Origin of the sequence: Ramlibacter tataouinensis (assembly GCF_001580455.1) — a bacterium.
In the GTDB taxonomy this organism is placed as follows: domain Bacteria; phylum Pseudomonadota; class Gammaproteobacteria; order Burkholderiales; family Burkholderiaceae_C; genus Ramlibacter; species Ramlibacter tataouinensis_B.
In genome coordinates this window covers 2,675,816-2,906,501 of record NZ_CP010951.1, presented here as the reverse complement: position 1 = coordinate 2,906,501, position 230,686 = coordinate 2,675,816, and the positions used below count along the sequence as shown (strand labels likewise).

General features: G+C 63.8%; 191 protein-coding genes and 1 pseudogene (2 of these 192 cut by a window edge). 95 read left to right on the top strand and 97 right to left on the bottom strand.

Annotated features, from left to right (window positions below):
- The 3 genes from UC35_RS13740 to UC35_RS13730 form a co-directional block, all read right to left on the bottom strand.
- Window positions 1–125 carry the 5' end (the start) of a hypothetical protein gene (locus UC35_RS13740; RefSeq protein ID WP_145979458.1) on the bottom strand. It extends 469 nt beyond the left edge of the window, so the window shows 125 of its 594 coding nt (coding positions 1–125); its start codon is at window positions 123–125; its stop codon lies beyond the left edge, outside the window.
- Window positions 126–311: 186 nt separating this feature from the next.
- Entirely contained in the window at window positions 312–914 is a 603-nt protein-coding gene (locus tag UC35_RS13735) for an acyl-homoserine-lactone synthase (RefSeq protein WP_227820329.1), read from the bottom strand.
- Between the two features lie 113 nt (window positions 915–1,027).
- The gene (locus UC35_RS13730) at window positions 1,028–1,429 is read right to left on the bottom strand and encodes a DUF4902 domain-containing protein (RefSeq protein ID WP_158513905.1); all 402 of its coding nucleotides are present in this window, start codon (window positions 1,427–1,429) and stop codon (window positions 1,028–1,030) included.
- A 41-nt stretch (window positions 1,430–1,470) separates the two neighbouring features.
- Between UC35_RS13730 and UC35_RS13725 the strand changes: the two genes are divergently transcribed.
- Both UC35_RS13725 and UC35_RS13720 read left to right on the top strand, forming a co-directional pair.
- Complete coding sequence (locus tag UC35_RS13725; RefSeq protein WP_061500620.1) at window positions 1,471–2,193, top strand: LuxR family transcriptional regulator; 723 nt, start codon at window positions 1,471–1,473, stop codon at window positions 2,191–2,193.
- Between the two features lie 140 nt (window positions 2,194–2,333).
- Window positions 2,334–4,088, top strand: coding sequence for a hypothetical protein (locus tag UC35_RS13720; protein ID WP_061500613.1), 1,755 nt, complete (start codon window positions 2,334–2,336; stop codon window positions 4,086–4,088).
- 16 nt (window positions 4,089–4,104) lie between these two features.
- Here UC35_RS13720 and UC35_RS13715 read toward each other — a convergent pair whose 3' ends face one another.
- The 3 genes from UC35_RS13715 to UC35_RS13705 are packed head-to-tail and all read right to left on the bottom strand — an operon-like array spanning window position 4,105 to window position 6,578.
- Window positions 4,105–5,823: a CorA family divalent cation transporter gene (locus tag UC35_RS13715; RefSeq protein WP_227820328.1), complete on the bottom strand. Its 1,719-nt coding sequence runs from the start codon at window positions 5,821–5,823 to the stop codon at window positions 4,105–4,107.
- Between the two features lie 9 nt (window positions 5,824–5,832).
- Window positions 5,833–6,075, bottom strand: a complete 243-nt coding sequence (locus UC35_RS13710) for a hypothetical protein (protein ID WP_061500610.1) — start codon at window positions 6,073–6,075, stop codon at window positions 5,833–5,835.
- 5 nt (window positions 6,076–6,080) lie between these two features.
- Window positions 6,081–6,578, bottom strand: a complete 498-nt coding sequence (locus UC35_RS13705) for a flavodoxin family protein (RefSeq protein WP_061500609.1) — start codon at window positions 6,576–6,578, stop codon at window positions 6,081–6,083.
- 296 nt (window positions 6,579–6,874) lie between these two features.
- On the opposite strand from UC35_RS13705, the gene UC35_RS13700 reads away from it, so the two are divergent.
- The 9 genes from UC35_RS13700 (at window position 6,875) to fdhF (ending at window position 20,881) form a co-directional block, all read left to right on the top strand.
- On the top strand, window positions 6,875–7,147 hold the full coding sequence (locus tag UC35_RS13700; RefSeq protein ID WP_061500607.1) for a PsiF family protein: 273 nt from the start codon (window positions 6,875–6,877) through the stop codon (window positions 7,145–7,147).
- A 684-nt stretch (window positions 7,148–7,831) separates the two neighbouring features.
- Window positions 7,832–8,845, top strand: coding sequence for a Bug family tripartite tricarboxylate transporter substrate binding protein (locus tag UC35_RS13695; RefSeq protein ID WP_061500605.1), 1,014 nt, complete (start codon window positions 7,832–7,834; stop codon window positions 8,843–8,845).
- Between the two features lie 102 nt (window positions 8,846–8,947).
- The gene (locus UC35_RS13690; RefSeq protein ID WP_061500603.1) at window positions 8,948–9,469 is read left to right on the top strand and encodes a tripartite tricarboxylate transporter TctB family protein; all 522 of its coding nucleotides are present in this window, start codon (window positions 8,948–8,950) and stop codon (window positions 9,467–9,469) included.
- A 65-nt stretch (window positions 9,470–9,534) separates the two neighbouring features.
- Entirely contained in the window at window positions 9,535–11,064 is a 1,530-nt protein-coding gene (locus UC35_RS13685) for a tripartite tricarboxylate transporter permease (protein ID WP_061500601.1), read from the top strand.
- A gap of 87 nt (window positions 11,065–11,151) precedes the next feature.
- On the top strand, window positions 11,152–12,876 hold the full coding sequence (oxc, locus tag UC35_RS13680; protein ID WP_061500599.1) for an oxalyl-CoA decarboxylase: 1,725 nt from the start codon (window positions 11,152–11,154) through the stop codon (window positions 12,874–12,876).
- A gap of 37 nt (window positions 12,877–12,913) precedes the next feature.
- Entirely contained in the window at window positions 12,914–14,161 is a 1,248-nt protein-coding gene (frc, locus tag UC35_RS13675) for a formyl-CoA transferase (protein ID WP_061500598.1), read from the top strand.
- A gap of 12 nt (window positions 14,162–14,173) precedes the next feature.
- Window positions 14,174–16,306: an acetate--CoA ligase family protein gene (locus tag UC35_RS13670; protein WP_061500596.1), complete on the top strand. Its 2,133-nt coding sequence runs from the start codon at window positions 14,174–14,176 to the stop codon at window positions 16,304–16,306.
- Between the two features lie 22 nt (window positions 16,307–16,328).
- A complete protein-coding gene (locus UC35_RS13665; protein WP_061500594.1) occupies window positions 16,329–18,050 on the top strand; it encodes an NAD(P)H-dependent oxidoreductase subunit E in 1,722 nt (573 codons plus the stop codon).
- Window positions 18,047–20,881, top strand: a complete 2,835-nt coding sequence (gene fdhF, locus UC35_RS13660; RefSeq protein WP_061500592.1) for a formate dehydrogenase subunit alpha — start codon at window positions 18,047–18,049, stop codon at window positions 20,879–20,881. Before UC35_RS13665 ends, fdhF begins: the two co-directional genes overlap by 4 nt.
- Before the next feature lie 21 nt (window positions 20,882–20,902).
- Here fdhF and UC35_RS23615 read toward each other — a convergent pair whose 3' ends face one another.
- Together UC35_RS23615 and UC35_RS13650 are read right to left on the bottom strand one after the other, a co-directional pair.
- Complete coding sequence (locus tag UC35_RS23615; protein ID WP_145979456.1) at window positions 20,903–21,154, bottom strand: hypothetical protein; 252 nt, start codon at window positions 21,152–21,154, stop codon at window positions 20,903–20,905.
- Between the two features lie 90 nt (window positions 21,155–21,244).
- Window positions 21,245–22,039 carry an alpha/beta fold hydrolase gene (locus tag UC35_RS13650; RefSeq protein WP_061500588.1) on the bottom strand — a complete coding sequence of 265 codons (795 nt, stop codon included), beginning with the start codon at window positions 22,037–22,039 and terminating at the stop codon, window positions 21,245–21,247.
- A gap of 152 nt (window positions 22,040–22,191) precedes the next feature.
- Here UC35_RS13650 and UC35_RS13645 point away from each other — a divergent pair, with 152 nt between their 5' ends.
- Window positions 22,192–23,223: an RNA methyltransferase gene (locus UC35_RS13645; RefSeq protein ID WP_061500587.1), complete on the top strand. Its 1,032-nt coding sequence runs from the start codon at window positions 22,192–22,194 to the stop codon at window positions 23,221–23,223.
- A 5-nt stretch (window positions 23,224–23,228) separates the two neighbouring features.
- On the opposite strand, the gene UC35_RS13640 is transcribed toward UC35_RS13645, so the two are convergent.
- The 3 genes from UC35_RS13640 to UC35_RS13630 are packed head-to-tail and all read right to left on the bottom strand — an operon-like array spanning window position 23,229 to window position 25,275.
- Entirely contained in the window at window positions 23,229–24,038 is an 810-nt protein-coding gene (locus UC35_RS13640; protein ID WP_061500584.1) for an anti-sigma factor domain-containing protein, read from the bottom strand.
- An 11-nt stretch (window positions 24,039–24,049) separates the two neighbouring features.
- Window positions 24,050–24,646: an RNA polymerase sigma factor gene (locus UC35_RS13635; RefSeq protein WP_061500581.1), complete on the bottom strand. Its 597-nt coding sequence runs from the start codon at window positions 24,644–24,646 to the stop codon at window positions 24,050–24,052.
- 59 nt (window positions 24,647–24,705) lie between these two features.
- Window positions 24,706–25,275, bottom strand: coding sequence for a ferritin-like domain-containing protein (locus tag UC35_RS13630; protein ID WP_061500579.1), 570 nt, complete (start codon window positions 25,273–25,275; stop codon window positions 24,706–24,708).
- Between the two features lie 240 nt (window positions 25,276–25,515).
- On the opposite strand from UC35_RS13630, the gene UC35_RS13625 reads away from it, so the two are divergent.
- Both UC35_RS13625 and UC35_RS13620 read left to right on the top strand, forming a co-directional pair.
- Window positions 25,516–25,764 (top strand): hypothetical protein, encoded by a 249-nt coding sequence (locus UC35_RS13625; RefSeq protein WP_061500577.1) that lies wholly within the window; start codon window positions 25,516–25,518, stop codon window positions 25,762–25,764.
- Between the two features lie 128 nt (window positions 25,765–25,892).
- Window positions 25,893–26,840, top strand: a complete 948-nt coding sequence (locus UC35_RS13620) for an autotransporter outer membrane beta-barrel domain-containing protein (RefSeq protein ID WP_061500575.1) — start codon at window positions 25,893–25,895, stop codon at window positions 26,838–26,840.
- Window positions 26,841–26,886: 46 nt separating this feature from the next.
- Here the strand turns inward: UC35_RS13620 and UC35_RS13615 are convergent, their stop codons facing one another.
- The gene (locus tag UC35_RS13615; protein ID WP_145979455.1) at window positions 26,887–27,159 is read right to left on the bottom strand and encodes a hypothetical protein; all 273 of its coding nucleotides are present in this window, start codon (window positions 27,157–27,159) and stop codon (window positions 26,887–26,889) included.
- Window positions 27,160–27,241: 82 nt separating this feature from the next.
- Here UC35_RS13615 and UC35_RS13610 point away from each other — a divergent pair, with 82 nt between their 5' ends.
- Window positions 27,242–28,957: a winged helix-turn-helix domain-containing protein gene (locus UC35_RS13610; RefSeq protein WP_061500571.1), complete on the top strand. Its 1,716-nt coding sequence runs from the start codon at window positions 27,242–27,244 to the stop codon at window positions 28,955–28,957.
- A gap of 185 nt (window positions 28,958–29,142) precedes the next feature.
- Here UC35_RS13610 and UC35_RS13605 read toward each other — a convergent pair whose 3' ends face one another.
- Entirely contained in the window at window positions 29,143–29,973 is an 831-nt protein-coding gene (locus UC35_RS13605) for a PPK2 family polyphosphate kinase (protein ID WP_061503828.1), read from the bottom strand.
- 205 nt (window positions 29,974–30,178) lie between these two features.
- Here UC35_RS13605 and UC35_RS13600 point away from each other — a divergent pair, with 205 nt between their 5' ends.
- The 6 genes from UC35_RS13600 (at window position 30,179) to UC35_RS13575 (ending at window position 35,454) form a co-directional block, all read left to right on the top strand.
- A complete protein-coding gene (locus UC35_RS13600) occupies window positions 30,179–30,646 on the top strand; it encodes a hypothetical protein (RefSeq protein WP_061500569.1) in 468 nt (155 codons plus the stop codon).
- A gap of 195 nt (window positions 30,647–30,841) precedes the next feature.
- Entirely contained in the window at window positions 30,842–31,213 is a 372-nt protein-coding gene (locus tag UC35_RS13595; RefSeq protein ID WP_061500567.1) for a hypothetical protein, read from the top strand.
- A gap of 356 nt (window positions 31,214–31,569) precedes the next feature.
- Complete coding sequence (locus tag UC35_RS13590; RefSeq protein ID WP_082793183.1) at window positions 31,570–33,321, top strand: pyrroloquinoline quinone-dependent dehydrogenase; 1,752 nt, start codon at window positions 31,570–31,572, stop codon at window positions 33,319–33,321.
- 23 nt (window positions 33,322–33,344) lie between these two features.
- Window positions 33,345–33,899 carry a c-type cytochrome gene (locus UC35_RS13585; protein WP_227820327.1) on the top strand — a complete coding sequence of 185 codons (555 nt, stop codon included), beginning with the start codon at window positions 33,345–33,347 and terminating at the stop codon, window positions 33,897–33,899.
- 2 nt (window positions 33,900–33,901) lie between these two features.
- Window positions 33,902–34,504: a cytochrome b gene (locus tag UC35_RS13580; RefSeq protein WP_082793181.1), complete on the top strand. Its 603-nt coding sequence runs from the start codon at window positions 33,902–33,904 to the stop codon at window positions 34,502–34,504.
- Window positions 34,501–35,454 carry a beta-propeller fold lactonase family protein gene (locus tag UC35_RS13575; protein ID WP_061500563.1) on the top strand — a complete coding sequence of 318 codons (954 nt, stop codon included), beginning with the start codon at window positions 34,501–34,503 and terminating at the stop codon, window positions 35,452–35,454. Before UC35_RS13580 ends, UC35_RS13575 begins: the two co-directional genes overlap by 4 nt.
- Window positions 35,455–35,468: 14 nt before the next feature.
- On the opposite strand, the gene UC35_RS13570 is transcribed toward UC35_RS13575, so the two are convergent.
- A complete protein-coding gene (locus UC35_RS13570) occupies window positions 35,469–36,155 on the bottom strand; it encodes an ankyrin repeat domain-containing protein (protein ID WP_061500561.1) in 687 nt (228 codons plus the stop codon).
- Window positions 36,156–36,243: 88 nt separating this feature from the next.
- A complete protein-coding gene (gene rarD / locus UC35_RS13565; protein WP_061500559.1) occupies window positions 36,244–37,167 on the bottom strand; it encodes an EamA family transporter RarD in 924 nt (307 codons plus the stop codon).
- A 79-nt stretch (window positions 37,168–37,246) separates the two neighbouring features.
- On the opposite strand from rarD, the gene yaaA reads away from it, so the two are divergent.
- The 5 genes from yaaA (at window position 37,247) to UC35_RS23960 (ending at window position 41,472) form a co-directional block, all read left to right on the top strand.
- Window positions 37,247–38,035 carry a peroxide stress protein YaaA gene (yaaA, locus tag UC35_RS13560; RefSeq protein ID WP_061500557.1) on the top strand — a complete coding sequence of 263 codons (789 nt, stop codon included), beginning with the start codon at window positions 37,247–37,249 and terminating at the stop codon, window positions 38,033–38,035.
- A 204-nt stretch (window positions 38,036–38,239) separates the two neighbouring features.
- Window positions 38,240–39,205 (top strand): radical SAM/SPASM domain-containing protein, encoded by a 966-nt coding sequence (locus UC35_RS13555; RefSeq protein ID WP_061500555.1) that lies wholly within the window; start codon window positions 38,240–38,242, stop codon window positions 39,203–39,205.
- Window positions 39,202–40,191, top strand: a complete 990-nt coding sequence (locus UC35_RS13550; RefSeq protein ID WP_158513904.1) for a phosphopantetheine-binding protein — start codon at window positions 39,202–39,204, stop codon at window positions 40,189–40,191. The genes UC35_RS13555 and UC35_RS13550 overlap by 4 nt, the downstream gene beginning before the upstream one ends.
- A gap of 62 nt (window positions 40,192–40,253) precedes the next feature.
- Window positions 40,254–41,054 (top strand): ankyrin repeat domain-containing protein, encoded by an 801-nt coding sequence (locus tag UC35_RS13545; RefSeq protein ID WP_227820326.1) that lies wholly within the window; start codon window positions 40,254–40,256, stop codon window positions 41,052–41,054.
- Between the two features lie 247 nt (window positions 41,055–41,301).
- The gene (locus tag UC35_RS23960; RefSeq protein WP_158513903.1) at window positions 41,302–41,472 is read left to right on the top strand and encodes a hypothetical protein; all 171 of its coding nucleotides are present in this window, start codon (window positions 41,302–41,304) and stop codon (window positions 41,470–41,472) included.
- A gap of 24 nt (window positions 41,473–41,496) precedes the next feature.
- Here UC35_RS23960 and UC35_RS13540 read toward each other — a convergent pair whose 3' ends face one another.
- Entirely contained in the window at window positions 41,497–42,129 is a 633-nt protein-coding gene (locus UC35_RS13540; protein ID WP_061500551.1) for a DsbA family oxidoreductase, read from the bottom strand.
- A gap of 104 nt (window positions 42,130–42,233) precedes the next feature.
- Here UC35_RS13540 and UC35_RS13535 point away from each other — a divergent pair, with 104 nt between their 5' ends.
- The 3 genes from UC35_RS13535 to UC35_RS13530 all read left to right on the top strand — a co-directional run bounded on the left by UC35_RS13535 (window position 42,234) and on the right by UC35_RS13530 (window position 45,415).
- Entirely contained in the window at window positions 42,234–43,322 is a 1,089-nt protein-coding gene (locus UC35_RS13535) for a helix-turn-helix transcriptional regulator (protein ID WP_082793178.1), read from the top strand.
- A 315-nt stretch (window positions 43,323–43,637) separates the two neighbouring features.
- Window positions 43,638–44,306: a hypothetical protein gene (locus UC35_RS23610; protein ID WP_145979452.1), complete on the top strand. Its 669-nt coding sequence runs from the start codon at window positions 43,638–43,640 to the stop codon at window positions 44,304–44,306.
- Window positions 44,307–44,428: 122 nt separating this feature from the next.
- Window positions 44,429–45,415 carry a hypothetical protein gene (locus UC35_RS13530; RefSeq protein WP_145979451.1) on the top strand — a complete coding sequence of 329 codons (987 nt, stop codon included), beginning with the start codon at window positions 44,429–44,431 and terminating at the stop codon, window positions 45,413–45,415.
- A gap of 71 nt (window positions 45,416–45,486) precedes the next feature.
- Here the strand turns inward: UC35_RS13530 and UC35_RS13525 are convergent, their stop codons facing one another.
- The 3 genes from UC35_RS13525 to UC35_RS13515 form a co-directional block, all read right to left on the bottom strand.
- Window positions 45,487–46,395, bottom strand: a complete 909-nt coding sequence (locus UC35_RS13525; RefSeq protein ID WP_082793176.1) for an ABC transporter substrate-binding protein — start codon at window positions 46,393–46,395, stop codon at window positions 45,487–45,489.
- A gap of 12 nt (window positions 46,396–46,407) precedes the next feature.
- Window positions 46,408–46,695: a hypothetical protein gene (locus UC35_RS13520; RefSeq protein WP_145979450.1), complete on the bottom strand. Its 288-nt coding sequence runs from the start codon at window positions 46,693–46,695 to the stop codon at window positions 46,408–46,410.
- 332 nt (window positions 46,696–47,027) lie between these two features.
- The gene (locus UC35_RS13515) at window positions 47,028–48,320 is read right to left on the bottom strand and encodes a serine hydrolase domain-containing protein (protein WP_061500541.1); all 1,293 of its coding nucleotides are present in this window, start codon (window positions 48,318–48,320) and stop codon (window positions 47,028–47,030) included.
- A gap of 24 nt (window positions 48,321–48,344) precedes the next feature.
- On the opposite strand from UC35_RS13515, the gene UC35_RS13510 reads away from it, so the two are divergent.
- Both UC35_RS13510 and UC35_RS13505 read left to right on the top strand, forming a co-directional pair.
- On the top strand, window positions 48,345–49,646 hold the full coding sequence (locus UC35_RS13510) for a winged helix family transcriptional regulator (RefSeq protein WP_145979449.1): 1,302 nt from the start codon (window positions 48,345–48,347) through the stop codon (window positions 49,644–49,646).
- A gap of 131 nt (window positions 49,647–49,777) precedes the next feature.
- Window positions 49,778–50,758, top strand: coding sequence for a hypothetical protein (locus UC35_RS13505; protein ID WP_227820325.1), 981 nt, complete (start codon window positions 49,778–49,780; stop codon window positions 50,756–50,758).
- Between the two features lie 84 nt (window positions 50,759–50,842).
- Here the strand turns inward: UC35_RS13505 and UC35_RS13500 are convergent, their stop codons facing one another.
- Complete coding sequence (locus UC35_RS13500; RefSeq protein WP_158513902.1) at window positions 50,843–55,960, bottom strand: OmpA family protein; 5,118 nt, start codon at window positions 55,958–55,960, stop codon at window positions 50,843–50,845.
- A 17-nt stretch (window positions 55,961–55,977) separates the two neighbouring features.
- Window positions 55,978–64,536, bottom strand: coding sequence for an isopeptide-forming domain-containing fimbrial protein (locus UC35_RS13495; RefSeq protein ID WP_061500532.1), 8,559 nt, complete (start codon window positions 64,534–64,536; stop codon window positions 55,978–55,980).
- A 515-nt stretch (window positions 64,537–65,051) separates the two neighbouring features.
- Here UC35_RS13495 and UC35_RS13490 point away from each other — a divergent pair.
- From UC35_RS13490 to UC35_RS13435, 12 genes are all read left to right on the top strand, one after another.
- Window positions 65,052–65,576: a hypothetical protein gene (locus UC35_RS13490; protein WP_061500530.1), complete on the top strand. Its 525-nt coding sequence runs from the start codon at window positions 65,052–65,054 to the stop codon at window positions 65,574–65,576.
- 11 nt (window positions 65,577–65,587) lie between these two features.
- Window positions 65,588–67,468, top strand: coding sequence for a tetratricopeptide repeat protein (locus UC35_RS13485; RefSeq protein ID WP_227820324.1), 1,881 nt, complete (start codon window positions 65,588–65,590; stop codon window positions 67,466–67,468).
- Window positions 67,465–70,722 carry a tetratricopeptide repeat protein gene (locus tag UC35_RS13480; protein ID WP_061500526.1) on the top strand — a complete coding sequence of 1,086 codons (3,258 nt, stop codon included), beginning with the start codon at window positions 67,465–67,467 and terminating at the stop codon, window positions 70,720–70,722. The genes UC35_RS13485 and UC35_RS13480 overlap by 4 nt, the downstream gene beginning before the upstream one ends.
- Window positions 70,719–71,390 (top strand): tetratricopeptide repeat protein, encoded by a 672-nt coding sequence (locus UC35_RS13475; RefSeq protein WP_061500524.1) that lies wholly within the window; start codon window positions 70,719–70,721, stop codon window positions 71,388–71,390. The genes UC35_RS13480 and UC35_RS13475 overlap by 4 nt, the downstream gene beginning before the upstream one ends.
- Window positions 71,387–71,695, top strand: a complete 309-nt coding sequence (locus UC35_RS13470; protein WP_145979448.1) for a hypothetical protein — start codon at window positions 71,387–71,389, stop codon at window positions 71,693–71,695. The genes UC35_RS13475 and UC35_RS13470 overlap by 4 nt, the downstream gene beginning before the upstream one ends.
- A 21-nt stretch (window positions 71,696–71,716) precedes the next feature.
- Entirely contained in the window at window positions 71,717–72,400 is a 684-nt protein-coding gene (locus tag UC35_RS13465) for a MotA/TolQ/ExbB proton channel family protein (protein WP_082793169.1), read from the top strand.
- A 37-nt stretch (window positions 72,401–72,437) separates the two neighbouring features.
- The gene (locus UC35_RS13460) at window positions 72,438–72,863 is read left to right on the top strand and encodes a biopolymer transporter ExbD (protein WP_061500518.1); all 426 of its coding nucleotides are present in this window, start codon (window positions 72,438–72,440) and stop codon (window positions 72,861–72,863) included.
- Window positions 72,864–72,933: 70 nt separating this feature from the next.
- Complete coding sequence (locus UC35_RS13455; protein WP_158513901.1) at window positions 72,934–73,407, top strand: ExbD/TolR family protein; 474 nt, start codon at window positions 72,934–72,936, stop codon at window positions 73,405–73,407.
- 22 nt (window positions 73,408–73,429) lie between these two features.
- On the top strand, window positions 73,430–74,905 hold the full coding sequence (locus UC35_RS23955) for an AgmX/PglI C-terminal domain-containing protein (protein WP_158513900.1): 1,476 nt from the start codon (window positions 73,430–73,432) through the stop codon (window positions 74,903–74,905).
- Window positions 74,906–75,360: 455 nt separating this feature from the next.
- On the top strand, window positions 75,361–76,284 hold the full coding sequence (locus UC35_RS23600; RefSeq protein ID WP_145979445.1) for a hypothetical protein: 924 nt from the start codon (window positions 75,361–75,363) through the stop codon (window positions 76,282–76,284).
- Window positions 76,285–76,604: 320 nt separating this feature from the next.
- Window positions 76,605–77,897, top strand: a complete 1,293-nt coding sequence (locus UC35_RS13440; RefSeq protein WP_061500508.1) for a hypothetical protein — start codon at window positions 76,605–76,607, stop codon at window positions 77,895–77,897.
- A 244-nt stretch (window positions 77,898–78,141) separates the two neighbouring features.
- Entirely contained in the window at window positions 78,142–82,644 is a 4,503-nt protein-coding gene (locus tag UC35_RS13435) for a chemotaxis protein CheB (protein ID WP_082793157.1), read from the top strand.
- A gap of 36 nt (window positions 82,645–82,680) precedes the next feature.
- Here the strand turns inward: UC35_RS13435 and cls are convergent, their stop codons facing one another.
- The 3 genes from cls to UC35_RS13420 form a co-directional block, all read right to left on the bottom strand.
- Entirely contained in the window at window positions 82,681–83,958 is a 1,278-nt protein-coding gene (cls, locus tag UC35_RS13430) for a cardiolipin synthase (RefSeq protein ID WP_061500504.1), read from the bottom strand.
- A 98-nt stretch (window positions 83,959–84,056) separates the two neighbouring features.
- Entirely contained in the window at window positions 84,057–84,773 is a 717-nt protein-coding gene (locus UC35_RS13425) for a response regulator transcription factor (protein ID WP_082793155.1), read from the bottom strand.
- A 294-nt stretch (window positions 84,774–85,067) separates the two neighbouring features.
- Window positions 85,068–86,627, bottom strand: a complete 1,560-nt coding sequence (locus UC35_RS13420) for a long-chain-fatty-acid--CoA ligase (protein ID WP_061500502.1) — start codon at window positions 86,625–86,627, stop codon at window positions 85,068–85,070.
- A 325-nt stretch (window positions 86,628–86,952) separates the two neighbouring features.
- Between UC35_RS13420 and UC35_RS13415 the strand changes: the two genes are divergently transcribed.
- Window positions 86,953–89,280: an arylsulfatase gene (locus tag UC35_RS13415; RefSeq protein WP_061500499.1), complete on the top strand. Its 2,328-nt coding sequence runs from the start codon at window positions 86,953–86,955 to the stop codon at window positions 89,278–89,280.
- Window positions 89,281–89,411: 131 nt separating this feature from the next.
- On the top strand, window positions 89,412–90,416 hold the full coding sequence (locus UC35_RS13410) for an AraC family transcriptional regulator (RefSeq protein WP_061500497.1): 1,005 nt from the start codon (window positions 89,412–89,414) through the stop codon (window positions 90,414–90,416).
- Window positions 90,417–90,422: 6 nt separating this feature from the next.
- On the opposite strand, the gene UC35_RS13405 is transcribed toward UC35_RS13410, so the two are convergent.
- The 10 genes from UC35_RS13405 to UC35_RS13360 all read right to left on the bottom strand — a co-directional run bounded on the left by UC35_RS13405 (window position 90,423) and on the right by UC35_RS13360 (window position 98,063).
- Window positions 90,423–91,082, bottom strand: a complete 660-nt coding sequence (locus UC35_RS13405; protein WP_061500495.1) for a hypothetical protein — start codon at window positions 91,080–91,082, stop codon at window positions 90,423–90,425.
- 5 nt (window positions 91,083–91,087) lie between these two features.
- Window positions 91,088–91,360 (bottom strand): BMC domain-containing protein, encoded by a 273-nt coding sequence (locus UC35_RS13400; RefSeq protein ID WP_061500493.1) that lies wholly within the window; start codon window positions 91,358–91,360, stop codon window positions 91,088–91,090.
- A 74-nt stretch (window positions 91,361–91,434) separates the two neighbouring features.
- The gene (locus tag UC35_RS13395; protein ID WP_061500491.1) at window positions 91,435–91,704 is read right to left on the bottom strand and encodes a EutN/CcmL family microcompartment protein; all 270 of its coding nucleotides are present in this window, start codon (window positions 91,702–91,704) and stop codon (window positions 91,435–91,437) included.
- A gap of 3 nt (window positions 91,705–91,707) precedes the next feature.
- Entirely contained in the window at window positions 91,708–92,196 is a 489-nt protein-coding gene (locus UC35_RS13390) for a hypothetical protein (RefSeq protein WP_145979444.1), read from the bottom strand.
- Window positions 92,193–92,810, bottom strand: a complete 618-nt coding sequence (locus tag UC35_RS13385; protein ID WP_061500487.1) for a BMC domain-containing protein — start codon at window positions 92,808–92,810, stop codon at window positions 92,193–92,195. Before UC35_RS13385 ends, UC35_RS13390 begins: the two co-directional genes overlap by 4 nt.
- Window positions 92,811–92,825: 15 nt before the next feature.
- Window positions 92,826–94,304: an aldehyde dehydrogenase family protein gene (locus UC35_RS13380; protein WP_158513899.1), complete on the bottom strand. Its 1,479-nt coding sequence runs from the start codon at window positions 94,302–94,304 to the stop codon at window positions 92,826–92,828.
- Between the two features lie 13 nt (window positions 94,305–94,317).
- A complete protein-coding gene (locus UC35_RS13375) occupies window positions 94,318–95,430 on the bottom strand; it encodes a TauD/TfdA dioxygenase family protein (RefSeq protein WP_061500482.1) in 1,113 nt (370 codons plus the stop codon).
- A gap of 10 nt (window positions 95,431–95,440) precedes the next feature.
- Window positions 95,441–96,196, bottom strand: coding sequence for an ABC transporter permease (locus tag UC35_RS13370; protein WP_145979443.1), 756 nt, complete (start codon window positions 96,194–96,196; stop codon window positions 95,441–95,443).
- A gap of 1 nt (window position 96,197) precedes the next feature.
- Complete coding sequence (locus tag UC35_RS13365; RefSeq protein ID WP_061500479.1) at window positions 96,198–97,022, bottom strand: ABC transporter ATP-binding protein; 825 nt, start codon at window positions 97,020–97,022, stop codon at window positions 96,198–96,200.
- Window positions 97,023–97,073: 51 nt separating this feature from the next.
- A complete protein-coding gene (locus tag UC35_RS13360) occupies window positions 97,074–98,063 on the bottom strand; it encodes an ABC transporter substrate-binding protein (RefSeq protein ID WP_061500477.1) in 990 nt (329 codons plus the stop codon).
- Window positions 98,064–98,244: 181 nt separating this feature from the next.
- Between UC35_RS13360 and UC35_RS13355 the strand changes: the two genes are divergently transcribed.
- Window positions 98,245–98,874 carry a Crp/Fnr family transcriptional regulator gene (locus tag UC35_RS13355; protein ID WP_061500475.1) on the top strand — a complete coding sequence of 210 codons (630 nt, stop codon included), beginning with the start codon at window positions 98,245–98,247 and terminating at the stop codon, window positions 98,872–98,874.
- Window positions 98,875–99,205: 331 nt separating this feature from the next.
- Here the strand turns inward: UC35_RS13355 and UC35_RS13350 are convergent, their stop codons facing one another.
- On the bottom strand, window positions 99,206–101,236 hold the full coding sequence (locus tag UC35_RS13350) for an ATP-binding protein (RefSeq protein WP_061500473.1): 2,031 nt from the start codon (window positions 101,234–101,236) through the stop codon (window positions 99,206–99,208).
- Between the two features lie 280 nt (window positions 101,237–101,516).
- Between UC35_RS13350 and UC35_RS13345 the strand changes: the two genes are divergently transcribed.
- A complete protein-coding gene (locus UC35_RS13345) occupies window positions 101,517–102,278 on the top strand; it encodes a potassium channel family protein (RefSeq protein ID WP_145979442.1) in 762 nt (253 codons plus the stop codon).
- 105 nt (window positions 102,279–102,383) lie between these two features.
- Here the strand turns inward: UC35_RS13345 and UC35_RS13340 are convergent, their stop codons facing one another.
- From UC35_RS13340 to UC35_RS13325, 4 genes are all read right to left on the bottom strand, one after another.
- The gene (locus UC35_RS13340) at window positions 102,384–103,343 is read right to left on the bottom strand and encodes a Bug family tripartite tricarboxylate transporter substrate binding protein (RefSeq protein ID WP_061500472.1); all 960 of its coding nucleotides are present in this window, start codon (window positions 103,341–103,343) and stop codon (window positions 102,384–102,386) included.
- 61 nt (window positions 103,344–103,404) lie between these two features.
- Window positions 103,405–103,719 (bottom strand): hypothetical protein, encoded by a 315-nt coding sequence (locus UC35_RS13335; protein WP_061500469.1) that lies wholly within the window; start codon window positions 103,717–103,719, stop codon window positions 103,405–103,407.
- A 1-nt stretch (window position 103,720) separates the two neighbouring features.
- Window positions 103,721–105,064, bottom strand: a complete 1,344-nt coding sequence (locus UC35_RS13330) for an acyclic terpene utilization AtuA family protein (RefSeq protein WP_061500468.1) — start codon at window positions 105,062–105,064, stop codon at window positions 103,721–103,723.
- A gap of 18 nt (window positions 105,065–105,082) precedes the next feature.
- Window positions 105,083–107,200 carry an alpha/beta hydrolase domain-containing protein gene (locus tag UC35_RS13325; protein WP_082793149.1) on the bottom strand — a complete coding sequence of 706 codons (2,118 nt, stop codon included), beginning with the start codon at window positions 107,198–107,200 and terminating at the stop codon, window positions 105,083–105,085.
- A gap of 94 nt (window positions 107,201–107,294) precedes the next feature.
- Between UC35_RS13325 and UC35_RS13320 the strand changes: the two genes are divergently transcribed.
- The gene (locus tag UC35_RS13320) at window positions 107,295–108,227 is read left to right on the top strand and encodes a LysR family transcriptional regulator (RefSeq protein ID WP_061503824.1); all 933 of its coding nucleotides are present in this window, start codon (window positions 107,295–107,297) and stop codon (window positions 108,225–108,227) included.
- A 717-nt stretch (window positions 108,228–108,944) separates the two neighbouring features.
- Window positions 108,945–109,709: a glucose 1-dehydrogenase gene (locus UC35_RS13315; protein WP_173861260.1), complete on the top strand. Its 765-nt coding sequence runs from the start codon at window positions 108,945–108,947 to the stop codon at window positions 109,707–109,709.
- A gap of 143 nt (window positions 109,710–109,852) precedes the next feature.
- On the opposite strand, the gene UC35_RS13310 is transcribed toward UC35_RS13315, so the two are convergent.
- Both UC35_RS13310 and UC35_RS13305 read right to left on the bottom strand, forming a co-directional pair.
- A complete protein-coding gene (locus UC35_RS13310) occupies window positions 109,853–110,698 on the bottom strand; it encodes a YhjD/YihY/BrkB family envelope integrity protein (RefSeq protein WP_227820323.1) in 846 nt (281 codons plus the stop codon).
- A gap of 375 nt (window positions 110,699–111,073) precedes the next feature.
- Window positions 111,074–112,819: a winged helix-turn-helix domain-containing protein gene (locus UC35_RS13305; protein ID WP_145979441.1), complete on the bottom strand. Its 1,746-nt coding sequence runs from the start codon at window positions 112,817–112,819 to the stop codon at window positions 111,074–111,076.
- A 335-nt stretch (window positions 112,820–113,154) separates the two neighbouring features.
- On the opposite strand from UC35_RS13305, the gene UC35_RS13300 reads away from it, so the two are divergent.
- Window positions 113,155–113,511 (top strand): hypothetical protein, encoded by a 357-nt coding sequence (locus UC35_RS13300; protein ID WP_145979440.1) that lies wholly within the window; start codon window positions 113,155–113,157, stop codon window positions 113,509–113,511.
- A 116-nt stretch (window positions 113,512–113,627) separates the two neighbouring features.
- Window positions 113,628–114,533, top strand: coding sequence for a trypsin-like serine peptidase (locus UC35_RS13295; RefSeq protein WP_082793145.1), 906 nt, complete (start codon window positions 113,628–113,630; stop codon window positions 114,531–114,533).
- Between the two features lie 246 nt (window positions 114,534–114,779).
- Here the strand turns inward: UC35_RS13295 and UC35_RS23595 are convergent, their stop codons facing one another.
- The 3 genes from UC35_RS23595 to UC35_RS23585 are packed head-to-tail and all read right to left on the bottom strand — an operon-like array spanning window position 114,780 to window position 119,308.
- Window positions 114,780–116,237 (bottom strand): ATP-binding protein, encoded by a 1,458-nt coding sequence (locus UC35_RS23595; RefSeq protein ID WP_145979439.1) that lies wholly within the window; start codon window positions 116,235–116,237, stop codon window positions 114,780–114,782.
- A complete protein-coding gene (locus UC35_RS23590) occupies window positions 116,234–118,285 on the bottom strand; it encodes a hypothetical protein (RefSeq protein WP_145979438.1) in 2,052 nt (683 codons plus the stop codon). The genes UC35_RS23595 and UC35_RS23590 overlap by 4 nt, the downstream gene beginning before the upstream one ends.
- 6 nt (window positions 118,286–118,291) lie before the next feature.
- Window positions 118,292–119,308, bottom strand: coding sequence for a hypothetical protein (locus UC35_RS23585; RefSeq protein WP_145979437.1), 1,017 nt, complete (start codon window positions 119,306–119,308; stop codon window positions 118,292–118,294).
- 726 nt (window positions 119,309–120,034) lie between these two features.
- On the opposite strand from UC35_RS23585, the gene UC35_RS13280 reads away from it, so the two are divergent.
- Together UC35_RS13280 and UC35_RS23580 are read left to right on the top strand one after the other, a co-directional pair.
- Window positions 120,035–120,487 (top strand): helix-turn-helix domain-containing protein, encoded by a 453-nt coding sequence (locus tag UC35_RS13280; protein WP_082793143.1) that lies wholly within the window; start codon window positions 120,035–120,037, stop codon window positions 120,485–120,487.
- 301 nt (window positions 120,488–120,788) lie between these two features.
- Window positions 120,789–122,042: a hypothetical protein gene (locus UC35_RS23580; protein WP_145979436.1), complete on the top strand. Its 1,254-nt coding sequence runs from the start codon at window positions 120,789–120,791 to the stop codon at window positions 122,040–122,042.
- 128 nt (window positions 122,043–122,170) lie between these two features.
- On the opposite strand, the gene UC35_RS13275 is transcribed toward UC35_RS23580, so the two are convergent.
- Window positions 122,171–123,862, bottom strand: a complete 1,692-nt coding sequence (locus UC35_RS13275; RefSeq protein ID WP_082793141.1) for a TnsD family Tn7-like transposition protein — start codon at window positions 123,860–123,862, stop codon at window positions 122,171–122,173.
- A gap of 29 nt (window positions 123,863–123,891) precedes the next feature.
- Window positions 123,892–124,581, bottom strand: a complete 690-nt coding sequence (locus UC35_RS13270; protein WP_061500449.1) for a hypothetical protein — start codon at window positions 124,579–124,581, stop codon at window positions 123,892–123,894.
- Between the two features lie 665 nt (window positions 124,582–125,246).
- Between UC35_RS13270 and UC35_RS23575 the strand changes: the two genes are divergently transcribed.
- A complete protein-coding gene (locus UC35_RS23575) occupies window positions 125,247–125,537 on the top strand; it encodes a hypothetical protein (RefSeq protein ID WP_145979434.1) in 291 nt (96 codons plus the stop codon).
- Here UC35_RS23575 and UC35_RS23570 read toward each other — a convergent pair.
- Window positions 125,534–126,022: a hypothetical protein gene (locus UC35_RS23570; RefSeq protein WP_145979433.1), complete on the bottom strand. Its 489-nt coding sequence runs from the start codon at window positions 126,020–126,022 to the stop codon at window positions 125,534–125,536. The genes UC35_RS23575 and UC35_RS23570 overlap by 4 nt on opposite strands.
- Window positions 126,023–126,294: 272 nt before the next feature.
- On the opposite strand from UC35_RS23570, the gene UC35_RS23565 reads away from it, so the two are divergent.
- The 6 genes from UC35_RS23565 to UC35_RS13240 all read left to right on the top strand — a co-directional run bounded on the left by UC35_RS23565 (window position 126,295) and on the right by UC35_RS13240 (window position 129,498).
- A complete protein-coding gene (locus UC35_RS23565) occupies window positions 126,295–126,948 on the top strand; it encodes a hypothetical protein (protein WP_145979432.1) in 654 nt (217 codons plus the stop codon).
- Between the two features lie 68 nt (window positions 126,949–127,016).
- Entirely contained in the window at window positions 127,017–127,355 is a 339-nt protein-coding gene (locus tag UC35_RS13255; protein WP_145979431.1) for a hypothetical protein, read from the top strand.
- A gap of 8 nt (window positions 127,356–127,363) precedes the next feature.
- Window positions 127,364–127,831: a hypothetical protein gene (locus UC35_RS13250; RefSeq protein WP_061500442.1), complete on the top strand. Its 468-nt coding sequence runs from the start codon at window positions 127,364–127,366 to the stop codon at window positions 127,829–127,831.
- A 386-nt stretch (window positions 127,832–128,217) separates the two neighbouring features.
- Entirely contained in the window at window positions 128,218–128,898 is a 681-nt protein-coding gene (locus tag UC35_RS13245; protein WP_145979430.1) for an HAD domain-containing protein, read from the top strand.
- Window positions 128,862–128,969: a DUF3606 domain-containing protein gene (locus UC35_RS24480; protein WP_082793139.1), complete on the top strand. Its 108-nt coding sequence runs from the start codon at window positions 128,862–128,864 to the stop codon at window positions 128,967–128,969. The genes UC35_RS13245 and UC35_RS24480 overlap by 37 nt, the downstream gene beginning before the upstream one ends.
- A 91-nt stretch (window positions 128,970–129,060) precedes the next feature.
- Window positions 129,061–129,498, top strand: a complete 438-nt coding sequence (locus tag UC35_RS13240; RefSeq protein WP_061500438.1) for a helix-turn-helix domain-containing protein — start codon at window positions 129,061–129,063, stop codon at window positions 129,496–129,498.
- An 84-nt stretch (window positions 129,499–129,582) separates the two neighbouring features.
- On the opposite strand, the gene UC35_RS13235 is transcribed toward UC35_RS13240, so the two are convergent.
- Window positions 129,583–129,963 carry a hypothetical protein gene (locus UC35_RS13235; RefSeq protein WP_061500436.1) on the bottom strand — a complete coding sequence of 127 codons (381 nt, stop codon included), beginning with the start codon at window positions 129,961–129,963 and terminating at the stop codon, window positions 129,583–129,585.
- A gap of 56 nt (window positions 129,964–130,019) precedes the next feature.
- Between UC35_RS13235 and UC35_RS23560 the strand changes: the two genes are divergently transcribed.
- Complete coding sequence (locus UC35_RS23560; protein WP_145979429.1) at window positions 130,020–130,250, top strand: hypothetical protein; 231 nt, start codon at window positions 130,020–130,022, stop codon at window positions 130,248–130,250.
- A gap of 18 nt (window positions 130,251–130,268) precedes the next feature.
- Window positions 130,269–130,661 carry a hypothetical protein gene (locus tag UC35_RS24475; RefSeq protein WP_145979624.1) on the top strand — a complete coding sequence of 131 codons (393 nt, stop codon included), beginning with the start codon at window positions 130,269–130,271 and terminating at the stop codon, window positions 130,659–130,661.
- A 13-nt stretch (window positions 130,662–130,674) separates the two neighbouring features.
- On the opposite strand, the gene UC35_RS13225 is transcribed toward UC35_RS24475, so the two are convergent.
- On the bottom strand, window positions 130,675–131,169 hold the full coding sequence (locus tag UC35_RS13225; RefSeq protein WP_082793137.1) for a DUF3016 domain-containing protein: 495 nt from the start codon (window positions 131,167–131,169) through the stop codon (window positions 130,675–130,677).
- A 350-nt stretch (window positions 131,170–131,519) separates the two neighbouring features.
- On the opposite strand from UC35_RS13225, the gene UC35_RS13220 reads away from it, so the two are divergent.
- The 6 genes from UC35_RS13220 to UC35_RS13195 all read left to right on the top strand — a co-directional run bounded on the left by UC35_RS13220 (window position 131,520) and on the right by UC35_RS13195 (window position 140,896).
- Window positions 131,520–132,524: a helix-turn-helix transcriptional regulator gene (locus tag UC35_RS13220; RefSeq protein WP_061500432.1), complete on the top strand. Its 1,005-nt coding sequence runs from the start codon at window positions 131,520–131,522 to the stop codon at window positions 132,522–132,524.
- Window positions 132,525–132,701: 177 nt separating this feature from the next.
- Window positions 132,702–133,526, top strand: a complete 825-nt coding sequence (locus UC35_RS13215; protein WP_061500429.1) for an alpha/beta fold hydrolase — start codon at window positions 132,702–132,704, stop codon at window positions 133,524–133,526.
- Window positions 133,526–133,954 carry a hypothetical protein gene (locus tag UC35_RS13210; protein WP_061500427.1) on the top strand — a complete coding sequence of 143 codons (429 nt, stop codon included), beginning with the start codon at window positions 133,526–133,528 and terminating at the stop codon, window positions 133,952–133,954. Before UC35_RS13215 ends, UC35_RS13210 begins: the two co-directional genes overlap by 1 nt.
- A gap of 573 nt (window positions 133,955–134,527) precedes the next feature.
- The gene (locus UC35_RS13205) at window positions 134,528–136,921 is read left to right on the top strand and encodes a S9 family peptidase (RefSeq protein ID WP_082793132.1); all 2,394 of its coding nucleotides are present in this window, start codon (window positions 134,528–134,530) and stop codon (window positions 136,919–136,921) included.
- 30 nt (window positions 136,922–136,951) lie between these two features.
- The gene (locus UC35_RS13200; protein ID WP_061500423.1) at window positions 136,952–138,082 is read left to right on the top strand and encodes a 3-deoxy-7-phosphoheptulonate synthase; all 1,131 of its coding nucleotides are present in this window, start codon (window positions 136,952–136,954) and stop codon (window positions 138,080–138,082) included.
- Window positions 138,083–138,754: 672 nt separating this feature from the next.
- Complete coding sequence (locus UC35_RS13195) at window positions 138,755–140,896, top strand: TonB-dependent receptor (protein WP_158513897.1); 2,142 nt, start codon at window positions 138,755–138,757, stop codon at window positions 140,894–140,896.
- 98 nt (window positions 140,897–140,994) lie between these two features.
- Here the strand turns inward: UC35_RS13195 and UC35_RS13190 are convergent, their stop codons facing one another.
- Together UC35_RS13190 and UC35_RS13185 are read right to left on the bottom strand one after the other, a co-directional pair.
- A complete protein-coding gene (locus UC35_RS13190) occupies window positions 140,995–141,831 on the bottom strand; it encodes an alpha/beta fold hydrolase (protein ID WP_145979428.1) in 837 nt (278 codons plus the stop codon).
- A gap of 297 nt (window positions 141,832–142,128) precedes the next feature.
- Window positions 142,129–143,355 (bottom strand): hypothetical protein, encoded by a 1,227-nt coding sequence (locus UC35_RS13185; RefSeq protein WP_082793130.1) that lies wholly within the window; start codon window positions 143,353–143,355, stop codon window positions 142,129–142,131.
- A gap of 355 nt (window positions 143,356–143,710) precedes the next feature.
- On the opposite strand from UC35_RS13185, the gene UC35_RS13180 reads away from it, so the two are divergent.
- The 3 genes from UC35_RS13180 (at window position 143,711) to UC35_RS13165 (ending at window position 146,576) form a co-directional block, all read left to right on the top strand.
- Window positions 143,711–144,988 (top strand): hypothetical protein, encoded by a 1,278-nt coding sequence (locus UC35_RS13180; RefSeq protein ID WP_145979427.1) that lies wholly within the window; start codon window positions 143,711–143,713, stop codon window positions 144,986–144,988.
- Entirely contained in the window at window positions 144,985–145,398 is a 414-nt protein-coding gene (locus tag UC35_RS13175; protein WP_145979426.1) for a hypothetical protein, read from the top strand. Before UC35_RS13180 ends, UC35_RS13175 begins: the two co-directional genes overlap by 4 nt.
- Window positions 145,399–145,544: 146 nt before the next feature.
- The gene (locus UC35_RS13165; protein WP_082793128.1) at window positions 145,545–146,576 is read left to right on the top strand and encodes a dipeptidase; all 1,032 of its coding nucleotides are present in this window, start codon (window positions 145,545–145,547) and stop codon (window positions 146,574–146,576) included.
- A gap of 218 nt (window positions 146,577–146,794) precedes the next feature.
- Here the strand turns inward: UC35_RS13165 and UC35_RS13160 are convergent, their stop codons facing one another.
- The 8 genes from UC35_RS13160 to UC35_RS23095 all read right to left on the bottom strand — a co-directional run bounded on the left by UC35_RS13160 (window position 146,795) and on the right by UC35_RS23095 (window position 155,360).
- Window positions 146,795–147,448 (bottom strand): energy transducer TonB, encoded by a 654-nt coding sequence (locus UC35_RS13160; protein WP_227820585.1) that lies wholly within the window; start codon window positions 147,446–147,448, stop codon window positions 146,795–146,797.
- The gene (locus tag UC35_RS13155; protein ID WP_061500405.1) at window positions 147,445–147,660 is read right to left on the bottom strand and encodes a hypothetical protein; all 216 of its coding nucleotides are present in this window, start codon (window positions 147,658–147,660) and stop codon (window positions 147,445–147,447) included. Before UC35_RS13155 ends, UC35_RS13160 begins: the two co-directional genes overlap by 4 nt.
- Window positions 147,661–147,704: 44 nt before the next feature.
- Complete coding sequence (locus UC35_RS13150) at window positions 147,705–148,130, bottom strand: ExbD/TolR family protein (RefSeq protein ID WP_061500401.1); 426 nt, start codon at window positions 148,128–148,130, stop codon at window positions 147,705–147,707.
- Window positions 148,131–148,168: 38 nt separating this feature from the next.
- Entirely contained in the window at window positions 148,169–148,594 is a 426-nt protein-coding gene (locus tag UC35_RS13145) for an ExbD/TolR family protein (RefSeq protein WP_061500399.1), read from the bottom strand.
- A 28-nt stretch (window positions 148,595–148,622) separates the two neighbouring features.
- The gene (locus tag UC35_RS13140; protein ID WP_321572369.1) at window positions 148,623–149,333 is read right to left on the bottom strand and encodes a MotA/TolQ/ExbB proton channel family protein; all 711 of its coding nucleotides are present in this window, start codon (window positions 149,331–149,333) and stop codon (window positions 148,623–148,625) included.
- A gap of 326 nt (window positions 149,334–149,659) precedes the next feature.
- A complete protein-coding gene (locus UC35_RS23100; RefSeq protein ID WP_082793127.1) occupies window positions 149,660–150,754 on the bottom strand; it encodes a Glu/Leu/Phe/Val family dehydrogenase in 1,095 nt (364 codons plus the stop codon).
- 1,103 nt (window positions 150,755–151,857) lie between these two features.
- Entirely contained in the window at window positions 151,858–153,144 is a 1,287-nt protein-coding gene (locus UC35_RS13135) for a spinster family MFS transporter (RefSeq protein WP_082793125.1), read from the bottom strand.
- Window positions 153,145–153,152: 8 nt separating this feature from the next.
- Complete coding sequence (locus tag UC35_RS23095; RefSeq protein WP_158513896.1) at window positions 153,153–155,360, bottom strand: TonB-dependent receptor; 2,208 nt, start codon at window positions 155,358–155,360, stop codon at window positions 153,153–153,155.
- Window positions 155,361–156,015: 655 nt separating this feature from the next.
- On the opposite strand from UC35_RS23095, the gene folD reads away from it, so the two are divergent.
- From folD to lpdA, 5 genes are all read left to right on the top strand, one after another.
- Window positions 156,016–156,915 (top strand): bifunctional methylenetetrahydrofolate dehydrogenase/methenyltetrahydrofolate cyclohydrolase FolD, encoded by a 900-nt coding sequence (gene folD, locus UC35_RS13125; RefSeq protein ID WP_061500392.1) that lies wholly within the window; start codon window positions 156,016–156,018, stop codon window positions 156,913–156,915.
- Between the two features lie 300 nt (window positions 156,916–157,215).
- On the top strand, window positions 157,216–158,454 hold the full coding sequence (locus tag UC35_RS13120; protein ID WP_061500389.1) for a 3-methyl-2-oxobutanoate dehydrogenase (2-methylpropanoyl-transferring) subunit alpha: 1,239 nt from the start codon (window positions 157,216–157,218) through the stop codon (window positions 158,452–158,454).
- A 3-nt stretch (window positions 158,455–158,457) separates the two neighbouring features.
- Window positions 158,458–159,516 carry an alpha-ketoacid dehydrogenase subunit beta gene (locus UC35_RS13115; RefSeq protein ID WP_173861259.1) on the top strand — a complete coding sequence of 353 codons (1,059 nt, stop codon included), beginning with the start codon at window positions 158,458–158,460 and terminating at the stop codon, window positions 159,514–159,516.
- Window positions 159,517–159,519: 3 nt separating this feature from the next.
- Window positions 159,520–160,860, top strand: coding sequence for a dihydrolipoamide acetyltransferase family protein (locus UC35_RS13110; RefSeq protein WP_061500387.1), 1,341 nt, complete (start codon window positions 159,520–159,522; stop codon window positions 160,858–160,860).
- Window positions 160,861–160,864: 4 nt separating this feature from the next.
- Window positions 160,865–162,259, top strand: coding sequence for a dihydrolipoyl dehydrogenase (lpdA, locus tag UC35_RS13105; RefSeq protein WP_061500385.1), 1,395 nt, complete (start codon window positions 160,865–160,867; stop codon window positions 162,257–162,259).
- Window positions 162,260–162,432: 173 nt separating this feature from the next.
- On the opposite strand, the gene UC35_RS13100 is transcribed toward lpdA, so the two are convergent.
- Window positions 162,433–163,056 (bottom strand): LysE family translocator, encoded by a 624-nt coding sequence (locus tag UC35_RS13100; protein ID WP_061500383.1) that lies wholly within the window; start codon window positions 163,054–163,056, stop codon window positions 162,433–162,435.
- A 171-nt stretch (window positions 163,057–163,227) separates the two neighbouring features.
- Window positions 163,228–164,913, bottom strand: coding sequence for a DUF885 domain-containing protein (locus tag UC35_RS23090; RefSeq protein ID WP_082793121.1), 1,686 nt, complete (start codon window positions 164,911–164,913; stop codon window positions 163,228–163,230).
- A gap of 181 nt (window positions 164,914–165,094) precedes the next feature.
- On the opposite strand from UC35_RS23090, the gene UC35_RS13090 reads away from it, so the two are divergent.
- The 3 genes and pseudogenes from UC35_RS13090 to UC35_RS24255 all read left to right on the top strand — a co-directional run.
- Window positions 165,095–166,318, top strand: coding sequence for an alpha/beta hydrolase family protein (locus UC35_RS13090; protein ID WP_061500378.1), 1,224 nt, complete (start codon window positions 165,095–165,097; stop codon window positions 166,316–166,318).
- A 756-nt stretch (window positions 166,319–167,074) separates the two neighbouring features.
- Window positions 167,075–167,368 (top strand): hypothetical protein, encoded by a 294-nt coding sequence (locus UC35_RS13085; RefSeq protein WP_061500376.1) that lies wholly within the window; start codon window positions 167,075–167,077, stop codon window positions 167,366–167,368.
- Between the two features lie 168 nt (window positions 167,369–167,536).
- Window positions 167,537–167,686 (top strand): annotated as a pseudogene (locus UC35_RS24255) (tautomerase family protein); the annotation flags it as partial.
- A gap of 60 nt (window positions 167,687–167,746) precedes the next feature.
- On the opposite strand, the gene UC35_RS23080 reads toward UC35_RS24255, so the two are convergent.
- The 7 genes from UC35_RS23080 to UC35_RS13060 form a co-directional block, all read right to left on the bottom strand.
- Window positions 167,747–169,975, bottom strand: coding sequence for a TonB-dependent receptor (locus UC35_RS23080; protein ID WP_158513895.1), 2,229 nt, complete (start codon window positions 169,973–169,975; stop codon window positions 167,747–167,749).
- 411 nt (window positions 169,976–170,386) lie between these two features.
- Window positions 170,387–171,244 (bottom strand): formyltetrahydrofolate deformylase, encoded by an 858-nt coding sequence (gene purU / locus UC35_RS13075; protein ID WP_061500373.1) that lies wholly within the window; start codon window positions 171,242–171,244, stop codon window positions 170,387–170,389.
- Window positions 171,241–171,624, bottom strand: a complete 384-nt coding sequence (locus UC35_RS23550; RefSeq protein WP_145979425.1) for a hypothetical protein — start codon at window positions 171,622–171,624, stop codon at window positions 171,241–171,243. The genes purU and UC35_RS23550 overlap by 4 nt, the downstream gene beginning before the upstream one ends.
- Window positions 171,625–171,814: 190 nt before the next feature.
- A complete protein-coding gene (locus UC35_RS13070; RefSeq protein WP_158513894.1) occupies window positions 171,815–174,682 on the bottom strand; it encodes a 2Fe-2S iron-sulfur cluster-binding protein in 2,868 nt (955 codons plus the stop codon).
- Complete coding sequence (locus tag UC35_RS23075; protein ID WP_227820562.1) at window positions 174,682–174,954, bottom strand: sarcosine oxidase subunit delta; 273 nt, start codon at window positions 174,952–174,954, stop codon at window positions 174,682–174,684. The genes UC35_RS13070 and UC35_RS23075 overlap by 1 nt, the downstream gene beginning before the upstream one ends.
- A gap of 19 nt (window positions 174,955–174,973) precedes the next feature.
- Window positions 174,974–176,224: a sarcosine oxidase subunit beta family protein gene (locus UC35_RS13065; protein WP_061500368.1), complete on the bottom strand. Its 1,251-nt coding sequence runs from the start codon at window positions 176,222–176,224 to the stop codon at window positions 174,974–174,976.
- An 89-nt stretch (window positions 176,225–176,313) separates the two neighbouring features.
- Window positions 176,314–176,931 carry a TetR/AcrR family transcriptional regulator gene (locus UC35_RS13060; protein WP_158513893.1) on the bottom strand — a complete coding sequence of 206 codons (618 nt, stop codon included), beginning with the start codon at window positions 176,929–176,931 and terminating at the stop codon, window positions 176,314–176,316.
- Window positions 176,932–177,050: 119 nt separating this feature from the next.
- Here UC35_RS13060 and UC35_RS13055 point away from each other — a divergent pair, with 119 nt between their 5' ends.
- The 4 genes from UC35_RS13055 to UC35_RS24470 all read left to right on the top strand — a co-directional run bounded on the left by UC35_RS13055 (window position 177,051) and on the right by UC35_RS24470 (window position 181,671).
- Window positions 177,051–178,067, top strand: a complete 1,017-nt coding sequence (locus UC35_RS13055) for a helix-turn-helix domain-containing protein (protein WP_061500365.1) — start codon at window positions 177,051–177,053, stop codon at window positions 178,065–178,067.
- Between the two features lie 93 nt (window positions 178,068–178,160).
- Window positions 178,161–179,855, top strand: a complete 1,695-nt coding sequence (locus tag UC35_RS13050) for a gamma-glutamyltransferase (RefSeq protein ID WP_061500363.1) — start codon at window positions 178,161–178,163, stop codon at window positions 179,853–179,855.
- Between the two features lie 11 nt (window positions 179,856–179,866).
- Entirely contained in the window at window positions 179,867–181,117 is a 1,251-nt protein-coding gene (locus tag UC35_RS13045; protein ID WP_061500361.1) for a metal-dependent hydrolase family protein, read from the top strand.
- Between the two features lie 179 nt (window positions 181,118–181,296).
- Window positions 181,297–181,671, top strand: a complete 375-nt coding sequence (locus UC35_RS24470) for a hypothetical protein (protein WP_415752674.1) — start codon at window positions 181,297–181,299, stop codon at window positions 181,669–181,671.
- A 39-nt stretch (window positions 181,672–181,710) separates the two neighbouring features.
- On the opposite strand, the gene UC35_RS13040 is transcribed toward UC35_RS24470, so the two are convergent.
- From UC35_RS13040 to UC35_RS12995, 11 genes are all read right to left on the bottom strand, one after another.
- Window positions 181,711–183,216 (bottom strand): MDR family MFS transporter, encoded by a 1,506-nt coding sequence (locus UC35_RS13040; RefSeq protein ID WP_061500358.1) that lies wholly within the window; start codon window positions 183,214–183,216, stop codon window positions 181,711–181,713.
- A gap of 123 nt (window positions 183,217–183,339) precedes the next feature.
- Window positions 183,340–184,035 carry a TonB family protein gene (locus UC35_RS23070; protein WP_158513892.1) on the bottom strand — a complete coding sequence of 232 codons (696 nt, stop codon included), beginning with the start codon at window positions 184,033–184,035 and terminating at the stop codon, window positions 183,340–183,342.
- Window positions 184,036–184,519: 484 nt separating this feature from the next.
- Entirely contained in the window at window positions 184,520–185,455 is a 936-nt protein-coding gene (locus UC35_RS13035; RefSeq protein WP_061500357.1) for a branched-chain amino acid transaminase, read from the bottom strand.
- Window positions 185,456–185,555: 100 nt separating this feature from the next.
- The gene (locus UC35_RS13030; RefSeq protein ID WP_061500355.1) at window positions 185,556–187,265 is read right to left on the bottom strand and encodes a gamma-glutamyltransferase; all 1,710 of its coding nucleotides are present in this window, start codon (window positions 187,263–187,265) and stop codon (window positions 185,556–185,558) included.
- Between the two features lie 187 nt (window positions 187,266–187,452).
- A complete protein-coding gene (locus UC35_RS13025) occupies window positions 187,453–189,237 on the bottom strand; it encodes a chorismate-binding protein (protein WP_061500353.1) in 1,785 nt (594 codons plus the stop codon).
- Between the two features lie 212 nt (window positions 189,238–189,449).
- Entirely contained in the window at window positions 189,450–190,445 is a 996-nt protein-coding gene (locus UC35_RS13020; protein ID WP_145979424.1) for an ABC transporter ATP-binding protein, read from the bottom strand.
- Complete coding sequence (locus UC35_RS13015) at window positions 190,429–191,436, bottom strand: ABC transporter ATP-binding protein (RefSeq protein WP_061500350.1); 1,008 nt, start codon at window positions 191,434–191,436, stop codon at window positions 190,429–190,431. Before UC35_RS13015 ends, UC35_RS13020 begins: the two co-directional genes overlap by 17 nt.
- Complete coding sequence (locus tag UC35_RS13010) at window positions 191,433–192,374, bottom strand: ABC transporter permease (RefSeq protein WP_082793113.1); 942 nt, start codon at window positions 192,372–192,374, stop codon at window positions 191,433–191,435. Before UC35_RS13010 ends, UC35_RS13015 begins: the two co-directional genes overlap by 4 nt.
- On the bottom strand, window positions 192,331–193,305 hold the full coding sequence (locus UC35_RS13005; protein ID WP_061500343.1) for an ABC transporter permease: 975 nt from the start codon (window positions 193,303–193,305) through the stop codon (window positions 192,331–192,333). Before UC35_RS13005 ends, UC35_RS13010 begins: the two co-directional genes overlap by 44 nt.
- A 20-nt stretch (window positions 193,306–193,325) precedes the next feature.
- A complete protein-coding gene (locus UC35_RS13000) occupies window positions 193,326–194,912 on the bottom strand; it encodes an ABC transporter substrate-binding protein (RefSeq protein WP_061500340.1) in 1,587 nt (528 codons plus the stop codon).
- 138 nt (window positions 194,913–195,050) lie between these two features.
- Window positions 195,051–196,295 carry a metal-dependent hydrolase family protein gene (locus UC35_RS12995; protein ID WP_061500338.1) on the bottom strand — a complete coding sequence of 415 codons (1,245 nt, stop codon included), beginning with the start codon at window positions 196,293–196,295 and terminating at the stop codon, window positions 195,051–195,053.
- A 466-nt stretch (window positions 196,296–196,761) separates the two neighbouring features.
- Here UC35_RS12995 and UC35_RS12990 point away from each other — a divergent pair, with 466 nt between their 5' ends.
- Window positions 196,762–198,480, top strand: coding sequence for a gamma-glutamyltransferase (locus UC35_RS12990; RefSeq protein ID WP_061500336.1), 1,719 nt, complete (start codon window positions 196,762–196,764; stop codon window positions 198,478–198,480).
- A gap of 134 nt (window positions 198,481–198,614) precedes the next feature.
- Here UC35_RS12990 and UC35_RS12985 read toward each other — a convergent pair whose 3' ends face one another.
- Window positions 198,615–199,742: an acyl-CoA dehydrogenase family protein gene (locus UC35_RS12985; RefSeq protein WP_061500335.1), complete on the bottom strand. Its 1,128-nt coding sequence runs from the start codon at window positions 199,740–199,742 to the stop codon at window positions 198,615–198,617.
- A gap of 470 nt (window positions 199,743–200,212) precedes the next feature.
- Here UC35_RS12985 and UC35_RS12980 point away from each other — a divergent pair, with 470 nt between their 5' ends.
- From UC35_RS12980 to UC35_RS12970, 3 genes are read left to right on the top strand one after another with little or no spacing between them, the layout of a single operon-like run.
- Window positions 200,213–201,631, top strand: coding sequence for an efflux transporter outer membrane subunit (locus UC35_RS12980; RefSeq protein WP_082793112.1), 1,419 nt, complete (start codon window positions 200,213–200,215; stop codon window positions 201,629–201,631).
- 22 nt (window positions 201,632–201,653) lie between these two features.
- The gene (locus UC35_RS12975; protein WP_061500331.1) at window positions 201,654–202,778 is read left to right on the top strand and encodes an efflux RND transporter periplasmic adaptor subunit; all 1,125 of its coding nucleotides are present in this window, start codon (window positions 201,654–201,656) and stop codon (window positions 202,776–202,778) included.
- Window positions 202,775–205,891, top strand: a complete 3,117-nt coding sequence (locus UC35_RS12970) for an efflux RND transporter permease subunit (protein WP_061500329.1) — start codon at window positions 202,775–202,777, stop codon at window positions 205,889–205,891. Before UC35_RS12975 ends, UC35_RS12970 begins: the two co-directional genes overlap by 4 nt.
- A gap of 62 nt (window positions 205,892–205,953) precedes the next feature.
- On the opposite strand, the gene UC35_RS23065 is transcribed toward UC35_RS12970, so the two are convergent.
- Entirely contained in the window at window positions 205,954–206,460 is a 507-nt protein-coding gene (locus tag UC35_RS23065; RefSeq protein WP_082793111.1) for a GNAT family N-acetyltransferase, read from the bottom strand.
- A 124-nt stretch (window positions 206,461–206,584) separates the two neighbouring features.
- Between UC35_RS23065 and panD the strand changes: the two genes are divergently transcribed.
- The 4 genes from panD (at window position 206,585) to UC35_RS12950 (ending at window position 210,431) form a co-directional block, all read left to right on the top strand.
- Complete coding sequence (gene panD / locus UC35_RS12965) at window positions 206,585–206,965, top strand: aspartate 1-decarboxylase (RefSeq protein ID WP_061500327.1); 381 nt, start codon at window positions 206,585–206,587, stop codon at window positions 206,963–206,965.
- Between the two features lie 10 nt (window positions 206,966–206,975).
- Window positions 206,976–207,791: a 3-methyl-2-oxobutanoate hydroxymethyltransferase gene (gene panB / locus UC35_RS12960; RefSeq protein ID WP_061500325.1), complete on the top strand. Its 816-nt coding sequence runs from the start codon at window positions 206,976–206,978 to the stop codon at window positions 207,789–207,791.
- A gap of 5 nt (window positions 207,792–207,796) precedes the next feature.
- Window positions 207,797–208,621 (top strand): pantoate--beta-alanine ligase, encoded by an 825-nt coding sequence (gene panC / locus UC35_RS12955; protein WP_061503821.1) that lies wholly within the window; start codon window positions 207,797–207,799, stop codon window positions 208,619–208,621.
- A 1,039-nt stretch (window positions 208,622–209,660) separates the two neighbouring features.
- Window positions 209,661–210,431 (top strand): hypothetical protein, encoded by a 771-nt coding sequence (locus tag UC35_RS12950; protein ID WP_061500323.1) that lies wholly within the window; start codon window positions 209,661–209,663, stop codon window positions 210,429–210,431.
- Here UC35_RS12950 and UC35_RS12945 read toward each other — a convergent pair.
- The 7 genes from UC35_RS12945 to UC35_RS23545 all read right to left on the bottom strand — a co-directional run bounded on the left by UC35_RS12945 (window position 210,421) and on the right by UC35_RS23545 (window position 217,305).
- Window positions 210,421–211,059 (bottom strand): DUF5677 domain-containing protein, encoded by a 639-nt coding sequence (locus UC35_RS12945; protein WP_145979423.1) that lies wholly within the window; start codon window positions 211,057–211,059, stop codon window positions 210,421–210,423. The genes UC35_RS12950 and UC35_RS12945 overlap by 11 nt on opposite strands.
- Before the next feature lie 149 nt (window positions 211,060–211,208).
- Window positions 211,209–212,624: a CBASS cGAMP synthase gene (locus UC35_RS12940; RefSeq protein WP_061500319.1), complete on the bottom strand. Its 1,416-nt coding sequence runs from the start codon at window positions 212,622–212,624 to the stop codon at window positions 211,209–211,211.
- Window positions 212,617–213,039, bottom strand: coding sequence for a Mov34/MPN/PAD-1 family protein (locus tag UC35_RS12935; protein ID WP_227820561.1), 423 nt, complete (start codon window positions 213,037–213,039; stop codon window positions 212,617–212,619). Before UC35_RS12935 ends, UC35_RS12940 begins: the two co-directional genes overlap by 8 nt.
- 59 nt (window positions 213,040–213,098) lie before the next feature.
- Window positions 213,099–214,757: a ThiF family adenylyltransferase gene (locus tag UC35_RS12930; RefSeq protein WP_061500314.1), complete on the bottom strand. Its 1,659-nt coding sequence runs from the start codon at window positions 214,755–214,757 to the stop codon at window positions 213,099–213,101.
- A 1-nt stretch (window position 214,758) separates the two neighbouring features.
- Window positions 214,759–215,925, bottom strand: a complete 1,167-nt coding sequence (locus UC35_RS23950; protein WP_061500311.1) for a CBASS cGAMP synthase — start codon at window positions 215,923–215,925, stop codon at window positions 214,759–214,761.
- 3 nt (window positions 215,926–215,928) lie between these two features.
- Window positions 215,929–216,966 carry a CBASS cGAMP-activated phospholipase gene (locus UC35_RS12920; RefSeq protein WP_061500309.1) on the bottom strand — a complete coding sequence of 346 codons (1,038 nt, stop codon included), beginning with the start codon at window positions 216,964–216,966 and terminating at the stop codon, window positions 215,929–215,931.
- Window positions 216,967–217,050: 84 nt separating this feature from the next.
- Window positions 217,051–217,305, bottom strand: coding sequence for a hypothetical protein (locus UC35_RS23545; RefSeq protein ID WP_145979421.1), 255 nt, complete (start codon window positions 217,303–217,305; stop codon window positions 217,051–217,053).
- A 243-nt stretch (window positions 217,306–217,548) separates the two neighbouring features.
- On the opposite strand from UC35_RS23545, the gene UC35_RS12915 reads away from it, so the two are divergent.
- A complete protein-coding gene (locus UC35_RS12915; protein ID WP_061500307.1) occupies window positions 217,549–218,001 on the top strand; it encodes a hypothetical protein in 453 nt (150 codons plus the stop codon).
- Between the two features lie 157 nt (window positions 218,002–218,158).
- Window positions 218,159–218,347 carry a hypothetical protein gene (locus UC35_RS12910; protein WP_145979420.1) on the top strand — a complete coding sequence of 63 codons (189 nt, stop codon included), beginning with the start codon at window positions 218,159–218,161 and terminating at the stop codon, window positions 218,345–218,347.
- A 290-nt stretch (window positions 218,348–218,637) separates the two neighbouring features.
- On the opposite strand, the gene UC35_RS23540 is transcribed toward UC35_RS12910, so the two are convergent.
- From UC35_RS23540 to glmS, 3 genes are all read right to left on the bottom strand, one after another.
- Window positions 218,638–218,928, bottom strand: a complete 291-nt coding sequence (locus UC35_RS23540; RefSeq protein WP_145979419.1) for a hypothetical protein — start codon at window positions 218,926–218,928, stop codon at window positions 218,638–218,640.
- A 927-nt stretch (window positions 218,929–219,855) separates the two neighbouring features.
- Window positions 219,856–220,068: a hypothetical protein gene (locus tag UC35_RS12905; protein WP_061500303.1), complete on the bottom strand. Its 213-nt coding sequence runs from the start codon at window positions 220,066–220,068 to the stop codon at window positions 219,856–219,858.
- A gap of 358 nt (window positions 220,069–220,426) precedes the next feature.
- The gene (gene glmS / locus UC35_RS12900; RefSeq protein ID WP_061500301.1) at window positions 220,427–222,277 is read right to left on the bottom strand and encodes a glutamine--fructose-6-phosphate transaminase (isomerizing); all 1,851 of its coding nucleotides are present in this window, start codon (window positions 222,275–222,277) and stop codon (window positions 220,427–220,429) included.
- Between the two features lie 155 nt (window positions 222,278–222,432).
- Between glmS and UC35_RS12895 the strand changes: the two genes are divergently transcribed.
- The gene (locus tag UC35_RS12895) at window positions 222,433–222,912 is read left to right on the top strand and encodes an Lrp/AsnC family transcriptional regulator (RefSeq protein ID WP_227820322.1); all 480 of its coding nucleotides are present in this window, start codon (window positions 222,433–222,435) and stop codon (window positions 222,910–222,912) included.
- A 16-nt stretch (window positions 222,913–222,928) separates the two neighbouring features.
- On the opposite strand, the gene glmU is transcribed toward UC35_RS12895, so the two are convergent.
- The 4 genes from glmU to UC35_RS12875 all read right to left on the bottom strand — a co-directional run bounded on the left by glmU (window position 222,929) and on the right by UC35_RS12875 (window position 226,479).
- Window positions 222,929–224,338, bottom strand: coding sequence for a bifunctional UDP-N-acetylglucosamine diphosphorylase/glucosamine-1-phosphate N-acetyltransferase GlmU (gene glmU, locus UC35_RS12890; protein WP_061500293.1), 1,410 nt, complete (start codon window positions 224,336–224,338; stop codon window positions 222,929–222,931).
- A 95-nt stretch (window positions 224,339–224,433) separates the two neighbouring features.
- Window positions 224,434–224,721 (bottom strand): hypothetical protein, encoded by a 288-nt coding sequence (locus UC35_RS12885; protein ID WP_061500290.1) that lies wholly within the window; start codon window positions 224,719–224,721, stop codon window positions 224,434–224,436.
- Between the two features lie 158 nt (window positions 224,722–224,879).
- On the bottom strand, window positions 224,880–225,869 hold the full coding sequence (locus tag UC35_RS12880; protein ID WP_061500286.1) for an MBL fold metallo-hydrolase: 990 nt from the start codon (window positions 225,867–225,869) through the stop codon (window positions 224,880–224,882).
- Window positions 225,870–225,972: 103 nt separating this feature from the next.
- Window positions 225,973–226,479: a DUF2917 domain-containing protein gene (locus tag UC35_RS12875; RefSeq protein ID WP_061500284.1), complete on the bottom strand. Its 507-nt coding sequence runs from the start codon at window positions 226,477–226,479 to the stop codon at window positions 225,973–225,975.
- Window positions 226,480–226,599: 120 nt separating this feature from the next.
- Between UC35_RS12875 and UC35_RS12870 the strand changes: the two genes are divergently transcribed.
- Window positions 226,600–227,583 carry a LysR substrate-binding domain-containing protein gene (locus UC35_RS12870; RefSeq protein WP_061500281.1) on the top strand — a complete coding sequence of 328 codons (984 nt, stop codon included), beginning with the start codon at window positions 226,600–226,602 and terminating at the stop codon, window positions 227,581–227,583.
- A gap of 4 nt (window positions 227,584–227,587) precedes the next feature.
- Here UC35_RS12870 and UC35_RS12865 read toward each other — a convergent pair whose 3' ends face one another.
- Window positions 227,588–229,426: an ABC transporter ATP-binding protein gene (locus UC35_RS12865; protein ID WP_082793107.1), complete on the bottom strand. Its 1,839-nt coding sequence runs from the start codon at window positions 229,424–229,426 to the stop codon at window positions 227,588–227,590.
- Window positions 229,416–230,686: the 3' portion of an ABC transporter ATP-binding protein gene (locus UC35_RS12860; RefSeq protein ID WP_061500274.1), read on the bottom strand. The gene runs 472 nt beyond the window's last position; the window shows 1,271 of its 1,743 coding nt (coding positions 473–1,743); its start codon lies beyond the right edge, outside the window; its stop codon occupies window positions 229,416–229,418. The genes UC35_RS12865 and UC35_RS12860 overlap by 11 nt, the downstream gene beginning before the upstream one ends.

The following is a 230,686-nucleotide window of genomic DNA, read 5'->3' as shown; positions in this document are numbered from 1 at the left end:
GTGCTGATCTTGTGGGCGCCTTCGTGCACTTCCGCCAGGTTCGGCTGCGGCCCACGCAGGCGCCGGTCCATGATCTCGTACACGATACCGATCGGCTGGAGGTTGACCACCAGGTGGTGGCGCATGGACGGCGCCAGGCGTCGCAACAGGGCGTAGCGGGCCGCTTCGGCGTCAAAGTTGGTGGCTGGGCGGGGCTGGGATTCTTGCGCAGGCGTCGCCGGTAAAGTCATCGAACCAGCGTATTCACGCGCAGGGGGGTTGTCAACCCGAGCCCTGCGGCGCGCGCCGCCGTGTCCGGCCGAACCGGGGGCTCAGACCCCCAGTGCCGCGGCGGTGATGGCGTCGACCTCGATGAAGCAGGCGACCGTCAGCACCGCCCCGATGCGGACCGGCGGGCCCAGTCGGTGTACGCTCAGTCCCAGTTTCTTCAGCATGCGCTCGATGGGGGCGGTGGTGACGGTGACGAAGCGCGCAATGCCATGGGCCTGCGCGAAGTGCCAGGCCTGGGTCATGAGCGCCACCGACAGGTCGCCGAACCCGACCTGGTGGTTGCCGGCGTCGTCGGCGCCGGCAACGCGGTCGGTCGCGATCGCGAAGCGGCTCATTTCCCAGACATCGGCCGCGCAGGGCGCCGGCAGGCCGTGGAGCAGCTCCGGGAACACGTCGCGCAGCATGTTCGGGCCCTGCGTGGGCAGCAGGCGCCAGCAGGCGTCGACCCCTTCGGCGGGCGAGCGGGCGATGATGTAGTGGGCCCGTTCCAGCTTGTCGAACTGGTCGATCTCCAGGCCGTCGTCGGTGGTTTGCACCGACCAGCCGAGCCGCGTTCGGAAAGTGTCGTAGCGCAGGCGGAACATGCCGACGCGATCCGATTCGTTCATCTCCCTGAGTGCCATGGTCGTGACAGCGTGGTTCATGAAATTTCCTTTCCGGCTGCGCTCGATTTGACGAGGACCGGCGCGCGGAAACACCTGGCTACCTGGATAGGTGCCAGGAACGCTGCCGCCGCGCTAGCGCGAGCGCAGCGGAATCAGGGATGCAGCGACCGCAAGCTGGCAGCCACCTCCCCGCGCCAGGGCAAAGACTCGATCAGCGCCCAGAGATCGTCCAGCGCCTCATTCCCGGGCATGTCATAGCCCTTGGCGTCGATCGCCATCAGGTTGGTGCGGGGCGAGACGGCCTTGAGCAGGCAAATCGAGCCGTCTTCCAGCTGCCCCCAGTCCCACCCCAGGCTGACGGCTTGGCCGCCGCAGCGGCCGACCCACTCGGTCATGCCGCCACGGAAGGACTTTTGTCGCAGTCCGGACACTCCGGGGTCTTGCTCGGTGCAGAGATGCTCGAACAAAATGTCACCTAGCCGGCGCTGGGGGACGCGGACGCAGTAGTCCCGTGAAAACATCTGGGGAATCGCGTTGCTGGCAGACTGTTCCATCATCTTGTCTTTGAAGAGGGCTTGAACCGGATGCGCTGGGAATGAACGACTCGCACACCCTGGGCACGATCGCTTCGGTCGTTCTTGCGGCCGATGAGAACGAGCTTTTCGCCAGGATGCAGGCGGGGGTGCAGGCCCTGGGCTGCGAGCAGGGCCTGTTCGGCATCCAGGTGCATCGGCCGATGCTCGAGCCCGTGCAGCACGTCACGAGCGGCTACCCGGCCGCCTACCAGCAGATCTACCAGGACCGGCAGTTCATCATGCGCGATCCGACGGTCGCCCATTGCCAGTCGTCGACGATGCCGCTGGTCTGGAACGAGGGCATGTACGACACGCAATCCTTCGAGATCCTGGAGGAGTCGCGCCGATTCGGACTGGGGCACGGCCTGAGCATCGCGGTGCACGAGAGCGCCACGGCCAAGAGCATGTTCAGCATCGCCCGCGACAAGCCCTTCCTGCCGGGCTCGGTCGAGGAGCGCCGGCTCAAGGAAGGCGCTGCCGTGCTGGCCAGCGCCATGCACGTGGCCATGCAGCGCCTGGTCGTCCCCCGCATGCTGGCGGAACGGACGCCGGTGCTGACGCCACGGGAGAAGACCTGCCTGCACTGGGTGGCGCAAGGCAAGAGCGACGGCGTGATCGCCGACATCCTCCATGTTTCTTCTTCGGCGGTGCATTTTCACGTGACGAACGTGCTCCGAAAGCTGGAAGTTTCCTCGCGCGCGCAGGCGGCAGCCAAGGCGGTCGCGCTGGGTCTCATCGACTAGGCCTGTTCGCGTTCTTCTTGGCCTGTTCCGCACGAGTCTGCGGCGCGGCCGCAGGCGCTGTCACCTGGCTAGGCAGGGAGTTGATTCCGGCTGGCGGACGGCTAAGTTCCCTTGAAGCAATTGGTTTCACGGGAGAGAACATGCCGAACACCTATGACGCCTATTTCGACCTGGGCGTCAGGATCCCCATCCTGGTGGTCACCGATGGCGCGATCGGCTTGTGGGACGTCCCAGGCGAGCCGCCGGGCGACCAGCGGGGATTCACCCTGAGGCAGATGGCCCGTGCGCTCTGGGACCCGCCGGCCGGCGCCCATCCCTACACGCGCTTCGCCATCGACCACGCCATCCATGGGGCCGGTCCACTGTCGCGCAGGGAACGCAGCGAGCGCGATCCCGAGACGGGCAAGACGCGCGCGTGGACGCAGTACGACGACTTCCAGTTCGACGACCCGGGCTTTGACCTGGCGGCCTACAGCCAGGTCTGGTTCTTCGGTTACGGGCCCGGCCCCACCCCTTCGGACGGCCGCGGCGATGTCCCACCGCACCGGTCCTCGCTCAACGAGAGCGAGCTGAAGATCCTCGCCGCCTGGATGAACGCGGGCGGCGGCGTGTTCGCCACCGGCGGCCACGGCAGACAGGGCGCGAGCTTGTGCAGCGAACTGAGTCGCGTGCGCCAGATGCGCTGCTGGTTCCGTCCTTGCCAGGCCGAGGGCTCGCCCGCGCAGCCTGCGCGCATCGACACCCTGGCGCCGGTGCGCCAGTTCGGCGGCCAGCCGGAAGCCCGGGGCGACGACGCGGGCGACGGACTGCCGCGGCGGCTTCGGCTCAAGCGCTATCCCCTGTGGGATGCGCTGGTCCGGCAGGCGGCCGCCTCCGACGGCGGCCTGACCCGCACGGCGCCGCATCCGCTCCTGTGCAGCGCCCTGGGCCCGATCAACCTCCTGCCGGACCCGGTGCACGGCGCGCGGCTGCACGAGGATGCCGAGGTGGTCCTCGACGCCAGCGACCCCACCGGGTGCCCGGAGTTTCCCGGCGGCTTGCGGCGCCCCAAGCCCGAGACGATCGCCTGGGCGACCGTGGCGCGCAGCGACGACGCCGTCAATGACGCGGCCTTCCAGGACGGCGCTTCCCCGTCGAGCCGGGTCGTCCCCGTGGTCGCGGTCTACGACGGACAGCGCGCCAACGTCGGCCGGGTCGTCGTGGATTCGAGCTGGCACAACTGGCTGGACCTTCACGTGCGGGGCGCCAGCGCGGGACCGCCGGACGCCGCGTGGACCGGCGTCTCGGAACCGGCTGCGGACTACCAGCTCCATGGCCTGGAGCTCTCGCACTGCTACTTCCGCAACGTCGCCCAGTGGCTGGCGAGCCCCTTCGAACGCGAAGCGATGCGGGACGGCCTGCTGGCGCACCTGGCCGCCAACATGGGCGGCTGGAGCGAGCTGGGCGGCTTCCGGCTGCTGATCGGCCAGCGGGCGATGAATCTCCTGGGGCAGCTCACCTCGGAATACGAGCGCGACGGCATCGTGTTCGAGCCCTGGCTCGACGAGGCCCTCGCGGCGGTGCATCACGGTCCCAGGGCGCTGGCCTTGCCCTCCAAGGAATTCGTCGCCAGCCATGTGCTGGGCGCCATGGTCCAGGCGGTGTTCGAGCTGATCCCGGAGCTGCTGCGCATCGGCGAGCGCGAGGACCACGACGGGGAAATCGACGGCCGCGCCCTGCCGCTACTGGTCGAGCGTTTGCGGCTGGCGCGCCGCCAGGGCCTGCGCGACATGGTCGCGGAATGGCGCCGCAGCCTCGACGCGACGGCGCGGTTCCTCGATTCGATCGACAACGCGGCGGCCTCGGCCCCGAGCGTCCATCCAGACGCAGCGGCCGCCCAGCGCTGCGCGCCCTGACCGCAAGCCGGGGTCCTCAGTTGCGCGGCGGCTTCTTCCACACGCCCAGGAAGGCGCCGAGCTTGGCGCGGGCGGGCAGCTGAGTGTCGGACATCGCATCGAGGAAATCCGCCAGCGGCTTGGCTTTCGTCAGGGTGTACAGCAGCAGCCAGGTCACCAGGATGGCGACCAGGACGACCAGCGTCACCTGAAGCGGCAGGGATTTTCCGGCGAAGTCGAACACGTTCATGCCGAACACGCCGGTGAGCACGGTGCCGATCAGGCCGAAGACCGTCACCACCGTGAGCCGCACCACCGTGTTGGCCTGCCGGCGCAAGGTGTCGCTCTCGAGGTAGTCGTTCATGTCCTTCACCTCGCCGCGCAGCTCGTCGAACAGGGCCTGCGAACCGAGGTGCTCGGACAGCATGCGATAGAGGTCGCGCACCTGCACCTGGTTCGAGATCTCGTGGAACCAGTAGCGGTGGTTGAAGCGCAGGAAGATCTCCAGCGTCTGGCGGATGCTGCGCTTGAACTGCTTGATCGAGTCGACCTTCTGGATGTCGAGGTGCGACAGGGCCACGATCAGCCGGTCCGACAGCATCAGGAGGCCCGCCTTCTGGAAATGCGCGATCAGGAACACCAGGAAGTACTGGTGGCGGAACTGCCCTTGCAGGCCGTTCTCCAGGTGGGTGAAGCGCTCTTCGGACGCGCGGCCCACCATCACGAAGGAGTGGCCGCTGCACATCAGGCGGGTGTTCATCCAGCGCTGGCCGCACTCCGGCTCGAAGTAGCGGTCGAAGCAGTAGCGCTGCTCGAACTCCGCCAGGTAGCGCTCCGAGTACGGCAGCTGCCCCGCCTCGCCCCGCGCGGTCACCAGGCCCAAACGGACCCAGTCGGCGCGCGTCAGCGCGTCCACGTCGTCCAGCGCCAGGTAGCCCATGGTCGGCATGCGGTGGTATTCGAGCGGGCGATAGCGCACCGCCCCCGCCGCCTGCGAGTGGTGCTGCACCATCGGCTGCAGCAGCCATTCCCAGTGGGTGGCGATGGCCGGCGAGCGGTGCTCGCAGGTGAAGCTCAGGTACTTCTCGCGGTGCTCGTAGTCCGACTGCGCCAGCACGGTCCCGTCCGCCGCCAGCCATTCGACTCGCCAGGGGCAGTGCCCGCCGCGCCCGTCGGCCTCCCAGTACGGCGGATAGGCGCGCCCGAAGCGGAACAGGATGTCCTGGGTGGTCGCCAGCTCGAGCTCGGCGCCGAACACCTCGACCGCCGGCACGACGATGTCCAGGTCGAAGAAGAAATACAGGTCGACATGCGCGATGCGCAGCTCGACCGGCGCGCCGTGCCGCTCGAGCGTGATGCGCACGCCGTGCACGTCGCCGCGCCTGAACACGCGGATCGGCGACTCCGCCTCCGGCCCGTGGGCGCGGCTGGCGACGCCCTTGCCCTCGCCATAGAGCACCCGCTGCACGTAGGGCAGGAAGTTGACGAACTCGGCGTAGTGGCGCTCCTGGAATTCGCCCGGATCGCCCGTGAACTCGTCCTCGACTTCATGCCAGGCGTTGTCGGGGCCCGGCTGCGCCAGGCACTCCCAGTGCCGGTGGATCTGGACGCTCTCCTGCGTCGGCACCAGCTGCAGCGGCCACAGCAGGATTTGGCGGAACTGGCGCACCGTCACCGGGCCGCGGGACAGCGCCTTGCCTATCCATGACTTGAGCTCTTCCATGGTGTGCCCCTTGGTCGCGCGGCCGGCGCGCATGCCGACACTCTACGCAGGTGGCGCGGATCGATCCAGTTGCTGCGGCCAATGGCGCGACATGACCGGCGCCAGCGCCGGGTGCGCCTCGATGCGCTCCAGCGTCGCCAGGACCGCCGGCCGGTGCCCCCGCAGGTGCGCCCGCGTGCCGGACCAGCGGCTCACCACGGCTGCCAGGAAGTCCAGCCCGCCCGGGTTCGCCGCGTCGAGGACGGACTGGAACTGGTCAGCGAAGCTTTCCCAGTGCAGGTGCAACCTCCTCAATACACGCCCAGGGCCAGGCCCGCAGCCAAGGCGGCGCCCACTTCGCGGCACTGTGCCAGGTCCTGCGCCCCGATCTGCTTGGGTCGCGCGATCGCCTCGGGCGTCTGCGCATGGGTGCAGACGATCAGCGGCGGCGCGACCAGCCGAAGGCGCCAGCCGGTGGCGATGCGTTCGATCTGGCGCACCGCGTTCTGGCCATCACTGCCGGCGCACACCAGGGTGGCATACGGCCTGCCGTTCACCTGGTCCAGCGCGGCGTAGTAGCAGCGATCGAAAAAATCCTTCATCAGCCCGGACATCGCCGCCAAATTCTCCGGCGTCGCGAACAAATAGCCATCGGCGCCGAGCACGTCGTCCGGCTGCGCCTGCGGCGCGCGCAACAGCCGCACGCGCACGCCAGGCTCGCTGCCGGCACCCTCGGCGGCCGCCTGCGCCATCTGCGCGGTGCCTCCGGTCATCGAGTGGTAGACGACAAGCAGGGTCCTGGTGTCCATCGCCAGCCAGCATAGCGCCCTGGCGTGAGCGGCTCCGCCGCGCCACGGAGTCGGCGACGACGTCCCAGTCGAGCGACACGGTGGCCCTCAGCGTCAACATACAAGCGCGGCCGAGCTTGCAACAGAAGGTGTCGCGAATTGGCCATTTGTTATTGGTCTTGGGCCGGCCACATTTTTTAAGATTTGGGCACTGCTGAGCTGCGATGCGCTGCAGCGCACAAGCGACGCTCTTCCGGTTTAGAGTTTTGCCGCACCTGCCGTGTTTTGGGCAGGGAAGTTTTAGGAAGGGCAGTCCCATGAAAGCGTTGCTTGCTGCGAGCGCCATCGCGGTGCTCTCGTCACACTCGGCATTCGCGGCCGATTCGTCCTGCGAGGAGCAGGCTTCCGCAAAGAAGCTGGCAGGCGCCGCGAAGACCAGTTTCATGAAGAAGTGCCAAGGAGATGCTGCGAAAGCATCCTGCGACACCCAGGCGGCGGACAAGAAGCTGGCGGGTGCCGCCAAGAAGAGCTTCGTCACCAAGTGCGAGAAGGACGCCGCAGCAGCGGGCGGCGCGCCGTCAACCAAGTAGATCAGGCGCCAGACAGGCCGAAGGCTTCGAGCCGCGCAGCTGCCGAAGGCGCAGCTCGAGCTATAGCCGGCACTGCAGGTCTCTGCGCGACTTCCATATATCAGTGCGACGGCCTTCTGGATTCCAAGGCGGCGCCCTTCGGCGGGGTCAAGTCCACGCCGCTGGACTGCGGAAGGTCTGGTAGACCGGTGTGCCGTAGAAGCCGGCGCAGCCGTTGATCGCCTCTGCGACCTTGCTTTGGCCGGGCCGGCGGCTTGCGCACTGCTCGCCCTTCGCGTGCCTGGGACACCGTTCGCGCCGTCCGGGACGGTGGTGTCACCCTGGCTGCCGTGTAGTCCAAAGTCCTATGATCGTCGACTCCGTCCGACAAGCCTCGGAATCGATACATAGGGCTATCCCGAATTAGTGACCTCGGTCAAGAGCCTCAGGATTGAGAATGACTCCGCGCTTCGGCGCAGGCAGTACCGCGCCGAAGAACCAGAAGGAGAGAAATACAAGGAGACATGTGCATGAGCCAGCCAGGTACTGATGGGGCCAGTTCCTCATCGGCACCGGTGCATGGCGACGATCGGGCAACTGCAGTACGCGCTGTTCGTCAACCTCATTGCCGGCAGTTCCACTGGGCGAAGGCGACCACAAGCCGCCTTCACGAGACTGGGTGAAGTTCATACAGGAGACAAACCGATGAATGCCAAATTTCCAAATCTCGGAAAAGGATTTGCAGTCTTGTTCGGCGCGGCGCTGATCGCGCACGCGGCGCCGTCACAGGCGGCCTGGGAGCCGACGAAACCGGTCGAGTTCGTGGTGCCCGCCGGCACCGGCGGCGGCGCCGACCAGATGGCGCGCCTGATCCAGGGCGTCGTCGTCAAGCACAACCTGATGAAGCAGTCGCTGGTTGTCGTCAACAAGTCCGGCGGCGCCGGCGCCGAGGGCTTCCTCGACGTGAAGGGCGCGAAGGGCGACCCGCACAAGATCATCATCACGCTGTCCAACCTGTTCACCACGCCGATGGCGACGGGCGTGCCCTTCAACTGGCGCGACATGACACCGGTGGAGATGATGGCGCTCGACCAGTTCGTGCTGTGGGTGAACGCCGAGGCGCCCTACAAGGACGCCAAGCAGTACTTCGACGCCGTGAAGGCGGCCGGGCCCAACAAGATGAAGATGGGCGGCACCGGCGCCAAGCAGGAAGACCAGATCCTGACCGTCGGCATCGAGAAGGCGACCGGCACCAAGTTCATTTACGTTCCTTTCAAGGGCGGCGGCGACGTCGCGGTGCAGCTGGTCGGCAAGCACATCGACTCCTCGGTCAACAACCCGATCGAAGCTGTGGCGCAGTGGCGCTCCGGGGCGCTGCGGCCGCTGTGCGTGTTCGACGACAAGCGCATGCCGTACAAGGCCAAGGTCACCGAGACCATGTCGTGGGGCGACATCCCCACCTGCAAGGAAGCCGGCGTTTCCACCTCCTACGTCATGTTGCGCGGCATCTTCATGGCCCCGGGCGTCACCAAGGAGCAAACCGACTTCTACATCGGCCTGCTCAACAAGGTGCGCGAGACTCCCGAGTGGAAGGAGTACATGGAAAAGGGCGCCTTCAACCAGACATCGATGACCGGCGACCAGTACTTCAAGTGGCTCGGAACCGCCGAGAACCTGCACCGCGAACTGATGAAGGAAGCGGGCTTCATCGCGAAGTAGGGACGCCCTCACGGGCCCTGCCGCGGACCGGCTTGCCGCCGGTCCGCACTCCAGTAGCTACACGCCCTTTCCGAAGGGCCGTTTGCCGAGAGGAGTTTTCTGATGGAGCCGATCGATACTTCCGGATCGCAGCCGCGCAGGGGTGTGCCCACCCATGTCGTCGAGGCCGTGGTCGCATTCGTCGTCCTGATCATGGGCGTGGTGGTGGCCCAGGGCAGCTGGAAACTGGGTTCGGGCTGGACCACCGACGGGCCGGGCGCGGGCTACTTTCCCTTCTACATCGGCCTGATCCTGTGCATCGCCGGCGCCGGAACGATGTACCAGGCGCTGTTCGGCAAGAAGAAGAACACCGCCATCTTCGTCGACAGCGAGCAGCTCAGGCGGGTGCTGTCCATGCTGGTGCCCGCCCTGGTGTATGTCCTGGCGGTGCAGTTGCTGGGCCTGTACATCGCCTCGGCGGTGTACATCGCCCTGTTCATGGTCGTCCTGGGCAAGTATTCCCCCCTCAGGGGCGTCAGCGTGGGCGTGCTGGCGATGGCGCTGTTCTTCCTGATGTTCGAGGTCTGGTTCAAGGTCCCGCTGTTCAAGGGGATGTTCGATCCCCTGCGGTTCCTCGGCTATTGATGCTTCCTTCCTGAAGCCTCCTTCCTGAAGCCACCTTCGTTCCACCATCACAACGACAAGATCCCATGAACGAACTGAACGCGCTCTTCCACGGATTCAGCGTCGTGCTGACGCCGATGAACCTTCTTTTGATGTTCGTTGGCATCACCCTCGGTGTGCTGATCGGCGTGCTGCCCGGGCTGGGCGGTGCCAACGGGGTGGCCATCCTGCTGCCCCTGACCTTCACCATGTCGCCGACCTCGGCGATCATCATGCTGTCGTGCATCTACTGGGGAGCGCTGTTCGGCGGCGCAATCACCTCGATCCTGTTCAACATACCGGGCGAGCCCTGGTCGGTGGCCACCACCTTCGACGGCTACCCGATGGCGCAGGACGGGCGTGCCGGCGCCGCCCTGACCACCGCCTTCACCTCCTCGTTCATCGGCGCGCTGGCGGCGGTGGTGATGATCACCTTCCTCGCGCCCCTGGTGGCGAAGTTCGCGCTCAAGTTCGGCCCGCCTGAATATTTTTCGGTCTACCTGCTCACCTTCTGCAGCTTCGTCGGCATGGGCAAGGGATCGCCGTTCAAGATCCTGGCCTCGATGGCCATCGGCTTCGCCCTGGCCGCCGTGGGCATCGACACCGTCACCGGCCAGCTGCGCCTGACCTTCGGCATCCATGAGCTGATGCGCGGCTTCGATTTCCTGATCGCCGTCATCGGCCTGTTCGGCATCGGCGAGATCCTGCTGTCGATGGAAGAGAAACTGGCCTTCTCGGGCAAGACCGGAGCGATCAATCCGCGGGTGGTGCTGGACACCTGGAAGCAGTTGCCGAAGTACTGGGTGACCTCGGTGCGCAGCGCGCTGGTCGGCATCTGGATGGGCATCACCCCCGGCGGCGCCACCCCTGCGTCCTTCATGAGCTACGGGCTGGCCAAGAAGATGTCCCGCAGCGGGCCGAAGTTCGGCACCGGTGAAATGGAAGGCGTGGTGGCGCCCGAGACGGCGGCCCATGCCGCGGGCACGAGCGCGCTGCTGCCGATGCTGGCGCTGGGCATCCCCGGGTCGCCGACGGCCGCCGTGCTGCTCGGCGGGCTGTTGATCTGGGGCCTGCAGCCCGGTCCGCTGCTGTTCGTGGAACAGAAGGACTTTGTCTGGGGCCTGATCGCCAGCATGTACCTGGGCAACCTGGCCGGCCTGATCGTGGTGCTGACCACCGTGCCCCTGTTCGCCTCGATCCTGCGCATCCCGTTCTCGATCATCGCGCCGGTGATCGTGGTGATCTGCGCCATCGGCGCCTACACCGTGCACAACGCCATGCTGGATGTCTGGTTCATGATGCTGTTCGGCGTGGTGGGCTACGTCTTCAAGAAGCTCGACTACCCGCTGGCGCCCCTGGTGCTGGCCCTGGTGCTGGGCGACAAGGCCGAGGACTCGTTCCGCCAGGCGATGCTGGTGTCGCAGGGGCAGATCTCCATCCTGTGGTCCAACCCGCTGGTGGGCACCATTTCCACGCTCGCCGTCGTGCTGCTGTTGTGGCCGCTGCTTTCGCGCCTGCTGGCGAAAGTCCGGCAACCCAAGCCCAAGCAATTCGCGGAAGAGCAGCCGGTGGATTGAGTGGGAACGGATTGCGGATCCAAGTCGTCCATCGTGATCTGAACAAGAACTGGTTCTCGGGCCCTTCAACCACAACTCATTGCTCCCATGAACACGGACACCCCCACCCAGGAGACCACGGACGGTTTCCACTTGCTGATCAATGCGCTGAAACTCAACGGCCTGGACACGCTCTTCGCCCTGCCCGGCATTCCGATCACCGACTTTCTTCGCATGGCGCAGGCCGAGGGGCTGCGGGTCATCTCGTTCCGCCATGAACAGAACGCCGGCAACGCCGCGGCGGCGGCCGGCTTCCTCACGCAAAAGCCCGGCGTGTGCTTCACCGTGTCGGCGCCCGGATTCCTCAACGGCCTGACCGCGCTCGCGAACGCGACGACGAACTGCTTCCCGATGATCCTGGTGTCCGGCTCCAGCGAACGCGAGATCGTCGACCTGCAGCAAGGCGACTACGAGGAGATGGACCAGCTGGCGATCGCCAAGCCGTTGTGCAAGGCGGCCTTCCGCGTGCTGCATGCGGAAGACATCGGCGTGGGCATCGCGCGCGCCATCCGCGCCGCGGTGTCCGGCCGCCCCGGCGGTGTCTACCTCGACCTGCCGGCCAAGGTGTTCGCGCAATCGGTGCCGGCCGAACTGGGCAAGCGCTCCCTGATCAAGGTGGTCGACCCCGCGCCCAGGCAGCTCCCGGCGCCCGAGGCGGTGCGGCGCGCAGTCGACGCGCTGCGTGTCGCCAGGAAGCCGCTGGTGATTCTCGGCAAGGGCGCGGCCTATGCGCAGGCTGACGCCGAGATCCGCCGCTTCGTCGAAACGACCGGCATCCCCTACCTGCCGATGTCCATGGCCAAGGGGCTGCTGCCGGACAACCATCCGCAGTCGGCCTCGGCCGCCCGCTCCTACGTGCTGGCCGAAGCGGATGTCGTCATGCTGGTCGGCGCCCGGCTGAACTGGCTGCTGTCGCACGGCAAGGGCAAGACCTGGGGCGCGGCGGGCCCGAAGGAGCACGCCGACCGGCAGTTCATCCAGGTCGACATCTCTCCGACCGAAGCCGACAGCAACGTCGCAATCGATGCACCGGTGGTGGGCGACATCGGCTCATGCATCGCGGCGATGAATGCGGCGATCGGCGCCGGCTGGAAGAAGCCGCCGGCCGAGTGGACCGGCGCGATCGCCGAGCGCAAGGACAAGAACCTCTCGAAGATGGCCGAGACCCTCGCCAAGGATCCCTCGCCGATGAACTTCCAGAGCGCCCTGAGCGTGATCCGCGACCAGATCAAGGCGCATCCCGACGCGATCCTGGTGAACGAAGGCGCGAACGCGCTCGACTTCACGCGCAGCATCGTCGACATGTACGAGCCGCGCAAGCGCCTGGACGTGGGCACCTGGGGCATCATGGGCATCGGCATGGGCTTCGCGGTGGCCGCCGCGGTCACCACCGGCAAGCCCGTCATCGCCGTCGAGGGCGACAGCGCGTTCGGCTTCTCCGGCATGGAAGTCGAGACGATCTGCCGCTACAACCTGCCGGTGTGCGTGGTGGTGATGAACAACAACGGCGTCTACGGCGGAACCGACCAGAACCCGCGCGGCGGCGACGCCGCCCCGACGGTGTTCGTGAAGGACGCGCGCTACGAGATGCTGATGCAGGCCTTCGGCGGCGTCGGCGTGCGGGCGGCGACGAAGGCCGAGCTGGCGCGGGCCCTCGACGAGGCCGTGGCCTTCGGCAAGCCGACGCTGATCAACGCGATCATCGATGAGACGGCAGGCACCGAGAGTGGACGCATCACCAGCCTGAACCCGTCCGCCGCCAGGAAGAAGTGAATTCAGCAGTCAATCCGAACTGAGAGCAGGAAGGTCTATGGGCAAAGCACTCGATGGGGTCAAGATTCTCGATTTCACGCACGTCCAGTCGGGCCCGACGTGCACGCAGCTTCTCGCCTGGTTCGGCGCGGACGTGATCAAGGTGGAGAAGGCGGGGGAAGGCGACGCGACGCGCGGGCAGCTGCGCGACATCGACGGCGTGGACAGCCTGTACTTCACGATGCTCAACCACAACAAGCGGTCGATCACCGTGAACACCAAGGACCCCCGCGGCAAGGAGGTTCTGGAAACCCTGATCAGGAAGTGCGACGTGCTGGTCGAGAACTTCGCGCCGGGCGCGCTCGACCGGATGGGATTCACCTGGGAGCGCATCCAGGAACTCAATCCGCGCATGATCGTGGCGTCGGTCAAGGGCTTCGGTCCGGGCCCGTATGAGGATTGCAAGGTGTACGAGAACGTGGCGCAGTGCGCCGGCGGCTCGGCATCGACCACCGGCTTCGACGATGGCCCGCCGCTGGTCACGGGCGCGCAGATCGGCGACAGCGGCACCGGCGTGCACCTGGCGCTGGGCATCCTGGCGGCGCTGTACCAGCGCAACACCAGCGGCCGCGGCCAGAAGGTGCTGGCCGCGATGCAGGATGCGGTGCTGAACCTGTGCCGCGTGAAGCTGCGCGACCAGCAGCGGCTGGACCGTCGCCACGTGATGGAGGAATATCCCCAGTACCCGGACCGCGAGTTCGGCGAGGCCGTGCCGCGCGCCGGCAATGCCTCGGGCGGCGGCCAGCCCGGCTGGATCCTGAAGTGCAAGGGCTGGCAGACCGATCCCAACGCCTACATCTACTTCATCACGCAGGCCCCGGTGTGGGACAAGATCTGCCAGGTGATCGGCGAGGAGCACTGGATCACCGACCCCAACTACGCGACCCCGAAGGCCCGGCTGCCGCACCTGAAGTCGATCTTCGCGCGCATTGAGGAGTGGACCAAGACCAAGACCAAGTTCGAGGCCATGGACATCCTGAACAAGTACGACATTCCGTGCGGCCCGATTCTGTCGATGAAGGAGATCGCAGAGGATCAATCGCTGCGCGCCACCGGCACCATCGTCGAAGTGGACCACCCGACCCGCGGCAAGCATCTGTCGGTCGGCAACCCGATCAAGCTGTCGGACAGCCCGACCGAGGTGACGCGCTCGCCGCTGCTGGGCGAACACACGGTGGAAGTGCTGGAGCAGCTCGGCTACTCGGAGGCGCAGATCGCCGAGCTCAAGCAAGCGAAAGTCATCTAAGGAGCCCAGAAAATGAACGCAGACAAGGCCAAGGTCCGCCAGGTTCTCGACGGCGTCAAGGCGTCGGGCCGCAACGCGCTCACCGCACCGGAAGGCAAGCTGGTGTGCGACGCCTACGGCATCGCGGTGCCGCAGGAAGGCGTCGCCACGGGTGCCGCCGAGGCGTCCAAGTTGGCGGGCACCATGGGCTTTCCGGTCGTCATGAAGGTCGTCTCGCCCGATATCCTGCACAAGACCGAAGCCGGCGGCGTTGTGGTTGGCGTCAACAGCGCCGACGAGGCCGCGGCAGCCTACCATCAGATCGTCGCCAACGCGAAGAAATACGACGCGCACGCGAGCATCCTCGGCGTCCAGGTGCAGCAGATGCTCAAGGGCGGCCAGGAGGTGATCATCGGGGCGATGACCGACGGCAGCTTCGGCAAGCTGGTGGCCTTCGGCATGGGCGGCGTGCTGGTCGAAGTGCTCAAGGACATCACCTTCCGCCTCGCACCCGCCACGCGGGAAGACGCGGCGTCCATGCTGGACAGCATCCAGGCGGCCGAGATGCTCAAGGGCGTGCGCGGCGGCAAGGCCGTCAACCGCTCGGCCCTGCAGGACCTGATCGTGCGCGTGTCGCAGCTGGTCAGCGACTTCCCGGAGATCGCCGAGATGGACCTGAACCCGGTGTTCGCGAGCGAAGACGGCGCGATCGCCGCCGACGTGCGCATCGTGGTGAACTTCGAGCCGAAGGCGCCGCGCTACCGCCCCGACGAGAAGGACGTCGTGACGGCCATGAACCGGATCATGCGTCCGAAGGCGGTGGCCGTCATCGGCGCCTCCTCCGAAGCGGGCAAGATCGGCAACTCCGTGATGAAGAACCTCATCAACGGCGGCTACCAGGGCAAGATCTACCCGATCCATCCGAAGGACGCCGAGATCCTGGGCTACAAAGCCTACAAGAGCGTGAAGGACGTCCCGGACGAGATCGACACCGCGGTGTTCGCGATCCCCGGCAAGCTGGTGGCCGGCGCCCTGCGCGAATGCGGCGAAAAGAAGATCGCCGGCGCGATCCTGATCCCCTCGGGTTTCGCCGAGACCGGCAACATGGAAGGACAGGAAGAGCTGCAGCGCATCGGGCGGGAATACAACATCCGCCTGATGGGCCCGAACATCTACGGCTTCTACTACACGCCGTCCAACCTCTGCGCCACCTTCTGCACGGCCTACGACTACAAGGGCTCCACCGCCCTGTCCTCGCAGTCCGGCGGCATCGGCATGGCGATCATCGGCTACTCGCGCAGCGCGAAGATGGGCGTGTCGGCCATCGTCGGCCTGGGCAACAAGTCCGACATCGACGAGGACGACCTGCTGCTGTTCTTCGACCAGGACGAGAACACCAAGGTGATCGCGCAGCACTGCGAGGACCTGAAGGATGGCCGCGCCTTCGCCGAGGTGGCCAAGCGCGTTTCCAAAAACAAGCCGGTCATCATGCTCAAGGCCGGCCGCACCGCCATGGGCGCGGCGGCCGCCAGCTCGCACACCGGCGCGCTCGCCGGCAACGACAAGATCTACGACGACGTGCTGCGCCAGAGCGGCGTGGTGCGCGCCAGGAGTTTGCGCCAGCTGCTGGACTTCGCGCGCGGCGTTCCCATCCTGCCCACCCCCAAGGGCGAGAACGTGGTGATCATCACCGGCGCCGGCGGCTCGGGCGTGCTACTGTCGGATGCCTGCGTCGACAACGGCCTGAAGCTGCTCAAGCCGATGCCGCAGGACCTGGATGCCGCCTTCCGCAAGTTCATCCCGCCGTTCGGCGCGGCCGGCAACCCGGTGGACATCACCGGCGGCGAGCCGCCCATCACCTACATGAACACGGTGCGCCTGGGCCTGGAGGACGACCGCATCCATGCCTTGATCCTGGGCTACTGGCACACCATCGTCACGCCGCCGATGGTGTTCGCGCGCAACATGGTCCAGGTGGTCGAGGAGATGAAGGCCAAGGGCAAGGTCAAGCCGGTGGTCGCTTCCCTGGCGGGCGACGTCGAGGTCGAGGAGGCCGCCCAGTACCTGTACGAGCACGGCATCCCGGCCTACGCCTACTCCACGGAAATCCCGGTCGAAATCCTCGGCGCCAAGTACCAGTGGGCGCGCGCGGCCGGATTGTTGTAACCCCTTCTCACCATGGCCGGGGATGCAGGACAAGGTCATCCCGATCGCGCTCTCCACTGAAGCAGCGCGCGAACTCAAGCGACGCGGCCCCCGGGGCCGCCGCGCCAGCGCGGACGCGCTCGCGCAGGTGCGCGCACTGCTCGGCGAGGCGCCGCGCCGGCGCGACCTCCTGATCGAACACCTGCACCGCATCCAGGACCGGTACGGCCGGCTCTCCGCGGACCATCTGGCCGCGCTGGCGCAGGAGCTGCGCCTGGCGACCAGCGAAGTGTTCGAGGTGGCGTCCTTCTACCACCACTTCGACATCGTCAAGGAAGGCGGCAGCGACCCCGCGCCGCTGACGGTGCGCGTCTGCGACGGCCTGTCCTGCGAGATGGCCGGCGCGAAGGAACTGCTCGCGACACTGCCGGCGCTGCTGGGTCGCGAGGTGCGCGTGCTGCCTGCCCCCTGCATCGGGCGCTGCGAACAGGCGCCGGCGGCCGTGGTCGGGCAGAACCCCGTTCCCCAGGCGACGGCCGACCAGGTCGCGGCGAGAGTGCAGGCCGGCGCGGTGCGGCACGAGCCGGAGCGCTACATCGACCTGGCCGCCTACCAGGCCCAGGGCGGCTACGCGCTGCTGCGCGATTGCGTCGCCGGCGCTCGCAGCGTCGATGCGGTGATCGCCGCCCTGGAAGCTTCCGGCCTGCGGGGGCTGGGCGGCGCCGGCTTTCCCGCCGGCCGCAAGTGGAAGATCGTGCGGGCCGAGCCGGCCCCGCGGCTGATGGCCGTGAACCTCGACGAGGGCGAGCCCGGCACCTTCAAGGACCGCGTCCTGCTCGAGCGCGACCCGCACCGCTTCCTCGAAGGCATGCTGATCGCCGCCTGGGCCGTCGGCATCGCCGGCATCTACATCTACCTGCGCGACGAATACCACGGCTGCCGCGCCCTGCTGGCGCGCGAGCTCGACAAGCTGCGGGCCGAGCCGCCCGTGCCCGACCTGCCGGCGATCGAACTGCGCCGCGGCGCCGGCGCCTACATCTGCGGCGAGGAGTCCGCGATGATCGAATCGATCGAAGGCAAGCGTGGTATGCCGCGCCTGCGGCCACCCTACGTCGCGCAAGTGGGCCTGTTCGGCCGGCCGACGCTGGAACACAACTTCGAAACGCTGTACTGGGTGCGCGAGCTGCTCGAGAAAGGGCCCGGGTGGTTCAGCGCGCAAGGCCGGCACGGCCGCCAGGGCCTGCGTTCGTTCTCGGTCTCGGGGCGCGTGAAGAGTCCGGGCGTGAAGCTCGCGCCCGCGGGCATCACGGTCCGCGAGCTCATCGACGAATACTGCGACGGCATGCCCGACGGCCACCGCTTCTACGCCTACCTGCCCGGTGGCGCGTCCGGCGGCATCCTGCCGGCGGCCCTGGGCGACATCCCGCTGGATTTCGACACGCTGCAGCCCTACGGCTGCTTCATCGGCTCGGCGGCGATCGTGGTGCTGTCGGACCAGGACAGCGCGGTGGGCGCCGCCCGCAACCTGATGCGCTTCTTCCGCGACGAGTCCTGCGGGCAGTGCACGCCCTGCCGCTCCGGCACCGCCAAGGCGCTGGCGCTGATCGAGCAGCCGCGCTGGGATCGGCGGCTGCTCGCCGAACTGTCTCAAGTGATGCGCGACGCATCGATCTGCGGGCTGGGCCAGGCGGCGCCGAATCCGGTCGATTGCGTGATGAAGTACTTCGCGCACGAACTCGGAGACGAACCCGGAGACCCGCCATGAACGCAGTCACGCGGGCGGAGCTGGCGCAGGTCGAAGCGCCGACCGTCACCTTCACACTCAACGGGCGCGAGGTCACGTGCCCGGCGAACCGCACCCTGATCGAGGTTGCCGACGAACTCGGTGTCGAGATCCCGCGGCTTTGCTACAAGCCGGGGCTGGACGCGGTGGGCAACTGCCGCTCGTGCATGGTCGAGATCAAGGGCGAGCGCACGCTGGCTGCCGCCTGCTGCCGCCGGCCGGCCAACGGCATGGAGGTGAACACGGCGAGCGAACGCGCCCTCGCCTCGCAGAAGATGGTGCTCGAGCTTCTGCTGGCCGACATGCCGGAGCGCGACTACACGCGCCACAACGAGCTCGACGTGTGGGCGGCGAAGCTGGCCCTGGGCCGGCCGCGCTTCGAAGCGCGCGCCCCAACGCCGCCGGACCTCTCGCACCCGGCCATCGCCGTCAATCTCGACGCCTGCATCCAGTGCACGCGCTGCCTGCGCGCCTGCCGGGAGGAACAGGTCAACGACGTGATCGGCCTCGCTTATCGCGGCGAGCGGGAAAAGATCGTGTTCGACATGGACGACGCCATGGGCGTGTCGAGCTGCGTCGCCTGCGGCGAGTGCGTGCAGGCCTGTCCGACCGGCGCGCTGATGCCTGCGCGCGAGGTGGCGCTGCAGGTCCCGGACAAGCAGGTCGAATCGGTCTGCCCGTTCTGCGGCGTGGGCTGCCAGCTCAGCTACAACATCAGGGACAACCGGATCCTCTGGATCGAAGGACGCGACGGCCCCGCCAACCAGGGGCGGCTCTGCGTGAAGGGCCGCTACGGTTTCGACTACGCGCACCATCCGCAGCGCCTGACCCAACCGCTGATCCGCCGGGCGGGCGTGCCCAAGGATCCGCATGCCGAGATGGACCCGGCGCGCGTCATGGAGTTCTTCCGCGAAGCGAGCTGGGACGAGGCGCTGACCCTCGCCGGCGGCAAGCTGCGCGAATTGCGCGACCGGCATGGCCCGCAGGCGCTGGCCGGTTTCGGTTCGGCCAAGGGCAGCAACGAAGAGGCCTACCTGTTCCAGAAGCTGGTGCGCGCCGGCTTCGGCAGCAACAACGTGGACCACTGCACCCGCCTGTGCCACGCGTCGTCGGTCGCGGCGCTGCTGGAAGGCATCGGTTCGGGCGCGGTGTCGAACCCGGTCATGGATGTGGCCAAGGCCGAGGTCATCCTCCTCATCGGCGCGAACCCGACCGTCAACCACCCGGTCGCTGCGACCTGGATGAAGAACGCGGTGAAGAACGGCACCCGGTTGATCCTGATGGACCCGCGCAAGTCCGACCTGGCGCGCCATGCGCACCGCTACCTGCAGTTCAAGCCCGACACCGACGTTGCGCTGCTCAATGCGCTCATGCACGTGATCGTCCACGAGGGCCTGGTCGACGAAGCCTTCATCGCCAGCCGCACCATCGGCTACGAGGACCTGAAGGCCAACGTCGAGGGCTACAGCCCGGAGGCGATGGCGCCGATCTGCGGCATCGACGCGGAAACGCTGCGCGATGTAGCGCGGCTGTACGCGACGGCCAAGGCCTCGATGATCCTCTGGGGCATGGGCATCTCGCAGCACGTGCACGGCACGGACAACGCGCGCTGCCTGATCGCGCTGGCGCTGATGACCGGGCAGATCGGCCGCCCGGGCACCGGCCTGCATCCGCTGCGCGGCCAGAACAACGTGCAGGGTGCCTCGGACGCCGGGCTCATCCCGATGATGTATCCGGACTACCAGCGCGTGGACGCGCCCGGCGCGCGCGAGCGCTTCGAGCGCGCCTGGAACATGGCGCCGGGTACGCTGGCCGTGCAGCCGGGGCTGACGGTGGTGGAGGTCATGCACGCCATCCAGGCGGGCACGGTGCGCGGCATGTACATCATGGGCGAGAACCCGGCCATGTCCGACCCGGACGTGAACCATGCGCGTGAATCGCTCGCGGCGCTCGAGCATCTCGTGATCCAGGACATCTTCTTCACGGAAACCGCCTACCTGGCGGACGTCATCCTGCCGGCCAGCGCCTTCCCCGAGAAGACCGGCACCTTCACCAACACCGACCGCCTGGTGCAGCTCGGCCGCCAGGCGATAGACCCGCCCGGTGACGCGCGCCAGGACCTGTGGATCATCCAGCAGATCGCCCAGCGGCTCGGCCTCACGTGGAACTACACCGACGTCTCGGAGGTGTTCGACGAAATGCGCGGCACCATGCCCAGCATCGGCGGCATCACCTGGGAGCGTTTGGAACGCGAGCACTCGGTCACCTACCCCTGCCGCCACGAGGGCGACCCGGGCGAGCCGGTCGTCTTCGTGGACGGGTTCCCGCGCGAGGGCGGCCGTGGCAGGTTCGTTCCGGCCGACATCATTCCCGCGGACGAGCGGCCCGATGCGGCGTACCCCATGGTGCTCATCACCGGCCGCCAGCTCGAACACTGGCACACCGGCAGCATGACGCGGCGCGCAAGCATGCTCGACGCCATCGAACCCGACCCGGTGGCGCTGGTCCATCCGCTGGACATCGAGGCGCTCGGCTGCAAGCCGGGTGATGTGATCACGATCGAGTCGCGCCGCGGCAGCGTCAGCCTGTATGCGCGCGCCGACGACAGTTCGCCGCGAGGCTCGGTGTTCGCGCCCTTCTGCTACTACGAAGCTGCGGCGAACAAGCTCACGAACTCAGCGCTGGATCCGATCGGGAAGATTCCTGAGTTCAAGTACTGCGCCGTGCGTGTCGTACCCGGCGGGCCCGAGCCGCGCCAGACGAGCTTCGGCGGCGGGCAGGCGCTCGCGATGGGCCCCACGCCGGAAGCGTGATCCGGCCCCGGGCGCCGGGGTTCAGAATCGGATTTGGACTGGATTGAACGGCGCCGAAGGCCGCGGAGACTGACCCGTGGTGGTCGGCGTGGTGGGGGTCGAGGTGGACCCGGACGAAGACGGTGCCGGGTTCGTCGTCGACTTGGCCTTGCCGCGTGCGTCGCTGAGCTGCTGCACGCCTCCGGTGGAAGAGACCCGGACTCCGTCGGCCATTGCGCCGCTGAGCGCGAGGCCAAAGGTGACGGCGACCAAAGCATGTCGGGCGATTTGCATGGGGATCTCCTGAGGTGGTTGGATGCCTTCCTTTCCATGGGTTGCGGTCAGTGCAGATTGGGTTCAACGTCACGCGGAGAGCCAGGCTCATCAACGCTCGTGCCTGGCGATGAAGGCCTCGACCGTGTCGTGCAGCAGTTCGGGCTCCTCCAGGAAGATGAAGTGCCCACCGTCCAGGACGGCAAACTCGGCTTTCGGAATCCGCCCGGCAAGCTCCGCGGACAGGTGCGGCGGGGCGCAGAAATCGCGCTCGCCCACCAGCACCAGCGTCGGTGTCGTGATCGAGGGAAGCTCATCGAAGGCGTCGTGCCCCACGATCATGTCGATCCGGGCGAAGCCGATTTCCGGTTCGAAGGTGCCTGCTGCCGTCGCATCCACCCACGCCTGCACCCGCTCCGGGTGTTCGCGCGTGAACCGCGGGTCGAAGAGGAACAGCGCGTTGGCCTCGGTGGACGCGCGCAGCCCCGAATCGGTCAACATGCGGCGCCGCATGTCGAACTGACGGCGGTAGAAGGCGTCCGCGCGCGCAATCGAAGAGACGATGGTCGCGCTGCGCAGCAATTCGCGGTGATGGATCGCCAGCCGTTGCACGATGGCACCGCCGGTCGAGGAGCCCACCGCGTGGACCGGCCCGCACCCGACCGCCTCCACGACCCGCGCCATGTCCCGCGCATGCTGCACGATCGTCATGCCGCGTGCGGTGCGTCCGGACGCGCCGGTGCCGCGGTGATCCGGCACGATCACCTGGTGATGCGCGGCGAACAGATCGATCTGCGGGCCCCAGGAGGCGCCCACGCCCGCCAGCCCCGCCAGCAGCAGCACCGGGGAACCTTGGCCCTTGAGTTCGTAGTGAATCGAAACACCGTCGGAGCTGACATCTGGCATTGGCTTCTCCGGTTCCGAACGCGTCGAATTTCACGCCACTGGTACAAATATAGGCGCCGCCCCGTGTGCCTGCGCTGGCTGAGCGTGTCCCGACGAGCTGCGGAACGAGGACAATCGCCCCGTCCGGTGCACTGGACGACCTTCACCGAGCCATGCGAATTTCCGATCTCCGATCCCGCCTGCACGCGGCAGGTGCCGGCCCGTCCCACGCGTTCCGGGTGCTGCGCCTGTGGTCCCAGGCCCTGCCGCAGGACAGCGGCAAGCGGCGCGTCGAGGACTTCCTGCCGCAGGCCTTGCGCGAGGCGCTGCCAGCCATCGAGGCCGAGCTCGACGGCCTGGCGCGGGTCGTCTCGATCCATCCCGGCGAGGACGGCTCCGAGCGCCTGCTGGTCGGCCTGGCCGACGGCCAGATGGTCGAAAGCGTGCTGCTGCCGCGCGACGGCCTGTGCATTTCGTCCCAGGTCGGCTGCGCCGTCGGCTGCCTGTTCTGCATGACGGGCCAGAGCGGCCTGGTGCGGCAGGTCGGCAGCGCCGAGATGGTCGCCCAGGTGGTATTGGCGCGCCGGCGCCGGCCGGTGAAGAAAGTCGTGTTCATGGGCATGGGCGAGCCGGCGCACAACCTGGACAACGTGCTGGAAGCGATCGATCTGCTCGGCACCGCCGGCAACGTCGGCCACAAGAACCTGGTGCTGTCGACGGTGGGCGACCCGCGCGTCTTCGAGCGCCTGCCGCAGCAGAAAGTGAAGCCGGCGCTGGCGCTTTCCCTGCACACGACCAAGGCCGAACTGCGCGAACGCCTGTTGCCGCGCGCGCCGCAGATGACGCCGGAGGAACTGGTGGAACGCGGCGACGCCTATGCGCGCGCGACCGGCTACCCGATCCAGTACCAGTGGACGCTGCTGGAAGGCGTCAACGATGGTGACGACGAACTCGATGGCATCGTGCGCCTGCTGGCCGGCAGGTACGGCGTGCTGAACATGATCCCCTTCAACAAGGTGGAAGGCCTCGACTTCCACCGCCCCTCCTGGGAACGTGCGGCCTCGCTCGCGCGCAGCCTGCACCGCCGCGGCATCCTGACCAAGCTGCGGCACTCGGCGGGCCAGGATGTCGACGGCGGCTGCGGCCAGCTCCGGGCGCGGGCTGTTCAGCGCGTGGACGCGAGCCGCCTGCTCCGGCGGCACTGATCCGGTCAGGATGTCGGCAGCAGCGCGCCCTTGAACAGCACGGGGCCGGTCGGTCCGCGCTCGGAGGGCACTCCGCCCTTGGGCTCCAGGCTGATGGCCAGCGCCGGCACTTCGCGAACCGCCTGTTCCTCGGCGGTGAGGCGCACCTCGCCACCCTCGCCCAGCACGCCGAGCGAACGGGGCCCGCCGCTCGCCGGCAAGGCCCACAGCTGCAGCGAGCGTTCCGCGCCTTCGCGGAAGTCGCCCACCCGCCGCAAGGTGAGCGTGCTGCTGCGCAGGTCGAAGGTGACCAGCACCGCCGGCTTGGCGCTGTCATCCTGCAGCACCGCCACATAGCGGATCTGGGGGGTGGCGCCGAGCTGGGACACCAGCTGCGTGTTCTGCTGGACCGCCGCCGCGCTCTCGGCCTGGGCCAGGGCCAGCGCGCCCTCCCGCTCCTGCAGGCGCGATCCGAGCTGCAGGTTGATGGCAACGGCCGCCAGCGTGGCCAGCGCGCCGGCCAGTGCGACTCCCGGCCACGCCCAGCGCGATAGCCATCCGCCGCCCTTCGCGTCGGGCGCGCCGGCGGCCGCGATGGCCCGCTCGCGCCGCAGCTCGATCTGGATGCGCTTCCAGACCTCGGCGCTCGGTCCCTCCTGCGGCTGCAATTCGGTCATGGCTGCAATTCGCTCCTGCCAGATCAGGGCCAGCGCGCGCAGGCGCGGATCGTGCCGGGCGAGTGCCTCGAAGCGCCGCCGCGCACCGCCGCGCAAGGTTCCCAGGGCATGGGCGGCCGCCAGCCGATCGGCCAGTTCGGGATGTCGCAGCAGTTCCAAGCGGCGGCTCCTCAGGCGTAGTGCGCCATGCAGCCGCGCAGCTGGTCGATGCCGCGGCGGATCCAGCTCTTGACGGTGCCGATGGGCAGCTTGAGCTGCCGCGCCAGCTCGCTATGGCTCAGGTCGCGCAGGTACGCGAGGCTGAGCACCTCGCGCTGCCGCGCTTCGAGCTTGCGCAGGCACTCGTGCAGCGCCCAGGCCTGCTCGCTCGACTCGGTGAGGTCCAGCGGCGTGGCGTTGCCGTCGCCGGCGGCGTCGTGCACGGACTCGTCGAACTCCACGGTCCGGTCGGCGCGCTGGGCGGCACGCCGCCGCAGCAAGTCCAGCGCGCGGCTGCGCACCACCACGCCCATCCATGCCAGCGGCGGGCTGAGCGCGTCGCGGTAGGTATCGGCGACGCGCCAGATGGACAGGAAGGCGTCCTGCAGCACGTCTTCGGCGGAATCGCGATCGCCCGTGACCCGCAAGGCAAGGCCGTACATGCGCGCGGACGTGCGCTCGTACAGCTCGCGGAAGGCGGCCTCGCGCGCCTGCTGCGCGTTGACGTCGCCCTCGGCGATCACGCGGAGCAGCGCGATCAGGCGCCCTTCGGAGTCACGGCCGTCCATGCTCGTCGTTCGGTGGTGCCGCCATTAGACACGTTCCACGCCGCGCCGTGCGGCTCCGGTCACGCGCCGAAACTCAGGGCCGACGTGGGCAGCGGCCGCCCCAGGGTGTTCAACAGCACGGTGTAGTGCATGGTCTCGTCGGCCGCGAGCCGGCCCGCGACCTGTCCCAGCTCGCGCTGCCCGAAGGCGGGGATCACGCTGAGGTAGGTGTTGGCGGCAACGAGTTCCAGCCGGACCGCCAACGCCAGCACGTCGCCCTGGTTGCGCAGCTGGCTCGCATTGAGCGCCTGCGCATAGTCCTGCAGCTTCATCTCTTCCACCGGCCGGCCGCCCAGCTTCTGGATGGTGGCGGCGAGCGCGTCGCGGTGGGCCTTGTGATGGCCCTGGAACTGCACCGCCACCTCCATCACGGGCTTTTGCAGCAGGCCGCTGGCGGCCCCGAGCTGGTAGGCGTTGATCGCCTCGTGCTCCAGCGTCAGGGCAGCGTTGAGGATGGAGATGTCCTTGGCGGGGTCGGCGCTCATGCCTTGCGCGAGCGAGTCGCGCCCGGCCAGCAGCACGACGGCGGCGGCCGACAGCATGCCGCTGGTGCCGATGAAGGAACGACGGGAAGCGAGGGTGGCTTGCATGTGGATCTCCTGGATGGGTCAGCGTCGTGGCTACGACGTCATCCAATACGCAGCGTCCCCGGGGACGGATCCGGATTCCCAAGCGGCTCCCGGTGGCTTGAATCCGCGAGCGGACGACCAGCGTACGCGATGGTTGGCCGATGCCGCTGCGCAGCGGCGCTCTTTTTGAACCGATCCCGCGCTGGCCGCAACCCATGGCCTGGAAGGCACCCTCAACGCCTCAACACCCTGGAGATCGTCATGAAGCTCGCCCGAAAAGTTTCCATCGTCATGGCCCTCGGCCTCGCCTTCGGTAGCGCGTTGGCTGCGGAACCCAGCAGCGCAGAGGTCCAGCAACAGGTCAGCCAGATGCTGAAGAAACTGCACGAAAGCCAGCAACAGACGGTCAGGAACCTGGCGGCCGCGGCGCCCACGCCTCCGACGGTGCCGCCGCGCCCGATTCCCCCGACATTCCCCTCGTGCACGACCAAGGCCTGCCTTCGCCGGTAGTGGCCGCCAGGCGGCTGTGCGAAGTCGCCGACGGCGCCTTGAACCGACGAAGCAAGGCCTGCCGCTCTCTACCGGGGCGATGACCTCCATTGCCGCCATGAACGCAAGCTGGCAGACTCATGCCGGCAATGAACGCCGCGATCCGCAGCACCTGCCTCGGCATCCTGTCCATTGCCTTTGCGGTGCCTGCCGCGGCGCAGTCGGTACGCAGCACCATCGCCAATGCGCGCCTGGGTCCCGGCTATGCCCAACTGCTGAACCTGGCGGCCACGCCGGACATCAGTGAGGCGCACTACGAGCTCACGGGTGGCGACACGCGGCCGACGATCGACGTCCTGCGTGTACCCTTCGAGTCGCGCTGGCGCGCGCTGTCGGGAGACTCCGACCTCTACTGGAGGATCGCCGCGGGCTATCTGGAGGTGAAAGACGATTTCCCGGTGGATGCTCCGCCAGGCGATGCGGGGGGCATCTCCAGCAAGTGGTCGGCCTATAGCTTGAGCGGCGGCCTGGTGGCCAAGATCCGGCTCGCAGGCGGATTCACGCTGGAGCCCGCGCTCGACCTCAGCGCCGCCGAGCTCGACAATCGCACCCGCTACTCGGGTGCGGCCACCAGTCTGCAGCCCTTGCTGGACCGCATCCTCTTCAATTGGCGCACCAACGCATCGCTGGTGACGCCGAACCTCGGGCTCGAATGGAAACTGGCGACGCCGGCGCGGACCGTCAAGGTCCGCGGTCACCTGGCCTGGTCATGGATTTCGAGCTTCGACGAGTCGGACCCGGTATTGAAGTTCCACGAAACCGCGGGCGTCTACTCGATCCGGGCGGAGCACGTGGCGCCCACCGGCATGCAGCTCGCCGAACGCGCGCTTCACTGGGTCGTTTTCGGCGGGTACGCCGGCTTCTTTGGGGACAACCGCAAAGCGCTGGGTTTCAACTCGATCGCGCAGGCAGGGGCCGGGGTCGAGGCCCCGCTCTCCATCACCCGCCTGGACTCCACGCGCGTGCGGCTGGGCGCCAGCTACCTCTTTGGATCCGACGTGAAGGGATGGACGGTCAGCCTCGGCTTCGAGTATTGACCTTCGCCGGACGCGGCGCCTTGCCCGGCGCCGCCCCATCCAGGCTCTACCGACCGCCGGAGAGCGTCCCGTCGAGCACGGCGAACTCGCCGGCCAGCGCCCTGGCCGGCAACATGCCGGCGGCTTCCTTCGCGGTGTCGGCCAGCCTGGGGGGCGGTTCCTGGGACAACCACACGGAAGGCAGCGCCAGTGCGGCCACGACCGACAAGGCCATCGCAGCGACGAAGACCACGGCCTGCGCCATCCTGATCCGCCGATCCGCATCCGCGCGACGATTGCCACCTTGCGGCTTAGGTGCTGAAATCCGATTCGCTGTCATGGTTCAGTCCTTTAAGTGAAGTGAAGTGAAAGGAACTGCCAAGCTAGGTCGAATGCGGCTGAACCACACGAAAGGATGACGATTGAGTGCCGAAATTGCGCCGAAAGACGATGCGGCGGGTGTCATCAGCTTTCCGGGCTTCGAGCTTGACCTGGATCGAGGCGAACTGCGGGTCGACGGCAGGGCCACCGCCCTGCGGCCCAAAACCTTCCAGGTGCTGCTCTGCCTGGCCCGGCAACCCGGCCGCCTCGTAGCCAAGCAGGCCCTGTTCGACGCCGTTTGGCCGGACGTGGTGGTCACCGACGATTCCCTGGTGCAGTGCATCGGCGAGTTGCGCAGCGTCCTGGGTGATGACGCGCAGACAAGGATCCGCACGGTTCCCCGGCGCGGCTACATGCTGGATGCGCTTCCCTTGCCCCTGCCTGCGCCAGTGGGCCCCGCGGGCGCGGCGTTGTCCGGAGCCGGCATCCCTCCCCAGTCCAGCAGGCGTCTCGCCGGCTGGGTTGCCGCCGCGGTGGTGCTGTCCTTGTGCGCCGTGCTGGCCGGCGCCTGGTGGTGGAACGAGGCCCCCCGCCCTGCCGCGCAGGCGGCGCGCGCGGGAAAGATTTCAATCGCGGTCCTCCCCTTTGGGAACCTCAGCGGTGATCCCACCCAGGACTTCTTCGCCGACGGCATCACCGCCGATGTGATTGCCGAGCTCTCGCGGCTGGCCGACACCCTGGTGATCGCCCAGGACTCCGTGCGCGCCTACGCGGGCGCGCAAGCGAGCCCGCAACAGGCCGGGCGCGAACTGGGGGCGCTGTACGTCGTGACCGGCGGGGTGCAGCGCACAGGCGACGCCGTGCGCATCCAGGCTCGCCTGACCTCGGCGGAAAGCGGGGCGGTACTGTGGGCCGAGTCGGCCGACTACGGCGACGGCAAGCCCTGGAACTGGCGAGCCGAGATGGGCCCGCGCATGGGCCGCGCCCTGTTGACCGGCATCGCCGACGCCGTGGCGCTCCGGGCGGCCAGCCCGGATGAGCCCCATGAAGCCATCGAGCACACCATGCGGGGCTATTCGCTGATGCGTGGCGCGGGCTCGTTGGCGGATCTCGAGGCCGCGATCGCCGAGTTCGACAAGGCGCTGCGGGCGGGACAGGGGTCGGCCTCGGCTTGGGCCGGCCGCAGCATCGCCTTGTCCGGCGCCATCCTGTCGCGCCTGGTCGCCGCACCCGAGGACAAGCTGAGAGCAGCCGAGGAGGCGGCGGCGAAGGCCCTGGCCGCCGACCTCACCAACCCCAACGCCCATTTCGCCCATGGCCAGGTGTTGCGCCTGCGCGGGCGGCTGCGCGAGGCGCTGCAAGCTTTCGAGCAATGCACGGCGCTGGATCCCAGCTTTGTCTATGCCCACGCCCGCATGGCTTACGTCAAGGTCGAACTCGGTCGCCCGGCCGAGGCCATGGATCACGTCCAGTGGGCCCTGCGTCTGAGCCCCAAGGACGTGAAGCAATGGCAACCCCTGTTCGCCGGCGGCATGGCGCTCTTTCACCTGGGACGGGATGAGGACGCCTACGCCATGATGGAAAAGACTGCCGCCAGGAATCCGCGCGTGGGGTTCCCCTATATGTGGATGGCGGCCATCGACGGCTTGCACGGCCGGGACGGCAAGGCCCGCGAGAACCTGGCCCGCTACATGGAACGCATCCCCCTGCACACCATCCATGAACTCAAGGCCACCGAGCTTTCGATCGAGCCGGTGTTCCTGGCCCAGCGGGAGCGCTTCTACGAAGGACTGCGCAAGGCAGGACTTGCGGAATGACAGGAAGACGGCTGAACGCCGGTTAGTGCCCTGCCCCGCAAATACATGCACATGAAATCGCGTCTTTCGGGCCATGGCTGCGTTGCAAATCCTCGCGATACCTACGGGTATCGCTGCGGTTTGCGCTTTGCCCTGACCCGAAATCCATCGACTTCACTTTGTGCACGTACTTACGGGACAGGACACTAGCGGATCTTCAGCGACTTGAGTGTGGGGTCGTCGTCGGGGTAGCGCAGCCCGAGACCATTGAGCGTCTCTTGGAGGACCAGCGCGATCATCAGGTTGCGGTGCGTCTTGGAATCCGCCGGAACGATGGTCCAGGGTGCCCAGGGCGTCCCTGTCGCCGCGATCGCGTGTTCGTAAGCGACCTGGTACAGGTCCCACTGCTTGCGCACCTTCAGGTCGTCTCTCTGGAATTTGTAGCGCTTCGTCGGGTCGTCCAGCCGCGCCTGCAATCGCTTGCGCTGCTCGTCCTTCGAAATGTGCAGCATGAACTTGAGGACGATCGTGCCCGTCTGCGAAAGCAAGCGCTCGAACTCGTTGATCTGCGCGTAGCGCTGCTGCGTTTGGTCCTGCGACAGCTGGCCGTTCACCACCGGGACCAGCACGTCCTCGTAGTGGCTGCGGTTGAAGACGACGACTTCGCCCGACCCCGGAACCTCCTTGTGGATGCGCCAGAGGTAGTCATGCGCGCGCTCCGTTTCGGTGGGCGCCTTCCACGCGGCCGTGCGCACGCCCAGCGGACTCATGCGGCCGAACACGGTGCGCAGCGTGCCATCCTTGCCGCTGGTGTCCATCCCTTGCAGCACCACGAGCAGCTTGTAGCGGCGGTCGGCGTAGAACAGATTCTGCAGCCCGTCCAGTTCGACGGCCAGCTGGTCGACGCGCGCACGGTCCTCCTGCTTGCCGCCGGTCGAGCAGGGTTTCCCGGCCGGGTCGAACGTGGCGAGCGGCACCGGCACGCCGGGCGTCGCGATGCGGTATCGGGCCCACGCGCTGGGAGCGACTGCAGCCATCTTCTTGCGGTTCATGCGGCAGTATGGCGCCTGCCAGCTCTACCCTGTGTCCGATATCAGTAGCGCATCGGGGTGTGCGCTTTCCCCCTGCCCCGCGGAACACGAGCGCTTACAAAACAATCGGCCGCGGTCGAACCCGGGCGCTGCCAAACGTGGACTCACCGGCTCCGATGCAGATTCAAACCCAACTTTCCAGGAATCCACGATGAGCAAGACACTGTCCGCCTGCCTGCTGTCACTCGCGACTGCCGCCTCCCTGAACGCCAGCGCCGCCGAACCCCTGGCCCGCTTCGAAGACGCCATCGGCGTCCAGCCGCTGCGCGCCGGCGGCCAACCCAATGCGGTGCTGGGCGTTCCACCCGCGGGCCTGCCGTGGGTGATCTCGCGCCTGACTGCGGCCGTGAGCGCCGACGGGCGAATCAATGTCGACGGCCGCGGCCTCCTGCTGGCGGGCGGTGACAACATCGGGACGCCGGCGGGACAAAGCGTGCGCGCGAGGGTGGCCTGCGCGGGCGTGTTCCACGACTCGGAACTGGTGCCGCTCGATGCGCTCGGTGATTTCAGAATCGAGGGCTTCGTCAATCCCATCCCGCCCAATCCCTGCGCAAATCCCGTGCTGCTGATCGTCAACGGCAACGGCGCCTGGTTCGCCGCCGGGATTCGGAAGCGATAGGTTCAATCCCCACGCCAGCAGCTGCACTGCCGCGGACTGAACGGCAGAGCGGGGACTGCGCTGTCCAGCGCGGTATTCCAGTTCGGGAACTGCGTGTGGCCGTCGGGACAGCTTCGACGCCATGACCTGGCGGGTAATTGCCCCGCGGCGGTGCGCTTCGCAACATGGACACCTCCCAACGCCAAGGAGCAAGCCATGAACGATTCCGCTCTCGAACGCACGATCGACCGCCACCTGGCCGCCTTGTGCGACCCCGACCCGGGCCGACGCAGCGATGCCGTCCGCGCGGTATGGAACGCCGACGGCCGCCTGGTGGATCCGCCACAGGAGGGTCGTGGCCACCAAGGGATCGCCGACCAGGCCGCCATCGTGCTGACGCACTTCCCGGCGCACCGCCTCGAACGCACGACGACGATCGACTCACACCACGGATTCCTGCGCTACGGCTGGCGCCTGCTGGCGCCGGACGGCATGCCCGCCGCGGAGGGCGTGGACTTCGCGCAGCTGGACGTGGACGGCCGCTTGCTTCAAATCGTTGGCTTCTTCGGCACGCAGCCTGCCGCCTGAAACATGACCACGAAGCCATCGCAAAAGCGATGGCTCCGCAGTCGTCCTGTGCCCGAGATTGGCGCGGCGAGCCCTCATCCATTGCGATACTCAGCGCACTCTTGTTCAAGGCTCAGCAGACGAATGACGGGGATGCAGCAACGTCCCGGTCAGCTCATCCGAAACGAAAGCACACCACAAGCTGTTGGCTTGAAACGTCAAACGAGTATTCTCGGCGGCGGGAAAACGCGCGACCCGACCTCTCGCAGCCGTGCCCTTGTCGACCCGCCTGCGCGCCGCCGAGCCCTCCACGTTCCTTGAGCACCGCGCTCCTCTTCAGACGCGGTGGAACGCGACATCGAACAAGGAGACGAAATATGGATCGCATCGAGAGACGAGCGCGCGCCTGGAGACAGTCGCATGCATGGGGAGCAGCCGTTGCATCCGCCGCCTTCGCATGGGGCGCACACGCCCAGGAAGTTGCGGGACAGGCCGCTGCCGCCGCCAGCGGCATGGCGGTGCCCACGAGCGTGTCGGTGCCACAGGCGCGGCTGGACGCGGCCGCCCGCGATGACAAGAACTTCCTGCTCACCAACGGCAACTACGCGCAGACGCGCTACTACCCGGCCAAGCAGATCAACACGACCAATGTCGCCCGCCTGAAGCCCGCGTTCATCTTCCAGACCGAGGTGGTCGAGTCGATGGAAACGGCGCCCGTCGTGGTGGACGGGGTGATGTACATCACCACCTCCTACAACCACATCTACGCGCTCGATGCGGCCACGGGCAAGGAGTTCTGGCACTACAAGCACAAGCAGGGTCCGGTGACCACCTTCTGCTGCGGGCCCAACAACCGCGGCGTGGCGGTCTTGAACGACCGCGTCTTCATGGCCACGCTCGATGCGAAGATGGTGGCCTTGGACGCCAAGACAGGCAAGGTGCTGTGGTCGACGCAGATCGCGGACCCCGAAAAAGGCTATTCGGAAACCATGGCGCCCGTGGCGGTCGACGGCAAGGTGCTGATCGGCACCAACGGCGGCGAATACGGTGTCCGCGGCTTCGTGAAAGCCTACGACGCGAACGACGGCAAGCTGCTGTGGACCTTCTACTCGATCCCCGAGAAAGGGCACGAGGGCGTCTGGGCGGTCAACGACGCCACCGGCCGCAACATGCTTCGCGACATCGCCGCGGAGAAGAAGACCCTTGCCGACAAGGGCGGCGACTTCTACCAAACGCTGGGCGGCGGCGTGTGGATGGCGCCGGCGGTGGACCGCGAGAGCAAGACCGTCATCTTCGTGGTCGGCAACCCCAGCCCGGACCTGTACGGCGCCGAGCGCCCCGGGGACAACCTGTACACCAACTCGATGGTCGCCGTCGACCTCGAGACGGGCGCGTACAAGTGGCACTACCAGTACATCGCGCACGACGTGTGGGACCTCGACGCGGCCTCGCCGGTGATCCTCACCGAGGCCGCCGGCAAGGACGGCAAGATGCGCAAGGTGGCCATCCACGGCGGCAAGACGGGGCACGTCTACGTGCACGATCGCGCCACCGGCGAGCTGATCCGCTTCAGCGAGGCCATGATCCCGCAGGAGAACATGTGGGTGCTGCCGACCAAGGAAGGCCAGCGCATGCTGCCGGGCGCCAACGGCGGCGTGGAATGGAGCCCAATGGCCATCAACCCGCAGTTGCGCCTGGCCTATGCCGCGAACCTGCACCAGCCCATGACTTACCACGTCGAGGAGGCCAAGTACCCGGGCGGCAGCAAGCTGTGGCTGGGCGGCGCGTTCAAGGTGATCCCGGGCGAGAAGCAATCGGGCCGGCTGGTCGCCGTCAACATCGACACCGGCAAGATCGCCTGGAAGTTCGACACCGATCAACCGCTGATCGGCGGCGTGCTGGCCACGGCGGGCGGGCTCGTCTTCAACGGCGAGGGCAACGGCCTGTTCCGCGCGTTCGACGCGAAGACCGGCAAGAAGCTGTGGGAATACCAGTGCGGCGCCGGCGTCAACGCGCCGGCCGTGTCGTACTCGGTGGGCGGCAAGCAGTATGTGGCCGTGGCCGCAGGCGGCAACACGCAGATCGACTTCAAGCGCGGCAACTCGGTGGTCGTGTTCGCGCTGCCATGACCAGGGCGGGCCGGTGGCAGGTGGTGGCGGCACTGACCGCGGCGCTGACCGCCGCATCGACGCTCGCGCAGCCCGCCACGCCGCCGGCCAAGGCGCAGGCCTGCGCGGCCTGCCACGGGATCGACGGCAACTCCACGACGCCGCTGTATCCCGTGCTGGCGGGGCAGACCACGCGCTACCTGTACCTGCAGCTGCGTGACTTCCAGGAAGGCCGGCGAAGCAACGAGCTCATGAGCCCGATGGTGGCCGGCCTGACGCGCGACGAGATGCGCGAGCTCGCCGACTGGTTCGCCCAACAGAAGCCCAGATCCACCGGGTTCAAGCCCGACCCCGAGAAGGCGCGGCTGGGCAAGCTCAAGGCGGACGAGACGCTGTGCACCATGTGCCACCTGGGCGGCTTCGCCGGGCAGAACGAGATCCCGCGCGTGGCCGGCCAGCACCGCGACTACATCGTCAAGCAGCTCACCGACTTCAAGCAGGGCAAGCGCACGAACGACGCGGGCAACATGACCAGCGTGGCGCGGACCCTGAACGAGAAGGACATCGAGAACCTCGCAAACTACCTGGGCGGGCTGTAGGCATGATCACTGACAACGGCGCTCGCTACGGCCGCACGGACGTTTTCCTGCACTGGTTCATCGGCATCGCGCTGCTGGCGGAGATCGCCTTCGGCTTCCTGCTCGACGACATCGCGCCGCGCGGCACGCCGGCGCGCGCGGGCGTGATCAACCTGCACAAGTCGATCGGCCTCGTGCTGGGGGTGCTGATCGCCGTGCGCCTGCTGTGGCGCATGAGGCACCCGGCGCCGCCCTGGCCGAGCTCCGTGCCGGCATGGCAGCAACGCGCGGCGCACTGGATGCACTGGGCCCTGGGTGCCTGCATGGTGATCATGCCGCTGGGGGGCTACCTCGGCTCCAACTTCAGCAAGTGGGGCGTGCGCTTCTTCGGCATCGCGCTTCCGCCCTGGGGGCCCGACCTGCCGGCGGTGTATGCCTTCTTCATCGCGCTGCACGACGTCACGGCCTATGTGTTCACGGCACTGATCGTGCTGCACGTCGCCGCAGCGGCCAAGCACGCGCTGGTCGACCGCGACGCCGTGTTCTCGCGCATGCTGCCGCGCGGGCAAGCGGGCGCGCCCCACCGCTGGCGCCCGGGCGATCCGGCGCGGAAGGAGCATGCATGAAACCTAGGAGCCGCTTCGCCCGCTGGGCAGTCTGGTGCGCGCTGGCGCTGCCCGCGATGGTGGCGGCCGCGCCCTTTGCCTATGTGCCCAACGAAGGCTCGGGCACGGTGAGCGTGATCGATACCGCCACCGACAAGGTCGTGGCCGAGATTCCCGCGGGCACCAAGCCGCGCGGCACAGCGATCAGTCCCGACGGCCGTACTGCGTACGTGAGCGATCAACCGAACAACCGCCTGGTACTGCTCGACCTCGCGCAGCGCCGAAGCGCCGGCGAGATCCCTCTCGGCGAATCGCCCGAGGGCGTGGGCATCTCGCCCGACGGGCGCTGGGTGGTGGCGGCCGTCGAGGAGAGCAATGACGTCGCCTTCATCGACACGCGGGACTCGAAGGTGTCGTTCGTTGTCACGGTGCGCGGCAAGAACCCCGAGCATGCGGTGTTCTCGCCCGACGGCCGGCGCGTGTTCGTGAGCGCGGAAGAAGGCGGCGCGGTTGACATCATCGACGTGGCCCAGCGCAAGCAGGTCGCTCAGGTGGCCGTGGGCGCGCGCCCGCGCGGGATCGGCTTCACGCCGGACGGCAAGCGTGCCTACGTAGCAGCCGAGAACGCCGACGAGGTGTCGGTCATCGATACCGATAACCTGCGGGTGGTCGCGCGGATCGCGGCGGGCAAGCGCAGCAACGGCATTTCCGTGCACCCCGACGGCAAGCGCGTGTTCGTCTCCAACGGTGGGGACGCGACGGTGTCGGTCATCGACACTGCGAGCAACCGCGTGACCGCGACGATCCCGGTCGGCCAGCGGCCCTGGAACATGGCGCTCACGCCCGACGGCGCGAAGCTCTACGTGGCCTGCGGCCGCTCGGGCAGCGTCTCGGTGATCGACGTGGACAAGGCGGCCCGCGTGGCCGACATCACCGTCGGCAAGCTGCCGTGGGGGGTTGTGATCCACTGATCCCGCCGCGCGCCTCAGGGCGCCGCCGCATCCAGCAGCACGGCCACGTCGGCATGACCGGTCTGGCGGGCGATTTCGGCCGCGGTCAGTCCGCGATCGTCGCGCAGGTCGCGCCGGGCGCCGCGCGCGAGCAGCAGGCGCACGGCCTCGGCTTGGCCCTGGCCCGCCGCCCACATGAGCGGCGTGAGCCCGTGCTCGGCTGGCGCGTTGACGTCGGTGCCGGCATCGAGCAGCGCCGCCAGCGCGTCCGCATGCCCGAGGGCCGCGGCGTAGACGACGGCCGATTTCTTCATCTGGTCGACCGGCGCGGTGCGCGCGCCCGCCGCGAGCAGGCGTCGCACGACGGCCGCGTGGCCGCCATAGCTGGCCCCCATCAGCGCCGTCACGCCCTCGAGCGACACCGCGTTGACGTCGGCCCCGGCCTTGAGCATCAGCTCGACGATCTGCGCCTGGCCCTTTTCGGCCGCGAGCATCAACGCGGTCTTGCCAATGCGGTTGCGCGAGTTGGGCGCCGCGCCCTGCGACAGCAGGTGCTCCACGGCGGCCGCATCCGACTGGCGGGCGGCCACGAGCAATTGCGCGTTCATGTTGGGGTGGCTGGGCGCCTGCGCCACCGCCCAGGGCGACGCCAGGGCCAGGCACAGCAGTGCGGCCGGCCGCCAAGGCGACCGAGGCAGGGCGGATCGAAGACAGGTCCTCATGGCGCTCCTTCGGCGACATCGCGCATGCACCGCCAGTCTGGCAGGCATGGCCTGATCTTGCAACGTGGACCTTCGGGCAGAGCGGCGCCTAGCGCCGCGACGCAGGCACCGGGCGGGGAGCGACCGCCTCGCTCGAGGCCGCGGCTTGCCGTCGCATCGACAGCCAGCCTTCCGCGGTGTAGACCACCAGCGCCAGCCAGATCAACACGAATCCCACCAGCCGCGGACCGGCGAAGGGCTCGTGGAACAGCCACACGCCGAGCGTGAACTGGATGGTCGGCCCGATGTACTGCAGCACGCCGAGCGTCGTCAACGGGATGCGCCGCGCGCCGGCGGCAAACAGCAGCAGCGGCAGCGCGGTCAGCGGCCCGCCCAGCACCAGCAGGCCGAACAACGCCGGGTCGCCGCCGCTCAGGGCACTGCCGGCATGCAAGGTCTGCCAGGCAAGCAGGCCGGCGGCCAGCGGTGCGAGCAGCAGCGTCTCGAGCGCCAGGCCTTCGAGCGCACCGAGCGGCGCGGTCTTGCGAATCAGACCGTAGATCCCGAAGCTCGCCGCAAGCACCAGCCCGACCCACGGCAATGAGCCGGCGAAGAACGTCAGCCACAGCACGCCAGCGGCCGCGATGGCGAGCGCGTACCACTGCGCGCGGCGCGGCCGCTCGTGCAGCACGAAGTAGCCGAGCAGCACGTTGACCAGCGGCGTGATGAAGTAGCCCAGGCTCGAATCGACGACACGGCCGTTGTTGACTGCCCATACATAAATCAGCCAGTTGGCCGACAGCAGCAGCGCGCTCAGTGCAAACGTGGCCAGCGTCCTGGGGCGGCGCGCGATGTCGCGCAGCCAGGCCCAGCGCCCCAGCACCGCCAGCAGCACGAGCACGAAGGCCAGCGACCACAGCGAGCGATGGAGCACGATCTCCAGCGGTGCCACGTCCGAAACAAGCTGGAAGTACAGCGGGAACAGGCCCCACATCGCATACGCGAGGGCCGCTTGGAGCACACCGGAAGACATGGCGGTGATTCTCGCCGTTGCGCGTTGCGCACGCTGGCGTGGAGACATGCGGCGTGGATGCGGCATCATTCGCGCCAACATGCTCTACGTGATCTCTCCTGCCAAGTCGCTCGACTACGAAACCGCGGTCGATCCCGCCATCCTGGAGCGCGCCACCACGCCGCAATTCAGCGCCCGCTCATCCGAGCTGATTGGCGTGCTGAAACAGAAGTCGCCGGCCGAAATCGCGGAACTGATGGACCTGTCGGACAAGCTGGCCCAACTCAACGTCGATCGCTACGCCAGCTGGTCGCGGCGCGCGACAACGCGCAACAGCAAGCCCGCGGTGCTGGCCTTCGATGGCGATGTTTACGACGGCTTGCAGGCCAGGAACCTCAAGCCGGCCGAGCTCGACTGGGCGCAGCAGCACCTGGCCATCCTGTCGGGCCTGTATGGCGTGCTGCGCCCGCTGGACCGGCTGCAGCCGTACCGGCTGGAGATGGGCACAGCACTCGCCAACGACCGCGGCCCCAACCTCTACGCCTACTGGGGCACGACCGTCGCCGAACACCTGAACAGGATGCAGGCCAAGGGCAAGGATCCGGTGCTGGTGAACCTGGCCTCGCAGGAGTATTTCAAGGTGGTGGATCGCAAGGCGCTGAAGGCGCGCGTCATCGACTGCGTGTTCGAGGACTGGAAGGGCGGCCGCTACAAAGTCATCAGCTTCTTCGCCAAGCGTGCGCGCGGCCTGATGGCGCGCTACGCGATCCAGCGCCGCATCGTGTCGCCGGACAGGCTCGAAGGCTTCGACCTCGACGGCTATGCCTACGATGCCCAGGCCTCGCAGCCCGAGCGGCTGGTGTTTCGTCGGCGCGCGGTGCCGGCGTAAGCCACCACGCATGAGCCAGGGCCACTGCTGGCTTCTGCAGTTCGGACGCTGGCGAAGAACCCCTGACAGAGATCAAACATTCGGTCGAAGCTGGCGTTCCATGACCCCACTGGATCACTGGGTTGATTAGGCTGCGTGACGCTGGGTGTGGATTGGAATCCCACCCGCACAGGGCGTCGCGTTCCACCTCTCAGGAGATGCACCATGGCCTCCACCGAACTCGAAAGCATTGCCGCCACCCTGGGCAAGTTTGCCTTCCCAAGGAAATTCGCCGTCGAGCTTTGCGCCGAATGCAACCTGGCCTGTTCGATGTGCCACCACCCCTCGATGAAGCGGCCCAAGGGCACGATGCCCTTCGCGCTGTGGCAGAAGTGTGCCGACGAGATCGCAGCCATCTCACCCAGGACCGAATGCTGGTTCTCGTTCTGCGGCGAGCCCTTGTTGGAGCCGGAGCTGCTGCTGAAATGCCTCGACTACGGCCGGTCGGTGGGCTTGAAGTCGATGAACATCAATACCAACGGCATGTTGCTTGCCCCCGGCCTCGACGAGGCGATCCTCCATTCAGGCGCGCACCTCATCGTCTTCGGCGTCGATGGTTTCTCCAAGGCGTCCTTCGAGAAGTACCGCGTGAAGGCCGACCGCGATGTCGTTTATGGCAACGTCGAACGCCTGCTGGCGCGGCGCGACGAGACCGGCTCGAAGCTGGCCATCCAGGTGCAGTTCATCACCATGGATGACAACGCCCACGAGGTCGGTGAATACAAAGCCTACTGGTTGGCGCGCAACGCTGTAGTGAAGGTGCGCCGCCAGCTCAGCTGGGGCGGCCAGTTCGAAACCGGCTTGGGCATCTCGAACGACGAGCGCATTCCCTGCCCGTGGGCCGTGACCATGATGCATGTGTTCTGGGACGGCCGGGTGCCGCGCTGCCCCGGCGACACCGAGTGCGAAGAAGGCGCCGGCAACGCCTGGCACGACAGCCTCTCGAACCTGTGGGCGCAACTCGGCAGGTATCGCGATCTGCACCTGGAGCGAAAGTTCGCCGAACTCCCGGCGCGTTGCCTCAAATGCACCGACTGGATGACCGGCGCCGCCGAACGTGTGCGGCCGCAAGCCGAAGCGGTACCGGTCGAGCCCACCTGGCAACGCCTGAACCTGGGTGCTGCCAGGTGAGGACGCTCTTCCTGTGCGGTGTGGGCAACGGCGAGGGCATGCGCCTGGCCTTGCAGGTCAACCGCGCCACCGAGCGCTGGCGTCGCATCGTGCTGCTCGACGACGACGCCGGCAAGCATGGCAGCACCCGCATGGACTTGTCGGTGGCAGGCTCGTTCGAGCTGCTGCGCGAGGCCGATCCGGCGCTCGACGAAGTGGCGAACCTCGTCACCCGCACCACCTCCGGCCGCGCCCGCGCACGCGAGCGCATCGCGGGTTTCCGCATTCCCTTCGCTTCGTTGGTGCACCCAGGCGTTGACTTGATCGGCGCCCAACTTGCCGGTGAAGTCAGCGTCTACGAGCACGCGATCATTGGCGCTGCCGCCTCGGTGGGGCGGTCGAGCGTGGTGCTGGTGGGCGCCGTGGTTGGCCATGGTTCCCAGGTGGGCCAGGGCTGCGTGGTGGCGCCCAATGCGGTCATCAACGCACGCGTGGTGCTGGAAGACGGCGTGTATGTGGGCTCGAACGCCAGCATCCTGCCCGACTTGCGCATTGGCGCCGGGGCCACCATTGGCGCCAACACGCTGGTGCACTGCGATGTGCCGGCCGGCGCCACCGCGCTGGGCGTGCCGGCCACGCTGATACGAGCCTCTGGGGCTGACACGCTTGCCGCTGCTGTCGAGGCACGCGAAACCAGCGCCCCGACGGCAAAAGCGGACTCGTCCGTGGACACCGCGACGCTCGAATCCGACATCGTTGCAGCCATGCGCGAGGTGCTGTCACTCGCTGATGTGCCCCGCAGCGGCAATTTCTTCGACCTGGGCGGCACCTCGCTCAAAGCCATCCAGTTGAGCCGGCGGCTCGGTGAACGCTGCGGGATTGCGGCCGACGCACTGGACGTTTTCCGCTTTCCCACGGTCGCCGCGCTTGCCGCCCACTACGGCGGCGCGTCGGACGGCGCGGCCTTGAGCCTGGCGCGGCAGCGCGCGGCGATGCGGCGCCGGTGACAATCGCCCAAGTCGCTGCCGCGAAAGGCGCGCTTGATGGTGGATGCGACAGAATGCCACGGATGGCGCGTCAACTCACCCTGATGGTCTCCGCCTTGGCACTGGCGGCCGCTTCGGTCCAGGCGCAATCTGCGCGCAATGAGCGGACCCTGTCGCTGGAGCTGGTCAACCCGCTCGCTGGCGTCAGGATCGCGGCCGACGCAGCGGGCTTCGGACCGCCGTTTGCGATCGTCGCGCAGGTCGCCCCTGCGCCGATGGAGGCTGCCGCGTACGCCGGCCTGCATGCCGCGGCATGGCGAGGTGACGCCGCTGCCGTGCGGCGCCTGGCTGCAGCGGACCCCCGGGGGCTGGATGCCCGGGACGGGCACGGGCGCACCCCTCTGCACGTCGCGACCTTCGCGCGGCAGCGCGAAGTCATCCGCGCACTCGCCGAGGCGGGCGCCAACCTGAACCTGCTGGAGGGCGACCGCTACGACGCCGTGACGATCGCGGCCGTGGCGAATGACGAGGAGACACTTCGGCTGCTACTGTCGCTGGGTGCCAGTGCGAAGCAGATCACGAGCCGCTACGACGGCACGGCCCTCATTGCCGCGGCGCACCTCGGCCACGCGGGCGTCGTGCGCCAGCTGATCGCGGCTGGCGCCCCGCTGGACCACGTCAACAACCTGCACTGGACGGCCTTGATCGAATCCATCGTGCTGGGGGATGGCGGCCCGCGCCACCGCGACACGCTGAAGGCGCTGATCGAGGCGGGTGCCAACCGGAATCTGGCGGACCGGAACGGACAGACGCCGCTGCAGCTCGCCCGGGCGCGGGGGTACCAGGAGATGGTGCGCCTGCTGGAAGCCGCGGGAGCAAAGTAAAGATCAGCCGACACTGGCGCCGGGCGCCTTCACGGTGCTTGCCAAGCGCCTTGGCTTGACCACGCAACGACTGTCGGGGCCTACCGAGGCTAGGACCTGGCTAGCAGTCGCATCCTGCTGGTTGACCCCGCCGAACCATATTCATGGTGAATAGTAGTCATCACAAAACAAAAGTAGCCAAATATCAGTGGTAACCCTAACATTTGCTCAAGAACACAGGCAATCTCACCAGGAAAGGAACAGAACCATGACCGCACTCGTCGCCAACGGCTTCTCGCGCTTCATCGAGCAAGTCTTCGCGTCATTCGAAGCCTTCTTCCGTGCTGCGTTCGCTCCGGCAACCCGCAGCGAGATCAATGAGATGCTGCCCGAGCACCTCAGCGCCCGGGCCAGGCGCCTGATGCGCGCCGACTACTGAACTTCGCGCTTGGACCTCAGGCGCTCAGGCGCTCAGGCCCGCGAGCTGGCGCAATGCCTGCTCGAACACCTCGGGCGGCTGGCCGCCCTGGATCAGGTGGCGGTCGTTGACGATGACCGAAGGCACGGAGTGGATGCCGAGCTGCTGCCAGTGGCGCTCCTCGGCGCGCACCTCGTCTGCGTAGCGCCCGGACTCGAGCACGTCGCGCGCGCGATCGGCATCCAGGCCAGCTTCGCTCGCTGCCTTCACCAGCACGTCTTGCGCACCGGGGTTCTCGCCTCGGCCGTGGTAAGCGCGCAGCAGCGCGTGTTTCAGATCGCGCTGCCGGCCTTCGAGCCCCGCCCAATGCAGCAGCCGGTGCGCATCGAAGGTATTCCACACACGGGTGCGATCGCCGAACTCGAAGCCCACCTCGGCGCCGCGCTGACGGATCACCGCGCGATTGCGCGCCAACTGCTCCGGCATCAAACCGTACTTGCGTGAGAGATGCTCGGCGGCATCTTCCCCTTCCGGCCCCATCTGCGGGTTGAGCTCGAAGGGTCGGAAATACAACTCGACGTCGACGGCCTCGCCGAGGTTCCCCAGCGCGCGCTCCAGCGAATTCAAGCCCACCGCGCACCAGGGGCACGCGACATCGGAGACAAAATCGATCTTCATTGGAGCAGTCTAGCCAGCAGCGCGAACGCCTGCTCCTGTAGGCCCTTTCGGGTCACTGCCCAGCGCGGCGCAGTTCCGTGTGACGAGGCGTGCCGGGTGCCTCAATGCACGCGAGTTCGAATCGCGTCCACCCTGTCTACAGCAGTGAGCTCAGCCATAATGAGCGCCGCTACGGGAAGGGATGCAGTTTGATCTTACAGATATACCGTGCAGCGCGTGAACAGCCAGTTGGTTCCTTCCTGGACTTCGTACTCGGCATTTTGCGATCGGCCGTTTCGTTCGACTCCTGCCGATGGGCGACAGTGGAGTTCGGCGGCAGGACGGCGGTGACGCAGTTCGTGCACCTCCAGAACGAGCCGGAGAAGCTCGTAGGGGATTGGGAGGCGGTGAGCAACCAGGATCCATTCAAGGCCCTGTTGGTTGCCAATCCGGGCCGCGCATTCATGATTCATTCGCCGACGTTCCTGGCGGATCCGGCGTTGGCTCCCGTGCGGGAGTACACACGGCGCTATCACCACGTCAATGGCCTCGGCGCCATGACGCAGGCTGGCTCGCCCAGTCATTGGAACACCATATCCTTGTTCAGGGCGAAGCCGGAGAACCAGTTCTCCGAACACGAGCGCAGACGCTTCCAGCTATTGATGCCTCACCTGATCGAAGCGCTCGAACACAATCGGCTGAACGGGCTGCGAAATGCCGGCATCAGCACCGGCACGGAAGTCACTCCGGCCAGCGCGATTGCCTGCGGCGATGGCCAACTCGCCTATGCGAGCGACGATTTCATCAGCTTGCTGCAGCATGAATGGCCAGGCTGGAAGGGTCACAGCCTGCCGGATGCCTTGTACGCTCACTTCGCCCGACGGGGCCCCGAAACCTTCCAGGGCCGCGCCATCAGTGTCAGCGCGAAGCAGATTGACTCATCGATGTTTCTGTCTGCCAGCCGGCTGAATCCCTTGCGCCTTCTGAGCCCGCGGGAAGCACTGGCCGCAAGGGCCTTTGGCCAAGGCCTGACGTCCAAAGAGACGGCAAAACAATTGCAGATCTCGCCAGCGACCGTGCGTGTGCTTCTTCAGCGCGTGTACAGCAAATTGCAGATTTCGGACAAGGCGCAGCTCGCGACCTTATTGGCCCGGCACGGCGTGCCAGAGATCCAAGGTGTCCGATCGACAGCGCCGCACGTGCGCCTGGGCTGAGTTTTCCGTTGGGCCCATCTGCCCGTAAACCTATCGACGTAACTCGTCTGGACTACACGCGAAATTGACGGTCGCCGCTACCATCAAAGTGCGCTTTTTAGGTGCTCGTCTGAGACGCGAGAGCTGATCGAACCAAAGAACTTCGTTCACACGCGGGATTCCCGGTCGCTAGGCATCCTCACGGGGCATGAAATCCACCTGAGGAAAAGCAAGAAAGCATTTCAGAGTCGAGCGACTAGCTGCTGCAATGGACGATGCGCGCCAAGAGCCTTGTAAGGCCCGCGCATTGGGAGGAGGTCAGGCAGGGAGAAGTCGATGAAGTGGATTGCCAAGATTTTCCGGTTGGGGACACGCCAATCGACGCCGCAGTTCGACCACTCGCAGCTCGCAGTTCCTCTTCCGGTTGGCAACCAAACCGGCACATCCTCACGCACCAACGTCCGCCGAGAACTCTTGAAGGTCGTCTTGCGCGACACCCTCATTCGGCACGGTATTCCTTCGAAATGGGTCGTTGCAGAGGTGCTCACCAGCACTTCACGCACGGGTGCAACGGGCACACACCTTCGGCTCGTCGTCAAGCACTGGGAGCCGCGTCTTCTTCACTACGCCATTCCACTGCAGCGAAGTCTGCTGAAGCGCGCCAGAATTTTTGACCCGCTGTCGACGAACTGGTTGACAGGGATCTCTTGGCGATTCGAATTGACGGATGAGTCCGGCTGTCCGGACATGCCGCATCCTGGTAGTTGGACAGCCTCACCCACCGAACCCGTGCCTGCCGTAACTCCCGCGCCTGTTCGATCGCAAGGACTCGAAGTCATCGAAGGCCCGGTGCGAATCACAGACCCCTCCGCGAGACGAGATTGGGAGGCGGAGGTACGCGCCGACCTCGAACAGTTGCGGGCCATACGCAGCGCGGACGCTCACCAGCATTCAACAACGCCTCGCGATCCCTTTCAGCGCACCGAGCCCATGAAGTTGCGGTAGCGCCTGTTGTTTCTTCGGTAGTGACAAGGGTGGAGCCTCAGGCAACCGGACGCCGCAGTACTTTGAGCCAATCACAACTCGGGGCCCCGGGCCACCACGAACAGCCGGTCTTCGGTCTCGGCATGTTTGGCTTCAGTCCTCTTGATCGAAAGATGCTCGAGGCTTGCCTGGTACCACGTGACGCAAAGCCAGACTGGAACATCTGCTCTTTCACCGAGGCCGACGCCTGGTGGATCAATGGTGCCAATGTGCGCGCACTGCCGGATGGCAACCTGCGTGTGGCCCCAGGCGTTCCAACCGAAAAAGCACTGCGCCTGGACCTTGCCGAAGTCGATCGCCCGATTGCATTCGCGACGCCGCTGGCACCCGACTTCGAGCCGCACTGGCGGTTCAATCCGCTGTCACCGGCCAGCATAGAAGGAGCACTGCTGCAGTTTGAGACCTGGCTGGGGCAGCGTCGTGCTCAGTTTGTGCTGGGCGCGGTGATCGCCGGGAACATCGACCGGATGCGCGGCGGTGTCTATCACGTCAATCTCCAAGGGCGCCTGCTCGCAGTGATCGACCTCAATCAGGGCAAGGCGGCGTTCTTCCCGAAGGTGCATCCTGAGACGCTGTGGGAAGCAGACTGGAATCGGCGCCCGGCCGCCGCGCATGCCCTGCCGGAGAATTTCGTGCAAACCACCCCGGCGGAGCTGGCGTGGACTTACGCGCAGCACACCGGACGGAACGTCATCCCGGCGAAGTACCGGCAGCTCACCATCTACTACCGCAGAGTGCCACGGGTGCCTTTGCGATTGCTGCGCGATTCGCAGCTCCTGATCCTGTGCGAACTGTCGGCGCACCCTGCAGACCTGGACGAATTGGAGCGCAGGACAGCGTTGCCGAGATTGCGTCTCGAGCGAGACCTGGCATGCTTGTACTACGCCGGCGCAGTCACCACCCAGCGGCGCAATGCGGCGGCTCCCGGACAGGGCTTCAGAGGTGCAACTGAGACCAGCAAATTTTCTGCGTTCGATGCGGAAACCCTCTGGGATGCCACGAAGCCGCCCCCGCAGGAGGCCATTCCCACCGCACCGGTGATGCTCGAACCCAGCACTCGGAAAAGGTAGCGAGCCGTCCGGTCGGCGGAGTGCAGATTGACCGCACCAAACGCGCCCGCGAACATCGCCCGTTGGGCCGCCTATCGGATGAAATTTCCGTTCGGGCCGACCACCGTGATCTCGACAAAGTTCGTGCCATGGTGGTTGTCCGGGCTGTAGCTGAAGGTGTGGCCGCCCACGTCGAGCTTGCTCAGCTTCTCCATCCCTTCTTTGAGGCTGACCGGCGTGATCTGCTTGCCGGCCGCCCGCAAGCCGGCGATGAGCACCCTGGCGTTGATGTAACCGGCGAAATGGTCGTAGTCGACCGGCTTGCCCAGCTTTTCCATCTCGAGGTTGAAGTCGCGGGCCAGCGGCGTGGTCGCGCGCCAGGGATAGGGTATGACCTGCGAGATCGCCAGACCGCGGGCGTCGTCGCCGAGCGCCTTCAGCCCCGAGGAGCCGATCGACACCGAAGACGTGTAGATCGGCACGCCGAGGTGGGCGCGGTGGGCCTTGACGTAGGTCGTCGCGGACGGCCCGGACGCGATCATGATCACCGCATGCGGGCGCAGGGCCGCCAGGCCTTGCGCCACCGCCACAGCGTCGGCGCCGTTGGCCTCGAGCGGCCTGCTCGCCGTGACTTTCGCGCCTTCCTCGCGGATTACTTTTTCCGCCACGGCCAGCGTCGGGCGGTTGAACTCGGCGTTCTGGTAGACGATGGCGATGTCAGTGGACCCAACGGCCTTGAGGTTGCGCACCATTCGCGCCACTTCATCGGCGTAGCTGGCCGTGGTGGTGAAGAAGTACGGGTGGTGCTGGGTGCGCAAGGCGGGGCTGCCCGAGAGGACCGCGATGAGCGGCACCCGCTTTTCTGCGACGTAGGGCAGCACCGCCCCCGCTGCCGCGGTGCCGACGAAACCGAACAGGGCGGCGACCCCTTTTTCATCGACGAGGGACTTGGCGTTTTCGAGTGCACGCTTGGGGTCGAAGGCGTCGTCGACCAGCAGCAGCTTGACCTTGCGTCAGTTGATACCGCCGCGGCGGTTCACCTCGTCGATGGCCACCTGCCCCCCCGCCAGCCACGCCTTCAAGAGGGGCGCCAACGGCCCGGTCAACGGCGCGCTCTGGCCGATGAGGATGTCGGTTTTGGCCTGCAGGGCCGCAGCGTCCGGCTTGCCCTGCGCGAGTGCAGTACCAGGCACGGCAACGGCACCTGCGGCCGCAGCAAGCAACGCGCGGCGCGAGACATCGAGGGCGGGCGGTCGGTTCGACGGCATGGAATCTTCTGTTGAAAATGTCTTCTTGTGCATTGCTTGTTCCTGGAGGGCTCGCGTCATTGGCAATGGCCCTGCCTACCGTGCAAATTCAACTATCCGCCCGCTGTTGGCGTATGGGGGACCCTCGACCAGCTGACGCTCTTGCAGCGCAGGTTCGTAGGCCCATTCGAATTTGCACGCGTCGCACCACCACTCGGCGGGAGACCGCAGCCAATCGATCAAATGAACATGTCTCCCTGCGCATTTCGGACACGGTGGCATGTGCTGGATCAGTGCTATCCGGCGGGCGTAGTCCCCTGGAGCGCCACCCGCGGCGCTGTCGGTCATAGTCATGGCAAATCAAGGCCCCGCGCGCACACAAACGCTCAGTGCTGCTGCCGCACGGCCTGAGCCAGCGCAGCAAAGGCCTTCAGTGTCAGCGGATGCGTAAATCCCGCGCCGGCCACCGGGTGCGACGAGAGTTTGACGACGACCATCTCGGCGCCTGGGTTCACGTGGATGAATTGGTTGTGCACACCGGAGGCCTCGAACGCACCGTCGGCGTTGTGCAGCACCCACCACTGGTTGTGATAGCTGTAGCCGGACCGGAAGGTCATGCCCGAGGCCTTGAACTTCTCGCGGTCGCCGCCGCGGCGCAGGTCGTCGATCACTGCGCGATCGATGACTTGCTGGCCGTTGTACCTGCCTCCGCTGCGCAGCATCTCGCCGAAGCGCGCCAGGTCGCGCGCCGTGGCATTGAGCCCTGCACCCTGCAGCGGCGTGCCCACCGGATCGACCATCACATAGGCGTCCTCCTCCATGCCCAGACGGCTCCAGAGACGCTCGCTCAGCACGTCGGCGAAGTGTTTGCCCGTCACGCGTGAGACGATCCAGCCGAGCACTTCGGAGTGGACCGTGCGGTAGACGAAGCCTTCGCCGTGTTCGCCTTCCTTCTTCAAGGTCTTCAGGAAATCGTAGATCGTGCGTGGGCCCGTGTAGCCGTCCGGCGCCGGAAGCAGCGTGCTTGCGTACAGGTAGGGGAAGACCTCGGTGCTCGGGTCCGTGTACACCTCGCGGTAGCGCACCGCGCCGGTCATGTCCATCACGTCTCGGACCTTCATGTCTCCCCAGGCGCTGCCAGCGAGCTCGGGCACGTACTTCGTGACCAGCGCGTCGGGATCGATCTTGCCCTCGTGCGCGAGCTGCGCCGCGAGCACGCCCGTGAACGACTTTGTCACCGAGAACAGCAGGTGCGGTGTCTCCGGGCGCATCTGGTTCGCGTAGCGCTCATAGACGACGCGCCCGCGGTGCAGCACGACGATGGCGTCGGTGTAGGTGCGGTCGAGCCATTGCTTGACCGTGACCGCCTGGCCCTTGTCGTCTTCGAACGTGACGCCGTCGAGGTCGCGCGAAGCGACGCGCAGCGGTGACACGGGCCCCGTGCCGCGACGGACGTTGCGCGTCGGCACGAACTCGCGCGTGTGCTGCAGCACCCAGCGCATCTGCGGGTACTTCGTGCGGTTGCTCTGATCGATGATCTGATCCCCGACCGGGGGAAACGTACTCATGTAGCCGAGCCGGTCGAGCGACACGGCGTCAGGCGGCGGCAGTTGAGTCGCCTGTGCGACGGCACTCCCGCAGGCAAGGGCGGCGAGGCAGGCGATGAGCTTAGGATACATGGCGTGCTGCGAGGCGCGAGTTGAGTGAGCGCCGATACTGTCAGCCCCTGCCCACTGAATCTTGATCGCATCCTGATGACTCTCGAGCTGGACCCTCAGGGTTTTCCCATGTGGCGCGGCGAATTGCTGGAGCTGCCGCGCAAGGAGCGTGCGGTGCTCGCCTTGCTGATCCGGGCGCGCGGTCAAGTGGTCAGCAAACAGGCGTTTGCCGATGAGGCATGGAATGGCGCGCTGATGTCCGACGAGAGCCTCGCGCGCTGCGTTAGCCAGCTGCGACGCGCTCTGCCCGGCGTCGAGATCGAATCGGTATATGGCACCGGCTATCGGCTGTCTGGCTCGCCGCAGGTCGCGCACACGCGCCTGCTGGCCGCCTCGCGGGCCGCTCCCCATGCGGTGGAGACGCATCTGCACGCGCGAACACTGGCGCTGCGGCGCACGCCGACGGCGATGCAACGCGCGCTCGCACTGCTGCGCGCGCTGGTCGCCGCACACCCGGACTACGCCAGCGCGCGCGTCACGCTCGCCGAGTCGCTGGCGGGCGCCGCGTCCTGGGGCCTGCTGGCCGGCGCCGGATTCGTCGAAGAGGGCCTGGCAGAGCTCGACGCGGCCCAGCGCACCGACGCCCGCACGCCGGGTATCGCGACATGTCGCGCGTGGCTGCTCGATCTCGCCTGGCGTTTCGAAGAGGCAGAGGACGCGTACCGCGATGCGCTCGCTGCCTCGCCTGACGCCGACACCCTCTTTCTGCACGGATGGCATCGATTGGCCCTTGGACAGCCGGATGCCGCGGCCTCTCGCTTTCGCGAGGCGATTGCGCAGCAACCCCATGCGCCTCTGTTCCCTACGATGCTGGCGCGCGCGCACTACCATGCCGGGCGCTTGGATGAGGCGCTGGACGAGATGAACGCGACTTGCCGCGACCACCCCGATAGTGCCGTCGCGGCGCTCTTTCGCGCAGGACTGCTGGCCCAGGCCAACCCCCAACCGGCGCTCGCCGACCTCGCATGGCGGCTGGCCGAGCAGCCCGACGCTCCACCTTATGCCCTGGGAGTGCTCACCTATGTACTCGCGCGCTGCGGGCGCGGTGCCGAGGCCGCTGTGTTGATCGAGGCCTGCCTGGCATGCAGCAGCTCAACGCCATGCAGCGCGGCGCTGCATGCGGCGGCCTGCATCGCACTGGGGGATGACAATCGCGCGGCCCGATTGATCGCAGAAGCCGTCGAGGCGCGCTGCGGGCTGGTTCCCATGCTGTTGCGGGAACCAGCCAACGCCGCCGTGCGTGATCACCCCCTCGTCGCCCCGCTGTTTGCACGAGTGTTCGGCTGACGTTGGTCAGCGATTGCCCGAGCAGCCGCGGCGCCGCGGCCGGCACGATCTCACGCATCAAGATCTGATCAAGATTGTCCGGCCGCGGCTGCCTAGTATTCGTCGCCTCGCAGGCATCATCCGGCGAGCCGATGCGACCCGAATCCCCGATGACCGCCTTCCCCTTCAACACCCCTATCGCACTGTGCGGCGAACTGCGCGCGCCGCGCCAGATGCTGGCCGACCAGACCTACGATGACCACAAGTCGATCCACGACGACGCCATGGCCGCCGATTTGGGGCTGCGCGCCGGGCCCATCGAGGGGCCCACGCACTTCAGTCTGTTCGACCCGCTGCTGGTCGCCCTGTGGGGGCCGGCCTGGTTCGAGACCGGCTGCATCAGCGCGCACTACCAGACCATGGTGGTAGAGGGCGAGGAGACTCGCGCCTTTGTGCAACAGCCGGCGGCCGGCGCGCGCTTCACCCGCATCTGGGCCGAAAAGCGCGACGGCACGCCGGTGCTGACCGGCACCGCCTCGGTCGGTGCGCCGGCGGCCGATGATCCGCCGACCGAGATCGCCGGACGTATCGCCAGGCTGAGGCCGTCCGGCCCGCTGGTGATCAACCGCGACTTGCGCGTGGGCCAACAGGGTGCCGGCAACCCGGAGCGGGTGCGCATGGGCTTCGACCAGCACATGGGCGGCCACTACCCATTCACTCTGGCCGACAAGCTCAAGGTGATCACCGAGCCCTGCGCCTGGTATACGCCCGAGGGCGGCCCGAGCTCGCCCTGGGGCCGCGCGATCATCCCGACCGAGATGGTCAGCGTGCTGCTGGGCAGCACCATCGACCAAGCGAACTTCCGCGGCCGGGGCCCGGCGGTCGGGCTGTTCGCTGGCCAGCAGATCCGCTACCTGCAGGGCCCATTGTTTGTCGACCATCCTTACGAGCTGGAGCGCGAAATCATCGCGCTCAGCGAAAGCGCCCGCACCGAATCGGTGTGGATGCGTACGCGGGTGTTCGACGGTGTGACGCGCGCGCCGGTGGCCGAAATGGTGCTCAATGGCGCGACGCTGAAGGCCTCGTACGAGCCCTACGAGCGCGAGGCCCGCGCGCTAGGTCGCAGCGTTTGAGCTCGGACGCCCGCTCCGCCCCCTTATGAGAAGTGGGTTCGCCAACTACGCGCCGGGGTCCTGCGACACGCTTTCTTCGCCCCCCTAGAACTGCGCCACCACGTTGATGAACGCGCCGTAATGCGTGTAGCTCAGGTTGGTCAGGTCGTCCGAAAAGTCAGTGAAGTTCCAGCCCGCGCCGATCTTGACGTTGTCCGACAGGCGCCGGTAGACGGCGGCCAGCGCGCCGCGCTTGGAGTCCTCCGCCTGCTTGACGGCCAGCACACGGCCTTCTATCACGAAATCCCATTGGCGCATGACACGCCAATCCGCGCGGGCGATATACAGATCGGCCGTGCTGTCGAAGAACTGCGGGTTGACCCGGTCCTGGCTGACCTGCCCCATCCGGCGCGCAATCTTGCCACCCACCGACCAGCGGCTCGAGAGGTCGTAGATGGCGTCGAGCGACACGATGTGGCTCTTCTGGATGTAGGAGGCCGCCGTGTTCGGCACCAATTCCTGTCCGGACGACGGAAGGTTATAGAAGTAGGTGTACTTGACGAGCGCGTTCAGGCGGTCGTTTCGCACCGGGCGATAGGCGTAGCCCATGACGGCCTCGGTGTAGCTGCCGTCATAGAACTCGCCTAGTGAGCTCTTGCTTTGGGAGTAGTTGAGCCTTCCGAGGAGGCGCCAGTCCGGATTGATCTGGTACTTCAGGCTGTTCTTCGTGAGGAAGCTCTTGCGGTTCGAGAACGAGAGATCGATCGCCGACTGGACCTGGTCGCGTCGAAACTCGACCAGGCTCGCCACCTTGATCGCCGCGAGCCCGTACCCGACCGACACGGTGAAGCCGGAGCGCTCCATCTTCGCGCCCGTCAGGTTGTCGCGCAGCGTGCCCGCGTCGACATGGGTCGAGAAGTTCCAGCGTTCGCTGGGCGTGTACTCCACGCCCGTCGAATGCATGAGTCCGACCGGCACGTCGCCATGCGTGTACTTCTCCTCGCCGAAGATGTTGGTCGTGTCCGAATAGTGACTCTTGGCGCCGGCGACCATGCTGCCCTTGTTGGCGCGCACGCCGTTGTCCGTGCGCTCGTCCTCGAGCGCGTAGTTGAGGTAGGTGGTGGTCTTGTCGGTGACGAGGTACTCGGTCCCTAGCCTTGCGCCCACGCCCAGGTCGCCGTTGGAGACCTCGCCGTTGGCCCTGAGGCGATCGTTGAACCGGTACACGCCGCCGGTTCCGACGCGCCCGTTCTTCTCGCGATTGCCGGTGGTCGATGCCGTGTCCTGCACATAGCCATACGCCGCCCACTTGCCGAGCGAGTCGTAGGTGGCACGCGCCACCACGTCGGTGCGGTCGCCTTGCACCTGGGTGAGCGGGACCACGGGCGAATGGTCGGTCCTGCTGTCCTTGCGCACACCGGAACTGAGCTTCCAGCGGTCGGTGAGCTTGTAGTCGGCATTGACTTCGAGCGCAGCGGTTTTGAGCGACATCTCCTGCGACTTCTTGTCGGCCTTGGCCAGCAGGTACAGGTTGTCGGTGATGGCGGTCTTCACCGCCACGCCCGCCTGGCTCAGATCGGTGGACGCCATGAGGCCCGGGGCCGAATAGCCGCCCTCCACCGACTGGTGATAGAAGGTCACCTGGCCGTTGCTTTCCTGGCGCAGGTCCTTCAGATCGACACTGCCGTCGATGCGGGTCGCGCCGTGCCGTCCGCTGTCGACGACGGGCGGCACCACGGCATTCGTCGTGGTAGTCGGTGCGAAGGTGAAGCCGCCGTCGTTGGAGCCGAAGGCGGTGGCACTCGTGCCCGTGGTTGCGCCCGTCTCGACCTTGACCCAGGTCGTCGCGCTCTGGCGCCAGGTGACGTCGGCAGCCGCCAGCTTGCCCTCCGCGCCGGGATCGGTGTTCTTGTTGGCCGTCAAGCCGAGCTTCAGCTTGTCGTTCACCCAGTACTGCACGTGCCCGCCGGTCGACACCTTGTCCAGCTCCTCGAAGCCGGTGGAGTATTCGTAGCGCGCGACCAGGTACGCATCGTTCCCCGGACTGATGTCGCTGACCACGAGCAGGCTATCGCCTGTCACCGGCGACAGCGGCGAAGACAGCAGGATGCGGCCCTGCATGTAGTCGATCGTGTAGTCCTGGACCGGGACCAGGTTCCTCACGGAAACGACGAGCCCCGAGATCTTGTCGCGGATCTCGATGCGCACCCGCTCCGAGCCCGTCATGATGTCCTGGTGCTTGAGGTAGTACAGCGAGCCGCCGGTGCCACGGAACTCGTCGCGCCCGGCCAGCGTACCGGGCTGCGCGGCAAAGCCGTCGAGCACGAGGCGCTTCTCGCCGAACCGCGTGGTGGCTTCGGGTTCGTAGTGGAGGTTCGCGCCGTAGAGCGTGCGGTCCACATGCGCCAGGCTGTTGCCCGTGTAGCCGAGCCTGAAATTGCCCCACAGGCCGTAGCTGGCACGATTCTGGAGCTTGGCGTAGAACTTCCCGAGCGTGGGCGCCGTTTCCTCCGTCGTGCTGTCGTCGCCGTAGGTCGGGTAGAAGTAGTCGGGGTTGATGCGACGGAACAGGCCGTCCGGCGTCTTCTTCATGACGTTGCTGAACAGACTGCCGATGCTGTCTTCGAGCGTGTCGGCGCTGGCCGTCAGCTTCCACCGGTCGCCGAACTTTCCGCGCGTGAAGAAGGCGAAGCGGCCGTCAAGCGACGCGCTGCTGTCGTAGTGCGGATTGTCGGGCGCGACGAGCTTGGCCGGCCCGCTGGTGGACGACTTCGACGCCGTGACGTCGGCAATGGCGACAGTGAACCAGTCTTTCTTCCCGAGCTCGAGATCGCGCAGGTACATCTCGCCGTTGCCATCCTTGTCGAGCACTGAGACCTCGACCGAGTGCATGCCCTCGGGCAGGATCTCCTCGACGACGAACTTCCTGTCATCGGACACCGGCACGTCGCGGCCGGCCACCGACACCCGGTGTGCGTCCGGGATATCCGTTCCGAAGACCTTGATGGCACCGCCGTGCAGCTGGATGTTCTCCACCGCGAGGCGGTTCTCGCCGTAACCGGCGAGAAGCTCGCGCTCGGCGCTCTTCTCGGCCACGTCAGGGGCGACCCGGTCGATGACCCACAGCGGCTGCGACGAGGTTTCGTTGAAGTTGCCATCCTTGTCGTAGACACGCACAACGTACTTGAGGTCGCGCCCGGGCGCCGAATACGACGGGAAGTTGGCCCGCCACTGCCCGCGGCCCTCCTGGTCGAGCGACACGACGGCCAGCGGCTGGTCACGCACGGACCGGTCCTGGTCGAAGATGCGCACCTCGCTGCTGGCGATGAACGCGCCGAAGTTCGAATAGGCCTTGAACTGCACCTGATCATCGATCGCGTCGGTGGCCGGATCGTCCTGGTAGCGGATCGAGGGTGGCCAGGCCGTCACGTTCAGACGGGGCTTGAGGTCCAGGTTGTCGTACTTGAACTGGATACTGGCCTTGTCCAGTGCCACGTCCGTGCAGCGCTGGACGTCGGAGGTGCTCTTGCCGGGGTCGTCCAGCGGCCTGCCGTCCACCGTGATGCGCATCAGGTTGAGCGCGTACGGGTTGGCCACGGTCACGTCCTGCGTCATGCGGGTGACCTGCAGGCCCTCCAGGTCGTCGACGGCCGCGAGATCGTCGTAGACCACCTGGGCCTGCACGCGCGAGACCTTGGCCTCGGTGAAGCCTTTGTTGACCACGTCGTCGCTCTGCACGTAGCCGTGCCCTTCGTGCTCAGCCTGCCCGTGCTTGAGACCGAGCTGCTGAACGACCTTGTCCATCACGACACGGGCGCGCGCCGTCGACAGGCCGATGTCGTCGCCGTAGGCCAGGGCGGTGCGGCGGTCCAGGCGCTCGTTGCTGGTGTAGCCGACGAAGCGCACGCGCACTTTCTTCCTGTCCTTGATCTCGGCCATCACCCTGGCGAGATCGTTCGCGTAGTCAGACGGCAGGACCGGCTTGCCGTTCTCGTAGACGACCGGCTTGATGGTGACGTTGGGGGACTCGTAGACACGCGTCACGGTCTCGGGCTGCGCGGCCTCGGGGCACAGCTGCGGCTCGGGCGAGAGTTCCTTGAGCGCATCGTCGTACCAGAACTCGACCTCGACGCGCCGGTTGGCGGCACGGCCGCTTTCCGTGTCATTGGACGCGGCCGGGTTGTCCGCGCCCTTGCCGTCGCTGTCGACGGCGCTGGCCGGCAGCTTGAGCGCATCCTGCAGGGCGAGCGCAAGGCGGCGGGCACGCGCCTTCGAGAGGCCGAGGTGGTCGGCGTAGATGCGCTCGTCGCGCCCGGTGAGCGGCGCGCTGTCGGTGTGACCGATGAACTTGACCACCACGTTGCGCTTGTCGCCCAGGTCATTGAGCACCTGCAGAAACTTCCGTTGGTACTCCTGCGGCACCGTCGTGTTGTCCCCGTCGTAGTGGAACGCCGGGATCACGTTCTTCACGCGCGTGCGCTTGGCGTGGCCTTCCTTGTAGCTCATCTTGCACATCTGCTCCACGCGGCAGACCTTCACGCGCTTGATGTTCTCCTGCACCACCACCTGCTTCGTGACGAGCTTCTCGTCGACCTCGTCATACCAGACCTCGACCTCCATGCGGCGGTTCCGGGCACGCCCGGCCTCCGTGTCGTTGGAGGCGACCGGCTGGCGCTCGCCCATACCTTCGTAGTTGATCGACTCGGCCGGGAGCTTGAGCGCCTTCTTGAAGAACTCGGCCGCCACGCCGGCGCGCTCGCGCGAGAGACCGTCGTTGTCCACGAACTGGACCCGGGTCTCGCCGAAGAGCGACACGTTATCGGTGTGGCCCACGAGGTGCAGGCGCACGTTCTTGCGATCCTTCATGCCGTCGAGGATCTTGCGCACCTTCTCGACGTACTCGTTCGAGATGTCCGCCTTGCCCGACGAAAAATAGATCGGCGGCAGGAGGTTCTGCACCTTGATCGTCCGCACGTTCTTCTCGAGCACCTCCTTGTCCTCGGTGCGCTCCTTGACCAGGGGCGGCAACTTGCCCTCGTCCTGCTGCCATGGCGTCGACTGACCGTACGGGGACAGCTGCTTCTCGACGGCCTGTCCGAGCGACTGGGTGCTGTAGATCTTCGGCGTGCCCTGCTTCACGGCGTCGGTGCCGGCAGCCACCTGGGCCATGCCGGCGGCGGGCAGCAGCAGGCAGCACGCGAACTGGAGGAGTTGTCTTGACATCGTTCTTCTCGGCGCGTTCATCGAGAGGCCCCTGTGCGCCGGAAGACTTCCGTCTCGATGGTCAGGTCGTACGCGCCGCCCCCGCGTTTCCAGGCCGCTTCGATCTGGCGCCGGATGGACTCGAGCCGCTCCCTGACCAGGCTGTCGTTCTCGTTTTCGGCCAGGTACGACAGCCGCAGCACGGACGTCGCTTTCTTCAGCTCGTTCTGCAGCAGCGCCATGCGCTGCTTCCACTGGATGCGCATTTCGGCCGTGCCGGGCTCGAACACGCCGTCGGCCAGATCCAGCTTCACCACCCGGTGGATGGCGGCGCCGAAGTTGAACTTGATCATCTTGCCGCGCGTGGCGCGCTGCACCTGCGGGTTCTCGGTCGTGATGCGGTAGCCCGCGGGCAGCGAGCGGTCGTCGATCTTCAGAATGAAGTTGGAGCCCCGGTCCGGATCGGGCACGACCGCGCAGGTCAGGTGGAATCGGCCATGCGGGTCGGTCGTCACGATGAGGCCGGCGGTCGTCACCAGACGCACGCCGGGCAGGCCGCGTTCGCCCTCGTCCTGGTAGCCGTTCAGGTTGACGTCGTCGAACACCTTGCCGATGACATCGGTGCAATCGAGCGTCGGATCGGCGACGACACGCACCGTTGCCGTGGCTTCGCCCGATGCGACGGTGCCCAGCTGAGGGGCAAGGACCTGGGCCCGGTTGACATACGTGCCCTCGCTCACGCCCGAACCGACGATCAGCAGGAGCTGGATCACGCGCTTCGCGTTGGTGGCCAGCTGCAGGTTGCTCCACGTGAGCTGGTTGCCCGCCACGGCCGGCTCGGCCGGCTGGCCATCGACCCGGCCCGACCCGGGCACGTACTTGAAGCCGGCCGGGAAGGTGTCGACGACGCTGAGCCTCGTCAGCGTCACCGCCATCGTGTTGGTGACGGTGATCGTGTAGGGCACCAGCTGGCCTCGCGGGGCGTTCTGCAGCCCCGCGACCTTGGTGATGGACACGGCGTTGGCCAGGCGCGGGTCGATCGCGACGTGGTTGTTGTAGATCTGGCTGGTCGCCGGCAGGACGCTGCTGTTGAACATCAACCGCAGGTAGTGGTTGGTGCCCGCGCTCGCGGCGGCCACCGCCAGGCCAGGCGCGGCGTCCGACGGCTGCGATTCGCAATACGCGGAGGTCGCCGGGACGGCATCGGACGACGTGCCCGGGCAGTTCGCCACCCGGAACGACGGCGTGCCGGCATGCGACATCGGCGGGATGGCCTTCGACACGCCAGGCATGTAGGCCGAAGGCGGCGTCACGCGAATGAGGTACTCGCCTCCGGACGGGCAGGACGGATCGCTGAAGTTCAGGTCGAACTTGTAGTAGCCGCCCGCCGGCGTGACCTGCCCCTGCTGGACCGGGTCATCGAAGCACGCGGACGGCAGCGGCACCGAGCTGCCCGCACGCACCATGTCGAGCGCGGCACCCACCACCGGTGTGCGCACGATCGAGTCGTAGGTCACCCCGTTGGGCTGCAGCGGCAGGTTGAGGTTCTGGAGGTTGCTGCCCGACGGCGCCGCGATGCCGCTGATCAGCTGCATGCCGTTGACGAAGGGCGATTCGGCACGGCCCAGCTTGGCCGTGTTGGCGCCGCCGCCTGGGGCGTTGAAGCGCAGCGTGAACTGGTCTGCGGGCGTGGTCGATGGCAACAGGCCCTTGATCGCGTACTGCCCGTTGGCGTCGGTGGTCACCGTGCCCAGGAGCACCTTGTTGCGCAGCACGTCGACCGTCCAGCCCTGAAGCGGGGTTTCGCCGGCGTCGGAAACCTTGTTGAGGTTGGCGTCGTGCCACACGCTGCCGTTGAGGCTCGCCGTGCCCGCCGCGGCACCGACCGCGATGGCGGCGCTGGCCGAGGCGGTCAGCGCCGGCGCGTTCCACGCCACCTGGGCTGTGTTGGTGATGAGGGTGCCCAGCGGCAGGCCATTGGCGATCCGCACCCGGAAGCGCAGCTGTGTGCTCGCACCCGGCGCCAGGCTCCCGTGGGTGGCCGCGTAGTCGGCCCGCAACAGGGCACCGGTGACACTCACGCCCGCCGCCCCGCCGTTGAGCGTGGCGGAGCCGGCCACATAGGCGACCTGCGCCGGCAGGGGAGGCGCGCCGAGGTCATCGGTGACCACCACGTTGGTGGCGGCCGCGGCGCCGGTGTTCGTCACCGTCACGAGGTACTCGAGCTGCGAGCCGGGCAGCGCGTCGCCACCGCCGACCACCTGGACGGCCTTGGTGATGGAGACCTGCTGTGCGCTTCCGACGATGATCGTGGTCGGCTGCAAGCCGTTGGCGCTGTCGCCATCCGCATCCGTCAGCTGGCTCCCCAGTTCGGTCGCCAGGGTGCCCTGGTTGCTGATCACCGTGCCCGCGGCGACACCCGCATTCACGCGCGCATCGAAGGTGATCACGGCGCCGGAATGCGGCGCGATGGTGCCGGCGGCGCTCGAAGGCGAGTTCGCCGGGATCCCCGTGATCAGCGGCGACACCCCGCCATCGGGCCGTCCGACCGGTGCGCCGTTCAGCGTCACCGTGTTGGCCACGTAGGCGGTGTTGGCCGGCACCAGGTCGGTCAGCACAACCCCGGTCGCCGCCAGCCCCGACGGGTTGTCGATGCTGATGGTGTAGCGGACGACGTCGAGCGGATCGAGCACGCCGTTGCCGTTGGTGTCGCCGACGAGCGCCACCGTCTTGCGCGCCACCAGCAGTGCGTAGGGGCCGACGATGTCGCGCGTCGGATCGCCGATGGCGGGCGTTCTCGGATCATCGGAGGGCACCTCGGCGAACACGCCGCTGCCTGCCCCGGAACCGTTGACGAAGCCCTGGTTGCTGATCAGCGTGCCGTCGAGCACGCCGGCATTGACCCGCACGTCGAACGTGATCGTGGCGACATTGGCCGGCGCGGGCGAGGCGTCCGCACGCATGGCGCCCGGCGTGGGATCTTCCGGCGCGTGGATCTGCAAGCCGGCCTGCAAGGGCGAGACGCCGCCGGCGTCCGGCACGGCCACGCCGCCCCGCGTGGTGCTGCCCGGGACATAGGTCGTGTTCACCGGGACGAGGTCGCGCAGGGTCACGCCCACGGCGCTCTCGGTGCCGATGTTCTTGACGGTGATCGTGTAGCGCAGGCGGTCACCCGACCGCAGGATCGCCGCATCGCCGGTCATGTCCAGCGAGGTCTTCTTCACCTGCAGCAGCGGATTGGACGTGACCACCGTGCGGGTGGGATCCTCGTCGCCGCTGACCGCAGGGTTGTCGGCGCCGTTGACGTTGGGGTCGTCGCTGTTGAGGGTCGGGCTCGTCGCGCTCGCCAATTGCGCCTGGTTCAGCACCACGGCGCCGCTCTTGATCACCGGCGCCAGGCGCGCTTCGTACACGACCGTCAGCGAATCACCCGCCGAGCCCGTGGCAGCGACGCTTAAGCCACGCACCTCGAGCAGCCCGGTGCCCTTGGCACCGCCGTTCGGATTGGTGTTGCTGGTGGCGCCCGCCGGTGCGGAAACGAGTCGCAGGCTGCCGGGCGCGAACAGGGCCGCGGCGCTGAGGCGATCGAGCTCGTCGGTCAGCGTCGCGGCGCCCACGGGCAAGGCGCTCACGTTCCTCACCGTCACCGTGTAGCGCATCACGTCGCCCGGTCGCGCGCTGCTGCCGGGGTTCTGCCCCGTGGTGACGTTCACCACGGATTTGCGGAACTCCAGCACCGGCGCCTCGGTGGTGAGGGCATGCGCGTCCTGGAAGTCCAGCACGCCCGGCGTGCCGTTGGTCAGCGTGTTGTCGTAGGTGTGGATGGCCCCGGAACTCCCGGCGATGGCCGGGTTGGCGCTGCGCCATTGAATGGCGCCGGCGACGTTGGTGAGCGTGATGCCGCTGCTCGAGCCGGCATCGAGCGAAGCGCCGTAGGTCACGATCAGGCGCTGCGTCGGCGCAAGGGCGGTTGACGCGCTCAGCAGGTTGATCCTCAGCGTGCAAGCGGGCGCACCCGCGAAGCTGGTCGTGAAGTCGGTCCCGTTCACCAGGTTCGCGGACACGGGGGTCACACCATCGGCCTGGTACACCCGCGCAGTGACGTTGGCCGGCGCCGCGCCACACATGCCGCCGATCGGCGCGGTCGTCACGTTGGGCAGAATGTCGGACAGCACGACGTTCCATGCCGTGCCGGTGCCGGTGTTGCGCACGTCCAGGGTGAACGTGCCGGGCACGCCCACGCGCATCGTGGCCGGGCCGCTCTTTTGCAGGCTCAGGTTAGGGGCGACGATGGTGATCGCGCCGCTGGCACCCGGCGCGCCGTTGGCCTGCGTGGTGTTGTCGTTGTTGACGCTGTTGTAGGTGTAGCTCGCCGTGTTGGTGAACTGCTTGCCAGCCGTGTTGTTCACGATGTCGTCACCGAGGACGAGCACGAGGTCGACAATGAGCTGGTCGCCGGCCGGGACGTCGAGGCCCCCGGTCGTGGTGTCCTGCAGCGCCAGGTTCGTCGCGGTGCCGCCGTTGGCGAGCGTCGCCCAGGTCTTCGTGTTCGAGGCCAGACGGGCGCTCGCACTCACGTAGGCAAGCGACACGCCGGTGGTCGCGAGCCCGATGTCGTCCAGGACTCGCACGTCATGCATCGCCGTGGGCTGTGGCGTGGCCGGAAGCGTGATGCGATAGGTGAACGGCTGCCCGATGCCGGCGCTCGTCGCCAGCGCCTGCTTCGCGAGCGCGGTGGCCGAGGCCGTGGTGAGCTGCACCGTCGCCGCGCTCGTCGCGCCATAGTCCTTGCGGAAACTGGCGTTCGGATCCGTGGCGTCGAGCGAGTAGTAGTGCTGCACCTGCGCCCGGTTCGCCAGCACCATGCCGGCGCCGAGCGCCGCGTCGGCCTTGGCCTGGTACACCAGCCGCAGCGTTTCACCCGGCGCGATCGCATACTGGCCCGCGACGCCGGAGACGAAGTTCCAGGTGGCGATGCCGGTCGCGCTGCTGTAGGTGGGCGTCACGGCGGGCAAGGTCGTGCCCGCGTTGACCAGGCTCACGCTCACCGCGGCAGGCGCGGCGTTGCGCATCCCGACCGGGAGGATGTCCTGCAGGTGCGGGTTGTACGCCGGTGCGTTGCCGGTGTTCTGGATGGACACCGTGTAGGTGACCGACTCGCCCGCGACGAGCACGTTGTCGCCCCCTGCAGGTGCCGCGCTCTTGGACACGCCGAGGACCGGTTGCCACACGTTGATCGAGGCGTTCGAGGTCTTCGGTGTGGCCGCCGCGCCTCCGATGGCGTAGTTGAGCGCGACGTCGTTCCTCAACTGCTGCGCCGCGGGCAGCTGCGCGAGCGTGTTCACCACGCGGGCGCGGTACTGGATGACGAAGACGTTGTTGCCGGCGTTGTTGTCGACGGCATTGACGACGTTTCCGAAGTTGAAGCTGACCGTGCTGCCGCTGACCACGGGTCCGGTGAAGTCGCCGTGGCTGAACGGCGCCGCCGGCGAATAGGGCGAGCTCGTGTCGCCGTTGATGCTCACCACGCTGTCGAAAGCCATGCCCGCGGGCAGCGTGTCGGTGATCACGACGTTCTGCGTCGTGCCCTCCCGCAGCGTGGCGCCCAGCGTGTAGAGGACGGTGTCACCCACGCGCAGTGTCGAGTCGGTGGCGGTGCTGGGCGCGGTCGCCCAGCTGTCGGCGCCGACCGTCTTGGCGAGCGCGGTGGGATCGAGCGCGCTCACCGTCGACGTGGCCGGTCCTGCGCAATAGGTGTTGGGCGCGGTCGCGTTCGGGCAGCCGGCGCCGTTGCGCTCGCCCGCCGCACCGCCGTCGAGTGACCCCCAATCCGTGTAGACGCTGTTGATGATCGGCGTGCCATTGGCCGACAGCACCGTGGCCCGGTAGCTCAGCACCAGCGTGGCGCCGACCGGGATGTCGAGCAGGCCATCGCCGTTCTGCGCGCCCCATACCAGCGCGCCGCTGGCCAGCACGGTGGGCTGCGCCACGAAGCCGCTCACCACGACCCCGTTGATCGTGGCCGTCGCCGAGCCGGCCACCAGCGACAGGTTCGACGGCAGGAGATCGATCACGTCGACGTCGTAGGCCGTCGCGGTGCCGTTGTTCGTGACCGTCACCGTGTACTGCAGCACGTCGCCGGCCGCGGCCGCAGCGCCGGCGGCCTTGCCAGCCGGCGAGACATAGCTCACCGCCTTCACGCTGCCCAGGGCCGGTTCGACCACGGTCATGCTGGCGGTGGTGCCGCCCCCGCCGATGGCCTGCGTCGCGTTGTCGCCGTTGATCTTGTTGTACGTGTACGAGGCGCTGTTGGTGAATGTCAGGCCGTTCGCATTGCTCGCGACGTTCTGCAGGACCACCGTGATGTCGATCACCGCCTGGCTGCCGGCGGGGATGTCGATGCCTGTCGTGGTGTCCTGGAGGACGAGATTGGTCGGGCTGCCGGTGTTGGTCAGGTTCCAGCTGCCGCCCGACACGACGCTCGCGCCGACGAAGCCGAGCCTGGCCGCCGACAGCCCGAGGTTGTCGAGGATGCGCACGTCGTACAGCGGCACGGTCGACGGCGTGGCCGGCACCGTGATGCGGTACTTGAACTGCTGGCCGATGGTGGCGCTGGCCTGGGTGTTCGCCTTGGCGAGCGCACCGGGCGCGTAGACCTGGACCGGCGTGACATCGCCGGTGGCACCGAGCAGGGACGGCCCGTTGACATAGGGGTTGTCGCTGAGACCGGCCCACGCCACGCCGAACTCGTCCGTGCCGGTGAGGCTGGCCTGGTTCAGCACGGTGGCGCCGCTGGCGACGCCGGGTGCCAGCGTGACGTCGAACTGGACTTGGTACTGCTGGTCCTTGAGCAGGTCCAGGCCGTTGATGCTGATCGAGCCGGTGCCCTTGGCGCCACCGGTCGGGTTCACGGTCAACGTCACGCCGGCCGGCAGGTCGCTGCTCGCGAGCGCCAGCGACCCCGGCACGAACGCCGCTGTCGCGTTCAGTGCATCGAGGTCGTCCGTGATCGTGATGTTGTTGAGTCGCGGGAACGTGAAGTTCTGGATCTGCAGCGTGTAGCGCAGACGGTCGCCCGCAAACGCTACTGTCGCAACCGGTACACCGGTCGTCAGGTCACCGACGGACTTGAGGAAGAAATAGCCCTGGGTCGTCGACGTGACGGTGTAGGCGTCCTGGAAATCGAGCGTGCCCGGCGTGCCGTTGGTGAGCGTCCGGTTGTACTGGCGGCGCGCGGCGCTGCCGCTGGCGGCGCTGTACCACTGCGTGGCGCCCGCGACGTTGGTGAACGTGAGGCCGGGCCCCGTGCCGGCGTCCAGGCGCGCCTGGTAGGTGACGATCAGGCGCTGCGTCGGTGCGATCTTGGTCGCCGCCGACAGCATCGTGAGGCCGAGCTGGCAGCCGCTGTAGGTCACCGTGTAGTCCGTGCCCGCCGCGAGTACGCCCGACACCGGCGTGACGCCATCGGAGGCGAACACCCGGGCCGTCACGGTCGGGGTCGGATCGGCGGCGCACATCCCGGTGGGCAGGATGTCGGTGACCGTGGCGTTCCATGCGTCGCCGGCGCCGGCGTTCTGCACGTTGAGCCGGAAGGGCGCGGCCGTGCCGACGTTGAGATTCGTGAGCGCGCTCGTCTTCTGCAGCGTCAGGCCGGGCTCGACGATGGTCATCGGCGGCGAGACACCCGACTGACCCGGCAGCGGCGCATAGGTCGTTCCGCTGATGACGCGCCCGAACCACCACTTGGCGGTGTTGGTGAACTGCGTGCCCGCGACGTTCGACGGCACGTCGTCGAGCACCACCGTCATCTGGATCTCGATCTGCGTGCCGGGGGCGACGCTGGTCAGCGCCGGATTGGCGTCGGACGAGAAGACGATGTGCTTCGTGTTGTCCGACGCGGGAATGCCCAGCGACGACAGCGTCGCCGGCGATGCGCCGAGCGCGAGCGGGCCGATCGCGGTGCGTGACCCGCCGTTGACCAGGAAGGCGGTGTTGCTGACATACGTGGCCGACGCGCCGATCGCCGCGAGGTCGTCGTAGATCGTCGCGTTGGACAGCGTGTTGACCGACGGCTGCGCGTAGGTGGTGTTCGTGGCCGGGTCGAACATCACCGGCACCGTGAGGGTGTAGGTGAAGGGCACCCCGATCGTGGCGGTCGGGCCCGGCGCCTTTTTCTGGATGGCCTCTACCGGGATGAAGAGGTCCTGGCATGAGTTGTTGGGGTTGTAGATCGCGTTGTTGACGAACCAGATCCTGGTCGTCGTCGTCGCGCAGGCCATGTTCCCGCCGAAGTACAGGTTCTCGAAGATCGCGAGGTACCCGTCGGACTTGAAGTTCAGCGTCGAGGTCAGTCCCTGCGGCCACTTCGCCGAGATCGGGAAGTTCCTGAAGCTGCAGTTGGCGTCCATGCCGATCGAGGACGGCAGCGTCAGGGGGGTCAGGGCCGGGTCGTTGCCGTCGATGACGTGGAACCCGTTGACGACCGGGTAGCCGCTGCAGAAATCCGCCCCCGCCTGCGCCGACGAGGCCCCTCCCAGGAGCAACATCAGCGCGAGCAGGCGCACGACGAGCCATCCGCCACCGATGCGGCGGGTCATTTTCAGAATGCTGGTCACGAAACTGCTGTTATTTGATTTTTCGAAACGGGGGATAGACCCGAACGCGAAAGATGCAGGACAACGCCGAAGAGGCAATGAGTGCCTCGCGTTTCGTCCGTCGAACATCGAGATGTCTGGTCCATCGCATCCACGCTCCCCGCCAACTCATCGGCTGTCGCTACGGTGCCGGAACCCGGACCGCAGCCGCCGCGGATTTGAAACAGTGTGAAATGCCCAGACGCAAGGCTTTCGCTGTGTTCCCTGTAATTGCGTGATGTATTCCACGCGTGAGCAGGTCAAAACGGATGGATACAGTCTCGCGATGTTTCCGTCGCCGCGCCACAACGAAGCTCAGCAGGAAACGAAAAGCCTATGGCAGCATCACGCCAGACTCGTCATCCAGTGGTGCACAAACTGACTGAGCAACTTCGACCATGGCTTTGTCAGCGCCGTTTGCGCAGCCTGGGCATGCGCTCCGGAAAACTTGCACTCAAGGCCTAGCCTGTCATTGCCACATGAAAAGCTTTCTTAACTTCCTCGTCGCCGCCGCCTTCAGCACGCTGACCTCTGCGGCCTTGGCGCAGCAGGCGCCCAAGGAGCAGATCAAGGGGCTCGACGAGCAGGTGCAGGACATCAAGAAGGACATGCTGGCGATCTCCTCGGAGCTGATGCAGCTCGAGGAAAAGCTGCTGTACCCCTCCAATACCCAGTTGGCGCTGTTCGTGAGCCTCGCCGGCAGCGGGAAGCTGCGGCTCGACTCGGTGCGGATCAAGGTCGACGGCAAGGACGCCGCGGACCACGTCTACACGTTCAAGGAACTCGAAGCGCTGCAAAACGGCGGCGTCCAGCGCATCCACACCGGCAACGTGCGGACCGGCGAGCACTCGCTCGAAGTCCTGGTGATCGGCAAGAGCGGCAACGACGCCGATTTCCGGCAGGTGGCGACCTACAAGTTCAAGAAGGCCGTGGAGCCCAAGCTGCTGGAGATCGTCGTCGATCGCTCCGAGTCGTCCGCCAAGGCCATCCAGTTCAAGGAATAGCGGTTTACGTGATGCGAGGTTTTCTTTGCCTCATCGGACTGCTCATCGCCCCGCTGGCGCATTCGGCGCCGCCGGCGGAAAAGGTGCGCGCCAAGGACCTCTATCTGGGAGAGGCTTATTTCCACGCGGCGCAAGGCAGTTATTTCGACGCCATCACCCGTCTTGACACCGAGCTTTGGCAGTTTCACCGCCTCGACGATCCGAAACTCGACCCCCTGCACTACCAGGTCAACCAGGCCGAGTTCTCCGTCGGCGACTTCGAGCTGTCCTACCGAATGCACCAGCGCGCCGGACGTGCCGTCAAGGCCGTGCTGGAGGGAAACGTCGACGAGGCGATTCGAAACGAAGCGGCATGGCGGCTCGCGCGCATCTTCATGCAGAAGAACGATGCGACGTCCGCGCTTGCCGCCATCGAAAAAGTACAGGGCCGCATCCCGGAAAAGATTCGCAACGAAGAAAAGTTGCTGCGAGCGAACATCTACCTGCATGTCGGCAGATTTCCAGCCGCGATCAACCTATTGCAGGGAATCAAGGACCAGAAGGGCTTCGAAGGCTTTGCCACCTACAACCTCGGCATCGCCTTGATGCAAAGCGGCCAGGAGGCCGCCGGCCTGGGCGAGCTCGCGAAGGCCGGGTTGATCAACTCGGGCGACGAAGCAACCCTCGCCATCAGAGACAAGGCCAACCTGCTGCTGGGCAACCGCCTGATCTCCGCCAACAAAGCCGCCGAAGCCAAGCAGTACCTCGACCGGGTGCGCCTGACCGGCCCCTTTTCCAACAAGGCCTTGCTGAGTTCCGGGTGGGCCGACGCCGCCGAAGGACAGTTCGACCGGGCGCTCGTGCCGTGGTCGATCCTGATCAAGCGCAACAGCACGGACAAGGCGGTCCAGGAGGGCCTGCTCGGCGCGCCGTACGCGTACAGCAAGCTCGAGCTGCACGGGCGGGCCGCGCAGCTCTATGCCGTGGCGCTGCAGAACTTCGGCGCCGAGCTCACCAAGCTCGACGCCTCGCTCAAGAGCATCCGCGAAGGCAAGTTTCTGCAGGCGCTGGTCCGCACCGAGTCGAAGCTGGACCGGAACTGGGTCGTGCGGCTGCGAGAACTGCCCGACACCCCGGAGACCTACTACCTGCTCGAATTGATGGCCTCCAACGAATTCCAGGAGTCGTTGCAGAACTATTTCGACCTGGAGGAGCTCAGGCAGAACCTGGCGGCATGGACCGACTCGCTCGACTCGTTCGCCGAAATCATCGAGATCCGCGGTCGCTACTACGACGGCGTGCTCCCCGGCATCGACACGCGCTTCAAGGCGCTCGACTCCCAGATGCGCTTGCGCATGGAGCAGCGCCAGACACTGCACGAGCGACTGCAGAAGCTCCTCGTGTCGCCCCGCCCCGATTTCCTGGAGACCGCTGACGAGCGGGTCCTGCGCGAGCAGCTCGCGCAACTGGGCGAGAAGTACAGGAACGACACGAGCGCGTCCGGCGAGGACGCACGCCAGCGCATCAAGCGGCTGCAAGGCGTGATGCTCTGGAACATCCGCACGACCTATGACGACCGGCTCACGCGCGCCTACAGGCACCTGCACGAGCTCGATGCCGACGTGGACCGGCTCAACACGATCTATCGCTCGTTCGTGCGGTCGCGCCAGGCGGCCACCCAGAGCTACAAGGGATACGACAACCAGCTGCGCGCGCTGCGCCCGCGGGTGCAGGACGCCCGGGACAAGGTGGCCAAGCTGATGGCGCGGCAGGGCAACCTGCTCGAAGCCATGGCGATCCATGAGCTCGAGGCGCGCCGGACCCGGCTCGAGGGATACCAGGTCCAGGCCCGGTTCGCCCTTGCCGAGAGCTACGACCGCGCCAACAAGAAGCAGGAGAGCGCGTCGAAATGAATCCCCTGCGCCGCCTTTCCCTGCCGGGGCTCCTGCTCCTGGCCTCGTGCGCCACGCACACGAGCAACACGGGCTCCATCGGCGAACTGCGCCAGTCCGCGCCCGACCTGACGGACGTCAAGGTCGACGGCAGCACCGACCTCGCCATCCAGAGCTACAAGAAGTTCCTGGACCAGACACCGGAAGGTGGCATGGCGCCGGAGGCCATGCGGCGGCTGGCGGACCTGAAGATCCAGAAGGAATACGGCACGTTCGAAGGCGTCAAGCGCAACCAGGAGATGGCCGCGCGGCGCGACGCGCCAGGCCTGCTCAGCCCCGTCGCTGCGGCATCTTCCGTCGCCGTCGCCGCCGCACCGCAGCTGCCCAAGCCGCTGCCGAGCGCCACGCCCGCACAACGCCCCGCCGCCAACCCCGAGCAGCTGGCCCTGGCGGGCAAGAAGACGAAGAGCAACGCCGCCCGGGACAAGACCCCGGCCAAGGACTCGAGCCCCGACTTCGAGGCGCGTGCGACACAGGCTGACGCCATCAAGCCGGCGGCGCGGGCTCCCATCGCCGCGCCCGACGGCTCGGCGGCCGAGTTGCAGGGCGAAGCCGGCGAAGCGATTGCGCTGTACCAGAAGCTGCTCGAGAGGTACCCGCACTACGAGCGCAACGACCAGGTGCTCTACCAGCTCTCACGCGCGTACGACGAGCTCGGAATGACGGAAAAGGCGATGGGCGTGATGGGCCGCATCGTGAAGGAATATCCGAAGTCGCGCTACGTCGACGAGTTGCAGTTCCGGATCGGCGAATACCACTTCACGCGCCGCAAGTGGCTCGCCGCCGAAGCGGCGTACAAGTCCGTCGCGGGCATGGGACCCGCCTCGTCGTTCTACGAGCTCGCACTCTACAAGCTCGGCTGGACCTTCTACAAGCAAGACATGTACGAAGAGTCGCTGCAGCAGTTCATGGCCGTGCTGGACCACAAGATCAGGACCGGCTACGACTTCGACAAGCCGAAGGACAACCTGGAGCAGCAGCGCGTCGAGGACACGTATCGCGTCATCAGCCTCGCGTTCTCCAACATGGGCGGAGCGGATGCGGTCACCGCGTACTTCACCAAGTTCGGCAAGCGCAGCTACGAGGTCAACGTCTACGGCAACCTGGCGGAGTACTACGTCGACAAGCTTCGCTACAACGACGCCGCGGTTGCCTACAAGGCCTTCGTGAAGCGGGAGCCCTATCACAAGGTTGCTCCGCACTACGACACGCGGGTCATCGAGATCTACAAGCGCGGCGGATTCCCCAAGCTCGTGATCGATGCCAACAAGGAATTCGTCGTCAACTACGGCCTCAAGTCGCCGTACTGGAATCACTTCGACATCCAGGCCTTCCCCGAGGTGGTGGGCTACGTGAAGGCGAGCCTCAAGGAGCTGGCCAATCACTTCCACGCCCTGTACCAGGAGAAGAAGTTCGAGAAGGACAAGCCCGGGAACTTCCGTGAATCGATGCACTGGTATCGCCAGTACCTGGCCTCGTTCCCGAAGGAGCCGGAGTCGCCCGCCGTCAACCACCAGTTCGCCGACCTGCTTCTCGAGAACGGCTCGTTCGCCGAGGCGGCGGTCGAGTTCGAGCGCACCGCCTACGACTATCCCGCCCACGACAAGGCGTCCGAGGCCGGCTATGCCGCCGTCTATGCCCATCGAAAGGGCCTGGCCGCTGCCGCTGCCGAAGACAAACAGAAGGTCAGGCAGGACACCATCCGCAGCTCGCTGAAGTTCGCGGAGGCCTTTACCCATCACGACAAGGCGCCCCTGGTGATGGCCGCGGCCATCGATGACATCTTCGAGATGAAGAACTACGCGCTGGCGGTGCCGACCAGCCGCAGGTTCATCGCCGTGTTCCCGAATGCCGAGCAGCCCCTGCGCCGCACGGCATGGGTCACGCTGGCGCACTCGTCGCTCGAACTCGGCCAGTTCAAGGATGCCGAGGAAGGCTACATGCAGTCTCTGCCGCTCGTTCCGGAAGGAGACAAGGCGCGCCCGAACCTGATCGAGAACCTGGCCGCCGCGATCTACAAGCAAGGCGAGGAAGCCGGCAAGCAAGGCGACTACAAGACGGCCGCCCAGCATTTCGCGCGCGTCGCCCGCGCGGCCCCGACATCGACCATCCGACCGGTAGCCGACTACGACGGCGCCGCGGCGCTCATCCAGCTCAAGGACTGGGACGGCGCGGCCAGCATGCTGACGGCGTTCCGCGGCAGCTATCCGGGACACAAGCTGCAGCCCGAAGTGACGAAGAAGCTGTCCTATGTGTACCGCGAGTCAGGCAAGCTCGCACTGGCGGCCGCCGAGTACGAGCGCACCGAGTCCGAGTCGAAGGACGCCGACGTCCGGAGCGCGGCGCTGCAGCTCGCCGGCGACCTGTATGCGCAGGCGAAGGAAACGGACAAGGCCGTGGCGGTCTATCGCCGCTACATCGCCAGCTTCCCGAAGCCGCTGGACGTGGCCGTCGAAAGCCGCTTCAAGATCGCAGGCATCCTGAAGGCGCGCAACGACACGACGGCCTATCAGGCCGAGCTCAGGGCCATCATCGACGCCGATGCCGCCGGCGGCAAGGACCGCACCGACCGCACCCGCTACCTCGCCGCCTCCTCGCTGCTGGTCCTCACCGAGCCGACGTACGAACAGTACGTGCAGATCAAGCTGGTGGAGCCCATCGACAAGACCCTGGCGAAGAAGAAGGCCGCACTCAAGCAGGTGAAGGACGGCTTCGAAGCCATCCTGCGTTACGAGATCGGCGAGACGACGGCGGCGGCGAGCTACTACCTCGCGGAGATGTATTACGACTTCAACCGCTCGCTGATCGAGTCGCAGCGCCCCGCGAACCTCGCCGGCGCGGTGAAAGAGCAATACGAGCTGGCCCTCGAGGAACAGGCCTTTCCGTTCGAGGAGAAGGCGATTGACGTGCACCAGAAGAACTCGGACCTGGTCAAGCTCGGCATCTACAACAAGTGGGTCGGGAAGAGCTTCACCAGGCTCGCCAAGTTGGTCCCCGCGCGCTATGCGAGGTTCGAAGAGAGCAGCGGATACGTCGAGACCTTCAGCCGGGTCATGGCCTATGACAGGCTCACCGAGCGCCGCGAGCCGGTCGTCGCCGCAGTCGCCGCAGTCGCCGCAATCGCCGACAAGACCGCCAAGGACGCGCCCAAGGTCCCGGCACCGGCTGACGGCCCGCCGACGCCAGTGCCCACCGCGGAAGGTGTGAAGCAATGAGTCGCGCCATCACGCAAGCCGTCGGCCGCAGCGCGTACCTGACATCCGCCTTGTCGCTGGTGGTCCTGCTCCAGGGCTGCGGCAGCGCCCCGCGGGCTGCGCCCTCGCCTGCCGCGACGGCGAGCGCCGCGACCCAGCCTGGCAACCCGCGGGGATCGGCGAAGATCAAGCCGGAACCGAGCGTCGCGCCGCAGGTGCAGGCCGAGTTCGACGCGGCCATGGCACTCGTCAAGGCCGAGCGATACGAGCAAGCCGTCGACGCATTCAAGAAACTCGCCGCCGCCATGCCGGACAACGCCATCCCGGCAATCAACCTGGCGCTCGTCTACGAGAAGCTGGACAAGCAAGACCTTGCCGAGACGCGGCTCAAGGAGGCGCTGGCCATCGAGCCGGACAACCCCGTGGCCGCCAACGAGCTCGCCTTGCTGTACCGCAGGAGCGGGCGATTCGCCGAAGCCCGCACGCTGTACGAGAAGACGCTGGCGACATACCCGCACTTCGCCATGGCTCACAAGAACCTTGGCGTTCTGTGCGACCTGTACCTGAAGGACTACCCGTGCGCCATCGAGCACTACAAGTCCTACGCCGCGAGCGCACCGACCGACAAGGACGTGGAGATCTGGATTGCCGATCTCCAGAAGCGTACCGGCACCAAGGAGCGTCCATGAGAGCCAAGACGATCGCCGCCGCATGCCTGCTTGTTTGCGTGGGCGCTGCCATGGCCCAGGACAAGGCCAGGCAGGACACGCCCTCGAAGAAGCCGGACGGCGAAGAAGCCAAGGAGGTGTCCGGCATGTCGATCGTGGGCAACAGCGAAACGCCCAAGTCGCTGACCATCATCCCCTGGAAGAGTTCGGAAATCGGACGCGATACCGACTTGAAGTCGACTCTGCTGAGCCAGGAGATCACGCCCATCGACAAGCCATCTTTTCTTCGCGAAATCGACTTCCACAAGCTGAGCAACCGCAACTAACGTGAATTGAAGGAGTTGGGAATGAACTACGTTTCAGGCGCAATCAAGTTCCTTGCCGCCGGCGGCATTTGGGTGATTCCGATCCTCGCCGTGGGCGCAATCGGTCTGGGCATGGTCTTTGAACGCTATGTCGTCCTCATACGCGCCACACGCGCCAATCGCCGGACCTGGGACCAGATCCAACCGCTGCTGCACGAGGGAAACTTCGACCAGGCCCGCCAGCTCACGCGCGACGACAAGTCGGCCGTCGCGACGCTGCTCAATGTCGGACTCGAGAACCACGGCGTCGTGCGCCGCAGGAACGACATCGAGCTCGCGATGGAGGAGGTCATGCAGTCCATCGCGCCGCAATTCGAGAAGCGCATCTCGTACCTCGCGCTGTTCGCCAACCTGGCCACCCTGCTCGGCCTGTTCGGCACGATCGTGGGCCTGATCGGCGCGTTCGCGGCCGTGGCGACGGCAGCACCTTCCGAGAAGTCCGCACTGCTGTCGCTGAGCATCTCCGAGGCGATGAGCTGCACGGCCACCGGCCTGCTGATCGCCATGCCGATGCTGACCTTCAGCGCGCTGCTCCACACCAAGGCGAGCCAGATCGTCGCCGGTCTCGAGATCGCCGCGCTGAAGACAGTCAACATGATCGTGCGTGCCGGCGCGACGGCCCGCATTTCGCACCTCCACGACTATGCAGAAAAGAAAACGGCCTGAGTCGGAGGAACTGGAGCTCACGACCCTGCTGAACATCATGGTCGTGCTGGTCTCTTTCCTGCTCCTGTCGGCGGTCTTCTCGAAGATCACCATCCAGGAGATCAACATGCCGCCGCTGGGCGGCTCGACCGAGGCGAACAAGGAAACGCCTCCCGTCGTGATCGAGGTGATCCTGCGCAAGGAGTCGCTGGAGATTGGCAACGGAACGAAGGTCACGGACCGCCTGCCGAAAGCGGGCGACAAGTACGACACGGCCATGCTGTCGCAGAAGCTCAAGCTCCTGAAAGACCAGAATCCGGGCAAGCGCGATGTCATTTTGCTCATGGAGCCCGACATCGACTACGCCGCCATGATTGGCGTGATGGACGCGTTGAAATTCGCGGAGGTTCCGGCGCGCCGGGAAGGTTCCAGCCCGCTTCGCATCACGCTCTTCCCCAACGTGACGGTGGGAGACGCGCCATGAGCCGCCCGGCCGCTCCGAAGACTCATAGCACCGCAGTGCGCAGCACGGAGGTTCCCCAATGAGCATTGCGATGTCGAGGAAGAGAAGAGCGCACAAGGAACGCGCGGGCGACACCACCGGAATGATGCTGACGTCCCTGATGGACATCTTCATCGTGCTGGTGCTGTACCTGCTGGTCAACCAAAGCAGCGGCATCGTCCTGGAGACTCCAGACCACGTGGTGCTTCCCGACTCGGGGGTCGACACGCTGCCGCGGCAATCCATCCAGATCGTCCTGTCGGACCGCGACGTGCGCATCCAGGGCGAACCTGTCATCTCGATGCGCGACGTGGTGGCCAGCGACGAGGCCGAGATCGCGCCGATCCGCCAGGCCATCGAGCGCATCAAGGGCGAGGCCGAGAAGCGGCAGGAGCAGGCCGGGGTGGACACCGAGGTCACGATCGTGGCCGACCGCAACGTCCCCTACAAGGTCCTCAAGAAGATCATGGTGTCGAGCAGCGACGCCGGCTACGGGAAGATCTCATTCGCCGTGAACCAGAAGTGAAGACAAACGGGGCCCGTCCGCTGTGAATACATCAACCCTGTCACTGCAAGAGCAAACTCTCGGCATCGAGAGGGTCAGCCGCGCCCTGGATGGGCTCGAGCGGCGACTTGCCGGGCTCGACGCCGAGCTCGACGGCTGCCTGAGCCAGCGGCGCAAGTACCAACTGCTCGGCACGATCCTGGACTCCCTGCGCGAGCTCGATGCCGCAGGGGCAGTCGACCTCTTCTGGAACCGCGAGACCACGCGGTATCAACCCGACGACCAGCTGCATCGGGTGCGCGGGCACATTGCCGCGTTCGAGGAGAAGGTCACGGCCATCGAGGTCCAGCGCCACCAGGTCCAGTCCGAGATCAACGTCGAGACCGACAACCTTCGCGGCCTCAACAGCGAGCTGGTCGACATCGAGGAGGAGACTGAGAACCTCCGCCACGAGTTCGAGGTATTTCGCGATCCCGCCGAGATTCCATACCGGCCGTTGGTCATGCCGTGGTCCCGCAACGGTGAGGACGACCGGCGCTACCGCAAGGTGCTCCTGGCGAGCCTGCTCATCTCCGTGTCCTGCGGTCCGCTCATCTTCTTCTTCAAGCCCGGCCATGTGGCCAAGCAGGAGGCGTTCATTCCCGAGCACGTGGCGCAGCTCGTCGTCAAGAAGAAGGAGGAGCCGCCAAAGCCGCAGGACAAGCGGCAGGACAAGTCGACCGACAGAACCACGGCGGCCAATGCCAGAAACCAGCAGCCGACGCGGCAGGCATCGACGGACAACTCGCCCTCACCCGCTCCGGCCGCCGCCGATACGCAACAGGCGGCGCGTGCTTCGGCGCAGAGCAAGGGCGTGCTGGCGCACCAGCACCAATTTGCCGGCCTGCTCGACAGTCCCGGGCCCGCCAAGGTGGGCGCGGAAGGCGCGGTCTCGAACACCGGGCAAATCGCAGCCGGAACGGCGACGACGCGTTCGCTCATCACGTCCCAGGTGAGCGGCGGCAGCGGCGGCATCAACGTGGCTGCGATCAGCCGCGACGGCGATGGCGGGGGCGGAGCAGGCGGTGGTGGCACGGGCACCGGAGGCGGCGGCACCGGCACCGGCCCCGGAGGCGGCCGTGGCGGTGGCCGCATCGCGGGCGGTGGCGTCAACGTGGCGCGCGTGCAGAGCGGCACCGGCGCCGCGATGGCGGATGCTCGCCCGTTGAGCCATGGCGCCGCGCCGTCCCGGACCGACGAGGAGATCCAGATCGTCTTCGACCGCTACAAGGCCGCGCTCTATCGAATCTACAACCGCGAATTGCGCAACGACCCCAGCCTGCGCGGCAAGATGGTGCTGCGCCTGACCATCGAGCCCGATGGACGCGTGTCCGCGTGCGCGGTGAAGTCGACGGATCTCGCCTCCCCGGCGCTGTCCGCCGACGTCGTTGAACGCGTGCTGAAGTTCGACTTCGGTGCAAAGCAAGGCGTGCCGTCGATCACGATCGTCTATCCGATCGACTTCCTGCCGGCTGCTTGATCCGCCGACGTCCAGTTCCGGCTCTCCCGCTCGCGGGAGACGCCCGGCCGAGGCGAGGGCGCGGAAGCCGCGGGATGGCTCTTGGCGCTGCGGAAGAAGTCGCTGGCGCTGAACCTGTGTGGCGCCATGTCAAGCCGGCGGGCACATGGACTTCAGCCGACGCAAACCTTTGCCGTGAGAGGGCACACTAGGCAAATGCCTCAGTTGGTGGCACGCTCGGGTGCTATGCGCACGCCGATTGTCGCTGGAGGCCCAATTGACTCGCTTGCATCACTTCAGACATTTCAACGCGTGCTTAGACGGCTGCCGTTGAAGTGAGGAATTCAGTGAGAACCAGGCTTCGCGTACTGCAAGGCATTTCACTTGCCGCCGCATGTCTAACTCTGTTCGGTGGCTGCGCGCATCGTCCTCCTGCAGATCAACAGACACAGAATCACCCTCCCCTCGATCGACAGATGCAGATCCCCGTGGATCTGCTATCGCCAATCGACCGACTGCAGCAAGCTCAGATCGTCTACGGCGAGCTTGCTGATAGCCAGACGATCCCGCCAGACGGGACCGTCGAGATGGTGGTTTTTCACAAGGAAGGATCAACGCCGCCCAAGGCTAGCGACGATCCATGTGCGCCAATTCTCAATACATTCAAATGTCTGATCTTCTACGCTGCCTATGCTTCGCCGGCAGTCATGCTGCCGTTCTTTGCAATTAGTTTGCCGTATTTCGCCGCAATCGAACTGTCGAAGGTGCCCGATGCAAAACCCGCACCAAACACTGAGAACGCGAGTGAAGCGCCGCAGATGCAGAAGCGATCAGAGACCGAAAGCGGCGCGAATTCGGCAGCGAAACCCACCGACGACGGGTCCGCGCAGGCCGCGATCAGCATTCCCCCTCTGCCCAAGGAAAGAGCGACAGTTTTGTCCCGGGAACAACATGAGAAATGGCTTGCGAGCGTGGTGATGGAAGGAGGTTCCGCGTGGGATGATGCCTATGTTTCGGCTTTGAACCAGGCGCTGGGGTGGAAAGTGCCCTTGGTCAACGGCGCGGTGGAGCACCGCGAGCCCGAGCAAGACGGCAAGTCGACGTCGACATCATCAGCTGGGAATCTTCAAGCCGGTATTTCGCGGATCGCGCTGCTGGACTCGAAGCTGGGAGAGCAGAGATTGATTCTCTGTGCGAGGTCGTTGATTCAACGGGACAAGGCGGCGACTCGTTATTTCGAGACCTGTCAAAGTGGGACTATCGGACTTGCACTGCCACACGATTCGCCAGCAGGTAGCGAGGCGCTCCGGGCAGCGCTTGTCGAGCACGCAAGAAGACTGGCCGCCTTGCAAGCAAAAGCATTGACAGGACAAACCACGTTCGTTCGAGCGGCGTGGTGAAGGTGGCTCGGACCACTTCACCGTATGGCTCGAAGCAAATGGACCCTGTTTCATCCGGCGCACGCTCGGCACAGCCGGTGCCCACGACCCGTCCGCGTAACCTAGCGCGATTTCTGAACTGACCTATGACGCTGCGTTGATGAAATCTCTTGCGCCAGGCCCATCCAAGCCGCGAACAGCGAGCACATGTCTGTCCATCCAGCCTTCCCCGGGCTTCGATGACGGAGTAATGTGTGCCGCTCCGGTGGGTGCCCAAGCGCTGTGCCTCGGCTCACGGGGATGGCGCCAGCCCCATTGCTTCGTCTTTCGTGGAGGTCCCCATGAAGACAGGTTCTTTGACAAGGCTGGGCCGCGCGCTGTGCTTAACGGTTGCGTTCGGCTTGGCTTCCATTGCCTTCGCCCAGAAGGTGTTTGTCGACATCAACGCCCCGCCGGGCGGCGACGGAAGTAACCAAGCGCCATTCAATTCGATCGAGACGGCGGTCGCCTACGCCAACGGGCTTTCGGAAACACCCACCATCGAGGTTGCGGCCGGACGTTATCCCGTGTCCGCGACCCTGGTCATCCAAAAAGGGATGATCCTGCGCGGGTCCAACAGGATGCTCACAGACTCAGATGGTTTTCCCACCGGCGCCGATCCCCAAACCGAATCGCGCATTGTGGGTACCGCCGCGCTGGGCGCGAATCGGCTGGTCTCTATCGGAGCCAATAACGGTCAGACGATTTCGCCCATCGACATACGGCAACTGACCTTCGAGGCGGGACCGGGAATGGGCGACATCATGCATCTCACCGGAGTCCAGGACTTCACGATTAGGAGTAGCGTGTTCGTCGGATCCACCACGCTACCCCAGCCGACTCGGGGCATTGGCGTCCTGACCAACGCCTCGTCCGGCGAATTGGGCGGCAACTTTGTGCGCGGTCTTACGGCAGGCGTCATCGTGCGAGGCGGCTCGGCGGCCTCTCCGGCTAATGTCACATTCCACGACAACCGCTCTGTCGGACATGGCAATGGGGGCGTCTTTCTTTCCGGAACCAGCGACGGAACTCTCTATTCGGGCAACCAGCTCAACGCCACGGTCCGCAACAACGACCTCAGCGGCAGCGCATTCTCGGCCCAAGGGTTCGGGCTTCGCATCACCGTCAAGAGCCAAGATGACCCCATCCACGACATCGACAACGGTCATGTCACAGCGGATGTCCGGGACAATCGGATCGTGGGCAACTTCACCGGAATTGCCCTGGACGCCGGCTTCACGTTCCGGTTGATTCCCCCGGACGACAATGTCTGCGACCCCCGCTCCTTCACCGGCACTCTCGATCTCACGTTCCGGGACAACGCCGTGAGCGGCAGCACAGGCTTCCCCACAGTGATCTCGTTCACGCGGCTGCAGACCACGTTAGGCATACCCACGGCGCCCCTGAGTCGGTGCCAATACCTCCATGGTGCGACCTATTCGATCGACGATCGCGGCGGCGTGTTCGCTGGCGCAAAGTTTGACCATCCCGCCACGGACCCATTTATCGGGCCCTGCGCCGCCGACCTGACCAACGAACCCTTGAACAACGTACTGACCATCAACGGCATTCCTCAGTCGACGACTTCGCACTAGGATGCCGCTCAGGTGTTGTAAGAGGCGCGCTGCCGAGCCTCGTTTCCGGCAGGTTCTATTCCGACCCGAGGTACAGCGTGAATTGACGAACTAAGGTCCGTCGGGCGCGCCAGAGGGGGACGACCGTGCACGACCGCGACACGCGGCGTCCGACAGCATTGGTTGTGCCTGCGCGCCCACACGCCCCCGGCCGGGGGTACAGTCACTGTACCGCTTGCCGCGGAGCAGCCCTCGTCGAAGGCCAATGCCAGAGAAGCACCGTCCGCAGGATACGGATACCGCGCCCGCCCCTGACCAGCGGGCCGATGGCGCGACCTTTCCTATCGTGGGCGTCGGCGCCTCGGCCGGCGGCCTGGAAGCCTTCACACATCTTCTGACGGCGCTCCCGCCAGACACCGGCATGGCTTTCGTGCTGGTGCAGCACCTGTCGCCCACGCACGCGAGCGCGCTGGCCGAGATCCTGTCACGCGCGACCCTCATGCCGGTGCTGGAGGTACACGACGGGCAGGCAGTCGAGCCCGACCACGTTTACGTGATCCCGCCCGGGGGCGACATGGTCATCGAGGGCGGACGCCTACAGCTGTTGCCGCGCCAGGGCGGCCGCGGCGCGCACCACCCGGTTGACCGGTTCTTCCGCACGCTGGCCGAGGAGCGGCGCCACCAAGCCATCGGCGTGGTGCTCTCGGGCAGTGCCAACGACGGCACGGCGGGGCTCGAAGCCATCAAGGCCGAGGGCGGCATCACCTTCGCGCAGGACGACACGGCTCAGCACGAGGGCATGCCGCACAGCGCCTTCGCCTCCGGCTGCGTGGACATGATGCTGCCGCCCGAGCAGATCGCGCGCGAGTTGGTACGCATCGCGCGCCATCCCTACGCGCAGCCGGAGTCCGACCAGCGCGAGCGCGAAAGCCGGCACGGCATGGAACGCGTGCTGCAGCTGCTGCACCGCGACACTGGCGTCGACTTCAGCCAGTACAAGTTCAGCACCCTGTACCGCCGCGTGACGCGCCGCATGGTGCTGCAGCGACTCGACAACCTGGACGCCTACGCCGATCTGCTGCGGCGCGACCCGGCCGAGTTACAGGCGCTGTACGGCGACATCCTCATCAACGTGACCAGCTTCTTCCGCAACCCCGAGGCTTTCGAGGCGCTGAAGGAGAAAGTGTTCCCGCTCCTGCTGGAAAACCGCGCCCACCACAGCGCGGTGCGCATCTGGACGCTCGGCTGCTCGACCGGCCAGGAGGCCTACTCGGTGGCGATAGCGTTCACTGAGGTGGCCGACAGTCTGGGCGGCCGCGTGCCGCTTCAGGTCTTTGCGACCGACCTGAGTGAGCGCGCCGTGGAGACCGCACGCGCCGGCATTTACCCGAAGGATATCGCACAGGAAGTGTCACCCGAGCGGCTGCGCCGCTTCTTCGTCGAGGTGGACGGCCACTACCGCATTGCCAAGTCGATCCGCGACGCCTGCGTGTTCTCGCGCCACAACGTGCTGGCCGATCCGCCGTTCTCTCGCCTGGACCTCGTCACCTGCCGCAACCTGCTGATCTACCTGGAGCCAGCGCTGCAGCAGAAGCTGTTGCCGACGCTGCACTACGCGCTCGAGCCCTCGGGCTTCCTGTGGCTCGGCACGTCGGAGACGATTGGCGGCTTTCGCACCCTGTTCGAGCCGCTGGACGCCAAGCAGAGGATTTACGCCCGCAAGCCCGGCCCGCATGCCCCGCGCCTGCCGCTGCAGCACGGCGCAGCGTCGCGTGCGCCCTTCCTCCCAACGGTGCCGCGACTGACCGGCCCGGGGCCCGAGCTGAACCGCGACGCCGACCGGCTGCTGCTAAACCGCTTCGCGCCGCCCAGCGTGCTGGTTTCGGCCGAGCTCGAGATCCTGCAGTACCGCGGCGACACCAGCCCCTACCTCGCACCGGCACCCGGCAAGGCGACGCTGAACCTGGACAAAATGCTGCGCGAGGGACTGCTGGTGGGCGTGCGCGCGGCGGTGTTGCGCGCCGAAAAGTCGGGCGCGGCCACGCGCGAGGAGAACCTGCGCGTGAAGGCGCACGACGGCTGGCGCGAGGTCACCGTCGAGGTGATACCGATCAAAGGCAACGAAGGCGCGGACGGGGCACCCAAGAACGGCGGCGGTTTTCTGGTGCTGTTCGACGAGCGCGGCCGGCCGCCTGCTACCGAGGGCGTGGCGGCGCCGGCCCCCGCGCCGGCAACGGCCGACGTCGACGCCGACAACGCCCGTCTGACGCGTGAGCTGGCCGCCACGCGCGAGTACCTGCAGTCGGTGATCGAGCAGCAGGACGCCGCCAACGAGGAGCTGCAGTCCTCGAGCGAGGAGATCCAGTCGGCCAACGAGGAGCTGCAGAGCATCAACGAGGAGCTGGAAACCTCGAAGGAGGAAATCCAGTCGAGCAACGAGGAGCTCGTCACCCTTAACGACGAGCTGAACAGCCGCAACGCCGAGCTGAACCGCCTCAACAACGACCTCGTCAACGTGCTCGGCAGCGTGAACATGCCCATCGTGCTGGTCGGCCCCGACCTGCGTGTGCGCCGTTTCACGCCGGCGGCCGAGAAGCTGCTCAACCTGGTGCCCGGCGACATCGGGCGGCCACTGGCCCACATCAAGCTCGGCTTGGTCGACCTGCCCGAGCTGGAGCCGCTGCTCGCCGAGGTGCTGGAAACCGTGACCTCCCGCGAGCTGGAGGTGCGGGATCAGCGCGGCAACCGCTACGCGATGCGCCTGCGCCCGTACCGCACGCTCGACAACCACATCGACGGCGTGGTGGTGATGCTGGTCGACATCGAAGTTCTTAGGCGCGCCCACGACTTCACCGCGAGCATCGTGGCCACGGTGCGCGAGCCATTGCTCGTGCTCGACGCCGAGCAGCGGGTGCAGATGGCGAGCGAGTCGTTCTACCGCGGCTTCCAGGTCAAGCCGGAAGAGACCGAAGGCCGGCTGCTGTATGAGTTGGGTAACGGCCAATGGGACATCCCCGAACTGCGCCGGCTGTTGGCCGCGCTGCTGCCGCGCGATAACAAGATCGACGACTACGAGGTGGAGCACACGTTCGAGCACCTCGGACGGCGCACCATGCAGATCAACGCTCGGCGGCTGCTGCAACCGGACGACCGCAGTCCGGCGCTGATCCTGCTGGCCATCGAGGACATCACCGAACGCAAGCAGGCGCAGGCGGCCATGGCGCAACTAGCGGCCATCGTCACGTACTCCAAGGACGCCATCATCAGCAACGACCTGAACGGCATCATCACGAGCTGGAACAGCGGCGCGGAGAAACTTTTTGGCTACACCGCCACGGAGTTGGTCGGGCAGCCGGTGATCCGGCTCATTCCCGACGACCATCTCGACGAGGAGGCGCAGATCCTCCGGCGCATCCGGGGCGGCGAGGTGGTCGAGCACTACGAGACCGTACGCCGGCGCAAGGACGGCAGCCTGGTCGACATTGCGCTGACGGTGTCACCGCTGCACGACGCCGGCGGGGCTGTCGTCGGCACGTCCAACATCGCGCGCGATGTGACCGAGCACAAGCGCGCCGAGGAGGCGCTGCGCCAGAGCGAAGAGCGTTTGCAAGCCCTGGCCGACGAACTGGTCGAGGCCGACCGGCACAAGAACGAATTCCTGGCGATGTTGGCGCACGAGCTGCGCAACCCGCTGGGCCCCATCCGCAATGAGCTGCGAATCATGCGCATGGCGGGCACCGACGGCGAAGCCGCACGCGGAGCGCAGGAAGTTATCGAACGCCAAGTGCGCCAGATGGTGCGTTTGATCGACGATCTGCTCGACATAAGTCGCGTCAGCCGCGGCAAGGTCGAGTTGCGCATGGCGCCGGTCGACCTGGTCTCCATCGTGCGGGACGCCGCCGAAACAATGCAGGGCGCGTGTGCAGCCAAGGGCATCGAGCTGACGCTGGCGCTGCCGGATCATCCGGTGATCGTCAGTGGCGATGCGGTGCGACTCGCCCAGGTCGCGGGCAATTTGCTCGGCAACGCCTGCAAGTACACCGACAAAGGGAGCATCCGGGTCGTCGTCGAGCGCGAAGGCGCCGCGGCCGTGGTCCGCGTGCGCGACAGCGGAATCGGGATCGCGGCCGAACACCTGTCGAATGTCTTCGACATGTTCATGCAGATCGACCATTCACTGGAGCGCTCCGGCAGCGGCCTGGGCATCGGCCTCACACTCGTGAAGACCCTGGTCGATCTCCACGGCGGAACCGTGCAGGTCCACAGCGATGGCCTCGGCCTGGGCAGCGAGTTCGTCGTGCGCATTCCGATGGCGGCAGCCGGCGTTGACACGCGGGAACCGGCGGGGGACGAGGGCGGCGAAACTACCGCCCCCCCGCGCCGCATCCTTGTGGTCGACGACAACCGGGATGCGGCAGCCTCGCTCGCCCAGCTGTTGCAGCTCAGCGGCCATGAGACGCATTTGGCGCATGATGGTCTCGAAGCACTGGAGGCAGCGGCGACCTTCCGGCCCGACGTCGTGCTGCTGGACATCGGCCTGCCCAAGCTGAATGGCTACGACGCGGCGCGGCGCATGCGCGAAACGGCGTGGGGCAAGAACACGGTGATGGTGGCGCTGACCGGATGGGGCCAGGACGAGGACCGGCGGAAATCCGCCGAGGCCGGTTTCGACGCGCACCTCGTCAAGCCCGTGGACCCCCAGGCGCTTACGACGCTGCTGGCCGACCTGCCGCCGCGGGACCGGGCCGCGCCCGGTTCACGCCCGTAGGGGGTAACTCACGGACCTGCCGCGGCGCAGGTCGCCTCAGAGCTGGTTGCCGAACAGAGATGCCACGCGCTCGAGCGCCTTCTCCTGCCAGGGTCGACCCCGCCATGCCTGCAGTGTCATCGGCTTGGATTGCCGGAAATCCTCGTCGAATATCTGGATCTGGCGTCGCGCAAACGCTTCGCTGACAACATTCAGGTTCGCCTCGTCATTGATCCTGAATGACCGGTTGTCGAAATTGGTCGAGCCCACCGACACCATTAGCCCATCGATGACCAGCACCTTGCAGTGGAACATCGTTGGCTGGTATTCGGCGATCACCACCCCCGCTTCGAGCAACTCACCCCATCGTGCGCGCGACGCGCGACGCACCACGTCGGTATCGATGTCCGGTCCCGGCGTGATGACCCGGACCTGGACCCCACGCCTGGCAGCCGCCGCAAGCGCCTTCACCACCAGCTCGTCCGGTACGAAGTACGAATTGGACAGGTGAATGCTGCGGGTCGCAGCCGTGATGGCCATGAGGTACATCAGGTGCATGCTCTCGCTGCCACCGGTTGGCGAACTGCTGAACATTTGGGCGGCCTCATCGCCGCGCACCTTCAGCGCCGGGAAGTAGTCCTCTCCATGCATGACGCGACCGGTGGCCTTGATCCAGTTGTCCATGAACACGGCCTGCATCTGCGCCACCACGGGGCCTTCCACCCGGAAGTGAGTGTCGCGCCAGTGCTCCTTGTCCTGCGCGTTCCCGCGCCATTTGTCCGCAATGCCGACACCACCGGTGAACCCGACTACGCCGTCGACGACCAGCACCTTGCGGTGTGTGCGGTTGTTCATGCGTTGCAGGTTCGACCAGTGCGGCTCGTGATAGCGCTCGACTTCGATGCCTGCGGCCTTCATCTCCTCGAGGTAGCGCGCGTCCATCCTGGAACTGCCTACCCAATCCAGCAGCACATGAACCTTGACACCGGCGCGAGCTCGTTCAATCAGAGCATCGGCGAATTCCCTTCCGATCGTTTCCGACCAGTAGATGTAGGTCTCGAACGTGATCGTGCGGCGCGCCTGCTTGATCGCGCTCAGCATGGCCGCAAAGATCATGTCCCCGTTGACAAGCACTTCGGTCTTGTTGCCCTCCAGGATCGGAGGCCCGAGCAAGTTGCCCATCGCGCGCCGAAACTGCGGGTCGTTCGTCGCGTACAGTCGCTCCAACCGCTGCTCGATCTTCTTCTCACCACTGGCGAGGTTGAGTACGACGAAAACCGCGCCCAGCGTCAGCAGGCTGCTCGTGACCGCGATCCATACCCCCCGGCCTTTCATAGCCGCGCCTCTGGGAAGCTGGACCCGTCTAGGCCATTTCATTCTGACCCTGACGCGTCGACCATCCATCGATAGGGTCGCGTCGCCATTTGGCAGGCTCAATCAATGAGCCTATTCTTCAACGCGTAGTAGGTGAGGTCGCTGTTGGACGACAGGCTCATCTTTTCCATGAGCTGCGTTCGGTACGTACTCACCGTCTTGGCGCTCAATGAGAGCTCATGCGCGATCTGGCCTGGAGTCTCGCCCCTGGCCAGCTTCAGGAAAATCTGGAACTCACGCTCGGACAGCAGGTCATGGGCGGGGCTGCCTTCTTTGCGGTCAAGCTGCACGACCATCAGTTCGGCGACGGACGGCGAGATGTAGTGGCGCCCGAGGCCGATCAGGCGGATTGCACTGACGATTTCCATCGGCTCGCAATCCTTGTTCAGGTAGCCACTCGCGCCCCGGCGTATGAGGCAGACTGCGTACTGCTCCTCAGGATAGCCCGACAGGATCAGGATCCCCGCCTCGGGGGCCTTGGCCCGGATCATGGCCAGGGCATCGATGCCGTTTTGGCCCGGCATCACCAAGTCCATGATCAATACGTCGATCTCGGTATTGCGGACCAGGTCGATCGCCTCGCGGCCGCTCGCGGCTTCGCCCACCACGCAAAGGTCCACGATCTCGGACAGAAACTGGCGCAAGGCAGTGCGCACGATCGCGTGATCGTCGACGATGGCGACCTTTATGAGACTGGCGGCCGTTTCAGATCGCAGGCGCGGCGCAGCGCCGCCGCGGCGATGACTGTTCGTCGCCACGTTGGAGTCTTTCAACATATTGGGACTCTCCACAGAACCGCTGCTGACCTGAAGGTGAAACAGCACCTGTGAGCTTAGGGACGCTCTGAGAGCGTCCCTGAGCGAATCCGCCCCCACTCGCGGTCAGCCGCCGGCCTGCGCTGGTGCAGGCCCTTTCCGGCGCGCGTCAGAGGGCGTCCTGGATTTGCAGATCGACCGATTGGGGACGAGTGGGTTGGCGCGCGATGCGCTACAAGCGGAGCAGCAGCGGCCTGCTAGCTGTTTTCTGCGGCGAGCAGGCTGCCTTGCTGCACGGTCAAACGCCAGTGGATGTCAGCCGACCTGGCGCGCGCGCCCTTCCCAATAGGGCTTGCGCAGCTCGGTCTTCAGGATCTTTCCGGCGCCGGATAGCGGCAGCGCATCGCGGAAGTCCACGCTGCGCGGGCACTTGTAGCCGGCGATCAATGCCTTGCAGTGGGCAATCAGCGCTTCGGCCGTGACCGCCGCGCCCGGCTTGAGCACGACGGACGCGTGCACCGACTCGCCCCACTGCTCGCTCGGAATGCCGATCACGGCGCACGCGGCCACTGTCGGGTGCTGCGCGATCACGTTCTCGACTTCGGCCGAATACACGTTCTCGCCGCCGCTGATGATCATGTCCTTGAGGCGATCGACGATGAAGATGAAGCCGTCCTCGTCCATGTAGGCGCCGTCGCCGGTGTGCATCCAGCCGTCGCGCAAGGCCGCCGCGGTCTGCTCGGGTTTGTTCCAGTAGCCCTGCATCACATTGGGGCCGCGCACCGCGACCTCGCCAACCGTGCCGCGCGGCACTTCGTGCCCCAGCGTATCGACTATGCGCACTTCGGTGCAATAGCTGGCGCGCCCCGCGGAGCGAAGCTTGCCGCGCTTTCGCCCTTCGGCGGTGTGCGTCCAGGGCGGGCTGATGGTCGCCAACGGCGACAGCTCGGTCATGCCGTAGGCCTGCACGAAGGCTACGCCCGGCAACGCGGCCATCGCGCGATCGAGTACGGCCTCGGAAATCGGCGATGCGCCGTAGATCATGGTCTTCAGCGCGCCGAGGTCGCGTGGCTTCTTCATCGCCGGGTGGTCGACCAGCATCTGGATCATCGTGGGCACGAGCAAGGCCTCGGTGACGCCGTCGCGTGCCAGCGTGTCCAGCACCGTCTCCGGATTGAACGCGGGGATGATCGAATGCGTGTTGCCCTCGATCCAGTGCGGCAGCGAGAGACCCATGTCGGCCAGGTGGAACATCGGCGCGGCATGCAGGAAGGTGCCGCCCGGCGTGACCAGACGCTCGGCGTGCAGCGCGAGGCCCGAGCTGCACATCCCGGCGTGACTGAGCATCACGCCCTTCGGGAAGCCGGTCGTGCCACCGGTGTAGAAGATGCCGGCCAGGTCTTCCCCGCGGCGCACCGCATCGGGCACCGCGGTGGCCTGGGCGAGCAGTGCCTCATAGCCGTGCATGCCGGACGGTATGTCGCCATCGCCGCAATAGATCACTTCGCGCAGGGTTCGCGCCTTCGGCCGGAACTGCTCGACCATCGGCGCGAAGGTCTGGTCGACCAGCAGGATGGTGGAGCCCGAATCGTCGAGCGAGTACAGGATTTCCGCCGCGGACCAGCGGATGTTGCAGGGGTTGAGCACGCCGCCGCCCCAGGGCACCCCCATCTGGTACTCGAGGTACAGGTCGGAGTTGAGCGACAGCATCGCGACGCGGTCGCCGGTTTGCATGCCCAGATGCTGCAAAGCGCCGGCGAGGCGCGCCACGCGGTCGGTGAACTCGCGGAAGGTGCGTTGGCGCGTGCCGAAGCGCACCGCGATACGGTCGGGATGCTGCTGCACCGCGCGGTGCAATGCCTGGGTCAGGTACATGCTTGTCTCGCTCTTTCTCTCTGATGGTTGGGAGGCTCGGCCCATGTCTCGTGGGTGCGGCTGATGGTATGAACTGCCAGGCGCGCGGGCGATGGCAAAGAGCGGCGACTGCATGGCAATAGACCTCAAATTGCGGCCCCGGCTCGATGGCTCCGCCGCCGATCACTGTTCCGTGGGTTCTGGCCCAGCAATCACAGGCAGCGGGTGCGGCGCCGACACTGTCGAGGCCGCCTCTGAACATCGGACCAAGGTCCAATTGCGGTTGCCTGGCCGGACGCGTAGCGTTGCCGCCCTCCGGGAATGCCGCGATCGAAGGAGACTCCATATGGGAACCAAGGCCTTCAAAGGCGTCATCAAGCTCGACGTCCGCGATTCCACGCCAGACTGGGAACCGTACATTCCGAAAAGGGCGCCCAAAGGCGCCCCCAACATCCTGATCGTCCTGTATGACGACACGGGACTTGCCGCCTGGTCGCCGTTCGGGGGCGCCATCAACATGCCCACCGCGCAAAAACTGGCCGACAAGGGCCTGCTCTACTCGCAGTGGCATACAACGGCGCTCTGTTCGCCGACCCGCTCCGCTTTCCTCACGGGACGCAACCACCACCTGAACGGCTGTTCGGCGATCACCGAAGCGGCCAACGGCTTCCCTGGCAGCAATGGCCGGATCCCAGAGCAGTGCGCAACGATCGGACAACTGCTGCAGGACGCGGGCTGGAGCACGTTCTGGCTTGGCAAGAACCACAACGTGCCCGAGCAGGACGTGGCCCCAGGCGGCAGCCGCAAGGAATGGCCATTGATGAAGGGCTTCGACCGCTTCTACGGCTTCCTGGGCGGCGAGACCAACCAGTGGTATCCGGATCTCGTCGAGGACAGCCGGTTCATCGACCAGGAGTATGGGCCTGAGGAGGGCTATCACCTGTCGAAGGACCTGGTCGACAAGGCGATCGGGATGATCAAGGACCAGAAGGCCTCCAACCCGTCGAAGCCGTGGTACCTGTGGCTGTGCCCGGGTGCCAACCACGCGCCGCACCATGCGCCCCAGGAGTACATCGACAGGTACAAGGGCAAGTTCGACGATGGCTACGAGGCCTACCGCGAGTGGGTGCTCAAGCGCATGATCGACAAGGGCGTCATGCCGAAAGGCACCGCGCTCACGCCGATCAACCCGCTGCCCGAGGACGTGCAAGCCGAGGCCGACCATGTGCGTCCATGGGCCACGCTGAACGCCGAGGAGAAGAAGCTCTTCGCGCGCATGGCCGAGGTCTACGCCGGGTTCTCCGAGTACACCGACGTCGAGGTCGGCCGCCTGGTGGCTTACCTCGAAGACACCGGCCAGCTCGATAACACGCTGGTGTTCTACTGTGCCGACAATGGCGCTTCCGGCGAGGGCACGCCCAACGGCTCGGTCAACGAGAACAAGTTCTTCAACAACTACCCGGACGATCTCGCCGAGAACATGAAGCTGATCGACAAGCTCGGCGGCGTCGACACCTACGGCCACTTCCCGACCGGCTGGGCGGTCGCCTTCTCCACGCCGTTCCAGATGTTCAAGCGCTACTCGCAGTTCGCAGGCGGCACCTGCGCGCCGATGATCGTCTCCTGGCCCAAGGGCATCAAGGCCAAGGGCCAGGTGCGTCACCAGTATCACCACTGCGTGGACGTGGTGCCGACCATCCTCGATATCTGCGGGCTCGAGATGCCGAAGACCTATCGCGGTGTCGATCAATACCCGCTGTCCGGCCAGTCGATGCGCTACAGCTTCGATCAAGCCGACGCGCCGACGCCGAAGAAGCGCCAGTACTACGCGATGTTCGGCACGCGCGGCGTTTGGGAAGACGGCTGGAAGGCGTCAGCCCTGCATGCCCCGTTTGCCAGGAAGGGTCAGTACGACAAGGATGCATGGGAGCTCTATCACGTCGACGAGGATCGCTCCGAATCCAAGAACCTCGCGAAGGAGCACCCTGACAAGCTCGAGGCGCTGAAGAAGGCGTGGTCCGAGGAGGCCGAGCGGAACTTGGTCCTGCCGCTCGACGATCGCACGGCCGGGGAGATCCTGATGACGCCGCGTCCCGCGGAGGAAGAGGCGCGCGAGCGCTACGTCTACTACCCGGGCACCTCGCCGGTCCCGGAGGGCGTTGCGGTGAACTGCCGTGGCCGCTCGTACAAGATCCTGGCGAACGTCGAGATCACCGATCCGAAGTGCGCGGGCGTCATCTTCGCCCACGGCTCGCGCTTCGGTGGCCATACGCTCTACATCAAGGACCAGAAGCTCCACTACGTCTACAACTTCCTCGGCATCAAGCCCGAGCAGACCTTCGTCTCGCCCGCCCTCAAGCCCGGGAAGTACACGCTGGGGATGGAGTTCATCCGCGACAGCGCCGGCAAGCTGGGCGAGTCCCTTGGCAAGACCAAGCTCTATGTGAACGACAAGGTCGTCGCCGAAGGGCCCATGAAGACCCAGCCGGGCAAGTTCACGCTCTCGGGCGACGGGTTGTGCATCGGCCGCGACAGCGGCGACGCCGTGAGTGAGGGCTACACGACGCCCGGAGAGTTCCAGGGCGGAACGATCCAGGCGGTCGCCGTCACTGTCGAGCAGGCCCAGTATCTGGACCTGGAGAAACTCGCGGCGGCAGCGCTCGCCGTCGACTAGGCGGCGGTCCGCATCGTTCGCACTGCAGATCGACGGGCGCGGACCCCGCCAGAGGGTGCGTGCCCAGTACGATTCGGAGGCGATACTGTTGAAATACGGAAAGCGCTTCCTTGCTTTCTGCATCTCACCCGATGCACTCCGCGGTCACCATTTCGATTGCCCTCGTCCACGGCCTGCTCTCGGGCGTGCAGGCCCGCGGCAGGCCGGTGGAGCCCTTCCTGGCCGATGCCGGCATCGCGCCGGAGCTGTTGGCGCAGCCCGGCAGCCGCGTCACCGCCGACCAGTACGCGGCACTGTTCCGCTCCTTGATCGAGCGGCTGGACGACGAGTCGCTGGGCTTCATGTCGCGCCCCCTCAAGCGCGGCAGCTTTGCGTTGCTGGCGCGCTCGGCGCTCACGGCGGGGACGCTCGAAGTGGCTTTGCGCCGCATCGCCCACACCTTGGGTCTGCTGCAGGATGACGTGATGCTCGAGCAGGTTCGCGAAGGCGGATTGGCGGGCGTGTCGTTGCGGCTCATCCATCCATCGGTTGCGGCGCCGATCTTTTTTCAGGAGATGCTGGTGCGCGTCATCTGGCGGCTGGCCGCCTGGCTGGTCGGTGGCCGCCTGCGCATCGAGCGCTTCGACTTCGCCTTCGAGTGCCCGCCGCACGCAGCCAGCTACGGCAAGATATTTCCAGCGCCGCTTCGATTCGGGCAGCCCCGGTCGACGTTCTGGTTCACCGTGCAACGGCTCCAGGAGCCGGTGCGGCGCGACGAGGAGAGCCTGCGCGCCTTCCTGCTCGACTCGCAGGCCCAGATCATCGTGCCGCGGCGCGACGAGTCACGGGTGAGCGAGCGCCTGCGCCGCTACTTGCAGCACACGCAGCCGGCCTGGCCCGACCTCGGCGCCGCCGCCGAGGCCTTGCACATGTCCAGCTCCACGCTGCAGCGCCGCCTGGCCAGCGAAGGCACCTCCTTCCAGGCCCTGCGCGATCAGCTGCGCCGCGACATCGCGATCGTGCGCCTGAACACCAGCAAGGTGCCGCTGGCCGTGCTGGCCGAGGAGTTGGGGTTTGCCGACAGCGCCAACTTCCAGCGCGCCTTCAAGGCCTGGACCGGCAGCGCGCCGGGCGCCTATCGGCGCGGCGGCGAATAGCTGGCCTCAGCGCCCGACAACAGCGGCCAGCATGCGCTCGACATGGGCCTGGGCCTTGCGCAGCGAGGCCGTCGGGCCGGCCAGGTAGAGCCGGCCGCTGGCGCCGATCATGCTGCACTCCACCAGGCTCAAGTCCGGTGCGGCTTTCTCGGCCTCGTTGCCCATGTAGGCACCGTACAGCGCCGGCGCGACTTCCATCAGCAGCAGGCTCTGCCCGGGCAAGGCCATGTTGGCCTGCCGCGTGCGGTTGATCAGCACCGCGTGCTGGTCGGTGATGTCTTCGACGATGTCGCTGTACAGGATCTGCGGCTTGAGCTGCGCGTCGGCCGTGGTGCCCAAGTCGTCGAGGATCGCCTGGCGGGCACGCTTCAGCGCCTCTTCGTCGTTGCCGTGCAGCTCCAGCACGCCGAACTGCCGTTCGACGGCGAGGATGCCCGGCTCGAGTCCAGGCTCCTGCTTGAGCGCGCGGTCGACGATGCGCTGGATGGCCAGCCCGGGCGCAATCTCGATCAGCAGCGCATGCATGCCCTGCATCGCGACATAGCCGCGCGCGCCGACCGGCGAACTCATCCACGATGCGAACTGCCGCTGCAGCTCGGTCAGCATCAGGCAGACGCGAAGCTCCGCGGCCGGGCGCGCCGGCGCGGCCTTTGCAGTGGGGGCCATGTGGCTTACTTGCCGTCGAAGGCCTTGAGGACGTCGGTGTGCGGGCGCGGGATCACGTGAACCGACACCACCTCGCCGACCGCGCGGGCCGCCTCGGCGCCGGCGTCAGCGGCAGCCTTGACGGCGCCGACATCGCCGGTGACGGTGATGGCGACGAGGCCGCCGCCGATTTCCTTGCGGCCGGCCAGCGTGACGTTGGCGGCCTTGACCATGGCATCGGCCGCGGCATAGGCAGCGACGTAGCCCTTGGTTTCGATCATTCCGATTGCTTGGGACATGGTGTGCTCCTGGGTGGGTTGAATCGTGGAAAGCCGGCGGGATGCCGGCGGGGAAGAAAGGGATTCGCGTTGGTTCACTTCGGCATCGTGGGCGGGCTGCCCTCGTCGAGCGAACCGATGATCAAGGCGTCGACGACCACACGCTGCTGGCCGGGCAGGAACCACCAGGCCGCCGGGGCGCCGATGGTGATCAGCACGCGTTCGCCTTCACCACAGCCCATGGGGTCGTAGCAGACGATCACGTCCCTGGGGTGATCCAGCTGCACTTCGATGAGTGCCCCGGCGGGCAGCTCGGGCAGGCGCTTGCTCGCCCAGAGGCGGCCGACGACAGTACCGGTCTTCATGGATCAGGCTTCCTTAGCGGCATGGATCGCGATGCCGCGTTGTCGCAGCGCTTCGCGCGCCAATGGAGTGAGCACGGCGCGCGGCGCCAGCCAGGCAGCGGCGCAGCCGGCGCCAATCGACTTCACGTCACGCTCGGTGACCACGCCACGCAACATCGGCGTCATGGGTGCTGCCGCCGCGGGCTGTGGGGGCGACTGGCATTGGCAGCCTTCTTCGTGAGCCGGCGCCGTGGTGCCGACGGCGGCGGCCGCCGCCGGGTCGATGCTGAGCTCGAAGCGCATCAGGCCGCTTGCGCAGGCCTGGGCCAGCGCCGGGCTGGCGGCCACTCGCCGCAGCAGTTCCTGAAGCACCGACAGGTCATCCGCGCTCGTCAGCTTCAAGGGCACGACGAGCCCCTCGCGCGCGGTGGCGGTCGCAGTTGCAGCCGCATGGCCGGCGCGACGGCGCGCCAGCAACTCGCGCACCCCAAGGCGGAAGGCTTCTGCGCTCATCGTCCGCTCCCGGCCAACTCGCGCAGCGTCGCCTCGGCCACGTGGGCGGCGGTGCGCACGTCGGATTCGCTGCCGGCAAGGTAAAGGCGCCCGGCAGCGCCCATGAAGCGACAGTCAACCAGCTTCACATTGGCGCTCTTCTCGGCCTCGTTCGCGGCCAGCAGCGCATAGGACGACGAGGTCATCTCCATGATGTAGAGCGATTCGCCGGGCAGCAGCATGCTGCCGCTCTTGCTGCGATTCACGAGAAAGGCGTGATAGCCGTCCACGCGGTCGACGATCTTGGAGGCCAGGATCTCGGGCTTCACGGCCGCGGCCGGTGTCGCGCCGATCGCCTCCAGCACTGCGGCGCCGGCCGACTGCACCGAGGCGGCGTACTTCGAATGAAATTCGAGGTAACCGAACTGGCGCTCGACCACGAGGTTGCCGGGCTTGACGTCGTCATGCTTGAGCGCGACGTCGGTCAGCCACTCGATGTCCAGGCCCGGGGCGACCTCGATCACGAGGGCGGCGTCGTTGTGGCGCGGCAGGTAGCCGCGCGCGGTGCTGCCAAGCAGGCACATCAGCTGCGGCTGCAGACGGTCAAGAAAGATGTAGCTGCGCAGGGTAGGCATGGTGTATCCGCGCGCTCAGTGCGCGCGCTCCAGTTCTTCAGCCAGCACGCGCAACAACTCGGCGGCGCTGGTCTCGGGACGCGTGGCGGCGGGTGTCATCGCCGGGGACGCCGGTGCGCTCGCGGGCGCACGGGCACCGCGCGTGGCTATCCAGCCGCCGGGCAGCGGGAAGGCGACACGCTTCCAGTTGACCAGCGCATCGGGGCCCACGTTGAAGTCCACCGAGCTCTTGCCGGCGAAGCCGGTGCCGATGGTGAAGGTGTATGGCAGCCCCGTTTCGCCGCCGGTCGAACCCAGCACGGTCCCGCCGTTGACGATGACGCGGTAATAGTCGAGCGCGGCGCCCCAGTAGACCGCCTGCTGCGCATCGGCGGTGTGGATGCCGGCGGTGTGGCCGGCTCCGCCGTGCGCAAGCATCATGCGGGCCACGTCGATCGCGCCATCCATGCCATCGACCACCACTGCGGTGAGGATGGGCGACAGCTTCTCGCGCAGCAGCGGGTGGCCGACCTCGGGCCGCATCAGCGGGAGCACCAGTGCCGGCGTGTCGGCCGGCAGCCGCAGGCCCGCGCCGGCGGCGATCTCGGCCGCCGGACGACCCACCACCTTGGCGTTGAACTTGCCGCCCGGCCAAGCATGGGCCTGAACGCGGTCAGCCTCTTCATCGCTGCAGACATGGGCGCCGCAGGCGACCAGCGCTTCGCGCATCGCCATGGCCGCCGGCCGGTCCACCAGCAGCACGCTGGGCGCCGAGCAGGGGCTGCCGTGGTCGAAGTTCTTGTCCTGTACGAGTTGCGGCGCAATCGCGGCGACGTCGGCGCTGCGGTCCACATAGACCGGCACGTTGCCGGCGCCCACGCCGATGGCCGGGTTGCCCGAGGAGTAGGCGGCGCGCACCATCGGCGTGCCGCCGGTGGCCACGATCACGTCGCAGCGCGCATCGCGCATCAGCGCGTTGGTGGCTTCCACCGTGGGCTGCGACAGCATCTGCACCGCATCGGCCGGCGCCCCGGCGCGTTGCGCGGCGGCCTGGATCTCGCGCACGGCGTCGGCGCAGCACTGCAGCGCCACCGGGTGCGGGCTGATCACCAGCGCATTGCGCGTCATCAGCGCCATCAGGCTTTTGAAGATGATGGTGGCCACCGGCGAGGTGGAGTTCGACAGCCCCACCACCACGCCGGCCGGCCGGCCGATCTCGACCAGTCGCAGCGCATCGTTGCGCCGCACGCCGCCCAGTGGCACATGGCGCCAGCCGTCCAGCGTCTGCTGGCAGGCCATGCGGTTCTTCTGTACCTTGTCCGCAATCTTGCCGATGCGCGTCTCGCGCACGGCCCATTCGGCGTAGTGCTCGGCCTTGGGGAGCAGTGCCGCGCCGACGGCTTCGGCGATCGCCCAGGCCTGCTCGGGGCTCAGCCGGGCCAGTGCGGAGGCGGCGACGCGGGCGCGCGCCAGCAGGTCACGCGCTTCCTGGAGGGCTGCGAGGTCCTTGTCCATGTTCGGCACCCGCTCAGCGCCGCCCATGGGCCCGCGCGGCCACACCACCGAGGTCCACGTTGTCGAGCGCCGCAAAGAGGGCATCGACGGCGGCCTTCTCCTGCGGGCTCGCGCCTTGCAGGCGCGAGGTATCCAGCACGCGCTTCAGTCCCGCGCCCGGCGCACTGGCGGCCATGCCAGTGGCAGCGGCCGGCTGCGCGCCGCCCAGCGTCGGCACGAAACTGCCGGCGGTGACGCGTTGGCCGGCGCGGTAGTGCGGCGCATAGTCGAACACCGCATAGTGCTGGGTCTGGCAGTTGTCCCATAGCACCAGCGAGTCCTTCTCCCAGCGGAAGCGCACCATGAACTCGGGCTTCTTGACCCACTCGGCGAGCATGTGCAGCAGGGCCTCGCTCAGGTCCATGTGCACGCCCAGCAGGCGCTTGGTCCAGATCGAGTTGACGAACAGGAGGCGCCGGCCGTTGAAGGGGTGGGTGATCACCGCCGGGTGCAGCACCGGGGGGTTGTCCTTGATCATCTTGCACTCGCGGTCGGCGAGCGCGGCATTCAGCTCTTCGGACGAACCCATCGTGTTCATCATCGCGCCTGCCCGCTTGTCCGCATCCGCCTGGCGCTTGGCCAGCTTTTCGTAGGCGTTGACGCGCCGGAAGTGGAAGGGCATGTCGTGCTCGGCCTGCAGTCCCATCAGCAGCTGCTGCATCGGCTCGCCCAACGCGTCGAAGGCGGCGGCGGTGCTGGCCCACATCGTGTCGCCGCCGTTCGGTGGAATGTCGGTGATGCGCAGCGCGCAGACCATCGAGGGCTTCTTGCGGAAGGTGACGTCGGTGTGCCAGCGATCGGTCTCGGGCGACTCGTAGCCCTCGTGCGCGATCAGCTGGATCTCGGGGACGCCCTTGATATGCGGGAAGAACTCGTGCTTCTCCACCTCGCCGAACTGGCGCGCCAGGCGCACGTGCGCCTCCGGCGTCAGCGGCTGCTTGCGGAAGAACACTACGCCGTGCGCCCACAGCGCCTGCTGGATTTCCTCGTACACGTCCTCCGAGCGGACGTGGTTGAGGTCGACGCCGCTGATCATCGCGCCGATGGTGGGCGTGACGGGGTCGACCTGGATGTGACGATAGTTCATGGAGTTTCCTTCACTGCCAATGCAGCAGGCGTTGTTCGAGCCATGTCATGAAGCGCACGATCGCCACGCCCAGCAGGGCCAGGACCAGCAGCAGCGCCATGACGCCGTTGATGTCGAAGGTGGAGCCGAGGTAGGCCAGCTGCTGGCCCAGGCCCTTCTCGCTGGCGATGATCTCGGCGCCGATCACCCCAAGCAGCGCATAGATCAGTCCCAGGCGCAGGCCGGAGAAGATCACCGGAACGGCCCCGGGCAGCGTGACCTGGAAGAACGTGGTGGCGGCGCTGGCGCCCAGCGTGCGGCACAGCGTCACGTGGTCCAGGCTGACGCCGCGGATGCCGGCCACGGTGGCCGACAGCACGATGAAGAAGGTCAGCGAGAAGCCCACCGCGATCTTGCTGCCCAGCCCGAGGCCGAACCACAGGATGAACAGCGGCGCCAGCGCGATGCGCGGCATCACGTTGAGCGCGTTGAAGTAAGGCTCGGCAAACTGCTCGATCTTCGGCCAACGCACGAAGGCCAGCCCGACCGCGAACGCCGCCACGCTGCCCAGGGCGAAGGACAAAAGCACGCCCGCCATGGTCCAGCCCAGGTCGGTCCACAGCTTCGCGGCGGCCAGGTTGTTCCACAGGAACTTCGCCACGCCGCTGGGTTGGCCGAAGAAGGTGGGATCGACCCAGCGGCGCGTGGCGGCCAGTTCGCCCAGGCCCAACAACAGCGCGATGAACGCGAGATGCAGCAGGCCGAGGCGCCAGTGCGAAATTCTCATGTCAGCCTTCATGCTTGCCCCAGCCCGATTCAAGATGCGCCCACAGCTGCGCGTACAGCTCGTGGAAATGCGGGTCTTTCTGCAGCTCGCGAATCGAGCGCGGACGCGGCAGGTCGATGCGCACGTCGGCCACGATGCGCCCGGGGCGCGAGGACATCACCACCACCCGGTCCGACACCGCCACCGCCTCGGCGAGGTCGTGGGTGATGAACAGCACCGAGTGCCGGTGCTGTTGGCACAGGCGCAACAGCAGGTCCTGCAGTTGCAGCTTGGTCTGTGCATCCAGGGCCCCGAAGGGCTCGTCCATCAGCAACAGCGGGGAGTCCATCGTGAAGGTGCGTGCCAGCGCGGTGCGCTGGCGCATGCCGTGCGACAGGGCCTTGGGCAACGCATCCTCGCAGCCGGCAAGACCCACCTCGGCAAGCATGGCCCGGGCCCGCGCGCGGGCCTGCTCGGGCGATGCGCCCCGCACCTGCAGGCCGAACGCCGCGTTGTCCAGCGCCGTGCGCCACGGCAGCAGGCTGTCGCGCGCCAGCATGTAGGCCACCTTGGGACTGCCCTCGCGTGGCGCCTCGCCGGCCACGCAGACCGAACCGGTGCCGGAGTGCTGGACCAGGCCGGCGCACAGGTTCAGCAGCGTGGTCTTGCCACAGCCGCTGGGCCCGACGAGGGAGACGAATTCGCCGTCGGATACCTGCAGCGAGACATCCGAGAGCACCGGCGTGCGACCGTCGAAGCTCAAGTGCAGGCGATCGATGGCAATGGCGGGGCTTGGCGCCGGCGCGCGAAATCCGGCAACGGCGGGGCTTGGCGCAACAGCGCGCATTCTGAAGATCCCGAAATCGAAAGAGAGGTGGACGAGAACGCGAGCAGCGGCTCAGCGCGCAAGCAGCAGCTTGGATGTGTCGACCAGCTTGTCGATCTGCCCGCTGCGCTGCATGTACTCGGCCACGTGCTGCAGCGCCTTCGGCTCGACCGAGTAGCGGTAGCCCGGCAGTGAGTTGCGCAGCGCAATCTCGATCACCTTGTCCGCACCCTGCGCTTCGATCTTGAAGGTGTCCTGTGCGATCTTGAGCATGGCGGGGAAGTTGGCCGGGTTCTGGGCCAGCGCCTCGGCTTCGCGCATCGCGCGGCCGTAGGCGTCAGCCACCTTGGGGTTTTTGGCGGCCCAGTCGCTGCGCACCACCTGCAGGGCCGCCGCGCCCGAGGTCTTGACGATGTCGGCCGGGCCCTGGCCCTTGCGCGGGTCCACCACCACGCGGCAGGCCTTGCTGACTTCGCAGAAACCGTCCATCGGCGTGAACAGCACCAGGCCGTCGATCTGCTTGTTGGCGATCGCGGGGAAGGCGGTGTTAGGCGCGCCGACGGCGACGATGGTCACGTCCTCCGGCTTCATGCCGGCCTCCTTGAGCATGTTCACCAGCTGGAACTCCGCGCCGCTGCCGCGCGCGGTGACGCCGATCTTCCTGCCCTTGAAATCCTGCATCACGGCCGGGTAGCCCTTCGCGGCGTTGGGCGTGTCCAGCCCCGCACCGGCCATCAGGAAGAACACCGGATCGCGCGCGCCGCTGCCCAGCACCTTCAGGTCCGCCCCTTTGTTCACGGCCTGCAGCAGCACCTCAGGCGGAGGCACGGCGACATCGAGCTCGCCCGACAACATCGTCTGCATTCCCAGCGGCGCCTGTGGAATCACGCGCAGCTCGCACTTCAAGCCGTGCTTCTCGCACAGGCCGTTGGCGTTGGCCACGCGCACGAGGAAATTGCCCAGTCCGGGGTAGTCCTGGATGCGGACCGTGTCCTGGGCCCACGCCGGCGCGGTCATTGACAGCGCCAGCCAGCAGCCGGCGAGATGGAAGAGCTTGCGCATGCGGTGTGTCCTTTGAACGCTCTGATCAGTGCTGCCCACAGCGGCAGCGAAGCGGCGAATTAGAAGGCGCAAGTGCGAGAATCTTTGTCGTATGTCTGACAATTCAAGGGTGAATCCTGGCCGTGACTCGGCTCTCGGATCTGCCCGGGCCGCACATTCAGCACCTTCCTATAGGGTGGACTTGTGGGAAACCGTGCCGCCCGCGACGGCAGCTTTCCTGCGGCAGCAAGGCGCGATGCGGCGCCATCGCGACGGCGCCACCCTGGCGCAGCGGGGGCAGGCTCTATCGGCTGTGCTGGTGGTTGCCGAGGGCCGGCTGCGCGCGGTGATGCGCGGCATCGATGGCGAAGAGCACCTGATCCGCTGGATCGAGACGGGCGAGGCCGTGGGCGTCGGCGCTGTGCTATCTGCAGTGCCCATGCAGGCTGATCTCGTGGCCAGCGGCGACTGCAAGGTGCTATGGATTCCCGGCGCGGATTTCATCAGGGCGATTCGCGACAATGCCGAGGCCGGCTTGGCGGTGGCGCGCTTCCTGGGCTCGCGTTTGACCGAGATGCTCGACCACGTGGCAGCACAGGCCTATGCGAGTGTCGAGGACCGCGTGCGCTCGGCGCTGGTTCATCTGGCGGTCGAGAACGGCCAGCCGCTTGGCGACGGCCGCATCGAGTTGCGCATGACGCAGGAGGATCTGTCGCGGGCGGTCGGCGCCTCGCGGCAGCGGGTCAACGAGGCCCTGAAAGAGCTCGAACGCAAGGGTGAGATCGCGATGGGCTACCGCCGGATTGTGGTCACGCCGGCGCGGGCGCCCTAACCGCAGCTTCTTGACTCAAGTAGTCTCGGTGTTCTCACCGAATAAAGTCGAATACAGAGCGCAAGCAAACACGCACCTTGCGAGCCCGACCATTCCTGCGGCCAGTCCCCTACAAGTCGAAAACAAGCGCCTGCATTTGCGGACGTCCTTGCAAATAAAGTCGGAAACGACGACTGGATGCTGGGTTAGCCGTTGAATGCAATTCCGGCTTTCGGGTGCTAGGCGCGCAGGGGCCATAGCCCGAACGGAACTCAAGCACGAGGCGCCCAGAGAAGTCTGTATCCTGCTTTACTGGGCTGCAGATCGCGGTGGCAGGGATTGCCGCCGCAGCCTATCGCGCAGTCATTGACAAGCCTGCTTCAACCGACTCGTTCGTCACCGGCAGGCGCAGAATGAACCTGCTGCCGCGACCCACACCTTCGCTGTGGGCCGTTACCGTCCCACCATGCAGTTCCACCAGCCGCTTGACGAGCGGCAGCCCGATGCCCAGTCCGCCTCCTGACTTGTGGGATGCCGTGTCGACTTGCATGAATAAATCGAAGATACCGGGCAGGGATTCCGGAGCGATGCCGAAGCCCGTGTCACTTACGACAATCTCGACTTCGGATCCTTCGAGTCGTGCGCTGATGCTGATCGTCCCCCCGCGGTCCATGTACTTGGACGCGTTCGTCACGAGGTTCACGAGGACCTGGACCAGCCGAAGCGGATCGGCATGCACTTGAATCTCTCCAGGAATGTCGAGTTTCAGCCTGTGTCCGGAGCTCTCCACGACTGGGTCGCATGTCTCCACAACGTGGCGCATTACCGTCGTGAGTTCCACGTCCTCCATGTGAAGCTTCAGCTTGTTGTTCACGATGCGGGTGATGTCGAGCAGATCGTCCACGAGCCGGCGGAGATGGGTCACCTGTCGATTCATGATCGAGCGTGCCTTTTCCACGCGATCGTCACCGTTCACCCATTTCAGCATTTCGAGTGAATTCACCACCGGGGCCAACGGTCCGCGAAGCTCGTGCGCTAGTGTCGCGATGAACTCATCTTTGCGCCGTTCAGCATCCTGCAGCATCTTCTCGTGGCGCAGGCGGACCACAAGGGCTGCGGCATATCTCGCGTACAGCTCGAGTAGTTGCAGTTCTGGTCCCGAGACGCGATGGGGCTGTCGGAAGTGGGTGGTAAGAATCCCGAGGATGCTACCGTCGTACGTTTTCAGGGGAGTCGAGACCACCCCGCGATATCCCGATTGCGATGCGATGTCGCGATGCGGCGTGAACTCCGCGTCGAGTTGCACATCTTCAATCACGAGCTGTTCGCCGCTCTTCAGGACGCGGGCCGTGGCGGAGCCATCGTCCACGCGCACGACCCGAAAGTGGTCGAGGTACGGCTGGCGAAAACCCCGGTGAGCCACGATTTCCAACCCCCGCAGCTGCGGGTTAAATAGCTGCACGTTTCCGAACTGAGCGCCGCACGCATCGATGGCGGTTGCGAGAAGGTCATCTAATGCCCCGTTCAGCTCGCGCGCCCCCGAGAGGCGGGAGCTCATGGCATGCAGCGCCCGCAGGCGACTTTCCGATTCGAACAGCGCGTCGTTGGCTTGCTTGCGCTGCGTGATGTCGACCATCGCGCCGACTATCTTCGTCGGCTGCCCTGAGGCATCCTTGAGGACCTGTGAGCTGGACTCAACCCAGATCCATGTGCCGTCCTTGTGACGAATGCGGTAGACCGCGGTTCTCGCCCCACCCTTTTCCAGCTGCGATGCAAAACTCTTCATCTGCTCGGGCAGGTCCTCCGGGTGAATGAGCGAAAGCCACCAGGCGACCGTGTGATTGTCTTCACCGACCCGGTAGCCTGTGACGCGGTCCATGCCATAGGTGATCACCTCGCCAGCGCCGATCGGATCCAATTCGTACACGAACGCGCCGGCGGCGTCCAATGCCATGCGGAACCGATCTTTGATGCGCCGCAGCGCTGACACTGTGCGATGCCTATCCGTCAGGTCATAGAACAGGCAGACCACGCCATTGCGCCCATCAGGAAGCGTGACACGCTCGATCCTCCAGTCGTAGTGTTCGACCTGGCCGGTGTCCACCCTCGTCACGACAGTGCGCGGCGATCTGTAGGCCTCGCCGTTCTCGAGCGTGCGACGAAATTGCGCGACCATGTCGCGGACCATCGACTCAGGCCATTGGCGGGTCGCCAGCACCTCCCCAAGTTCGCGCTCGAGAAGGGGAGTCACCTTGCGGAATGTTCGACGGGCGCCCTCGCTGACCTGCACGAGCTTGAGATCCGCATCGACGAAGAACACGCCGAAGGGCGTGTTCTCGACCAGGTGCAGGAACGTGTCCTGAGGGTCGCTCAGCGGGGCCATTTGTGGTGGACGATTGCCAACAATTCATGATAGGCATGGATGCTGGGAATGCGACTTGACGTTTGTTGCTCTTCGTTGCGGGCGCTGGTGAGACCAAAGGCTGTTGGCCGAGAGGACGGCCGCGCCAGCTCAGCGCGGAATCAACATGGGACGGCAGAAGACGACCCCTCGCAGTCGTTCGCGCTCTTACAGGTCAGGGGGGCTCAATGACCGCATTGGCGCCAAGACCGGATAACAGGGTTTCTATCGGCGACGCACCCGCTACAAAGCTGTCATCGGAATGGCACCGACGACCGGCTGCTCGCAGCATCCCCGCGAGAGGACGCGCGGCCAACCCGCACAATGCGCGGATGCACGTCTTCCGCTGGCTCGACCATACGCGTCGTCATCCGTCGGCAATTTGCTCGTGCAGATCGCCGGGATGCTGCTGTACCCATTCATCGAAAACACGGACGGGGGCCGCATCGGGCTGGGTGTGTTCGGCATCGTCGTGCTGGTCATCACGACGGCCATGGTGCGCCGCACGCCAGGTCTGAACTGGGTCGCCGGCGGCATCGCGCTGCCGGCGGTGGGGTTGCTTGCGCTGCAGGCACTGTTCGGCATGCCGCACCTGCTGCCGTGGTCAGCGGCGCTGGAGGCGGTGTTCTACTTCTACGCCGCATCCAGTCTGATCGCCTACATGATGGCCGACTGGCACGCGACCACCGATGAGCTCTTCGCCGCCGGCGCGACCTTCACGCTGCTGGCCTGGGGCTTCGCCTACCTGTTCTTGTTGATGCAGACCCTCCAGCCGGGCAGCTTCGCGGCGGCCGTCAATCCGCAAGAGCAGCGCACCTGGACCGAACTGATGTACATGAGCTTCGCACTGCTGTCGAGCACCGGCATCGGCGACGTGATCCCAATCACCACGCATGCGCGCATGCTGGCAGCGGTGGAGATGTTTGTCGGCGTGATGTACTTGGCGGGAGTGGTGTCAAGGTTGATCGGGTTGACGTTGATGTCGCATCGCGGCGGCGTACAGCACCCACGTGACCGCAGCTAGCCTCAGCCTATCGGTAAGCGCCCCGACACGCTGCGTCGAAGCTGTCTACGCTCACCTTCGGCTCAAAGGGCACCCTTGCGCTTCGATTCGGAGCGACTTCGCTACCTACTCTTTCTCGATGCCCGCGGTCTGGATGATCTTTCCCCACTTCTGGGTCTCGGCTGCCTGGAACTTCCGCAGGTCGTCCGGACTGCCTCCCAGCGCCTCGAAGCCCACGCTTGAATAGAAGTTCGTCACGGCCTGGCCTTTGTTGGCCTTGCTCAGGATGTCGTTCAAGCGCGCAACGACCGCAGGCGGCGTTCCGGCGGGCACGTAGGCTGCGAACCAGAACGTGCTTTCGTAGCCTTTCACGCCCGCTTCCGCGATCGTCGGGATTTCCTGCGCCAGAGGAATGCGCTTGCTGGTGGAAACACCCAGCGCCTTCACCTTCCCGCCCTTCACTTGCGGCAAGCCGGTCGCCATGTCGGTGAACATCAGCTGGATCTGGCCACCGATCAGGTCGGTCACGGCGGGTGGGTTGCTGCGGTACGGAATGTTCACGATGAACGAACCCGTCATCTGCTTGAAGAGTTCACCCGCAATGCGGCTGGAGGAACTGCCGGAGCCGAATGACAGCTTGCCCGGATTGGCTTTCGCGTACTTGATCAGCTCCTGCACGCTGTTGACCGGCAGGTTGTTGTTCACAACGAGGATTTGCCCGCCACTGCTCAAAAGGGTGACCGGCTCGAAATCCTTCACCGGGTCATAGGGCAACTTCTTGAACAAATGCTCATTCGCGGCGTGCGTGGTGTTCGTCGTGATGAACACGGTGTACCCGTCCTTCGCGGCCTTGGCCGCGGCCTGCGCGCCGATGAACGCGTTGGCGCCGGGCTTGTTGTCGATCACGACCTGCTGCTTCGTCTCCTGAGTCACGCCTTGGCCGAGGGCGCGCGCCAACTGGTCGGTGGCGCTGCCTGCGGCAAATGGCACGATGAACGTGATCGGCTTGTCGGGAAAGCTGCCTTGCGCACCGGCGGCGAAAGGAAGGATGGCAGTCAGCGCTGCCAGCAATGTTCTACGGTTCATTTTGTTTCCAGGAAGGGTTGGGATTGGGCGGCAACTACGCCTGCCCTCGAAAGGGTGAGCGTCATGCGGAGGGTTCTGGAATGTCCATGTCGAGCAGCGCTGAACTCAGAGACTTGCCGTGCGCATCGAGCGCGAGAGACCTGGTGACGCCACCGCCAAGCGCCAGCTTCATGACGAAGTTGAAAGCGCCGAGCTGCGGCAGTTCGTAGCGAACGACGTCTCCCTTGACGAGCTCGGCGAATAGCGTCTTGACGCTCGCTTCGGTGACGTGCGTTTTGAGGTGGTCGTAGTGACCTGGGTCAAAGGCAATCAAGGAGAGATTTGAAGTGTTTCCCTTGTCGCCAGTGCGCGAGTGCGCAAGTTCTCGCAGCTTCATGTCACGCCTCCATCATCTCGAATGAGGGCTTGACCAATTCGCGAGGCAATAGGATGGATTGCACGGCCAGCACTTCCTTGGTTGAGTGCCTTGCGCCGCCGCCGCCCGCGGGGCCATTCGTGTAGAGCGTCTCGACTTCATTGCCGATGCGGCAGGCCTCCCGTTCTGAGGGCGTCCGGCCAGCGACGCGAAGCCGCACTTCGTAGGGGTCGCAGGACGCATGCGACAAGGCGGAGCCATGCAAGGAGTTCACTCCGATCAGGTCGAATCTGAGCTCGGTGGTCTCGACGCCCATAAGCCGCAGACGCTCCTTCACGATCTCCAGCGCCAGCTGGGCACGATCGACCGCGCCAGCTCCCGCGTAGGAAATCTGGCCCTCGCCGATGTAGCCGTCGACGTAGCCAACCGAAACCTTCAGAGCCTCGGGTCTCGCCGTTCCCCGGCCGCCCGAGACTCGCACCTGGTTCGCACCAATTTCATTGACCTGGACCTTCGAGAAGTCGGCCACTACGTCCGGCTGCAAATAGCGCGCCGGATCATGAATCTCGTACAGCAGTTGCTCCTTGACGGTCGCCGGGTTGACGCAACCACCGGTGCCGGCCACCTTGGTGATGACAACTTCACCGTTGTCGTTGACCTCGCCAATCGGAAAACCAAGCCGGGCCAGGTCAGGAACGTCCTTGAACCCCGGATCGGCGAAGTAGCCGCCTGTGATCTGACCCGCGCATTCGAGCAAGTGGCCAACCACAGTTGCCTGACCCAACCGCTCCCAGTCGTCCATGGCCCAGCCGAACTCGTGGATGAGCGGAGCCATGAAGAGCGCGGGATCGGCGGCGCGACCCGTGATGACCACATGCGCTCCCGCCTTGAGTGCGGCGACGATCGGTGCCGTGCCAAGGTAGGCGTTCGCTGATACCACGCGGTCGCCCAGCGACGACAGGCAGTCGCCTGTTTCTTCGAGGCGGTAGTCACCCTGACGAATCACATCAAGCACGTCGTCGCCGGTCACGGCCGCCACCTTCAGTCCAGACAGCCCCAGGGAACGAGCCACCTCGACGCACTTGGCGGCGGCGGCTTTCGGGTTGGCTGCCCCCATGTTCGTCACGATCCGCGTGCCGTTGGTGTGCGCGACAGCAAGCACCGCTCGCATGCGTTGCTCCAGCATCGGGTCGTAACCCAGGCCGGGCCTGTCCCGGCGGGTCTGCTGGGCCAGAGCGATCGTTCGCTCTGCCAGGCATTCGAAGACCAGATAGTCGAGACGGCCGTTCTGAGCAAGCTCGATTGCGGGCTCGATCCGATCGCCAGAGTAACCCGCGCCCGCTCCAATTCGAATGGTTCTCAAAATGGTCCTTGTAGCTCACGCTCAGGGCAGTATAGGTTTCGCGACCGCCGAGGCAATGGCTGCGTCGGCATCGACACGCAGCATGAACCGCCGCGCCACCAGATCGTTGGCTGCGGCCGTCACCGCGGCAACATAGCCAGCCTGGTTGACGTAGCGCTCCTCAAGGGACAAGCGAGGATCGCCCGATGCAAGCCGATCAGCCCTGGTCTTCGGGTACGGAAAATAGGCGCCGACGAGCCCAGGGGCCAATGGCGAACCTGCAAGGTCGGTCACACCGGGTTTGTTGGTGTAGTTCCAGCCCGTGTTCGTGCCCAATCCTGCAGCCACGTCGATGCTGCGGATGCCCGCCTTGTCGTTGCCGTCGATGTCCACCTGCGGCACGAGGATCGCGTAGTCACGGCCGAGGTATGCCGGCGGAAGCTGGGACACGATGCCTGTCTCGTCCTTTGCCTTGAAGTTCGGACCCCAATCGAGCAGCGGATACCGCGTATGAAGCCCTGTGAACGTAACGCCGGGAATGGACGGGAAGGCGACTGCGGCGGGCCGAACCAGCGTGGCATCGGCAATCTTCGGGACCTGGCTGTCGGGCGGCGTTGTGCCTGCAACGACCCATTCCTCGAGGTCCTGATACAGCGCCCGGACGACCGACACCACCCCAGTGTTGCCATTGGTGGCATACAAGTTGCCGACGGCGAAAGGCGGTGTGTTGGTATTGGCAGGGACGCTCGGCAGGCCGAGCACATGGTGCGAGCTGGAGTAGTAGTAGATGCGAGCATTCGCGGGTTGGACCAGGTCGGATGTCCCGAACGCGGTGGTCAGTAGCGGCGAACCCTGCAGGGCCCAGAACTCGGAACCGCTGAAACCGATAAACAGCTTCGGGCAAGTTGATGTGGCAGTGCAGCGCTTCAGGATGCCGCCATCGCTGCGCTGCGAGACTTCGTCCACGTAGTCCGCTGCAAGACCGCGTGTGCCGGCTTGGCCCAATGCCGTGAAGTCCCCCCGAACACCGCCGCCGCCGCCGGGAACGGCAAACCGCGTATTGAGGTTCGTCTGGCGTGCAGCGATCTGGGCGAAGACCCCATCAAACACCTGCTTGTTGTCGATGTCCTGATTGAAGCCCAGGTGTACGAAGGTCTTGATGAAGTTGCCACACTGCGATACGCCGGAAGCAATCGTCTTGGTGATCTTGCCGAACACAGGATTCGCGTTGCCGGCTGCGTCCTTGTCCTTGTTGTGGAAGAAGGCAACCATGTCCCGCACAGCGGCGAAGCCCAGGCCCATCACCTTCGGGTCCTTCGCGACATAGACGATTTCGTACATGTAGCGACTGTCGAATCCGCCCTTGACGCAGATGTTGGCCCCGTCCGGCGTACCGGGGAAGGCCGTTGTTGCGTCGCACTTGGCAAATTTCCAATCGCTGGCTGGGATCAACTCGCGAGCATCGCTCTCATTGATGCGTCGCGTCAGCGTATACCCCGCAAGCGTGTTGTCCAGGCTGGCAGGCGCATAGGGAACCATCGCACCGTTGAACTGGCCGCCGGGCAAGGTCAGCGAGTTGGTGGTATTGGTCGCCGGGAACAGCTCGGCGCGATAGGTGCCAGTGATCGAAGTACCGTCGGCATTCTTCGCGACAGGGACTGTCAAGGTCAGCTTGCCTGCGGCGGCCGGCACGTCGCCCTGCCAGGCCGAGGTGAGGAAGACGTAGCCGCGCGAGGCAAAGTACGAATCCATCGCCACCGTGCCGCCACGGTTCGGCGCGTCGTAGCGCAGAACACCGTTCGCCTTGCTCATGTCCTTGGGCATCGCAAGCACGAACTCTGCCGTGTACTCGACCTTGCCATTGGCATTCAGAGGCGCAAGGGACAGATCCTGGATGATCGCGTTCTTTGCGTCCTTCGGATCGACCTCGCCGGTGAAGGTGCCAGTCAAGCGCTGATAGGCGCCCACACTGCCGAAGGTACCCGGGACGTCCTCGGTTTTGGTGATGTTGACCTTGTATGTGGCGGGGGTGACCACCACCACGGGTGGTGCTTCGGGCGGCGTGCTGTCACTACCACCACATGCCGCAAGGGTTACGGCTACACAAGTTGCTGTGGCAAGGACCAATGCAACCGTTGGACGAAAGCGAAACCTTCTCATCGTTGTCTCCAGTTCTTACGACGCTGGGGCGACTTTATGGACAACAATCTCATCCGAGAAATTTAAGGTTTTGATTGGTTAATCCAAAATGTCGATCAATCTGAGCACCAAGCAGCTGCGGGCTTTTACAGCCTTGGCAGACGAGCGCCACTTCACCCGTGCAGCAGCGCTGTGCCACCTGTCGCAACCGGCGTTCACCGCGCTGATTCAGCAGCTGGAGACGGCGCTCAAGGTGCGGCTCTTTGACAGGAGCACGCGCAGCGTGGCCCTGACGCCGGAGGGCAAGGAATTCGAGGAGTCCGTGCGTCGGATCCTGGCCGACGTTGACGCAGCTCTGGCGGGGGTTAGCGACCACGCCTTACGCAAGCGCGGGCGTGTCGCCATTGCTCTACTGCCGTCGCTGGCGGCAGATTGGTTGCCTCAGGTGCTGGCCAGCTTTCACAGGGAAAACCCTGGGATTGAGATGCAGGTTTACGACGTTCTGTCTGAGCCTTGCATCGAAGGCGTGCGCAGTGGGCGAGTGGACTTTGCCTTGGCAGCGACGCGCGTAGACACTCCGGAACTGCGTGCCGAACTGTTCTGCAGCGACACGTTTCACCTGGTCTGCCCCAAGGGTCATCCCCTGGGCGATTTGCCGACCGTGCGGCCCAAGGACATCACAGGCTACTCATTCATCCATCTTTCGCGAACGTCCAGCGTGCGCCAATACGTGGACGCTGCCACGCACCCCGCGACTTTCCCGGCCATCCTGGAAGTGGACCAGCTCGCAACGGTCAGCGGACTGGTGAAGGCTGGGCTGGGAATCAGCATTGTCCCGGGGCTGGCGCTCTATCAGTTTCACGGCCCAGAGCTCGAGACACGACCTATTCAGTGGCCCGGGCTTGTAAGGAAGATCCATTTGGTGCGCCGGAGGGATCGTGGCTTCTCGGTCGCCGCTCAGGCACTCTACGATTGGCTAGTCGCCAATCCGCCTGTTGCTGCGCGGCCAACTCGACCGCGCGCGACAAAGTCGAGGCCGAGCGCATGACAGCGCCCGGCCACCAAATACCGCTGCCGTTCGGATCCGCCTTGCAGCTAGCACCGAACGCCGGACTTGGCTCTCTTCAATCTGGGGCTGGACAGCAAACTGCGCGTTGCGCTCTCACTAGCTTGAGCCTTGGCCTTGCCTCCGTCGCCGTCCGACTCGTGGGCTGAGGCTCAGGCCCGTCCCACTCGGCCAATGCCTTGGCCATAAAACAGACGCCCCTGTGTTCGAGGGGCGTCCGCAGGTCCAGCCACGAAGGGCTATATGACGTAAGGATCAGTCCCTACGGCTTGGCGATGATCCGTCTCGGACCTGAAGATCGTAGACATTGATCACCTCCTTTCATTGTTGCGAGGCCTCTAGCCTACGCCTTCGGGTGGCTTCTATGGCTCAGCATGGCGATCAAATGTTGTTGGCAATCCACATGGAACCGGCGCGAAGCTGAGCCAGCACCTCCGATAGTCGCTCGTGATCACCCCTTTCTCGCTACGTGCTCCCGTCGTCGTAACTCCTTACAGGTATCAGAAACCCATGCGGCAATGAGTTGATGGGCTCGTGGATCGTCATAAAGCGAACTATGCATTAGCCCGGTTTTGCGTCCCCGGCCGAGCGGCATCTAACTGAGCTATTTCCGCACGGAATACACTCGGCTCACCCATTCGTCCACGACCCCTGGTCCGTTTGGATCAGGCCTGTCGGAGTTTCTTGGAAAGAACTGTCATGGCAAAAATGTTCGAGGGTGAAGTTGCATTGGTCACTGGCGGAAGTTCCGGGATTGGCCGGGCGACCGCGGTGGCATTCGCAGCGGAGGGCGCAAAGGTTGTCGTGGCGAGCCGAAGAAGCGAAGAATCAGGCGAGACCGTTCGGATGGTGACCGATGCCGGAGGTGAGGCATTTTTCGTCCAGGCCGATGTTTCGATTTCGGCCGACGTGCAACGCATGGTCGCGCAAACGGTCGAGCGCTTCGGAAAACTGAACTATGCGTTCAACAACGCAGGGGTTGGGGGCAACATGGTCCCGACGGCCGAGTATCCGGAGGACGTTTTCGACAAGGTCGTATCGATCAACCTCAAGGGCGTCTTCCTGAGCATGAAGTACGAATTGCCGTACATCGTCGCGACCAAGGGCGCCATCGTAAACATGTCGTCTGTTGCCGGACTCGTCGGCGGACGAGTCGGCGTCGCCTATTACGCCAGCAAGCATGGCGTAGTCGGGATGACCAAGGCGGCGGCGCTCGAATATGCCGACAAGGGAGTTCGCATCAATGCAGTAGCACCCGCTGTCATCAAGACTCCGTTGACGGAGGGAGCAGGGTTTCTCAACAAGGACACCCAGCTGGGCGCCATGATGCTGGCCCGGCATCCCGTTGGACGACTGGGCGAACCGGAGGAAGTGGCCCAGGCCGTGATCTGGCTGTGCTCGAAACGCGCTTCATTCACGACAGGGCACACGCTGCCCATTGATGGCGGTGTGTTGATTCCCTAACTCTCTGCAAATTGGTTTGAAAGTGGTCGCTGCATGTCGTCATGCATGCGAAATCGCTGTGCGGGTACGCTTAGCCCGCCGTCGGCGTGAATGGGCGCCAACACGCAACAGGACAGCCTAGCCGGAAGCGGACATGGTGGCGCCTATGCCCGCGACAGCCGACGCCCCGCCTGCGCATCAGTGCGCTGCATGCTGGCGCTGACCAGCGCCGCTGCCAACGTGATGAACCACGAGTAGTACACCCACACCAGGAAGGCTAGCAGAGGCGCGAAACCGCCGTAGACCGTGCGATAGGTGGGCACGTTGGCGAGGTAAATCGCGAAGCCGCGCTTGCCGAACTCGAAGGCGATGCCGGCGAGCAGGCCGCCCGCGATCGCATTGCGCCATGGCACAGCTATGTGCGGCACGAAGCGGAACAGGCAACCGAAGCCGGAAGCGCCCAGCACCACGGGTCCCAGGTTCAGGGCGTGCGTCACCCAGTCCGATCGCGTCACCATCAGCGCGCCGGAGGCCGCCAGCAAATTTGACGTGGCCCATAAGCTCGCACCGACGATCATGGGCGTAGCAAGCAGCATTGCAGCGTACAGGGCCAACCGGCGGAGAACCGGGCGCGGCTTCTTCACCCGCCAGATCCGGTTGAGGGTGTTCTCCACGCTCAGGAGAAGCGCGAAGGCCGACGCCAGCAGCGCCGCGAAACCCACGAGCGTGAGCCCGCTGGCATTGCCCGTGAACTGCGCCAGGTGCTTCAGGACCGTCTTGGTGATGTCGGCCGGCAGCAGGCCACGGAGCAGGTGTTCGCGGATCGCTTCACCAATAGTGCGCAAAGCCGGGATGCGCACAAACAAAGCGAAGCTCACCGCAAGCAGCGGCACCATGGACACCGCTGTCGTGAAGGCGAGGGCGCCCGCCGATTGCGCGAGACGTTCTTCCCGGCTGCGCCGGATGATGAGACTGATCAGGCTGCCCTGCTTTCGGTTTGTCTTGGCCACTGGACGCAATGTTAGCCGCGCCCCCGAATAGCAGATGAGGACGTGGACGCCCGAAGCGATGCCCAATGCGAAGGGCGTGCATTCACGGAAGAAAAACTTAGACCGGACTTCACTGACCCGACAAGGTCACGACGCTCCTTCGTGCGGGCAACCTGACGGCCGCGATCCCTCAAATCAAGGTGGCGCCTGTGACTGCGCCTAGACGGCCGCTGCAGACTGTTTGCGGTCACTCAGCTTGTCGCGCCTAACGTCTGCTGTCGGCCAGACAGCGGACGATCGCAAACCGGCAGGAAGCGGCCACCGGATCGACGTCATGCATGGAGAGCGAGGGTGGGACGCGCAGCCCGGCTGCAGCGCACGTGCGTCGCGTACACGTCACAAGCGGCCGGGTATGCCGACAACGTTGGCCGCCATCAAGCGCCGCTCACGTAGCGCAGCCGCGGCAGGCGCAAAGCCGCCGGCGAACTCCGCCGCGGTCAGGTTCGGTGCGCGCTGCAGCAGGCGCCGCGCCTCGTCTCGCGCTTCCGCCTCGCGCCCCAACTCGGCAAGCGCAGAGACGCGGTCGACGCGGCAGCGGTGGAAGTCGGGCGCCATCGCCAAGCATTCGTCGGCGACGCGCAAGGCCTCATCGTGGCGACGTGCAGCCCACAACGCGCTGCCGTAGAACGCTGCCAGGAATGCAGGCGCGACCGGGTTGCGGTCGCGCGCCTGCTCGAGGTGGGCCACCGCCTCGGCGACGCGGCCGACACGCAGCTCGGCCGCACCCAGCACGTAGAGGCAGCCAGCGTCGTTCGGACTCAGGCGCAGGCACTGCGCGGCCGAAGAGAGCGAGGCGTCGAACGCGCCGCCCACGCCCTGCGCCTCCGACAGCGCGAGGTGGGCCAGCGGCAAATCCGGCTGGAGTGCGATCGCGCGCTCGAGTTGGGCCATTACCTCTGGCATGCGGCGTCGGTCCCACTCGCCGGTAAGCCGAGTGCCGATGTCGATGTTGTTGACCTGCCCGAGCGCTACCCAGGCCGGCGCATAGTCGGGATCGCGCTCGATCGCCTGCTCGAAGAGACGGCGTGCCTCGCGGATGCCTTCGGCACTGTAGCGGCGCAGCAGCGTCCGCCCTTGCGCGGTGAGCGCGACGACATCGAACGAGCGCGGCGCCGCCTCGAGTGCGCGCCGCTCCTCGTGGCGTGCGACGCGCGTCTGCAGCGAGCCGGCAATGCGTTCGACTAGCGCGCGCTGGGTCGCGGCCAGCGACTCGCGATCGACGTCGTGCGAAGCCGACCAGACAACCCGACCATCCTCGCTATCGAGCAGATCGATCGTCATCGCCAGCCGCTCCCCGTCGCGCCGCACGGTCCCGCCGACGAGGTAGCGACTGCGGAGCCTGCGCCCTATCTCGGGCAGGGGCGAGCGCTCGTCGGCGAGAGCGAAGCTCGACTGGCTGGCGAGCACGCGCAGGTCGGCGCTACGGCCAAGCTCGGAGACGAGATTAGCGGCGAGGTCGCGCGCGAGCGGCTCCCCTTCGGCGGTCGGAGCACGGAACGGCAGCACCGCAATCGACGGCTGCCCGCTGCGGACAGGTGGCTGGGCGGCCCAGCGCGACGCTGCGAAGATCGCTGCGATTGCCAGGCCGGTGAGGCCCACGGCGGCGAGGAAGCGCCAGCGCCCGCGCGGTGCGGCATCCGCAGCACGCGTGTCCACGGCTGCGCGGGCATCGGCGGAGTGCGGCTGCAGGCCGGCAGTCGGCTCCTGTGCATCGCCGGAGGGGACGCCCGGCGGCATCGCCTCCAGTAAGTAACCGCGCCGAGGTACGGTGCGGACGAGATTACGCCCCGCTTCGCCAAGCGCGCGCCGGATGTCGCCGACCGCCTGCACCAGCGAGTCGTCGGTGACGACGAGTCCAGGCCAAACGCGCGCGAATAGCGCCTCCTTCGTCACCAGCTCGCCGCGCCGTTCGGCGAGCACGCACAGCACGTCGAAAGCTTGCGGGCGCAGTTCAACAGGGTGGCCCTTAGGGTCATGCAGTGTGTGCGCCGCGAGGCACGTAGCCGGCGGCGAGCGCGATGCGTGCCTGAGGGACGGGGTCCATGGCTTTTGGCGGCCGCGTTCGGGAGAATTTTGGGTCATTTTCGCCGAGCAGTCGGGACGCCGACCGAGGCGGACCCCGGTCTCCAACTCCTCAGCGAAGGAAGATCGAAACCTTGGGCCTGTCCTAGAGACTCACGGTCGCCCGCGGTCGCGCACCAAATTTTCAATTGTCGCCTTGTTGAAAACGCCATTCAATTGGACCAAAGGCCGATTTCCTCGCGACCGATATCGATCACATTTGACTTCCGCAAGGCCGCCCTTGGTCGTTCTGAGTGAACGCTCCTCATACAAAGCAAGGAGACTCCGCTTATGAGAAAACTCACCACGGCCGTGGCCGCCTCGCTTGCCTTATGCAGGCTGATCTGGTGCATGCCATGAGCCGACTCCTCGCCCTCGCCATCTTTGCCGCTTCGCTGACCGTTGGCTGCGTCGTTGCGCCCTACCCCTATGTCGGATATCCGACCACTACCGTCCCGACGCCGCCGAGCTTCGATCGATCCTGGGACGCCGCGCTTGGTGCCGCGGCCGATGTCGGTGTGGAGATCACGAGCGCGGACCGCGCCAACGGGCGGATCACCGGGACCAAATCCGGCGCGGCGGTGACCATCGACCTGCAGCGGCAGGCCGACAACAGCTTGCAGGTGACATTCAAAGCGCCCAACTCGAAGGAGAGCAACCCGACGCTGAATGATCGCTGGGCGACCGCCTTTGGGAAACGCATGGGGCGTTGATCTGCAGCAGCGAAAAGCGCGACGCGCTGCGCTCGAGCCGCTTGGGCAAGCGAGACCTCAAGGCTCGTGTTTCGGGGGGCGTCTGCCGGCCTCGATCCTTCTTTCACGCGCGCGCCATGCAATGCCTGCTGCGTTCCTGCAGCGACGACACCCTGCCCGCCGAGTGGCCCGCGAGGCCGCTGTGCGGCGGCGTGCAGGGGCCTAGGCGCGTACGGCTCGCATTGGCCTGCCTCGCGTTGCTGCAGGCTGCCGTTGCCCACGCCCATGTCTACGGCATCGACCGCCGCGTGCAACGCGACGCCGACACGCTGCCGTACCGCGCGGTCGGCACGCTCGTCGAGCCGCGCACGGGCAACGGCGGCACGGCTTTCCTCGTCGGGCGCTGCCATGTCGTCAGCGCGCACCACGTACCGTACGCAGCTGGCGCGTCGCGCGACCCGGCGAACCTGTGGAGCTTAGCCCGGCGGGCGCGCTTCCAGGCCGGCCCGCAGCCGGGCAAGGCACGGGTGTTCACGTCGAGCACGATCGCGACCGTCGTCGACGCCGGGCGCTTCACCGAAGACGATTTCGCCGGCGCCGCGGGCGACTGGGCGATCCTGCGCCTCGACAACTGCCTCGGCGACCGCTACGGCTGGCTGCGCATCGACCGCGACACGACGCCGGAAAGCCTGCCCGGCACGACGCTGACGAGCATCGGCTACCCCCGCTCGCGCGCTCGCCGGCCCGGCGTGACCGTCGAGACCGGTTGCCGGGCACGCGACTTCGGCCCCGCGCCCGGCATCTTCGGCGTCGACTGCGCGTTCGAGAGAGGCATGTCGGGCGGGCCGCTGCTCGCGCGCCAGCCCGACGGCACGTGGCGCGTGGTCGGCGTGATCTCGCAGTCGCTGGGCACTGGGTCGCCGACCGAATACTCGATGGCGAACCGCAACCAGGCGGTGCACGTCTCGGCATTCCGCAAGGCGCTGGACCGCGTGCTCGGCGCCGAGACGCGGCGGACGGCGCCGGCGGCAAAGCGGCCCTGATCGAGCTTCTATCTGCCTCTGCGCCGCTGCGGCCGATCCCCACCAGCCCCCGCCCAGGGGCCGGCGGCGCAGCATCCACAGCAGCGGCGCGGCGCTGCTCGTAAACAGAAGAACGGTAAGGTCTCCCCCCAGAGCCAGCACTATCGAAAATTCGTCAGAGCTGTGGATTTCTCTCCTGTCCAACCCTGAATTGAGGGAAAAACCGTCAGGGACCGAGAACGGAATTCTCGAGAGCCTGCCAACCGTTCAGAGCTCATCAATTAAGTCTGCCCCTTTGAGGAGCTCGTCCTTAGAGGTCGGGCGACGGGGAAGCGCGATGACTTTGCCTTTGCTTTGGTTTTTGCCTTTGCCTTTGCCTTTGCCTTTGGGTTTGGCTTTGGCTTTCGGGCGGGCTGTGGAGCTAGCGTCCTTCTGCTCAGGAGGCAACGCGGCGGCAATGAGAGCGTCGTCGACGCGAGCCTCAAACCCCTTAATCGCCGCGGTTGCCTGAGCAACCGCAGCTTGCTGCGTCGTTTTCGGCGCCGTACTACTCTTGCCGCCGTCCTCTTCCTCGGCCCAGAACAGGCAGGGTTGGAACGGGCACCAAAGATCAGGATCCTGGCATTGGCCCTGGTTGACCTGGAGCCGGAGCGTCTCAACTTGCGACCTAATTGCCGAATACCCCAGTGACCAATAGCCTTCCTTCAATCCCGCAAGATCAACAGTGTGCCGTCCCTTCCGCCGCGCCTCGATATAAGACCACTTGAACAGCTGAACGATGTTGTCCCTAAGGTTATAGGTGTACTCGACTATTTCTGGCTCAGCAGTTTTGGCATCGAAAATGAAAACCTTCGGAGCAATCTTCACCAGTTCAAGCATATAGTCCAACGACGCCTGCGATCCTGGCTGTTCGGGAAGCATGATCAAGGGATGGGTCAGCAGGCGGTTTTGGTCTTGGGGCTTTCGGCGCTTCAACTTGTTGACTAGGTTGAAGTTCGCGCAATAAATCAAGACTGGGCCAATGCCGTTAAGTTGCAGGAGCACGCCTGTGGCCTTCGCCGACGCCTCGCCGGTCGAGATGTTCTGAAACTCATCAGCACACAGCAGGCAAACTGCGTTACGCCAAGTCAGGTACCTGGCTTTCTGAGGCAGCCCACGAATTCTCAACGGTGTGTTCGGCGCTTCGCTGCCTTCTTCCCCTGCTTGATCAAGCGGCTTCCCGCTCAACAGCCTGTTGGCCCGAACTACGGCGGGCCCGAGTATCTGTGTAAGCCCGCCTTGGGCTTCTACCTTTGTCAGCCAGACGGCTTCCAATGGCAAGCCCGAGATTCCGGGTTCATCAACCGTAGCGTCTGTCGCCAGAAGCCGGCCCAGCGCCTTCAGCAATTCGGACTTGCCAACACCCGAATGGCCACAGAAGCAAATCGCTGAAGCGCGCTCAGTTCCCCACTGACATCTGGAGAATGCCTGGTTCGTGAAGTTCGCACCAGCCGGAAAGTGCCTTTCGGCATGCGCCAGCGCCATCGAAACCATGGCACGCAACAGGCTCCTGATGTGAGGAGAACACAGAAATACGGTCTTTGCCGCCTCGACAAACACGGCTCCGTCATGTTCGGGACTCCCCTGTCCAAGGGCCTTCGGGATCGCTCGACGCTCAACGCGCGCATCAAACTGCTGGTCGGTCAGCTCCAATTGAAAACGTGAGACTCGTACATTGAGCTTCATCTTGCAGCCTTTGCTCTGGTCTTCCCCTTTGCGACAGCAGCTTCGTGGGTCGCCGTGGCCGACACCTTTGGAGTGCCCTTCTTTCTGGTGCCCGCATCGAACGGCTTTCCAACAGCACCTCGGAACTTCTTCCTTGTGTCGCCGTCAGCGGCCGCCGCGCTTCGGCGCGTTCTCGACTCAAGTTCCTTCTTGCCTTCCGCAGCATCGTCAACCTCTGCGCGCGGCGTCGCAAAATCCTCGTCATCAGCCCGGGCTCGTGGCAAAGCCTTTACCTCGATCAGGCGGCCCCTTATTTCCACCCACACAAAGAGGAACACCGCACTTAGAGAAAAGCCTTTGACAGGAACTGCGCCCGAGCCGGTTGACCCTAGAAAGCCGGTCGCCTTTAGGGCATCAGAAGAATAGTGACGATGCCGATACTTGACCCCGTCTTTGTCCACCGTGAACTCCGTGGGTGTCCAGAAAGCACGGACTGCCCGCTCGATCTGCCAGATCTGGCCCGCATTACAGAGCTTCTCGAGGAGGTACTCGCAAAGACAATGAGGCGTAGCCGAGCGCCCAGTCTTATTGAACTCTTCGATTTCTGGGTCGGTCAGACGGGATGCGATGTTGCGTGTGAAGTTTTCGAGCCGCCCCCTGTATAGCTCCTGCTTCATCATTTCGACTATGTTCAATGGGCTCTGAACATAAGTTGGTTCGCCCTCAACGGCGACCTCCTTGGGGTTCGTTCCTTCGACTATTGCCTTCGCCTGCGGATCGTATGACGGGGCTACGGATTTCATGGGGAACTTCACCATGACCTCGTCAACGAGTTCTCGAACCCCCGCTGGTCCGCGGTCAGACCGGGGGTAAGGTGGACAACCCAGCGTGATCCAGTCCTCAAAGTCTTTTGGAGGAATTCCGTAGATTCTTGCAATATAGGTCTTCGGAACGGCGCAGCAGAACAACATTGCACGGTAGGCTTCTTCGTTCTCCGCGCCTATTGCGAACCCTATGCCAGCTACGGCGGACGACCTGCAACATATGCCCCGAGCTACGGCCAATCGCACGCCTGGACCTTCGGAAAAGAACGGCTTCGGACGCTGATGAGCGTAGTAAGCGTCAACCTCGATGGCCTCCATCAGCCGTGCGTACTGGGCGGTGAAATTGCCCTCGTTGTAGCCCCGCTTCCTGCGACAGCGACGGGCCCCATAGACCGTCTTATGTACTTGGTCTAGACCAAAGCGTCGGACTACTCGACCTCGAAATTGCCCGTACGAATAAATAGGACCGCCACGCGGGTGTGTGTAGGTAAACACCCCAGGTTGAACTTCAATGGCAACACACTCGAATTCATCCACCATCGCTTCACGATAGATGAAGGCCATCGTTACCCCTGGGCCGCATCGCTTCAAGTATGCTTTGCAGATCTGGTCTGCCGCCAGAGTCGACGGGGAGTTAAAGCAAGTCCCCTTGTCCGAGGACTCCAGTCCAAACTTCTTGTGCTTGTGTGCTTCCGAAGTGCGGTTCCACCTTCCCGTGTTTTCACTTGGCTTCTTCAGGGTCCAGAGGTCCTGCCCAGATCCATGAAGAACATAGGCAAAGAAAAAGAGCTGCACCCTGTGCGGATGCTTCCCTTTGGGAACGTACTGATTCAGTTCCTTCAAAGGGTCGTTCGACGAAAGTATTTCGGCCTTAGCCTCAAGAGCAGCAGAGATTGAGTGCAGACGATCTTCTGCCTGCGCCTTGTAGGTCCTCTTCGGCTTTTTCTTTCTGGTACGGGGGCGTAGATCCTCGAGTGCTTCGAAATTCGTGTTGTCGTGTCCCTCAAGCCATGGCGGCATTTGCAGCTGCGGGTCGGCCGCCACCAGTAGGCGGTCCGCGAGCGCCTTCTCGAGATTGGTTCTCGCTATCGTGATAAGGCGAACCCGCCACCCATGCTTTTCCTCTCCGAACCAAGCCAGATGGACGAACCCGTCTTTCGTTTCACCGATGAAATAGTAGTGAACGCCTTGCCTGAAGGCATCAAATCCTTTCGGCGCGACCAGCTGGACTCCAAAGCCAACCATGGATGACTACCTTGCAAACCAATCCGAGAATTTGGCAAAAACATCCGTGACTTCGGGCCTTAGAGGCTTGGTCATCAGGAATGGGCGATAGAGGTCCACCCGAAGTTCCCTTCGCCACGCCCCCTGGTAGAGGAGTGTGGCTGCCTCGATATCGGATATGGGAAACGCCCTTGCGATCCGCCTCGCGACCAGGTGCCCTGGGAGGTCGACTCCAATAAACTCTCGAGCGAGCGACAACGCATCGCTGCGCTGCGCCACGGTCAACGGGAGTTGCTTGGCATCCTCCAAGAACAAGTCGCGCAGGTTGCAGCGAAGCTGGAAGTCAATTTGGTCCAAGGATACTTGTTGAGTCCTGATGCCCGCATCAGAGTGGTAGAGGGACTCGAGCTCCTGACGGGCAACAGATGTTGGATCATCGAGGTCACGCTCCTCTATTGGCCGTGGCTTGCTTCGAGGACCACTTTTCCGAAAGTCTTCGTATTTGTTTTTCACAGGCCAGTTCAGGCAATACACGCCGAGTCCATCCCGCATGAAAAGACGGAGGTCACCGAGGAAGGGAAATGGCACCATCGGCCACTGACTTGGGTCAGTGCCTCGACGCAGCCTGATTCTGGGGTGCTGAGAAAGAAGGCCCATGCGCTCGGCAACGGCCAGGGTCCCCTCGAAGCGCCTGAAGCCCACGCCGTCAGCCAGAGGGTGGTTGAAGAGCGGGTGCTCACGGGGTTTTGAGAATAGAACGAACTGCTCGTGGACATCCCAGCAGCTTGGGCGGGGTGGCTCTGGGGCATCCGCGCAAGCGAGAAGGTGCAGCGCGAGGAGAGCGCAGTAGGTCTCGGGGGCGCTAAGTGTGTGAAACTTTCTCTGGCCGAGGCTAACGGGCCGCAGCACAGTACCCGTACTGATTCCTGGTGCTTCTGACCGGTCGGCGAAAGTCGACGCGACATAGTTGAGCCCCCAGCGTTGCACCCACTGCCGCACCTTGATCTGGCGAAGACGTTCCTCGGTGCGCTTGATCTGTGCCACGATGGTTCGGCCGTCCGGTTAGCTTCCGTCCTTCGCCGATTGACGGGACCTGGTCGAGCCCATCCACTGACGTGACTTCTAGCTTTTGGCGTGTCGGGAAATCTGTCGCTGGCTGCCTTGGATGACTGGGGTGCGCTTGGTTAAGCCGATCCGCTGACGACTTCTAGCGTTCTGGCGCCGCGGGATTGCTGCCACCCGCGGACGACGCATTCGGTCCTGCCAAATGTCCTGTTAAAAGGCTGTGCATTTCGGCGCTGGAAGGCAAGCAGCTCATCAAGAGGACGGCCCAACCGAACATGGGGTCGTCGAGGAGGATGTGGCCAAGCACCATCCCCGTGCAGACGTCGACTGCCACGTACCGATACATTCCCCGCGGGCTGGAGGCACCGTCCCCGGACTCTGCCGGGAAGGGAATCCAGCTGACTTCAACGCGAACCTGGTTCTTCACAGAGGTGCCTCTGCTGTAAGTTGCCTCATGCAGCGCCGAATCGTTCGCTTCTTGATCGCCGCTACTTGGCTGCCCAAGGCTCGGATTACACGATCGGCGGCGAGCCGCGGGCTCATCAAGGACGTGAGATTTGTGTCGAATTGGACCTACTGATCAATTCGTTTTTTTTCATGAGTGTTGCCCTCCCCGATGGGCTATGTCGCGTTCGCAGAGTCGCGGAGGTATACTGAAACTTCGCAGGTATACTGAATCGAATCCCCTCGGACGGATCAGTGGAGATGCCTCGCAAGCCTGACTCCGAACCGGAATCGCAACCTGAAAATTTGCCTACCGATATCCAGGTGTTTGGACGTCGGATTCAGACCGAGCGCGCGAGGCTCGCGCTTACGCAAACTCAATTGGCAGATGCGCTCGGTATCAGCCGCATCACCTTGGCGAAGTACGAGCAAGGCCGGTCAGCCCCCGACCTTCCCACCCTTGCTCGCGGATCTCGTTCAATCGGCTTGGACCTGGAGTATCTGGTCACCGGTGTGAGGACAAAGCTTGGACCAGATGTGGGATGGGCACTGATCCGTCAGACGCTGGCGCTGATCCGAAGGCGGCTGCAATCTCACGGTCAAGAGATCACCGCCGAAGAAGAAGCTGAGATCGTGCGTGACATGTACCTGATCGTGGCCGCCACCCGGCACCAGCAGCCCACCGGCGACGCATCGCCGAAAGCTCTCCCCTAGCGTTTCACCCGCGCGTGCTAGACGCAGGTCGAGCAACGCATCTTCTTTGGATCGAGGTTTCCTGAGCGTCGGTCGAGCGCGGGTCAACTCGAGCGCATTGCGGCCGTCACGGTTCCTTTCCGTCCCAAAAGCGTGTTACTTCGCTGGCCATGGGCTGGAGCAAAACGTAGGCGTCCGCCCGGGCTCGCCGCACTGGGCTACCGGTCTAGCTCATGTTAAAGGCCCTCAATTCGACCAACCAAACTCGGCGCAACTCGGCTGTTTACGCCAGGTCGTTTAGTCGCCGCATTTCATAGCGAACATGATCGAGTTCCATCCGATGCCAGGTGAACTCTGCTTGGCGCACGAGGAGCGATGGGAAGGCTTTTCCGGGTTTCAGGGAAAGAAAGAAGACATCCGACGCCAAACTCGAACCATGTTGGGGTTGCGCGGGCCTGCGGATTTGACCCCAGCGCTTCATCTCATGGCGATGCTGGCCGGCATGGAAATTCCTGAGTACGCGCAACTGCACAGCACGCTGGCGCTGCATCGTGTGGCGGCGCCAGCTGGAAAGCTGGCCCCTCATGGCGCGCCAGAATCCGCAACTATCAACAAGTATCTCGGAATGCGGCCGCACCGCGACGGGGCGTGCGTCTGCTACGACTGCATTGATGCTTGGCTTGCCTCCAAGTACCAAACGACCTTCTTTCTTCGACTTCATCACGTCAGAGGTCTTGACTGGTGCCCCGAGCACGGAAGCGCTCTCTACGAAGTAACGGCGCCCAATCCCTTCCACGACCTCCCCCATCTCTTGCGAGATAAAGGCATGACGGTCCGGGGGCCAGCAGCGGTGCGACGACTGCCGAGATCGGGCACCCTTCAGCGTTACACCGCAATCGCTACCGAATTGTTGTCCAGAAGATGCCCCGTATCGTGCTATGCCCTGAATCGAATCCTCTCCGATCGCGCCAAAGACGCAGACTTTTGCTCGCCCTCTGCCGAGCGTCCAACTCTGATCAGTGATTTGGTACTCGATACGGTGGATGAGAAATGGCTATTGCGACACATACCTGAATTCGCTAATAAGCAGCGCGGCGAGCCCTTTCACTTGTTCGACTCCATTGACAAGCACAGTCACAATGCGGCGCGTGGTGAAATCTATGTGCTGGCTCTTGCTATCCTCTACCCGTCGACAGAGGCGGCCTTGTTCGCTATCGCCGAAGCCGAAACCACGGAGTTTAGCGACGGCGGTAGGCAAACGCGTAGGATCGTTCGCCTGACTGGTGACGACCTCTGGTTTAGTGGCATGCTGCCACTGTACGTAGAGTTTGAGGGTAACGTCGAGGCCGTGGCCGCGCGTCTCGGCACGACCTCCTCAGATGTCTCGAGGGTCATGCGATCGGCCGGTGTCCCAGTTTTTGGCAAGCTACCAAAGTCGACATGGCATGCTCTTGGGCGCTTCCTCGCCGGCGCCACGATCCGCGACGCATGCAGGACCGCCGGCGCGCGATCACAAGACCTTGAATCATTGGTGCGCAAGTGCATTCCCGCCCGACGGCGATCTGGCCACAGTTGATGAACTGAGTCAGGTCAACCTTTCAGCGCTCGTTCGGCTTGGTCTCGAGCGCACACAACACGGCACTGATCTGTTCGAAAGATGACGGGCTCCTGGCCGAGCCACTAGAGTCATGCTAGCCCACTTCGTCATGATCGATGACTCAATGCGCTCGCAACCGCGGCCCGTGTCAAGGGGAGTTTGCGGATCTTGCTGAATAGAGCCTTCAGCTGAGGGACAGCGTTGCAGAGATCGGAAAGCTTGAGCCGACGCCCCTTGGTTTGGACGAGATTGCGCGCCTCAATCTCTATCGATGCAGAAAGCACCCGATCACGCTCGTTCCAGTCGATGTGGGCATTGTTGGTGGGGCGGGGCTTCAAAAGCGTTTCCACGGTGAACTGTTGAAGCCATTGCCGATCGTTGCGATAGAGCCACGCAAAGGCGGCAGGCTCCCGCTGCCGAAGAACCTGCTGCATCGGAGAATGAAATCGCCGCGCGGCACGCGTCCACGCCGTACGCGCGGCCTTGCGCGCACGGGCCAGCCTCGCCGCATTCCACGCACTGCGTAGGCCAGGTTCTGAACGCAGCAGGAACGTGATGGTCTGGATCGAGACCCCGACCAAAGACGCGACGACGCCTTTGTCGTGGCCCCTTTTCAGGGAGGCGACCGCTTGCGCGCGCACGCGCGGCGTTAGCTTCTTTGGCCGGCGCGACAGCGGGACTCCGGCCGCGGCGGACCAGACTATCGCTGTTGCAACCGAAACGCCCGCCGCCTCAGCGGCACGAGTGACGCTCATGCCTTGCCTGACATCCTCCGCCACTGATTGTGAGCGGCTGTGATCCTGGTCTTCCAGGACAGTTGCTTTCCCCGTATTGGTTTCGTCCTTCACAAAAGGCGCATTCCCCAGCTCCTGCTGGTATGAACTTGTGAAAGCCTGCCACGACTCGAACAGCAACGTGACGAAGATGAGATGTTTCAGCGGGTGCGGCGTGCTCCGCCGTTCTTGCATCAACCGACTGAAGGCGCCAGTATCGCCGCTCGCGACGCCAGCCAAGATCTCCATTCCATGCAGACGGGATAGCGGCTCACATATGGAGGCGAGCGCTTCCGCGAACCGCGCAGAACGCAGTCGACCGCTCGGCGAAGCCAGGCCAAGGTCGATCATCCTTGACTGATACGTTTGCGCGAGCGTGGTCTGATCAAAGTGAAACCCTTGAGGGAGCCTGCCGAGCCCGCACGCGCACGCAGTAAGCTTTCGCAGCACTTGCATCGCGGAGCCGTCGATCGGCGTCTTCGAAGCTTCGGCGAATGCGATGTCCTGTGGAAGATACCAGTGGAATCTTCCTTCCGCGTTCACCTTACCAAGCCCATACTGCAGGACGGCGTCATGCAAAAGGCAAATCCATGCACCGGGCCACTGATGATCAAGGTGCCAGGAGCTGACGCCTCGATCGAGCCCATCTACCTTTACGCACACCATGCAGGCCTTCAGAGGATTTGCCGCCCCGAAGCCAGACGCTAGGATGCCTAGCCGAGCCTTGATTCCGCCAAGTCCGCCTGCTCGAATAGCGGAGATCGCCTGCTCGGCGTCGATCTCCCTGCGCAAAGGAAGGTAGAACGGCACCAGGGTGTGCTCCCTGATCACCACCTCGGCGCTTCCCAAAATCCCCTCTGTGCGTTTCACGAATTCGTCGACGCGCGCGGGTATGTCATGCGATGCTCCTTGCCGCGGATGCCCGAACAGCTGCATGCAGGTCTGATCCGGTCGGTCATTGCAGGCGATGTGATGATAGCGAGCTGCGAGACCGAAAAGCGTCTCATCCGGTAGCCATTTGGTCATCTTCACCGGCGCAGCTCCGAGCGCGAAAACTACGCCCCGTTCGCGCTGGCACGCCTCTGGTTGAGACCGGGGGCGAGGCGGTGCATGAACGCGAGCCACAGAGCCGCATCCACGTGCAGTGCTTCTGGACTAACGCCGAAGTGTCGGTGCAAACAGTGACGGGTCAGCGCCGGCACGTCAGACAGCAGTACGTATTCTTCTCCGTCCGGCCTGCGTCGCATGGGGACCTCTGTTAGTGCCGCGGGAAGCGGCGGCAGCGCGCCCCCCCATTCCAGAGCCGCTGCCAGCGCGGTGAGAATCGCCTGACGCACCGACAGAGGCCGAGGGACATCAACGGTGATTTGCCTTCCTATCCCGAAAGGAGAAAGCAGGCTCGCGTTGATCCATCCGGAGTCGCACTTGACCTCAAGGACCTCTGCCTCAATCACGAGCGTTGGGCGAGGTCCGACTTGCAATGCCACCCTGAGGTGCCTGGCAGCGCTTTGGCTCAGCACTGGCGAATCGGTCCGATGCAGCAGGCGGCCGAATAGCGTGAGTCCGGACTCTGTCCAGCGCGGATACCTGGCAATGCGCGCGAACTCTCGTCTGGTCGTCAGGTCGACTAGGAGGTAGTCACCGACGGCTTCAGTCGTCCGGCAGGACAGCGCAGCCCGGAAGATCTGTTCTCCGCTACCGATGGCGGCGCGACGCTTCTGAAGCACCGCGACGAAGACTCCCATGCTTCCTCCGACCAGCTCTGCTCTATTGGGCTCTGGTCGCCACGCGAGCAGCAACCCAAGCCCAGGAACTGCCGGACTGACTCAGAAGGGCCTGGATGAAGGCGCGCCACTCCGTTGCAGCTACAGCGCGAGTACTCTTGGGCAGAGACAGGTACAGCCGGAGGTATCGCCGAGGGAGCGCTGGGATGTCTCGCAACAGCACGTATTCCTCGCCTTTCTCGGTTCGCCGAATCCCAATCGATGTGAGCGGCCGCCGAGCAGCCCGAGTCAACTGTTTGCATCCAAGTGCCTTGGCCAGCGCTATGCAGATTGCGTTCTGAACGCTGACCGGAAAGCTGACCATGACGCGCATGTCGGCAACTAGGGCTTCAGGCGAGATGAGGGTGCATTCGAGCCATCCGGGCTGAGCTTTGATTCCCGCCGACTCTCGGCAGCCCTTCATTGAAAGGACTCGTCCGCCGGGAGAATCTATGAAGACTCGCCCCCCCGCATCATCGATCAGTTCCACGGTGATTCGTCCGACCGCATCCTCGGCCAATTCCGGTATCGGAGCCGAAACGTTCAACAGCCGCAAGAACAGGGCGAGCCCCGACTCGGTCCATCGTGGGTAGTCACTGATGCGAGCATATTCTCGAGTCCTCGGCACGTCGCGAAGGATGAAATCCGTGACGCAGGCGACCTTGGTGGCAATGAGTTCTCCTGCAAATAGCAACCTCGCAGCGCTCCTTTCTTCGAGCGCGGCTTGTTCGATTCTGACCAAGAGTCCCACGGCAATGACCCTGAGTTGGACTTACCACACCTTCAAGCCTGACGCATTCCAGATCGCGAAGCTTCAGGACATCTCCTCTGCGCATAGCCTGCCTGTTTGGTTCTCCCAAACTGAGAGTTTCGCTGCCGTGAAAGAAGAAGCCGGGCAAATGCCCGGCTTCGAGTCGCTTCTTCAGGTCGGTCCTTAGCGAGTCTGCATCAATGTCCAAACTTCGGCCTGCTGCACTGAGAGAAATAGAAGCGCAATGAGCATCTGGTGATCGGCTGCGGCCTCCTTTAACGGTGTGCGAATCGCCGCGCCTAGTGGCGTTCGGATGATCTGGAGCAATGCATCACGGGCGGGCTCTCGTAGATGGAGCGCAGCAGAGACGTCACTCCACGCCAGAATTCCGGCAGCGACGTAGACACTAAGCAGTGGCCATCCGACGTAGAGAGCTATCCGCTGAAGCAGCGGTTGACTGCATCTACGCAGCAACTCAGGACGCCGTCGCAGGCGGTTCCAATAGACGTCAGAGACATCCAGGAATTTTGCGGTCTGCACAAATGTGTGCCGACGCTCGGATGCTGCGCGCAGCATTGCTTCAATCAATGTCCTGGCCTCCCGATCGCCCGATTCCTTGGTGCCGGAATCCGCTCCATCAGGCACCCCAGACTTTTTGGTCCTTGAACTCATTCAATGTCCTATGGGTTCGCAGGGACTGCCCCTGCCCACCGTGTAGGAACAGTCGCACCAGTTCCGCTCACCAATGACCACCGCTCCGTCCACCTAGGAATAGCGTTGGCTTCGCGTGTGGGTTAGCTAAGGTTGTGGAATCGAATTGCTTCACCAGAACTGGTAGGTTGGGAGAACCAAACAGCTGGATTGTGCGAAGGGGAGTTTCTCCAATGCTTCGGCCCCGAATGGGGCGTACGTTGGAGGCTACTTGGGGCGTCGGGAGATGCGTCATGAGCGCCTTGCGAGCCGTCATCACAAGAGCTTTTCCCTTTTCTCGAATCGCGGTTCTTCGAACTGAAGACGGCCGCTTGCTCGGCTTGACGCGTCACGCCAAGGGCTTTGACACGATCGAACTGCGCGCGGGCGTCTGGCTGGCCTGTGATCTGCCCGCAAAGGGGCCTTGCGTCACGGCGGCTCGTCCTTGCGAGCCACCAGGCGACGTGCCAACGCTAGGCGAAGAGTCGCTGGAGTCTGTCCGAAAGGCATCAGCAGAAGAACGCACGGATGAGGCGTTGCGTTCCACCCCGACCGTGCATCGCGTTGCCCCCGTGAACGAGGCGCCGCTGGCGCGCCTCGTGGACTGGCAAATCTCCGAGCTGAACGTCAATGGCTCTCGTCACGTCTGGGGCTATGACTTGATGACGCGAGAGGGTCGAGCGAGCAGCATGCTGGCGGAGTTCGATCCCGCCACGGCGTCGCTGATATCGGCAACGGGCCGGCGGTACGAGCTCGTGAGTCGGCCGGGGTTTGACGCCGACGCGGAATTCGTTTGGCGCACCAGCCTGACCACACGAGGCTTTACCACAGCGGATGCTCACTCGATAACCGCAGACGTGTGGAAAGCCATTCAGGAACACAGGAACAGCATTCCACCATCGGCGTGATGCGTAAGTCAGCGCTGCGCGAATTTCGTCCAGATCCTCCCGAAACCCCTCGCATGATTAGGCACCTCGTGTCCGTCGAGATTCGCCACGCACCTCGTGTCGATGCCCAACCCGTGGTCGTCTTGGCCACGTGGCGCGTGTTTGCCTCCGGTCCCGCCGTCATGCTCGCCGGCGTACTGGCTGAAGCATTGAGGTTGCGCATCACAACGCCGGTCCAGTCCTGGCAGCCGTCAACCCGGACATGGTCGACGAGTTCTGGCCGCGTGTACCACACGCCGGGGCCACCCACGAGCGATGCGCTGCTGCAAGCTGTCCTCGAACGCTTTGCCCAGGTGCATGTTGGGATCTGCGATGTGGAGGACGTCACGGAGCGCTACTGGCGCCGAATTCAGGCTGCGACCCAATGAGTGATCCCATGTACGGCTCAGATAAAGCGCAAGAGGCGCACGTCGGGGCGCTACTGACGGCCTTTCCTCGCCTGCTCCGAAGAGCCAGCCGCTCGGATATTGGGTTTCCGCCCGGGTGGGGCGCGATCCTGCATGACCTTTGCGCTGCGATCGACCACTTGCTCGACGACGGGCAGGCGCGCCGGTTTCGGGTTGAACAGGTCAAAGAGAAGTTCGGGGTATTGCGCTTTTACTACTCCGTCGACCGCAAGCGCGCCGTTGCGGTAGACATCGTGGGGCCCGATGGCCATTTCAGGGCCAGCGCGGCGCCTCGGCATCGCCAGCTTTTTCCGGCGCAAGAAGTCGATGACTTGATTGCCGAAGCTGAGAAGAAGTCCGCCAAAACCTGCGCAGCCTGTGGCGCGCCTGGCCTGCTGCGGCGGCAGGGCTGGTATCACGTCGCTTGCCGGCGGTGTGTTCGCCAGGAGTCGAGCTGAGCAGCAGTGTCCGCTGGCACATCGAGGATCTAGCTCGGGAGACATGCATGAGAACACCGGAGTGGGTGACTGCACGTGGCAGTTACATCACGCTGTCGGCGATGAGCAGTTCACACATCATGAACGCGCTGCAGTACCTAGTGCGCGGGACTGGTGAATACGGACCGATGCTTCGATCAGGCTGTTCCGGATTCTCGAATTGTGAATGGATCGAGTTGTTTCGGGCTGAGCTCTTGCGACGTGCGCGTTCCGGCGCCCTGTGAGCAGCACTAGCGAAGGTCCGCAGGAGCACTCAAGTGAAGCCGCCGAGGGTCAGATGAATTTTCCTGCGCACCTTGACTTCGACGAAGTCTACGGAACCAACTGCACCGATGCATGCTCCCGCCATGAGCTCAAAGCCCCAACATAAGTCCGTCAGCATCGTGGACCTGCTCGGGCAAGCCGCGGCGTCGGGCGTGGATCTTGACCAGGTTCTGGAGGAGGTCTCATTTGGCCGGGCAGCAGCGGGCGAGCCGCGCCTGACGCTCGAACAGAAGCTCAAGCGATTTGACCCCAAGAAGCACGGAGGCGAGGCAATGCCGACTTCGCTTGTTGCAAGCGAGATCGTAGATGACGGCGACGACGTGCAGCGGATCCTGTTTCTGGACATCGACGGCGTGTTGCATCCCGTCGGATGCAGGAGCGCACGGCTATTCGAGCGACTGCCTCTGCTCGAGCGCCTGCTGCGCGAGCACCTACAGCTGCAGGTGGTGATCTCTAGCTCCTGGCGCGAGACACGAACGCTCGAGCGGCTGCGGCAGCCTTTTTCTCCTGAGTTGCGCATCCGTATCGTTGGGGCGACGCCGATTCTCAAGTGGCACGGAGGCAGTGGCCACCGGCAGCGGGAATGCGTGGCTTGGCTGCAGCAGCACGCCCCAGGTGAGAGCTGGATCGCGGTCGACGACGAGCCGACGTTGTACGTGCCCGGCCGCGCTGTGATATGCGACCCATTGGTCGGCCTAGACCAGCTGCAGGTTGAACAGTTAACGGAATGGGCGGGAGCCTGCACACCACGCCCGACAACCTAAAGGAAGCAGTGCAGGCCGTCGGCGGTCGGGCGGACAAGGTGCTGGAGTACCTGAAGACGCACGGACGTTGAGGGCCCCGTGTTGCAATGGCGCTGAAAGACCACAAGGCCGGGTTCCCACCCGTATTGTGCGAAACGTGAGCCCGCATGACAAAATCCGGGGATGCCGAACATTGCAAGCGTCTTAAAAGCAGAAATCGCCCGGCTTGCCCGCAAGGAGCCGCGCTTGGAGACTAACGGCCTGCGCAAGGCCGTCACCGGGTACCGCTCCGAGATTGCAGCCCTAAAGCGTCGGATCGAGCAGCTCGAGCGTCAAACTAGGCGCACTTCGAAGGCCGCCATTTCGGTTGGCAAGCCCATGGAAGACGATGCCGGCTCCCCAAAGCATCGCTTCAGCGCAAAGGGTTTTGCAATGCACAGAGCGCGCTTGGGACTTTCTGCAGCTGAGTACGGCAGGCTCTTGGGAGTTAGCGGCTTGTCCGTCTACAAGTGGGAAGGCGGCCAGGTGCATCCGCGGGCTAGCTACCTGCCCGCTATCGCAACTGTGCGGAAGATGGGCAAGCGGGAGGCTGCAAGCAAGCTAGAAGCGCTGCAAGCCTAGGCGAGGTCGAACGACTTCGACTTCCAGGCCATCAATGAATGGCGCTGCGTCGGCGGCCCACAAGCTTTGCTACCCCCGAAGGATTTAGTCGTAGCCCCAGCCGGCAAGCTTGCGCGCCAAGTACTCCAGCTCTGCCGCCAGGATGCGGGCCTGGTGGTCTAGCAGCGGTTTCGTCCTTGGAGGTGCCTCGCACCACCAGGCCTGCCGGTCGCAGATGGAGTGTTTGACGCCCTTCCTGCGGTACTCGACGCCTTCAATGAGCGCACCCCGCTGGCCGCAACACCCTACGAGCCGTGCGTGATGGAGCGCGAGCAGCTCAAACCCATCTTTCCGCCGCAGAAAGGCTCTCACCACCGAGCCGTCCACTTCGTAGTACAGCCAGCCCACAGCCGGCGTCTGCGTCCTGATTGCGTAAGGCGACAGCCGCTTGCCGTTCCCCATGAGCAACGTGACGCTGATGTACACTGTGTAAATGTACAGTTCATTGCTGGCAGAGAAAAGACGCGCTCGAGGATGACGCCTTGATCCTCCCCGCCCCCATGTTGCTGCATGAAGGTCGCAAGTCACAGCCCTTCGGTCACGACGGCTGGCTGTACGAGCTCAAGTTCGACGGCTATCGCCTGATCGCTGGCGTCAACAACGGCGATGTCGTGCTGAACACCCGCAGCGGTGCGGATGCCACGAAGTGGTTCCCCGAAATAGCTGAAGGACTGCGCCAGCTCGCCGGCGGACCTCACGTGCTGGACGGCTAGGTCTGTGTACTCGATGAACTGGGCCGCAGCGACTTCAACCGACTGCAAAGCCGCGCCCGCCGACGGCGCTGGTACGAGGGCTGTGATTCAGTTGTGTACTGTGCCTTTGACCTGCTCGCCCACGACGGCAAAAGCCTCATTGGCTGCGCGCTGGAGCACCGAAAAGCGACGCTTAAGACGCTGCTAGACCCCATGCCTACCGCTGTGATGTACGTTGGGCATTTCGGCGGTGAGCACGGCGCAACGCTCTACTCGCAGGCTGTCGCGCTCAAGCTGGAAGGCTTGGTGGCAAAGCGCTTGGGATCGAAGTACATCCCAGGCGAGCGCTCCGCGGATTGGGTCAAGTGCAAGGTGCCAAGGGCCGTGCCCCCAGAGAGGTTCGCAAAGCCTTGGCGCGAGCTGCCGGGCTAGTGCGGTGTCGCAGCTACCTGATGCCAAATCTCCTTTGAAACCAGTCGTCGAGCATCGCTTTTTCATACCGCAGCCGATCGTCGCGCCTGTACGGATTGATCCTCATCAGGAAACTCAGGTCGGCGAGATGCTCTTCGGCGCTGCCAAGCAGCTGGTCGCCGTGCATCAGCTTGTATCGCAGCTCGATGCGAGGACTTGTGATCTCCCGAACGATTCGCACGTCAAATCCTGAGGCAGATGGCTCAAAACGACCCGCCAGATCAATATCCAGAACCTCGACTGTTAATACGTCGCCGGCCGGCAAGTCGCGCTCGGCGAGGTACTTCAGGTGGTGTTCAATGTCGCGCTGCACTTGGGCGCGATCACCGCTGCTCGCTGAGAATGAATGCGAGTAGGAGGCATCCGTGTGCTTTCCCGGATCAACGAAGACGACGGACGCGCTACCGGCGGATGCGAGAGAAGCAATGGCAAGCAGGCAAAGTCCCAACACGTCCGATCGTGCATTCATCGAGCGCTCCTAGGTGCAATAAGTTGGACCTCTGGAACCGCTGGGCAGTTCCCGTGAGTCCGGATCGGGGCCAACACGAGTAACGGACGGCTGTGCACTGTCCACGGTGGTCGTGCGCCGCTGTCTCTAGACTGCAACGACCTGGAGCGCGCCGAACCTTGAACTGGCCTTCGCGCGGTGGTCGTTTCCGAGTCCTCAGACCGTCCTTAGGGGACATGCGTCGCCGTTTAGGCGAGCTGCAATTCGGCTGTATCGCACCAAGGGTAAACCCTCTCCGGGGTCGAATTGACGCGCTCCGGGTGATCGATACACTTCAAAAAATGCAGACCTGTATTTTGACGAGGTGATCCATGCGTACGGAGGCGCCGTTTTTGCCAGACCAGACCATCCGACTTGAGTCGGACTTTCACGCGGTGCTTGGATCCATGGCGAAGGATCAAGCAGGGCAGGACTGGCGTCCAGCCCATCTGACCGATGCTTCGAGAATCGTTGGAAACGGTCGGCCGCTGAAGTGGGACGCCGTCTACGTCCAACTCAATCACGGCATGTCCGTGTCTTTTGGTCAGTATGAAACCGAAGCGGGATACAGGTGCACGACCCGTGCCGATGGCTGTCTTATCGTGACAGTCATGAGCGCAGGGAAACTCTACTGCCTGGCTCCAGAAGAGACGACCCTGGAGTCCGGGCAGTGTCTCGTACGTCTGCAGCAGCGTGGCGAAACCTATTCGTGCTTGATCCCAGGGCAGCAACACGTCGCCTCAGTGCGACTCACCATTGACCCTGAAATCCTCTGCCGTGACTTCCACATGCCAGGTGGCGCAGCTTGGCTGCGGCAGAGGCTCGCGTTCCGGAAATTCGACCTGAACGCTGATGCGCGGCGTACTGCGGCGCTGTTTTACGAAGAGCACATTGACCGTCCGACGGCAACGCTGAGACTTGAGATCTTGGCGCTAGACCTCCTTCGGGCAGTCATTGATCAGCTATGTGAAAGTAGTGAAGCCGAGATTCACGTCGCCTCAGGGACCCTTCCGCCGCGAGAGGAACGCCAAGTCGTCGCGGCGCGTCGCCTGATCGAACTCCATTTCGATGACGTCCCCACGGTCACAGTGCTCGCGCGCAGGGTCGGGACGAATGCGACCAAGCTTACAAGGAACTTCAAGTTAGCCTTCGGCGAGACGATCGCCGCATTCGCTCTTCGCCTCCGAATGGAACGCGCTCGAGATTTGCTTCTCCACGAGCGGCTCGGAGTAGGCGAGGTCGCCTACCGAGTTGGATATCAACATCACAGCAGCTTCACCGCGGCATTCAGGAGCTTTTACGGGGTCTCCCCAAAGGCAGCATCATCAGTGCACTAATGCTCGCGGTGACCCTCGAGTGAGAGTGGAGCGTCACACACCGGGCAAACTGGGCAGACGAAGCCCTAAAAACTCGCACGCCCTTCACTAAGGCACTTCCGACGAAGTTCACATCCAATCGGCTCTTTCTTCGTAACCGATGCGGGAGACCGCATTGAGGAGTCAGCCTTGGATTCTGTGTTCACCGAAGTGACGACCCACAGCGGACGCATCACCGTCGAGGCCTGCGGCCCGGTCGATGCGCCCGCGCTGTTGATCGCGGTCGTCGGTACTTCCCGGGGTTTGGTGGTTGAAAGTAACGCCGCCTATCGCGCCGAGCTCGCACAGCACTATCGCCTGGTATTTTGGGACTATCCGCCGAGCCAGTTTGGCCGGGCGGCAACTAACGCACCGCCGTTCACTGCTGCGCGAGTCGTTGAAGACTACCTTGCGGTAGCCGATGCAGCGAAGGTCGGCAAGTTCGCCTATTTTGGCTATTCATTCGGCGGCAACTCCGGACTCCAGCTCGCGAAGCGGCATCCGGAGCGGCTCACCGCCTTAGTAGTCGGCGGCTGGCCGGCAATAGGTGCTGATTTCGGAGCGATGTTGACGGCTTGCCGCGGCATGTACGAGACCAGCGTCGATCCGGAGAAATATCCAAACTTCGCGTCAATGCTGCCGAGTGATCCAGAACAGCGGGCGCGAATCGTGGGGTCTTACCGCTCGTTCTTTGAGTACTACGACTCGCTGCAAGACCTCGACAAGCCAGCGCAAGAAGAACTAGCTAAATCACTAACGATGCCGCGCCTGAACTTCGCCGACGCGCTCGATATCGTGGCAAGTCTCGGACCTGGAGGTGAAGTCGGCCCTACGCTGATTCGCAATGAGGCTACTTTGAACGCCATGGGTTGGTCCACACGCGTCTTGCATGTCGCGACCGATTCGGCAACAGCCCATTCCCTCGCAATGGAAGCCAAGGTGGTGACACCGCTTTTGCGCGAATTCCTGAGAGAGGTGCTTTGATGGCAAATCCCGGCGAGGCCGATCAGCCGTTGTTCATGTCCGAGGAGCACGTCCGCATCATGAACGATCGCTTGGCGAAGTCTGATGAGGTCAAGAATGCATGTGCCGCACTGCCACGGGACGTGCTGCTGGCATTCCGACTGGTCAACGAAGACACGGGCGCTGTGCACTGGTGGCAGATGTCGTTCAAGCAGCAAGGTGGGGTTGATTTCGCGCTTGGCGAACCCGAAGGCAACGCAGATTTGCTGTTCGAATCCGGTTATTGGGCGATGCTGGCCAATACGGCCGCCCAGCGTGCCGGTGAACCTCTCCCCGAGCCACAGCCTCAAATGACCGGCGATGTGAGCGTCATGCAACTCATATCGACAGCGTTCTTGGCGACACAGCGAGCCGCGGCCGTCCCGGTCCGCATGCCGCCGCGTAAGTAGCGACAAGCATTGTCAAAGATGCGAGGATCCTTCTTGGAGCTGCATTGAGACGCACGAACTTCAGGAAGCAGACAGCGGCGCCGGCTCTTATTAGCTTACGGACGCCATCAACAGAAAGACGCGCCCTCTTTGCATAGCCAGATCTGCTAGTCTCTCACGCGCGCGCGAGCTCCTTGAAAGGGCGCCGATTCATCTGATTCAGCTGCAAGCACATGTGCGTGCTCCGAGTGAAAATCGGCCCCTAGATCCGGCCTTTCGGCGCTTCGTCCGCCCACTTCGCTTTGATGGCGCCTTCCGGGCACGAAGACGACAGCGAAGCTGTATTCGGCGAGGGGGTGAAGCCGTGGGAAAAACGCTTGCCAACTTCCATAGGTCGGAGGTGTCCATGGCGCGGCAGGAGTTGCCTTTCCGGTAGCCCTCCGACGATGCAGGCTTTTACCAAAATGTCCTTGACGACGCCCTAAGCGAACCGCGGACGTCCGCTGTAACTTGGTGCCACTGTGACAGGAAAAACATTCAGCTGATCACCCTTGTGGGCCTGCTGAACTTCGTCGAATCAAGGCAAATCGTTAGATGACTTCAAGCACAACAACGGCAATCGCCGCGGGGACAGTGATGCTCTCCGGGCTGGCAGTAGCGAATGACGACCTGGCCGTTCGCTACGAGCGCGCGGCAGCACTGTCCAGCCCCCAAGTCAGCGCGCTCGTCCAGAATGGCCGCGTGGTACCACATTGGACAGGAAATGGTGGCAAATTCTGGTACTCGCGCCGCACGAGCCAAGGGGTCGAGTACGTGCAAGTTGATCCCGACGGCACACGACAGCTGGCTTTCGATCACGGACAGATCGCGCACGCGGTGTCCGCTGCGACCGGTGTCCAGGCGTCAGCTACATCACTCCTGGTCGAGGAGATCGATTTTCCGTCACGGATCAGCCTGACGCACGCCCAGAAAAAAGTCATATGCGAACTTCCATCAACGAAATGCATGGTCGATGCGGTACCCCCTAAGCAGCCTACGGTTTCGCTATCACCCAACGGCCGGTCTGCAGTCTTCACACGCACGCACAACCTTTGGGTCCGTGACGAAAGCAGCGGTGCAGAACGGCAGCTTACGCGTGACGGCGTCGACGGGTTCGCGTGGGGCGACTCTCCTGATATTCTGATGATGTCAATTCCACGGCAGCGCTACGGCGTCTTGCCGTTTCCACCATACGGCGTCCTGTGGGCGGGCAACGGATTCATAGTAGCGACACGTGCCGATGAAAGAACCATCCAACCCACGTGGTACTTTGAACCCGTCCCGCAAGACGGTAGCTTCCTCACGAAGGTTTGGCCAGTTCGGCAAGCTCAAGTTGGAGACAAGCCGCCGACTGCCGAAACGATCATAGTCAACGCTAAATCGGGAAGTCGCGTGGCGTTGAGCGATCCGGATCTAGCAGTCGACGAAGTTCTGTTTTCGAGCGACGAGCAACAGCACTTCGTTGCGCTGGCGCGATCTGATTCGGGGCGCACGCTTGTTCTTGCTGAAATTGACGCCATCACGGGCACAGTTCGCAAAATCCATTCGGAGCGTCCTGATGGCTTCGTCAATGTCAACTCGCAGCTCTATGCCGCATCCAACATTCGAGTGATTCGCGGGGGCCGCGAGGTACTCTGGTACTCCGAGCGCAGCGGCTTTGGGCATCTATATCGCTACAGGATCTCAGACGGCGCGCTGCTGAGCGTCGTGACACGAGGTGACTGGCTGGTCAAGGACATCATCCACGTCGACGAGGGACGAAACCGCTTGTTCTTCACTGCTGTGGGACATGACGCGGCGAACCCGTACTGGCGCCGTCTGTTCCGGGTCAACTTCGACGGCACGGACCTGCGCGACCTGACTCCGGAATCCGCAGACCACGAATTCGATGGGCCGCCACATCCGCTCGTGGTGCGCCTGCTCGGATTGCCGACTCAGAAGCCGCTGATTTCGCCCGATGGGCGCGTGTTTATCGATACCGCTTCGACATTGTCGCAACCCCCGGTAACCACACTGCGTTCCACGGAAGATGGACACGTCATCGCCACCCTCGAACGCGCAGATGCAACGGCGTTGCTTTCGACCGGTTGGCGGCCGCCTGTTCCATTCGTGGCGAAGGCCGCCGACGGTAAGACGAGTCTGTATGGATCACTCTACCTTCCGGAAGGTTCTGAGAATGCGCCCGCGGGATCGATTCCCTTGATCGATGCGATCTACGGCGGCCCACAGACGACCGTCGCCCCGCAGAACTTCTTTCAAGGTTCTGGCAGCACCTTGACGTCATCGCACCCGAGCTCGATCAGAGCTCTCGGGTTCGCCGTCTTTGTCGTGGACGGCCGCGGCACCCCGCTTCGCTCAAAGGCATTTCATAACGAAGCGTTCCGTTCGAACTTCGCGGATGCCGAGATTGACGACCATGTCGCTGTTGTCAAGCAACTTGTAGAGACCCACAAGTTCCTGGACGGGTCGCGGATCGGGATCTACGGACACTCCTTTGGTGGCTATGTCACGGTACGCGCCATGCTCCGATATCCCGATGTGTACAAGGTTGGCGTTTCCTCGGCCGGCATTCACAGCGTTCAGACTACGTATGCGTCCCTAGGAACCTACCTACCTATCCCAGTCTATTCCGATGGCAGCCAACAGCGCCCAAGTCCTCAATCCGTGCCTGAGAACTATCGTCAGATGGACAACACATTGCTGGCGAGGCGGCTCTCTGGAAAGCTACTGCTGGCGTACGGCGATCTTGATGAAAACGCCCCGGTAGCCGGGACCGCGCATTTGATCGATGCTTTGGTCAAAGCAGATCGCCGATTCGATCTGCTCTATTTGCCCAACAGAGCGCATGGGTTTGCCGCCGAACCGTACTTCAAGCGACGGCTGTGGGACTATTTCGTTGAACATCTGCTGCACCAACCGCTCCCGAACCTAAGTACTGATGCCCACTAACCGCCAACTGATGGCAAGCGAAAGCGAGCCATGAGCGACGAATGCGCAGCGCCTTTCCAGGCGCCGAACAAGATGCTTCCGCATACCACGCAGGTGGACGACGTTCGTATTCGCGAGGTTCGGCCGCTAATCTCCGCGGCGCTACTGCAACATGAGCTGCCGGCAGACGCTCGACTGCAGGTCTTTATCGAGGAGATGCGACGTGAAGTTGCCGGAGTTGTGCACGGTCGGGACCCGCGCTTACTCGTAATCGTGGGTCCGTGCTCGATCCACGATCGTGACCAGACGCTGGAATATGCCCGACAACTGAAGGAGCTCTCGGACACTCTGCGCGACGACCTGCTGATCGTCATGCGTGTGTATTTCGAGAAGCCACGCACCACGGTCGGCTGGAAGGGCTACATCAATGATCCGCGCCTGGACGGTAGCTTCCGAATTAACGAGGGCCTGCGCTGTGCGCGAGAGTTGCTGCTGGAGATCGCGCACCTCGGGCTACCGGCGGGAACTGAGTTCCTCGACCTGCTCAGTCCGCAGTACATCGCGGATCTCGTGTGCTGGGGCGCGATTGGAGCCCGCACGACGGAAAGCCCGAGCCATCGCCAGCTCGCATCGGGCCTGAGCTGCTCGATTGGTTTTAAGAACGGAACCGACGGAAGTGTGCAGGTGGCGGCTGATGCGCTCACGGCCTGTCGATCGCCTCACGCGTTCATGGGCATGACAAAGATGGGCCAGGTCGCGATCTTCGAAACCGCCGGCAACGAGGACAGCCACGTGATCCTGCGTGGCGGCACGCGCGGCCCGAACTACGGGCCCGCCGATATCGACGCGGCATGTGCGGTTCTTACGAGGTCCGGTGTGCAAGAACGCCTGATGGTCGACTGCTCGCACGCCAATTCTCGAAAGGATTACCGCAAGCAGGTGGATGTGGCGACGTCGATCGCCGAGCAAGTCGAGCGCGGCGACTGGCGCATCCTGGGCGTGATGATCGAAAGCCATTTGCATGAAGGCCGCCAGGACTTGAAGCCGGGCGTGCCGCTGCTGCCCGGCGTGTCTATCACAGATGCCTGCATCGGCTGGGAGCGGACTGAGCAGGTGATGCGCGAGCTCGCGTCAGCTGCGCGTGCCCGCACCACGAAGATCAACAATCGAATGAAGTCATGACTCAAGTGCCTCACTGTTGAATCGTGCCGAAGCTGCTTCCGCAGACGCCGGGCAACTGATCTCGCGCGGCATCTTCGGTTCGTCAGGCGACGCACCCGGAAGTACGCCACCCTTCATTGCGCGCCGCGACGGCTTCGTCTTCGCTATCGACGCTTGCCATGCACAGACGTTGCAGCGAAGGCATGTTGTTCCACTGATGCGTGTACCCCTATGCATGTCGGCCTTCGACACGAGGGCGATCCAGACTTGCACGGCACCGCAGCCGGGGCGCCGTACGTGCCGAGACGAACCTTGCGGCCTTCGCCGGGCGCGGCGAGGTCTGAAGCTTCGGGGTATCCGCCGCGTTGCAGCGCAGGTACAAGGCGAGGGACCGTTGGGCAGACGGTCAGCGCGGAAATCGGATTGATGTTGCATGCGGTGCCGGCCGAAGGAAGAAGCTTCGCAATGACTAATAAGTAAGCCTCTTTTCACTAAATCCCATCAGCCCTGCCCTCGTTTAATTGACTCCAGACGGCTTCCGTCCAGCTCCCGAATCAGGTGCCCGCTCCTGATCTTTGACCCCCCGCGCCCAAAGTGGCGGAGAAGACAATGACGAAGAAACTACAGTCCGTTCGGAGACAAGTCGAGAGGATTCGAGTGCAGCCCAGGGCCACGTGCCTCGCCATACTGACCATGTGCGTCGGTCATCAGGCCTTTGCACAGCAAGCTTCGCCCGCACCCTCCAGCGTGGCCCTGGACGCGGTCACGGTGACTACCAACAAACGTCCTCAGCTCCAGCGGGAAGTCGCGGGATCGGTTTCCACGGTCGATGGCGCCGATCTTGAGAATCGAGGCTCGAAGGATCAGGAGGATGTCTTCAAGCTGACTCCGGGCGTTCAGTTTACGAAAGGTGAGCCCACCACCTCCAGCGTGACCATTCGCGGAATTGGCACGTCCAACTGCGCCATCTGTGGGGGCGTGGTCCAGGGAACGACCGGCTTCTACCTCGAAGACGTTCCCCTCACTGACCCGTACGGTTCGTCGTCGGTCCTTGATCTCTATCCTTTTGACCTGGATCGCATCGAGGTGCTCAGGGGCCCGCAGGGCGCTCTCTACGGATCCTCCTCTCTTGGTGGAGCCGTTCGATATCTCGTTGCCAAGCCGAACCTGAAGGCGATGGAAGCATCTGTGCTGGTCAACGGGACCCAGGTTTCTGGAGGCAGCGCCGGCTACTCGGCATTCGCGATGCTGAACACGCCCCTGGGGGACAGTTCCGCGGCGGCTCGCTTCGTTGTATTCGACCGGAAAGACGGCGGCTATGTGGACAACCTTGGAACCGGAAAAACGGACGCGAACGAGCTGCGCCAGCGCGGTGGCCGTGTTGGGGTAACAGTAAAGCCGACTCGGGATCTGTCGATTACGGGCATGCTCCTCACGCAAGAGGTCAAGACCGGCGATACGTCTGCAGTGTCGCCGGACCCGACCAAGCTGGAGATCAGCACTCCGACTGCTACAACGCTCAAGTCGCGGCTAGACTTTGGCAACCTGCAGGCCGACTACGACCTTGGCCCGGTGATGCTCACCTCCATCACCGGCTTTTGGCGAAAGGAAGGCGATCTCCACTACGACTCGACGCGCATCTACCAGGATCTGGGTACGGGCTTTGGCTTGCCGCGTCTCCCCGTCGTCGTCGCGCCCACCATCACGACCTACAGGGCAGGCTCTGAGGAGTTCAGGGTCAGTTCCAACCAGCCAGGACCACTCTCATTCGTCGCAGGCGCGTTCTATCAGCGGACCGAGTACCGCGCCGACGGTTCGATCTTGGCTCCGGGAGGAACCGCCTTGTGGGGTGCCCTGGGTACCATCCTTATTCCGAACGACACCATCGGGGTGACCAACGGATCAGCAGAAACGTCCGAGAAGGCTCTTTTTGCCGATGGTGAGTACTCATTCGGCAACGGTTGGAGCGCCGGTCTTGGTGCACGATGGTATCGCACGACCGTTGCGAGCGATCTCTCTCTGACGCTTCTCGGTATGCCCAGTGCTGCAACTGGGAGCACTTCCGAGTCCGGCACCACACCGAAGGCGACGATCAAGTACCGTTTCGGTGACAACCTGTGGTACGCACTCTATAGCGAGGGTTATCGGTTCGGTGGAGTTAACCCCGTCGGGACGTTCAAGCCATTCAACTCGGACAGTCTGAAGAACTACGAAACTGGGGTGCGACTAGCCCCTGCCAAGAATCTCCTGCTCGACGTCACCGCCTTCTACATGGACTGGTCGGACGCCCAGGTGAACTCGTTCGATACCAGTGGACCGATTCCGCTGTCGATCGTTGCGAACGTGGGCAAGGCCACCAACAAGGGCCTCGAAGTCGCTCTGGACTACCGTGCAACCGGATCGCTTCGCCTCAACGCGGCGGTCGCATACACTGACGCGAAAACCGCAGCGGACTTCCCCAGCGGTGCCGTGCCAGGAGCGATCGTTCCCACCGGATCCAGACTTCCCGGGACGCCTCATTTCCAGTCCGTGCTATCAGCTAACTACTCCTTTGACGGCCCGTGGGAGTCCAGAGCCACAGCCTTCGCGACGCACTCCTATGTCGGGTCTCGCACCATGGACATCGACGGAATCCGCAGCGCCCCCGGCTACGGGACCCTTGACGTAGGCATTCGTTTCGTCCGAGACAATTGGACACTCGGGCTCAACTTGGCAAACGTTTTCAACGAGCGCGGGATTGTTGGTCTCTTTGGTGGCGTGCCTGGGGTTCCCTACACCGACTACTACCTGCAGCGGCCGCGGACATTCACCGCGTCCCTGCGGTGGGACATGTAGTCGCTCAAGACTCAAACACAAGGGCCTCGAGGCAACTCGGGGCCCTTGTGCTTTGAGCTTGGAAATCGGCGGCGACGGCAACGTCCCGCCAAGGAACGTCAGAGTACTTGCGTGAGGAACTCGTCAAGCAGGGGAGCAACAACGCCGGCGTCCATTGCCACAAAGTGAGCAGTCGCAGAGTCCTTCGCGACATGCAATACGCGAGTTGCCCAGCCCATGGACCTGAGCTCCGCTTCGTTGCGAATCAGCCTCGGTCCGATCTCCGCGCCAGGCCCCAAGGTGCCTACAACATCCAATGCATCGGCGAAGTTCAAGCGTGGCATCTTGAGGGACATCGCCAGGCTCCGTTGCGCAGCGTCATCGAAGTCTTGGAGCACCTCATAATACTCAACGAAATTGAGATACTGGTTCACGATACGCTGGCGCTGTACTGGATCCGTTGGCAGCGCTGCAGCGAACTCCGGATACTTCTCGGAGTCCACGCTGCTTTCGTACAGCCCGCGGGATCCGGCAAGCATGGCACCAAAACCTCCCTCCATGGCAGGCCATCCGCCAATAGCCAAGGCAGTGAGGCGGTCCGGATGACGCATTGCGAGCTGAAGACCCGAGTTGCCTCCGAATGAGTATCCGAAGTACGCGAACTTCTGGATGCCAGCGATATCGGCAACGGCGATGTAATCGTCAACTACGCGCGACGGGGTCATTGGAGGAGCATCGCCAGCGCGTTCACCGCCGAAGGGGCCCGGAGGATAGTCCCAGAAGACCAAGCGGTACTTCTGCCCCAATGCCTCGCGGTACGCCAGGCTGGGTCCTGGGCCGAATCCACGAGATGTGCCTATCACTGCAATCAAGAGCGCGGGTGCATGCGTAGGCCCGCATGCTTCCACGCGAATGCGGCCGCTAAGCGTGACCGCTTCAAAGAACGTCGATTCCACTGTAGCTCCTCAGGAAAATTGGGTCTCAAATACCGGAGAAGCCATTAGAGCGGTCGACGGGGCGACTGCCTTAGTCGCGCATGCCGGACCTTTTAGGATGTCCGCCGACCGATTCACCGGCGCTCAGTGCATCAGCTGTGAGGACGAAGCAGATTTCGGCGATACCTCATAGAAACTTCTGAACGCTGCAGTGAAACTGGTAGCAACCGGCCGCGCGCCGTCAATTCACTGAATTGACGGTTTTTTGGTCGCGAAGCCCGCCAGCCTGTCACGCGCCGATAATCCGCTGCGTTCCGCCTAAATCGTCCGCCTTGCGTCGTGAATCACCACTTCATCAGGAAACCGGGCACGCGCGAGCGTCTGAAAGTCCTCGTCTCTACCGCTCATGAACCGGCTAAAGAATGCGCCAACCATGCCCTTCTGAATTTCCAGCACGCGGATTCCACCAGGGAAGCACACGAAACCAGGGATCGAACCGAAGAGGAGCGGCAAGTCGGAGAAGTCGCCGTGTGCAGCACCTCTGATGGACACATGATGAACTCGCTTGTCGGGTGTGCCGTCGTCGTGCGTGTAGCAGGCATGCAGCATCCCAAGCGACTCCTCGGTCGGCGACGGCAACTGTCTTCCCATCATCGCCGTCATGGCTAAGCTTGTGCTCATGTCTTCCGTCAGGCAGAGCACCGGAACACCCAGCACCCGACGAAGCGGCTCCGCCGTAAACAGGCCTCCGTCCAAGTTCACAAACGCTCGGGTCCGGACGTCCTTCATGGTTGCCAGCGCTGCCGCGTGAGCCCCATAGGACATGCCGAAGTAGCCGACGTCAGGCTTTAGCGATTTCGCAAGGAGACCGACGCTTCCTTCAAGGATCTGATCCGCGGTGAAGACCATGTCATCGGCCCATACGTTCGCAAGCTTACCAAGCCATGAGCTTCTCAATGGGCGAATCAGCCGGCCCAGCGATTCAAGGCGTTCAGCCAAGCTTTCCGAAGTGCACCAAGCGGTATTGGCAGTCAACGCAGCTTGTGCTTGCTGCAAGTCGGCCAGGAGTGTCGGATTTGACGTCACGAACTCACCCTCCGCCGTTACGTAGCTTCCCGCTTCGTGCGGATGCGCAACGCTCGCGACGACGAACCCAAGGCTGGCCAAGTGCTCCATGAGTACCGTGCTCTGCTCGCGATACAGTCCTCCTCCGTGGCAAAAGACCAGCAGGGGAAAGTCCCCTGCAGCGACTGGCGCGTCCACTCTGCCGGCCGTCAGAATCTCGGAAAGCCGCACCTGCTGTTCTGAAGGGATCTTGAAGAGATCGAAGAAGTCGCTCATGCCTTTGAGTTCTTCGCGCTTCAAATAGGGCTTCCGACGTTGCTGTCCCGCCGATGCAGCGGGGTACCAGCAAGTCACTGTCAGGGTGCGACCCACGTGAGGAGGAACCGCGTACATGGTTGCGCGTCCGTCATCGCGGAGATCGAACTCTGTGACGCCCACGGCGTGAGGACCGGAGGGGATCGGCCAATCGTCCAGTGTCATTTCAGTGGCTCAGTCGGAAGTTAAAGGGTTGGCGCATTGTCCATCCGTCCGATACCGATGAGAGGGCCAAAACTTTGGGAATTGCGATGCCATTTTTAGGAGCATCTTTCCTAATTGCACGAGCCTAAGTTTCAGTAGGTGTGCACAAAATTCCCTCTCTTCCCGTCAAGTAAGCTATCTCCATGAGTCACTCGACATCACTCTCAAGGCTTGGCGACTCGTATTGGCAGTTCGTTCGCGAAGAGCTTCCATTGTTGGGTCTGATGGCCGGCCAACCAACGGGATTCGAATTGCTGCGCGAGGCACCGGACGACCACGAGCGTCGCTTACAGCGCGCCACCGCTTGCTGGTAGCCATGAATTCGAAGCTCCCCTGGCCTCACCCCAAAGGGGATCATCCCGTTGGAGTCCTTGACTTCGACCTCGATGATTCGTCTCGCGCGTCGCCGTATGCCGATCCGCCTCACATCGGAAGGCGCCTCACCGTCACCGCGTGGTATCCGGCTGCGCCCACCGAAGGATTCCTGCGCCGCACCTACTTGCGTCCTGAGGAGGTTGCCGACGGTGTTCATTCGTTCTTCAATCTGCTCCAGGTCCCACACGACCACCAAGTCGCCATCGGGGCGATCGAGACAGCTTCCTACGCGAACGCACCTTGTGCGCCAGGACCGTGGCCACTTCTGGTGTTTTGCCATGGAGGCGGCCTCTATCGCGAGCAAAACACTCGCTTGATGGAGTATCTGGCGAGCCACGGCTACGTCATCGTCAGCATTGCCAGGCCACATGAGAGCGGCAGCTATGTAGCCGCCGACGGGCGGCTAGTCCGAATGAGTCCTCGGATTGTGGGCGATACACCAAAGCTCAACGAACTCCTTGCGGACATGACGCGCAGCATGCACGGTCCTGTCTTCCAAGAGCGGCTCGAGTTGGGGCACAGGGTCGCCGCGGAGTTGCGTAGTGTTTGGATCGGCCGGCTGGCTTCCACGTGGACGGAGGACCAAGTCTTGGTGGTCGATCGCCTCCTGAATGGCGAAGTGGACGAGTTGGCCGGAAAGCTGAAATCCGAGGTGGGCTACTTTGGCATGTCGTACGGCGCTCACATATCGGCTTTGTCGGCGCTGCAAGACGCGCGAGCCCGAGCGTGCGTCAATCTGGATGGAGGAGTCTTCACGTCTGAACCGATCGGGCGCGAACTCGGTGTACCGATGCTCTGCATTGGTGAGGATGCCCACTTCGCTCTGACTGCGGTCGGATTCAACGTGCCTCCAGCAACGACGGAGGCGATGTCGGCGACCGAGTATGCCTTTGCACGAGCGGACCGAATCGCGCCCCTCCACCCAGTGTATCGCACGACATTCCTGCGGTCGAACCACGGGGACGTCACGGATTGGCCGGTCTTGGCTTCGACCCCTGGACAAACCTATGACCCAGGGGAGCGCGCGATTGACCTCCAATGCCGTCTGGTGGGGGATTTCTTCGACACCTTCGTCCGCAGGATGGACGTCGGATTTCCCGAGGACACTTGGCGCGCCTTTGCCGACGCCTTGATCGTTCATCGGCAGCAGTGGGAGGAGTCTCCTCGGAGCTCGCTCGAACTCTCTGCGTCTCACGGTTCCAAGGACCAAGCCCTATGACAACATCGAAGCCACTCTTCATGTCGCCCGAGCACGTCGACATCATGAACACGCAACTTGCCGCGTCTGAAGAGCTACGCGCGTCCTGCGCGAGGTTACCCAAGGACCTCTTGATCGCCTATCGCCTTGTTGACGAGGATACTGGGGCGGTGCATTGGTGGCAGTTGATTCTTTCTGTGCGCGACTGCGTCTACTTCACCCTCGAGGAACCAGCATCGCCACCTTCCGTCACCTTCGAAAGTGGCTACTGGGCAATGCTCGAGGGCACCATGGCACAACGTGAGGGCCGCCCGTCGACCGCCACCCCGCCCAAACTGATCGGGGATCCGGCTGCACTCGAAGTCATGAGTGAAACGTGGGGCTTGGCCCAGCGAATTGCGAAGGTCGATGTTGAGATGCCCACTCGATAGTCGCCACATGGGGCCCAGGACGCTTCACGCTGCAACCCTGTACTGACCAAGAGGTTCACTCTCGGAGCAGACAAAGCAGGTGATGCGCGAGTTCGCGTCAGCGGCGCGTGCGCGCGCCACGAAGGCCATCAACCGAAAATGACGTCATGACTCAAGTGCCTCAAGGCAACTGTTTGGATCGCGCTCGAGCTCTCATCGAAGGCTCGCTGGTGTGGGATAACCATACCTGTCTGCCTTTGCGTCCTCAGGAAACCAGTTTCTTTCCCCAGCTGCAGCGGCACAAAGCCGCTGGATTTGACGCCGTGACGATCAACGTCGGTTTCGGCGAGCAAGGGGTCGAAGAGCATGTTCGCATGCTCGCTGCTCTACGGCTGTGGTTCAGTCAACATGCTGACGAATACGTCGTTTTGGATGAAGCTCACGACGTTGAGTACGCACGACAGACCGACCGTCTTGGTGTCGCATTTGACATTGAAGGCGCGAACGCTATTGCCAATCAGATCAGCTTGATCGAGCTCTATCGCGAACTCGGTGTCCGCTGGATGTCACTGGTGTACAACACGAACAACCTGGTAGGCGGCGGATGCCAGGACGAAGACACTGGCTTGACGCCGTTCGGTCGCCAAGTCGTTGCTGAAATGGAGCGTGTAGGTATGTTGGTCTGCATCAGCCACACGGGACATCGGACGGCGTGCGACGTATTGAACCTGGCGACACGTCCAGTGATCTTCTCCCATAGCAATTGCGCGGCCCTCCAGGCGCATCCTCGCAACATTCCAGACGCCATGATTCGCGCCTGTGCTAGGACTGGCGGCGTTGTCGGTTTGAACGGAGTGGGGATCTTTCTGGGGCGGAACGACAGCTCAAGTGACGCGTACGCGCGGCATGTTGATCATGTCGTGCAGATTGTCGGTCCCGAACATGCCTGCATCGCTCTCGACTACATCTTCGACATGAGTGAGCTCGATGAGTTGGTGTCAAAGAAGCCGCACATTTTTCCATCAGGGATGGGCTATATGAGTGGGATGCGCTTTGTCGCGCCAGAGCAGCTGACCGAGATCGTCGCGGTACTTCAAGGCTGGGGGTATGCGGATGAAGATCTTCAGAAGATTCTCGGTGGGAACCTCGCACGGTTGATTCAGGAGGCCTCGAACTGTTCGGTGCGGTCGGTGGACTGACCCACTGACGAGCCAAGGCAGCATCACGCAGTGCGGCCCGCGATTCGTCGGGCGACAGCTGCTGCGGCATGTGCCATCCCCCGACTTCGGCCGCATCCGCAACAATGTTCCTGGCGTCCTCGGCCAGAGCGCTCGTTGGCGGCGGCCGCGCGGCGCGGGGCGTACTTGCAGAGGCCCCGGCCTGCGAGCGGACTCCGGACGATCCCAGGCCTTGATCCTCATTCAATTCTGAAAGCGAATTCCTGAGTTGCGATGATGTCCCCGGCGCCGCTGTTTACGCAGCCGTACTGCATCATGGCGGTACGCACCGCGTTGTGATAGACGCGCGGTCCGGACAGGATTTCCACCTCTACCACCTTGCCGCCACGGATGGTGGCCTGAGCCCTCACCTGGCCCTCAACCCCTTGCTTGATCGCTTGTTGCGGCATCTCGGGCTTGATCTGCCTCGGGCAGGCCACGCCCATTTCCTGCCGGCCCACCGGGGCGGCGGGCGGCGGTGGCGGTGCGATAACGGGCGGCTCCGGTGGCGGCGTCTGCACCGCGGCAATCGCTGGCGCGGTGGACGGCGGCGTCACTTCCGGTGGCGGCACGAACGGCGGCGGCGGCGCCTCGACCTTCGGCGTGACCGGCTTGACGATTTCCTTTGGTGGAGGTGGAGGCGGAGGCGGCGGCGGCGGCGGCGGGATGATCACTTCCTGGATCACCGCCGCTTCCATTGGCTTCTTGAGAATCTTCAGCGCATCGCGCGCAGTGCCGGTGATCAACCCCCACAACACGAGTGCATGAACGCCCGCTACCAGCGCTACGCCGAGCATGCGAGGGAGCATCCGGCCGCCGCGGTAGGCGGGATGTGGCGCGAATGCCGTGCTCACTGCGGCGCCTCCTTGAACTGAGACTGGTGCGTCAGGCTGACGTCAGTGGCGGAATAGCTCATGTCCGGGCCTTCGATAGCAATTCGGAAGCCGTGCATACGAGCGGCCATGATCAATCCGCGCAGCTCGCTCTCCAGCTCTAGCTGGACCGCGTCCCGCGGCAAGGGATTTGCGCGTTCGGCGGGTACGAAAGTGGGCAGGTGATAGTGCATGGGATGGACTCCGCCGGAACGTTCCAGCTCGGGATGGCGCGTTCTCATAGCAGGAACTGCTCATGGCCTATGACGGCCATCTTGTTGAGCCCCTTGCGTTTGGACGAGGACAGCACGTTGGCGAACACCGCATAGCTGCAGCTCTTGTTCGGCCGGACATGCACTTCCGGCTGCGGGTTCATCGTGCTCACCACGTTCATCTTCTCTTCGAGTTCAGCCGCCGACACCGGCAGGCCCTGCCAGTAAACCGTGCTGTTCTCGTCGATGTCGATCTGCACCATTTCCGGCTTGACGTTGCTGGCGGGCGGCGTACCCACCGGCATCTCCAGATTGACCGCGTGCAGCTGGATCGGAATGGTGATGATCAGCATCACCAGGAGCACCAGCATCACGTCGATGAGCGGCGTGGTGTTGATGTCCATCATGACCTCGGGGTCCCCGTGGCCGAAGCGCCTGGAGTTCAGGCCCATATGCGTCTTCCTTGGAATGTCTTGCGCCCGTGTTGGGCTCAGCCGCCCAATGGCGGCGGTTCGGTGATGAAGGCCACCTTGGTGATGCCAGCGCGCTGGCAGGCCAGCAGGATCTTGCCCACGCCTTCGTAGCGCGAGGACAGGTCACCGCGGATGTGCACTTCGGGCTGCGGCGTCATCTTCGAGACGTTCTTCAGCTTGGCCACGAGCGCATCGGTATTGGGCATCTTGGCGTCGTACCAGTAGATGCTGCCGCTGGTGTCCACCGAAATGATGATGTTCTCGGGCTTGGTCTCACGCACCTCGACGCGCTCCTTGGGGAGCGTGACGGGAATCGAGGTGGTGACCACCGGAATGGTGATCAGGAAGATGATCAGCAGCACCAGCATCACGTCCACCAGGGGCGTCGTGTTGATGGTGGAGATGACGTCGTCGTCCGACGCCGGTCCGACAGCCATTGCCATGGCTCAGTCTCCGATCGCTGTGCGAGCTTCAGGCGGCTTTGCCGGCCGAGCCCACGATGACAGCGTTGAGCTCGTCGGCGAATTCACGCACTTCGTCCATCACCGCCTTGTTGCGGCGAGCCAGCCAGTTATAGGCCAGCACCGCGGGAATCGCGACCGCCAGGCCGATGGCCGTCATGATCAGCGCCTCGCCCACCGGGCCGGCGACCTTGTCGATCGAGGCCTGGCCGGAGATGCCGATGGCCGTGAGCGCGTGGTAGATACCCCACACCGTGCCGAACAGGCCGACGAAGGGCGAGGTGGAACCCACGGTGGCCAGGAAGGCCAGGCCGCCTTGCGTGGTGGCATGCACGCGGTCCACGGCCGCGGTGATGCTCATGGGGATCCAGTCGGCCATGGGGATGTGGCTCTTCAGGCCGCCATGGTCGGTGGTTGCCGCTGCACCGGCTTCAGCGATAAAGCGATAGGCACTGTTCTTCTCGAGCGCACCGGCGGCCGTGCGAACAGACGGCTGGTCCCAGAACTTTAGGTCCACCGTTCGTGCGTGGCGGTTCATCTTCGACTGCTCGAGCAGCTTGGTGATCAGGATGTACCAGCTGCCGGCGCTCATGATGGCCAGGAGCACCAGCACGGCGCGCGCGATGTTGTCGGACCCCTTCCACAGGGCTTCCATGCCATAGGGGTTGCTCAACGCGTCAGTGGACGCGCCGATGCCCTTCGTCGCCGATCCTTGCGACATGGGAACAACCGATGCTGCTTCGCCTTGAATCTGGGACGTCGCAACTGATCCGTTTCCAATGCCAGTCGATGGCTCCGGTATCGTGGACTGAGCCAATGCGTGTCCGAAAGAAACTGAAAGCAGGGCAGCGCAAGCCGCCGCACGAAAGAACTTTGTCACTGTGAGATACCTCTTGCAATCGATCGACATCAAACGGTCAAAACACCGGATGTCCAACGTTAGTCCTTCGCACGTTTTTCGGCTTTGGAACCAGACACGAATTCTTAGGCTCGGCTCTCGACATAGACAGAGTCTGGTTGAGTTTCACGCCTTCGCAATACTTGTCGCTAAGGTACCTCGCGAGACCAGCTAGATCCCAGCCCGATCTTTTGGCGTGCCCACGTTTCGGCAACTTCCGCGGGTGAGCCGCCTGACTGACAGCGTTCAAGCAACTCAGCCACTCGGCCAGCGATCAGTGCCACTTCACTCATCACTTCCGACTCACTCCCTGTCCCGAGGTATTCGCGAGCCACGCTGACAATTCCACCAGCGTTGATGAGGAAATCCGGCAAGTAGAGGACCCCTCTGTCACGTAGCATGACGCCGTCCTCTGGCCGCGAGAGCTGATTGTTCGCAGCGCCGGCCACGATTGAGGCACGGATCTTTGGCACCGAAGTTGAATTGAGGACGCCGCCTAGCGCACAGGGAGCCAGCACATCTGCACTCACTTCGAGAATTTCTTCCGGACTTACGCGTCGGGCGCCAAATCGACCAATCGCTTTTGCGACGCGTAGTTCGTCTACGTCGGCAACGATGAGTTGTGCCCCGCTGTCCGACAGATACTCGCAAAGTGCCAGTCCAACAGATCCAAGGCCTTGCACTGCGACGGTCGATCCCTTAAGCGATTTCTTTAGGTGCAACCGCAGACCTTGTTCGATCGCAAGAAACACTCCCCATGCGGTCTTGGGTGATGGATCCCCACCAAATTTCCCCTGGCGGGGAAGTCCACTTACAAACTTAGAGCGCGATGCAACCATGCGCATGTCCGCGGTCGTCGTTCCAACATCTTCTGCGGTGATGTATCGTCCGCCTGCTGAATTCACGAGATCACCGAACGCGTGAAATAGTTGACTGCGGTCGATCGACGCTCCTTCTGGAGCAATGATCACAGCCTTGCCGCCACCGAATGGAAGGTCGGCCAGAGCGTTCTTAAACGTCATCCCCTGCGAGAGGCGAAGCGCATCGGTTAGCGCCGCAAGGTCGGAGGCATATCGCCACATTCGGCATCCTCCAAAGGCTGGTCCCCGGCTCGTATTGTGTATGGCCACGATGGACCGCAATCCACCATCCGAGTCCGAACCAAACAGGATCAACTCATGGGGGTCCTCCCCAGGCAAGCCGAACAATGAGGTAGGCACACTGTGCGTAGGTTTCGTATTCATGCGTATGTCGTGATTGCTGGACGAGGGGGCTGTCGCTTCGCCCAAGAACATGTCACTGTGTCCTTTGTGGTCTCGCTTCGCGGCACTGCGCGATGTGTTCCGCTTCGAAAAAGATTGCGCGCAACTTCGGATCTCTGCTTGTGTGCGCCGCCGATCGGCAGTACTGCCATTGATCGGCAGAAGGTTGCGCTCCTGCATTGACAGCTGACGAAAGACGAACCACTGCGAGTTGGCTGTGGCCGAATTGAATGCTTCGCTCCAATAGTTTTAGAGCGCAATCCTCTGCGAGTGGTGAATTCAGGAATTGGCGTGCGATCATAGAATTTCGTCTGTTGCTCGATTGCGCTTGTCAATCGTAGTTGGCCTGAGCCGATCGCGGCTTCCTATCCTATGGCGAGTAAACAATGGCCTAAAGGTTGATGGGTGCGGCCAAAAAAGGCAGGGGCGCCCGATGTTGAAAAAAGAGATGGGGCATAAATGTGTTCCACTTGTACGGTCGACAACGCTGTATGCCCGCGAGGAAGCCGCGCCCACGGTGCGTGCATTTCCATAAGTTTTTGATGCTTTCCCCGAAATCTGGCTTCGCCGATTCCATCTAACATGGGGCCGAGCCCGGACCTCACCTTTGGGTCCGTGGGACTCGCGGTTCTCTAAGACCTTTTCGGCCGCGCTGCGGCCGATTTTTTTGAAAGATCCCAACGGGATGGGGCTTGCGTTGATCCACAAGTCCCTCACATCCCTTCCAAAGCCCTATTGAAGTTCACCATCAGGGTGAGGCGTGATGGATATTGGGAAGTCAGGGACAACGATGCGCGCTATCACGACACGGCGACGTCCGCAGCTCGTCGCGGGTGCGTCGCCGCAAAGGGGTCGCCCAGCGACATGACGCCACACCAGGTGCGAAGTACAGCGGATAACGCAATGCTCAAATGCGGTTGAGCGAAGGCCGCCTGAGCAATGGTGACCGACTCTCAGGATGACGGCCCGAGACGGGCATGGAAGAGACCCGGTCGCCCAGCCTGACTTTTAGCTATCGAACTCACCCGCCGCCTCGGCTCACGCCGTTGGCTTCTACATTTGATGCCTAGAAGAAATAGGCAGGGTCAAGCTTCCAGGTCTCGTGGCATCGCCCGACCGCAACGATACAGGGCCCAGGCTGCGGGAGCGAGAAAGCACGTGCTGAACACCATTGCATATCGCAGCGACTCTACGCCGAAGTTCGGCGTCAGGGCATCCGACAAGGCTCCCGTAACGAGGGGCCCGAGGCCCGAGCCCACTAGGCTGAGGACGAAACCAAAAACAGCCACGGCCAACGATCTCCTGCTGGAACCACAGACGGCATGAAGCGCCGTGTACATCGAAGGCACTCCAAGCCCGAGTGCAATTCCACCGATCCACCCCAGAATCAAAAACGCACTGAATGAGTGGAGGAGCAGAGACGCCACCTGGAACGGCAATGCGAACGCACAGGCTGCAGCCGGCAACCAGGCATACCAGCGCAGGTCTCGCTTGCCCAGCCGGTCCGCCAGCCATCCACCAGCCAGCGTTCCCGACAGCGCCCCCACGGCCGACAAGGCACCATACACCAAGCCGACGTCTTGCAAGGAGGCTCCAAGGGAACGCACGATGAAGGACGGCATAAATATCGCCGCTCCATAGGCGACGATGCCGTAGCAAGCAACGCCGACCAGAACCCAGACAACGCTGCGCTTCCGCAACAGCTCTCTGAATGCTTCCTTGTACTCCTGCGGTTCAGCGCGGACTTGAACCGCCTTCCGCTTGCGTGGTTCATCCAAGACGAAGTGGGCGACTACGGCCAACACCAATCCAGGCAGTCCCACGACAATCAATGCGACACGCCATCCATGTGTCGCAGCAAGGATAGCACCTCCCATGAATGCGACGAGATATCCAACCGTGGCCGACGAGGTCAGGACGGCCAGCGCGAGGCCGCGCTTTTCTTTCGGGAAGTAGTCAGCGATGAGTGACTGCGACGGCGGTATGGCCCCGGCCTCCCCCGCACCGACTCCGATGCGCGCCAGAGCCAACTGCAGAAAACTGACGCTCATCCCGCTCAATGCCGTGAACACACTCCAGACAGTGAGCGCCACGGTCACCACCGTGCGCCGGTTTCCCCGGTCGGCCCATTGGGCCACCGGGATTCCCAGCGTCGCATAGAAAATGGCAAATGCGAACCCGGTCAGGAGTCCAAGCAAGGTGTCGCTCACTTGGAACTCATGCTTGATCGGTTCCAGCAGCACCGCGATGATGTGTCGGTCGAGGTAACTGCAGGTTGCCACCAAGAACAGCACGCCCAACATTACCCAGCGACGCCCGCTGCTGTACAAGGTGTGCGTAGCCTCAAAGTGAACGGGTTCGTTCGAAATCATGTTGCCGTTTAGAAGTCCGCGCCGAACACCAAGGAAACCGTTCGCGGCGTTGTCACCGTTGCGTTGGACGGGAGGGAGGTCTGTGCGGCCGCAACCTTATTGGTGGTGTAGCTCGTATAGCCCAACTTGTCCGTCGCGTTGTCGAGGTGCAGGCGCAAGGAGTAGCGGCTCCACTCCAGTCCCGCTCGCAAGTCAAGCAACGCATAAGCCGGCATCTTGAACGACGGGTTCAGTACGCTATTCGAGTACGAGGACACCTTGTCGCCCTGGTAGCGCAATGTCGCTCCGAGCGAAGCCCGCATGTCGTTGCCAACCGGGAAATACCAATCAGCAAATAGGGCAGCAGTCAGCTTGGGTGAACCTGGGAGCCGATCTCCAGGTGCAGCGCCCAGGAATGCCGCTGTAGAAGTGCCCACTTCAGTGAGACGGGCGTTGTTGTAACCCAGATTCGCGCCCAATTGCATCGCGGCCGAAGGTTGGTACATGAGTTGTGCTTCGGCGCCGTCCACTTTGGCGCGCCCGGCGTTAGCTACGAGCAAAAGGCCATTGAAGAGACCGTTTAGTTGAACGTCTTTCCAGTCGATGTGGTAGACGCTGGCATCGAACCTCAGCCGTCGATCGAGGGCCAGCCCTTTGACTCCCAGCTCAAAGTTTCCGACCGTATCGGCTTTAAAAGTGGTTGGAGTCCCAGTGGGCGGGTTGGGGTTGGTTTGGGGCCCGCCAGGACGGTAGCCGGTTGCATAACGTGCGAACGTCGTCAGGTCAGAATTCGGCCGCCAGCGCGCCGTCACCTGGTAAGTGGTCGAGCTATCTTCGAAGTCAACGAAGTTCGGAGGCGTGTTGCGCCCGATGAGACCTGTCGAACTCAAGGTTGCATTTTGCTTGTTGGTCGCATAGCGCAGGCCTGCGCCGATGTCCACGGCGTCGGTGAAATAGTAAGTGCCGTTGGCGAACACAGCACCTTCCTTGTAGGTGGATTGCGTGTCGCTCGTCAGAAAATTTCCGATGGGCGCGGGAGCCACGGCGCCGTTGGACAAAAAGGACGTGAGCTTCGTCAAATAATCTGTCCGCTCGTCGGTGTAAAAAGCGCCGAGTAGGCCTTCAAAGCCACCGAACCGATTCGTCGCAAAGCGCACTTCCCCCGTCTGCTTTTTCTTCAGGTTGATGTCCAAGTCGCCGATGATGCTGAAGCCGGGAGGCAAGAAGGCTGCAACGAAGGGCCCATACGGGTTTGTGTAGTCCGCCTGAAGTTGCCCGCGGTTTTCCGCTTGGCTGAACGTGGCATTCAATGTACCGTAGGGCGACACATACTCGGTTCCCAGTTCCACCAGCCCGTAGTTAACCTTGTTGGGGCCGTCAGTAGCCGCGGAAACTGTCCGCTCGCCGAATAGTGGCCTGTCTGTTCCTTGGACATTGTCCTGTCCGGTGCCTCCCAGCGACTTAAGCTGCTGATTGAGAACCCGGAAGTTGACCTTCCAGTCACGTGAGATCTGCCCAAGCGCGGACAGGCTTCCCCCTTGTCCCTCAGACCACCCCAGATCGTCGTGTCCCGTCTTGACGTTCCTTGATGCACCCGCGTCCTTTCGATTGAAGGCGGAAACTAGAAATCCCAGGGAATCACTTGCCGGCAGATTCAGACTCGCTCGAACTCCATAGCCGGTTCCGCCATCTTGAACCTTACTCCCGCTCACGCGGACGCTACCCGAGACACCAGTCAGATCGGGCTCACGCGGAATGATTCGGATCATGCCGCCGAGGCTGGAAGCACCCCACAACGTGCCCTGCGGGCCCTTCAAGACTTCAATTCGAGCAACATCGACGAGGTCCGGGTCGGGAGTCAGCAGGGCGCCGACGGATAGCGATCCGCTGGCTGAAAAGGGCGAATCGCCCACATAGGTGGCGGACGTATTCGTCAGCTGCTGAGGGCCCGTATACAGGCCGCGCATGATGACAGTGCCAAAACCAGGCGATGCACCGGCCGCCTGCGTCAGATTGGGAACTAGCGACATGTAGTCCGTGAACTTTTCGATCCCAAGTCGCTCGATCTGTTCGCCACCCAGGACTGAGATTGCCTGAGGCGTGTCCTGCAGCCTTTCCTTGCGCTTGCTAGCTGTGACTTCGACCGTTCCCAGTGAGACCGGAGCTTTGGGCGTCTGGGCGCCTGCGCTGGTCGGTGACGAACCCGCCTGGTCTGCCGGCGCGGGTTGGGCTGGCACGGGGGTTTGAGTCTGTGCGAACACGCCGTCGCTTGAGCCAAGGACCATGGCACAAGCCAGGGCAATGCGAGCTCTTTTGTGCATGCTGATTCGTCTCCGAAGGTGGTTTAGTTAGATTTCCAAGCTGCCTCATCAGAGTAGTCGACGCGACAACTAAGGGTTTAGGCTGCTTGCATCAGATTTGAGGCTGCCTGCACGCAGGCTCGGGTCTGCTCTGGAGTCAGCGACGCTTCGACGGAGCGGCCTATGTAGCAGGCGCACAACGAAATGTGCCCGGCAAGCGTCGCTGGGGGGACGTTTCGCGAAAGCGTGACGTCTGTTTGGCACGCAAGCAGGTCGTGGTCCGATCGACCCTGATCAAGGCATCGATGGAGTGCGGAACAACTGCCGCTGGCCCACTATCGGTGGGCTGCATGGACGGGCGCTGGAGGATCTATCTCGGCGTAGAGGTATGAATCGGCAGCGCAGTTTGTCGTAAGGGAAATCGCAGGACTAACCGAGTTCGACGCTCAGTAGTTGATTGCATCAGGCAACTGACCAAGCTCCGCAGCCCCCTTTTTCGCGGGAACCCGGGCAGCCAGCCAGTGGAGGTCGCCGAAATATGCGTAACGGCACCCTAAGCGCGCGAGCCGCCGCGCCTGTACCTTTGAAAGCTGTGACAACAAAGATCATTGACGGCCTTCAATTGGCCCATCAAATTCGTATCGACCTGCGCCGCCGGGTCGACAGGCTATTGCATATCGGAGCCCGTCCAGGTCTCGCGGTCATTCTCGTCGGTGACGAGGCGGCTTCGGCCGTCTACGTGCGGAACAAGGAGAAAGCGTGTCATGAGGTCGGAATCCGCTCTGTCGTTCTGAGACTGCCTGCAGCTAGTACGGAAGCTGAGATCGTCGACAAGATTGGAACCTTGAATGCGGATCCTGCAATCCACGGCATCCTAGTTCAATTGCCACTCCCGAAGCAGGTCAACTTGCGGCGTGTGCTTGAGGCGATCGCGGTGAGCAAGGACGTGGATGGCTTCCATCTCTACAACGTCGGCGGCCTCGTGGTCGGGAGCACGATCTTTCCGCCGTGCACTCCGTACGGCGTACAGCTGTTGCTGGACGCGGAAGGAATCGATGTCGAAGGCAAGAACGTGGTGATCGTAGGTGCAAGCAACATCGTCGGCAAGCCGATGGCACTTATGTTAATCAATCGTGAGGCGACAGTAACCCTGTGCCATGCCAAGACGCGTGACCTAGCCCAGTACACGATCCTCGCTGACATCCTGATTGTTGCGGCAGGAAGTCCAAAGCTGATCGTTCCTCAAATGGTTAAACAGGGCGCCGTCGTGATTGACGTAGGGATCAATAGGTTGCCAGATGGATCGATAACGGGGGACGTCGATTTCGAAGGCGTACGGCACAAGGCGTCGTTTCTCACGCCGGTTCCAGGCGGCGTTGGCCCCATGACAGTCACCATGCTTCTCGAAAACACCATCCGTTCTGCGGAGGTGGCTGCGGGCATCGAGCCCGGCCATCTGTCTGCTTCCTCAAAACTTATGCGAACAGCCTAAGCCATTGGCCAATGCATTCGATACGCTGGGGCACGCCGATCAATCGACTTAGATCATCAGAGGGCATGCGCGCACTTACAAGGTCGCGCCAATTGGGCAGGTACCGCGGCGATAACAGAACGGCATGTGACTCGCTCTAGAGCCGTGACAAAGGCGATTGATCGGTACGGCGCTGCGGTACAGCCCTTGTGTCCTGCGCGCTTGTCTTCACTAAAGCGACATCCGGGCAGCTGCGGTTTACCCACCGCGCGCAGCCATTCATTGACCACCGACTCGACACGATCGGGCCGAAAGAATCAGATGACTCAAGACCAAGCCTTGCGCTTGCACGTGCCAGAGCCCAGCGGGCGCCCCGGCTGCGCAACGGACTTTTCCTATCTCCACGTCTCTCCCGCCGGCGCCGTCCGGCGCCCCGAGATCCATACCTCGGCGGCCGACACCACCGACCTCGCCTATGGCTTGATCCGTGTGCTGGACGAAGACGGCCAGGCCGTCGGCCCCTGGGCGCCGACCGACCTGGACGCCATGCGGCTGCGCAAGGGCCTGCGCGCCATGATGAAGACGCGCATCTTCGACGCCCGCATGCTGATCGCGCAGCGGCAGAAGAAGCTTTCCTTCTACATGCAGAGCCTCGGCGAGGAGGCCATCGGCAGCGCGCACTCGTTCGCGCTGGAGCCGGGCGACATGTGCTTCCCCACCTATCGCCAGCAGAGCCTGCTGCTGGCGCGCGACGACATCCCGATGTGGGAAATGATGTGCCAGCTCATGAGCAACGAGCGCGACCCGATGCGCGGGCGCCAGTTGCCGGTGATGTACTCGTACAAGCGCGCGGGCTTCTTCAGCATCTCGGGCAACCTCGCGACCCAATACATCCAGGCGGTGGGCTGGGGCATGGCTTCGGCGATCAAGGGCGACGCCAAGATCGCCTCGGCTTGGGTTGGCGACGGCGCCACCGCCGAGGCCGACTTCCACACGGCGCTCACCTTCGCGCACGTGTACCGCGCGCCGGTGATCCTCAACGTGGTGAACAACCAGTGGGCGATCTCGACCTTCCAGGCGATCGCCGGCGGCGAGCAAACCACCTTCGCCGCGCGCGGCGTCGGCTGCGGCATCGCCTCGCTGCGGGTGGACGGCAACGACTTCCTCGCGGTGTACGCGGCCTCGCGTTGGGCCGCCGAGCGCGCGCGCAGCAACCTGGGGCCCACGCTGATCGAATGGGTCACCTACCGCGCCGGCCCGCATTCCACCTCCGACGATCCCTCGAAATACCGCCCCGCCGACGACTGGCAGCGCTTCCCGCTGGGCGATCCGATCGCGCGGCTCAAGCAGCACCTGATCCGGCTCGGCGAGTGGTCCGAAGCGCAGCACGAGCAGGCGCAGAAGGAACTCGAGGCCGAAGTGGCCGCGGCCCAGAAGGAGGCCGAGAGCTACGGCACGCTGCTGGACGGCCACATCCCGAGCCCGGCCGCGATGTTCGAAGACGTCTACAAGGACATGCCGGAGCACCTGCGCCGGCAGCGCCAGGAACTGGGAGTCTGAGCCATGCTGACCAAAACAAAACCCGAAACCGCGGCGCAGGCCGAGAAGACCGTGCCCATGACCATGATCCAGGCGCTGCGCTCGGCGATGGACGTGATGATGGAGCGCGACGACAACGTGGTCGTGTTCGGCCAGGACGTGGGCTACTTCGGCGGCGTGTTTCGCGTCACCGAAGGCCTGCAGGCCAAGTACGGCAAGTCGCGCTGCTTCGACGCGCCGATCTCCGAAGGCGGCATCGTGGGCGCCGCCGTGGGCATGGGCGCCTACGGCTTGCGGCCCGTGGTCGAAATCCAGTTCGCCGACTACTTCTACCCGGCCTCCGACCAGATCGTGTCGGAAGCAGCGCGCCTGCGCTACCGCTCCGCGGGCGACTTCACCGCGCCCCTGACCATCCGCATGCCCTGCGGCGGCGGCATCTACGGCGGCCAGACGCACAGCCAGAGCCCGGAGGCGCTGTTCACGCACGTGTGCGGCATCCGCACCGTGATGCCCAGCAACCCCTACGACGCCAAGGGCCTGCTGATCGCCTCGATCGAGAACGACGACCCGGTCATCTTCCTGGAACCCAAGCGCCTGTACAACGGCCCCTTCGACGGCCATCACGACCGGCCGGTGGTGCCCTGGTCCAAGCACGAGATGGGCAACGTGCCCGAGGGCTACTACCAGGTGCCGCTGGAGTCAGCGGCGGTGTTCCGCCCGGGCAAGGAACTCACGGTGCTGGCCTACGGCACCATGGTCTGGGTCAGCGAATGCGCCGCGCGCGAAACTGGCATCGACGCCGAGATCATCGACCTGCGCTCGCTCTGGCCGCTCGACCTGGACACCATCGTCAACTCGGTCAAGAAGACCGGCCGCTGCGTGGTGGTGCACGAAGCCACGCGCACCAGCGGCTTCGGCGCCGAACTCGTGTCGCTGGTGCAGGAGAACTGCTTCTACCACCTGGAGGCGCCGATCGAGCGCGTGGCCGGTTGGGACACGCCCTATCCGCATGCGCAGGAGTGGGCCTATTTCCCCGGCCCGGCGCGAGTGGGTGCGGTAATGAAACGCGTGATGGAGGGCTGAGCGATGGGAACGTACGTTATTCGCACGCCCGACATCGGCGAAGGCATCGCAGAAGTGGAACTGGTGGCCTGGCACGTCAAGCCCGGCGACTTGGTCAAGGAAGACCAGGTGCTGGCCGACGTGATGACCGACAAGGCCACGGTCGAAATCCCCTCGCCGGTGTCTGGCAAGGTGACGGAGCTGGTGGGCGAGGTGGGGCAGCAGGTTGCCGTGGGCTCCGACCTGATCCGGCTGGAGGTGGAAGGGGCTGGCAATGTGAAGGCGGGCGTGGCTCCTGCGACGGCAACTGCCCGTAGCCCTCACCCCAGCCCCCTCCCGCGTGCGGGAGAGGAAGACAAACCCGAACCGGTCATGGAACAAAAAGCTCCCTCTCCCCCCGCAGGGGAGAGTGCAGGGGTGAGAGGTTCGACCGAGCCCATCCAGCGTCCGCCCGTCCAGGCTCCGGTCGCCCAGCGTGCCCCCGGCGAGAAGCCCATCGCCTCGCCCGCCGTGCGCCAACGCGCCTGGGAACTCGGCATCGAACTCCAGTTCGTGCACGGCAGCGGCCCCGCGGGCAAGATCACCCATGAAGACCTCGACATCTACCTGGCTTCGCGCGGACAGCCCATCGCGGCGCGCGCCGGCGCCACCGCCTATGCGCAGCGCAGCGGCGAGACCGAAGTGCCGGTAATCGGCCTGCGCCGCAAGATCGCGCAGAAGATGCAGGAGGCCAAGCGCCGCATCCCGCACTTCAGCTATGTCGAGGAAATCGATGTCACCGAGTTGGAGGCACTGCGCGCGCGGCTGAATGCCAAGTACGCGGCCGAGCGCGGCAAGCTGACCGTGCTGCCGCTGCTGGCCCGCGCCGTGGTACTGGCGGTGCGTGACTTCCCGCAGATGAACGCGCGCTTCGACGACGACGCGGGCGTCGTCACGCGCTACAACCCGGTGCACCTGGGGCTGGCGGCGCAGACGCCCTCCGGCCTGATGGTGCCGGTGATGCGCCATGCCGAGACCCTGGACCTGTGGGCCAGCGCCCGCGAGATCGCGCGCCTGGCCGAAGCGGCGCGCACCGGCAAGGCGGCGCGCGACGAACTGAGCGGCTCGACCATCACCATCACCAGCCTGGGTGCGCTGGGCGGCATCGTCACCACGCCGGTGATCAACCATCCTGAGGTCGCGATCATCGGCGTCAACCGCATCGTCGAGCGGCCGATGTTCCGCAACGGCCTGGTGGTGGCGCGGCAGATGATGAACCTGTCGTCCTCCTTCGACCACCGCGTGGTCGACGGCATGGACGCTGCGGAATTCGTCCAGGCGATCCGCGCGCTGCTCGAAGCCCCAGCGATGCTGTTTGTGGAGTAATGCCATGAGAACCCTGACGACAACGCTGCTGGTGATCGGCGGCGGCCCGGCCGGCTATGTGGCCGGCATACGCGCGGCCCAGTTGGGCGTACAGACCATCGTGGTCGAAGGCGAAAAGCTCGGCGGCACCTGCCTGAATATCGGCTGCATCCCGTCGAAGGCGCTGATCCACGCGGCTGACGAGTTCGAGAAGGCCCGCCACTGGGCCAACCACTCGCCACTGGGCATCCAGGTGCCGGCGGCCACGATCGACATCGCGCGCACCGTGAAGTGGAAGGAGGGCATCGTGCAGCGCCTCACCGGCGGCGTCGGCGTGCTGCTCAAGCGCGCCGGCGCGCAGGTGATCGAAGGCAGGGCAACCATCCTCGACGGAAAGACCGTCGAGGTGCACACCGCGCAGGAGACCTTGCGCATACAGTGCCAGCACCTGGTGATCGCCAGCGGTTCCATCGCGACCGAACTGCCTTCCCTGCCCTTCGGCGGGCCGGTGATCTCGTCGACCGAAGCGCTCGCGCCGACCGCGCTGCCCAAGCGCCTGGTGGTCGTGGGCGCCGGCTACATTGGGCTGGAGCTGGGCATCGCGTACCGCAAGCTCGGATGCGAGGTCGCGGTGGTCGAAATGACCGATCGCATCCTGCCGACCTACGACGAGGAACTGACGCGGCCCGTGCTGGCTTCGCTCAAGAAGCTGGGCGTGGTGCTGCACCTGCGCTGCAGCGTCGAGGGCCTGGACGAGGGCGGCAAGGCGCTGCGCGTGCGCAGCAGCAACGCCGATGAGTTCGCCCTGCCCTGCGACCAGGTGCTGGTGGCCGCCGGCCGCCGGCCGCGCACTGAAGGCTTCGGCCTGGAGAGCCTGCACCTGGACATAGCGGGCCGTGCGATCAAGGTCGACGACCAGTGCCGCACATCGATGCGCGACGTCTGGGCCATCGGCGATGTCAGCGGCGAGCCCATGCTCGCGCACCGCGGCATGGCGCAGGGCGAGATGGTTGCCGAGATCATCGCCGGCCACCGGCGCCGCTTCGCGCCCGCCGCGATCCCGGCCATCTGCTTCACCGACCCCGAGGTGGTGGTTGCCGGGCTGTCGCCCGCCCAGGCCGAGGAAGCCGGGCTGGACTGCATCCAGGCCGCCTTCCCTTTCAGCGCCAACGGCCGATCCATGACGCTGGAGTCCACCGAGGGCTTCGTGCGCGTCGTGGCCCGCCGCGACAACCACCTCATCGTCGGCTGGCAGGCCGTCGGGCGTGCGGTGTCCGAACTGGCGGCGGCATTCTCGCAGTCGATCGAGATGGGGGCGCGATTGGAAGATGTCGGCGGGACGATTCACGCGCATCCGACGCTGGGCGAGGCGGTGCAGGAGGCTGCGCTGCGGGCCTTGGGCCGAGCCTTGCACGTTTGAATCAAGCCGGCGTAGTCCTCATCGAGATGTGGGCATCTCCGGCGCCACAGTATCGGAACTGGGCTCAGTAAAGGTCGGGAACATAGATCGGCATGTTCCTTTCCTTGCAGCTGCGAGCTGCGAGCTGCGAATCTGCCTGCCACTCATCCGCCGTGGCCCAGCGAACTTTTCTGTTACCGACGTGATGCGAGCAGTAAAACACCTGCACCAATGAAGACTCCTGCGGTCACCATGTTCAAACGCGCTCCACCTCTGCGGCTCGCAATGAATCGCCGCAACTGGCGTCCGCCAAGTGCGTACGTCAATGAAGAAACGAATTCGGCAAGCAAGTAGGTGGCACCCAGAGCGAGGAACTGGCTCGCGCCAGGCATTGAGGGGTTGATGAACTGCGGGAAGAGCGAGGCAAAAAGCAAAATAGCCTTGGGATTGCTGATGCCTAGCAAGAACTCCTGCAGCATCAGTTTTTGCATCGATCGATCGTCACAGGTGCCAGTGCCTTGGCGGTCAACAAACCCAATGCGCTCCTTGCTGCGCAAGCAGCGCACACCGAGCCAAACCAGATAGCCGGCCCCAACCCACTTCAGTACGTTAAACGCTGACTCAGAAGCGAGCAGCGTGGTCGCTAGTCCGATGGCGGAGATGGTCAGCAATATGGCGAAAGCAATGACGCGTCCCACCGTCCCGACCAGCGCGGCAATCACTCCTTGGCGGATGCCGTTGTTCAAGGCACAGAAATTGTTTGGCCCTGGCGTTAGTGCGATCAGTACGGCAATGGGGAAAAAAAGCACCGGATCCATGGCTGCGGCTCAGCTCTGGCTAGCGCAGAAGACTCAGGTCTTCATTCAGATGAACTAGGCCTACGTCACCGCTATTCGTCCGAATTCTTCGAGTCATCTGCAACCATTCAGAACAAATCAGCCAAGTACCGGGCAAGCAACATCGAGGCGCTTGCCCAGTTGACGCCCCATCTATGCTGCCTGAGCGTCGATCCAGTCATTGATTACCGATTCAAGGACGGGCAGAGTCACGGGTCCCGCGGCCATCAATGCATCGTGGAAATCCCGAAGTCGCAGCTTCGAACCCAACTTCTCCGTAGCCCGCTTGCGGAGCTCGCGGAACTTGCGGTTCCCCAGCTGATACGCGAGTGCTTGGCCCGGCATGCTGATGTAGCGATCAATCTCAGCCTCCAATGTCGCGCGAGGGAGCGCCATACGGGCAACGGCATACTCGATCGCCTCTTCACGCGACCAGCCCTTAACGTGCAGGCCCGTATCGACGACCAGGCGGACCGCGCGCCACATCTCCATCTCGAGGCGGCCATAGCGCTTCTGCGGCGTGTCGTAAAGAGCCATGTCCTCGCCCAGCCCCTCGCAATAGAGTGCCCACCCCTCCAGGCACGCGGAGTACCCCAATGCGCCGTGTCGACGGAAATCAGGAAGATGCTCCTGCTCCTGCATAAGCGCGAGGTGCATCAAATGGCCAGGCCATGCCTCATGCAGTGCAAGCGGCAAGTGCATGTAGCGCGGCAGTTTCGCAGGATGCGACGTGATCCAGTGAATTCCAGCCGAAGTCCGATCTGCGGGCGATGGCTGCGCATAAGCCGGCGGCATGCGCTCGGAGATAGCCACAGGGATGCTTTGCACCCCGTAGGTGATCCGCGGCAGGTTTCCGAAGAGTCCCGGGAGAATCGGTTCGATGCGCTTTGAGAGGACTTCGATTTCTTGTCGAAGCGCTTCGGCAGTCTGAGCGTACTGGTCGGGATCTTCATTCAGCGCTCGACGGAATCCAGCGACATCATCCCCAAACCCTGCAGCGGCCGCAACGATCTTTGACTCCTGTTCGAGACGTTCGACTTCCGCAAGTCCGAGAACATGTAGGGCTTCTGGTGTTTCGGAGATGGTCGTGTATCGACGAACGAGGTATTCGTAGTGCATCCGCCCATCAATGTCGTCACAGCACGAAATCGAGTCTCGCGCCACACTCGACAACGGCCCATCGATGAAATCCGCGTATCGGGTGAGTGCCGGAATGACTGCATCAGCCAGAATTTCCAGACCACGCTCCGCAAGCTGATCGATATCGGCTGAGCGCCCTGCGGCACGCAAAAAAGGGCCGTGAAGAGGGCTGGCCTTCGCTGGCGCTTTAAGGATGCCCCTCACGTTCCCTGACGCCCCCTCCAGATGCAATCTGGGATACCGAATGCCGGCGTCGATGCCTGCCTGAAGCGAACGAATCGTTCCGTCCAACCCCTTCGGAATGGAAGATAGGCGCGTCAGCCAGTCTTCGGCGTCCCGCTGGTTGAGCAGCGCCACGCTATTGCTAGCATACGATAGCAAAAACTCGGGGCCAAGCGGGAATAGCGACGGTCGATTGTGGGCCCTCGACAAGAAGGCTTCTTGAATCAGCTCCAACTCCCACCTGAGCAGAGAAAGTGTGACGCGTTCCTTCGCGTCCAGCACAGCTGGATCGATTTCGCGAGCTTGCGAAAGAATCTCACTCGCACGCTGTGCGCGCCGCGTGTGATCTTCGGGAGCTTCGCGCATCAGTTCGAGCCCCAGGGGCTGGCCTGCCATCAGAGCCAGCAAAGGCTGCTCTTCACGAACGAGCTGCCAGTAAGCGTCACAAAGTCTAGAGAGGGGGGACGTTTTTTTCATGGTCACAGGATACGTCCATCGATGCGCCTGTTTTTTGCGTCCGAGGACGAAAACTTAGGCCCATGCAATTGAATCGTCACTCCTAAAAACGCCATCCAATCGGCCAAAGTCAGCTGGTTGGTGTCGTGAGTCCCCCGTGCCAACAATCTCGGCTCCCCTATCCACACCTCTCAGGACTGAAATGACCCTCGCTGCTTGGCCGAATCCTTCCGGCCCCTTCCCCGTGGGCGCCATTGAGTTTGACCTGCACGACGATTCAAGGGCGACAATGTATGCCACGCCGCCCAAGATTGGGCGGACCCTTACCGTCACGTGCTGGTATCCCGCAACTTCGGTTGAAAATCGCAAACGGAAGTCATACCTGAAGCCGGAAGAAGCGCCGATCAACGAATTCTTCGAGGTCTTGAAGGTTTCCGCCGAGAAGCGGCAGCAGGTTGGAGCACTCTTGACCGCCGCGTACATCGACGCGCCCGTGGCCCCCGGCAAATTTCCGATCTTGGTCTTTTGTCACGGTGGAGGATCCTATCGGGAGCAGAGCACCGTCTTGATGGAGCATCTCGCGAGCCAAGGCTACGTTGTGGCGAGTGTCGCTCATCCGCACGAGGCAGGGTCTTATGTCTCCGCGACGGGTACGTTGCTGAAAACCGACGCAGCCCATTTGAGTGATCTTGCAAAGCTGCAAGCCATCTTGGGGCAGTACGTCGACTGGATGCGCTCGGATAGCATGCAAACTCGCATTGAAGCACTAAGGGGAATGATCCGCCCGCTGAGGGACACTTGGCTTGGCGGACTTGCAAACACCTGGGCGGACGACTTGTTGCTCGTGGCGGATCGAATCATTGACGGCGCCATCGATCACATTAGTGGTGCAGTGCTGTCTGAAGTGGGTTACTTTGGGATGTCCTACGGGGCGCACGTCGCTGCACTCGCAGCGATGAAGGACGTAAGGGCCAAAGCGTTCGTCAACCTCGACGGAGGCCTTTTTACGGCAGAGCCGCTTGGTAGAGAGATCGGGATCCCAAGTCTTTGCATCGCCGAGGACATCGCGAATCCCGCGATCGCGGCCTTATTTGGACAGGAGCCGCCACCTGCGCATGAAGCCGGGCTCAGCATGTTGCACGCGCTCTACACGCACCCGGATGGGACGCAAAATCAGCTAGTCCAGCACGTCACGATCCGCGGTGCTGGCCACGGAGACTTCACCGATTTCCCCCTCGTGTTGGGCCCCATTCCGACCTTCGTTTGTTTTCCAGCCGGAACGCGCGTGCTCGATATTCAATGCGAATTGGTTGGCGCGTTCTTCGATCTTCATATCCGAGGTGAGGGATCCAGCTTTAGAGATTTCGCCCGAGTCCGATTCGCGGAAGATGTAGTCGTTCACAAAATCCGGCCTCAGGCATCTTAGTGAGCGCCAATTCTTATCCCCGCTGATGGGTTTACCACGGGAATCTCGGTGCCGCTCCCGACCAGGATCGGAAGCAGACCACCCATGACGACTGCGACCCCGACAACACGCGACGGTGAAGATTCGGGATATGTTCATCCTGATTCTCTCTGAAAGGAGGAAGCTCCCATCCGCAGAAATTGCCACGGGTTGGAAGCGTGGGAACCGCTGGCCCACTTTTCACCTGAGCAACTAGAGTCTGCCGCAGCCGCAGGCCAAGGCCCTGAACACCACGTTCAAGTGCGTCTGCTCGATTCGCTGTGGCCGTGGTGGCGTTCTTCCGCGCTCGGGTCGCGCCGAAGTGTGAGAGGCAGCGGAGCAGCCCACCATGATGAACGACTCGCGGTAGACGACCCGTTCGTGGCACGGGACACTCTGCAATGTGGAATCACAACTACGCACCGCCGATCAGGATCACTTTGCGAAGCGATCACCGCTCCAGACGTCGACGGTCGAGTTTGGGCTGCTTTCGGCCAGGAGCGGACATCCACTCCAGCGTGCACGACCGGTGGTCCGCCTGGTGCTAGACTTGCACGCATGCCCTTCCGCATGTCGGTCCCGGCCATCATTCGAATTCCTCGCTGACCGGGAACGAGCGCGTCGTCCCGGTCAGCCGGGTCGGTTCCGACGCTCGCTTCGCTCGCTCTTCGATCCACGCGCTTTCCCACGGCCAGCCCAGTTTGGCCGGTTGTCGTCGAATGACTCAGGACCGAATCGATGCACTCCCTTGACTCGCCCCGAACTGCGACCAGCCTGGCGCAGGTCTATCTCCTTGATCGCGATGCAGGCCTGCTGTGCCGCATCCTCTCCCTCTATGCGGCTCGTGGCCTGGACGTGCTTCGCGTGGACTATGCCTACGCGGCGCAACACGTCATGAAGCTGCAGGTATCAGTCGACTGCATCCACGCGGAGACCGAAGAGGTGCTGCGCGTGCTGGTCGACAAGGCATCGACCCTGATTGGTGTTCTGGCCGCTAGCGATCACGCTGCGTCAGAGTGGCGAGCCGCTTAGCGACTCCGGGTCGCGGCAGGCGCGAGCCCGCGCGATGCGCAGCGACATCGCTTGCATTGGAGAGCTTGCGGCCGGGAGGACGACGTCTACTTTGGGTCGAAAGCGGCCACGCCGCTCGCGGACAGCTAAAGTCAAGGGCCCGATCTGAATATCGGCAGAGAGGAATCCATGCCTTATCTTCAGCTGGACGTCACGCGTAACTATTCAGCCAGCGACAAGAAGCGGCTAGCAGCCGCAATGAGCGAAACGTATCCGCGCATGATGTCGGTGGACGTCCGGCGAATCAGTGTTGCCATTCGCGAGCTTGGCGACGGCGGAGCAACCCACGAAAAAGGGCCCCACTCTGTAGGGCCCTTGCTGAGGTAAATCGCGGGTCGCTTACATGTCCCAACGTAAGGACGCCGTGAACGTCCGCGGCCGCTGCAGGTAGTAGTCCGTGTAAGGCACGCCGGGGACGCCCCCGAAGAGGCCCACGATGCCTTTCTCGTTGAGGAGGTTAGCGATACTGAACCCAAGTGTCCAGTTGTTCCGCACGAATCGGATGCCGGCGTCAAACGTCCCGTATCCGGGCGCGGTGCGAATTCCATCGATGTCCATAACGCGCTCCCCAACGTAGGAGTGCGTGCCAAAGACTGTTGCGCGTGACTCCATCGGGCCGTCGAACGAATAGTCGGCGGTAAGAACCGATTGGAAGTGAGGCGTGTTCGGCAGTCTCGAACCCGTGGGGATGGTCGCTCCGAAGATTGTGCCGCTCGGAAAGTCTGCGGCCGTCCGCGCATCTGTATACGCAAGCGCAGCGGTAAAGAACAGCGACTTCAAGGGGCGGTAGGATGCCGCGACTTCCAAGCCCTTGTTCGTAGCCTTCCCGACGTTGGTCACGATCGACACCGGAATAGCACCGCTGGTGTCGAAAGAGTTGACCTGCGCGTTGCTCCAGTCCATGTAAAACGCAGTGAAGTCCAGCTGCAAGTTCTTCGTCGCAGCCAAGCGCAAGCCGGTCTCATAGTTCTTGAGCTTGTCTGACTTGAAGGGCTTGAGGTCACCTACCGGGTTTACACCACCAAAACGGTATCCTTGGCTGTACAGCGCATACCACATGTGATCGCCAAAAACGTACTTGACCGTCGCCTTGGGTGTAAAACCGTCTTCGCTCGTACTACCGGCAATGGCTTGGGGGACACCAAGCAGGGTTAGATGCTGATCGAAGTCAAGTTTGGTCCGATACCATCGCCCACCGAGGCCGGCGCTCCATCCATTGCCGAAGGCGTATTCGCCATCAGCAAAAAGTGCGCTTTCAGTGGTATGGGAGACGTTTCCAGTTACCCCGAGGCTGTCGTTCGGAAGCAAAACAGGACCAAGAGGCCCCCACGCTGCAGCTCCGCCAGGCGCGTCGATGGATCCGCTGGCGTTGTAGTTCGTACGCTGATAGAACACACCGGCGACGTAAGTAAGAGGGCCTGGCCGGTTCGAACTGACACGCAGTTCCTCGGACGTTGCATCTGACTTTATGCTGGAAGGAGCAACCACAACGGGAAGCGGTGGAAGTCCAAATGCTGCGCCGATGTTCTTGTAGATCCGGGTCGAGTCGAAGCTTGCGTCGTACCCCTTCTTCCAGTAGCCGGTGATCGAGGTCAGCTTAACCGGCCCGACGTCGTAATCTAGTTGGATGTCTCCGAAGTCGAACTGACTCTTGGTTCGCGAGGCAGTTGGAGTGTTGTTCTCGAGTTTGGTCGGGTCCGGCGAAATAGCTGATGTGTCTCCGGTGCGCGTCGTCTGCGTCAGCCACATGCCCGTCACTGACAGGTCCGGAATCGGCTTCCACCCCAGGATCACTCGGCCGCCCTGTTGACGCACATCATTCGCATCGGCCTTGCCTGTGCCCAGGTTGTCAACGTATCCGCCATCTTTACGATCGAATGCGACGAACCTGATGGCGGCATTGTCGGCCAGCTTGCTGTTCGCCATCGCATATGCCGAGTAGCCAGCAGCCCCATCAGACACCTTGTTGCCGTTCACCAGCACAGATGCTTCAGTGCCGTTTGTACTGGGCTTTGCGACGAGATAGCGCACCGCACCGCCCAATGACGACGATCCGTAAAGAGCACCCTGCGGGCCTCGAAGTATCTCGACTCGGGAGAGATCAAACGGAGCAAGGTCGACCACGGAAACGGTTCCGAAAGGGTCTGTGAGCGGAACATCCTCAAGGTAGAACCCTGTGGGTCCCTGTCCAATTCCGCCACAAATGGCGCAACTGGCCGTTCCCAGACCGCGAATCGATACGTAGGCTTGGTTCGGTTCACCTTTGACAAACTGCACCCCGGGGGTCAGCTTGAAAACGTCCTCCTGATCCTTGGCGCCCCGATTCTCCAGGTCACCGCCATCTAGGGCGGAAACCGTTCCCGCCACGGTACGCTGCGGTTCCGGTCGCTTGTTCGCCGTAACCGTCACGCGGTCCAACTCCGTACTTGCGGGTGCACTTGCCGACTGCTGAGCAAGAGCGTGTTGAGTGAGGCAGAAGGCAAGTATGGCCAAGCACGTGGCCTTCGGCTGCACTCGAAGCGATCTGCCACCATCCCGGATGAATTTTCTATTTACCGTCATGATCATGTCCCCAATTTCATCATCTAGCGCCAAATTGAACCCGGGCTCGCAGACCTGCATTTCCGGGATTCAACAGAAACCATTTGGATTGAACTAGATAAACGCACACATGGCCTTAGTCTCACAGCGCGAGGTTCTTAGGAGAAACGAAACATGTGGCCTCGAGCTATGGACAATGCAGCCTCAGTCGTTCGGAGGCTCAAACTCGATGGCTTGAGGGCGACTCACTCCATGGGGCCGGATGTTTGCTGCATTGATGTTGCGCCCAACAGAGGTGGGACAACGCTTCCGAACGACCCCGAAGCAAGCCCTAGGCGCGTCCGTTGCGCCAAACAGCGACTGGGCAAGCCCCGTAGGCGGGCTTTGCGCGCGCGCGCAGGGCCTATCAAGCGCCAGCTACGGACGGCAGTCTTTTTGTTACTGAAACACCACAGTGCGGGTTCCGTTGAGCATAACGCGATGTTCAGCATGCCAACGGACTGCTCTCGCAAGCACTACGTTCTCAATATCCTTGCCCATACGCACGAATGTGTCGGCTTCGAGTGCGTGCGTCACTCGCTGCGTTTCCTGCTCGATGATCGGGCCTTCGTCTAGGTCACTGGTCACGTAGTGTGCAGTGGCGCCCACGACCTTCACGCCGCGCGCGTACGCCTGGTGATAGGGTTTCGCACCTTTGAAGCTGGGTAGGAAGCTGTGGTGAATGTTGATGCAGCGACCCTCAAGGTGCCGGCACATTTCGTCCGAGAGCACTTGCATGTAACGCGCCAACACCGTCAATTCGGCGCCGCTTGAAGCAATCGCGTCGCGGAAGCGCGCTTCCTGAGCCTGCTTGCCGTCCGCCATCGGCAGATAGTGATAGGGCAGTCCATACCAATCCACGAGCCGGCGCATATCTTCGTGGTTGCTCACAACTCCGACGACGTCGATGGGCAGTTCGCCACTGTGCCACTGGTGCAACAGGTGGTTGAGGCAATGGCCGTGCTTGCTGACCGCCAGAAGAACCTTCGTGCGCCGCTCGGCGGGGTGCAGGGAGAGTTCCATTCCGAGGCGCTTTGCGACCGGTTCGAGCACGATCCGGAAGTCTTCGAGTGTGCTGACAAGTGCGCCTGTGGGGCGGAAGACTGTTCGCATAAAGAACAGTTCCGTCTCGGGATCGCCGAAGTGAGAGCTCTCTGTGATGAAGGCCTGTGAATCGGCCAGTGCTGTCGCGACGGCTGCGACGATGCCGGCCCTGTCACGGCAACGGATTGTGAGAATGAAATGCGGGAACATCATGAATCTTCGAACGCGCCCTCGTGCGAAAAGGCGAGCCAGTGGGCAACATATGGAAATAGCGATCGATCGGCGACCAGTCGCAGGCTGTCAGTCGCAGGACGCAGCAACAGGACTGGAATATCGACCAGGCGGCACCGGCTCGCGCGCCCCTCAGTGGGGATTGCCGACTGATCGACAAGCCGTGCGAGCCATCCATCAAGCCGCGGACCGTGCAGCTCAACGGTTCCAAGACCATGCGTCATGTCGATCGCCATGGCGTTGGGTACCCGTCCCGGTGTAAGCGCGGTGAGCAGGTCGCTGATCGCAGTGGCGCTCTCGCCAAGCACGATGACTTCTTCCGGGTGCCGACGCGCAACGACAAGGCCGCTCGTTGCATGCATGTCAAGCGTTTTTGCAGGCCAAGTCACTCCTGCCTGGTCGAACGCGGCTCGAGCTTCTTGCGATTGCCCAAAGTGACGGACCATCACTACTCGCATTGACTCCAGGCGTCGCACTCCCGGGAAGCCGCCGCTCGCTTGGATCCACGGGACTGAGTCCTGCTCAAATGCATTGTTGAATTGTGCTAGTGGTTCAACCATGTAGTCGTTCTCCCGCGGGATCGAAGAATGGCGTCTTTACGACTTCCGCCTCGATCTCGGTGTCAAGGTGATAGATCCGCAGCCGTTCGCCGATGCGCTGCGTGCCGCGCGTGAGCATTGCGAGAGCTACCGGATGGCGCAATGCCGGACTGAATCCGCTGCTTGTGACGAATCCTTCGATAGGTGAAGGAGGCCGATGCGGAACGATGTGGGCGCCAACAGGAAGGCGCGTTCGCTTGTCGGTTGGAACAAGGCCTACCAGTTGCATACGGCTGGGATCCTGCCCGGCAGCGCGGAGCATTGAACGGCGTCCGACAAAATTCGCCGCCTTCTTGTCCAAACCACGAGCCATTCCGACGTCTTGAGGGAGGGTCGTGCCATCGGTGTCGGCGCCAACGTGCAAAAAGCCCTTTTCTAGGCGCATCAGCATCAGCGCTTCGATCCCATACATGCCGACATCAAGGCCGAACGCACCGCCAGCTCGCCAAAGCCGCTCCATCAGCGCCTGCGTGTGCAGAGCGGGAACGTTGATCTCATATCCCAACTCGCCGCTGAAACTCGCCCGCATCACGCGCATCCGCACGCCCGCGTAGTCGACCTCCCGCATCGTCATGTGCTTCATCGCTGCGGGAGAGAGTTCGGCGCCGAACCCTGCCGCCTCCAGAAGCTTCCAGGCTTTCGGTCCTGCAACAGTGACATTGCCCCATTGGCTGACAACGGGCTGCACGAAGACATGCATGTCGACGAACTCGCACTGAAGCCATTCTTCAAAGGCCAGAGCGGCGCGCTCTGCTCCTCCGCTGGTGGTATTAACCCAGAAGTGCTCCGGCCCGAGACGGGCTACGATGCCATCGTCAACGACAATGCCATTTTCGTTCAGCATCAATCCGTACCGCGCGTTGCCGACCGCGATCGTGCTGATGTTGCCGACATACATTAGGTCCAGGAACGCTGCAGCGTCCGGGCCGTAGACCTCAATCTTTCCGAGCGGCGATCCCTCGAAGAGACTGACGCTGTTGCGCGTATGCGCTGCTTCGCGCTCGGCGGCTGCTTCGAGGCTTTCATCCCCCTTCGGGTAAGCGGCAGGTCGCAACCAACCACCAAACTCTTCGAACAAGGCGCCGCGAGACTGATGAAACGCGTGTGCGGGCATGCGCTTCAGCGGCCGGTAGCGCTCTCCGCCTCGGCCGGCAACGATGGCTCCGAGCGTGACAGGCTTATACGGCGGCCGAAATTTCGTTGTTCCCACCTGGTTGGGCGTGCGACTCGTGAGTCGACCCATCGTGACCAGGGCGTTCACGTTGCTCGTCTTCCCCTGATCGGTCGCCATCCCTGTGGTGGTGTACCGCTTGAGATGCTCCACAGACCGGTAGTTTTCGCGTGCCGCCAGCGCCACGTCCGTTTCGCAGACGTCGTTCTGCAAATCGACAAAGGTCTTGCCTGAGGATCCTGCAAGCAGTTCCTTCGGCGGACTGTTAACCGCCGGAATGTGTCCGGCTCCCCCAACAGGGGCATCGACGATACGACCCAGTCCCACCTGGCGGGCATGCTCGAGCGCGTCCCCGAGGTCGAACACCCCAGCGCACGCGCCCACCACACCGACACCCTGCGCCAAACGTGAAGGGACGAACATCGATGCCTCGTCGTCCCACCTCAGCCCCCCTCCCGCTTGCGAATGCAAGCTGACATTCGGCGTGAGACCACCAGTATGCAGAAGAGTGTCGGCTTCGATGTTGCGGTGCTTTGGGTCGCCTTGGCTTACGAACGTGACCCCCGTCACTTCGGTTCGCCCACGGACTCCAACAACATAGTCGCCCTTCCGGAAGTCCAAGACGCTCACCACGTTGACTCCCCAGCCACGCAAGCGCGTAACCAGATCTAGGCCCGCTTGGCACGAGCTCGCAACTACTACGCGTTTGCCGACCGCCACGCCATAGTGAGCGGCATATCGCTCGGCACCATGAGCGAACATCACGCCGGGGCGATCGTTGTCGGGAAATAGCATTGGCCGATCAAACGCGCCCGTTGCAAGGATCGTACGGCCGGCACGGATCTTGATCGTTCTTTCGCGAACAACCCTCGAACCGTTCTCAACAGCAACCGCCAGACCGTGGTCATATAGGCCGAAAACTGTCGTCCCCATTCGTATGGTGACGCCAGCTTTGGACGCACGCTCGATCAGAGAGGCTACGGTTCTGCGCATATCTGCGCCGTCTTTTCCAGACCCGGCCGCGACGGTCGCAGCCCATCCGCCCATCCACGTATCCGATTCGACAAGCAGGACTTGCGCACCCTGTTCTGCAGCGGCAACCGCAGCCTCAAGACCCGCTAGGCCCGCACCAACTACCAGGACTTCAGCCCTTAGCGACAGCTCGTCATAACGGTCGGGGTCTGGCCCGTCGCCGGCGAAGCCCAATCCTGCCATCTTGCGGATCATTGGCTCGAAGAGTCGCCAATCCGGCCACATGAACGTCTTGTAGTAAAAGCCTGCCGTCAGCACCGACGCAAAAAGCGAGTTAATCGCTCCGACATCGAACCGGACACTCGGCCAAGCATTGCCCGTCCGCGCGACCATGCCTTCGGTGAGCGCGACGTCAGTGGCCCTCGTGTTCGCCACGCGCGCTGCGCGGTCACCGATATCAAACAAGCCAGTGGGTTCCTCGACACCGCAGGAGACGATGCCACGGGGACGGTGGTACTTGAAGCTACGGCCGATCAGCCGCTCTCCATTCGCGAGAAGGGCTGACGCCAGAGTGTCGCCGGCAAAGCCGGAGAGGTCATCGCCATTGAACTTGAAGCTGATCGCTCGGCGGCGATTCAGCGCATTTCCCGCGGGTTCGGGCAGTCGATAACCAGCCATTAGGACGTCCCCCTCGGGCGCGGTTCGGTCATCGCGTAGATGACCTTGATTTCGTGCGTCGCGGTGCTGCGGATCATGTTGAACCAGCGGCCGCATCCGAACGTATGCCGCCAACGTTCAGCGTGGTCACCCTTCGGGTTGTCGCGACCGAAAATGTATTCGCCCCATGCTTCGTCGGAGCATGCAAGAGGCGGCCGCTGAATGTGACTTTGCCCTCCGCAATGGAACTCATTCTCGGGGCGGGGCCCGCAATTCGGGCACTCGATTTGCATCATGTGTGTCGCGTCCTTGTCAATGCGCGATTCCCGCTGCCGCGGCTTCGTCGATCAAGCGGCCCGTGGCGAAACGCTCAAGCTGGAACGGCTCGGCGAGTTCGTGATTGCGGCCGGTGGCCAACACATGCGCAAGCGTCCATCCGCCAACGGGTATTGCCTTGAAGCCGCCTGTGCCCCAGCCGCAATTGATGTAGAGGCCTGGAACTGGCGTCGGGCCGATAATGGGGCTCGAGTCCTGCACGACGTCCACGATGCCGGCCCATTGGCGCAACATTCGTAGGCGCGAGAACGATGGAAACATCTCCAACGTCGCGGCAAGGACTTGTTGTGTGATCGCATAGCTCCCGCGTTGCGCATAGGAAGGGAAGTGGTCGAGAGCTCCGCCAAATACGATTTCACCCTTGTCGCTTTGACTCCAATAAGCTCCAACGGCGGGTGAAAGCATGACTGTGTCGAGGACGGGCTTGATCGGCTCGCTCACCATGGCCTGCAGGCCATAACTCGTGACCGGCAAGCGGAACCCCGCCATCGATGCCAGTACAGTGGAATGGCCGGCGACGGCCATCGCGACCTTTTCCGCACGAATGTCGCCGCGCGGAGTCTGAACACCTGCGACGCGGGCACCTTCTTTGATAAAGCCCGTGACCGGGCAGCCCTGAATGATGTCAACGCCCAATGCGGAGGCACCCCGCGCATATCCCCAGGCGACCGCGTCGTGGCGTGCCGGTCCAGCCCGCCTCTGAATGAAACCGCCCAAGATGGGAAAGCGCGATTCCTTACTCAAATTCAAACGCGGGATCAAAGCGCGCATCTGCTCGACATCCAGCAGCTCCGCGTCAATCCCATTGCACCTCATCGCATTTGCCCACCGGCTCTGCGCATCGAGATCGTGCCGACTGTGCGCGGTCGTTACGATGCCGCGCTGGCTGAACATGATGTTGTAGTTCAGCTCTTTCGACAGTCCTTCATAGAGACGAAGCGAATGCTCATAGAGGCGCGCACTCTCCGGGTACAAATAGTTTGACCGGATGATCGTGGTGTTGCGGCCAGTATTGCCTCCGCCCAGCCAGCCAGCCTCGACGATCGCGACGTCCCGAATGCCGTGGTTCTTCGCAAGGTAGTAAGCGGTTGCGAGTCCATGGCCGCCACCGCCGATGATGATGACGTCATATCGCTTTTTTGGCTCGGCTTCACGCCAGGCTGGCGCCCAGTCCTGATGACCTGGAGAAGCAGCGAGAAGATTCCAAGCGGAATATCGTGTACGCATAGATGCACTCGAGCGTACCGACAACGAAGGGCGATGGCTTTGGCTTGAGCAAGGGAAAATTAGGCCATCGGCTTCAAGGAACCGGCCATCTAAGCCGGCGCTCGATGCTTCTCCTCCACGGCATGTGAGCGTGCGCGTGCTAGGTTGGCCTCACCGCAAAGGATTTCCAGATAGACGCGAGCTCTCTCGCGACGGCCTGAGTCAGGCTCAGCGATGCCTATTGCGTAGTACCCGATCTGGTGGAAATAGAACACGCGAGCACGAATGTCTGCTTCCTGCTTGTTGCAGCCCAGTGCGAGAAAGATCTTGTAGAGGGCCGCGATGCGCTCTGCGTCCATTCCTGCGACGGCCGCTGCCACCGAAGCATCCGATCTCGCCCACTCACGGACTGCGAGGTCGAAATGGGGGTCGTAGGAATCCTCGCGTATCAGATGCTCGACAACGCCGTCGATTGCCTGAAGCGCCTCAGCCGGACTACGAAGTGACAGTCCGGGCGGAACAAAAAGCGCGGTGCCGCTCCAGAGTGCGAGCAGTCGCGAAAGAAGATCCGCTCGGTCGTTGAAGTGATGATAAAAGCCGCCGCGCGTCACCCCGAGCCGTTGCGCAAGGCGATCAACCTTGACGGCGTCGATTCCCTCTTCGACGAGCACCTGCTGCGCTGTTGCCAGCCAGGTCTCTGCCGGGACCTTGGGAACGAGATTTGCCACAACCATCCTCCATAGCGTGCACTACTGTATGCATATCCTCTGATCAGCCAGAAAATTCCGCTTGACCGGAAGTCCTCTTCCGATTTAAATAATACACCACTGAATGTCTTGGGGATCCCATGGTAGAACATTTACTTAAGTTTTCTGAGCGGGCCTTGAGGCAGCTACCCGAGTCTCTCTCCTCCGGCTCGACCCGCTTCTACGATCTTGGCCAGCTCGGCGCGGGGGGCGGAACCATGACTAGCTATTTGACGAAGTCGGCGATCGTTTCCCTTGTAGACGCAAGATTCGACCGGGAGATCACCTACCAGGCCGAGGCAACCTCCGATCTTCTCCTTGTGCGGGCAGCAGTATCCACCAACTGCAGCTACGAGCCTCGAGGCACTGCTCCATGGGTGTTCCGCATCCCGGAAATCACCGTCTCGACGATTCCACGGGGCACGCCAATGAATGTCAGGATCGGGGCGGGGCGGCACCAATGCGCCATTACCGTCCTCATGCAGCCGCGCGCCTTGTTTGAGCACTATGGAGTAGTAGCTGATGACCTGCCTCCTCCGTTACAACGCTTCATCGAAGACGGACGTGACGTTCCCGCTATGGAGGCGACGTTGCCGATGCGCCCAGAGATCGCGGCGCTGGTCGAGGATTTGCGCCATAGCCGGTTGACCGGGGGCCTGAGGCAGATGCAAATCGAGGGGCGTGCGGCCGAACTACTCGCACTTGTCGCGTCGACTTGGAAGGCCCGCTTTTCTTCAGGGCAATCGTTCGGACTGCGCGGTAGGGACGCGGAGTTGCTTGCGAATGCGAGGCGCATCCTTCTCGATCGCTGTACCCAGCCGCCCAAGCTGCAGGAGCTTGCGTCGGAACTGGGCACGAATCGTACGAAGATCAATCAACTCTTTCGCAGCTGCATCGGCGTGACTCCGCAGGAGTACACGCTGCACCGCCGGATCGAACGCGCGCAGGCGCTCATCGTCGAAGGAAAGCTGAATGTGGGCCAGGTATCTGACGCAGTCGGATACCAACACCAGAGCAGTTTCACGACTGCGTTCCGCGAAGTCACGGGGATGTCGCCGAGGGAGTTTGCCGCACAGGTGCGTATGCGCACGGACGAAAGTCAGCCCGCTCTGCACTGATCGTTTAAAAATCCTAAGAAGCCCTGACGCCTGCCGAAGCGCGGACGCGACCGTGTCCGTAAGGTATGCCCTCGTCTTATCAGAGAGGGCTCCATGGATTTCTCGAAGTACATTGTCAACCCCGGCCCCAAAGCCGCAGTGGGCGGCCTGAAGGCCGCGGTCACCACCGATTCCGCCATCGTCACCGAAGTGATGGTGGACGTGCTCAAAGCGGGCGGCAACGCGGCCGACGCTGGAATCGCAGGATGCCTCGTGCAAGCGGCCGTTGAACCGTTCATGACCAATCACACCGGCTTGGTCACGTTCCTCTACTACGAAGCGAAGACTGGCAAGGTCCACCAGCTCGACAGCCTCGGCGCGTTCCCTTCCGGGCTGCCGCCCTTCAAACCAGTGCCCCCGTCGATGGGCTCATACGCGGCGATGCCCCCGTCGGCAATCATTCCCGGCTTCATGCCGGGGCTGAAGGCGATCCACGAGCGCTTCGGCAGCCGTTCATGGGGCGACCTTTGCGCGCCCGCGGTGAAGTGGGCCGAGCAGGGGCACCCAGTATCGACGTTTGAATTCGGCGTGAACATCTTCGGTGAGAAGTTCATCACCTACTTCCCGGAAGGCCGCGACTTCTACCAGCCGAATGGCTTCTTTCCCAATGTAGGCGATATCTTCGTGCCTCCGGGAATGGCGAAGACACTGCGTGCAGTCGCAGAACACGGCCCCGACTACATGATCACCGGCCGCTGGGCGGAAGCCTTCGTAAAAAAGGCCAACGACATGGGCTGGAAGATCAAGATGGATCACATGACAGAGGTACCGCCGCGCTGGGTGGATCCTTTGAAATTCGCATACCACGATCTCGAAATCGTCAGCCTTGGGCCGCCGCAGGCTCAGGGTATCTACATTGCCATCACGCTCGGCGTACTAAAGCACCTCGGCATTCGAGAAATGAAACCCGGGAGTGCTGACCACGTGTGGGCCATGGGCCATGCACTGCGGCAGGCGCAGCGACACTGGGAGTATGCCCAGGATGACTCGATCTACGGTGTGCCGCGAGATGAACTCCTCGATGACGGCTACCACGCTCATCTAGCAAAGATGATTTCCAAGTCCCGCCCGAAGGTCGACCTGACTCAGCACATCAAGCTTTCTGGCGACGCTGCAGCAGGTGGAGATCTGATGTCGGCGTTCACCGGCACGGGTGGCAAGCCACGTCTCGCGAAATCAAACAGCGATCAACCGTCGGGATCATGCGAACTGGCCGTCGTCGACTCAGAGGGTAACTGGGTGCAGATGATGAACACACTGCAAGGTTCCGGCATTCCGGGCATGGTCGTCGAGGGGATCCCCATGGTCGGAAGTCACGCGACGTTCGGCAACTTGCAAAGCCCTATGGATGCGACGCTGGTGCCCAATGCTAAGTCACGTTGCATCATCGGCAATACCATGGTGCTGAAGAACGGCCGACCGATCGCTTCAGCGGGTTCGCCAGGCAACGTGCATTGCACGGTTCCTCAAGTCCTGAGCTACTTGCTGGACTTCAAGCTTGACCCATATGCTGCCGTCGATGCACCGCGAATGCTGCCGATGACCGAAGCGCGCGGGATAGTCATCGAGGACCGACTTCCAACCGGAACCGTCGAGGACTTGCACAAACTTGGAGTGCGCGTATCTGTGTCACCTTCTTACGACTACCACATGGGTTCGTTCTCGGTCATCACGCGTGACGAAGAAACGGGCAATTACATCGCTGTGGCGGACCCCCGCCGCTGTGCCGTGGCGGACGGCATTCGCTAAAGGCGCAGGGAATGAGCCAAACACTGGTCTTCAAGAATGCCCGCGTGTTTGATGGGGTCAATGGTGACTGCGCCGAAGGCATCAATGTTGTCGTCGCAGACGGGTTGATCCAGGAATTGACAACTACCGCGCCAAAGGTAGCCGACGCGCGCGTTGTCGACGTCGCTGGCAGGACGCTAATGCCGGGAATGATCGACTGCCACGTTCATCCGTTTGCAAGCGACAGCGTCGTTCAAAAAATGGAAGGATGGGGCGAAGCCTACCGAACGGCGCACGCGGTGCGCATGCTTCAGTTCGCATTGCAGTGCGGCTTCACAGCGGTACGTGACATCGGCGGCGGGAGCTTTAGTATGGCCAAGGCCCTCGCGGACAAGCTGTTCGAGGGGCCACGCTACTTCTACTCAGGAAAAATTCTGACGATGACCGGCGGCCACGGGGACTTCCGTCAAGTCGAAGAGGCCCCTCGTTACCGCGCTCTTTGCGCTTGCGCGGGAACTGTCTTCAATTGCTGTGCAGTGGTTGCGGATGGAGTCGATGAGTGCATCAAGATGACCCGGGAGGAGCTGCGACAAGGGGCACATTTCATCAAGATCATGGGCAGCGGCGGGGTCATCAGCCCGACCGACCCAATCTGGATGAATCAATACCGCGAAGACGAGATCCGGGCGATTGTCAACGAATGCACGGAGCGACGGACATACGTGGCAGCTCATTGCCATCCTGCGGCGGCTGTCCGTCGGTGCGTCGAATTTGGCGTTCGCTCAATCGAGCATGCGACACTGATCGACGATGAAACTGCCAAATTCGTCGCGCAGCGAGGCGCCTACATTGTCCCCACCCTAATCATCGTAGAGCAACTGGTGCAAATGGGACGGTCGATCGGATTTGCACCTCAGAGCCAAGAAAAGGCGGATCACGCCTGGATGTCTGCAGTTTCTGGCCTCGATAAGATGCGAAATGCTGGCGTCAAGGTGTGCTTTGGCACCGACCTCCTCGGAGAGCTTTATCGACAGCAGTGCCGCGAGTTCGCGCTTCGCAAGCAGGTATTTTCACCACTAGAAATCCTGAGGCAGGCGACAAGCGTTTCTGCGGAGATGATGATGCAGGAAGGGCGTCTGGGATGCGTGCGCGCCGGCGCCCATGCCGATCTTCTCGTCGTTGACGGTGATCCACTGAAAGACATTTCGCTGCTTGAAGCAAATGGCGAAAATCTGAGCGTCATCTGTCGTGCCGGCGAGCTGGTGAAGAATCGGCTAGGCTGATCCTTATGAGTCCGCCCACCCGGCCCGAATATCAGTCAGTAGGCGGTTGCGGCGCTGGTGGTCTGATTGTGCGAGGCCCCGCGGGTTCATCGCTTGAAGGCCTCACTAGATGGCGTTTCATTCGCTTGAACTGAATTCAAACACTCGCATCCGAAGCCGAGGTACGGTTCCGTGCGCGTGTGGTTTCTCCTGAAGAGATTCTCTCTGTCCCCGCGGATGTCCTTGCGCCCTACGCATTGAGCGCGATCCTGAATTCGGCTACGGTTCCTTCGATTCAGGCACCCATCGTCGCAGGTGCGGCAAAACAACCAGCTCGCGAAGCTGGAGGATGGCGACGCACTTTACGCGCGGGGGGTCTTGACTTGCCTGATCTCCTCGTCAATGCAGGTGGATTCATCAGCGTTGCAACAGAGTACCTCGGCATTGGGCAAGAGGCTCAGGTGATGGCCGAGGTTGCGCGCAACGCCGACCGAGTGGGCGAACTGCTTGAGCGATGCAGGGACGGAGTGACGCGCGCCACAGAGGCGTGGGCGCGCAGTAAGCTTTCTGCATAGGGGTTGCGCTGACCAACATCGGCCTTCATCCAAAGCCTTTCAGTGGCCGTGCAGGCTCTTGACACTCCCGCCCAAAGCGCCTCGGGGCAATAGCCAAGTCAATGCGAAGCCAACCAGCGTCACCGAGGCGGCCACACGGAATACTAATGCCATGGCTTGCGTAGACGCTTGTGCGTAGGCGGCACGTTCTGTGGGCGGCATGTGCGTGAGGTCCTGGAGGTTGGCCATCGGAATTGTCAGCGGCATGAGGTTCGCGATGGCCGCCACGAACACCGCACCCAGCGCCGCCGTCCCCAGCGAGCCACCGATGGATCGGAACAGCATGCTACCTGCGGTCGCGACGCCTAGGTCCTGGTGGTCAACGGCGTTTTGCACTGCGACTACCAAAACCTGCATCACGCATCCGATGCCCATGCCAAGTAGTGCTGCCAACACCAGGACGAGGGCGACCGAGGTATCAACGCGGACGAAAGAAAGCAGTAGCAGCGCACCCGTTATGACCGCCATACCGAGGATGGGAAAATGCCGAAACCGCCCATTTCGACTGATCATGTGGCTGGAAGCAATTGACGACAACAGCATGCCCGCGATCAGCGGCAGGATCTGCAGACCCGCTTCAGTCGGGGTCGCGCCCTTTGCAATCTGCAGGAAGATGGGGATGTAGGTGATAGACCCAAACATCGCGAAGCCGACAATCAGACCCACTCCAGCAGCCACTTGAAAAGTGCGGTGGTGGAAGAGGCGAAGAGGGAGAATCGGCTCCGCCGCGTGCCGCTCTACAAAAATGAAAGCAACGAACGCCATCAGACCACCCACTGCCACTGGCAGCAGCCAAGTACCCGCCTCGACGCTCACGTCTGCGAGTAGGACCACTGCGGCCAGCCCAAGCGCAAGCAATAGTGCGCCTGCATAGTCGATACGACGCGTCCTGCTTGCAGCCATCGATGGCAACGTAGCAGCGGCTAGCACTAGCGCGAGTACGCCGAGCGGCAGGTTGATGTAGAAGATCCATCGCCAAGACAGATGCGTGGCGAAGTAGCCACCTATCACCGGCCCTGCAGCGCTAGCAATGACGAACGCCGCTCCGAACAGTCCCTGGGAGCGTCCGCGCTCACCTACTGGAACGATCTCTGCCATGACGGCCATTGCCGTCACGACCAGGCCGCCTCCACCAGCGCCCTGGACGGCACGGAAAACGATCAGTTCAGGCACGTTTCGGCTCACGCCGCACAAAGCTGAACCTACCAGGAATATCAAGACCGACACCTGAAGCATGCGCTTTCGGCCGTAGAGGTCGCCGAGTTTGCCGTAGAGGGGAGTGACGACCGTTTGAGCGAGCATATAGGCCGTGACGACCCATGAGAGGCGCTCGAGGCCACCAAGTTCTCCCATGATCACTGGAAGCGCGGTGCTGACGATCGTTTGATCGATGGCTGCCAGTAGCATCGAAATCAACAGCCCGACAACTGCCAGAAATGTCCCACGTGGGGGTGGCGTCGTAACTACCGCGGCGACGGGATTCTCTAGTTGCTTTGCAGATTCCATGCGAAGGTTTAGGAGTAGAAATGGCGGTCGGGCTCAGCTGCAGAACGTGCGCGATGCCCACGTGCGCGGCAAGTCTTCCCGCCCTTCTCACAGCGGACTTTTGTGTCCTTCAGATCCTTCGCCTCAATGCTCAGGCTCGAATACGAACTCGACGTTGGCCGACCGGCGGTTCTGAATGGGCTTGAATTGCCACTTGCCGACAGCGGCGAGGCTGGCGCCGTTCAGGCGCACGTTTGTGCTCGCGAGAATGCGTACGTCTGTGGTCGATCCATCTGGGTTCACATCGAACCCCACCTTGACTGTGGCCCGCGCGGTTGCCTTCATACGTCCCAAGTCCGGGGAATCCTGGCGGACTGGAACCAAAGCCGGCTCATTCCCATGGGTAGGGGCTGTCGCGGCCACTTCTCCTGGACCTTGAGTGTCATCGGCCAACCGATGCCCGCTTGAGGCGGTTCGGCCTGGAGTGCCTGCGACGGCGTTGAGAGACTCCTTGCTGCCGGCTGGAGGGAAAGTGCTTGAGAGCTGAGGCGCAGTGGGCGCAGGTGCCTCCGCTTTCAAATCAGGCTGAGCTGCGCGATCGCCTCCGTCGTTCACGGGTACGTCGCTGCCTTTTTCGCCGGGTGCCTTCTTGGTCTTCTTAGACGTGGCGGAAGCTGGCGAATTGGCTCGTTGCGTCGCGGTGTCCGAGTTGCGCGAGCTATTCAAGATGACCCGAAACGGACTCAGTGCCCGCCGTTGCGCCTCCTCGCTTGGTGCGTCGTTGATGTTCTTGCTTGTGACGACCTGGCCTTTGCAGGCCAGACTCAGGAGTAAACCCATTCCGAGGAGCGTGAGGGGGGGAAACGTTCTTGTGGCGTGCATGTCGGTTCATTCGGCTGTTTAGGCACACAACGCGCGGCTTGGAGGTCGCGGCCGATCAAAATTTGGGAATCGACGAAGGGGTTGCGTCTTTGAGCGCTCTAGCCCACCCACGTCGATCTACCCTAGTTCGAAAGGTAACCTCCCGCATCTAATGCCCCAACGAAACTGCGCTCGGTTTGACTCGTTTTCCTAAGTGAAATTTTGAATGGCCGAAATTGGAGCCACACTTTCGTTTCGCAGCCTAAGCAGCCGAAACGAAATCGGCGTGTTTACGAGCCGCAAGCCCGCCAAGCGCATACTTTCAGCGGGGCGCGCACTTTTCCAGCACCGCTATGCCTTCACGCGCTGACGCCTCTCGGAGTAGTGGCGAATGGGGATGATGGCGCACACGAACACCTTTGGGGACGGGCTCGTGGTCGCGCTCACCGCGATGCCCTTCGGCTCAAACGCTTGTCAACCATTCGGAATACTTTGGATTCCGACCGTGAACAATGTCAAAGTAGGCCGATTGGATTTTTTCAGTGAGCGCCCCGCGCGATCCCTGGCCGATTTGAATGCGATCGAGCTCGCGAATAGGCGTAACCTCCGCCGCGGTACCCGTAAAGAATGCCTCGTCGGCGAGATAGGCTTCGTCTCGAGTGATTCTTTTCTCGACCACTTGCACGCCGAGGTCACGGCAGATGGCGAAGATTGTGTTGCGCGTGATGCCGTTAAGGGCACCGGCGGAAAGATCAGGCGTGTAGATCCGGTCGTCTTTTACGAGAAAGACGTTTTCCCCAGCACCCTCGCTTACGAATCCGCTCGCATCCAAAAGCAGCGCCTCGTCATAGCCGTCTTCGGTAGCCTCCATATTGGCCAAAATGGAGTTGGTGTAGTTGCTTACCGCCTTTGCTTGGGTCATCGTGATGTTGACGTGATGACGGGTGTAGCTCGATGTCTTGACCCGGATTCCTCTCTTCAGGCCCTCTTCACCAAGATAGGCCCCCCAAGCCCAGGCCGCGACCATCAAGTGCACCTTATTGCCCTTGGGACTCACACCGAGCTTTTCGGAGCCGAGCCATGTCAACGGGCGTAGGTATCCGCTTTGGAGGCCATTGGCGGTAACGACCTCCTTCTGAGCATCCATCACCTCCTGCAGCGAGAATGGAATTTTCATCCTCAGAATCTTCGCGCTGTTAAAGAGGCGCTCGGTGTGTTCGCGCAAGCGAAAAATGGCCGGCCCCTTCTCTGTGGGGTAGGCTCTCACACCCTCAAACGCTCCACATCCGTAGTGCAGAGTGTGAGTGAGGACATGAATCTTGGCATCGCGCCAGTCAACGAGTTGGCCGTCAATCCAGATCTTGCCGTCGCGATCGTGCATGCTTGGCGAGGCTTGCATAGGGAACTCTTTTCAAATGAAATGTTCCAAGCGCATTGCGCTTTAGGAACACGAATGAACCGAAGGAACGAGACGGTGGAAGGGCGTCAAGCCCTACGGGCTAGTAGGCGAATGCGCCACTGTTATTTCGATTGTGAGACACCGCTTGCAGCCAGCCCGTTTCCGGATCTCGCTGGATTCCGATCCAGATCCCTTCCGATCCGAACCGCGCTTCCGCGCTCTCAATCTCAACGAAAGGCAGGCCCGATTCTTCAAGGACTCTTGTTGAAAATTTCCCTTTCGGCACCTGCATGGTCAATGCACCGGTCGCAGGATCCATTTTGCAGCCGAAGAAATCCGGCGTGTTCACCGCCTCGCGGAGGGACATCTTGTGCGCGGTCACGTTCAGGAGTGCCTGCATTGTTCTATGGTGAAGGCCCGACCCCATCGAAGCAAAACCAAGGATGGGCTTGCCGCCCTTAAATACGATTCCTGTCTCCGTTGGCGCCGGTAGCCGCGAACCGGGCGTCACGCGTGCAATCAAACTCTGCTGAAACGACGCCGAATCGGGGATGGAAATCCCATCGATATTGATGGCCGTTTTGCCCCACAAGACCGTATTGGAAGTATGCGTGATCGCGGCAATGTTTCCTTCACTGTCGATCGCCACGACGTCGTCGGAGTGCCTTGGATTGGCAAACTGGAACGGTACGGCACCGGCTTCCATGCGCTTCCAGAGATCCTGTGCATGCTCGGGTGTGAGCCGGGTTGCAGGTGAGAACTCCATACCAGGGTAGATGGCCTGCCTAGCTGCCTCAGGCAGATAGTCCAGGATATACATCTGAGCAATCTGAACAGCCTTTCGCAATGAGCTACCCGATTCGGTCCAGTGAGCCTCTGAGGCCAAGCCGGATGCACGCGCGAGAAGCTGCGCTTCGACGAGCGCAACGCCGCCCGCGTTGGGCGGAGGTGAGGTACGGACTTCGTATTCGCCGACCTTGGCTTCGAGAGCGTCTGACCAGATCACCTCGTATTGAGCCAGATCCTCCAGCGTCATGTGCCCACCGTCGGCCCGAACAGCGGCCACGAGCTTTTCCGCCCACGGACCGCGGTAGATGTAGTCGGCGCCTAGGGTGGCAACCGCCCTCAGGGTGCGAGCCAGCGCCGGCTGTTTTAAGGATTCACCCAATTCGTAGACCGAACCATCTGGCTTCTTCAAAGTCGAAGCAGTTTCGGGCAACCGGCCGAGATCTTCCGCCCTCAGCGAATACGCGAGTGCCAAGTCCCGATTGACCGGCACGCCGGTTGCTGCCGCATGGATGCTCGGGTCGAACAATGCATGGAAAGGAAGCTTTCCGAAGCGCCTGTGAGCTGACTCCACTCCCTTGAGAAACCCTCCAACCAAAGCGGTACGGCCACTCGCTGGCCCTTTGCCCTTCAACCCGCTCATGCCGGTGGCCAAGTCAAAGCCGCCGGGGATGGTCATCGGATCGTCCTCTCCGCGAACCGTGTTCCATTCGGCGTTCATGCAGTGCACTTTGCCGGTCTTGGCCTCGTAATAGACGAGTGACTGGATGCCGAAGAAGCTGATCGGTGCGCCCGCCGTCAAGACGATCTGCATCATCGCCGTTGTCAGCGCCGCATCAATGGCCGTTCCACCGCTCTTCAGCGCTTGAATTCCTGCACGGGCGGCCAAGCTGCCGTACGCAACGGTCACGGCTCCGGTCGCCCCTTCTGCATATCCGGCCTCGGACCTCATGACCATTTGTTCGGCGAGGCCCATTTCGTATTCCCCGGCCGGCCACGCGGTTGGATCCATGTTCAATTTCATATGCTGAGTTGAGCAAGTGCTTTTCGAAGCCGGTATTCTCTCGACGCAGTCGCTGGTGCACTTTGGCAGTCGCCTCGAAGAGTTTGGCCGGATGCACGGCTGGACACACCCTTTCTCCCCCTGCTCAAGGGACCAGAGTGGGCGCGCCATTTGGTCTGCAGTGGCTGTGGCTCATAGCGAACCCGGGTCAGTCTTGCCGCCAGATAGCGCGCAACCATCCGCGCAGCCCGTTGAAGAAGGCTATCTCGTCGGCATCTGCCAAATCCTCGAGCCGCAGGCTTTTTTGCACCAATGTGCCGCCCGCAAGTAGCCTTGCTCGGTAGGTACCAGGCAGAAGCCCGACCCCGTCTGGCGGCGTCAACCAAACCCCATCTTTTCGGATCGCCAAGTTTCCGCGAGTGAATTCGGTGAGTTCTTCTCGCTCGTTCATCAAGAGCGTGTCAAACAATCCTGAATCTGTACGCAGTCGCGCATCGTAGTGGTCACGGCGTGTCGTCTTATGACAGATGAAGTCTGAGTCAAAGCCTGCCGTTTCCAATGGGAGCGGACAAACCGCGAACACGACTGGCTCAAGCGTTGCTTCGAGCGGTTGCGCATGCGCCGTCAGCTTGCCGCTGCGTGCCAATGTGAGGCGTACCCTCCAAAGTCCAGCAGGATGCTCCTGGGCGACAGCGTCCAGTGCCCCCGTTGCGGCCGCGCAATCGAAAGGAAACCCAAAATGGGCGGCACTTGCCTGAAGTCGCGCCTGGTGTTCCGGCAACAGCCAGTAGCGGGACTCGTCGAGCCGCAGCGTTTCCACGAGCTCGAAATTTCCGCTCGTATGAAGCAGTATCCGAGCTTTCGCGCCCAACTCTCGCCATTCACGTTCCGCATTGGCATATACCGTGAGTCCACTCCCAACGCCGTAACGAGCCCGCCATGTTTCAGGGGCGCTAGGCATTCGCTCCAAGGCGACCGTCCGGATGGGAACATTGAAAGTTGCCACGCCACCCGGTCGCACAACCCCGATTGCTCCACAGTAGATTCCCCGTGGCCCGTCTTCCAAGGTGTGGATCCAACGCATCGCACTCGCTTTTGGAGCGCCAGTCACAGAGCCGCAAGGAAAGAGAGCACGGAACACATCCGCCAAACCGTGCTCGCCTTTCGTGTGGGCGGTGATGGTCGAAGTCATCTGCCAGACTTTCGGCATCGCCTGAGTCTCAAAGAGATGATGAACCTGGACGCTAGCCGGCCGGGCGATTCGGCTCATGTCGTTCCGCAGCAGGTCCACGATCATGACATTCTCGGCTCGCTCCTTGGGGCAGTCTCGCAACATCTGCCGGGCCTGCTCGTCACTCTCAGGATTTGCACCCCGTTCAGCAGTTCCCTTCATGGGCTGACAAAGCAGATGTCCGGACACCGGGTCCCAATGGAAGAACAGCTCGGGGGAGACGCTGAGAATCTGCTGATCACCCCAATCAAGCCAGGCCATGAAGGCTTCGGGCTGCGCGCGCTTGAATCGTCGCATCCAATGTAGAGGCTCCCCTCGAAACTCCGTCTGAAGCGCGCCCGTCAGGTTGACTTGGTATGCCTCCCCCTCAGTCATGGCGCTCGCGGCGCGCAGGGCTTGGCGCAAGTAGTGTTCGCGCGAGCAGTTGAACGACCAATCGGACCAGGAGAGTTCAGAGCTATCTGCGGATACACCCCAGTCACGTGGCAAGGGAACCGCATTGGCGTAAACCGCAAACCGTGCCAACGGCCAGTCTTGCCGCGGCGCATGGACAGGTAGGCTCGAGTCAAATGCGGGGGCACTCTCATAGGAGACAGCCCCCACGCACCAGCGCCCGGCCCGAGCTTCACTCTCCACTCGGTCAAGTACCTCCGCCACCTGAGCAAGCTCCCAGGCCGCAATGACTTTGAGCGGCTGCTCGAACCGGACCCTGAGCGGACCCGCAGAAGAGTCGGCACTCTTGAAATCGACAATCGAATTCACGACGTTCTAGGACTAAGCTGGCGTTCAGGGTTGCCGCGACCCAAAAAACGTGCTGGTTTAAAAATCAACGTGGCGCAACATCTGCGCGCGCCGTGCCGCGATAGGAGCCCACTCTTTCGCTCGCGGTTCTGGCTGCGCCCGGCACCGGGTTAACGAACGTGGACAGGCAGCCGTGCTGCCGCTCCCGCTCTCCCATTACGCTTTCGACGTCCTCATTGCGTGACGAATACCTCCTTTGAACGGATGCATGCGACCATTCGTTGCTCGCGCTCCGAAATGGCTTCAAGCTCGGGAACAACTTCCTTGCAGCGGGGAATCGCAAACGGGCATCGGGGGTTGAAACGGCAACCAGGCGGAGGCGCCATGGGAGACGGGATCTCGCCGCGAACTGGGGGGGCGCTTCCTCGTTGCGTTGCGCTGGGCACAGCCGCAACAAGTGCCTGGGTGTAAGGATGACGAGGATTGGAGAGCACCTCCTCAGCAGAGCCTATCTCGACGATCTTACCCAGGTACATGACCGCAATGCGATCGCAGAGGAATCGCATGACACCAAGGTCGTGACTGATGAAGAGATAGGACAGCGAGTAGCTCTTTCGCAGCGAGATTAGAAGGTTGAGAACCTGCGCCTGAACCGATACGTCCAGCGCAGCAACCGGCTCATCGCAGACGATCAGTTCGGGCTGCATGGCTAGCGCGCGCGCAATTCCGATGCGCTGCCGCTGCCCGCCGCTGAACTCGTGGGGATAGCGCTTTGCAACGTCTCGAGGCAGGCCTACCGCCTCGAGCAGCTCAGTGACCCTTTCATCTCGCCGACTTGCGGTAATCAAACCATGGTAGACGGGAGCCTCAATGATCAAGCGATCCACACGCAGCCGCGGATTGAGCGATGCGTACGGATCCTGAAACACCATCTGCACGGCTCGCCGCCAGCTTCGCTGCTTCGCGCCTCGCAAGGATTCCAACGATTCGCCACGGTACAGGACGTCACCATCGCTCGGCTTCATCAATCCCGAAGCAAGCCGACCGAGAGTTGACTTTCCGCAGCCGGACTCCCCGACCAAGCCAAGCACTTCGCCGGGCATTACTGTGAGACTTACACCGCTGACGGCATGCAAGACGGGAGGCTTCTTGCCTCGCAGCCGATCGAGCATCGTCGGTCCTCGGCTGAAGCGGCGATGGACCTCTCGAACTTCAAGCAGGGGGATCATGGATATCTCCGGCACTCAGCGGGTGGAGGCAGCTTGCAACATGATCGTTTCCCACGAGCAACTGCGCCGGTTCCATGCTTGTGCAGTCGGCTCGCGCTCGCGAGCACCGGGGTGCGAAGGAGCACCCCTGGGTTGGAATCTTTCCACTAGGAGGCATGGTCACCAGCGATTGCCCCCTAACCTGCCTATGGGGCATCGAGGCGCGAAGCCCGGCGGTGTATGGATGTCGAGGAGCGCGAAGGAGAAGCTGCGCCGGCCCTTGTTCAACGATTCGTCCCGCATACATGACTGCAACCCTGTCTGCGATGCGCTCTACAACACCGAGGTCGTGAGTCACCCACAGCAACGCAGTCTTGGTTTCACGACACAGCCGCTCGACTTCATACAGGATCTGCGCTTGGATCGTGACGTCGAGCGCAGTGGTTGGTTCATCCGCGATGATCAGCGCGGGACGATGGAGAAGGGCAATGGCGATGGCCACACGTTGGCGCATCCCTCCGCTGAACTCGTGGGGGTAGCTCTTCATCCGCTTTGCCGGCTCTGCGATGCCCACCTTCGCAAGCGCCGCGCAGCAACGATCCCAAGCTTCGGCGGCACTGACCCTATCGTGTGCCGTGATCGCTTCCATCATCTGGGTGTCAATCCGCAGTACCGGGTTGAGCGTCATTGCCGGATCCTGAAATACCATCGCCATGCGAGAACCGCGCAGCGACCTCATCCGTTCTTCGGACGCCGTGAGCAGATCTTCCCCGCCGAAAGCAAGCATCTCAGCCTGCACTTTGGCGCGACCTCCCAGCAAACGCATCGCTGCAAGACCCGTCACGCTCTTCCCCGAGCCAGACTCTCCGACCAACCCGAGCACCTCGCCAGGCCGAACTTCGATATCGACGCCACGCAGGGCCGTCGCTGTACCGCGGCGTGTGTCGAACTCGACGCGCAGATTTCGAATCGTCAGCAACGCGTCGGATGGATCGCTACTCGGATTGTTCATGAGCGCGGATCCAGCACGTCGCGCAATCGGTCGCCGACGATATTCAGGCAAGCCACCATGACGAGTAGCGCGATGCCGGGATAGGTGCTGAGCCATAGCTTTCCTGCGAGCAGTTGCTGGTAGCCGTTGGCAATCAGGCGGCCAAGCGAGGGTTCGGTGATGGGAAGCCCGATGCCCAAGAAGGAAAGCGTAGCCTCGAGCGCGATGGCAAAGGCGACATCCACGGTCGCAAGCACCAGCACTGGGGGCAAGCAGTTGCGAAGTACGTGGCCCACCACGATGCGGGAGCCGGACAAGCCCAGACATCGCGCCGCATCAACGTACTCTTTGCGCATTTCGACCAGGGCCGTCCCGCGAGCCGTGCGCGCGTATCGGGCCCATTGAGCCGCGACGATTGCGATCACAACGTTCTCCACGCCTCGCCCGAGGATCGCAAGCAGGATCACTGCCAACAGCACGACAGGTATCCCGAGTTGCAAGTCGACAAGGCGCATCATCAACGAATCTACGCCGCCTCCCCGATAGGCAGAGAAGACACCCAGCAAGGTTCCTATCGTGCAAGCGATGGCCCCGCTGGCTAGACCTACGCCGATGCTGATTCGCAGACCGTAGAGGATTGCCGAGAGAAGGTCTCGACCCTGCTCGTCAGTCCCCAACACATAGAAGTGGCTGCCGGCACCGCTCGCAGACCATGGCGGCAGGTTGCTGTCCATGATGTCGAGCTGCTGCAGATCGTAAGGGTTCTGTGGTGACACCCATGGCGCAAGGAGCGCCACGGAAACGATGGCCAGCAGGATGATGGCAGCAACGGTTGCGATTCGGTCCTGACGGAAACGTTCCACCGCTTCTGCCCATGGACCGTTCGAGGCCGATGACGATTGCGTTGTCGCGGCTTCACTGGCCATCGGCCATGCGCACGCGCGGATCAAGCGCAGCATAGAGGAGATCGGAGACAAGATTGATAGCTGCAAAGATGACGACTGTGACCAGGATGTAAGCCACGATGAGCGGCCGATCGAGAACGTTGATTGCGTCGATCAGGAGCTTTCCCATGCCAGGCCAGGCAAAGATGGTTTCCGTCACGACGGCAAACGCCAGTAGGGTCCCGAAAGTAAGACCGCCGATGGTGATGAGCGGGATCGCGATGTTCTTCAGCACGTGAACCAGAACGATCCGGTGCCCTGCGACACCCTTCGCTCGGGCAAATCGGACATAGTCGAGCCGGAGATTTTCAGCAGTGCCTGCACGGACTACACGAATCACGAGGGAAAGCGGATAGAGCGCCAAGGTTATGGCCGGCAATGCGAGATGGCGCCATCCTTCTGCCGTAAAGACAGACATTGGCACACCCAACAGGGCGACGGTTTGGCCGCGTCCAGTCGCAGGCAGCCAACCAAGCTCGATTGAGAAGATCACGACGAGCATCAGGGCCACGAAGAATCCTGGAACCGAGAAACCGATTACCGAGAACCCCATAACTGCGCGTGTTGTCAGCGCTTGAGGCCTCAGTCCAGCCATGAGGCCCAAGGGCACGCCAAGTACTAAGGCTACGAACATGGCGACGGTTGCGAGTTCAAACGTCGCAGGCAGCCGCTCAAGAATCACCTCAAGAGCAGGACGGTTGTAACTGAAGGAAGTTCCGAGGTCGCCATGTAGAGCAGCAGAAGCAAAGAGCCAATACTGCTGCCACAGCGGTTTGTCAAACCCCAGCGCCCTCCGCGTGTGCTCAATGTCCTCCGGCGACATGTTGGGTTGAATGAAGATCGCTGTCGGATCCCCAATCAGGTAGATCCCAACAAACACCAGCATGGACATCGCCGCCAGCATCAGCGCGGTCTGGCTTAGCCGCGCGATCAGGAAATTGCCCATGAGTTAGCGCATGTGGGCAACTAAGGGGCGGGGCGAGCTTGCCAAGCCAGCGTCATTTCATCGCCACGGGCTGAGTACGCTATGCCCTTCTTCGTGGCAACAATGACGCTACCGGCATAGAGCGGAATAATGGGCAGTTGCTTCGTCACATCGGCAAGAATCTCCCTCTCAGTCGCGGTCCGCTTCGCTGGATCGAACTCAGTGTTCAAGTCTTCAATTCGAGCGTCGAGCGCCGGGTTGGAGAAGTTCGAGGAGTTGTACGTTCCAAGGCGGCGTGCCGGATCGTACGTGTGCACAATGCCGTTCAGGCCCGTGGCATTCCCGCCATCGAATGGACCCCAGGCCAGCAGCCCGAAGAGGTATCCACCCTTGGGCGGAAAGACCTTCGGCAGGTAAATCGTCTTCGGCTGCGTCTCCACCTTCATCGCCAGGCCTGCCCGGGACAGCATTTGACCAACGGTCTGGCAGATCTTCGCATCGTTGGGATAGCGGTCGTTAGAGCAATGGATCGTTAGGCCAAATCCGTTCGGATACCCTGCTTCTGCGAGCAGCTTCTTGGCGCGCTCGACGTCGTAAGGCAGCTCTGGCACCAAGTTGTCATAGCTCTTCATGACAGGGGATGCGAACTGCCCAATTGGGGTTGCGGCCCCATCCATGACACGCTGCGCAATGGCCTTACGATCGATCGCAAGCGACAGCGCCTGGCGAACGCGAAGGTCACGCATCGGGTTGTCCGGGAGCGGCTTGCCGGCTTTGTCCGTCGCAAACTCGGTCGAGTTTGGCCCTTGCGCAGCAAAGAGAAAGTAGATGCGGTAACTGGGAACCTGATAGACCGTGAGCTTTGCGTTCTCCTTGAGCTTAGCGGCGTCTGCCGGCGGGACTTGCTCGATCAGATCAACTTCACCCGACAGCAACGCCGCGATGCGGCTCGCATCTTGTGTGATCAGTCGGAAGACGACCTTCTCCCACTGCGGCCTCGCCCCATAGTAGGCATCGTTTCGCACCACCTCTAGGCGAGAACCCGTCACGTATCCGGCGTACTTGAAGGGGCCGGTACCGATAGCGGCTTTACCCGACTCGAAGTCTGCGGCGCCAGCGCCCTGAGTCGCCTTCTTTGACACGATGGAAAGCAGTGAGAGATTCGCAGGCAATAGCGGCTCCGGCAGAGCGGTGTCGATTGCAACCGTGGTCTCATCTACCGCCCGGGCGTCCTTGATGGAACCCACGACGCCCGAGTAAGGATTCGGGTTGTTCGGAATGCTTGTCATCCTCTTGAGAGAGTGGATGACATCCTCCGCGGTGAAGGGTGAGCCATCATGGAACTTCACATTCGGCCGCAGCTTGAACTCCCACTGCGTGGGGGATAGACGACGCCAGCTGAGTGCGAGATCCGGATCGACATTGCCCGCGTTGATCTGTGTCAGCCCGCTGTAGATGTGCCGATTGAACGCAACGTTGCTCGTGAGAAACAAGAAATGCGGGTCCATCGAGGGCGTAGTGGCCGAACCAACCGTCAGCGTTTGCGCGTATGCGCTAGAAGCGCTGACACCAACGGCAACGGCGAGCAGAACGCCTCTGAAAAGGCCCAGGGATTTGTTGACACGCATAACAAGTACTCCAGTGGCAAGAAAGCTACGGTTGAACCGTGGGGTATCACACAGGTTCGATCTCAAAAAATTCGCCTGCCCAGTGGCATTCGGAAGCCGCACGTAACCCTTATGCGCCCGCCAGGGCGCGCCGAGTTGCTAATCGACGTGCTTGATCAGTTCGCCATTTCGCAGGATGGTGCGCAAATAGGCGCCATCCGCAGCAAGCAGCGAAACGTCCTGAAGCGGGTCTCCATCCACAACAAGCAGGTCTGCGAATGCCCCCTCGGAGATGCAACCAATCTGCCCCTCCAGCATCATCATCTCGGCCGGGATAGAAGTAAGTTGATGGAGGATCTCGATTGCCGTGAACACCTCGCTTCGAAGCGTGATCTCCCTGCATTGATGCTTGTAGAGATCTCCAAGCAAGTCCGTACCGAAGCACACTTTGACACCGGCAGCACGCATGTGGCGCAGGCCTTCGATGGCTCCTGACCAGGCCGCTTCCGCTTTCTGCTGGTTCTGCGGAGGGAATCCCATTTTGCGACCAAGCTCCACCAACTGCTCAAGGATGATGAGAGTCGGAACCACGTAGGCTCCCCGGTCAGCGACAAAGTCTGCTGTCTCCGCATCCATCAGCGTGCCATGCTCAATGCAGCGAACGCCGAACTCCACGCAGCGACGTACAGCGGCAGCGGGATGGCAGTGCGCGGTCGCGTAAGTTCGGCGTTCGACGCATTCGTTGACGATGGCCCTGATCTCATCTTCACGATACTGATTCATCCAGATGGGATCCGTGGGCGAGGCTACGCCACCGGACCCCATGATCTTGATGAAGTGGGCGCCCTGCCGCAATTCCTCGCGGGTTGCCTTGACACAGTCATAGATGCCATCGGCGATGACTCCGAGTGCACTGAAGACCGTCCCTGCGCACGAGCATATGGACTCGTAGCGTGGGCGCTCCCAGATGTCGCGAATTTCACCGTGCCCACCAGTCATACTGAGCACTTTGCCCGAATAGAAGAACCTCGGGCCTTGGATCAAGCCATCGGCCAGCGCTCGGGCAAGCCCATAGTTGCCTCCCCCAGTGTCCCGAACCGTAGTGAAGCCGCACTTCAATGCATGGCCGAGCATGCGCGCCGCGTGCGCTGTTCGATAACTTTCTCCGAACTGCTCCACCTTCTGCACGGAGATGTCGCTGAAGAAGGCATGAACGTGAGCGTCGATCATGCCTGGCATCAAGGTTCGACCGCCCACATCGATGACCGTTGCACCATCCGCGATGATCGGAGCAGACGAAACCTGTTGGATTCTGTCGCCCTCCACTAAGACATTCATGGCCGACTCGCATCGATCGCTGCGTCCGTCAAAGAGTCTGGCATTGCGAAAAATCAAGCGTGCCATCGCGGGGCCCCTTCCGTAGCTGAGTACAGTCTATGCCTCGGTAAAGATACTGCTTTGGCTATCAACACTAGCTTTTTGGCGGGCGACAGCGGCACGCATGTTGGTGAACCTGCATCACGCGCATCGGAGCCGGGGCGAGGTAACGCGGATGGTCTTGCAGCTGTCGCTGCTCCTCTGGTTCTAGCCCAGCCAAGATTCGGAGTGTCCTGGCGGACTTTCGTGTACACCCCGCTTTACCGTCTAGCATCTTCTTCACTCAAGGAACTTCTTGTCCCCTCCTCCTCTCGCGGATGGAGGGGGAAGCGAAGATTCCGCGGCGAAGTTTCTGCAGCGCGACAAACTTCGAATGCAACAGCAGTAAAACGTAACGACTGCGGTTCGATAACGTTGTGCTCTCGATAAATGAAGCAATGCGAACTGAGCCGTGAATGCAACCGCCTGCACGGCGCATCGCAAGTGAAAAGAGATGGAAAAAACTGTAGACCTGTCCCCCGCTAGGTGGCCTGCCGACGAGTACCAGCGGTATTTGGGTGCCCAGAGTGTCGACCGCACCACCGCCGGCGAAGCGAAGGGCAAGAACGGCGCGGTTACTGTGGCATATAGCGGGATTGCAGCGCGCGCCGGCCTGGAGGCACTCAAGCAAGGTGGCAATGCCGTCGACGCCGCCTTGACGACCGCCATGGCGCAAATTGTTGTGTCAGCCAGTGCCCCCGTTAGCTTTTTCGGCATCCTCTCGATGGTCTATTACGACGCCAAGAGCGGCAAGACCACCACTATGGGCGCTGAGTGGAACACCGTCAAAGGCGAAACCGACCCCCTGAGCATTCCTGGCGGCATCGCATTCGGATCGGACGATTCATTGCGCGGCAGCGGCGAGCCCAGCGGCCGTACGGCCTTGGTTGGCGGTTTTATGAAGGGTGTCGAGGCGGCGCACAAGAAATTCGGCGTGCTTCCTTTTGCCCAGCTTTTCGAGCCTTCGATCTACCTTGCCGAGCAAGGCGTGCCGATAAACCCCTTGGTGAATCACGCCATCAAAATGCGCGAGCAAGATCTTTTGCGTCTGCCGGAGACCAAATCGATCTTCACCAAGCCAAATGGCACTTTCTACAAGACTGGCGAGAACTTCAAGCAGTTGGCACTTGCCACCACGCTGCGCAAGTTGGCGACCGAAGGCGCCGACTATATGTACAAAGGGTCCTGGGGCAAGAAGCTGATCGCCGCCATCCAAGCCGATGGTGGCAAGATGACCATGGAGGACTTGGAATCCTACGAGGTGCAATGGAGCGATCCGGTTGTTTGCGAGTTGGCCAACGGCTATACGCTGCATATGAGTCAGGCCCCGAACTTTGGCGCACCTAACTTGGTTGAGGCGCTCAACCTCGCCGAGGAAGCCAACTTGGCCGAGGACGGCCCCTGGTGGGAAAGCGGTCCGGCGCTCAAGAAGGCCGTAGACATCGCCAATCAGTTTGGCGTTTCACTCCTGCCCGACGCAATGGTCGGCCAAATGTATCCGGGCATGGACTTCTCCTTCGACGCCCGTCTAACCAAAGCCCATGCGAAGGAACTCTGGAAGCGCATGGAAGCAGGCATGAAGGCGGGCCGCTTTAGGCCCAGGCTGCAACATTCGGACGACGTCGTGGCAGTCGACAAAGACGGAAACATGTGTGCGATCACTCACTCGATCAACTGTGTGAACTGGGGTAAGACGGCGATCTTCATCGACGGCATTTCGATCTCGGACGCTGCTGGATTCCAGCAGGCGCAAGTTGCAAAAGTACAGCCGGGCGATCGCCTTCCCGCGCCCACCGAACAAGGCATCCTGTTCAAGGACGGCCAGCCGGTGCTTGCGTTTGCCTCGATGGGCGCCGGCCTGCACCATCGGTCGTTCCAGTGCCTGACCAACGTGATGAAATTCGGCATGACCATCCCAGACGCCATCAATGCCCCGGACTTCTATATGTCGAAGATCGATGTCGACACATTTACGAGCATGATTGCCGTGCCGGTCGGGCGCTTCGCGAAAGACGTCTTAGATGCCACCGGTTACGAATGGACCGAGATTCCAATCGAGGAAGCTCGTCTTGGCGGCGAAGGCAAATGGGTGGCGATCAGCCGCGATCCGCACACCGGTGAACTGGAGGCAGGATCACATAACCGCAACAACAGCGACGCTTTGGCGTACTGAGTCAGACACGGAATTGGCAAGATGGATCCGTCGAATTTTTCGACCGGTCCCTCTTCCCAGTTCGAGATTTTAGCCGCGGTGAGCGCGGCGCATTTTTAGACAAAGCTCGTTCACCGAGCACCAAGGCTCTCGTTTCACAGCGCGCGCTGGATGATGATCTTCTGCACGTCGGAGGTGCCTTCGTAGATCTGGCACACGCGCACGTCACGCCAGATGCGTTCGACCGGGAAGTCGCTCACATAGCCGTAGCCGCCCAGCGTCTGGATGGCGGCGCTGCACACTTGCTCGGCCATCTCGCTGGCAAACAGCTTGGCCATCGCGGCTTCCTTCAGGCAAGGCCGGCCGGCGTCGCGCAGCGCCGCCGCATGCCAGATCAACTGGCGCGCAGCTTCCAATTTGGTGGCGCATTCGGCCAGCCGGAATCCCACCGCCTGGTGGTTGAAGATCGCCGTGCCGAAGCTCTCGCGCTCCTTGGCGTAGTCGATGGCGACTTCGAGCGCGCTGCGTGCCATGCCCACGCTTTGCGCGGCGATGCCGATGCGCCCGCCTTCCAGGGCCGACAGCGCGATCTTGTAGCCCTCGCCTTCCTCGCCGATCAGGTTTTCTGCGGGGATGCGGCAGTTCTCGAACTGGATCTGCGCGGTGTCGCTGGAATGCTGACCGATCTTTTCCTCCAGCCGCGCCACGATGTAGCCGGGCACGTCGGTGGGCACCAGGAACGCGCTCATGCCCTTCTTGCCGCCGGCTTTGTCAGTGACGGCGATAACGATGGCCAGGTGGCCGTTCTTGCCGCTGGTGATGAACTGCTTCACGCCGTTGATCACATACGCATCGCCGTCCCGGACGCCCGTCGTGCGCAGCGCCGACGCGTCGCTGCCCACGTGCGGCTCGGTCAGGCAGAACACCCCCAGCAGTTCGCCGCGCGCCAGCCGGGTGAGCCATTGCTGCTTCTGGGCCTCGCTGCCGTATCGCATCAGGATGGCGTTCACCGGGCAGTTGGTCACGCTGATGGCGGTGCTGGTGCCGCCATCGCCGGCGGCGATCTCCTCCAGCACCAGTGCCAGCGTCAGGTAGTCCAGGCCGGCGCCGCCGAGTTCCTCGGGCACGCAGATGCCGTAGGCGCCCAGCGCCGCCAGGCCCTGGTGCGCATCGCGCGGAAAGTGGCGCTCCTTGTCCCAGCGCGCGGCGTGGGGCCACAGTTGTTCTTTCGCAAACGCGCGCACGGCGTCGCGGATCATTTCCTGGTCTTGGGTCAGCAGCATGGTCTTGTGGCCTACCAACTCTTTAAAGCGGCGGCCGTCGTAGTTCGGGGAGGCGCCTTGTGGCGCGCGCTGTTGCCTTCGTCTTGTGCCTGGCGCTAACGCCTCAGCTCGGGATCAGCGGCGCGTTGAAGTGCCCATGATCGCAACCACATTGGCACCTGTCGCGCCCGCAATTGACGTTTACGTAAACGTCAATTGTGGATGGAATCAACTACAGACGCAAGGAGGATCCTGCACATACGCTACCAAGCATCGCGTGGCGACGCAGCGATGTAGCCGACTCAGACACCGCAGAAGCAAATGCAACCCGTTTTGGTCGCTCTCCAAAGTTTCCAGCAGGAGTTCCCTGTATAGCTCCTAAAACGCGAGCGTCTTTTCACTAATGCGATTTCGAAGCCCACTCGCATAATCGTCTACAGCTGGCATCCATCCACCGGAGTTGCGAGTTGCCACCTCCAGGCCTGCACGACATGGTTCGCCTCCTCATCGCTTCCCGCAGTCTGCTCGCCTGCACGCTTTTAGCGCTCCTCTTTTGCGGCTGCGCCGCCGTCGGACCCAACTACCGTGCACCCGAAGCGAAGGTGCCCTCGCAGTGGTCTGCCCCCTTGCCGCACGGGGGCAGCGCCGAAAAGCTCAGTGATTGGTGGCAGCAGTTCGAAGATCCCGTCATGACCCGCCTGCAGCATGCCTCGGAAAGCGACAGTCCGACGCTCGCCGCGGCGTGGGGCAACATAGAGATCGCCCGCGCTACGCTCGCCGGTGCGCGGTCCGGTGCGGCGCCGGCCGTGAATGCTGGGGCGTCGGTCGTACGCTCCGGCCAACAGAAGGCACGCTCCGTGACGACGCGCTCCGGCAGCGTCGACGCGTCATGGGAGCTGGATCTCTTCGGCAGGGTCCGCCGCAACGTGGAGTCGGCGGACTCGCAACTCCAGGCGCGCCGCAACGACTGGCATGGCGCGCGGGTGTCGCTGGCCGCCGAGGTGGCGACGAACTACATGGGGTACAGGGCCTGCGGCCTCCTGGTTGACACGTACGAGCAGGAGCTCGTCTCCATCCGGCAGACCACCCAGGCCACCGAGTCCCTGGTGCGGGCCGGCCTCAGTCCCAGCACCGACTCCGCCCTCGCGCACGCGACGGAGGCGAGCACGACCTCGACGCTGCTGGAGCAGCGGGCCCAGTGCGAGCTGCTGGTGAAGTCGCTGGCAAACCTCACGGGGCTGCAGGAAGCAGAACTGCGGCAGCTTCTCGCGAGCGGCAGATCCTCCATTCCGGACGCACCCGGTCTTACGATGGACCGCGTGCCGGCCCAGGTGGTGCGGCAGCGCCCGGACGTGGCCTCGCGCGAGCGCGACCTGGCCGCCGCGAGCGCCGCCATCGGTGTGGCCGAGGCCGACCTGTACCCCAGCGTGAAGCTCGCCGGCTCCATCGGTGTCTCGGCGTCCGGCGGCAACTCGCTCAACAGTTGGTCCTTCGGTCCGTCGCTGTCGCTTCCACTCTTCGACGGCGGCGCGCGTCATGCGGTGGTGGCTTCGGCGCGGGGCGTCTACGAGGTGACGTACGCGCAGTGGCGCGATGCGGTCCGCAACGCCGTCACCGAAGTCGAGAAGTCCCTGGTGCAACTGGACAAGGCCGGAAAGCGCGCGACGCAGGCGGAGCGCGCCGCGCAGGAATACAGGCGCTACCTCACGGGCGCCGAAGAGCAGCGGCGCGCCGGCACCATCGGCCTGCTCGAATTCGAGATCGCCCGCCGGCAGGCGCTCGCGGCGGAGATTGAGCTGATCAGCCTGCAACTGGAACGCGTGGTCGACTGGATCGCCGTCTACAAGGCCTTGGGCGGCGACTGGGACAGCGACGCGTCCGAAACGCCGCCTCTCAGCCGTGCGCCCTGAGAACGAAGATGAGATGAAGAGGATGAGATTCCAACGCAAACCCCTGGTTGTCTCGGCAACCTGCTTGCTGGTACTCGCAATACTGCTGCCTTTGGTACTGAAGCCAAAACTCGCCCCCGCGCAGGCCGCGAATCCTGTCTCGGCCCTGACCGTCGAACTCGTGACACCGGAGGCCCGCACCTGGCCGTTGCAGCTGCAGACGAACGGTGCCGTCGCCGCTTGGGAAGAAATCGCGGTGGGCCCGGAAACCGGCGGCCTTCGCGTGGCGCAGCTGCTGGTGGACGTGGGCCAGCGGGTCGCCAAGGGACAGTTACTCGCCCAACTCGCGGACGATACCGTGCGCGCCGAAGTGGCCAAGCAGGAGGCGTTGGTGGCCCAGGCCGAAGCCAGCCTGCTGCAGGCGTCGGGCAACTTGAAACGCGCGCTGGCCGTGGACGTGGCGGGCGCCATCGCCCCGCAAAAGCTGGATGAGTACAAAACCACGGAAGCCAGCGCCCGCGCTTCGCTGGCTTCTGCCCAAGCAGACCTGCAAAGTGCTACCCTCAAGCTGGGGCAGACGCGCATCGTCGCGCCCGATGCCGGCATCGTCGCCTCGAAGTCCGGGGTCGTGGGCAATGTCGTCAGCTCGGGCACCGAGCTGTACCGGCTCATTCGGCAGGGCCGGCTCGAGTGGCGCGCCGAACTCGACGCGAAGCAGCTCGCGCAGGTGCGCGAAGGCCAGTCGGCGCAGGTGGTGCTGCCCGGCGGCCAGACCGTGGCCGGCAAGGTCCGACTGGTCTCGCCGACGCTCAGCACAACGACCGGGCGCGGCATTACCTACGTGAGACTGCTTCCCGATAGCCCGGCTAAGGCCGGCGTGTTTGCAAGCGGCACCATCGAGCTGCAGCAGCTGCGCGCGCTGACGCTGCCCGACGCGGCGGTCGTTCTGCGCGACGGCCGCTCCTATATCTACGTCGTTGGCGGCGACGGCAAGGCAGCGAGTCGCCCCGTGACGACCGGCCGGCGCCACGGCGACCGCGTGGAAGTGGTCGCTGGACTGGACGCGTCGACGCGAGTTGTCGCCAAGGGGGGTGCCTTCCTATCAGATGGCGTACAAGTCACCATTGACAAGGGCCAAGGCGCGAGCGAGAAGGAGACCTCCAGGTGAATGCCTCCTCCTGGTCCATCCGCAATCCCGTCCCTGCGGTCCTGCTCTTCATGTTGCTCACGGTTCTGGGTCTCATAGGCTTTCAACGCCTCCAGATTCAACACTTGCCGGACATGGATCTTCCCGTCATCAGCGTGTCCGCGGGCCTGGAGGGCGCCGCTCCTGCGCAGCTCGAGACCGAGGTAGCGCGCAAGCTGGAAGACAAGCTCGCGTCCCTCACCTTGCTGGATCACATCACCACGACCATCACACAGGGTTCCGTGGCCATAGCCGTGAGCTTCCAGCTGGAGAAGGACAGCGAGGCGGCGCTGAGCGAAGTGCGCAACGCAATTGACAGCGCGCGCGTAGATCTGCCGGCAAGCATGAGCCCGCCCACGGTGTCCAAGCTGACGGTCAGCGGCTCCGCCATCATCACCTTCACAGTGGAGTCCGGGCAGCGTGATGAGCAAGACCTGTCGTGGTTCATCGACAACGAGATAGGCAAGGCCATGCGCGCCGTCAGGGGCGTGGGCTCCGTGGCACGCGTGGGCGGCATCGATCGCGAGGTGCACGTCGACCTCGACCCAACACTGATGGCCGGCCTGGGCGTTACGGCAGCACAAGTGTCGGCGCGATTGAAGTCAGTGCAGACGGAGTCCTCCGGCGGCGAAGGCCAGGTGGGCCGGCAGCGGCAGGCGACACGCACGATCGCGACCGTGGGCACACCGGAGGAAATCGCGGCCATCACGATCTCGTTGGCCGACGGGCGCTACGTGCGCCTGGACCAGGTCGCCCGCATCAGCGACCGCCATGCTGAGCGCACCAGCCTCGCTTATCGAGATGGTAAACCGGTGATCGCATTCCAGATCACCCGGTCCAAGGGCTTTTCCGACGTGCAGGTAGCCCGGGATGTGCGCGCCGCGGTCAATCGCTTCTCGGCGCAGCATCCGGATGTTCGGATCATCGAAGCGAGCAACGGCGTCACACCCATCCAGGACAACTATGAAGGCTCGATGCACTTGCTGCTGGAAGGCGCCGCGCTCGCCATCCTGGTGGTGTGGTGGTTCCTGCGCGACCGGCGTGCCACCCTGATCTCGGCCGCTGCGCTGCCGCTGTCCGTCATCCCTACCTTCGGGGCCATGTACCTGCTCGGGTACTCGCTCAACACCGTGACCCTGCTGTCGCTGTCGTTGGTCATTGGCATGCTCGTGGACGACGCCATCGTGGAGATCGAGAACATCGAGCGCCACCTGCGCATGGGCAAGACTCCGTTTCAGGCGGCCATGGAAGCCGCCGACGAGATCGGACTCGCGGTGATCGCGACCACCTTCACTCTCGTAGCCGTGTTCCTGCCGACCGCCTTCATGGGCGGCATCCCCGGCCTGGTCTTCCGCCAGTTCGGCATCGTCGCGTCGGTGGCCGTCCTGGCGTCCTTGCTGGTGGCGCGGCTGCTCACGCCGATGATGGCGGCCCATCTGCTGAAGCTGAAGAAGCCCGACTTGAATCAAGAGGCAGACGGCCCACTTATGACGCGCTACCTGAACTGGGTGCGCGCCGCTCTGACGCGTCGCAAGACGACGGTGTTCGCCACAGCCGCCTTCTTCGTTCTGGCACTGCTGCTGATCCCCTTCCTGCCGACGGGCTTCCTGCCGGCGCAGGACATGTCGCAGACGCGCGTGACGCTGACGCTGCCGCCCGGCGCGACGCTGCAGGAGACCGCCGCCGTGAGTCGACAGGCTTCCGCACTGGTGAGGCGCGTGCCCGGAGTCAGCAGTGTGTTCGTCTCTGCGGGCACGGCCAGCACCGGCAGGGGCCTGGGCGCCAGTGCCACCGCCGACGTGGGCAGCGCGACGCTCATCGTGGACCTCGTGCCCCGAGGCGAGCGCGACCTGAAGCAGGCTGCAATTGAATCGAGGATCCGCGAGGCGCTGCGCGCGCTGCCGGCGACCCGCGTGTCGGTTGGCGCCGGCGGCAGCGGCGAGACGCTGACGATCACTCTCGCGGGTGAAGACGCGGACACGCTTACGCGTGCTGCCAACCAGGCCGAAAGCGAGCTGCGCATGCTCAAGGGCATCGGCAACATCACCTCCTCGGCAGCGCTGCAACGCCCTGAGATCCAGGTGCGGCCGAACTACGAGCGCGCCGCCGCACTGGGTGTGACTTCCGAGGCGCTCGGTGAAGCCATGCGCATGGCAACCTACGGCGACTACTCCACCGCGCTGCCCAAGCTCAACCTGCCCGAGCGGCAAATTCCCATTCGCGTGCGCATGGACCCTGCGGTGCAGACCGACATCGATGCCATCGGCCAATTGCGTGCCCAGGGCAGCCAGGGCGCGGTGAGCCTCGCTTCCGTCGCCGACATCACCTTGGGCAGCGGACCCTCCCAGATTGCGCGCCTGGATCGGTCGCGCAACGTCACACTGAGCGTGGAACTCGCCGGGCGCAGCATCGGGGAGGTGCAGCGTGAGGCATTGCGGCTGCCGGCGCTGCGCAACCTGCCCGCCGGCGTGCGGCAGATCGAGTCGGGCGAGCTGCAGCGCATGGGCGAGCTGCTCCAGAGTTTCGGAATCGCGATGGCCGTCGGCGTGTTCTGCATCTACGCGGTGCTCGTGCTGCTGTTTCACGACTTCCTGCAGCCAGCGACGATCCTCTCGGCCCTGCCGCTCGCGCTGGGCGGCGCCTTGATGGCACTGTGGATGACGCACCAGGCCTTTTCGATGCCCGCGGTAATCGGGGTGCTGATGCTCATGGGGATCGTGACGAAGAACTCGATCCTGCTGGTGGAGTATGCCGTCATGGCTCGCCGGGAGCACGGGCTGGGAAGGCTGGAGGCGCTGGTGGACGCGTGCCACAAGCGCGTGCGTCCCATCGTCATGACGACGATAGCGATGGGCGCAGGCATGCTGCCCAACGCGCTTGGACTCGGTGCCGAGCCGAGCTTCCGCCAGCCCATGGCCATCGTCGTAATCGGGGGGCTGCTCACATCCACGGCACTGAGCCTGCTGGTCGTGCCGGTGGTCTTCACCTATGTCGACGATCTGCTGCTGTGGTTCCGCCGGCGCTTGTATCGCGCGCGTGCCTCTAAGGGGCAGGGTAGCATTGCGGTGTCTGGGACCGTCGGATCTACCGAATGATGCCGAGCGCACTTTTGGCGAGAAGAGCATCACGCCCCCTCACACGTCGGCTGTCTCACTGGTTAGCTCTGCACACTGAATGCTTCATGGTATGCCACCGTGCCACACGGTGGCGCTGACTGGAAAGCTACCGCTTGGAAGTATTCCGGCGGAACGCTCGGCAGGAGAAGGGTTGGTTCGGTCCTGAAGCCGAAACGCTTGTAGTAAGCAGGATCACCAAGCACGACACAGCCTGCGGCGCCTCTCTCGCGGAGAAGTTGCAGTGCCTCATGCATCAGCAAGGAACCTATGCCACGACCTTGGTGCTTGGGGAGCACCGAAAGTGGACCCACACCAAACCAACCGGATGATCCGTCCGTTACGGATACCGACGATACCGCGACATGGCCTACGACTACACCGTCTAGTTCTGCAACCAATGACATAGTGAGCGCCCCGGCATCTCGTAACGCCCCAACGATGAACTGCTCCGTGTGGCTTGTGTGGGGGGCAGTCAGGAATGCGGCAATGGTCACGGCTTCGATTGCCGCTGCATCCGACGGAGTCTCGTTTCTGATTTTGGGAGTCATTGCCTGATTCTCTAGGCTAAATCGGAGTTGCGATCGCTACAGTGAGTGGCCGGAATGCTTACGGTTTCCCGACATAGAATTGCGGCGCCGCAGCATTGCGGCGCTCTCGCCTGGAGGCAAGCCGTTGGTCCGAACTCTGTTGAAATCCAAGATCCATCGCGTCAGAGTGACACATTGCGAACTGCACTATGAGGGCTCCTGCGCGATCGACGAGAACCTGCTGGATGCGGCGGGCATCGTCGAGAACGAGCAGATCCACATCTGGAACATCGACAACGGCGAACGCTTCGTCACCTACGCGATCAAGGGACATCGCGGCTCCGGGATGATTTCCGTGAACGGCTCGGCGGCCCGCCGTGCCGCGGTCAGCGACCTCATCATCATCGCGGCGTTCGCGCAGGTGCATGAGGAACAGGTAGCGGCGCATAAGCCCAAGCTGGTGTTCGTCGATCAAGCGAACCGGCAAGTCGCTACGCGCGACTTCGTCCCCGCCCAACAGTCCTGAAGAGCGAACGATGAGCGCATCTTCCGGCCGCAAGCCGGTGACGCTGCCACGGCTGCGCGACATGCACAGGGCCGGCGAAAAGATCACCATGCTGACTTGCTACGACAGCACCTTCGCCCGCGTGCTCGACCAAGCCGGCGTCGATTGCCTGCTGGTGGGCGATTCACTGGGGATGGTGCTGCAAGGCGAAAGCAGCACGGTGCCGGTCATGCTCGAGCAAATGGCCTACCACACCCGCTGCGTCGCACGCGGCAACCGCACGGCGTGGCTGATCAGTGACCTCCCGTTCGGCAGTTACCAGGAATCGCCCGAACAGGCGTTGCGCAGCGCCACGGCACTGATGCAGGCCGGCGCGCAGATGGTGAAGCTGGAGGGCGGCGGCTGGACGATCGCCACGGTGCGATGCCTGAGCGAGCGGGGCATCCCGGTTTGTGCCCACCTCGGGCTGACGCCACAGTCGGTGCACGCGCTGGGCGGCTGGCGCATCCAGGGCCGCGACGAACGTGCCGCCGCAACACTGCGCGAGCACGCGCTGGCGCTGGCCGACGCCGGCGCTGCGATGCTCGTGCTGGAACTGGTTCCCTCCGCCGTTGCCGCGGCGATCACCCGCGAGCTGAGCATACCGGTCGTCGGCATCGGCGCTGGCCCGGACTGCAGCGGCCAGGTTCTGGTGCTGCACGACATGCTGGGGCTGACGCCCGCTCAACCGCCACGTTTCGTTCGCGATTTCACGCAAGGAAGCAGTGGCATCGAAGACGCCGTGAGCCGCTATGTGGACGCCGTCAGGACGGTGAGCTTTCCCGATCCCGCATTGCACTGCTATTGATCACCATGCATATCGTCCACACCATTGCCGAACTCAGGGAGCGCCTGTCGTCGTTTCGCAGGCCAGCGTTCGTTCCCACCATGGGAAATCTGCACGAAGGGCACATCGCGCTCGTGCACCAGGCCAAGCCGCTAGGCGACGTTACGGTGGCGAGCGTCTTCGTCAACCGCCTGCAGTTCCTGCCGCACGAGGACTTCGACACCTATCCACGCACCTTGCAGGACGACGCGCAGAAACTGCAGGCCGCCGGTTGCGACCTGCTGTTCGCGCCGAACGAACGCGAGATGTATCCGCAGCCGCAAACTTTCAAGGTCGTGCCCGACGCCGCGCTGGCCGACATCCTCGAAGGACAGTTTCGCCCGGGGTTCTTCACGGGCGTCAGCACGGTCGTGATGAAGTTGCTCCAGTGCGTGCAGCCGCACGTGGCGGTGTTCGGAAAAAAGGACTATCAGCAGTTGATGGTGCTGCGGCAGATGGTGCGGCAGTTCGCGCTGCCGATCGAGATGGTGGCCGCCGAAACGCAGCGCGCCGCCGACGGGCTGGCGCTGTCGTCGCGCAACGGCTATCTGACCGCAAGCGAACGACAGGAGGCAGTACAGCTGTCGCTCGCGCTTGCGCGCATGGCAGAACAGGTTCGGGCGGGGGAAACGACCGGTGACATCGAGCAAGCGGCGATCGACGTGCTGCGTCGTCGCGGCTGGCAGCCTGACTACATGACAGTTCGGCGCCGAGCCGACCTCCGGGCGCCCGCGGGAGCCGGTGAGCCGCTGATCGCGCTCGGTGCGGCGAGGCTCGGGCGTACGCGGCTGATCGACAACATGGAGGTCTGACAGACTGCCGCACGGCGGCCGTGCAACCCGTCCCTTCCTGTAGTTCGGGGGCAGCGATAACGGAAGTGAACATGCTGCGAGCCGGCGCGTCTTGAGCCGATCGCGTTTATGTCAACTGCCTCCCCGACGCAGATCCGCTTTGGGAGGATTGGCTCATCGCGGAAGTCGAAGGAAGGACCGCTCAAGACTGGGGACGGTCGGTCAGGTTGGCGCTTCCCACTGTCGGCGGTTGCCGATACCCGACATTGGGGCGACGGGCGCGACGAGCGATCACGATTGGTCGGAAGCAGCCGTCGCCAGAAGTCTGGTCAATGTCAATGCTCGATTTTCGATAGCTAGCTACGACCGCTTCCGGCCAGTTCCTAGCTGTTCTCTGGGGGCAGGTTTGCTATGTGTCCATAGCGGCCAACCGTCCGTCAGTCCTTTCAAGGGCTCGTGATGAAGTGAATCAGAGGAGACTGCAGCGATTGGGCCCAAGACAGCAGCCAGTCACGCAAGCATGCATCTTGGGCGGAGGCGGGTAGAGTTCGGGAAAAGGGATGCATCTCAGGATGCTTCGCTGGGGCAGGCATACTGTGGACGGGGGACTCAATGGCAACCACTAGCCGCACTAGCATCGGGGTCGATCTTGCCGCGGGAATCGCATCAATCGTTTTTGCGAAGCGCTCGCCAGACTTCGTCGGGCTAGGGTTCGTTGTATACGACGATCCGATTGCGTTGCCGTCGGTTGCGCTTGGAAGTTGTTTCGCTCGTCCACCTTTGCCTGTCAGAGGGGTCCAAGACATCGGCCTCGCTCTCGCTCGAGTGTCCGCGCGTTCGTCTAGTTGGCATGATGGGTTCCACTTCGTCGAATGCGCGAGTGGTTCCTTGACCCACATCTCGCAGTACTTGGCGCCGGATTTGGGGATTCTGAATGGAATTGATGACCTCCAGATACCCTTCGGAGCACGCCAGCTAACCGCTTTGCTGGTGTCGAAGTATGAGTGCACGGACTGCGTCGCGCTGCTGTCGACAGACGGCGAATTGGTCATCTATAGAAATGGCCGAATCCACGAGAGAGGAGCTGTTCGACATGCATAACCTTACCCTGACCATTTCTGAACTGAAACAGCTCCTCCGAATCTCTTGGTATGTGACGCTGGCCCTGGGGGCTGTCATCCTGGGAGTGATATGGCTTGCACAAGGTACCGTGGGGCTGGGGGATGGTTTCAGAGCGTTTTCAACAGCGGTGGCCATTTCGCTCCTGATCGTCGGGGGAGTTCATCAAGCTTCATGGAAGCGCGAGTGGCTCGCGCGCTGGATTGACCGACCCGTGGTCCACGGCGTTTGGTGCGGGACACTTACATCAGACTACAAGGCGACGAGCGGGATCCAAATGAAGATTCCGATCGTGTTCGTCATTCGGCAGACCTATTTGAGCTTGAGTGTTCAGTCATTCACGCGGGCAATCATCGGAACGTCCAAGCTTGAGGGCATTGTTCAGGATGCAAGAAACCTGGACACACGATTGCGCTATGTGTTCGAAATGACTCGACTCTTCAACAACGAGAACAAGGTCACCAAGGGTTCGGGCGAGTTGCGCCTGCAGAACCGAAGCACAGTGCTGCACGGGTTCTATTGGACGAGTACGCCGACACACGGTGAGCTTCGACTGAAGCTAGTGTCGCGGGACTGTGAAGAGGTGGACTGCTTCGAGGTTGCGCTGGAAAAATGGCCCGATCAGCTCTCTGGCGGTGTTGCGGAAGTTCCGGTGCCGATCTCCTCGTCCCAGTCGATCGATAGTGAGACGCCAGTGGCGGCTAGCGCGTAGCGCAGTCCTTGGCCTCCTTCAGCGCCCAATAGCGACCGTAGAGTGCTCGTTGATCGGATGCCAGCAGTCCGAACATCGCGCGCCGGGACTCGGTATTGGGTTCGTCGTTCAGACGTTCGGTGCATTCGAGCAACATGCTGGCTGCGCAAAGCATGAACTCGATTGATTCCAGATGTGCGATCTTGGAGCAGATCCCATCTGCCTGCCCGGCCTCATTCAGGCGGACATACTGGACCAGGACTCCAATCGACCCGTGGACGTAGGGACTCAGGAGACGATATAGGGTGCGATGCGCGTCCTGCATTCGGGTCTTGGCCGCCCAGTCAAACGCGTTGAAGCCCGTTCCACCTTGTAGGCTGCTGAGCGCAGCTGAAAGAGCTTCGTCCGTGAGCTCCTCCGCTCTGGCTACGGGATCCATGTCCAAGAGCGCCTTCAGTGCCTTGTGGCTTTCAGCCTCCACTTCCGCCGTAGCCCGCTGCAACATCGCTTGGTCATTCTCGATCGCACGATAGACAAAGTACTGTTCGAGCAGACCGCGCAACAATGCGCCCGCGCCGTCGTTCAGTTCCTCTCTTACGAGAGTCAGAACGGCCTGAAACGTGCGCAGCATGCGCACCGCTTGAGCCATCTTGACTACTCGGTGATTGTTGCCTTGGGAGCACTGAGAAGCGAGAACATCGGTGGCGAACCTATCGACCTGAGCGGCAAACGATAGAGCGTCTCCTCGCAGCTTTCGTTGCGTCTCAGCCAGAGTTAAGTCGTCCACTGCGCGCCCATTCATCGCCGGCGACCTTTGCGGGTTCGGAGGCTCAACCAGGCACGCGGCGTAGCTCGTTTTTGCCCGAGCTGGTGGTTGTCGCGGATGTGGACGGCGACGCGGCGCGCCGCATAGACCGTGCCATTCAAGCGGATCACCAGATCCATGTACTGCTTGCCTGCGTATGCGGTCCGCTCTACAACTTGGTGCAGCCCGATGCCGCCCTGGGTATGCCCCAAATCGCCCAAGGACTCCGCGTCCGCTCCGTCATTGCGCACCGTCCACTCGATCGAAGCCATTGGTGGCACCAACTGCGGGTTGGCAATGCTGAAGCGTAGCCAGCGATTCTTTGCCACCTCGACAACCTCGTTCTCATGTGTGTTCACGGATGTCTTGAAGTCAACGTCCTCGGCAACCTCGATTCGCACATCGGGGACTTGCATGATCGCCATGCGTGTCGAATCCTGTTCGACCTCGACGAGGTCGGTCTCGGGTAGCGGCATTAGGTACGAGAATGCAGCCGACCAAGCGCACGCCGCAGCGAACTCGTCATGCGCTGCCTCTGCGGCATCGGCGCAGTCCAGGAGTGCAGTCAAGCGCGTCATGAACACGGGCCAGGCTGCTGCGGAGATCCGATTCAGGTTTTCCTTCCGATTCACGGGGTTCCAGACCTCTGCGCTCTCGGTCAAGCGCGCATACATCCGTTTCACCACGAGAATGAGGGCGTCCTCGTCGTCAATTCCCCCGAAGCGCTCCAGCCACATCGACTCGTAGATCTGAGCGGTCAGCACGGTCAGCACGATCGAGGAGGGCCTTGCGTCGTCCGCGCCTTCGAACGCGACGGCGGCCCAAGCCTTCAAATAGCGGATGAGCCGACGCATCTGCTCGCGTTCGGCCCCGCTTTGCACCTTCTTGAACCACTTGTAAAGAGCCTTCGGATCGCTGTCTTCCCACTTCCCCGAAAGCGTTGCCAGCCGTCGTTTGTCCGACTGAGGGTCAAGATGGTAGGTCGGCGTATCGATGTGGAACCGACGGGTGAAGATGGCCCTGGAGCAACGCTCCTTCGCGGGCTCGGCAACCTCTTTCAGTTCAGGCGCATTCTCTTTGTAAGAATGCAGCTCGCGTTGGACCCATGTGCGCAGTTGGCCTGGCGCTGGTTCCGGTTGACCCGCCTGAGGCTCCCATTCGAAATATAGGCCCAAGTCCACATCGTATTGGTCACCCCACTTTACGGGTTTGATGAGTGTGCCGTATTTGTAGGATCCCTGCAGCCAAGTGCTGATCCCGTACCCGTGTTGTGCAAGCCGTGCTTTCAAGTGGTCCGCGAGGTTGTTCCATCGCTGCTGGAGGAAGTCCCGCTGCTCTGTCGACGGCGTCACCTTGGCGTGGAGCGTTTGTTCCGCTTGACCGTTGAAGAGTCGTGAAGCCTTACCCATGTGGGTCTCCTGCCATGTTGGTCGGCGCGGTCTGCCCGACGACTTGCCCGCGGATCCCTGCACCCACCCACACCAGGTTCCCAACGCCGGCGATCAGGAACGCGAGGGGCTGCTCGTAATGCCGCAGCAGTGCTCGCCACTCACGCTGATCGGTGCTGGACGGGAAGGGCTTGTGCTGTGGGTGGGTGTGCCACTCTCCCATGTAGTCGACTAAACCCTGCGAGCGTTGCCAGCGTTGCCGCGCACTCTGTTGATGGAAGCGTTGCGACCGATGAAAGGCCAGCCTCTCGCACCGATCGTCCGGCCCCGGACAGGTGAGCTCTGTGATGTGCAAATGGTCGCCGCGCCGCAGGCCGGTGAGGATTCCGCCAGACTCCGGCGTGGTGGCGCGCTTCTGCCGGTATCGCGCGATCATCGTCAGCACGCTGCCCTCCACTAGGATCCAGGCGCCGGCTCGAAGAGGATGGGCCACGGCTAGTGGGGCGTACATGCCAGGCATCCTGAGAGGGGAGGCAGATCCATGGAGGCGACGTGGTGCACGTCCACGTTCTCCCGGCTTCGCGTTCGAAACCTAGGAGACATGCGGCCCTGCAGCCAGTCGCAGATGACATCGGTGGCCAGCGCCGCTGCCTGCAGGCCGCTCGAAACCGCGTAGGGGGTGAACGCGTGGCAGCCGAGGCGCTTGAGTTCGGGTGCGCGCTTGAGAACGGGATGCCGGTCTTTTCGGTACGCCTCGGCATCTGGGACCCGCAGGCAATGGAAACAGGCGTCCTCCTGCCCGGCGCACCAAAGCGACTGAACGCACTCTCCATTGCCCTTGATCCAGACATAGAGCACTGGAAGGGGTCGCTTGGCATCCAACCACTGGCCATTGAGAAATTCGCTGACTGCCTGGTCGCCCGTGGCATCGATCAGCAAGTCGTCGCGCATCACGTCCAGCCGAAGGTCTTGCACCGCCTTGCTCAGATCGTCCAATTTCGCAAGCGGAAACTGGCGTTCGATCTCGTCGCGCAACGCGCGGGCCTTCGGTTGTCCAAGACGGTTGTAGCCCAGGTAGTGGCGCCCGAGGTTCTCTGCCATGAGGTCTTCCTCGTCGACGAGGCGCAGCAGGCCTTGTTGGCCTTGGCCGGCGCCAAGGCGTACAAGGGCCGGTGCGAGCTGCGAGCCGATCGCGCCGCATCCCACCAGGGTGATCCGCTTCCCCGTCAAATTCTTGAACGACAGATTTCGGCTGTGCACGAACTCGGCGCTGACGTCCGTCACCGTCAACCTTTGAATGGGAGTCGAACCTCCGCGTCCGTGCAGGTAGGCCTTCATCTGCCCGCAGGTGAGCTTGCCCGGCGGCCGCGGTGCGAACATCACGCCGATCCAGCCGGCCGGCATGTGAACTGCCATGACCAAGCGCTCGTACTCGTAGGCGGCATCGGTGGCGAAGTGGTGCTGAATCGCGTGGGACAGCCGCTGGTCCCACTGCCGCAGCCACGAGAAAAACTCCTCGACTGTCGCGGGGAAATGACCGGGCACCGGCGGGAGCTTGTCGCTGCGAAAGAGCCAGCATCGGTTCATCGCTTCCGAAAGCTGTCCCCATCCCATGCAGGAGGCAAGCGCCTGCGCCTCTGCGGCGTTGTCGCTCAGAAGGGCGCGGTTCCCTGCCTGGTCGAAGTGGATGCGCGCGGACCTTGCCTGCGGCGCGACGCCCACCAAATAAAAGGGCATCGCCGGCGGCTCGGCGCGGTCCCAGTGCACCAGGAATTCGTTCTGGATGTCCTGAACGACGTAGTTGCGGTCATCCAAGATCTTGCCGAGCACCGCCTGTGCCTGTTCCAGACATTGGGCAACCGCAGTGCCGGCGTCGTAGCGGTCCAGGACGACGCTGCGCCGGGCGAAGTAGCACAGTCCGCCATGCACATCCAGATGCGGGCGCAACTGCGGGAATTTCTTCATCCCGTCAGTGACGATGATGGTTGGGTATTCAAGGAAGTCCCAGTCCTGGATCAGGATGGCCACCGAAAGCGGTCCGCGCGGGCTGGCGAGCGTGCCGCGGAACATCCGCTGCTCGCCCACGTAGCCCATGCCCGAGAAGCCGCGCGCGGCGAGCTCGCGGAGTCCGGCGGCGACGGCTTCTTGCCCCATGTCAGCCCGCGCTGGTGGCGCGCACCACTGGCGCGGCGACCTTGGCCGGCGCGACGGCCAGGACCTGGGCCGCAACGGTGTCGGCGTCGACGAGGTCGGTTCGCATGGGCACGCGCTCGCCCAGCTCGCCGCGCAACTGCTGTACCGCCGCCTGCTTGTCGTCCTCGCGCCGCATGCGGGCTTTCTGCATCGCTTCGGCCGTTTCTGAAGCGCGCTGCGTGGCCGCGGCGCGCTCGGCCGCATCCAGACGATTGAAGTCTTCGGCGCCGATAACGCTCTCGCGCACCGGACCCGCCAGGGCACCGGCGAGGGTTCGCATCGCCTGCTCCAGCGCCAGGTCGTCGCGCCCGCTCTTGGGCTCGAATTTCTGCGCGATAGCGATCATGAGACACACGGAGGAGGGGCCGCCCTTGGTCCACCACTTGTCGCGCCAGGCCTTGGCATAGCGGCAGACCCGGCGCAGCTGCTCGGTGTGCAGCAGCACCTTGTCGTTGAACCAGCGCGCCACGATCTCCGGATCCGACTTTATCCACTGACCGGAGCGGCATGCCATCACGATCTCGTCCAGCTCCTCCCAGGCCTGTTCGGCGTATTCGCCGAAGTCGATGCTCTCCAGCAGGCGCGCCGAGTCATGAACGCTGGCGGTCGTAGCCGACTTGGCTAGCGCCCGCTCCCGGATGCGCACGAACTTCGCCGCCGGCGCCGCATAGAGCGGGACGTCGATGTGGGCCCAGGGTGCGATCTGCACCCGGATGCAGGTGTCTTTCCCGGGCACGAGCTTCCAGCCCTTGGCCTTGCAAAGACTCTGCAAGAGGCGCTCCACCAACTCGAAGTAGGCCTTGGCCATCTTGTGCGGCGGGCCGCCCGCTTCCCACAGTTCGACGGGCAGGTAGACGCCGAAGTCCCAGTCCATCTCCTGTGGCGGCATGGCGTAGGGCTGGACGCAGGTGTTGTAGGACCAAGAGCCCTGGGTGCGGAACCGCGGCTCGATGCGGCGCGGCATCTCGAGGACCGTCACGCTGGCCTGGGCAATGCCCTCGCGCAGATGATCCCGGATGGCGTTCTTGGCCTCAGCTAAGTCCTTGCGCTGGTCGTCCGTGGGCGCTATTTCGTCGCTGAAGACCAGGTCGGGGGCGGTGTAGTACAGCAGCTTGTTGAGTTTGAGCATGACTTACTCCTTGGCCGCGCGCGGGCCGTAATGGAAGCGGGCCGCTTGGGGCCGGTGGTTGAAGAAGTTGCGGATGACCGGGTCGCCGATGGCGAACTTGGAACGCTCGGCCGCCGTGCCTTGCAGCACTTCACGCGCCGCCGCATTGGCCTTGTCCAGCGCGACGGCGTTGGCGCGGCGCTCGGTCAGGTCGTCGTCCAGGTGCTGATAGCGGCCTTGCAGGCAATGCTTCAGGATGAAGTCGGTGAGCGACTCTTGCACCGAGATGGCCAAGCCGAACAGCCGCTTTGGCGTCTCCGCCGGGCTCCAACCGCCCCAGTCGAGCGTGCCCCCTTCGCGATTGCCGCGTGGATCGACCGTGAAGAGCGCCGACATCGTGCCCACCGACAGCATCCAGACGTCTTCCTGCGCGCGTCCGAAGAACGTCAGGGCCTCGTGATTGGCGAGTATCCCCGGCGCGTTCGCAAAGAGGCCGCCGTCGACGTACTGGTTGTTGTTGAAGGTGTGGCGCGGGAAGTAGGCGGGGGCGGCACTGGTGGCGAGCGCCACATCCACGAGGCGGTAGGTGTGATCGCGCTTGAAGTTCTCGTGGTGCGGCGTCTTGAAGAGCACCGGTTTGCCCGTGGAGTAGTTGATCGACGGCACCACCACGGGATGCAGGCATTCACCCAGCAGGCGCTCCCCGAACAGGTCCTCGGCCTCCAGCAGCTTGGCCAGCGGCCCCGACGAGTACGACGAGCGCAAGATGCCCAGCAGGGACAGGCGCTTCTTGAAGATGTCCTCGCCGTGCTCGACGAAGAGCTCGACGATCTTCTTGGCCGGGATTTCCATCGCGACCGCAAGCGCCAGGATGCCGCCCACGGAGGTGCCCGCGACCAAATCGAAGTGGCGCGCGATCGGCTCGCCGAGCTCCGCCTCCAGGTCAGCAAGCACCTGGGCGGTGTAGAGGCCGCGAAAGCCCCCGCCCGAGAGCGACAAGATCTGGAAGCGCGTCCCCGTTTGCGCACGCGCCGCTAGGGGCGCGCTCGTGGTCGCGCTCATGCTGCGCCTCCGCAAGAGCGCGGCAGGACGCGTGGCCGCCGGCGGCCGATCGAACAGAGGAGACGACGCGGGTGAGGTGCGACCTCACGCGAGCGCGCCGGGAAAGGGCGATGCATGCGGGATTCCTTCGCAAAGGTTCTGTTGCGAATTGACAATGTCCCGCACGGCTTCGGAGTGGCTCCGGTCGCCTTCTGTGGCAGACTTCAGCTTGGCTAAATCACCTGCGCTCGCGCGGGGCTCGCGAAACCACCACGCCGACGGTCTGGTGGTTTCTTTTTTTGTCCGGCCGCAGAAAACCTGCCGGGCAAGGTTGTCTTCAGCGGCTCCGCCCGCATGCATCAGGGCTCCCCAAATCGGCGGGGGCCTGTGCTGGCCTGTCGAACTGCGCGGCGCTGCTGCGGAGCTTTAGCCAGATCGGCGAATTAGCCTGACTGACTAAAAGCCCCCAAAACGGCGACTTGATGGGCCGCCGGCCACCTGCTACGCAAATTCGTCGTACTACTGCGACGTTTTTGCACAGGGGGGTTGGGATGATAGCCGAAAAGCTAGCCTGGGCCACAACAAAAATGCTTGAATGCGAAGATGGGACCACGCCTGACCGCCGCCGACGTCTGCGCTGTCACGGGTTACAGCCGGGATGAGCTGCAGGCTTTGCTGCGCGTGATGTCGCCGTACGCCGTGGATCGGCCGGCGCCGCGGGTGGCGCGGGAATTCACCCCGCGCGACCTAATCGTGCTGGGCGTCACACAGTTGTTGGAGCAGCGCTATGGCCTGCGGCGCACGGCCGTGGCGGAGATGGGGCCGCTCTTGCATGAGGTCCTGGCCGGGCCGCGCCTGCTCAACCGCCAGGCCCGCTTGGCGGTGACGGCCCACCCCGCCCGGATCGAATACTTGGAGGACGGCGCGCCCGTCGCCGAAGGCTTGGTCATTGCCCTGGGGCCGTTGTTCGACAAGGTCGACACGTACCTCAACTTTGGGCAGTCGCAGCTGGCGTTGCAGTTCGGCCCGACGGTGGTGGGGCGCAAGTACGGCTGAGCTGCGGGGATTTGGGTTCAACATAAGCCCACTTGCGTCTCCTGAGACTACCCAGAGATCGAGAGGGCAGAAGAGGCACGGTCGTTCGGCAATCAATTCGAACAGCCGCCCCTGGGGTCCGGATGAAGAGCGATCCCTCGAAGTTTAGAAGCGGGTGGTGGACTACGTCTGCGCTGCCGGCAGGCGCGTGCTGCCGATGGTCGAAACCCGCATGGGCAGTGAAACGTCGCATGCGGCTTTGGGTCTGAAGCCGTCGTCGTCGCCCGCTAAAGCACCGGTGCACTACGCCGACAATGTCGGCCACCAGCCCGAAGTTAGCATGCAGTACGACGGCTCGACCGACTGATTGCTCTAGGGACTGTAGGGACGCGCGAACTCAACTGAAATGCCGCCAGAAATAAGCTCTTCAATCGCCTTCTGATTTACTGATGCCTGGCTAGGCGAACGGTCGTAACACCAGCGCTGACAAGCAGTTCTAGTAGCGCCGCGGAGGAAAACTGCGCGGCGCCCTGATTACCAGCTCGATCTGCCACCACACACAGCAAATCCCTGGGATTTGCGGGCGAACCTTCTGAACTCAGATCAAGGACTTATAAAGTCCTCAGAGTGCGGTGGTAGTCCGGGTAGCGGCGACTTTCAGCGCCGTGGCGCAGCGTCAAGAATACCGAGGAGTTTGTCGACGCTCAGCGCGTTCAAAATCTCGCCGGCCGTCATTTGATGGAATTTCCTCGGACTGGGGCTGGCAGCAACAGGCGGGGCAAGGGCCGCTCCATCAACTACCGCCACAGACCGAGCCGGCTCATGTACGCCCGGCCGTTTCTCTTTTTGCACACTCGGCCCGTCCGACTTTGCGGCCTTTTCCTTTTGCTTCTCGCGCTCTGCCGCAAGGGCACGTTCTTTCAGCGTGGCGTTGCTGGGTCTTCCCATGGTTGAGCTCCTTAAGTATAACGTGTTAGCTAAGTGTGGGCGCTCCTAGCTCTGCTGTCGAAGCTCTGGCCTTTCGGTTGAGCTAATCGTCTGGCAGGGTTTTCGCGCCCGAAATGACTGTAGTACAAAAGGGCACCAAAGTCAAAAAACACATTTATAATCAATCACTTAGAGCACTCTCTCAGATGGCTTTTCACTACTACCAGAATAGGTCGAGGCTAAATTTATTGAGGTAGACATCGATGCTAGGCAAGTCGATCTCTCTTCCTGCGCTATCCCACGGCGAGTTTTCACACAGCATCGGTCGACCGAAGGAAAACGTCTTTCTGGTTGTTGCTTGCGCGGATAGTGCGGGTCGCGTCGTCCCCGTGCGACCAGCACTCCAGCCGGCCTATGCCCTGGCTGCCGTCCTTTCTCGCTTCGCAATGTTCCAGAGGTGTGGGCGCAGGCTCGGCTGACAACACAGTCACGTCTCGACGTGCCACGCCAGATGCTTGCGGCCGGCGTATTTGCATGAGTCGGCCTCTATCGCAATTCGGAGATCGGTGTGCACGTTGAGCAGCGCCATCAAGCTCTCGGCGCGAATCACCGATACGCAGAAGGGCCGGTAGCCGGATCGCTGGCGAGGGCCTCTTCGAGCTGAAGCGTGAGCAGAAGCAGCATCGCCGTCATTGACCGGTACGAAGGCGCACCTGAGAGACGAGATGCACCTGCCGGTGAACCTAGGGGTTTCGGTGTTCCAACACCAACGAATTCGTTGTGCTGGTCGAAGTGACTCCTTCAACTTGGTGTCGGCCCAGGGTGACCCCACATTTCGCCGCCGAGTTGGCGCGTCCAACAGGAGCGTGCCTCCCGAGGAATGGTCGCGCCCAGAGCTGCAGACTCCCTACCTTTCGGCGGCTGACTCTTGGCCCGCAGCAGCTGCTGCTACGGCGCTGCGTTGTCCAGGCCGGTCCAAGCTGCGTGCGTGTACTGGGCGACAAAGATACCGGCGCGGTGGCCGATATTCCGGACGGCCTGCGCTGCTCGGTCGCGCACATCGGCGCTGTCCAAGTCGAGGTCGCCAACATAGGTGGCCGCAGGCAGCTTCCATCGCCCCCGTGCGCCCGCGATGATTCGCTCGAACTCCTGCTCGCCCATGGCTTGCAAAGTGCTCGTTGTGGCGGTCGCTGCGGGAGGCGAAAGCGGCCGTCGAAAACTCGAAACCAGAGCGCCTGCTGCTTGGCAATCGGCGAACTGGGTGGTCGCGGATGGAGCGGGAAACGAAGCTCGACGAACTCGACCTCAACCTTGATTTGGGTGGCCAGGGCGGTGTTGAAGCGCCGGCCATGGATGTTCCACCCCACAGTTGATTTGAGCGCCCGGCCATCCATCGCCAAGGCAAGGCCCTGCATCGGCTCGTCAGTCGGCGGCGCGATCCAGCCCATCAGTTGACAGTTTTTCTTTGCAGTGACGGTTTTTCTTTATACGAGCAGCGCCACGCCAAGGCCAAGGCCCGTCACTCGACGGTCACGCTCTTTGCCAGGTTGCGCGGCTTGTCGACATCCGTGCCGCGCGCGCAGGCCGTGTGATACGCCAGCAGCTGCAGCGGCACCACGTGCAGCATGGGGCTGAGCGGCCCGTAGTGTTCGGGCATGCGGATCACGTGGATGCCGTCCTCGCTTTCGATGCGTGAATCGGCGTCGGCAAGCACATAGAGCACGCCGCCGCGGGCGCGCACTTCCTGCATGTTGCTCTTGAGTTTTTCCAGCAGGGTGTCGTTCGGCGCCACGGTGACCACCGGCATCTCACTGGTGACCAGCGCCAGCGGGCCGTGCTTCAGCTCGCCCGCGGCATAGGCCTCGGCATGGATGTAGGTGATCTCCTTGAGCTTGAGCGCGCCTTCCAGCGCGATCGGGTAGTGCAGGCCGCGACCGAGAAACAACGCATGCTCCTTGTCGGCGAAATGCTCGGCCCAGTTGATGATCTGCGGCTCCAGCGCCAGCACCGCCGACAGCGCCGCCGGCAGGTGGCGCATCGCTTTCAGGTGCTGCGCTTCCTGTTCCTCGGTGAGCCGGCCCTTGACCTGCGCCAGCGCCAGCGTCAGCAGGAACAGCCCGGCCAGCTGCGTGGTGAAGGCCTTGGTCGAAGCCACGCCGATCTCCACCCCGGCCCGCGTGATGTAGGCGAGCTTGCACTCGCGCACCATGGCGGAAGTGGCGACGTTGCACACCGTCAGCGTCTTGGTCATGCCCAGGCTTTGCGCATGGCGCAGCGCGGCCAGCGTGTCGGCGGTCTCACCCGACTGGCTGATGGTCACCACCAGCGTGCCGGGGCTGGGCACGGTTTCGCGGTAGCGGTACTCGCTGGCGATCTCGACCTGGGTCGGGATCTTGGCGATGCCTTCCAGCCAGTACTTGGCGGTGCAGCCGGCGTAGTAGCTGGTGCCGCAAGCCAGGATCAGGATGGAATCCACTTCCTTGAACATGCGGTAGGCGCCGTCGCCGAACAGCTCCGGCACCACCGCCTGCACGCCTTCCAGCGTGTCGGCCACGGCCCGCGGCTGCTCGAAGATTTCCTTCTGCATGTAGTGGCGATAGGGCCCGAGTTCGGCGGCGCCGCTGTGCGCCACCACCGTCTTCACGGCGCGCGTCACCGGGCGGCCCGACTTGTCGACGACCCAGTACTTGCCCAGCTGCACGTCCACCACGTCGCCTTCCTCGAGGTAGACGATCTGGTCGGTCACACCGGCCAGCGCCATCGCGTCGCTGGCCAGGAAGTTCTCGCCGCCCTCGCGTCCCACGCCCAGGATCAGCGGCGAGCCGGCGCGCGCGCCCACCACCCGGTGCGGCTCGTCCTTGCAGAACACCGCGATCGCGTAGGCGCCGTGCAACTGCGCGACGGCGCTCTTCACCGCATCGAACAGGTCGCCTTCGTACAGGCTGTCGACGAGGTGGCAGATCACCTCGGTGTCGGTCTGGCTGTCGAAGCGGTAGCCCTTGGCCTGCAGCGCCTGGCGCAGCTCCGTGTGGTTCTCGATGATGCCGTTGTGCACCAGGGCCACGCGCCCGGCGCGCGCCGCCGCGCCCTCGCCCGGCCCGTGGCTGAAGTGCGGGTGGGCGTTGTGCACCGCCGGCGCCCCGTGCGTGGCCCAGCGCGTGTGGGCGATGCCGGTCATGCCCGACAGATGTTCCTGTTCGATCTGGTTGAGCAGCTTGGCGACCCGGTCGGTGCTACGGGCGCGCTTCAGGCCATCGGCATAGACCGCCACGCCGCAGGAGTCATAACCGCGGTATTCCAGCCTCTGCAGGCCTTGCACGAGGATGGGAACGATGTTGCGGGTGGAGACGGCGCCGACGATGCCACACATGGGAACTCCCGGAAATTCAGAACTGGGAAGGACTGTAGGCTCGAGCTATCGAAATATGCAGTCGAAATTTCATCATTGGAGGAAGTAAATTTCCTTTAATGACATAGATGGCTTAACATTCCTATGTGGCGCCTGAATCGGAAGAATCTTTCGCCTTGGACGGCACGGACTTGGCCATCCTGGACCAACTCCAGACGGATGCCTGGCTGAGCAACCAGGACCTGGCGGCCAAGGTGCACATCTCGCCGCCGACCTGCCTGCGCCGCGTCAAGCGCCTGCGCGAGGCCGGCTTCATCGAGCGACAGGTCGCCATCGTCAGCAACGACCGACTGGCCCCGGTGATCGGCCACGGCCTGCAGGCGGTGGTGGAGATCACGCTGGAGCGCCAGGGGCAGGAGCAGCAGGAAGCCTTCGAGGCCCGCGTGGCGCAGGACGAGGCGGTGCAGCAGTGCTACCGCGTCTCGCCCGGACCCGACTTCATCCTGATCGTGCAGGCGCCGGACATGCCCGGCTATCTCGCGCTGGCGCAGCGCCTGTTCACCAGCGACGCCAACGTGCGCAACGTCAAGGCCTTCTTCGCGGTGAAGCGCGCCAAGTTCGAGCCGCGCATCCCGCTCGCGCGCGCTAAGCGGTAGGCATCGGACAGGCCCCTTACTTCTTCTCGCCCTTTTTCGGCCGCTTCCAGTTGGCGATGGCCACCTGCTTGCCGCGCGCCACCGACAGCACGCCGGGCGCCGCGTCCTTGCTGATGGTGGAGCCGGCCCCGACGGTGCCGCCGGCGCCGATGGTGACCGGCGCGACCAGCACCGCATTGCTGCCGACGTGCACGTCGTCCTCAATCACGGTGCGGTGCTTGTTGGCACCGTCGTAGTTGGCGGTGATGGCGCCGGCGCCGTAGTTGACGCGTTCGCCCACCGTGGCGTCGCCCAGGTAGGCCAGGTGGTTGGCCTTGGCGCCGCGCGCCAGCGTGGAGTTCTTCACCTCGACGAAGTTGCCGATATGCACCTCCGGCCCCAGGTCGGCACCGGGCCGCAGCCGGGCGAATGGGCCGACGATGGCCTCGGCGCCGATGCGCACGCCCTTCTTCTCGCCTTCCATGTGGGTGAACGGCAGGATCACCGCGCCCGCCTCGATGCGGGCATTGGCAATCACGCAGTTGGCGCCGATGCGCGCGCCCGCGCCGATCGCCACCTGGCCTTCGAACACGCAGTTGACGTCGATCTCGACGTCCTGCCCGCACTCCAGCGTGCCGCGCACGTCGAATCGCGCGGGATCGGCGAGGCGCACGCCCTGCGCCATCAGCCGCATTGCCTCGCGGCGCTGGAACGCGCGCTCCAGCTGCGCCAGCTGCAGCGGGCTGTTGACGCCCTCCACTTCGACCGGATCGCCGGCCTTGACCGCGACCACGGCGGCGCCGTCGTTCTCGGCCAGCGCCACCACGTCGGTCAGGTAGTACTCGCGCTGGGCGTTGTCGTTCGTCAGGCGCGACAGCCAGAGCTTGAGCAGCCGCGACGGCGCGGCCATGAAGCCGGTGTAGACCTCGCGGATCTCGCGCTGCTGCGTGCTGGCATCCTTGTGCTCGACGATGCCCAGCACGGCCTCGCCCTTGCGCAGGATGCGGCCGTAGCCGGTGGGGTCGGCCATGTCGGTGGTGAGCAGGGCCAGCCGCTCACCGCCACACGCTTCGACCAGCCGCTCCAGCGTCGCCGCTTCGATCAGCGGCACGTCGCCGTTGAGGATCAGGGCGACGCCGTCATCCGGCAGCACCGGCACGGCCTGCTGCACGGCGTGGCCGGTGCCCAGCTGCGGCTCCTGGCGCACGAACAGCGGCGCGGCGGCTTCGGCGGGGCGCGGCCACTGCGCGGAGGCCGCTTCGACCTCATCGGCGCCGTTGCCGGTGACCAGGATCACCCGCCGCACATGCAGCGCGAAGGCGGTGTCCATCACATGCTCCAGCAGCGGTCGGCCGGCCAGGCGGTGCAGCACCTTGGGGCGCGCGCTCTTCATCCGCGTGCCCTTGCCCGCTGCCATGATGACCACGTCGATTACCGTCATGCGCATTCCTTCTCGATTGGGGGCGATTATCCGCCCGCTCATCGATGCCAAGCGCATGCTTTGCGGCGCAGCGCCGCCGGACGGCTAGCCGGCTGCCGTGCTCAATGCTCTCCCTTGGAATGCGAGCGCCCTTCGTCCTCGGCGCGCTTCAGCTCGCGCGCCTCCTCATCGGACTTCGGCTTGGCCGCCTTCGCATCGGCCTCCACGTCCGCCTTCTTCAGGTAGTCCGCGGTGCGCTGGTTGTAGTCGCGCGTGCCTTCGTAGCTGCCCTCGCCCATCTGCTGCTTGGCGCCGGGCGCGCCCTGTGCGTCGCCGGCGGCGGCCGGCGCCTGCTCCTCGTCATCGGGCGGTGGCTGCGGGTGCAGGATGCGGGGCTTCTGGCGGGACATCGACGGCTCCTAGGCTTGCGAGCGCGCCAGCTTAAGAGGGCGTCCCCGGCGGTCCTGTCATCCGCCATGCGTGCGGGCTGTCGGATGGTGCCTACGGCGCGTGATGGGCCTTCAGGCCTGCAGCTCCTGCAGGCCTTGTAGGCCTGCCCGCTCCGCGATCAGGCCTGCAACGACGCCCACATCTCCTTGTCGCGTTCGGCGGTCCAGATGCGCGGGTTCTTGATGCCGCGCGCCTCGTCGTAGGCGCGGCTCACATCGAAGGGCAGGCAGTGCTCATAGATGAACACATGGCCGAACAAGGGGTCCATGGACTTGCGGGTGTGGGCCATGGAAGCCTTCAGGTCCATGCCAGCGGCAGCGGCTTCCCGGGCGGCGGCGTACAGGGTCTCGACCCAGCGTTGCGTGTAGGCTATCGCCTGGTTCACTGCCGCCTGGCCCTTCATCGCCTCGCCGCGGCCGGGCACGATCGCCTCGGCTTTCAGCGCGCGCAGCGCCTCCAGCGTGGCCGGCCATTCCTCCAGGTGGGCGTCACCGGTGTAGACGCCGGCTTCGTATTCGACCAGGTCGCCGGAGAACAGCACCTTCTCTTCTTCGATCCAGGCGATGGTGTCGCCACGGGTGTGGCCCGGGCCGGGGTGCCACACCTGCACCTTGACGCCGCCCAGGTCCAGCGTGAGCTTGCCCGGCACTTCGCCGCGCGCCGGCTCGCCGCCGCCGATCACCAGCGTCGGCCAGGTCAGGCCCGGCACCGACTCGGCGTTGCGGAACAGGCGCGGGAAGCGCTCCATCTCCGACTGCATGTCCTGCTGGCCGCGCTCGACGATCAGGTCCAGCGTGCCCTGGCTGGCGATGACCTCGGTCGCGCCTTCGGCGGCGAAGGCGCTCGCGCCCAGCACGCGCACCGCGTGATAGTGCGTGAGCAGCACGTACTTGATCGGCTTGTCGCTGACGCTGCGGATGCGCGCGATCAGGTCCCTGGCCATCGCGGGGGTCGCGGTGGCGTCGCTCACCATGATGAACTTGTCGCCGATGATGACGCCCGAATTGGGGTCGCCCTCGGCAGTGTAGGCCCAGCAGTGGGCGCTGAGCTGTTCGAACGTGATCTTCTTGTCGTCGAGGTCGGCCTGGCTGGCGAACGCTTTGGTCATCGGGTCTCCGAAGGGCGGCGGGCCCAAGTGCAATGCGGTCGATTCTACTTAGCGAAACCGATTACGCATTGTTGAACTTGAGCCTGCACCCCTCCCAAGCCCTTCAGCCCATGACGCCACGCTGGCGGCAAGTCCGCTCTTCCGGCGTTTCGCGGTCCTTGCCGGCGGCGAATTGCCAGGCGAGCCGCGCGATGCCGCCGACGAGGCGACCGAGCCCATCCCCGCCCAGCAGCAGCGCATGGCGCAGGTCCGCCAGCGGTTGCAGCACGGCGGCGAAGTTCGGCACGCGCGCCGTGCGTTGGACGGGAATCGGGTCCCAGCTGAAATAGGCCGGGGTTCCACTGTTCCAGGCCTCGATCACCATCCGCTGGCCGGCCCGCAATTGCAGCTCTTCGCCGGTGCCGACCACATGGTCGCCCATCTCATTGAGCGCGCCGGGGTGCGGTCCGTCATAAGTGGCCCAGATCTGACCATGAGCCACCTTCAACCGACCGGCCTCGCGCGGCTGCAGGGTCAGCGCGCGACCCGCCGGCAGCTTCCAGGTGCCCGGCAGCCGGGGCGCTTCGAAACGAGAGGTGAGGACATCGGTGTGCAACATGGCGTTCTCCAATCAGTCCGGTTTGGCATTGAATCCGTGATTGAATGATCTACCCCGCTCCCTTGGCAGTCCAATGAATTCCGGCTAGGCTATTGATTCGAGTTCCGCATCAATCCACGGACCGTTGAGCTCATGCAGCACTCACAGACGCACCTTCGCACCCGGCCGATCTCGGCCGGCCACCTGCGCGCCTTCGAGGCGGTGGCGCGCCACCTCAATTTCCGCGCCGCTTCGGAGGAGATGGCCCTGACCCAGTCGGCGGTGAGCCGCCAGATCCAGGCGCTGGAAGACGAGATCGGCGTGAGCCTGTTCCTGCGCCACACGCGCGCGGTGGAGCTGACCAGTGCCGGGGCGCTGCTGTTGACCGCCGTGAGCAACGCCCTGCCGCGCATCGACGGCGTGGTGCGCCAGATCCGCCAGAGCGCGGGGCGCCGCACGGTGGCGATCACCACCTTCGCCTCCTTCGCCTCCATGTGGCTGATCCCGCGGCTGGAGCAGTTCCAGCGCGACAACCCCGAGATCGACATTCGCATCGATGCCACCGACACCGCGCTGGACCTCGAGGTGGCCGACATCGACCTGGCCCTGCGCTACGGCCCCGCGGCGACCATGCCACCCGGCGCGATCCGCCTGTTCGGCGAGCAACTGACGCCGGTGGCCAGTCCCTGGCTGCTGAAGAACGGCACGCCGCTGAAGAAGGCCGCCGACCTGGCCCACTTCGCGCTGATCGAAGCCGGCGACGCGAATGCCACGCACCTGGAGTGGCTCACCTGGCGGCGCTGGTTCGGCGAGCAGGGCCTGCCCAAGCTGCAGCCCAAACGCTGGCTTTACTTCAACTACGCCTACCAGATGGTGCAGGCGGCGCTCACCGGCCAGGGCGTGGTGCTGGCGCGCCTGCCGATGGTGGCCGAGGCGCTGGCCAACGGCGACCTGGTCGAGCCGCTGACGCGCGCGCGCATGGACTCGCCCATGGCCTACTGGCTGATCACCGGGCCGCGCAGCGGCCAGCGGCCCGAGATCCGCGACTTCTGCGACTGGCTCACCGAGCAGGGCAAGATCACGCGCAAGGCGATCGGCGAAGTGCCGGACCCGGACCTGGTCGACGCGCTGGACTGAAGCCTCACTCGGGCGCTTCCTCGGGCGCTTCCTCTTCTTCCTCCTCCAGCTGCTGCAGCAGGTACAGCCGCTGGTACAGCCCGCCTTCGATCGCCATCAGCTCGCCGTGCGTGCCGCGCTCGGCGATGCGGCCGTGGTTGAGCACCACGATGCGGTCGGCCTCGCGGATGGTGGACAGGCGGTGCGCGATGGCGACGATGGTGACCTGACCGCGCAATCCGGACAGCGCGCGCTGCACCACCTGCTCGGTCTCCGAATCGATGTGCGAGGTCGCTTCGTCCAGGAACAGGATGCGCGGCTTGCCGGCCAGCGCCCGCGCGATCGCGATCAGCTGCTTCTGACCCACCGACAGCCGCGCCCCGCCCTCGCCCAGCGGCGTGTCGTAGCCGTGCTCCAGGCCCATGATGAAGTCGTGCGCGTGCGCGGCCCGCGCCGCCTCATGCACCTGTTCGTCGGTCATCGCGCGGCCCATCGCGATGTTCTCGCGGGCGCTGGCCGCCAGCAGGAAAGGCTCCTGCGGCACCAGTCCCACTGCCTCACGGAAATGGTCTTCGCCGATGGCATCGACCGGCGTGCCGTCGATGCGGATGCTGCCGGCCGGCGCCGGATAGAAGCGCAGCAGCAATGACAGCAGCGTGCTCTTGCCGCTGCCGGTGTGGCCGACGATGCCGTGGAAGCTGCCGGCGGCGATGCGCAGGTCGAGCCCGTGCAGCACCTGCCGTCCCGGCAGGTAGCCGAAATCGAGGTGCTCGATGGCGATCGCGCCCTCGGTGACGCGGCCGCGCGGCGGCGCCACCGGCGTCTCCGCCTCCTTGAGCAAGGCATGCACCCGCGCTGCGCCGACCATGGCCTGCTGCAGCTGCGCGAACTGCATGGTGATCTGGATCAGCGGCTCGACCACGCGCGCGATGTAGCTGATGAAGGCGTAGAGCACGCCCACTTCCAGCGCCGTCATGCCGACGCCGCCCTCGCTGCGCAGGCTGAACACGAAGATCACGGTGGCCAGCAGCAGCACGTTGAGCAGGTCCAGCACCGGCCGCAGCAGCCAGGCGTTGGCGCGCAGTTCGCGCTGGCGCGAGCGGTAGTGCGCCTCGTTGATCGCGGCGAAGCGGCCGCTGAAACGTTCGGTGGCGTTGCTGGCCTGCAGCACGCCCATGCCGCCGATCGACTCGGCCACCTGGGCGTTGAGCTCGCTGCGCAACTCGCGCGTGCGGGTCACCGCCGGCGCCGACAGGCGCTGGTAGAGCGCGACGATGACCGTCATGGCCGGCACCAGCGTGGCCACGATCAGCATCAGCCGCCAGTCCAGCCACATCATCGCCAGCATCGCGCCGGCCAGCACGATCACGCTGTCCAGCATGACGAACAGGACCTGCACGTACAGCATCTTCACGGCCTCGGTGTCGTTGGTCACGCGGCTGACCAGCTGGCCGGTGATGGCCCGGTCGAAAAAGCTCATCGGCAGCCGCAGCACGTGGCCGTACACGTTCTCGCGGATGCGCTGCACCGAACGCATCGCCAGACCCGCCAGGCGCGTGAGCTGCCGGTAGCGCAGCCAGCTCGCCACCATGCCGGCCAGCAGCGAGCCCAGCAGCAGGACCGCGATCTCGGGCAGGTCGGCGCGGCGCGGCAGCAGGAAGGTGTCGATGAAGGTCTTGGCGATCAGCGGACCCAGCGCTTCCAGCCCGGCCGCCACCAGTAGCCAGAAGAGGCCCTGCACCAGGTGCGCGCGATCCGGCGCGGCGGCGCGCAGCAGCAGCGCGGCCGCGTCACCGATGGTGCGGCGACGCTCCTTCGGCTCCGAAGGCAAAGCCGTTGTTGCGGTGGCGGTGTCAGTCGGCATCGAGGCTCGCCTCCAGTTGTTGGTAGCGCCACTGCCGCGCGTACCAGCCGCCGCGCGAGAGCAGCTGGGCATGGTCGCCCTGTTCGATCAGGTGCCCGCCATGCAGCACCAGCGTGTGGTCGGCATCGGCCACGGCGCTCAGGCGGTGGCTGACGATGATCACGGTGCGGCCCACCCGCGCCTCGCGCAGGTGCGCCAGGATGCGCGCCTCGGTGTCGGTGTCCACCGCCGACAGCGCGTCGTCCAGCAGCAGCAGGGGCGCATCGACCAGCAGCGCGCGCGCGATCGCCACCCGCTGGCGCTGGCCGCCGGACAGCGTGACGCCGCGTTCGCCCACCGGCGTGTCGTAGCCCTGCGGCAGGCGCAGGATGTCCTCGTGCACGGCCGCCAGCCGGGCCGCCGCGATCACCTGCTCGCGGCTGGCATCCGGTTTGGCCAGCGCGATGTTGTCGGCCACCGTCGCCGAGAACAGGAAGGCCTCCTGCGGCACCCAGGCAATCGCGCCGCGCAGCGCCGCCAGCGTGTAGTCGTGCACGTCGGCGCCGCTCCATCGCAGCGATCCGGCCTCCGGCGCGTAGTGGCGCAGGATCAGGCGGATCAGGCTCGACTTGCCGGCGCCGGTGGGGCCGACCAGGCCGAGCGTCCGCCCGGCCGGGAGTTCGAACGAGAGATCGTCGAGCGCCGGCCGGGCCTGGCCGGGATAGCTGAAGCGGATGCCCTGCCCGGCCAGCGTGCCGGGCGTGAGTTGCGCGATGCTGCCATGGTCATCCACGCTGAGCGGCGCATCGAGCACCGGCTGCAGCCGGCCCCAGGCGGCCTTGCCGCGCTCCAGCAGCGACAGCACCCAGCCGGCGGCGAACATCGGCCAGATCAGCTGGCCCAGGTACAGGGTGAAGCTGGTCAGTTGGCCCACCGTGAGCTGGCCCTGCCACACCAGCCAGCCGCCGAAGCCGAGCGTGGCCACGCCCGCGGCGCTCAGGGTGAAGCCCACGGCCGGCTCGTACGCCGCTTCCCAGCGCTGCGCGTCCAGGCTCGCGTCCGCCGCGGCGCCGGCCAGCTGCGAGAACTGCGCCTGGCTGCGCGGCAGCAGCCCGAGCGCGCGCACCGTGCGCACGCCCGCCAGCGTCTCCTGCACCTGGTCGTTGAGCGCGGCGAAGCGGTCCAGCGACAGCCGCCAGGCCGTGTGCACATGGCGCGAGATCCACCAGAAGCTCCAGGCCATGAAGGGAAAGGGCAGAAGCGCGCAGGCCGCCAGGCGCG

Excerpts from the sequence above, each read along its gene's own strand:
- UC35_RS13735 (WP_227820329.1), bottom strand. The coding sequence starts at position 914 with ATGAACCACGCTGTCACGACCATGGCACTCAGGGAGATGAACGAATCG.
- UC35_RS13730 (WP_158513905.1), bottom strand. The coding sequence starts at position 1,429 with ATGGAACAGTCTGCCAGCAACGCGATTCCCCAGATGTTTTCACGGGAC.
- UC35_RS13725 (WP_061500620.1), top strand. The coding sequence starts at position 1,471 with ATGAACGACTCGCACACCCTGGGCACGATCGCTTCGGTCGTTCTTGCG.
- UC35_RS13720 (WP_061500613.1), top strand. The coding sequence starts at position 2,334 with ATGCCGAACACCTATGACGCCTATTTCGACCTGGGCGTCAGGATCCCC.
- UC35_RS13715 (WP_227820328.1), bottom strand. The coding sequence starts at position 5,823 with ATGCGCGCCGGCCGCGCGACCAAGGGGCACACCATGGAAGAGCTCAAG.
- UC35_RS13705 (WP_061500609.1), bottom strand. The coding sequence starts at position 6,578 with ATGGACACCAGGACCCTGCTTGTCGTCTACCACTCGATGACCGGAGGC.
- UC35_RS13700 (WP_061500607.1), top strand. The coding sequence starts at position 6,875 with ATGAAAGCGTTGCTTGCTGCGAGCGCCATCGCGGTGCTCTCGTCACAC.
- UC35_RS13695 (WP_061500605.1), top strand. The coding sequence starts at position 7,832 with ATGAATGCCAAATTTCCAAATCTCGGAAAAGGATTTGCAGTCTTGTTC.
- UC35_RS13690 (WP_061500603.1), top strand. The coding sequence starts at position 8,948 with ATGGAGCCGATCGATACTTCCGGATCGCAGCCGCGCAGGGGTGTGCCC.
- UC35_RS13685 (WP_061500601.1), top strand. The coding sequence starts at position 9,535 with ATGAACGAACTGAACGCGCTCTTCCACGGATTCAGCGTCGTGCTGACG.
- oxc (WP_061500599.1), top strand. The coding sequence starts at position 11,152 with ATGAACACGGACACCCCCACCCAGGAGACCACGGACGGTTTCCACTTG.
- frc (WP_061500598.1), top strand. The coding sequence starts at position 12,914 with ATGGGCAAAGCACTCGATGGGGTCAAGATTCTCGATTTCACGCACGTC.
- UC35_RS13670 (WP_061500596.1), top strand. The coding sequence starts at position 14,174 with ATGAACGCAGACAAGGCCAAGGTCCGCCAGGTTCTCGACGGCGTCAAG.
- UC35_RS13665 (WP_061500594.1), top strand. The coding sequence starts at position 16,329 with ATGCAGGACAAGGTCATCCCGATCGCGCTCTCCACTGAAGCAGCGCGC.
- fdhF (WP_061500592.1), top strand. The coding sequence starts at position 18,047 with ATGAACGCAGTCACGCGGGCGGAGCTGGCGCAGGTCGAAGCGCCGACC.
- UC35_RS23615 (WP_145979456.1), bottom strand. The coding sequence starts at position 21,154 with ATGCAAATCGCCCGACATGCTTTGGTCGCCGTCACCTTTGGCCTCGCG.
- UC35_RS13650 (WP_061500588.1), bottom strand. The coding sequence starts at position 22,039 with ATGCCAGATGTCAGCTCCGACGGTGTTTCGATTCACTACGAACTCAAG.
- UC35_RS13645 (WP_061500587.1), top strand. The coding sequence starts at position 22,192 with ATGCGAATTTCCGATCTCCGATCCCGCCTGCACGCGGCAGGTGCCGGC.
- UC35_RS13635 (WP_061500581.1), bottom strand. The coding sequence starts at position 24,646 with ATGGACGGCCGTGACTCCGAAGGGCGCCTGATCGCGCTGCTCCGCGTG.
- UC35_RS13630 (WP_061500579.1), bottom strand. The coding sequence starts at position 25,275 with ATGCAAGCCACCCTCGCTTCCCGTCGTTCCTTCATCGGCACCAGCGGC.
- UC35_RS13625 (WP_061500577.1), top strand. The coding sequence starts at position 25,516 with ATGAAGCTCGCCCGAAAAGTTTCCATCGTCATGGCCCTCGGCCTCGCC.
- UC35_RS13620 (WP_061500575.1), top strand. The coding sequence starts at position 25,893 with ATGAACGCCGCGATCCGCAGCACCTGCCTCGGCATCCTGTCCATTGCC.
- UC35_RS13615 (WP_145979455.1), bottom strand. The coding sequence starts at position 27,159 with ATGACAGCGAATCGGATTTCAGCACCTAAGCCGCAAGGTGGCAATCGT.
- UC35_RS13605 (WP_061503828.1), bottom strand. The coding sequence starts at position 29,973 with ATGGCTGCAGTCGCTCCCAGCGCGTGGGCCCGATACCGCATCGCGACG.
- UC35_RS13600 (WP_061500569.1), top strand. The coding sequence starts at position 30,179 with ATGAGCAAGACACTGTCCGCCTGCCTGCTGTCACTCGCGACTGCCGCC.
- UC35_RS13595 (WP_061500567.1), top strand. The coding sequence starts at position 30,842 with ATGAACGATTCCGCTCTCGAACGCACGATCGACCGCCACCTGGCCGCC.
- UC35_RS13590 (WP_082793183.1), top strand. The coding sequence starts at position 31,570 with ATGGATCGCATCGAGAGACGAGCGCGCGCCTGGAGACAGTCGCATGCA.
- UC35_RS13580 (WP_082793181.1), top strand. The coding sequence starts at position 33,902 with ATGATCACTGACAACGGCGCTCGCTACGGCCGCACGGACGTTTTCCTG.
- UC35_RS13575 (WP_061500563.1), top strand. The coding sequence starts at position 34,501 with ATGAAACCTAGGAGCCGCTTCGCCCGCTGGGCAGTCTGGTGCGCGCTG.
- UC35_RS13570 (WP_061500561.1), bottom strand. The coding sequence starts at position 36,155 with ATGAGGACCTGTCTTCGATCCGCCCTGCCTCGGTCGCCTTGGCGGCCG.
- rarD (WP_061500559.1), bottom strand. The coding sequence starts at position 37,167 with ATGTCTTCCGGTGTGCTCCAAGCGGCCCTCGCGTATGCGATGTGGGGC.
- yaaA (WP_061500557.1), top strand. The coding sequence starts at position 37,247 with ATGCTCTACGTGATCTCTCCTGCCAAGTCGCTCGACTACGAAACCGCG.
- UC35_RS13555 (WP_061500555.1), top strand. The coding sequence starts at position 38,240 with ATGGCCTCCACCGAACTCGAAAGCATTGCCGCCACCCTGGGCAAGTTT.
- UC35_RS13545 (WP_227820326.1), top strand. The coding sequence starts at position 40,254 with ATGGCGCGTCAACTCACCCTGATGGTCTCCGCCTTGGCACTGGCGGCC.
- UC35_RS23960 (WP_158513903.1), top strand. The coding sequence starts at position 41,302 with ATGACCGCACTCGTCGCCAACGGCTTCTCGCGCTTCATCGAGCAAGTC.
- UC35_RS13540 (WP_061500551.1), bottom strand. The coding sequence starts at position 42,129 with ATGAAGATCGATTTTGTCTCCGATGTCGCGTGCCCCTGGTGCGCGGTG.
- UC35_RS13535 (WP_082793178.1), top strand. The coding sequence starts at position 42,234 with ATGCACGCGAGTTCGAATCGCGTCCACCCTGTCTACAGCAGTGAGCTC.
- UC35_RS23610 (WP_145979452.1), top strand. The coding sequence starts at position 43,638 with ATGAAGTGGATTGCCAAGATTTTCCGGTTGGGGACACGCCAATCGACG.
- UC35_RS13530 (WP_145979451.1), top strand. The coding sequence starts at position 44,429 with ATGTTTGGCTTCAGTCCTCTTGATCGAAAGATGCTCGAGGCTTGCCTG.
- UC35_RS13520 (WP_145979450.1), bottom strand. The coding sequence starts at position 46,695 with ATGCACAAGAAGACATTTTCAACAGAAGATTCCATGCCGTCGAACCGA.
- UC35_RS13515 (WP_061500541.1), bottom strand. The coding sequence starts at position 48,320 with ATGTATCCTAAGCTCATCGCCTGCCTCGCCGCCCTTGCCTGCGGGAGT.
- UC35_RS13505 (WP_227820325.1), top strand. The coding sequence starts at position 49,778 with ATGCGACCCGAATCCCCGATGACCGCCTTCCCCTTCAACACCCCTATC.
- UC35_RS13500 (WP_158513902.1), bottom strand. The coding sequence starts at position 55,960 with ATGTCAAGACAACTCCTCCAGTTCGCGTGCTGCCTGCTGCTGCCCGCC.
- UC35_RS13495 (WP_061500532.1), bottom strand. The coding sequence starts at position 64,536 with ATGACCCGCCGCATCGGTGGCGGATGGCTCGTCGTGCGCCTGCTCGCG.
- UC35_RS13490 (WP_061500530.1), top strand. The coding sequence starts at position 65,052 with ATGAAAAGCTTTCTTAACTTCCTCGTCGCCGCCGCCTTCAGCACGCTG.
- UC35_RS13485 (WP_227820324.1), top strand. The coding sequence starts at position 65,588 with ATGCGAGGTTTTCTTTGCCTCATCGGACTGCTCATCGCCCCGCTGGCG.
- UC35_RS13480 (WP_061500526.1), top strand. The coding sequence starts at position 67,465 with ATGAATCCCCTGCGCCGCCTTTCCCTGCCGGGGCTCCTGCTCCTGGCC.
- UC35_RS13475 (WP_061500524.1), top strand. The coding sequence starts at position 70,719 with ATGAGTCGCGCCATCACGCAAGCCGTCGGCCGCAGCGCGTACCTGACA.
- UC35_RS13470 (WP_145979448.1), top strand. The coding sequence starts at position 71,387 with ATGAGAGCCAAGACGATCGCCGCCGCATGCCTGCTTGTTTGCGTGGGC.
- UC35_RS13465 (WP_082793169.1), top strand. The coding sequence starts at position 71,717 with ATGAACTACGTTTCAGGCGCAATCAAGTTCCTTGCCGCCGGCGGCATT.
- UC35_RS13460 (WP_061500518.1), top strand. The coding sequence starts at position 72,438 with ATGGTCGTGCTGGTCTCTTTCCTGCTCCTGTCGGCGGTCTTCTCGAAG.
- UC35_RS13455 (WP_158513901.1), top strand. The coding sequence starts at position 72,934 with ATGTCGAGGAAGAGAAGAGCGCACAAGGAACGCGCGGGCGACACCACC.
- UC35_RS23600 (WP_145979445.1), top strand. The coding sequence starts at position 75,361 with ATGCAGATCCCCGTGGATCTGCTATCGCCAATCGACCGACTGCAGCAA.
- UC35_RS13440 (WP_061500508.1), top strand. The coding sequence starts at position 76,605 with ATGAAGACAGGTTCTTTGACAAGGCTGGGCCGCGCGCTGTGCTTAACG.
- UC35_RS13435 (WP_082793157.1), top strand. The coding sequence starts at position 78,142 with ATGCCAGAGAAGCACCGTCCGCAGGATACGGATACCGCGCCCGCCCCT.
- cls (WP_061500504.1), bottom strand. The coding sequence starts at position 83,958 with ATGAAAGGCCGGGGGGTATGGATCGCGGTCACGAGCAGCCTGCTGACG.
- UC35_RS13425 (WP_082793155.1), bottom strand. The coding sequence starts at position 84,773 with ATGTTGAAAGACTCCAACGTGGCGACGAACAGTCATCGCCGCGGCGGC.
- UC35_RS13420 (WP_061500502.1), bottom strand. The coding sequence starts at position 86,627 with ATGTACCTGACCCAGGCATTGCACCGCGCGGTGCAGCAGCATCCCGAC.
- UC35_RS13415 (WP_061500499.1), top strand. The coding sequence starts at position 86,953 with ATGGGAACCAAGGCCTTCAAAGGCGTCATCAAGCTCGACGTCCGCGAT.
- UC35_RS13410 (WP_061500497.1), top strand. The coding sequence starts at position 89,412 with ATGCACTCCGCGGTCACCATTTCGATTGCCCTCGTCCACGGCCTGCTC.
- UC35_RS13405 (WP_061500495.1), bottom strand. The coding sequence starts at position 91,082 with ATGGCCCCCACTGCAAAGGCCGCGCCGGCGCGCCCGGCCGCGGAGCTT.
- UC35_RS13400 (WP_061500493.1), bottom strand. The coding sequence starts at position 91,360 with ATGTCCCAAGCAATCGGAATGATCGAAACCAAGGGCTACGTCGCTGCC.
- UC35_RS13395 (WP_061500491.1), bottom strand. The coding sequence starts at position 91,704 with ATGAAGACCGGTACTGTCGTCGGCCGCCTCTGGGCGAGCAAGCGCCTG.
- UC35_RS13390 (WP_145979444.1), bottom strand. The coding sequence starts at position 92,196 with ATGAGCGCAGAAGCCTTCCGCCTTGGGGTGCGCGAGTTGCTGGCGCGC.
- UC35_RS13385 (WP_061500487.1), bottom strand. The coding sequence starts at position 92,810 with ATGCCTACCCTGCGCAGCTACATCTTTCTTGACCGTCTGCAGCCGCAG.
- UC35_RS13380 (WP_158513899.1), bottom strand. The coding sequence starts at position 94,304 with ATGGACAAGGACCTCGCAGCCCTCCAGGAAGCGCGTGACCTGCTGGCG.
- UC35_RS13375 (WP_061500482.1), bottom strand. The coding sequence starts at position 95,430 with ATGAACTATCGTCACATCCAGGTCGACCCCGTCACGCCCACCATCGGC.
- UC35_RS13370 (WP_145979443.1), bottom strand. The coding sequence starts at position 96,196 with ATGAGAATTTCGCACTGGCGCCTCGGCCTGCTGCATCTCGCGTTCATC.
- UC35_RS13365 (WP_061500479.1), bottom strand. The coding sequence starts at position 97,022 with ATGCGCGCTGTTGCGCCAAGCCCCGCCGTTGCCGGATTTCGCGCGCCG.
- UC35_RS13360 (WP_061500477.1), bottom strand. The coding sequence starts at position 98,063 with ATGCGCAAGCTCTTCCATCTCGCCGGCTGCTGGCTGGCGCTGTCAATG.
- UC35_RS13350 (WP_061500473.1), bottom strand. The coding sequence starts at position 101,236 with ATGGCCCCGCTGAGCGACCCTCAGGACACGTTCCTGCACCTGGTCGAG.
- UC35_RS13345 (WP_145979442.1), top strand. The coding sequence starts at position 101,517 with ATGGCACCGACGACCGGCTGCTCGCAGCATCCCCGCGAGAGGACGCGC.
- UC35_RS13340 (WP_061500472.1), bottom strand. The coding sequence starts at position 103,343 with ATGAACCGTAGAACATTGCTGGCAGCGCTGACTGCCATCCTTCCTTTC.
- UC35_RS13335 (WP_061500469.1), bottom strand. The coding sequence starts at position 103,719 with ATGAAGCTGCGAGAACTTGCGCACTCGCGCACTGGCGACAAGGGAAAC.
- UC35_RS13325 (WP_082793149.1), bottom strand. The coding sequence starts at position 107,200 with ATGAGAAGGTTTCGCTTTCGTCCAACGGTTGCATTGGTCCTTGCCACA.
- UC35_RS13315 (WP_173861260.1), top strand. The coding sequence starts at position 108,945 with ATGGCAAAAATGTTCGAGGGTGAAGTTGCATTGGTCACTGGCGGAAGT.
- UC35_RS13305 (WP_145979441.1), bottom strand. The coding sequence starts at position 112,819 with ATGACCCAAAATTCTCCCGAACGCGGCCGCCAAAAGCCATGGACCCCG.
- UC35_RS13300 (WP_145979440.1), top strand. The coding sequence starts at position 113,155 with ATGAGCCGACTCCTCGCCCTCGCCATCTTTGCCGCTTCGCTGACCGTT.
- UC35_RS13295 (WP_082793145.1), top strand. The coding sequence starts at position 113,628 with ATGCAATGCCTGCTGCGTTCCTGCAGCGACGACACCCTGCCCGCCGAG.
- UC35_RS23595 (WP_145979439.1), bottom strand. The coding sequence starts at position 116,237 with ATGAAGCTCAATGTACGAGTCTCACGTTTTCAATTGGAGCTGACCGAC.
- UC35_RS23590 (WP_145979438.1), bottom strand. The coding sequence starts at position 118,285 with ATGGTTGGCTTTGGAGTCCAGCTGGTCGCGCCGAAAGGATTTGATGCC.
- UC35_RS13280 (WP_082793143.1), top strand. The coding sequence starts at position 120,035 with ATGCCTCGCAAGCCTGACTCCGAACCGGAATCGCAACCTGAAAATTTG.
- UC35_RS23580 (WP_145979436.1), top strand. The coding sequence starts at position 120,789 with ATGATCGAGTTCCATCCGATGCCAGGTGAACTCTGCTTGGCGCACGAG.
- UC35_RS13275 (WP_082793141.1), bottom strand. The coding sequence starts at position 123,862 with ATGACCAAATGGCTACCGGATGAGACGCTTTTCGGTCTCGCAGCTCGC.
- UC35_RS13270 (WP_061500449.1), bottom strand. The coding sequence starts at position 124,581 with ATGGGAGTCTTCGTCGCGGTGCTTCAGAAGCGTCGCGCCGCCATCGGT.
- UC35_RS23570 (WP_145979433.1), bottom strand. The coding sequence starts at position 126,022 with ATGAGTTCAAGGACCAAAAAGTCTGGGGTGCCTGATGGAGCGGATTCC.
- UC35_RS23565 (WP_145979432.1), top strand. The coding sequence starts at position 126,295 with ATGAGCGCCTTGCGAGCCGTCATCACAAGAGCTTTTCCCTTTTCTCGA.
- UC35_RS13250 (WP_061500442.1), top strand. The coding sequence starts at position 127,364 with ATGTACGGCTCAGATAAAGCGCAAGAGGCGCACGTCGGGGCGCTACTG.
- UC35_RS13245 (WP_145979430.1), top strand. The coding sequence starts at position 128,218 with ATGAGCTCAAAGCCCCAACATAAGTCCGTCAGCATCGTGGACCTGCTC.
- UC35_RS24480 (WP_082793139.1), top strand. The coding sequence starts at position 128,862 with ATGGGCGGGAGCCTGCACACCACGCCCGACAACCTAAAGGAAGCAGTG.
- UC35_RS13240 (WP_061500438.1), top strand. The coding sequence starts at position 129,061 with ATGCCGAACATTGCAAGCGTCTTAAAAGCAGAAATCGCCCGGCTTGCC.
- UC35_RS13225 (WP_082793137.1), bottom strand. The coding sequence starts at position 131,169 with ATGAATGCACGATCGGACGTGTTGGGACTTTGCCTGCTTGCCATTGCT.
- UC35_RS13220 (WP_061500432.1), top strand. The coding sequence starts at position 131,520 with ATGCGTACGGAGGCGCCGTTTTTGCCAGACCAGACCATCCGACTTGAG.
- UC35_RS13210 (WP_061500427.1), top strand. The coding sequence starts at position 133,526 with ATGGCAAATCCCGGCGAGGCCGATCAGCCGTTGTTCATGTCCGAGGAG.
- UC35_RS13205 (WP_082793132.1), top strand. The coding sequence starts at position 134,528 with ATGACTTCAAGCACAACAACGGCAATCGCCGCGGGGACAGTGATGCTC.
- UC35_RS13200 (WP_061500423.1), top strand. The coding sequence starts at position 136,952 with ATGAGCGACGAATGCGCAGCGCCTTTCCAGGCGCCGAACAAGATGCTT.
- UC35_RS13195 (WP_158513897.1), top strand. The coding sequence starts at position 138,755 with ATGTGCGTCGGTCATCAGGCCTTTGCACAGCAAGCTTCGCCCGCACCC.
- UC35_RS13185 (WP_082793130.1), bottom strand. The coding sequence starts at position 143,355 with ATGACACTGGACGATTGGCCGATCCCCTCCGGTCCTCACGCCGTGGGC.
- UC35_RS13180 (WP_145979427.1), top strand. The coding sequence starts at position 143,711 with ATGAATTCGAAGCTCCCCTGGCCTCACCCCAAAGGGGATCATCCCGTT.
- UC35_RS13175 (WP_145979426.1), top strand. The coding sequence starts at position 144,985 with ATGACAACATCGAAGCCACTCTTCATGTCGCCCGAGCACGTCGACATC.
- UC35_RS13165 (WP_082793128.1), top strand. The coding sequence starts at position 145,545 with ATGACTCAAGTGCCTCAAGGCAACTGTTTGGATCGCGCTCGAGCTCTC.
- UC35_RS13155 (WP_061500405.1), bottom strand. The coding sequence starts at position 147,660 with ATGCACTATCACCTGCCCACTTTCGTACCCGCCGAACGCGCAAATCCC.
- UC35_RS13150 (WP_061500401.1), bottom strand. The coding sequence starts at position 148,130 with ATGGGCCTGAACTCCAGGCGCTTCGGCCACGGGGACCCCGAGGTCATG.
- UC35_RS13145 (WP_061500399.1), bottom strand. The coding sequence starts at position 148,594 with ATGGCAATGGCTGTCGGACCGGCGTCGGACGACGACGTCATCTCCACC.
- UC35_RS13140 (WP_321572369.1), bottom strand. The coding sequence starts at position 149,333 with ATGTCGCAAGGATCGGCGACGAAGGGCATCGGCGCGTCCACTGACGCG.
- UC35_RS23100 (WP_082793127.1), bottom strand. The coding sequence starts at position 150,754 with ATGAATACGAAACCTACGCACAGTGTGCCTACCTCATTGTTCGGCTTG.
- UC35_RS13135 (WP_082793125.1), bottom strand. The coding sequence starts at position 153,144 with ATGATTTCGAACGAACCCGTTCACTTTGAGGCTACGCACACCTTGTAC.
- UC35_RS13120 (WP_061500389.1), top strand. The coding sequence starts at position 157,216 with ATGACTCAAGACCAAGCCTTGCGCTTGCACGTGCCAGAGCCCAGCGGG.
- UC35_RS13115 (WP_173861259.1), top strand. The coding sequence starts at position 158,458 with ATGCTGACCAAAACAAAACCCGAAACCGCGGCGCAGGCCGAGAAGACC.
- UC35_RS13110 (WP_061500387.1), top strand. The coding sequence starts at position 159,520 with ATGGGAACGTACGTTATTCGCACGCCCGACATCGGCGAAGGCATCGCA.
- lpdA (WP_061500385.1), top strand. The coding sequence starts at position 160,865 with ATGAGAACCCTGACGACAACGCTGCTGGTGATCGGCGGCGGCCCGGCC.
- UC35_RS13100 (WP_061500383.1), bottom strand. The coding sequence starts at position 163,056 with ATGGATCCGGTGCTTTTTTTCCCCATTGCCGTACTGATCGCACTAACG.
- UC35_RS23090 (WP_082793121.1), bottom strand. The coding sequence starts at position 164,913 with ATGAAAAAAACGTCCCCCCTCTCTAGACTTTGTGACGCTTACTGGCAG.
- UC35_RS13090 (WP_061500378.1), top strand. The coding sequence starts at position 165,095 with ATGACCCTCGCTGCTTGGCCGAATCCTTCCGGCCCCTTCCCCGTGGGC.
- UC35_RS13085 (WP_061500376.1), top strand. The coding sequence starts at position 167,075 with ATGCACTCCCTTGACTCGCCCCGAACTGCGACCAGCCTGGCGCAGGTC.
- UC35_RS23080 (WP_158513895.1), bottom strand. The coding sequence starts at position 169,975 with ATGATCATGACGGTAAATAGAAAATTCATCCGGGATGGTGGCAGATCG.
- purU (WP_061500373.1), bottom strand. The coding sequence starts at position 171,244 with ATGATGTTCCCGCATTTCATTCTCACAATCCGTTGCCGTGACAGGGCC.
- UC35_RS23550 (WP_145979425.1), bottom strand. The coding sequence starts at position 171,624 with ATGCATGCAACGAGCGGCCTTGTCGTTGCGCGTCGGCACCCGGAAGAA.
- UC35_RS13070 (WP_158513894.1), bottom strand. The coding sequence starts at position 174,682 with ATGGCTGGTTATCGACTGCCCGAACCCGCGGGAAATGCGCTGAATCGC.
- UC35_RS23075 (WP_227820562.1), bottom strand. The coding sequence starts at position 174,954 with ATGCAAATCGAGTGCCCGAATTGCGGGCCCCGCCCCGAGAATGAGTTC.
- UC35_RS13065 (WP_061500368.1), bottom strand. The coding sequence starts at position 176,224 with ATGCGTACACGATATTCCGCTTGGAATCTTCTCGCTGCTTCTCCAGGT.
- UC35_RS13055 (WP_061500365.1), top strand. The coding sequence starts at position 177,051 with ATGGTAGAACATTTACTTAAGTTTTCTGAGCGGGCCTTGAGGCAGCTA.
- UC35_RS13050 (WP_061500363.1), top strand. The coding sequence starts at position 178,161 with ATGGATTTCTCGAAGTACATTGTCAACCCCGGCCCCAAAGCCGCAGTG.
- UC35_RS13045 (WP_061500361.1), top strand. The coding sequence starts at position 179,867 with ATGAGCCAAACACTGGTCTTCAAGAATGCCCGCGTGTTTGATGGGGTC.
- UC35_RS13040 (WP_061500358.1), bottom strand. The coding sequence starts at position 183,216 with ATGGAATCTGCAAAGCAACTAGAGAATCCCGTCGCCGCGGTAGTTACG.
- UC35_RS23070 (WP_158513892.1), bottom strand. The coding sequence starts at position 184,035 with ATGGGTTTACTCCTGAGTCTGGCCTGCAAAGGCCAGGTCGTCACAAGC.
- UC35_RS13035 (WP_061500357.1), bottom strand. The coding sequence starts at position 185,455 with ATGCAAGCCTCGCCAAGCATGCACGATCGCGACGGCAAGATCTGGATT.
- UC35_RS13030 (WP_061500355.1), bottom strand. The coding sequence starts at position 187,265 with ATGAAATTGAACATGGATCCAACCGCGTGGCCGGCCGGGGAATACGAA.
- UC35_RS13020 (WP_145979424.1), bottom strand. The coding sequence starts at position 190,445 with ATGATCCCCCTGCTTGAAGTTCGAGAGGTCCATCGCCGCTTCAGCCGA.
- UC35_RS13015 (WP_061500350.1), bottom strand. The coding sequence starts at position 191,436 with ATGAACAATCCGAGTAGCGATCCATCCGACGCGTTGCTGACGATTCGA.
- UC35_RS13010 (WP_082793113.1), bottom strand. The coding sequence starts at position 192,374 with ATGCTGCGCTTGATCCGCGCGTGCGCATGGCCGATGGCCAGTGAAGCC.
- UC35_RS13005 (WP_061500343.1), bottom strand. The coding sequence starts at position 193,305 with ATGGGCAATTTCCTGATCGCGCGGCTAAGCCAGACCGCGCTGATGCTG.
- UC35_RS13000 (WP_061500340.1), bottom strand. The coding sequence starts at position 194,912 with ATGCGTGTCAACAAATCCCTGGGCCTTTTCAGAGGCGTTCTGCTCGCC.
- UC35_RS12995 (WP_061500338.1), bottom strand. The coding sequence starts at position 196,295 with ATGGCACGCTTGATTTTTCGCAATGCCAGACTCTTTGACGGACGCAGC.
- UC35_RS12990 (WP_061500336.1), top strand. The coding sequence starts at position 196,762 with ATGGAAAAAACTGTAGACCTGTCCCCCGCTAGGTGGCCTGCCGACGAG.
- UC35_RS12985 (WP_061500335.1), bottom strand. The coding sequence starts at position 199,742 with ATGCTGCTGACCCAAGACCAGGAAATGATCCGCGACGCCGTGCGCGCG.
- UC35_RS12980 (WP_082793112.1), top strand. The coding sequence starts at position 200,213 with ATGGTTCGCCTCCTCATCGCTTCCCGCAGTCTGCTCGCCTGCACGCTT.
- UC35_RS12975 (WP_061500331.1), top strand. The coding sequence starts at position 201,654 with ATGAGATTCCAACGCAAACCCCTGGTTGTCTCGGCAACCTGCTTGCTG.
- UC35_RS23065 (WP_082793111.1), bottom strand. The coding sequence starts at position 206,460 with ATGACTCCCAAAATCAGAAACGAGACTCCGTCGGATGCAGCGGCAATC.
- panB (WP_061500325.1), top strand. The coding sequence starts at position 206,976 with ATGAGCGCATCTTCCGGCCGCAAGCCGGTGACGCTGCCACGGCTGCGC.
- panC (WP_061503821.1), top strand. The coding sequence starts at position 207,797 with ATGCATATCGTCCACACCATTGCCGAACTCAGGGAGCGCCTGTCGTCG.
- UC35_RS12950 (WP_061500323.1), top strand. The coding sequence starts at position 209,661 with ATGGCCGAATCCACGAGAGAGGAGCTGTTCGACATGCATAACCTTACC.
- UC35_RS12945 (WP_145979423.1), bottom strand. The coding sequence starts at position 211,059 with ATGGCTCAAGCGGTGCGCATGCTGCGCACGTTTCAGGCCGTTCTGACT.
- UC35_RS12940 (WP_061500319.1), bottom strand. The coding sequence starts at position 212,624 with ATGGGTAAGGCTTCACGACTCTTCAACGGTCAAGCGGAACAAACGCTC.
- UC35_RS12935 (WP_227820561.1), bottom strand. The coding sequence starts at position 213,039 with ATGATCGCGCGATACCGGCAGAAGCGCGCCACCACGCCGGAGTCTGGC.
- UC35_RS12930 (WP_061500314.1), bottom strand. The coding sequence starts at position 214,757 with ATGGGGCAAGAAGCCGTCGCCGCCGGACTCCGCGAGCTCGCCGCGCGC.
- UC35_RS23950 (WP_061500311.1), bottom strand. The coding sequence starts at position 215,925 with ATGCTCAAACTCAACAAGCTGCTGTACTACACCGCCCCCGACCTGGTC.
- UC35_RS12920 (WP_061500309.1), bottom strand. The coding sequence starts at position 216,966 with ATGAGCGCGACCACGAGCGCGCCCCTAGCGGCGCGTGCGCAAACGGGG.
- UC35_RS23545 (WP_145979421.1), bottom strand. The coding sequence starts at position 217,305 with ATGCATGCGGGCGGAGCCGCTGAAGACAACCTTGCCCGGCAGGTTTTC.
- UC35_RS12915 (WP_061500307.1), top strand. The coding sequence starts at position 217,549 with ATGGGACCACGCCTGACCGCCGCCGACGTCTGCGCTGTCACGGGTTAC.
- UC35_RS23540 (WP_145979419.1), bottom strand. The coding sequence starts at position 218,928 with ATGGGAAGACCCAGCAACGCCACGCTGAAAGAACGTGCCCTTGCGGCA.
- UC35_RS12905 (WP_061500303.1), bottom strand. The coding sequence starts at position 220,068 with ATGGGCGAGCAGGAGTTCGAGCGAATCATCGCGGGCGCACGGGGGCGA.
- glmS (WP_061500301.1), bottom strand. The coding sequence starts at position 222,277 with ATGTGTGGCATCGTCGGCGCCGTCTCCACCCGCAACATCGTTCCCATC.
- glmU (WP_061500293.1), bottom strand. The coding sequence starts at position 224,338 with ATGCGCATGACGGTAATCGACGTGGTCATCATGGCAGCGGGCAAGGGC.
- UC35_RS12885 (WP_061500290.1), bottom strand. The coding sequence starts at position 224,721 with ATGTCCCGCCAGAAGCCCCGCATCCTGCACCCGCAGCCACCGCCCGAT.
- UC35_RS12880 (WP_061500286.1), bottom strand. The coding sequence starts at position 225,869 with ATGACCAAAGCGTTCGCCAGCCAGGCCGACCTCGACGACAAGAAGATC.
- UC35_RS12870 (WP_061500281.1), top strand. The coding sequence starts at position 226,600 with ATGCAGCACTCACAGACGCACCTTCGCACCCGGCCGATCTCGGCCGGC.
- UC35_RS12865 (WP_082793107.1), bottom strand. The coding sequence starts at position 229,426 with ATGCCGACTGACACCGCCACCGCAACAACGGCTTTGCCTTCGGAGCCG.